207 protein-coding genes and 10 pseudogenes are annotated in these 226,229 nt (G+C 70.9%); 113 read left to right on the plus strand and 104 right to left on the minus strand.

The genetic code is table 11. From position 1 onward, the window contains the following. Together AB0G47_RS15355 and AB0G47_RS15360 are read left to right on the plus strand one after the other, a co-directional pair. The coding region (locus tag AB0G47_RS15355; RefSeq protein ID WP_360769064.1) for a MarR family transcriptional regulator at positions 1-240 on the plus strand (240 nt) is incomplete at its 5' end. Positions 241-413: 173 nt separating this feature from the next. Continuing rightward, positions 414-968 carry an SgcJ/EcaC family oxidoreductase gene (locus tag AB0G47_RS15360; protein WP_360769066.1) on the plus strand — a complete coding sequence of 185 codons (555 nt, stop codon included), beginning with the start codon at positions 414-416 and terminating at the stop codon, positions 966-968. A gap of 30 nt (positions 969-998) precedes the next feature. On the opposite strand, the gene AB0G47_RS15365 is transcribed toward AB0G47_RS15360, so the two are convergent. Next, on the minus strand, positions 999-2,186 hold the full coding sequence (locus AB0G47_RS15365; protein WP_360769069.1) for an FAD-dependent monooxygenase: 1,188 nt from the start codon (positions 2,184-2,186) through the stop codon (positions 999-1,001). Between the two features lie 104 nt (positions 2,187-2,290). Here AB0G47_RS15365 and AB0G47_RS15370 point away from each other — a divergent pair, with 104 nt between their 5' ends. Then, complete coding sequence (locus AB0G47_RS15370) at positions 2,291-3,007, plus strand: TetR/AcrR family transcriptional regulator C-terminal domain-containing protein (protein ID WP_360769072.1); 717 nt, start codon at positions 2,291-2,293, stop codon at positions 3,005-3,007. Between the two features lie 36 nt (positions 3,008-3,043). Here the strand turns inward: AB0G47_RS15370 and AB0G47_RS15375 are convergent, their stop codons facing one another. Beyond that, positions 3,044-3,844 (minus strand): NAD(P)-binding domain-containing protein, encoded by an 801-nt coding sequence (locus AB0G47_RS15375; protein WP_360769074.1) that lies wholly within the window; start codon positions 3,842-3,844, stop codon positions 3,044-3,046. Then, on the minus strand, positions 3,841-4,833 hold the full coding sequence (locus tag AB0G47_RS15380; RefSeq protein WP_360769077.1) for an alpha/beta hydrolase: 993 nt from the start codon (positions 4,831-4,833) through the stop codon (positions 3,841-3,843). The genes AB0G47_RS15375 and AB0G47_RS15380 overlap by 4 nt, the downstream gene beginning before the upstream one ends. A gap of 79 nt (positions 4,834-4,912) precedes the next feature. On the opposite strand from AB0G47_RS15380, the gene AB0G47_RS15385 reads away from it, so the two are divergent. The 3 genes from AB0G47_RS15385 to AB0G47_RS15395 all read left to right on the plus strand — a co-directional run bounded on the left by AB0G47_RS15385 (position 4,913) and on the right by AB0G47_RS15395 (position 7,079). Continuing rightward, positions 4,913-5,512, plus strand: coding sequence for a TetR/AcrR family transcriptional regulator (locus tag AB0G47_RS15385; RefSeq protein WP_360769079.1), 600 nt, complete (start codon positions 4,913-4,915; stop codon positions 5,510-5,512). Positions 5,513-5,598: 86 nt separating this feature from the next. Continuing rightward, complete coding sequence (locus AB0G47_RS15390; RefSeq protein WP_360769081.1) at positions 5,599-6,474, plus strand: metalloregulator ArsR/SmtB family transcription factor; 876 nt, start codon at positions 5,599-5,601, stop codon at positions 6,472-6,474. Continuing rightward, complete coding sequence (locus AB0G47_RS15395; protein WP_360769084.1) at positions 6,471-7,079, plus strand: dihydrofolate reductase family protein; 609 nt, start codon at positions 6,471-6,473, stop codon at positions 7,077-7,079. The genes AB0G47_RS15390 and AB0G47_RS15395 overlap by 4 nt, the downstream gene beginning before the upstream one ends. Positions 7,080-7,086: 7 nt before the next feature. On the opposite strand, the gene AB0G47_RS15400 is transcribed toward AB0G47_RS15395, so the two are convergent. The 4 genes from AB0G47_RS15400 to AB0G47_RS15415 form a co-directional block, all read right to left on the minus strand. Further along, positions 7,087-7,767: an NUDIX domain-containing protein gene (locus AB0G47_RS15400; RefSeq protein ID WP_360769086.1), complete on the minus strand. Its 681-nt coding sequence runs from the start codon at positions 7,765-7,767 to the stop codon at positions 7,087-7,089. Continuing rightward, on the minus strand, positions 7,764-8,117 hold the full coding sequence (locus tag AB0G47_RS15405; RefSeq protein ID WP_360769960.1) for a DUF4406 domain-containing protein: 354 nt from the start codon (positions 8,115-8,117) through the stop codon (positions 7,764-7,766). The genes AB0G47_RS15400 and AB0G47_RS15405 overlap by 4 nt, the downstream gene beginning before the upstream one ends. A gap of 68 nt (positions 8,118-8,185) precedes the next feature. Then, on the minus strand, positions 8,186-8,971 hold the full coding sequence (locus AB0G47_RS15410) for a DeoR/GlpR family DNA-binding transcription regulator (protein ID WP_360769089.1): 786 nt from the start codon (positions 8,969-8,971) through the stop codon (positions 8,186-8,188). A gap of 163 nt (positions 8,972-9,134) precedes the next feature. Continuing rightward, on the minus strand, positions 9,135-9,686 hold the full coding sequence (locus AB0G47_RS15415; RefSeq protein ID WP_360769092.1) for a tellurite resistance TerB family protein: 552 nt from the start codon (positions 9,684-9,686) through the stop codon (positions 9,135-9,137). 238 nt (positions 9,687-9,924) lie between these two features. Between AB0G47_RS15415 and AB0G47_RS15420 the strand changes: the two genes are divergently transcribed. The 5 genes from AB0G47_RS15420 to AB0G47_RS15440 all read left to right on the plus strand — a co-directional run bounded on the left by AB0G47_RS15420 (position 9,925) and on the right by AB0G47_RS15440 (position 13,068). Further along, positions 9,925-10,593, plus strand: coding sequence for a haloacid dehalogenase type II (locus AB0G47_RS15420; protein WP_360769095.1), 669 nt, complete (start codon positions 9,925-9,927; stop codon positions 10,591-10,593). A 41-nt stretch (positions 10,594-10,634) separates the two neighbouring features. Further along, complete coding sequence (locus tag AB0G47_RS15425) at positions 10,635-11,183, plus strand: YciI family protein (protein ID WP_360769098.1); 549 nt, start codon at positions 10,635-10,637, stop codon at positions 11,181-11,183. A gap of 85 nt (positions 11,184-11,268) precedes the next feature. Beyond that, on the plus strand, positions 11,269-11,925 hold the full coding sequence (locus AB0G47_RS15430) for a maleylpyruvate isomerase N-terminal domain-containing protein (protein WP_360769101.1): 657 nt from the start codon (positions 11,269-11,271) through the stop codon (positions 11,923-11,925). A gap of 61 nt (positions 11,926-11,986) precedes the next feature. Beyond that, the gene (locus tag AB0G47_RS15435) at positions 11,987-12,334 is read left to right on the plus strand and encodes a VOC family protein (RefSeq protein WP_360769104.1); all 348 of its coding nucleotides are present in this window, start codon (positions 11,987-11,989) and stop codon (positions 12,332-12,334) included. Between the two features lie 116 nt (positions 12,335-12,450). Further along, on the plus strand, positions 12,451-13,068 hold the full coding sequence (locus AB0G47_RS15440; protein ID WP_360769107.1) for a TOPRIM nucleotidyl transferase/hydrolase domain-containing protein: 618 nt from the start codon (positions 12,451-12,453) through the stop codon (positions 13,066-13,068). Between the two features lie 621 nt (positions 13,069-13,689). On the opposite strand, the gene AB0G47_RS15445 is transcribed toward AB0G47_RS15440, so the two are convergent. After that, positions 13,690-14,046, minus strand: coding sequence for a hypothetical protein (locus AB0G47_RS15445; protein ID WP_360769110.1), 357 nt, complete (start codon positions 14,044-14,046; stop codon positions 13,690-13,692). A 312-nt stretch (positions 14,047-14,358) separates the two neighbouring features. On the opposite strand from AB0G47_RS15445, the gene AB0G47_RS15450 reads away from it, so the two are divergent. From AB0G47_RS15450 to AB0G47_RS15465, 4 genes are all read left to right on the plus strand, one after another. After that, positions 14,359-14,976 carry an RNA polymerase sigma factor gene (locus tag AB0G47_RS15450; RefSeq protein ID WP_360769113.1) on the plus strand — a complete coding sequence of 206 codons (618 nt, stop codon included), beginning with the start codon at positions 14,359-14,361 and terminating at the stop codon, positions 14,974-14,976. Then, positions 14,973-15,629, plus strand: a complete 657-nt coding sequence (locus AB0G47_RS15455; RefSeq protein ID WP_360769116.1) for a hypothetical protein — start codon at positions 14,973-14,975, stop codon at positions 15,627-15,629. Before AB0G47_RS15450 ends, AB0G47_RS15455 begins: the two co-directional genes overlap by 4 nt. Before the next feature lie 96 nt (positions 15,630-15,725). Continuing rightward, on the plus strand, positions 15,726-16,127 hold the full coding sequence (locus tag AB0G47_RS15460; protein WP_360769118.1) for a hypothetical protein: 402 nt from the start codon (positions 15,726-15,728) through the stop codon (positions 16,125-16,127). Positions 16,128-16,175: 48 nt separating this feature from the next. After that, on the plus strand, positions 16,176-16,595 hold the full coding sequence (locus AB0G47_RS15465) for a peptidase M23 (RefSeq protein WP_360769121.1): 420 nt from the start codon (positions 16,176-16,178) through the stop codon (positions 16,593-16,595). Between the two features lie 57 nt (positions 16,596-16,652). On the opposite strand, the gene AB0G47_RS15470 is transcribed toward AB0G47_RS15465, so the two are convergent. Further along, positions 16,653-16,934 (minus strand): hypothetical protein, encoded by a 282-nt coding sequence (locus tag AB0G47_RS15470; RefSeq protein WP_360769124.1) that lies wholly within the window; start codon positions 16,932-16,934, stop codon positions 16,653-16,655. Positions 16,935-17,191: 257 nt separating this feature from the next. On the opposite strand from AB0G47_RS15470, the gene AB0G47_RS15475 reads away from it, so the two are divergent. Then, a complete protein-coding gene (locus AB0G47_RS15475) occupies positions 17,192-18,700 on the plus strand; it encodes a carotenoid oxygenase family protein (protein WP_360769127.1) in 1,509 nt (502 codons plus the stop codon). Between the two features lie 225 nt (positions 18,701-18,925). Here the strand turns inward: AB0G47_RS15475 and AB0G47_RS15480 are convergent, their stop codons facing one another. After that, the gene (locus tag AB0G47_RS15480) at positions 18,926-20,350 is read right to left on the minus strand and encodes a helix-turn-helix transcriptional regulator (protein ID WP_360769129.1); all 1,425 of its coding nucleotides are present in this window, start codon (positions 20,348-20,350) and stop codon (positions 18,926-18,928) included. 226 nt (positions 20,351-20,576) lie between these two features. Here AB0G47_RS15480 and AB0G47_RS15485 point away from each other — a divergent pair, with 226 nt between their 5' ends. After that, entirely contained in the window at positions 20,577-21,923 is a 1,347-nt protein-coding gene (locus AB0G47_RS15485; RefSeq protein WP_360769132.1) for a M64 family metallopeptidase, read from the plus strand. Between the two features lie 85 nt (positions 21,924-22,008). Here AB0G47_RS15485 and AB0G47_RS15490 read toward each other — a convergent pair whose 3' ends face one another. Further along, complete coding sequence (locus AB0G47_RS15490) at positions 22,009-23,427, minus strand: short-chain fatty acyl-CoA regulator family protein (protein ID WP_360769134.1); 1,419 nt, start codon at positions 23,425-23,427, stop codon at positions 22,009-22,011. Positions 23,428-23,811: 384 nt separating this feature from the next. Between AB0G47_RS15490 and aceA the strand changes: the two genes are divergently transcribed. From aceA to AB0G47_RS15505, 3 genes are all read left to right on the plus strand, one after another. Continuing rightward, a complete protein-coding gene (aceA, locus tag AB0G47_RS15495) occupies positions 23,812-25,098 on the plus strand; it encodes an isocitrate lyase (RefSeq protein WP_360769137.1) in 1,287 nt (428 codons plus the stop codon). Between the two features lie 71 nt (positions 25,099-25,169). After that, positions 25,170-26,792: a malate synthase A gene (aceB, locus tag AB0G47_RS15500; RefSeq protein ID WP_360769140.1), complete on the plus strand. Its 1,623-nt coding sequence runs from the start codon at positions 25,170-25,172 to the stop codon at positions 26,790-26,792. Beyond that, entirely contained in the window at positions 26,789-27,658 is an 870-nt protein-coding gene (locus tag AB0G47_RS15505) for a 3-hydroxybutyryl-CoA dehydrogenase (protein WP_360769143.1), read from the plus strand. Before aceB ends, AB0G47_RS15505 begins: the two co-directional genes overlap by 4 nt. Before the next feature lie 300 nt (positions 27,659-27,958). Here AB0G47_RS15505 and AB0G47_RS15510 read toward each other — a convergent pair whose 3' ends face one another. From AB0G47_RS15510 to AB0G47_RS15530, 5 genes are all read right to left on the minus strand, one after another. Continuing rightward, entirely contained in the window at positions 27,959-28,255 is a 297-nt protein-coding gene (locus AB0G47_RS15510) for a hypothetical protein (protein WP_360769145.1), read from the minus strand. Between the two features lie 107 nt (positions 28,256-28,362). Then, positions 28,363-28,578, minus strand: coding sequence for an organomercurial lyase (gene merB / locus AB0G47_RS15515; protein ID WP_360769148.1), 216 nt, complete (start codon positions 28,576-28,578; stop codon positions 28,363-28,365). Further along, the gene (merB, locus tag AB0G47_RS15520) at positions 28,530-28,697 is read right to left on the minus strand and encodes an organomercurial lyase (protein ID WP_360769151.1); all 168 of its coding nucleotides are present in this window, start codon (positions 28,695-28,697) and stop codon (positions 28,530-28,532) included. The genes merB (AB0G47_RS15515) and merB (AB0G47_RS15520) overlap by 49 nt, the downstream gene beginning before the upstream one ends. A 24-nt stretch (positions 28,698-28,721) precedes the next feature. Next, the gene (locus tag AB0G47_RS15525; RefSeq protein WP_360769153.1) at positions 28,722-29,099 is read right to left on the minus strand and encodes a hypothetical protein; all 378 of its coding nucleotides are present in this window, start codon (positions 29,097-29,099) and stop codon (positions 28,722-28,724) included. Further along, on the minus strand, positions 29,075-29,317 hold the full coding sequence (locus tag AB0G47_RS15530; RefSeq protein ID WP_360769155.1) for a hypothetical protein: 243 nt from the start codon (positions 29,315-29,317) through the stop codon (positions 29,075-29,077). The genes AB0G47_RS15525 and AB0G47_RS15530 overlap by 25 nt, the downstream gene beginning before the upstream one ends. A gap of 145 nt (positions 29,318-29,462) precedes the next feature. Here AB0G47_RS15530 and AB0G47_RS15535 point away from each other — a divergent pair. Together AB0G47_RS15535 and AB0G47_RS15540 are read left to right on the plus strand one after the other, a co-directional pair. Beyond that, a pseudogene (locus tag AB0G47_RS15535) lies at positions 29,463-29,561 on the plus strand (MerR family DNA-binding transcriptional regulator); the annotation flags it as partial. Positions 29,562-29,848: 287 nt separating this feature from the next. Continuing rightward, positions 29,849-30,619 carry an SDR family oxidoreductase gene (locus AB0G47_RS15540; RefSeq protein WP_360769158.1) on the plus strand — a complete coding sequence of 257 codons (771 nt, stop codon included), beginning with the start codon at positions 29,849-29,851 and terminating at the stop codon, positions 30,617-30,619. A gap of 12 nt (positions 30,620-30,631) precedes the next feature. Here the strand turns inward: AB0G47_RS15540 and AB0G47_RS15545 are convergent, their stop codons facing one another. From AB0G47_RS15545 to AB0G47_RS15555, 3 genes and pseudogenes are all read right to left on the minus strand, one after another. Further along, entirely contained in the window at positions 30,632-31,522 is an 891-nt protein-coding gene (locus AB0G47_RS15545) for a LysR family transcriptional regulator (RefSeq protein ID WP_360769161.1), read from the minus strand. A gap of 118 nt (positions 31,523-31,640) precedes the next feature. After that, the gene (locus tag AB0G47_RS15550) at positions 31,641-31,955 is read right to left on the minus strand and encodes a hypothetical protein (protein WP_323178737.1); all 315 of its coding nucleotides are present in this window, start codon (positions 31,953-31,955) and stop codon (positions 31,641-31,643) included. A gap of 205 nt (positions 31,956-32,160) precedes the next feature. Then, positions 32,161-32,578: pseudogene (locus AB0G47_RS15555) on the minus strand (collagenase); the annotation flags it as partial. Between AB0G47_RS15555 and AB0G47_RS15560 the strand changes: the two are divergent. The 4 genes from AB0G47_RS15560 (at position 32,472) to AB0G47_RS15575 (ending at position 34,201) form a co-directional block, all read left to right on the plus strand. Further along, positions 32,472-33,074 (plus strand): hypothetical protein, encoded by a 603-nt coding sequence (locus AB0G47_RS15560; RefSeq protein WP_360770016.1) that lies wholly within the window; start codon positions 32,472-32,474, stop codon positions 33,072-33,074. The pseudogene AB0G47_RS15555 and the gene AB0G47_RS15560 overlap by 107 nt on opposite strands. Positions 33,075-33,113: 39 nt before the next feature. Further along, positions 33,114-33,272 (plus strand): hypothetical protein, encoded by a 159-nt coding sequence (locus AB0G47_RS15565; protein ID WP_360769164.1) that lies wholly within the window; start codon positions 33,114-33,116, stop codon positions 33,270-33,272. Beyond that, positions 33,269-33,700 (plus strand): minor capsid protein, encoded by a 432-nt coding sequence (locus AB0G47_RS15570; RefSeq protein ID WP_360769166.1) that lies wholly within the window; start codon positions 33,269-33,271, stop codon positions 33,698-33,700. Before AB0G47_RS15565 ends, AB0G47_RS15570 begins: the two co-directional genes overlap by 4 nt. Before the next feature lie 291 nt (positions 33,701-33,991). Continuing rightward, on the plus strand, positions 33,992-34,201 hold the full coding sequence (locus AB0G47_RS15575; RefSeq protein WP_360769169.1) for a hypothetical protein: 210 nt from the start codon (positions 33,992-33,994) through the stop codon (positions 34,199-34,201). A gap of 213 nt (positions 34,202-34,414) precedes the next feature. Here the strand turns inward: AB0G47_RS15575 and AB0G47_RS15580 are convergent, their stop codons facing one another. Beyond that, the gene (locus tag AB0G47_RS15580; RefSeq protein WP_360769172.1) at positions 34,415-34,867 is read right to left on the minus strand and encodes a hypothetical protein; all 453 of its coding nucleotides are present in this window, start codon (positions 34,865-34,867) and stop codon (positions 34,415-34,417) included. A gap of 408 nt (positions 34,868-35,275) precedes the next feature. Then, entirely contained in the window at positions 35,276-36,358 is a 1,083-nt protein-coding gene (locus AB0G47_RS15585; protein ID WP_360769174.1) for an IS630 family transposase, read from the minus strand. 212 nt (positions 36,359-36,570) lie between these two features. On the opposite strand from AB0G47_RS15585, the gene AB0G47_RS15590 reads away from it, so the two are divergent. Further along, positions 36,571-37,077, plus strand: a complete 507-nt coding sequence (locus AB0G47_RS15590) for a DinB family protein (RefSeq protein ID WP_360769177.1) — start codon at positions 36,571-36,573, stop codon at positions 37,075-37,077. Between the two features lie 12 nt (positions 37,078-37,089). Here the strand turns inward: AB0G47_RS15590 and AB0G47_RS15595 are convergent. The 4 genes and pseudogenes from AB0G47_RS15595 to AB0G47_RS15610 all read right to left on the minus strand — a co-directional run. Further along, positions 37,090-37,531: pseudogene (locus AB0G47_RS15595) on the minus strand (transposase); the annotation flags it as partial. A gap of 429 nt (positions 37,532-37,960) precedes the next feature. Next, entirely contained in the window at positions 37,961-38,374 is a 414-nt protein-coding gene (locus AB0G47_RS15600; RefSeq protein ID WP_360769180.1) for a hypothetical protein, read from the minus strand. Positions 38,375-38,385: 11 nt separating this feature from the next. Then, on the minus strand, positions 38,386-38,964 hold the full coding sequence (locus AB0G47_RS15605) for a hypothetical protein (RefSeq protein WP_360769182.1): 579 nt from the start codon (positions 38,962-38,964) through the stop codon (positions 38,386-38,388). A gap of 175 nt (positions 38,965-39,139) precedes the next feature. Next, entirely contained in the window at positions 39,140-39,559 is a 420-nt protein-coding gene (locus AB0G47_RS15610; protein WP_360769185.1) for a hypothetical protein, read from the minus strand. Positions 39,560-39,618: 59 nt separating this feature from the next. Here AB0G47_RS15610 and AB0G47_RS15615 point away from each other — a divergent pair, with 59 nt between their 5' ends. Next, positions 39,619-40,812, plus strand: coding sequence for a hypothetical protein (locus tag AB0G47_RS15615; protein ID WP_360769188.1), 1,194 nt, complete (start codon positions 39,619-39,621; stop codon positions 40,810-40,812). A gap of 59 nt (positions 40,813-40,871) precedes the next feature. Here the strand turns inward: AB0G47_RS15615 and AB0G47_RS15620 are convergent, their stop codons facing one another. From AB0G47_RS15620 to AB0G47_RS15630, 3 genes are all read right to left on the minus strand, one after another. Further along, positions 40,872-41,012, minus strand: a complete 141-nt coding sequence (locus tag AB0G47_RS15620; RefSeq protein WP_360769191.1) for a hypothetical protein — start codon at positions 41,010-41,012, stop codon at positions 40,872-40,874. A gap of 1,089 nt (positions 41,013-42,101) precedes the next feature. After that, on the minus strand, positions 42,102-43,526 hold the full coding sequence (locus tag AB0G47_RS15625; RefSeq protein ID WP_360769194.1) for an NAD(P)/FAD-dependent oxidoreductase: 1,425 nt from the start codon (positions 43,524-43,526) through the stop codon (positions 42,102-42,104). Then, on the minus strand, positions 43,523-45,289 hold the full coding sequence (locus AB0G47_RS15630) for a DUF3556 domain-containing protein (protein WP_360769197.1): 1,767 nt from the start codon (positions 45,287-45,289) through the stop codon (positions 43,523-43,525). The genes AB0G47_RS15625 and AB0G47_RS15630 overlap by 4 nt, the downstream gene beginning before the upstream one ends. 128 nt (positions 45,290-45,417) lie before the next feature. Here AB0G47_RS15630 and AB0G47_RS15635 point away from each other — a divergent pair, with 128 nt between their 5' ends. After that, positions 45,418-46,707, plus strand: a complete 1,290-nt coding sequence (locus tag AB0G47_RS15635) for a DUF3533 domain-containing protein (protein WP_360769200.1) — start codon at positions 45,418-45,420, stop codon at positions 46,705-46,707. A gap of 81 nt (positions 46,708-46,788) precedes the next feature. Here the strand turns inward: AB0G47_RS15635 and AB0G47_RS15640 are convergent, their stop codons facing one another. Continuing rightward, a complete protein-coding gene (locus AB0G47_RS15640; protein WP_360769203.1) occupies positions 46,789-49,305 on the minus strand; it encodes an ATP-dependent Clp protease ATP-binding subunit in 2,517 nt (838 codons plus the stop codon). A 221-nt stretch (positions 49,306-49,526) separates the two neighbouring features. Continuing rightward, positions 49,527-50,024, minus strand: a pseudogene (locus tag AB0G47_RS15645) (TetR family transcriptional regulator); the annotation flags it as partial. Between the two features lie 53 nt (positions 50,025-50,077). On the opposite strand from AB0G47_RS15645, the gene AB0G47_RS15650 reads away from it, so the two are divergent. Further along, on the plus strand, positions 50,078-50,770 hold the full coding sequence (locus AB0G47_RS15650; protein ID WP_360769206.1) for a nitroreductase family protein: 693 nt from the start codon (positions 50,078-50,080) through the stop codon (positions 50,768-50,770). A gap of 12 nt (positions 50,771-50,782) precedes the next feature. Here AB0G47_RS15650 and AB0G47_RS15655 read toward each other — a convergent pair whose 3' ends face one another. After that, positions 50,783-51,256 carry a carboxymuconolactone decarboxylase family protein gene (locus tag AB0G47_RS15655; protein ID WP_360769209.1) on the minus strand — a complete coding sequence of 158 codons (474 nt, stop codon included), beginning with the start codon at positions 51,254-51,256 and terminating at the stop codon, positions 50,783-50,785. 77 nt (positions 51,257-51,333) lie between these two features. Beyond that, complete coding sequence (locus AB0G47_RS15660; protein WP_360769210.1) at positions 51,334-52,089, minus strand: NIPSNAP family protein; 756 nt, start codon at positions 52,087-52,089, stop codon at positions 51,334-51,336. Positions 52,090-52,254: 165 nt separating this feature from the next. On the opposite strand from AB0G47_RS15660, the gene AB0G47_RS15665 reads away from it, so the two are divergent. Further along, positions 52,255-53,232, plus strand: coding sequence for a WYL domain-containing protein (locus AB0G47_RS15665; protein WP_360769212.1), 978 nt, complete (start codon positions 52,255-52,257; stop codon positions 53,230-53,232). A 47-nt stretch (positions 53,233-53,279) separates the two neighbouring features. Here the strand turns inward: AB0G47_RS15665 and AB0G47_RS15670 are convergent, their stop codons facing one another. The 6 genes from AB0G47_RS15670 to AB0G47_RS15695 form a co-directional block, all read right to left on the minus strand. Then, positions 53,280-54,881 (minus strand): VWA domain-containing protein, encoded by a 1,602-nt coding sequence (locus AB0G47_RS15670; protein ID WP_360769962.1) that lies wholly within the window; start codon positions 54,879-54,881, stop codon positions 53,280-53,282. A gap of 28 nt (positions 54,882-54,909) precedes the next feature. After that, entirely contained in the window at positions 54,910-56,109 is a 1,200-nt protein-coding gene (locus AB0G47_RS15675) for an AAA family ATPase (protein ID WP_360769215.1), read from the minus strand. A 69-nt stretch (positions 56,110-56,178) separates the two neighbouring features. Beyond that, complete coding sequence (locus tag AB0G47_RS15680) at positions 56,179-57,414, minus strand: serine hydrolase domain-containing protein (protein WP_360769217.1); 1,236 nt, start codon at positions 57,412-57,414, stop codon at positions 56,179-56,181. Beyond that, entirely contained in the window at positions 57,411-58,928 is a 1,518-nt protein-coding gene (locus tag AB0G47_RS15685) for an alpha/beta fold hydrolase (RefSeq protein ID WP_360769219.1), read from the minus strand. The genes AB0G47_RS15680 and AB0G47_RS15685 overlap by 4 nt, the downstream gene beginning before the upstream one ends. Positions 58,929-59,093: 165 nt before the next feature. Then, positions 59,094-60,260 (minus strand): alanine--tRNA ligase-related protein, encoded by a 1,167-nt coding sequence (locus AB0G47_RS15690; RefSeq protein ID WP_360769222.1) that lies wholly within the window; start codon positions 60,258-60,260, stop codon positions 59,094-59,096. Positions 60,261-60,535: 275 nt separating this feature from the next. Further along, complete coding sequence (locus AB0G47_RS15695) at positions 60,536-61,396, minus strand: helix-turn-helix domain-containing protein (protein WP_360769225.1); 861 nt, start codon at positions 61,394-61,396, stop codon at positions 60,536-60,538. Positions 61,397-61,452: 56 nt separating this feature from the next. On the opposite strand from AB0G47_RS15695, the gene AB0G47_RS15700 reads away from it, so the two are divergent. After that, positions 61,453-62,265: a phytanoyl-CoA dioxygenase family protein gene (locus AB0G47_RS15700; protein WP_360769228.1), complete on the plus strand. Its 813-nt coding sequence runs from the start codon at positions 61,453-61,455 to the stop codon at positions 62,263-62,265. A gap of 98 nt (positions 62,266-62,363) precedes the next feature. Further along, the gene (locus tag AB0G47_RS15705; RefSeq protein ID WP_360769231.1) at positions 62,364-63,710 is read left to right on the plus strand and encodes a chloride channel protein; all 1,347 of its coding nucleotides are present in this window, start codon (positions 62,364-62,366) and stop codon (positions 63,708-63,710) included. Positions 63,711-63,741: 31 nt separating this feature from the next. On the opposite strand, the gene AB0G47_RS15710 is transcribed toward AB0G47_RS15705, so the two are convergent. From AB0G47_RS15710 to AB0G47_RS15725, 4 genes are read right to left on the minus strand one after another with little or no spacing between them, the layout of a single operon-like run. Next, entirely contained in the window at positions 63,742-63,909 is a 168-nt protein-coding gene (locus tag AB0G47_RS15710; protein ID WP_360769233.1) for a hypothetical protein, read from the minus strand. Continuing rightward, the gene (locus tag AB0G47_RS15715; RefSeq protein WP_360769236.1) at positions 63,893-66,139 is read right to left on the minus strand and encodes a xanthine dehydrogenase family protein molybdopterin-binding subunit; all 2,247 of its coding nucleotides are present in this window, start codon (positions 66,137-66,139) and stop codon (positions 63,893-63,895) included. The genes AB0G47_RS15710 and AB0G47_RS15715 overlap by 17 nt, the downstream gene beginning before the upstream one ends. After that, a complete protein-coding gene (locus AB0G47_RS15720; RefSeq protein ID WP_360769240.1) occupies positions 66,136-67,131 on the minus strand; it encodes a xanthine dehydrogenase family protein subunit M in 996 nt (331 codons plus the stop codon). The genes AB0G47_RS15715 and AB0G47_RS15720 overlap by 4 nt, the downstream gene beginning before the upstream one ends. Before the next feature lie 11 nt (positions 67,132-67,142). Then, positions 67,143-67,670, minus strand: a complete 528-nt coding sequence (locus AB0G47_RS15725; RefSeq protein WP_360769243.1) for a (2Fe-2S)-binding protein — start codon at positions 67,668-67,670, stop codon at positions 67,143-67,145. A gap of 344 nt (positions 67,671-68,014) precedes the next feature. On the opposite strand from AB0G47_RS15725, the gene AB0G47_RS15730 reads away from it, so the two are divergent. Further along, the gene (locus tag AB0G47_RS15730; RefSeq protein ID WP_360769246.1) at positions 68,015-68,881 is read left to right on the plus strand and encodes a universal stress protein; all 867 of its coding nucleotides are present in this window, start codon (positions 68,015-68,017) and stop codon (positions 68,879-68,881) included. A 115-nt stretch (positions 68,882-68,996) separates the two neighbouring features. Next, a pseudogene (locus AB0G47_RS15735) lies at positions 68,997-71,354 on the plus strand (phosphoketolase family protein); the annotation flags it as partial. 35 nt (positions 71,355-71,389) lie between these two features. Here the strand turns inward: AB0G47_RS15735 and AB0G47_RS15740 are convergent. The 4 genes from AB0G47_RS15740 to AB0G47_RS15755 form a co-directional block, all read right to left on the minus strand. Next, positions 71,390-73,789: a glycosyl hydrolase family 65 protein gene (locus AB0G47_RS15740; RefSeq protein ID WP_360769249.1), complete on the minus strand. Its 2,400-nt coding sequence runs from the start codon at positions 73,787-73,789 to the stop codon at positions 71,390-71,392. Further along, complete coding sequence (locus tag AB0G47_RS15745; RefSeq protein WP_360769252.1) at positions 73,786-74,571, minus strand: HAD-IA family hydrolase; 786 nt, start codon at positions 74,569-74,571, stop codon at positions 73,786-73,788. The genes AB0G47_RS15740 and AB0G47_RS15745 overlap by 4 nt, the downstream gene beginning before the upstream one ends. After that, positions 74,568-75,587 (minus strand): type I glyceraldehyde-3-phosphate dehydrogenase, encoded by a 1,020-nt coding sequence (gene gap / locus AB0G47_RS15750; protein WP_360769255.1) that lies wholly within the window; start codon positions 75,585-75,587, stop codon positions 74,568-74,570. Before gap ends, AB0G47_RS15745 begins: the two co-directional genes overlap by 4 nt. A gap of 160 nt (positions 75,588-75,747) precedes the next feature. After that, a complete protein-coding gene (locus tag AB0G47_RS15755) occupies positions 75,748-78,162 on the minus strand; it encodes a SpoIIE family protein phosphatase (protein ID WP_360769258.1) in 2,415 nt (804 codons plus the stop codon). Positions 78,163-78,465: 303 nt separating this feature from the next. Between AB0G47_RS15755 and AB0G47_RS15760 the strand changes: the two genes are divergently transcribed. The 4 genes from AB0G47_RS15760 to AB0G47_RS15775 all read left to right on the plus strand — a co-directional run bounded on the left by AB0G47_RS15760 (position 78,466) and on the right by AB0G47_RS15775 (position 83,572). Further along, complete coding sequence (locus AB0G47_RS15760; RefSeq protein ID WP_360769965.1) at positions 78,466-79,563, plus strand: serine hydrolase domain-containing protein; 1,098 nt, start codon at positions 78,466-78,468, stop codon at positions 79,561-79,563. Positions 79,564-79,660: 97 nt separating this feature from the next. After that, positions 79,661-80,521, plus strand: a complete 861-nt coding sequence (locus tag AB0G47_RS15765; RefSeq protein ID WP_360769260.1) for an ABC transporter ATP-binding protein — start codon at positions 79,661-79,663, stop codon at positions 80,519-80,521. Beyond that, a complete protein-coding gene (locus AB0G47_RS15770; RefSeq protein ID WP_360769263.1) occupies positions 80,518-81,498 on the plus strand; it encodes an iron-siderophore ABC transporter substrate-binding protein in 981 nt (326 codons plus the stop codon). The genes AB0G47_RS15765 and AB0G47_RS15770 overlap by 4 nt, the downstream gene beginning before the upstream one ends. 4 nt (positions 81,499-81,502) lie before the next feature. Next, positions 81,503-83,572: an iron ABC transporter permease gene (locus tag AB0G47_RS15775; protein ID WP_360769266.1), complete on the plus strand. Its 2,070-nt coding sequence runs from the start codon at positions 81,503-81,505 to the stop codon at positions 83,570-83,572. 39 nt (positions 83,573-83,611) lie between these two features. Here the strand turns inward: AB0G47_RS15775 and AB0G47_RS15780 are convergent, their stop codons facing one another. From AB0G47_RS15780 to AB0G47_RS15790, 3 genes are read right to left on the minus strand one after another with little or no spacing between them, the layout of a single operon-like run. Beyond that, on the minus strand, positions 83,612-84,646 hold the full coding sequence (locus AB0G47_RS15780) for an endonuclease/exonuclease/phosphatase family protein (protein ID WP_360769269.1): 1,035 nt from the start codon (positions 84,644-84,646) through the stop codon (positions 83,612-83,614). A 26-nt stretch (positions 84,647-84,672) separates the two neighbouring features. Further along, positions 84,673-85,083 (minus strand): ACT domain-containing protein, encoded by a 411-nt coding sequence (locus AB0G47_RS15785; RefSeq protein ID WP_360769272.1) that lies wholly within the window; start codon positions 85,081-85,083, stop codon positions 84,673-84,675. Between the two features lie 31 nt (positions 85,084-85,114). Continuing rightward, positions 85,115-86,230, minus strand: a complete 1,116-nt coding sequence (locus tag AB0G47_RS15790) for a M20 family metallopeptidase (protein ID WP_360769968.1) — start codon at positions 86,228-86,230, stop codon at positions 85,115-85,117. Positions 86,231-86,440: 210 nt separating this feature from the next. On the opposite strand from AB0G47_RS15790, the gene AB0G47_RS15795 reads away from it, so the two are divergent. Next, complete coding sequence (locus AB0G47_RS15795; RefSeq protein ID WP_360769274.1) at positions 86,441-87,688, plus strand: glycosyltransferase; 1,248 nt, start codon at positions 86,441-86,443, stop codon at positions 87,686-87,688. A 559-nt stretch (positions 87,689-88,247) separates the two neighbouring features. Here AB0G47_RS15795 and AB0G47_RS15800 read toward each other — a convergent pair. Continuing rightward, entirely contained in the window at positions 88,248-89,288 is a 1,041-nt protein-coding gene (locus AB0G47_RS15800) for a DUF6745 domain-containing protein (RefSeq protein ID WP_360769970.1), read from the minus strand. Between the two features lie 109 nt (positions 89,289-89,397). After that, positions 89,398-89,724, minus strand: coding sequence for a hypothetical protein (locus AB0G47_RS15805; protein ID WP_360769277.1), 327 nt, complete (start codon positions 89,722-89,724; stop codon positions 89,398-89,400). A gap of 229 nt (positions 89,725-89,953) precedes the next feature. Here AB0G47_RS15805 and AB0G47_RS15810 point away from each other — a divergent pair, with 229 nt between their 5' ends. From AB0G47_RS15810 to AB0G47_RS15840, 7 genes are all read left to right on the plus strand, one after another. Beyond that, complete coding sequence (locus AB0G47_RS15810; protein ID WP_360769280.1) at positions 89,954-90,916, plus strand: STM4015 family protein; 963 nt, start codon at positions 89,954-89,956, stop codon at positions 90,914-90,916. A gap of 27 nt (positions 90,917-90,943) precedes the next feature. Continuing rightward, positions 90,944-91,894 (plus strand): STM4015 family protein, encoded by a 951-nt coding sequence (locus AB0G47_RS15815; protein WP_360769282.1) that lies wholly within the window; start codon positions 90,944-90,946, stop codon positions 91,892-91,894. Next, positions 91,875-93,188, plus strand: coding sequence for an STM4014 family protein (locus AB0G47_RS15820; protein WP_360769285.1), 1,314 nt, complete (start codon positions 91,875-91,877; stop codon positions 93,186-93,188). The genes AB0G47_RS15815 and AB0G47_RS15820 overlap by 20 nt, the downstream gene beginning before the upstream one ends. A gap of 67 nt (positions 93,189-93,255) precedes the next feature. Beyond that, complete coding sequence (locus AB0G47_RS15825; RefSeq protein ID WP_360769973.1) at positions 93,256-94,062, plus strand: STM4013/SEN3800 family hydrolase; 807 nt, start codon at positions 93,256-93,258, stop codon at positions 94,060-94,062. Continuing rightward, on the plus strand, positions 94,059-95,468 hold the full coding sequence (locus AB0G47_RS15830; RefSeq protein ID WP_360769288.1) for an STM4012 family radical SAM protein: 1,410 nt from the start codon (positions 94,059-94,061) through the stop codon (positions 95,466-95,468). The genes AB0G47_RS15825 and AB0G47_RS15830 overlap by 4 nt, the downstream gene beginning before the upstream one ends. A gap of 11 nt (positions 95,469-95,479) precedes the next feature. Continuing rightward, entirely contained in the window at positions 95,480-96,337 is an 858-nt protein-coding gene (locus AB0G47_RS15835) for an STM4011 family radical SAM protein (protein WP_360769291.1), read from the plus strand. 98 nt (positions 96,338-96,435) lie between these two features. Beyond that, the gene (locus AB0G47_RS15840) at positions 96,436-97,029 is read left to right on the plus strand and encodes a dihydrofolate reductase family protein (RefSeq protein WP_360769294.1); all 594 of its coding nucleotides are present in this window, start codon (positions 96,436-96,438) and stop codon (positions 97,027-97,029) included. Here AB0G47_RS15840 and AB0G47_RS15845 read toward each other — a convergent pair. Together AB0G47_RS15845 and AB0G47_RS15850 are read right to left on the minus strand one after the other, a co-directional pair. Then, positions 97,022-99,988, minus strand: a complete 2,967-nt coding sequence (locus tag AB0G47_RS15845) for an FAD-linked oxidase C-terminal domain-containing protein (protein ID WP_360769296.1) — start codon at positions 99,986-99,988, stop codon at positions 97,022-97,024. The two genes, AB0G47_RS15840 and AB0G47_RS15845, sit on opposite strands and share 8 nt — an antisense overlap. Before the next feature lie 61 nt (positions 99,989-100,049). Further along, complete coding sequence (locus tag AB0G47_RS15850) at positions 100,050-101,216, minus strand: aminotransferase class V-fold PLP-dependent enzyme (protein WP_360769299.1); 1,167 nt, start codon at positions 101,214-101,216, stop codon at positions 100,050-100,052. Between the two features lie 97 nt (positions 101,217-101,313). Here AB0G47_RS15850 and AB0G47_RS15855 point away from each other — a divergent pair, with 97 nt between their 5' ends. Together AB0G47_RS15855 and AB0G47_RS15860 are read left to right on the plus strand one after the other, a co-directional pair. Continuing rightward, a complete protein-coding gene (locus AB0G47_RS15855; protein ID WP_360769302.1) occupies positions 101,314-102,093 on the plus strand; it encodes an IclR family transcriptional regulator in 780 nt (259 codons plus the stop codon). A 242-nt stretch (positions 102,094-102,335) separates the two neighbouring features. After that, entirely contained in the window at positions 102,336-103,742 is a 1,407-nt protein-coding gene (locus AB0G47_RS15860; protein ID WP_360769305.1) for an SLC13 family permease, read from the plus strand. Between the two features lie 24 nt (positions 103,743-103,766). Here the strand turns inward: AB0G47_RS15860 and AB0G47_RS15865 are convergent, their stop codons facing one another. The 11 genes from AB0G47_RS15865 to AB0G47_RS15915 form a co-directional block, all read right to left on the minus strand. Continuing rightward, positions 103,767-106,631: an NHLP bacteriocin export ABC transporter permease/ATPase subunit gene (locus AB0G47_RS15865; protein WP_360769308.1), complete on the minus strand. Its 2,865-nt coding sequence runs from the start codon at positions 106,629-106,631 to the stop codon at positions 103,767-103,769. A gap of 1 nt (position 106,632) precedes the next feature. Beyond that, a complete protein-coding gene (locus tag AB0G47_RS15870; protein WP_360769311.1) occupies positions 106,633-108,918 on the minus strand; it encodes an NHLP family bacteriocin export ABC transporter peptidase/permease/ATPase subunit in 2,286 nt (761 codons plus the stop codon). After that, a complete protein-coding gene (locus tag AB0G47_RS15875; protein ID WP_360769313.1) occupies positions 108,915-109,721 on the minus strand; it encodes an HlyD family efflux transporter periplasmic adaptor subunit in 807 nt (268 codons plus the stop codon). Before AB0G47_RS15875 ends, AB0G47_RS15870 begins: the two co-directional genes overlap by 4 nt. A gap of 93 nt (positions 109,722-109,814) precedes the next feature. Beyond that, a complete protein-coding gene (locus tag AB0G47_RS15880; RefSeq protein WP_360769316.1) occupies positions 109,815-110,042 on the minus strand; it encodes a type A2 lantipeptide in 228 nt (75 codons plus the stop codon). A 354-nt stretch (positions 110,043-110,396) separates the two neighbouring features. Then, entirely contained in the window at positions 110,397-111,389 is a 993-nt protein-coding gene (locus AB0G47_RS15885) for a TauD/TfdA family dioxygenase (RefSeq protein ID WP_360769319.1), read from the minus strand. 153 nt (positions 111,390-111,542) lie between these two features. After that, complete coding sequence (locus AB0G47_RS15890) at positions 111,543-111,641, minus strand: putative leader peptide (protein WP_323178738.1); 99 nt, start codon at positions 111,639-111,641, stop codon at positions 111,543-111,545. 162 nt (positions 111,642-111,803) lie between these two features. After that, on the minus strand, positions 111,804-114,689 hold the full coding sequence (locus AB0G47_RS15895) for a DUF5682 family protein (protein ID WP_360769322.1): 2,886 nt from the start codon (positions 114,687-114,689) through the stop codon (positions 111,804-111,806). Continuing rightward, on the minus strand, positions 114,686-115,810 hold the full coding sequence (locus tag AB0G47_RS15900) for an AAA family ATPase (RefSeq protein WP_360769325.1): 1,125 nt from the start codon (positions 115,808-115,810) through the stop codon (positions 114,686-114,688). Before AB0G47_RS15900 ends, AB0G47_RS15895 begins: the two co-directional genes overlap by 4 nt. Positions 115,811-115,881: 71 nt before the next feature. Continuing rightward, positions 115,882-117,330, minus strand: coding sequence for a VWA domain-containing protein (locus AB0G47_RS15905; protein WP_360769327.1), 1,449 nt, complete (start codon positions 117,328-117,330; stop codon positions 115,882-115,884). Next, on the minus strand, positions 117,327-118,754 hold the full coding sequence (locus AB0G47_RS15910) for a hypothetical protein (protein ID WP_360769330.1): 1,428 nt from the start codon (positions 118,752-118,754) through the stop codon (positions 117,327-117,329). The genes AB0G47_RS15905 and AB0G47_RS15910 overlap by 4 nt, the downstream gene beginning before the upstream one ends. After that, positions 118,724-119,227: a hypothetical protein gene (locus AB0G47_RS15915; RefSeq protein WP_360769332.1), complete on the minus strand. Its 504-nt coding sequence runs from the start codon at positions 119,225-119,227 to the stop codon at positions 118,724-118,726. The genes AB0G47_RS15910 and AB0G47_RS15915 overlap by 31 nt, the downstream gene beginning before the upstream one ends. A 170-nt stretch (positions 119,228-119,397) precedes the next feature. Here AB0G47_RS15915 and AB0G47_RS15920 point away from each other — a divergent pair, with 170 nt between their 5' ends. Continuing rightward, positions 119,398-119,856, plus strand: a complete 459-nt coding sequence (locus AB0G47_RS15920; protein ID WP_360769335.1) for an Rrf2 family transcriptional regulator — start codon at positions 119,398-119,400, stop codon at positions 119,854-119,856. An 85-nt stretch (positions 119,857-119,941) separates the two neighbouring features. Here AB0G47_RS15920 and AB0G47_RS15925 read toward each other — a convergent pair whose 3' ends face one another. The 3 genes from AB0G47_RS15925 to AB0G47_RS15935 form a co-directional block, all read right to left on the minus strand. Further along, a complete protein-coding gene (locus AB0G47_RS15925; protein ID WP_360769337.1) occupies positions 119,942-120,418 on the minus strand; it encodes a carboxymuconolactone decarboxylase family protein in 477 nt (158 codons plus the stop codon). A 96-nt stretch (positions 120,419-120,514) separates the two neighbouring features. Then, entirely contained in the window at positions 120,515-120,955 is a 441-nt protein-coding gene (locus AB0G47_RS15930) for a hypothetical protein (RefSeq protein ID WP_360769340.1), read from the minus strand. A 25-nt stretch (positions 120,956-120,980) separates the two neighbouring features. Further along, the gene (locus AB0G47_RS15935) at positions 120,981-121,202 is read right to left on the minus strand and encodes a hypothetical protein (protein WP_266873599.1); all 222 of its coding nucleotides are present in this window, start codon (positions 121,200-121,202) and stop codon (positions 120,981-120,983) included. Positions 121,203-121,407: 205 nt separating this feature from the next. Between AB0G47_RS15935 and AB0G47_RS15940 the strand changes: the two genes are divergently transcribed. Next, positions 121,408-122,604, plus strand: a complete 1,197-nt coding sequence (locus AB0G47_RS15940; protein ID WP_360769343.1) for an acyl-CoA dehydrogenase family protein — start codon at positions 121,408-121,410, stop codon at positions 122,602-122,604. 24 nt (positions 122,605-122,628) lie between these two features. Here AB0G47_RS15940 and AB0G47_RS15945 read toward each other — a convergent pair whose 3' ends face one another. Then, entirely contained in the window at positions 122,629-124,023 is a 1,395-nt protein-coding gene (locus AB0G47_RS15945) for an aldehyde dehydrogenase family protein (protein ID WP_360769976.1), read from the minus strand. A 149-nt stretch (positions 124,024-124,172) separates the two neighbouring features. On the opposite strand from AB0G47_RS15945, the gene AB0G47_RS15950 reads away from it, so the two are divergent. Both AB0G47_RS15950 and AB0G47_RS15955 read left to right on the plus strand, forming a co-directional pair. Further along, entirely contained in the window at positions 124,173-124,763 is a 591-nt protein-coding gene (locus AB0G47_RS15950) for a TetR/AcrR family transcriptional regulator (protein ID WP_360769346.1), read from the plus strand. A gap of 172 nt (positions 124,764-124,935) precedes the next feature. After that, positions 124,936-125,766 carry an endonuclease gene (locus tag AB0G47_RS15955; RefSeq protein WP_360769349.1) on the plus strand — a complete coding sequence of 277 codons (831 nt, stop codon included), beginning with the start codon at positions 124,936-124,938 and terminating at the stop codon, positions 125,764-125,766. Between the two features lie 76 nt (positions 125,767-125,842). On the opposite strand, the gene AB0G47_RS15960 is transcribed toward AB0G47_RS15955, so the two are convergent. Together AB0G47_RS15960 and AB0G47_RS15965 are read right to left on the minus strand one after the other, a co-directional pair. Further along, the gene (locus AB0G47_RS15960) at positions 125,843-126,820 is read right to left on the minus strand and encodes an NAD(P)-dependent oxidoreductase (protein WP_360769352.1); all 978 of its coding nucleotides are present in this window, start codon (positions 126,818-126,820) and stop codon (positions 125,843-125,845) included. Beyond that, entirely contained in the window at positions 126,817-127,992 is a 1,176-nt protein-coding gene (locus AB0G47_RS15965) for a lactate 2-monooxygenase (RefSeq protein ID WP_360769355.1), read from the minus strand. Before AB0G47_RS15965 ends, AB0G47_RS15960 begins: the two co-directional genes overlap by 4 nt. 115 nt (positions 127,993-128,107) lie before the next feature. On the opposite strand from AB0G47_RS15965, the gene AB0G47_RS15970 reads away from it, so the two are divergent. Then, on the plus strand, positions 128,108-129,304 hold the full coding sequence (locus AB0G47_RS15970; protein WP_360769358.1) for a helix-turn-helix domain-containing protein: 1,197 nt from the start codon (positions 128,108-128,110) through the stop codon (positions 129,302-129,304). Between the two features lie 140 nt (positions 129,305-129,444). On the opposite strand, the pseudogene AB0G47_RS15975 reads toward AB0G47_RS15970, so the two are convergent. Further along, positions 129,445-129,603 (minus strand): annotated as a pseudogene (locus tag AB0G47_RS15975) (NUDIX domain-containing protein); the annotation flags it as partial. 164 nt (positions 129,604-129,767) lie between these two features. On the opposite strand from AB0G47_RS15975, the gene AB0G47_RS15980 reads away from it, so the two are divergent. Together AB0G47_RS15980 and AB0G47_RS15985 are read left to right on the plus strand one after the other, a co-directional pair. Next, a complete protein-coding gene (locus AB0G47_RS15980; protein ID WP_360769360.1) occupies positions 129,768-130,568 on the plus strand; it encodes a helix-turn-helix transcriptional regulator in 801 nt (266 codons plus the stop codon). Beyond that, the gene (locus AB0G47_RS15985; RefSeq protein ID WP_360769363.1) at positions 130,565-131,659 is read left to right on the plus strand and encodes a methyltransferase; all 1,095 of its coding nucleotides are present in this window, start codon (positions 130,565-130,567) and stop codon (positions 131,657-131,659) included. The genes AB0G47_RS15980 and AB0G47_RS15985 overlap by 4 nt, the downstream gene beginning before the upstream one ends. Here the strand turns inward: AB0G47_RS15985 and AB0G47_RS15990 are convergent. After that, positions 131,656-131,790, minus strand: coding sequence for a hypothetical protein (locus AB0G47_RS15990; RefSeq protein WP_360769366.1), 135 nt, complete (start codon positions 131,788-131,790; stop codon positions 131,656-131,658). The two genes, AB0G47_RS15985 and AB0G47_RS15990, sit on opposite strands and share 4 nt — an antisense overlap. A 159-nt stretch (positions 131,791-131,949) precedes the next feature. Between AB0G47_RS15990 and AB0G47_RS15995 the strand changes: the two genes are divergently transcribed. After that, positions 131,950-133,998: an NACHT domain-containing protein gene (locus AB0G47_RS15995; RefSeq protein ID WP_360769369.1), complete on the plus strand. Its 2,049-nt coding sequence runs from the start codon at positions 131,950-131,952 to the stop codon at positions 133,996-133,998. 62 nt (positions 133,999-134,060) lie between these two features. On the opposite strand, the gene AB0G47_RS16000 is transcribed toward AB0G47_RS15995, so the two are convergent. Continuing rightward, entirely contained in the window at positions 134,061-135,041 is a 981-nt protein-coding gene (locus AB0G47_RS16000; protein WP_360769979.1) for an aldo/keto reductase, read from the minus strand. Positions 135,042-135,127: 86 nt separating this feature from the next. Beyond that, on the minus strand, positions 135,128-137,089 hold the full coding sequence (locus AB0G47_RS16005) for a M13-type metalloendopeptidase (protein ID WP_360769372.1): 1,962 nt from the start codon (positions 137,087-137,089) through the stop codon (positions 135,128-135,130). Between the two features lie 169 nt (positions 137,090-137,258). Between AB0G47_RS16005 and AB0G47_RS16010 the strand changes: the two genes are divergently transcribed. The 3 genes and pseudogenes from AB0G47_RS16010 (at position 137,259) to AB0G47_RS16020 (ending at position 139,500) form a co-directional block, all read left to right on the plus strand. After that, the gene (locus AB0G47_RS16010; protein WP_360769375.1) at positions 137,259-138,404 is read left to right on the plus strand and encodes a S1 family peptidase; all 1,146 of its coding nucleotides are present in this window, start codon (positions 137,259-137,261) and stop codon (positions 138,402-138,404) included. Between the two features lie 185 nt (positions 138,405-138,589). After that, positions 138,590-139,084 (plus strand): annotated as a pseudogene (locus tag AB0G47_RS16015) (DUF3048 domain-containing protein); the annotation flags it as partial. Positions 139,085-139,359: 275 nt separating this feature from the next. Further along, a complete protein-coding gene (locus AB0G47_RS16020; protein WP_360769981.1) occupies positions 139,360-139,500 on the plus strand; it encodes a DUF3048 C-terminal domain-containing protein in 141 nt (46 codons plus the stop codon). On the opposite strand, the gene AB0G47_RS16025 is transcribed toward AB0G47_RS16020, so the two are convergent. Continuing rightward, positions 139,497-140,129: a LysE family transporter gene (locus tag AB0G47_RS16025; RefSeq protein ID WP_360769378.1), complete on the minus strand. Its 633-nt coding sequence runs from the start codon at positions 140,127-140,129 to the stop codon at positions 139,497-139,499. The two genes, AB0G47_RS16020 and AB0G47_RS16025, sit on opposite strands and share 4 nt — an antisense overlap. Positions 140,130-140,309: 180 nt before the next feature. On the opposite strand from AB0G47_RS16025, the gene AB0G47_RS16030 reads away from it, so the two are divergent. Beyond that, entirely contained in the window at positions 140,310-140,672 is a 363-nt protein-coding gene (locus tag AB0G47_RS16030) for a hypothetical protein (protein WP_360769380.1), read from the plus strand. Between the two features lie 24 nt (positions 140,673-140,696). Here the strand turns inward: AB0G47_RS16030 and AB0G47_RS16035 are convergent, their stop codons facing one another. Further along, positions 140,697-141,125 carry a class I SAM-dependent methyltransferase gene (locus AB0G47_RS16035; RefSeq protein ID WP_360769383.1) on the minus strand — a complete coding sequence of 143 codons (429 nt, stop codon included), beginning with the start codon at positions 141,123-141,125 and terminating at the stop codon, positions 140,697-140,699. Positions 141,126-141,286: 161 nt separating this feature from the next. On the opposite strand from AB0G47_RS16035, the gene AB0G47_RS16040 reads away from it, so the two are divergent. Beyond that, complete coding sequence (locus AB0G47_RS16040) at positions 141,287-141,883, plus strand: hypothetical protein (protein ID WP_360769386.1); 597 nt, start codon at positions 141,287-141,289, stop codon at positions 141,881-141,883. Positions 141,884-141,971: 88 nt separating this feature from the next. Here AB0G47_RS16040 and AB0G47_RS16045 read toward each other — a convergent pair whose 3' ends face one another. Next, complete coding sequence (locus AB0G47_RS16045) at positions 141,972-144,200, minus strand: MMPL family transporter (protein ID WP_360769389.1); 2,229 nt, start codon at positions 144,198-144,200, stop codon at positions 141,972-141,974. Between the two features lie 369 nt (positions 144,201-144,569). Between AB0G47_RS16045 and AB0G47_RS16050 the strand changes: the two genes are divergently transcribed. Together AB0G47_RS16050 and AB0G47_RS16055 are read left to right on the plus strand one after the other, a co-directional pair. Beyond that, positions 144,570-145,757: a hypothetical protein gene (locus AB0G47_RS16050; RefSeq protein WP_360769392.1), complete on the plus strand. Its 1,188-nt coding sequence runs from the start codon at positions 144,570-144,572 to the stop codon at positions 145,755-145,757. A 179-nt stretch (positions 145,758-145,936) separates the two neighbouring features. Next, positions 145,937-147,022, plus strand: a complete 1,086-nt coding sequence (locus AB0G47_RS16055; RefSeq protein ID WP_360769393.1) for a tetratricopeptide repeat protein — start codon at positions 145,937-145,939, stop codon at positions 147,020-147,022. Here the strand turns inward: AB0G47_RS16055 and AB0G47_RS16060 are convergent. Continuing rightward, on the minus strand, positions 147,000-147,434 hold the full coding sequence (locus tag AB0G47_RS16060) for a PPOX class F420-dependent oxidoreductase (RefSeq protein WP_360769984.1): 435 nt from the start codon (positions 147,432-147,434) through the stop codon (positions 147,000-147,002). The two genes, AB0G47_RS16055 and AB0G47_RS16060, sit on opposite strands and share 23 nt — an antisense overlap. A 132-nt stretch (positions 147,435-147,566) precedes the next feature. Here AB0G47_RS16060 and AB0G47_RS16065 point away from each other — a divergent pair, with 132 nt between their 5' ends. Further along, positions 147,567-147,989, plus strand: a complete 423-nt coding sequence (locus AB0G47_RS16065; protein ID WP_360769396.1) for a DUF4345 domain-containing protein — start codon at positions 147,567-147,569, stop codon at positions 147,987-147,989. Here AB0G47_RS16065 and AB0G47_RS16070 read toward each other — a convergent pair. Then, a pseudogene (locus AB0G47_RS16070) lies at positions 147,961-148,201 on the minus strand (DUF1801 domain-containing protein). The gene AB0G47_RS16065 and the pseudogene AB0G47_RS16070 overlap by 29 nt on opposite strands. A gap of 142 nt (positions 148,202-148,343) precedes the next feature. Between AB0G47_RS16070 and AB0G47_RS16075 the strand changes: the two are divergent. The 4 genes and pseudogenes from AB0G47_RS16075 to AB0G47_RS16090 all read left to right on the plus strand — a co-directional run bounded on the left by AB0G47_RS16075 (position 148,344) and on the right by AB0G47_RS16090 (position 152,143). Then, the gene (locus AB0G47_RS16075) at positions 148,344-149,612 is read left to right on the plus strand and encodes an aminotransferase class I/II-fold pyridoxal phosphate-dependent enzyme (RefSeq protein WP_360769399.1); all 1,269 of its coding nucleotides are present in this window, start codon (positions 148,344-148,346) and stop codon (positions 149,610-149,612) included. 118 nt (positions 149,613-149,730) lie between these two features. Beyond that, positions 149,731-150,132 (plus strand): annotated as a pseudogene (locus AB0G47_RS16080) (Fur family transcriptional regulator); the annotation flags it as partial. Positions 150,133-150,276: 144 nt separating this feature from the next. Beyond that, positions 150,277-150,705, plus strand: a complete 429-nt coding sequence (locus AB0G47_RS16085; RefSeq protein ID WP_360769987.1) for a GNAT family N-acetyltransferase — start codon at positions 150,277-150,279, stop codon at positions 150,703-150,705. A gap of 151 nt (positions 150,706-150,856) precedes the next feature. Further along, a complete protein-coding gene (locus AB0G47_RS16090; RefSeq protein ID WP_360769402.1) occupies positions 150,857-152,143 on the plus strand; it encodes an MFS transporter in 1,287 nt (428 codons plus the stop codon). Here AB0G47_RS16090 and AB0G47_RS16095 read toward each other — a convergent pair. After that, the gene (locus tag AB0G47_RS16095; RefSeq protein ID WP_360769405.1) at positions 152,133-153,119 is read right to left on the minus strand and encodes a DJ-1/PfpI family protein; all 987 of its coding nucleotides are present in this window, start codon (positions 153,117-153,119) and stop codon (positions 152,133-152,135) included. The genes AB0G47_RS16090 and AB0G47_RS16095 overlap by 11 nt on opposite strands. A 170-nt stretch (positions 153,120-153,289) precedes the next feature. Here AB0G47_RS16095 and AB0G47_RS16100 point away from each other — a divergent pair, with 170 nt between their 5' ends. Together AB0G47_RS16100 and AB0G47_RS16105 are read left to right on the plus strand one after the other, a co-directional pair. Further along, positions 153,290-153,940, plus strand: coding sequence for an HD domain-containing protein (locus tag AB0G47_RS16100; RefSeq protein WP_360769408.1), 651 nt, complete (start codon positions 153,290-153,292; stop codon positions 153,938-153,940). Positions 153,941-154,014: 74 nt separating this feature from the next. Further along, positions 154,015-154,746 carry a Clp protease N-terminal domain-containing protein gene (locus tag AB0G47_RS16105; protein WP_360769411.1) on the plus strand — a complete coding sequence of 244 codons (732 nt, stop codon included), beginning with the start codon at positions 154,015-154,017 and terminating at the stop codon, positions 154,744-154,746. Between the two features lie 13 nt (positions 154,747-154,759). Here AB0G47_RS16105 and AB0G47_RS16110 read toward each other — a convergent pair whose 3' ends face one another. Next, entirely contained in the window at positions 154,760-155,842 is a 1,083-nt protein-coding gene (locus tag AB0G47_RS16110) for a 2-oxoglutarate and iron-dependent oxygenase domain-containing protein (RefSeq protein ID WP_360769413.1), read from the minus strand. A gap of 97 nt (positions 155,843-155,939) precedes the next feature. After that, positions 155,940-156,806 (minus strand): (2Fe-2S)-binding protein, encoded by an 867-nt coding sequence (locus tag AB0G47_RS16115; protein ID WP_360769989.1) that lies wholly within the window; start codon positions 156,804-156,806, stop codon positions 155,940-155,942. Between the two features lie 203 nt (positions 156,807-157,009). On the opposite strand from AB0G47_RS16115, the gene AB0G47_RS16120 reads away from it, so the two are divergent. The 9 genes from AB0G47_RS16120 (at position 157,010) to AB0G47_RS16160 (ending at position 168,388) form a co-directional block, all read left to right on the plus strand. Then, positions 157,010-158,029: an iron chelate uptake ABC transporter family permease subunit gene (locus AB0G47_RS16120; RefSeq protein ID WP_360769417.1), complete on the plus strand. Its 1,020-nt coding sequence runs from the start codon at positions 157,010-157,012 to the stop codon at positions 158,027-158,029. Then, positions 158,026-159,081, plus strand: a complete 1,056-nt coding sequence (locus tag AB0G47_RS16125) for an iron ABC transporter permease (RefSeq protein WP_360769420.1) — start codon at positions 158,026-158,028, stop codon at positions 159,079-159,081. The genes AB0G47_RS16120 and AB0G47_RS16125 overlap by 4 nt, the downstream gene beginning before the upstream one ends. Then, positions 159,078-159,947: an ABC transporter ATP-binding protein gene (locus tag AB0G47_RS16130; RefSeq protein ID WP_360769423.1), complete on the plus strand. Its 870-nt coding sequence runs from the start codon at positions 159,078-159,080 to the stop codon at positions 159,945-159,947. The genes AB0G47_RS16125 and AB0G47_RS16130 overlap by 4 nt, the downstream gene beginning before the upstream one ends. Before the next feature lie 72 nt (positions 159,948-160,019). Beyond that, positions 160,020-161,036 carry an iron-siderophore ABC transporter substrate-binding protein gene (locus tag AB0G47_RS16135; protein WP_360769426.1) on the plus strand — a complete coding sequence of 339 codons (1,017 nt, stop codon included), beginning with the start codon at positions 160,020-160,022 and terminating at the stop codon, positions 161,034-161,036. A gap of 130 nt (positions 161,037-161,166) precedes the next feature. Next, a complete protein-coding gene (locus AB0G47_RS16140) occupies positions 161,167-162,357 on the plus strand; it encodes an ATP-grasp domain-containing protein (RefSeq protein ID WP_360769428.1) in 1,191 nt (396 codons plus the stop codon). Further along, positions 162,354-164,123 (plus strand): IucA/IucC family protein, encoded by a 1,770-nt coding sequence (locus AB0G47_RS16145; protein ID WP_360769431.1) that lies wholly within the window; start codon positions 162,354-162,356, stop codon positions 164,121-164,123. The genes AB0G47_RS16140 and AB0G47_RS16145 overlap by 4 nt, the downstream gene beginning before the upstream one ends. Then, positions 164,120-165,325 carry an MFS transporter gene (locus AB0G47_RS16150; RefSeq protein ID WP_360769434.1) on the plus strand — a complete coding sequence of 402 codons (1,206 nt, stop codon included), beginning with the start codon at positions 164,120-164,122 and terminating at the stop codon, positions 165,323-165,325. Before AB0G47_RS16145 ends, AB0G47_RS16150 begins: the two co-directional genes overlap by 4 nt. A gap of 22 nt (positions 165,326-165,347) precedes the next feature. Next, complete coding sequence (locus AB0G47_RS16155) at positions 165,348-167,189, plus strand: IucA/IucC family protein (protein ID WP_360769437.1); 1,842 nt, start codon at positions 165,348-165,350, stop codon at positions 167,187-167,189. Beyond that, on the plus strand, positions 167,186-168,388 hold the full coding sequence (locus AB0G47_RS16160) for a type III PLP-dependent enzyme (RefSeq protein WP_360769440.1): 1,203 nt from the start codon (positions 167,186-167,188) through the stop codon (positions 168,386-168,388). The genes AB0G47_RS16155 and AB0G47_RS16160 overlap by 4 nt, the downstream gene beginning before the upstream one ends. Before the next feature lie 23 nt (positions 168,389-168,411). On the opposite strand, the gene AB0G47_RS16165 is transcribed toward AB0G47_RS16160, so the two are convergent. Then, complete coding sequence (locus AB0G47_RS16165; RefSeq protein ID WP_360769443.1) at positions 168,412-169,437, minus strand: D-2-hydroxyacid dehydrogenase; 1,026 nt, start codon at positions 169,435-169,437, stop codon at positions 168,412-168,414. A 250-nt stretch (positions 169,438-169,687) separates the two neighbouring features. On the opposite strand from AB0G47_RS16165, the gene AB0G47_RS16170 reads away from it, so the two are divergent. Continuing rightward, positions 169,688-170,560 carry an NAD(P)-binding domain-containing protein gene (locus tag AB0G47_RS16170; RefSeq protein WP_360769446.1) on the plus strand — a complete coding sequence of 291 codons (873 nt, stop codon included), beginning with the start codon at positions 169,688-169,690 and terminating at the stop codon, positions 170,558-170,560. 99 nt (positions 170,561-170,659) lie between these two features. Here the strand turns inward: AB0G47_RS16170 and AB0G47_RS16175 are convergent, their stop codons facing one another. After that, a complete protein-coding gene (locus tag AB0G47_RS16175; protein WP_360769450.1) occupies positions 170,660-171,736 on the minus strand; it encodes a PP2C family protein-serine/threonine phosphatase in 1,077 nt (358 codons plus the stop codon). A gap of 93 nt (positions 171,737-171,829) precedes the next feature. Continuing rightward, entirely contained in the window at positions 171,830-172,348 is a 519-nt protein-coding gene (locus tag AB0G47_RS16180) for a DUF2269 family protein (RefSeq protein WP_360769453.1), read from the minus strand. Between the two features lie 239 nt (positions 172,349-172,587). Here AB0G47_RS16180 and AB0G47_RS16185 point away from each other — a divergent pair, with 239 nt between their 5' ends. Next, entirely contained in the window at positions 172,588-173,526 is a 939-nt protein-coding gene (locus tag AB0G47_RS16185; protein WP_360769456.1) for a helix-turn-helix domain-containing protein, read from the plus strand. On the opposite strand, the gene AB0G47_RS16190 is transcribed toward AB0G47_RS16185, so the two are convergent. Further along, complete coding sequence (locus AB0G47_RS16190; protein WP_360769459.1) at positions 173,492-174,256, minus strand: class I SAM-dependent methyltransferase; 765 nt, start codon at positions 174,254-174,256, stop codon at positions 173,492-173,494. The genes AB0G47_RS16185 and AB0G47_RS16190 overlap by 35 nt on opposite strands. A 123-nt stretch (positions 174,257-174,379) precedes the next feature. On the opposite strand from AB0G47_RS16190, the gene AB0G47_RS16195 reads away from it, so the two are divergent. Both AB0G47_RS16195 and AB0G47_RS16200 read left to right on the plus strand, forming a co-directional pair. Beyond that, entirely contained in the window at positions 174,380-175,252 is an 873-nt protein-coding gene (locus AB0G47_RS16195; RefSeq protein ID WP_360769464.1) for a slipin family protein, read from the plus strand. A gap of 227 nt (positions 175,253-175,479) precedes the next feature. After that, positions 175,480-176,307, plus strand: coding sequence for a hypothetical protein (locus AB0G47_RS16200; RefSeq protein WP_360769467.1), 828 nt, complete (start codon positions 175,480-175,482; stop codon positions 176,305-176,307). A gap of 72 nt (positions 176,308-176,379) precedes the next feature. Here AB0G47_RS16200 and AB0G47_RS16205 read toward each other — a convergent pair whose 3' ends face one another. After that, positions 176,380-177,063, minus strand: coding sequence for an alpha/beta hydrolase (locus AB0G47_RS16205; protein ID WP_360769470.1), 684 nt, complete (start codon positions 177,061-177,063; stop codon positions 176,380-176,382). A 133-nt stretch (positions 177,064-177,196) separates the two neighbouring features. On the opposite strand from AB0G47_RS16205, the gene AB0G47_RS16210 reads away from it, so the two are divergent. Next, positions 177,197-179,626 (plus strand): polysaccharide lyase 8 family protein, encoded by a 2,430-nt coding sequence (locus AB0G47_RS16210; RefSeq protein ID WP_360769473.1) that lies wholly within the window; start codon positions 177,197-177,199, stop codon positions 179,624-179,626. On the opposite strand, the gene AB0G47_RS16215 is transcribed toward AB0G47_RS16210, so the two are convergent. Next, the gene (locus AB0G47_RS16215) at positions 179,613-180,014 is read right to left on the minus strand and encodes a DUF6223 family protein (protein WP_360769475.1); all 402 of its coding nucleotides are present in this window, start codon (positions 180,012-180,014) and stop codon (positions 179,613-179,615) included. The two genes, AB0G47_RS16210 and AB0G47_RS16215, sit on opposite strands and share 14 nt — an antisense overlap. A 224-nt stretch (positions 180,015-180,238) precedes the next feature. On the opposite strand from AB0G47_RS16215, the gene AB0G47_RS16220 reads away from it, so the two are divergent. From AB0G47_RS16220 to AB0G47_RS16245, 6 genes are all read left to right on the plus strand, one after another. Continuing rightward, positions 180,239-181,366 carry a histidine kinase gene (locus tag AB0G47_RS16220; RefSeq protein ID WP_360769478.1) on the plus strand — a complete coding sequence of 376 codons (1,128 nt, stop codon included), beginning with the start codon at positions 180,239-180,241 and terminating at the stop codon, positions 181,364-181,366. Next, positions 181,363-182,037: a response regulator transcription factor gene (locus AB0G47_RS16225; protein WP_360769481.1), complete on the plus strand. Its 675-nt coding sequence runs from the start codon at positions 181,363-181,365 to the stop codon at positions 182,035-182,037. The genes AB0G47_RS16220 and AB0G47_RS16225 overlap by 4 nt, the downstream gene beginning before the upstream one ends. 92 nt (positions 182,038-182,129) lie before the next feature. Next, positions 182,130-183,380: an epoxide hydrolase gene (locus AB0G47_RS16230; protein ID WP_360769483.1), complete on the plus strand. Its 1,251-nt coding sequence runs from the start codon at positions 182,130-182,132 to the stop codon at positions 183,378-183,380. 281 nt (positions 183,381-183,661) lie between these two features. Beyond that, complete coding sequence (locus AB0G47_RS16235) at positions 183,662-184,102, plus strand: subtilase-type protease inhibitor (RefSeq protein WP_360769486.1); 441 nt, start codon at positions 183,662-183,664, stop codon at positions 184,100-184,102. Positions 184,103-184,316: 214 nt separating this feature from the next. Then, positions 184,317-184,667 carry a YciI family protein gene (locus AB0G47_RS16240; RefSeq protein ID WP_360769488.1) on the plus strand — a complete coding sequence of 117 codons (351 nt, stop codon included), beginning with the start codon at positions 184,317-184,319 and terminating at the stop codon, positions 184,665-184,667. Then, positions 184,667-185,935, plus strand: coding sequence for a sigma-70 family RNA polymerase sigma factor (locus AB0G47_RS16245; RefSeq protein WP_360769491.1), 1,269 nt, complete (start codon positions 184,667-184,669; stop codon positions 185,933-185,935). Before AB0G47_RS16240 ends, AB0G47_RS16245 begins: the two co-directional genes overlap by 1 nt. Before the next feature lie 19 nt (positions 185,936-185,954). Here the strand turns inward: AB0G47_RS16245 and AB0G47_RS16250 are convergent. Beyond that, positions 185,955-186,244, minus strand: a pseudogene (locus AB0G47_RS16250) (IclR family transcriptional regulator); the annotation flags it as partial. 107 nt (positions 186,245-186,351) lie between these two features. On the opposite strand from AB0G47_RS16250, the gene AB0G47_RS16255 reads away from it, so the two are divergent. The 3 genes from AB0G47_RS16255 (at position 186,352) to AB0G47_RS16265 (ending at position 189,501) form a co-directional block, all read left to right on the plus strand. Continuing rightward, positions 186,352-186,489, plus strand: coding sequence for a hypothetical protein (locus AB0G47_RS16255; protein ID WP_360769494.1), 138 nt, complete (start codon positions 186,352-186,354; stop codon positions 186,487-186,489). Between the two features lie 56 nt (positions 186,490-186,545). After that, positions 186,546-187,898: an enolase C-terminal domain-like protein gene (locus AB0G47_RS16260; RefSeq protein ID WP_360769497.1), complete on the plus strand. Its 1,353-nt coding sequence runs from the start codon at positions 186,546-186,548 to the stop codon at positions 187,896-187,898. A gap of 139 nt (positions 187,899-188,037) precedes the next feature. Continuing rightward, a complete protein-coding gene (locus AB0G47_RS16265) occupies positions 188,038-189,501 on the plus strand; it encodes a DUF6351 family protein (protein ID WP_360769499.1) in 1,464 nt (487 codons plus the stop codon). A gap of 6 nt (positions 189,502-189,507) precedes the next feature. Here AB0G47_RS16265 and AB0G47_RS16270 read toward each other — a convergent pair whose 3' ends face one another. Further along, entirely contained in the window at positions 189,508-189,786 is a 279-nt protein-coding gene (locus AB0G47_RS16270) for a hypothetical protein (protein ID WP_360769501.1), read from the minus strand. Between the two features lie 4 nt (positions 189,787-189,790). Further along, on the minus strand, positions 189,791-190,588 hold the full coding sequence (locus tag AB0G47_RS16275) for an acyl-CoA thioesterase domain-containing protein (protein ID WP_360769504.1): 798 nt from the start codon (positions 190,586-190,588) through the stop codon (positions 189,791-189,793). 237 nt (positions 190,589-190,825) lie between these two features. Between AB0G47_RS16275 and AB0G47_RS16280 the strand changes: the two genes are divergently transcribed. After that, positions 190,826-191,347: a GNAT family N-acetyltransferase gene (locus tag AB0G47_RS16280; RefSeq protein WP_360769507.1), complete on the plus strand. Its 522-nt coding sequence runs from the start codon at positions 190,826-190,828 to the stop codon at positions 191,345-191,347. A gap of 10 nt (positions 191,348-191,357) precedes the next feature. On the opposite strand, the gene AB0G47_RS16285 is transcribed toward AB0G47_RS16280, so the two are convergent. Together AB0G47_RS16285 and AB0G47_RS16290 are read right to left on the minus strand one after the other, a co-directional pair. Continuing rightward, the gene (locus AB0G47_RS16285; protein ID WP_360769510.1) at positions 191,358-192,302 is read right to left on the minus strand and encodes a TauD/TfdA family dioxygenase; all 945 of its coding nucleotides are present in this window, start codon (positions 192,300-192,302) and stop codon (positions 191,358-191,360) included. 173 nt (positions 192,303-192,475) lie between these two features. Further along, positions 192,476-193,300 (minus strand): SAM-dependent methyltransferase, encoded by an 825-nt coding sequence (locus AB0G47_RS16290; RefSeq protein WP_360769512.1) that lies wholly within the window; start codon positions 193,298-193,300, stop codon positions 192,476-192,478. 263 nt (positions 193,301-193,563) lie between these two features. On the opposite strand from AB0G47_RS16290, the gene lpdA reads away from it, so the two are divergent. Next, complete coding sequence (lpdA, locus tag AB0G47_RS16295; RefSeq protein WP_360769515.1) at positions 193,564-194,967, plus strand: dihydrolipoyl dehydrogenase; 1,404 nt, start codon at positions 193,564-193,566, stop codon at positions 194,965-194,967. 98 nt (positions 194,968-195,065) lie between these two features. On the opposite strand, the gene AB0G47_RS16300 is transcribed toward lpdA, so the two are convergent. Together AB0G47_RS16300 and AB0G47_RS16305 are read right to left on the minus strand one after the other, a co-directional pair. Beyond that, positions 195,066-197,051: a PE-PGRS family protein gene (locus AB0G47_RS16300; protein WP_360769518.1), complete on the minus strand. Its 1,986-nt coding sequence runs from the start codon at positions 197,049-197,051 to the stop codon at positions 195,066-195,068. 26 nt (positions 197,052-197,077) lie between these two features. Continuing rightward, positions 197,078-197,893: an isocitrate lyase/phosphoenolpyruvate mutase family protein gene (locus AB0G47_RS16305; RefSeq protein WP_360769520.1), complete on the minus strand. Its 816-nt coding sequence runs from the start codon at positions 197,891-197,893 to the stop codon at positions 197,078-197,080. A gap of 137 nt (positions 197,894-198,030) precedes the next feature. On the opposite strand from AB0G47_RS16305, the gene AB0G47_RS16310 reads away from it, so the two are divergent. From AB0G47_RS16310 to AB0G47_RS16320, 3 genes are all read left to right on the plus strand, one after another. Next, entirely contained in the window at positions 198,031-198,447 is a 417-nt protein-coding gene (locus tag AB0G47_RS16310; protein ID WP_360769521.1) for a YciI family protein, read from the plus strand. Further along, a complete protein-coding gene (locus AB0G47_RS16315) occupies positions 198,444-199,676 on the plus strand; it encodes a sigma-70 family RNA polymerase sigma factor (RefSeq protein WP_360769992.1) in 1,233 nt (410 codons plus the stop codon). The genes AB0G47_RS16310 and AB0G47_RS16315 overlap by 4 nt, the downstream gene beginning before the upstream one ends. 218 nt (positions 199,677-199,894) lie before the next feature. After that, entirely contained in the window at positions 199,895-201,409 is a 1,515-nt protein-coding gene (locus AB0G47_RS16320; RefSeq protein WP_360769524.1) for an alpha/beta fold hydrolase, read from the plus strand. 8 nt (positions 201,410-201,417) lie between these two features. Here AB0G47_RS16320 and AB0G47_RS16325 read toward each other — a convergent pair whose 3' ends face one another. Together AB0G47_RS16325 and AB0G47_RS16330 are read right to left on the minus strand one after the other, a co-directional pair. Beyond that, positions 201,418-202,755 (minus strand): FtsX-like permease family protein, encoded by a 1,338-nt coding sequence (locus tag AB0G47_RS16325; RefSeq protein ID WP_360769526.1) that lies wholly within the window; start codon positions 202,753-202,755, stop codon positions 201,418-201,420. Positions 202,756-202,758: 3 nt separating this feature from the next. Beyond that, complete coding sequence (locus AB0G47_RS16330) at positions 202,759-203,559, minus strand: ABC transporter ATP-binding protein (protein WP_360769529.1); 801 nt, start codon at positions 203,557-203,559, stop codon at positions 202,759-202,761. Positions 203,560-203,926: 367 nt separating this feature from the next. Between AB0G47_RS16330 and AB0G47_RS16335 the strand changes: the two genes are divergently transcribed. Further along, entirely contained in the window at positions 203,927-204,253 is a 327-nt protein-coding gene (locus tag AB0G47_RS16335) for a hypothetical protein (protein WP_360769532.1), read from the plus strand. Positions 204,254-204,262: 9 nt separating this feature from the next. On the opposite strand, the gene asnB is transcribed toward AB0G47_RS16335, so the two are convergent. Together asnB and AB0G47_RS16345 are read right to left on the minus strand one after the other, a co-directional pair. Next, positions 204,263-206,104, minus strand: a complete 1,842-nt coding sequence (gene asnB, locus AB0G47_RS16340; RefSeq protein ID WP_360769534.1) for an asparagine synthase (glutamine-hydrolyzing) — start codon at positions 206,102-206,104, stop codon at positions 204,263-204,265. Positions 206,105-206,267: 163 nt separating this feature from the next. Continuing rightward, the gene (locus AB0G47_RS16345; protein ID WP_360769994.1) at positions 206,268-206,843 is read right to left on the minus strand and encodes a helix-turn-helix domain-containing protein; all 576 of its coding nucleotides are present in this window, start codon (positions 206,841-206,843) and stop codon (positions 206,268-206,270) included. A 156-nt stretch (positions 206,844-206,999) separates the two neighbouring features. Between AB0G47_RS16345 and AB0G47_RS16350 the strand changes: the two genes are divergently transcribed. Further along, the gene (locus tag AB0G47_RS16350) at positions 207,000-207,962 is read left to right on the plus strand and encodes a DMT family transporter (RefSeq protein WP_360769536.1); all 963 of its coding nucleotides are present in this window, start codon (positions 207,000-207,002) and stop codon (positions 207,960-207,962) included. Here AB0G47_RS16350 and AB0G47_RS16355 read toward each other — a convergent pair. The 3 genes from AB0G47_RS16355 to AB0G47_RS16365 form a co-directional block, all read right to left on the minus strand. Then, positions 207,935-208,381, minus strand: coding sequence for a cupin domain-containing protein (locus AB0G47_RS16355; RefSeq protein WP_360769538.1), 447 nt, complete (start codon positions 208,379-208,381; stop codon positions 207,935-207,937). The genes AB0G47_RS16350 and AB0G47_RS16355 overlap by 28 nt on opposite strands. A 196-nt stretch (positions 208,382-208,577) precedes the next feature. Then, on the minus strand, positions 208,578-209,165 hold the full coding sequence (locus tag AB0G47_RS16360; RefSeq protein WP_360769541.1) for a TetR family transcriptional regulator: 588 nt from the start codon (positions 209,163-209,165) through the stop codon (positions 208,578-208,580). Then, positions 209,162-210,649: an MFS transporter gene (locus AB0G47_RS16365; protein WP_360769543.1), complete on the minus strand. Its 1,488-nt coding sequence runs from the start codon at positions 210,647-210,649 to the stop codon at positions 209,162-209,164. The genes AB0G47_RS16360 and AB0G47_RS16365 overlap by 4 nt, the downstream gene beginning before the upstream one ends. Positions 210,650-210,885: 236 nt before the next feature. Here AB0G47_RS16365 and AB0G47_RS16370 point away from each other — a divergent pair, with 236 nt between their 5' ends. From AB0G47_RS16370 to AB0G47_RS16400, 7 genes are all read left to right on the plus strand, one after another. Continuing rightward, positions 210,886-211,782 carry a Gfo/Idh/MocA family oxidoreductase gene (locus AB0G47_RS16370; RefSeq protein ID WP_360769546.1) on the plus strand — a complete coding sequence of 299 codons (897 nt, stop codon included), beginning with the start codon at positions 210,886-210,888 and terminating at the stop codon, positions 211,780-211,782. A gap of 454 nt (positions 211,783-212,236) precedes the next feature. Further along, positions 212,237-213,058, plus strand: coding sequence for a helix-turn-helix domain-containing protein (locus tag AB0G47_RS16375; RefSeq protein ID WP_360769548.1), 822 nt, complete (start codon positions 212,237-212,239; stop codon positions 213,056-213,058). 117 nt (positions 213,059-213,175) lie between these two features. Further along, positions 213,176-214,216 carry a PhlD gene (locus AB0G47_RS16380; RefSeq protein WP_360769550.1) on the plus strand — a complete coding sequence of 347 codons (1,041 nt, stop codon included), beginning with the start codon at positions 213,176-213,178 and terminating at the stop codon, positions 214,214-214,216. Between the two features lie 39 nt (positions 214,217-214,255). Beyond that, positions 214,256-215,380, plus strand: coding sequence for a sensor histidine kinase (locus tag AB0G47_RS16385; RefSeq protein WP_360769553.1), 1,125 nt, complete (start codon positions 214,256-214,258; stop codon positions 215,378-215,380). After that, complete coding sequence (locus AB0G47_RS16390) at positions 215,377-216,051, plus strand: response regulator transcription factor (protein WP_360769556.1); 675 nt, start codon at positions 215,377-215,379, stop codon at positions 216,049-216,051. The genes AB0G47_RS16385 and AB0G47_RS16390 overlap by 4 nt, the downstream gene beginning before the upstream one ends. Positions 216,052-216,222: 171 nt before the next feature. Next, positions 216,223-218,334: an MMPL family transporter gene (locus tag AB0G47_RS16395; RefSeq protein ID WP_360769996.1), complete on the plus strand. Its 2,112-nt coding sequence runs from the start codon at positions 216,223-216,225 to the stop codon at positions 218,332-218,334. 41 nt (positions 218,335-218,375) lie between these two features. Beyond that, positions 218,376-219,164 carry a GNAT family N-acetyltransferase gene (locus AB0G47_RS16400; protein ID WP_360769559.1) on the plus strand — a complete coding sequence of 263 codons (789 nt, stop codon included), beginning with the start codon at positions 218,376-218,378 and terminating at the stop codon, positions 219,162-219,164. 67 nt (positions 219,165-219,231) lie between these two features. Here AB0G47_RS16400 and AB0G47_RS16405 read toward each other — a convergent pair whose 3' ends face one another. Beyond that, the gene (locus AB0G47_RS16405) at positions 219,232-220,458 is read right to left on the minus strand and encodes an acyl-CoA dehydrogenase family protein (protein ID WP_135330086.1); all 1,227 of its coding nucleotides are present in this window, start codon (positions 220,456-220,458) and stop codon (positions 219,232-219,234) included. 167 nt (positions 220,459-220,625) lie between these two features. Here AB0G47_RS16405 and AB0G47_RS16410 point away from each other — a divergent pair, with 167 nt between their 5' ends. Then, positions 220,626-221,273 (plus strand): TetR family transcriptional regulator, encoded by a 648-nt coding sequence (locus AB0G47_RS16410; protein WP_266873681.1) that lies wholly within the window; start codon positions 220,626-220,628, stop codon positions 221,271-221,273. A 19-nt stretch (positions 221,274-221,292) separates the two neighbouring features. On the opposite strand, the gene def is transcribed toward AB0G47_RS16410, so the two are convergent. Beyond that, positions 221,293-221,832 carry a peptide deformylase gene (def, locus tag AB0G47_RS16415; protein WP_360769563.1) on the minus strand — a complete coding sequence of 180 codons (540 nt, stop codon included), beginning with the start codon at positions 221,830-221,832 and terminating at the stop codon, positions 221,293-221,295. A 141-nt stretch (positions 221,833-221,973) separates the two neighbouring features. Between def and AB0G47_RS16420 the strand changes: the two genes are divergently transcribed. The 4 genes from AB0G47_RS16420 (at position 221,974) to AB0G47_RS16435 (ending at position 226,203) form a co-directional block, all read left to right on the plus strand. Continuing rightward, positions 221,974-223,212 carry a MurT ligase domain-containing protein gene (locus AB0G47_RS16420; protein ID WP_360769565.1) on the plus strand — a complete coding sequence of 413 codons (1,239 nt, stop codon included), beginning with the start codon at positions 221,974-221,976 and terminating at the stop codon, positions 223,210-223,212. A gap of 40 nt (positions 223,213-223,252) precedes the next feature. Next, positions 223,253-223,981, plus strand: a complete 729-nt coding sequence (locus AB0G47_RS16425) for a glutamine amidotransferase (protein ID WP_360769568.1) — start codon at positions 223,253-223,255, stop codon at positions 223,979-223,981. Between the two features lie 143 nt (positions 223,982-224,124). Continuing rightward, positions 224,125-225,150 carry a 6-phosphofructokinase gene (locus tag AB0G47_RS16430; RefSeq protein ID WP_266873684.1) on the plus strand — a complete coding sequence of 342 codons (1,026 nt, stop codon included), beginning with the start codon at positions 224,125-224,127 and terminating at the stop codon, positions 225,148-225,150. Positions 225,151-225,252: 102 nt separating this feature from the next. Further along, positions 225,253-226,203 carry a cytochrome c oxidase assembly protein gene (locus tag AB0G47_RS16435; RefSeq protein WP_360769572.1) on the plus strand — a complete coding sequence of 317 codons (951 nt, stop codon included), beginning with the start codon at positions 225,253-225,255 and terminating at the stop codon, positions 226,201-226,203. Positions 226,204-226,229: the final 26 nt, after the last annotated feature.

Raw genomic sequence — 226,229 nt, forward strand, 5'->3', positions numbered from 1 at the left:
TCGAACATGACCGGCATCATCGACCGCCTGGAGAAGCGCGGCCTGGTCCGCCGGGAGCCCAGCCCCTCCGACCGACGCGTCAAGAACGTCGTCCTGACCGCCGAGGGCGAACGCGCCACCGACGCGATCCGCGCCAAGATGCACACCACGCAGGAGGGCCTGGACCGCCTCACTACCCAGGAGCGCGACACCCTCCACACCCTGCTGGAGCGAGTCTTCCTCGCGCAGCCCGCGGCCTGAGCACCGCCGGGCCTCTTAGCCGCCCAGAACCGGAGAACCAGAAAATGGGCGACCTTTGGCCACAACCTGTACATCTCTTGAATCACCACTGACCAGTGCTCGGCAAGTCTGGGGTCACTCCCGCCACAGAGGACACGAATGGCGGAAGTGACCGCTACCGCACTGGAGTTGAGATGAACCGCAAGAGCCGCATACGTGCCACAGTCGTCACCACCACCGCCCTCGCCGCGGCTGCCACAGTGACCGTGGGAGTCGCCATGGCCGCTTCCGACGGCGCCGCCCGCGCGGCAGCACCCAAGTCCGCGTACGCCGAGCCCGCCAAGAACGCGTACGCCAAGCCCACCGAGAAGCAGATCGCCGCGCTCTTCGACGGATGGAACAAGGCCTTACAGTCCGGCGACGCCGAGACCGTCGCCGCGCGGTACGCGAAGGACGCCGTACTGCTGCCCACCGCCTCGCCGCAGATCCGCACCGACCATGCCGGGGTCGTCGACTACTTCGAGCACTTCCAGCTGAACAAGCCCCAGGGCGAAAAGGTCCGCGGCCTCATCAACATCCTCGACTCCGACTCGGCGATCGACGCGGGCCTGTACAGATTCCACCTCACCGATGCGAAGACCGGCGAGAAGCGCACCGTCGAGGCCCGCTACACCTTCGAATACGAGAAGCGGGACGGCCGGTGGCTGATCGTCAACCACCACTCCTCGGTGGTGCCGCCCGCGAGCTGACGCCCCTCGCCGCTGCGCGCCAGGGGCTGATCACCTGCCGGTCCTGCTGAGTTCGGCCCGGTAGTCGGGCAGGGCGAGGGTGCTGACCTTCTCGCCCTGCCCGAGCATCCAGTTGAGCAGCGAGCGCCTGCTCAGCAGGGCATTGCGGAGGCGCAGGCCGGTCGCGGTGGCGGGGGCGAGGAACTTTCCGGTGCGGTCGCCGCCCTTCTGGCAGCCCTGGGCGTAGCCGCGCATCCTGTTCTCGTACCGGGCGAAGGCCGCGCGGTGATCGCCGTCGGCCAGCGCCAGTTCGCCGGCCAGTACGTAGGCGCCGACCACGCCGGTTCCCGTGCCCATGCCCCCGATGGTCGCGCCGCAGGCGGCGTCCCCGACGAGGCCGATCCGCCCCCTGGACCAGGTGTCCACGTCCGCCCGGCTGATCGAGTCGAAGTACAGCTCCGGCGCCTGCCACAGGGAGTCGAGGAGCCGCGGAACCTCCCAGCCGAGCCCGGCGAACGCATCGGCGATCAGCGTCTTCTGCTGCTCCGGGTCGGTGCGGTACGCCAGTTGGGGCGAGGCGAAGACGAAGAAGGCACCGGCCTGCGACGCGTCCTGGTGACCGCTGCCGACGGCGGCGAACCGACCCGGCGCGTTGTGGCCGACCGAACCTCGCCCGAGGCCCAGGTAGTTGGGCAGCTGCCAGGTGGCGGCGTAGTAGCCGAGATGGCTTACGAAGTTCTCCTCGGGGCCGAAGGCGATGCGGCGTACGTTGGAGTGCAGCCCGTCCGCGCCGATCACGAGGTCGAACTCCCGAGGCGCGCCGTGCCGGAAGGTGACCCGCACCCCCGCGGCGGTCTCGGTGAGGCCGGTGATCGAGTCTCCGAAGACGTACTCGGTGTGCGGGAGGCTCTGTTCATAGAGCGCCTGGGACAGATCTCCGCGGAGCACTTCCACCTCGCCGCCGGCGAACTCGGCCGGAAGGTGCAGCAGTTGCCGCCCTTGCTCGTCGACGAAGCGCATCGGGCTGCCGCCGGTCTGGATCCGGCGCAGCTTGTCGAGTACGCCCATGCGCTCCAGCACGGTCAGATGCGTCTCGCCGCGGAAATCGACGGCCTGGCCGCCGGCGCGCAGGGCCGGTGCGAGCTCGACCACTGTGGGTCTGAACCCGTGACGACCGAGCCAGTAGGCGAGGGCCGGGCCCGCGATGCCGGCACCGGAGATGAGGACGTTCTTGGTCATGGACAGCACTCCCCGCAAAACTGTGTCCAGTGGACACTGATTATTAGTGTGTACCGTAGACACAGTTTTGAGGACCTGCAAGACCCGCAGACGGGAGCGGCGAGATGAGCGACGAGCGGAGCCAGACGGCGCGACTGCTCTGGGACCCGCCGCCGAAACCCAGGCGGGGCCCCAGGCCGGCATTGAGCCTGGACCGCATCGCGCGGACCGGCAGCGAGATCGCCGACGCGGAGGGGCTGGCCGCCGTGTCCATGCAGCGGATCGCCGGCCTGCTCGACGTAACCAAGATGGCGCTGTACCGGTACGTGCCGGGGAAGGCCGAGCTGGTCGCACTGATGGTGGAGGCCACCATCGGCGAGGCCCCCCTGCCGGACGGACCTCGCCGCGACTGGCGGGAGCAACTGGGCGACTGGGCCCGGCAGTTGGCCACCGTCTTCCACCGGCACCCATGGCTGCTCGACGCGACCGTCGGCCCGCGGATCATGGGCCCCAGGGAACTGGCCTGGATGGAGCAGGCCCTCGCCGCACTGGACGGCACCGACCTCACGGGCGCCGAGCGGATGGACGCGGTCGTCCTGCTGTCGGGCCACGTACGCGAGATCACCCAGCAGGCCCGCGCGGCCGGTCCGGCGGGCGCACCCGAGGCGCAACTCAGCGCCACGCTGGGCGAGTTGATGCGGGCGCACGGCGAGCGCTACCCCGCCCTCACCGCCGCGCTGGCCTCGACGGCCAAGGACGGCGGGCAGGACGAGGCACTGGAGTTCGGCCTGCAACGCATCCTGGACGGCCTGGGCCTGCTCATCGCCGGGCGCGCGGGCTGAGTTGGGCGCGAGCAGGCCAGGGCAGGGCGCGCCGCATCAAGCCAAGGGACGCTCCTCGGCCCGGGGCCGCTTCAGATCGGCGAGGAGACCGTCGAGGGCCTTGCCGAGAGCTTCGGCGTTGGCCGGGTCGAACCAAGTGGTGCGGATGCGTTCGTTGTTCCCCTGCGGCGATTCATGCTCGGCCGCGAGCCGGCTCAGCGAGCGCGTCTCGTCGCTCAGGGAACGGCCGACACCCTGGAAGAGGCTGCGGACGTAGCGCTCCGCGTCATCGGCGGCTATCCCCTGGTCGACAGCCCATGACGTGAGCGTGGCCAGGTACCAGTAGTGGGTGGTCAGCGTCCCCGTCAACGCGGAGTAGACGTCGAAGGCCGCCTCGTCCGCGACCGGCTGCGCCCCGCCCAGCTGCTCGAAGAGAGCGTCCACCTCAGGGTGGGACGGAAACGTCACCGTGACGGAGCGGCGTTCGCGTGCGGTGGGCAGCGGGATGGCCCGCACCAACGCGGCGTCGGTGGCGAGTATCCCGCGCATCTCGTCGTTGCTGACGCCGGCCATCACATTGACCACCGTCTTGTCGCCGTCCACCGCAAGACCGGCGAGCGCTTCGTGCCGCTTCGGCCCCGGCACGGCGATGATCACCACCTCGGAGCGGTCCACCACCTCCTGATTGTCGGCGCACACGCGTACGCCCTCGAAGCGCTCGGACAGTTCCGCGGCCGTGCGGGCTCCCCGGGGAGAGAGGAACACCTCGTACGACGCCGAGACGCCACCCCCGTCGCACAGCCCCAGCACGATGGCCCGGCCGATCTCACCCACTCCTACGATGCCGATGCGCTTCACTGCGCCTCCCTCCCGTCGCGCGCGGTGTGCGCGGCGAGGGAGGCCCGGAGGAACTCGAGTATCTCCGTCCGCGCGGCCTCGGCCTGCTCCACCAGGCCCGGCATGCTGAGGAACGCGTGTCCCGCTCCGGGGTATTCGGTGAGCCGCGTCGGCGTCCCGGCCGCCTGCAGTCGTTCGGCGTAGCGGCGGCCGTGGTCGGCCACCGCGTCGTGGGTCGGCACCACCACGAGTGCCGGGGCAAGGCCGTTCAGGTCGTCCGCGTACAGCGGCGAGAGCGCGCGGGCGTCGGCTCCCACCGGAACGGCGAGCCGCTGGAACAGGCGCAGTTGGGGCTCGGCGAGCGTCGGGGTGTGTGCGTACTCGGCGACCGAGGGATGGTCGAACATCGTCTCGGTCACATCGACAGCAGGGTTGACCAGCACCTGCGCCCGCAGTTGCGGACCGGCCCCTTTGGCCCGGATCGCCGCCAGGGCGCTGATCAACGCGCCACAGCTCTCGCCGAACACGGCGGTCCGCGCCGGGTCGATGCCCCACTGCACGGCGTGCTTCACCACGTGCTGGAGCACGTCCCAGCCGTCGGCGACGGCCGCCGACAGCGGGGTCCGCGGGTCGAGGAGGCGATGCTCGACCGAGACGACGACCGCGGGCAGTCGGGCGGCGATGTGGCTGGTGACCCAGTCACACTGCACCGCCGTGCCCACGAATCCGCCGCCGTGTACGTGGAGCACCAAGGGCAGTTCGGTCCTGTCGGCGCCTGCGCCGTCGCGCCCGGGGGCCGGCCGGTACACCCGGACCGGGAGTTGACGGCCGGGCAGCGCCACGTCCTGCCAGTGAATCGCGGCACCGGGATCCGGTTCCCCGGTGACCGCTCGCGCCGCGTCGGATGCCCGGAAGCGGTTCTCCGCGTCGCGGTAGGCGGCCAGCTCCTCGGCCGTCATCGCCAACCAGTCCGGCTCCGGCGGTCGTTGGACAGCAGTGACCTCACTCATGTTCTTACTCCTCAACCTAGAGAGTTACGCGACCTAAGGTATCGAAACTTAAGGTAGCGAAACCAGGTATCGTGCGGGAATGGCATCGCCCACATCCGCCAGGCCACCCGGTCGCCCGCGCGCCGGAGTCAATGACGTGGTGTTCGCCGCCACGCTGAGCACGGTCCACGAGCTCGGCTACGCGCGCGCCACCGTCGAACGCATCGCCGCCGCGGCCGGCGTCGCGAAGTCGACGGTCTACCGGCGCTGGCCGACGAAGGGCGCGCTGATCGTGGACTGCCTCCTGGACGCGTTCGGCCCGGCGCCGCTGGACGGCGCCGATCGAGCCGAGCTCATGTCCTCGACCATCCGCTGGATCGCCGCGAAGATCGGCGAGCCCGGCGTGGGCGACGCGTTCGCCGGCGTGTTCAGCGACGCCGTCAGCGATCCGGCCCTGCGCGAGATCCTGTCCACGCGACTGCAGGACCCGTACCGACTCGCGCTCCAGGACGCACTCGGCGAGCCGGAGAACCGGGTCCTGTTCTTCATCGACGTAGTGGTCGGGGTCCTGCTGCACCGGATGGGCATGACCGGTGCGCCGATGGCCGATGCCGATGTCGACGCGCTGGTCGCGATGGTGCTGGCGCACTTCGCCGACGGCGTCGACGGTGAGGTCGCCGAGGTCGCCGACCGGGACTAGGGCGGACTGCCGGAGCCGGACAGGGCAGGCCCACACCTCGCGATATTCCTTGACACGAATATTCTCCATGGCGAATACTCATCTCCATGGACGCACTCCTCACCGCACTGGCCGACCCCGCCCGCTGGCGGCTCGTAAGCCTGCTGGCCGAGCGGCCCCGCTCGGTCGGTGTCCTCGCCCAGCTCGCCGAGGCGCGCCAGCCGCAGACGACCAAGCATCTGCAGACCCTTGAGCGCGCCGGCATCGTCAGCTCGCAGCGCACCGGCCAGCGCCGCGTCTACGCACTCCGGTCCGCTCCCCTGCGGGACCTGGCGGCCGCGCTCAACGGGCTCGCCGACAGCGCGGACCAGGTCGACGGTCCGCGCGGGACCTATGACCGATACGGGCTCACCCTCCGCGCCGAGCGGCTCGCCGCGGCGGAGTCGGGGTGGGCCGACGGCCGTTCCTTCACGTTCCTGCGGTCGCTGGCAGGGCGCCCCGAGCTGGTGTGGCGCCACCTGACCGAGGCCTCCCTGCTCGCCCGATGGTGGACGCCCGACGACCTCCGCGTCTCCGAGCTCGTCTTCGAGGCGCGTCCGGGCGGGCGGATCGTCAACGAGTACCGCGATGCCGAGGACGCCGACGGCTCGGACCTGACCGCCGGACGCGCGGAGGGAGTCGTGGACGACGTACGCCCCGGTGAGCGCCTCACCTACCGGCTCTCCCCGCTCCTGCCCGACGGGAGCCTCGCCTTCACCGCCCACGTCGAGCTGGACCTGCGGCCCACCGAGACCGGCACGGACCTCGACTCCCGCTGGCGGATCACCGACAGCACGGTGGACTCCGCGGACTTCATCGCGGGGATCGAGATCGGCTTCGGGCAGAGCCTCGACAAACTCGCGGCGGCACTCGCCGCGGACGCGCACGACGGCGTCGCCACCGGCGACACCAACTCCAACACCGAGACCAGGAGCGCGAAATGACGGAGCAGAAGCCGACGGCCGGCCGACGGGTCGTCACCAACATGAGCCTCTCCCTCGACGGCCACTACGCCGCGCCGGACGACCCGATCGACATGAGCTGGGTCATGCCGTACGCGGTGACCGACGTCGCCCGCGACCACCTGGCCGCCCTTCACGAGTCGGCGACGACGGCGCTGCTCGGGCGGGTCAACGCCGAGGGGTTCCTCGGCTTCTGGCCCACCGTCATCGGCATGGAGGGTGCGGACCCGCGCGACGAGGCCTTCGCCCGGTGGCTCGTCGACACCGACAAGGTGGTCCTCTCCTCCACCCTCGGCGAGGCGCCCTGGGAGCGGGCGACGATCGTCGACAAGCCGACCGCCGAGGTGGTTGCGGACCTCAGGGCCGCCGACGGCGGCGACATCCTCGTGCTCTCCAGCGCGAGCATCATCAAGGCGCTGCTGGCGGCCGACCAGGTCGACCGCCTCGCGCTCACCGTCTTTCCCGTCTTCCTCGGCGGCGGGCCGCGCCTCTTCGACGACGGTCTGCCCGCCGGGCAGTGGGAACTCGTCACCCACACCGCGGGCGAACACGGCACGTTGGCTCTCGTCTACGACCGCGTCCGCTGATACCGGCTCAGTTGTGGCCGGTGGGCGGCTCGGCCGGGCGGAACGGGCCGTCGATGGCGGCCCATTGGAGCAGCATGATGGTCTTGGCGTCGGCGATCGTGCCCTTGCGCACCATGGCGAGCGCGTCGTCGAAGGGCAGCTCGACGGTGGTGATGTCCTCGCCCTCGGCGGCGACTCCGGTCACGCCTCGGGGAGTGTCCGCTGGGTCGTAAGGGGCTGCGTAGAAGTGCACGCGTTCGGTGACGGAGCCGGGGCTCATGTAGACGTCGAAGACGTGCTCGGGAGCGCCGACGACGTGACCGGTCTCCTCGGCGGCTTCGCGGCGGATCGCTTCCTGCGGTCTTTCCCCGTCGAGGAGTCCGGCGGCGGTTTCCAGAAGCATGCCGTCGGGGTGTCCGTTGACGTAGGCGGGGAGGCGGAACTGACGGGTGAGCAGCACGGTGCGGTGGTCGGCGTTGTGGAGCAGGATCGTCGCCCCGTCGCCGCGGTCGTAGGTCTCCCGCTGCTCGCGGCTGATGTGCCCGTCGCTGTGCTCGTAGTCGAAGGTGGTCTTGCGCAGGACGTACCAGTCGCAGGAGAGCACCTCCACGTCGCGGATCCGCACGCGCGGGTTGCCCGTCAGGTCGTGGCCGTGCCGGTCGAGGCCGGTGCGTCCGCGGCGGTCGGGGGTGTCGAGGCCTGCGGTCATCGGGCGGCCGGCACGTCGGCGAGGTCGGTGTAGACGTCCGTGCCCAGGGCGCGGGCCTGCGCGACCATCCGGTCCGCTCCCTCGGAGGGGCCGCCGATCCGCAGTACGGCGTCGCAGCGGGCGAGCAGTTGCTCGGCGACGGGGTGGAAGATCTCGTCGAACAGCGGGTCGCCGGGCCCGGTGCTCCCCGCGGTGTCCAGAAGCGGAAGGGCGAGGGCTTCACCCGTGACGGGCAGGTGCCCGGCGCGGAAGAGGGCGAGGGCGCACTCGTTCATCGCCCGTACGTTGGCTTCGAGCTTGCGCGGGTCGTCGCCGGTGCCCGATCGGTAGGGACCTGCGACGAGGATCATCAGCGAACGGGGATCGGCGGCCACGACGGCACACTCCTCAACACTGGGGCAGGGGCGGGGACTTGGGGTCACGCCAGGACGGTCTCGACGCCCGCATCGCGCAGGGCGTCCATGGTCTGCGGGCCGCTGGGGTGCGTGTCGGCGTCTTCGGCGGCCCGGTCGGTGACGAAGCGGTCCACCGCGTCGAGCGGGGCGACCCTGCTGAAGGCGCGCACGCCGAGCTTGGTCGCGTCCGCCACCGCGATGGTGTGGTCGCTCCGGGCGAGTCCGGCCTGTTTGACGGCGGCGTCGTCCAGGGAGAACTCCGACCAGCCGTGCTCGGCGTGCACGCCGCCGATGGACATGACGAAGCAGTCGAAGGCCAGGGAATCCAACGTGCGCAGCGCCAGCGGACCGACAAAGGAACGCTCACCTGGCCGCGAGCGGCCGCCCACGACCAGCAGCTCGATCCCCGGCCGGTCGGCCAGGCAGACGGCGGCCTGCAGGCTCAGCACGGCGACCGCGAGCGGGGCCCGGGCCGCCAGGTGCTCGGCCACGTGCACCGTCGTGGTCCCCGCGTCGAGCAGGACCCGTGACCCGGGCTCGACCAAGGCGGCCACGGCGCCGCCGATGCGGTCCTTGGTGGCGGCCTGCCACGGCTCGCGCGCGAGGAATCCCGCATCCTCGGCCCGCGAACGCGTCGCCACGGCACCGCCGTGCACGCGACGCACAAGCCCCTGACGCTCCAGCGCGTCCAGGTCCCTGCGCACGGTCATCTCCGACACACCCAGGCGCTGGGAGAGCTCCGACACGGAAACCCGGTCGGAGCCCTGCACCAATCGCAGGGTCAGATCCAAACGATTGGCGACACCCATAACCCTTTTCTATCATTGCAGTGTTCGAATGAACAGCAGAATGTGCGAGCTACGGGTGTGCGCACTGCGGCCCTGCTCCAGACCCGTCCAGACCCGTCCAGACCCAGTCGGGGCCCGCACCTTCTACTTGAGGTGCGGGCCCCGACTGCAAAGCGGATCCCGGTCAGAGGCCGAACTCCTGCGGGGACACGCCCAGCGCCGCGCACGCCTCGCGCAGGACCTGCTCCTCGGCCGGGGCGATGTACCCGTCCGCGCCCGCGACCACGAAGCCGGTCTGTACGACCGCCTTGGCCTCCATCGGCTTCTTCGCCGCCTTGGCGATCTCCTGCATGACCTGGGTCTTGCCCTGCTGGAAGTTGAGCGTCAACTGGTCGACGTGCTTGTTGAAGCGCTGGCGCAGCTGATCCGGCGGGAAGTTCTGCAGGACGTCGTTCTGCAGGATCAGCGACTCCACATGCTGCCGCTCGGCCGGGTCGACCGACCCGTCGGCGGCCGCGACCAGGGCGCACATGGCCATGCTGGCGTCCCGGTAGGCACCGCTCTTGAGTTCCGTCTTGAGGGAGCCGAGCTGGGACTTGAGCACGCCCACGAGCTGAGCCTTCGACCCGCCGCCGGACCCCGAACCCGACCGTCCGTGACCGCCGGAGCTCCGCGCCCCCTGTGACTGCTGCTGCAGACCCTTGGCCTGGTCCTTGATCCGGTCCCACATCGCCATCCGTGCCACCTCGGCTAACCGTTCGCTTGTCCGCGCGCCTTCCGCGCGTCCCTCTGCCAACGCCTTCCCACCCGCCGAAGTTCCATGGCCTTACACGACTAGACGTGTGGCAGCTCAGGCCCGCGGCCAGGACGGGGAATCGCGAGGCGGCCAGGTCAGTTGACCCTTGAGCGGCGCTGATTCGGCATGCTGTAGCGGCGCTGCCGCGGCAGGGGCAATTTCGACAAGGAGAAGTTCGTTGAGCGGTCTTGATCCTCGGTTCATCACCTTCGACATGTACGGGACCTTGACGGACTTCGCCATCGGGTCCGCCGCCCGGGAGGTGATCAAGAACGTGGCGCCGCCCGAGAAGCTTGACGCCTTTCTCCACCGGTTCAGCTGCTATCAGCTCGATGAGGTGATGGGTGATTGGCGACCGTACGACGAGGTCGTTTCTCGAGCCTTCGAGCGGGCGTGCCGCAGCACCGGCGTCGAGTTCCGGCCGAGCGATCCCGCCAAGGTTTTCGCGGAGGTCCCGGAATGGGGGCCGCACCCCGACGTCCCGGGGCCCCTAGCCAAGCTCGCCGAGCATTTCCCTCTCGTCATCATCTCCAACGCCGCGGACAGGCACGCCCATCAGAACGTCGCGAAGCTCGGCGCGCCGTTCCACGCGGTGTACACGGCGGAGATGGCGCAGGCCTACAAGCCGCGGCTGCGTGCGTTTGAGTTCATGTACGAACAGCTGGGCTGCCGGCCGGACGAGACGATGCATGTGTCGTCCAGTCCGCGTTACGACCTGCAGTCGGCAACAGACCTTGGCGTGAAGGACACGGTGTATCTGAACAGAGGGACCGAGCCGTCGGCGCCCTTCTATCACGCGTACGAGGTCACTTCCCTCGCTGGGGTCGTAGATATTCTGGGCATCTGAATTCCCCCGCGCTGCCCCCGTTGTAGGGAGAGACTGTGGGCATGGAGTTCTTCTGTTACCACCGTGACCGGCCCGGCTCCGGGGAGTTGCGCAGCGAGTTGGTGGAAGCCCACTGGTCCTATATGGACGCGTACGAGAAGCAGTTGATCGCTCGCGGGCCGACGTTCGCCGACGACGGGGACACCCCCACCGGCAGCGTGCACATCGTCGACCTGCCCGACCCCGCCGCCGCACGCGCGTTCGCCTTCGACGAGCCCAACTACCAGGCCGGCGCGTACCGGGACGTGCTGCTGCGCCGGTGGCGCAATGTGCTGGGGCGCACCATGTGGGACTTCCCCGGCGGCCGCACCGATGGCAACCGGTATCTGGTGCTCGGCCTCGGCGCGGAGCCGGCCGCCGATGTCGCCCTGCCGCCCGACCGGGACGAGTTGATCGCGTACGGGCCGCTGTTGTCCGACGACGCCACCACGTGGCTGGGGACGGCGGCGCTGGTCCGCGCCCCGGACCCGGAGACGGCACGCGCCGTCCTGAGCCAGGACCGCTACGCCGCCGTCGAAGTCCGCGCCTGGGAGTTCGGCGGGCGGCGGTGACGAAGGGCGGCGGGTCCGCCGCCACGGACCCGCCGCTCGGCAAATGCGCTTGTCCGCTCTCGCGGCACCGCACTACCGTGCCGATGTGGATCTCTTCTCACACTCGTGGACGGCTCTGCGGACGGCGGTCGCCGACCTCTCTGACGCGGACTTCGCCCAGCCGTCCGGCTGTTCGGGCTGGCTCGTACGGGACCTGGTGTGCCATCTGGTCATCGACGCCCAGGACGTACTGATCACCCTGGTGACCCCGGCCGAAGGCGAACCGACCCGGAATGCGGTGACCTACTGGGACGTCGCCGACACGCCGCCGACCGGCGACGACCCGCTCGACGCGCTGATCGTCCGTCTCGCCGCCGCGTACGGAGAGCCGTGGCTGCTCAAGTTCCACCTCGACGACGTCGGTTCCGCCGCAGGCCGCGCCGCCGAACTCGCCGACCCTGCCCTGCGGGTGGCCACCCGCGACTTCGTCCTCACCGCGGGCGACTATCTGGGCGCGTACGTCCTGGAGTGGACGCTGCACCACCTCGACCTGGTCGCGCACCTCCCGGACGTGGCGGGACCGCCCGCCGAGGGGCTCGCCCGGTGCCGCGAGATGGTCGAGGAGATCGCCGGTGCCTCGTTCCCCGCGTCGTTCTCCGACCAGGACGTGCTCCTTGTCGGCACCGGGCGGCGGGCCCCGAGCGAGACGGAGAAGGCCGAACTCGGCGCGCTGGCCGCGCAACTCCCGCTCGTCCTCGGGTGATCGCCCCTCATCGCCCCCCTCCCCCCTCATCGCCCCCATCGTCACGTGACAGGAGACGCCGATGTCCATCCGCCGGGTCATGCCCGACATCCGGTCAGAGTCCCTGGAGGAGAGCCGGGATTTCTACGGCCTCCTGGGGTTCGAGGAGGTCATGAACCTGGGCTGGGTCATGACGCTCGCGTCCCCCGACAACCCCACGGCGCAGGTCACCTTCATGGCGCAGGACAAGAGCGCGCCGGTCGTGCCCGACATGAGCGTCGAGGTGGACGACGTGGACGCGGCCTACGCGGCGGTGCAGGCGAGCGGGGCGGAAATCGTGCACCCGCTGCAGGACGAGGAGTGGGGGGTACGGCGGTTCTTCGTCCGCGACCCCAATGGCCAGGTGGTCAATGTGCTCGGCCACCGCTGACCACAGCCGCTGCGCTGACCAGCCTCTGCCGCGAAGGGCAGTCCAGCGCGCACCGCTGATCGACTCGTCGGCGAAATTCCCTGCCGTGCCGGCCGGAAAGGACGGAGACTCCCTTCATGGCTGACATGGGGTTGTTCCAGGAGGCGGTCGCCGCGTGGGCGGCCGGTGGCCCCGGCGACCCCGCACGCGAGCTGGCCGCGCAACTGCCCGTCCGGTCGGTCGTCCTGCTGGAAGGGCCCAGTGATGCCGCGGCGGTCAGCGCGCTTGCCGTTCGCCGCGGCCGGAACCTGGCGGCCGAAGGAGTCTGTGTCCTGGCGATGGGCGGCGCGATGAGCATCGCGCGCTTCGCCCACCTCCTTGGTCCGCCCGGCCTGGGCCTGCGCCTCACGGGCCTGTGCGACGAGGCGGAGCGTGGCTTCTACTCCCGCGGCCTGGAGCGGGCCCGTGCGGCACAGGACGGGTTCTTCGTCTGCTCGGCCGATCTGGAGGACGAGCTCATCCGCGCGCTTGGCGTGGCACGGGTGAAGGAACTCGTCCGGGCGGAGGGCGACTTGCGCGCCCTGGAGACCTTCCTGCGCCAGCCCGCCCAGCAGGGACGCACCGCAGAGGGGCAACTGCGGCGCTTCCTCGGCACCAAGAAGGGGCGCAAGATCCACTACGGTCGCGTACTCGTCGAGGCCCTCGAACCCGACCGCGTACCCGCCCCGCTGGACGACCTGCTCGCCGGCCTCTGACCGCTGCCTGGAGAAACGGATGGTCCGCCTGAGGGTCTGCTCGGTACGGTGATCCGGTGTGCTGCGCTGGGCCCCTCGTCCGCGCCGGCCATGACTTCGCTCCGCCTCCCCGGCGTGATGCCCGCGGATGGTCGGTGGTCGCGGCGGTCCTGGGCGAAGGGCTGCGCTACGAAGGGCGATCGGTGTGCGGTTGCGGCAAGGAACCCAAGTACCGCCCGCGGACGCGAGCCGAGCCACGGGAGCGTCGGCTCGTTGCCGCGAGGGACGGACTGCCGCTGTCCGAGGCGTTGGCCCGCCCGGATCCGCTGACCCCGATGAACCGCTGACCCGCTGACGCCGACGACCGGCCGGCCTCGCCGGCTATCTGCCCCCGGCCGACCCGTCAGGCAGTGCGGGGCGTGCGGCTGCCGGACCGGCCACCGGGGGAATCCCGCCGTGGCCGTTGACGGCTTGCGCCGCCTGGTGCAGCGTCTGTGCGGCTACCACGCGGGACTCCGCCAAGACGTCACCGAGTTCCCGAACCAGGTTCTCGTAGACCGGCAAATTATCGGTTCCTGCTGAGGTGGGTGTCACTGGGCTGCCCTTTTCTTGATTTCTGTCGTACTTGAGATCTGCATGCCGTCACGCCCGGCTGAGGCGCGCGGCGATCCCATGACCCACCAGGAGATAAATGACGGCCGGCAGACCGTAATTGAGGAGAACCCGAAGCCCTTCTGTGTCCATCGTGAAAACATCCTGTGACCACCAGGCCAGCAAGTCGGCCGTCCCGTGCACGAATTCGACGAAGACGTTGGCCTCGTTGGCGTCGAGCAGGTAGAGCAGGACCCACAGACCGAGGAACACGGCGGCGATGTCAGCGATGGTGTGGACGGCGAGGGCCGTTCGCCGGGCAGTGCTCGGGATCCGCTCCTGGCGCTGTGGAGGCTGCGGGGGCCGGCCGTAGCCGTGGGGCCCTGGCATCGGGTCGATATTGCTCACGGGTGTCCAATCTGACGCGTCGCTTTACGGGACACGCACCGGCGTCGTGCGGGCCCGTGTATATCTGCGCCATATGGCCGCCGCCGCGTTACACGGGCAGCGGAACACCCCAAATATGGCCAGGTATTCGGCAACTTGCCCACATGAAGGAGCGTGGGAATTCCCTGGCCTGCAGCCGGCCACCCTGGTGTGCATATTGTGTGCGGCAATAGTGGTAGATCAAGTCGAAGCACTTCACGCCCGGTTCACCTTCCGGGCGGACTGACGGCCCGCCGGATTGAGCGGCACGTGGCGGGGTAGCCTCCCGCGGCTATGCGCAAAGACCAGACCGATGGCGCGAAGTCCGACCGGGCAACGTTCGACGACGTCTTCTGCGGCCTGCTGCCCAGGCTCTATCGCAGGGCTGTGATGTTCTCCGGATCCCGGCAGCTCGCAGAGGACGCCGTGCACGAGGCCTATCTCAAGCTCGCCAACCGCCCCGAGCGGCTGCTCGCCCACCCCGAGCCCTACGCCTACGCGTTCTCGGCACTGATGAGCGCCGTGCGGGACGCGTACCGTCGAGAAAAACGGCAGGTGCTCATCGAGGACGTCGAGACACATACCGGGGTGCGGACGCTCGAGAGCGGTGGCGCACACGGGGGCGCCTTCGTCGATGCCGCCTGGGACGGCGGTCTTGAGCGGCGGCAGGGCGAGTGGGAGGCGATGCGGCTGCTGAGCAGGCTCTCGCCGCGGCAGGCCGGCGTCGTCATCCTCGTCGACCTCGACGGTTACACCATCGACCAGGCCGCGAAGATCATGAAGGTGCACCGGGGCACGGCGGCCCGCCACCGCGCCCGCGCCCTGGACAGCCTGCGCGGCATGCTGGTCGAAGCGCCCGATCCGCAGACATCGCAGCCCGGGCGGCGACCCGAGGACGGGAGGGCGTCATGAACTCAACTCCGGGCCCCTCGGGGCAGCTTCCCCCGGACGGCACCGATCGCACCGATGACGCCGCAGTCGCCGTGCTGCGCGAGCGGCTGCGCGCCGCCGACGAGGCGATCGAGGTGCCCCACGGGCTGTGGGACCGCATCCGGGCCGACTCCCCCGCCGGGCGCCGACGGCGTCGGCCGTACCGCATCGCCGTACTCGGCACGCCGGGGCGACACCGTCCGCGCTTGACCCTCGTCGTCGCGGCGGCGCTGGTCGGCGCGATCGCCCTGGGGACGTGGTGGCTGGTGCGCCCCGGCGGGCAGGACCGGCCGGCACCGCCCGCAGGAACGCGGGGCGTGACCATAACGGTGCACAACGCGGAGGCGGCCTGCCATGAACTGCGCACCCTGGAGTGCGCGTTGCGGGTCGCCAAGGATCCCTACGAGCGGTACGCCGCGCCCGGCAACCGCGCGGCCCGCGTCTGGCACGGCGACCGGCTCGAGGCACAGTGCGTGGTCACCGACGGCACGCTCGTCCAGGACGAGAAGGGCATCACGTCCACCCGGTGGTACCTGGTTCGCACCGCGCTCGGCGTGGAGGGCTGGCTCCCCGGTGTGCGGACGCGCAACAGCGCGGAGGTTCCGGACTGCGCTCGGGGCGGCGACACCCACTAACGCACATGTGATGCAGGTCACAGCTCCAGGTGTCATACGGGAAGCAGTCGCGCTCCGTGTAGCGCGTGAGAGCACGTACTACACGGGGAGAACGACATGAGCGTACGTACCTTTCTGACCAGGTCCGCGGCGGCAGTTGCCCTGACCGCGGGCAGCCTGGCCGTGACGGCGGGTACGGCATCCGCAGCCGAGCCGGCGCCGAACGCCGGTGCTGCGGCCGCCTTCACCGTCTGGGCGACCGACGTGAACGTCCGCGACAACCCGCAGTCGCCCGCGACCTGCGACGGCTTCCCCTCGCCGGGGAACTGCCCGACCGTGTCCGGCAAGTTGCAGCCCGGCCAGCAGTTCGAGGCCCGCTGCCAGCGCAAGGGCGAGGCCGTGAGCGGCAACGACTGGTGGGTCTTCATCGAGCGGGGCGACTCGCGCGGCTGGATCGCCAGCTACTTCGTGGACACGCCCGACGACCAGCTGCCCGGCGTGCCGATCTGCGGCGCCTGACAGCGACACGACCGAACCGACCATCCAACCAACAACGGGGAGACAGACATGAGGATTCTGAGGAGCACGGGCCGGACCGTGGCGCTCGCGGCGGCCGTCGGCGCGCTGGCGCTGGCCGCACCGGTGACGGCGTCGGCGTCGGCGTCGGCGTCGGCGCAGAGCGCACCGGCCGCCGCCGTGCAGCCCGCGGCGGAGCAGCAGGCCGAGGCGGGCAAGGAGGTCCAGGTCTGGGCCAGCAACGTACGCCTGCACGTCGAACCGCTCGTCAACTCGCCCTCGCCGACGACCTTCGGTCCGGGCAAGCTGATCGACTTCTGCCAGCGGCAGGGCGACTTCGTCTCCGAGCCGGGCCAGGGATCGAGCACCTGGTGGTCGTACGTGGAGCTGCCCGGCGGCAGTGACGGCCTGTGGATCAGCAATGTCTACCTGGTCGGCGGGGAGAAGATCGAAGGCGTGCCCGACTGCTGACCGCCTTCTGCCACGCGCCTCCCGCTGTCGCCCAAGGCAGCGGGAGGCGACCGCCGTTCAGTGGGTCACGGCGAACAGGAGCAGGACGATGAGCAGGGCCAGGGCGCCGAGGGTGGCGCCGATGAGCGACGGGCCGAAGTTCGTCGCGAGGCCCCGTTCGTTCTTCCACACCCCCAACGCCCCCAGGACCAGGGCCAGGAGCCCGAGGGGCGCGGCGACGAAGTCACCGAGTACGGGGATGAAGGAGCCCACGAGGGCGACGATGCCCAGGGGAAGGGCGATGTCGCCCAGTCGGTCGCCGGGTGCGCCCCCGCGTGGTTCGTCGTCCTTGTGCGACATGCGCCCTCTCACGCTGGAGTCCGGTACCGAAGACCGCAGGACCATCAGACGTCCTGCGCGGCCGCATGTCCAGCACGACTCTGCCCATCCCGGTCAGAACGGAAGGCGCCCGCCGGTCGGGGTGGCGTCAGCACCACCCCTTGCTCGGGCCCCAGACCTCCTGTCTCGCGGCCCCCATCGGCGCAGGCTTGTTCCCGTAGCCAGCGGACGGTCCGGCGGTTCCAGCCGGGCCCCGAATCGACGGACGGGGAGAGACGATGACCAGTCATACGCGGCGGAGGATTCTCCAGGGTGCGGCGCTCGCGGCGGCGGGCAGTGTGGTCGGCGGGTACGGGCTCGGCCACGGCGCCGCGGCGGCGCATGCTGCCACGCCCGGTGCGGCGGCCGGCGGCAAGAAGTCGCTCCCCTTCCTGGAGGGCGCGTTCGCTCCGGTCACCGAGGAGTTGACCGTGTTCGACCTGCCGGTGACCGGACGTGTGCCGCGCGACCTGGACGGCCGTTTCCTGCGCACAGGACCGAACGCGCTGGGCCTGGAGGATCCGCGGGCGCACCACTGGATGCTGGGCGACGGCATGGTGCACGGGGTGCGGCTGCGCGGCGGGCGCGCCGAGTGGTACCGCAACCGCTGGGTGCGCTCCTCGCAGGTGGCGACGAAGCTGGGCGAGAGGTACCCGGGCGATGCGCCGCCGGACGACTTCGCGTGCAACACGCATGTGATCCCCTACAAGGGGCGGATCCTGGCGCTCCAGGAGGGCGGGCCGCTGCCGTACGAGTTGGACGGCGAGCTTGACACCGTGCGGCCGTACGACTTCCGCTCCACGCTGCGGGGCGCGTTCACCGCGCACACCAAGTACGACGCGGCGGCGGACGAACTGCACGCGGTGGCGTACTACCCGACCTGGGACCACGTACGGCACATCATGATCGACCGGACCGGGCGGGTGGTGCGGACCACCAAGGTCCAGGTGGCGGACGCGCCGATGATGCACGACTTCGCCCTCACCGAGAAGTACGTGGTGATCGTGGACGTCCCGATCACGTTCGACGCGGCGGCCGCCGAGGCGGGGGCCACGGTGCCCTACATCTGGAACGAGCGACACCCCATGCGCATCGGGATCCTGCCGCGGGCCGGAGGCACCACCCGCTGGTTCGAGATCGACCCCGTCTACTTCTCGCACACGCTCAACGCCTACGACCAGGGCGACAAGGTGGTGATCGAGTACACCTCCATGCCCGCCCCGTTCTACGCGGCGGGCCGGGGCAGCGGCGGCCCCTCCGCGACCGGCGCGCCTGCGCTCGACCGCTGGACGGTCGATCTGCGCGCCGGCCGGGTCCGCGGCAGCCGCATCGACGATCTGCCGCAGGAGTTCCCGCGCGTCAACGAATCCCTGGTCTCCCGCCGGCACCGCTTCGGGTACACGGCGAGCGCGGCCGAGATGTGGCGCGCGTACGAGACGGTCGACGGGGTGCCGCCGGACGAGAAGTTCACCAACTGCCTGGTGAAACATGACATGTTGCGCGACAGCAAGCAGGTGCACCGCTTCCCGGAGGGCGCGGCGGCGAGCGAGCCGGTGTTCGTGCCGCGCCGGGGCGCGCGGGACGAGGACGACGGCTACATCCTCTCCTACGTGAACGACCCCGACCGCGGCGCGACCGACCTGGTGGTCCTCTCGGCCCAGGACTTCACCGGCCACCCGCTCGCCCGCATCCACCTGCCGGGCCGGGTACCGCTCGGCTTCCACGGCAGCTGGGTGGCGGAACAGTGAGCCACGGAGGTTGCCGCCCGCCTCGAAGAACTGCGTGGCCGTCGCGGGCGGCACGGCCGTTCCATACATGCGGACTTCGTGGCACGTAAATTCGTGACACGTAAAGCAGAACGCCACCTCGAACAGCGCGACGCCGAGACCCTCTGGGTACGCACGCACGCCCCAGTCCGGCGAGAAGCCGCAACGGGAGCTGCAGGTGTGCAGTCTCCCTGACGCGCTCCGCCCTTACATGGCCGCGTGCGGTGCGGCACTCGTCTCGGGCGCGGGCCCCAGCGTCGTCGTGCCCGGGGTGGCCCGGTGGGCGAGGCCGGTGCGGTAGGCGTCCAGGGCGGCCTCCGTCCGTCCCGTCCTGCGGAGAAGGTCGCCGAGGAGACAGCACAGGCCCGCCAAGTCCCCTGCCACGCCTGCCCGTTCGAGCAGGGGCAGCGCGGCGCGGTAGTGCTCCTCGGCGGCCGCCGTGTCCCCGCACTCCTCCGCGATGAGGCCAAGGAGTCGGTGCGCGGCGCCTACGTGCACCGTGCCGCGTCCGGCCCCGAGGGAGCGCGCTTCCGGGATGTCCGTGGGCCCCGCGGCCTCCGTGCCGACGGCAAGCAGCGGCCTCAGAAGCGCCTCGGCCTCCTGGACCTGGCCGCGTCGGCGCAGCACGTCGGCGAGTTCCACCTCGACCTGTTCGGCGAAGAGCGCGGCCCGCTTGGCGGTGAGCATGTCGTAAGCGGTGCGCAGTTCGTTCTCGGCGCGCGCCAGGTCGCCGTCCTGGGCGTGCACGTAGCCGCGCATCCAGTGGCAGTGGGCGAGTTCGGTGCGGATGTGCAGCTGCCGGTAGAGATCCTGGGCCTTGGCCAGCGACGCGTCGGCCTCGGCGATGCGGCCCTGGGCGATCAGCGTACGGGCCACCCCGCGGTGCATCCCGGCGAGCAGGGCGGGGTCGTCCACGCGGGGCGCGAGCGCGATCGCCAGTTCGGCGGCGTGCGCGGCGCGCTCGTGTGCGCCCATGTCCATGTACGGGGCGATGGATGCCGTGTAGAGGAGGAGCAGCGCGTCCGGGTCCTGCAGTCCGGAGGCGTTGAGCTGATCGAGCGCCGTCTCCAACAGGTAGCAGGCATAACGGAGTTCACCTGTCAGCCGGTGGGCGTTGGCACGGCCGCGGATGGCGGGGACGCGGCGGGGCAGCGGCTCGTCGGCGAGCAGCCGCTCCACCGAGGCGAAGCACTCGTGCGCGTCGTCGAGTTCCCCGGACTCCAGAAGACAGTCGCCGAGGCCGAGGAGCGCGGTGGCCTGCTCCCCCGGGAGACCGTGTTCGACGGCTTCGGCGTACAGGGCACGGAAGAGAGGGGCGGCATCTTCCGGCGCTCCGGTGGCCAGCGCGCGCCGCGCGTCGGTCAGGCGCAGGCGCAGCTCGGCGGCGAGGCGGGCGGGCCGCCCCGTCGCCAGCTCCTCGGACGTGACGCCGAGACGCTCGGCCAAGTGCCGCAGCGCCGCCTCGGACGGCCTCACCTTGCCCGACTCCAGCGTGGAGACGTAGGCAGGCGTGTATGCGGGTTCGGCCAACTGCCGCTGGGTGAGCCCGAGTTCCGTACGAAGACGCAGGACGCGACGCCCGATCACCGCGGGCTCGTCGAGCCGAACGCCCCCAGTTCCGCTGTCCGACATCTCTCTGCCTCCAGGTCCGAGCCAAGTCCATGCGGGCCTGGAGCGAAAGGACTTGTGACTACGCGGCGTGAACTCCCCACTCCCACAGTCACCTTGTGCCCCAGGCATTGCCTTGCTTCCCCACGACCCCTACATTGAACCCCACCTTAAGCTCCCTTAACCCCCCACTTACATCACGGACTTGCCGATCCCGGCCGCCTCCGTGCAGATCCTCGGGAGATCTTCCATGCGCAGACACGCATCCCACATATCCCGCAAGCGACTCGGCATCGCCATCGGTGTCGTCCTGGCGGCGGCGCTCGCCGTCACCGCGCCGGTCGCCGCGGACCCGGTCACGGGCGACAACGCCCCGGCCGCTCAACCCGCCGGCCGCGACGCCGCCTCCGCCGACGGCATCAAGGTCGAGTACTTCACCGGCCCCGAGGGCCACCCCCGCCACACAGAGGTCTCGACGTCCTCCCCGCTCACCAGGAAGGAGCAGGCCACGATCAAGGACGACGGCGACGTCGTGCCGATCGTGGAGGCCGGGCCGAGCGACGCCAAGGTCGACGTCGTCTTCATCGGCGACGGCTACACCGCAGCCCAGCAGGAGGACTTCCACACCGACGTGCGCACCAAGTGGAAGGAGATGTCCGCCGTCGAGCCGTACGCCGAGTACCAGGACCTGTTCAACGTCTGGGCCGTCGACGCCCACTCGCAGGACTCCGGCGTCTCGGGCGACCCGACGAGCGACGTCACCAAGAACACCGCCCTGAACTCCGCGTTCTTCTGCGACGGCATCGAGCGGCTGCTGTGCGTCGACACCAACAAGGTCGAGGCGTACGCGAGCAAGGCCGCCGACCCCGACCTCGTGATCGTGCTCGGCAACTCCACCAAGTACGGCGGCGCCGGCTACAACGACATCACTTCACCGTCCGGGTACGACGGCATCGGCACCGCATCCTCCGACCACCCCGACTCCGACCAGGTCGCCGTCCACGAGACCGGCCACTCCTTCGGCAAGCTCGCCGACGAGTACTGGTACGACGAGAGCACCTACACCGGCCCCGAGCCGGGCGAGTCCAACCTCACCAAGCTCAGCGCCGACGAGATGGCCGCACAGAAGGCGAAGTGGCACCGGTGGCTCGGCCAGGAGTCACCCGACGGCGGCACCGTCGGCGCGTACGAGGGCGGCGGCTACCACGGCCACGGCCTCAACCGCCCCACCGAGGACTCGATCATGCGCACCCTGGGCCGCGAGTTCAATCTGCCAGGACGCGAGGCGATGATCGCGGGCTTCCATCAGCACGCCCCGGTCCTCACCGCAGTCACGCCCACCGACCGGCAGGTGCGCGGCGGCGATCGGATCCGCGTCGAGGCGTCCCCCCGCGCACAGGTGCGCTGGTACGTCGACGGCCGCGAGGCACGGCAGGCCCGCGACGCGAGCAGTGTGACTCCGCGCCGGCTCGGGGTGCCCGCAGACGGCCGCCCGCACACCGTCACGGCACGCGCCACGGACCCGACCAAGGCGGTCCGCGACCCGAAGCTCCGCAAGTCCCTGAAGGGCTCGCTCAGTTGGCGGGTCACGCGCTGACGCACCAGGCAGCCGCCGGGATCCCGGAGCCTTGATGACACGATGGAGGCTCCGGTGATCCCCCGCCCCTCCCGCGGTCGCCGCGTCAGTCGTCGCCCGCCCGCTCCCCCACCACGGGGTAGGGGACGAAGGTGCTGCTGTTCTCGTCGATCGCCAGGCGGCGGTCCAGGGGTGGTACGGCCCGTTGGGGGCAGTCGGTGCGTTCGCAGAGGCGGCAGCCCATGCCGATGGGGACGGCGGAGGAGGCGTTGTCCAGGTCGAGGCCGTCGGAGTAGACGAGCCGTGCGGCATGGCGGATCTCGCAGCCCAGGCCGATCGCGAAGGTCTTGCCCGGCTCGCCCCAGCCGCCGCGGTGCCGGGTGACCGCCCGCGCGGTCCACAGGTAGCGCTGCCCGTCCGGCATGGCGGCGACCTGGACATGGATGCGGCCGGGCGCAGCGAACGCCTCGTACACGTTCCACAGCGGGCAGGTGCCGCCCGCGCGGGAGAAGTGGAACGCGGTGGCGGACTGACGCTTCGACATGTTGCCCGCCCGGTCGACCCGGACGAAGGAGAAGGGCACGCCGCGCAGCCGGGGCCGCTGCAGGGTGCTCAGACGGTGGCAGATCGTCTCGTAGCCGAGCCCGAAGTGGTCGGTCAGCCGCTCGATGTCGTAGCGGAACTCCTCCGCGGCCGCATGGAAGCGGCGGTAGGGCAGGATCAGCGCGGCGGCGAGGTAGTTGGCGATGCCGATGCGGGCCAGCGGCCAGGCCGCGGTCTGCGGGTCGAAGTCTTCCGAGGCGAGTGCGGAGATCTCGTCCGCGTACTCGAGCAGCGCGAGCTGGGTGGCCATCCGGAACGCCTGCTGGCCGGGGCGCAGTCGGCTGGAGAGGTGGAGGACCCGGGTCTTCGGGTCGTAGTGGTGCAGGAGTTGGCCGGAGTCCGCGGCGATGCGCACGCCGTGCCGCTCGGAAAGGCGTGTGGACAGGGCGCCCACGACCTCGCCGGGGCGCACGCCGATCTCGGTGGCGAACCGCTCGGCGGCGAGGTCGATGTCGTTCAGGTAGTTCTGGCGCCGGTAGAAGAACTCGCGGATCTCCTCGTGTGCCGAGCGAGGCTGTGCCGCTGTTCCAGGCCCCCGGCCCTCCGCGGTCTCGGAGAGCTGCTCGGTGAGGTGCTGGTTCCGCCGGCCGAGGTCCACCAGGAGCGCGGCCACGGCGGGCAGCCGCGATGCCAGGTCCGAGAGGTCCGATGCGGAGACGCGGCCTGCGGAGACCTCGCCGGTGAGAGCGTCCCGCAGATCGGCCACAAGACGGCTGGTGTCACGCTCCGAGAAGAATCCCGGGTCGACGCCGAACGCCTCCGTGAGGCGCAGCAGTACGGGCACGGTCAACGGCCGTGAGTCGTGCTCCATCTGGTTCAGATAGCTCGGCGAGATGGCCAGGGACCGGGCGAGGTCGGCCTGGCTCATGCGCCGTTCCTCCCGCAGCCGTCGCAGCCGCGCCCCCGCGTACGTCTTGCTCACCCATGTGCTCCTGTTCCGGTCACGTGTGCTCCCGTCCGGTCACGATCGTCGGCACTGTTCGCGATGGTAGCCACGCCGACCGGCCTTGTGGCATTAACAGAGTTGGCAAAAACGCCGTGAAAGATGCGCAGAAGTTGGCAGCCTTCCACGCTTGTTGGCACTGAGTGCCGCTGCGAGAGTCGTACTGCGGCCCGCCGGACTCCGGCGGGCGGAACCGGAAAACGGGCGCGATTCATGCCCTGACGTCGGAGACCCCGGCCTTTCCTGCCGCCTCGGCGACATTGCTCCGATTGCTCACCCATGGAGTTCGCGGGCCGCACCCCATATTGGCAAGGCACTTAGTGCCAGCCATTGGCATGGTTCACGACTATCCGGGAGACGGTCATGGCACAGGCAGGGACGACGACGGCAACAGCCGCGGAGCTGGCGCAGCGTTGGGCGACCGATGTCCGCTGGAAGGGGATCGAGCGCACGTACACCGCCGAGGATGTGGTCAGGCTTTCCGGCAGTGTGCGTGAGGAGCACACGCTGGCCCGGCGGGGTGCCGAGCGGCTGTGGCGTCAGCTGCACGACCGGGACTATGTGCATGCGCTGGGTGCGTTGACCGGCGGGCAGGCGGTGCAGCAGGTGAAGGCCGGGCTGCAGGCGATCTACCTGTCGGGCTGGCAGGTGGCGGCCGACGCGAACCAGGCCGGGCACACCTACCCCGACCAGTCCCTCTACCCGGCCAACTCCGTTCCGCAGGTGGTGCGTCGGATCAACAACGCGCTGCTGCGCGCGGACCAGATCGCCACGGCGGAGGGTGATTCCTCGGTGGACTGGCTGGCCCCGATCGTCGCCGACGCCGAGGCGGGTTTCGGCGGCCCGCTGAACGCCTTCGAGCTGACCAAGGCGATGATCGAGGCGGGCGCGGCCGGCATCCATTACGAGGACCAGCTCGCCTCGGAGAAGAAGTGCGGCCACCTGGGCGGCAAGGTCCTGGTGCCGACCGCCCAGCACGTGCGCACCCTGAACGCGGCCCGCCTGGCCGCGGACATCGCCGACGTACCCACCCTGATCGTGGCCCGCACGGACGCGCTCGCCGCGAACCTGCTGACCAGCGACGTCGACGAGCGCGACGCCCGGTTCGTGACCGGTGAACGCACCGCCGAGGGCTTCTACCGGGTGCACAACGGCATGGGCACGGCGATCGCCCGCGGCCTGGCCTACGCCCCCTACGCCGACCTGCTGTGGATGGAAACCGGCACCCCCGACCTGGCCCAGGCACGCGAGTTCGCCGAGGCGATCCACGCCCGCTACCCGGATCAGATGCTGGCCTACAACTGCTCGCCGTCCTTCAACTGGAAGGCGGCCCTGGACGACGACCAGATCGCCAAGTTCCAGCGGGAGCTGGGCGCGATGGGCTATCGCTTCCAGTTCATCACGCTGGCCGGCTTCCACTCCCTCAACCACGGCATGTTCGACCTCGCGCGCGGCTACGCCGAGTCGGGCATGACCGCCTATGTCGACCTCCAGGAGCGGGAGTTCGCCGCCCAGGAACACGGGTTCACGGCGGTCAAGCACCAACGCGAGGTCGGCACCGGCTACTTCGACCTCGTCTCCACCGCCGTCAATCCGGCCTCGTCGACGACCGCGCTCGCCGGCTCCACCGAAGCAGAGCAGTTCCACTAGGCCACCGTCGGGCCCCGGCAACGGGGCCCGTTCCTCCCATCGCGTTCAGCCAACCCGCTGAGGAGACCCGCATGTCCATCGCCGCTCCGACCAGCCGTGCTCAGGTCCTCCCGGTACCGGGACACCGGCACGACGAGATCCTCACTCCCGAAGCCCTGGATTTCGTGGGGCGCCTCGTCGACGCCTTCGCGGACCGCCGCCTCGACCTCCTCAAGGAGCGGATGCGGGTGGCGGCCAGGCTCGCCGCCGGCTCCCCGTTCGACTTCTCCATCGCCACCGTCGGCATACGCGCGGACGACTCCTGGCAGGCGGCACCGCCGGCCCCCGGCCTGACCGACCGCCGAGTGGAGATCACCGGACCGCCGGAACGCCGGATCGCGGTCAACGCCCTCAACTCCGGTGCGCAGGTATGGATGGCGGACTTCGAGGACGCCACCGCGCCCACCTGGGACAACATCATCAGCGGTCAGCTGAACCTGCTGGACGCCATCGAGCGCAGGATCGACTTCAGCACGCCGGAGGGCAAGCGGTACCGGCTCGGCGAGCAGGTCGCGACCATCGTCGTCCGCCCGCGCGGCTGGCATCTGACGGAGAATCATCTCGAGATCGGCGGCCGTCCGGCGCCCGCTTCCCTCGTCGACTTCGGCCTCTACTTCTTCCACTGCGCCCAGCGGCAGATCGACGCAGGGCACGGCCCGTACTTCTATCTGCCCAAGCTGGAGAGCCGCGACGAGGCACGGCTGTGGAACGACGTGTTCGTCCTCGCCCAGGACCTCCTCGGCATCCCCCGCGGCACGATCCGGGCCACCGTCCTGATCGAGACCATCACGGCGGCCGTCCAGATGGAGGAGATCCTCTACGAGCTCCGCGAGCACAGCTCCGGGCTCAACGCGGGCCGCTGGGACTATCTCTTCAGCCTCATCAAGACCTTCGGGCACCGCACCGACTTCCTGCTTCCCGACCGGGCGAAGGTCACCATGACCGCCCCCTTCATGCGCGCCTACACCGAACTCCTGGTGCGCACCTGCCACAAGCGGGGCGCGCACGCCATCGGCGGCATGTCCGCCCACGTACCCGGCAAGGACCCGGACGCCCACCAGGCGGCCCTGGCCACGGTGCGGCTCGACAAGGAACGTGAGGCCGAGGACGGCTTCGACGGCTCCTGGGTCGCCCACCCCGCGCTCGTGCCCGTCTGCCGCGAGGTGTTCGACGGAGTGCTCGGCACCCGCCCGCATCAGATCGACCGCACCCGGAACGACGTCGAGGTGACGGCCGCCCAGTTGCTGTCCGTACGCCGCGTCAGCGCGCCACCCACGCCGGAGGGCGTACGCGTCAACATCGCGGTCGCCCTGCGCTACTTCGCGGCATGGCTGAACGGACAGGGAGCCGTCGCCGTGGACGGTCTTATGGAGGACGCCGCCACGGCCGAGATCGCCCGGGTGCAGATCTGGCAGTGGCTGCGCCACCAGGTCGTCGACCGCGCGACGGTCGTCAGGCTGCTGGAGGACGAGCTCGCCGCGCTGGGCGCGGAGTATCCGTGGGCCCCTGTTGATGACGTCCGTGGCCTCTTCGAACGGACAGCCCTGGCACGGGAGTTGCCCGCCTTCTTCACCCTTGACGCCTACACCCGCCACCTCGCTCACCGCGCGGAGGGGAAGTCACTGGAGAGGCAGTCACCGGAGGGACAGTCATGAGCACAGCCATCCGACGGGTCGGGGTCGTGGGCGCGGGCCAGATGGGCGCCGGAATCGCCGAGGTGTGCGCCCGCGCCGGCCTGGACACCGTGGTCTGCGAAGCCGACGCGGTAGCCGCCGGCGCCGCGCGTGAGCGGGTGGCCGTCTCGCTCGAACGCGCCGTCCAGCGCGGCAAGTTGGACCGCCTGAGCGCCGAGGACGCACTGGCCCGCATGGTCTTCACGGGCAGCCTCGACGACCTGGCCGACCGTCAGCTCGTCATCGAGGCCGTCGTCGAGGACACCTCGGCGAAGACAGAGCTCTTCGCCTCGTTGGACAAGGTCATCGAGGATCCGGAGGCGATCCTCGCCACCAACACCTCCTCCATCCCGGTGATGCGCCTGGGCATGGCCACCGGGCGCGCCGACCGAGTCGTCGGCCTGCACTTCTTCAACCCGGTCCCCGTCCTGCCCCTGGTCGAGGTGGTCTCCTCACTCCACACGTCCGCTCAAACAGTGGCGGCCGTACGAGACTTCGCCACGCAGGCCCTGGGCAAGACGGTCGTCGGATCCCAGGACAGGGCGGGCTTCGTCGTCAACGCACTGCTCGTCCCCTACCTTCTCTCGGCGATCCGGATGACGGAGTCGGGCTTCGCCACCGCCGCCGATGTGGACGCGGGCATGGAGCTGGGCTGCGCGCACCCGATGGGTCCGCTGAAACTGGCGGACCTGATCGGCCTGGACACGCTCGCCGCCATCGCGGCATCTCTGTACGAAGAGTTCAAGGAACCCCTGTACGCACCGCCGCCGCTGCTCCAGCGGATGGTGGAAGCGGGGCTGCTCGGCCGCAAGAGCGGCCGCGGGTTCCACACCTACGACCGGGGCTGAGGGGCCCGGGTCCGCCGCCGGGCTGAGGGGCCTGCGGCTGCGGTGAGGGGGGCGCGGAACGGAGTGGTGATCTGTTCCGCGCCTTCCGGGTCCATCCGTCCACTGCGTGTCCGCTATGGGACTACCCGCGCCCGCCCCGGCGGGACGCGTTCGGCCGTCCACGCAGGTGGCGGTCATCAGGTGGGAAGGGTTTCGAACTCCGGCGCAACGGAGTGCCTTACCGATGAATTGGGCCCCATCCCCTTTCCCCGGGGATGGGGCCCTGCGGCCTCTTCGCTGGTCAGGCCGCGCATGAAGAGGCTACCGCTGCCAGAGCGTGCCTATTTGGCTGTTGACCCTCGGGATTTCGGCGGTGGTAGAGCCGTCGTCAGCGATAGAGACCTTGACAGTTTGGGAGCTGTCGCCGCAAACCGGGCCGAGGAGAACTCCGAGGAGACCTCCGAGGAGGTCACAGAGGATGTTGTCGGTGGGGGCGGCGGCAGGAGCGACGGTGGTGGTGATTTTCGGGGGTCCTTCGGCGTGGGCCGCACCTGCAGCGCCGAGAGAGGTGATGACCAGGACGCCGGAGATGAGAGTGGCTTTGAGGGGAGTGTTCATGGCATTCAGCCTCTGCCCGCCCTCATCCCTGCGAAAGTGGGATGCCGCCAGTGGAGTGAAGATCTGTTCCGCGCCTGCGCGCCTCCACGGCCGTGCGGCCATGCAGCTCAGTCGGCGGCCGGCACCGCCCCGAAGGTCTGCCGCCCGATCTGCTCGGCACGCGCCTGGTCGACCATCTTCCCCTGTACGTCCGGGTGTTGGGCGAGCCGGGACTGAGCCGAGGCCGCGGAGGTGAAGAAGTTCAGCGCGTCGCAGCACACCGCGGCGGCCGGGCCTAGCAGGAGCGCCGCCCGACGATCACCACGGTGGATGCGGGCTCCCACCGCATGCGGCCGCCTCGGCTGGTGACGGTGACCGGTTCGCCCGAGACCGGGTCCGACGAGGTGATCACCGCGTCCTCGGCGAGCATCGCCGGAATGCCCAGGGCATCGATCGCGCACATCGACCACACTCGCGTGCCGCCCTCCTAGGTCACCTGGTGTGCGGTCGGCGCCGCGGAGAACGGGTAGGCGGCCTGGATCCGACCGCCCTCGTCCAGCGTCAGGAAGTCCTCGCGCGCCGGCTCCGCGAGCACCTCGTCGGCGGACCGTTCCGCCTCGGCCGCGACGTTCTCCAGCGCGGCGATCTGGGGCACCTGCCCGGACGCGGCGAAGTGGCGGAGCACCGCTTGGTGCACCGCGCGCAGCCCGCGCCCGGCAGGTGCCCGGCGACCGCGTCCGGCCCGGCCGACCGGGTCGAGCAGGTCCTCGACGCTGCAGTCCTCACGCACAAGGTCGGGCGGGCAGTCCTCGCTCACGGCGCCGGGCAGGCCGGCAGCGATCAGGGCCCGGCGCAGTTCCTCCACGCCCGGTGCCCCGTCCACGGGCCGTCCGGGTGGCGGTAGATCCGGCATGAAACGCTCGGCGCCGCCCCGGGCCTGGCGAAGGGGTCGTCGCCATCGAGCAGGACCGCGGGCGAGCCGGTCATGCCCCACCGGGCCGCCTCCGCCTCGTCCCGCACCTCGACCTGCACCACCTCGGCCGCACGACCGGCCAGCGCGGCACGCAGCCTCTCTCGCGCCACGGGCGCGTTCGGGCAGTCCGGAACCGTCAGAACCGTGATCCTCGTGGCCGCCGTCCTCCCAGGTCGCTGCCGTCTGCCACCGACGCCAGACCTTCCATTGCACTGGAAGGTCAACAGCTGACCTGGAGACACACGCGTCGGGGAGCTGGCGACCGCGAGCGGAGTCACGACCAAGACCATCCGCTTCTACGAGCAAGCCGGTCTCGTACCGGAACCACCCCGCACATCCAGCGGCTACCGCGACATTCCGGCGAAAGCCACACCACGAAGAGATCGACCGACGCATCTCCGAACTCCGCAAGACCCGCACCGCGCTCCGCGGCCCGGCTGAACGCGCCGCCGACACCGCCCCGGCCTCCTGCACCGACACGGACATCTGCCGCATCATCAGCCGGCCGCGGGTGCCATAGGAATTCCCTATAGCGCCCGCTGACATTTCGTCTTTGCCTCTCATTCTTCTCCGTACGTACCGTGAAACAGCTTTTTCCGCCGAGCGGAGCGGACGATTACGTAATCGAGAGGACCGGTGGCATGACCACGATCGAGAACGAATCGGGAACGCGAGAACTCACGGGAAAGCGCGCCTTGGTCACGGGGGGTTCTCGCGGAATCGGAGCGGCCGTCGTGCGCCAACTCCTGGACGCGGGCGCCGAGGTGCTCACGACCGCCAGGTCGGCGACGGGCACGGTGCCGGAGGGGGCCGCCTTCGTGGCGGCCGACGTGCGGACACGGGCCGGAGCGGAAGCGCTCGCCGCGGCCGCGCGGGAGATGCTCGGCGGGGTGGACGTGCTGGTCCACAACGCGGGCGGGGCGGGACCGTACGAGAGCACATCGGCCATCCCCGACGAGGAGTGGCAGGACGCGCTCGACTTGAACTTCCTGGCGTCGGTACGGCTGGACTCGCTGCTGGTACCGGCGATGCGGGAACGGCGTTCGGGGGTGATCATGCACGTCTCCTCCGCCGCGGTGCCCCTCACTCCGCCACCGTTCCTGCACTACACGGCGGCGAAGGCGGCGCTGGAGAACTACAGCCGCGGACTGGCATCGGAGCTGGCCCCGTTCGGAATCCGGGTCAACACCGTGACTCCCGGCCGGGTCGCAACGCCCGGCGGCGAAGCGACCCGGGAGCAGTGGGCTCGCCTTGACCCGGCGCAGGGCCAGAACAACACCAACGTGCCGCTGGGGCGCGATGGCCGGCCCGACGACATCGCCCACGCGGTGCTGTTCCTCTTGTCCGACCGGGCGAGCTGGCTGACCGGAAGCAATCTCGTCGTGGACGGCGGTGAATTCCCCAGGGGCTGACGCCGGCGGAATTCAGGAATTCCGCAACGCAAGGTTCGACCAGGTCTCCTTACGGAGGAATTCGAGCAGGGCCGTCTCCGCCGGGCCCATGCCGGGCCGGACCACGGCGATGACGGGCTGCGAGACGACCGGGAACACCGGGCGGACGAGGTGCTCGTGACCGTGGGGCACCGCGGAGGCCGGGACGAGCGTGACCCCGAGACCGTGGGCGGCCCAACGCACGGCCGTCGCGGTCTGGGACACGCGGGCGGCCGTGGCCGGGGCCAGATCGTTGTCCCGCAGCACGTTCAGGAGCACGGCGTCGAGCGCGCTGTCGCGGTCGAACCTCACCCACGGCTCCCCCGCCAGTTCGCGCAGCTCGACCCGGTCGGCGGCGAGCTGCCGGTGCCCGGCGCCCAACGCCACGACGAACTCCTCGTCGCCGAGGTGGTGGGCGTAGGCGGGGCTACGCTCGCATTCCGCCATCAGGGCGAGGTTCAGCACGCCCCGGCGGCACAGCCGTTCCAGCTCGGCGGAGCTCGGCTCCTCGAAGACGGTGACCTCAAGGCGTGGGAAGCGGCGCCGCAGCGCGGCAAGGGCGCCCGGCAGCTGCCGTGTGCCGAAGCCCAGCTGCACCGCGACCACCAGCTCGCCCACCAGTTCGTCGGCACCGGCCCGAGCCGTCGCCCTCGCCCGCCGCGACGCGCGCACCGCGACCTCCGCCTCCCGGAGGAAGGCACGGCCGACCACGGTCGGCACAAGGCCGGTCGGCGTGCGGGCGAACAGCTCCACGCCCAGATCCCGCTCCAGGGCGCGGATCTGCTGGGACAGCGACGGTTGAGCGACGTGCAGCAGCTCCGCCGCCGCCGTCACCGAGCCCTCCTCGGCGACGGCCAGGGCGTACTCGTACTGACGAAGGCTCATCGGCTGCCGTCCCCTCCCAGCGGTGGACGCGGCCCACCCCATTGAAATCGCTGCAGAAATCAGCAACTCACTTCCGCCGGCGGAGATTCCCGTGGAGACGGCCGGATCCGATCCACTCTCAGCGGCGGCCGGTGCCGTCGCGCGGGGTGATGCGGCGGTAGGCGGCGCGGGCGTGCAGGACACGGCCTGTCGCGGCGCCGAGGAGAGTCGCGGCCAGCAGGCAGGCCATCCATTCGGGGTCGCGGTGCCCGGCCCAGGAGATCTCTCCGGTGGGGGCGGCCGCGAAGATGTTCAAGAGGGCCCAGCACAGCAGAGCCGTTCCGGGCGCCGCGGCGAGACGGCTCCGCACCCCGAGTACGGCGGCGAGCAGCGACAGGGCGGCAAGGGCGAACCCCGTGCGATCGAGCACGCCGAGCAGGTCGAAGAGGCTCACGAGACCAAACGCTCCCGCATAGGCCCCCGCCCAGATCAGAGGCGTCGGCACGGGCTCGGGAACAGCCCTCGCACCACTGGCCACCTGCCGCCATTCCACCACTGTCAGGTCCTCCCCCATCCCCGGGCCGGCATCGTCGCCGTGGCCCACAGGGCCGGACACGATTGTTCCCCATGCGTCGGCGGCCGGACACGGGTGCCCGGCCGCCGGTGCGGTAGGAGCCGAGCACGGTCGCCACGTCGTCCGGGTGCTTTTCCAGCATGTAGCGGGCGGCCAGGTAGCCCCAGCGGTAGGTGCGGGTCGTGTCGGTGTTCTGGTAGGTGGTGTCGAAGAGTTGGCTCAGGGGGTAGGTCTTCTTGCCTGCCACCTTGATGGCTTCCTTGTAGCGCAGCTCGCGGTACGAGTAGGAGACGTACTCGGCGAAGCCCTCGATCCACCAGACCGTCGGGGTCGAGATCCCGGCAGCCGTTGTTGGTGTCGATGCCGTAGATCACGCCGGTGTAGGTCTGGTAGTCGGTGCTGGAGTCGAAGACCACCACCTCGATCCTGGTGTTCTTGTCGTCCTTCACCGGGCCGCTGTCCTTGGCGACTTGGTGGAAGTACGCGTCCTGGCCGTTGAGGGCGGCCGGGAAATCGCGGATCGACGAGCTCGTCGAGTACGCGGCCGACGACCGCCGGCTGCCGATCATCCTGGACACCTGCCAACACCTCGTCGACGCCTGCGCGTTGCCGGCCGACCTGCTGCCGTCGCAGGCGCCGCAGCTGAAGATCCTGGCCACCAGTCGGCAGGCCCTCGACATCCCCGGCGAGTACGTCCTGCCCGTGCCGCTCCTGGGCCTTTCGGAGGGCGACGCGGGCGGCGACGCGCTCGAACTCTTCAAGCAGCGCGCGGCGGTGGCCGTCCCCGGGCTCAGGCTCTCCGACGGTGGGCGGAAGGCCGCACCACCGCGGCATCAGACACTGCGTACGACCACCGGGTGGAGCCACGAACTGTGCTCACCGGCGGAGCGCTGCTGTGGGCCCGGCTTCCGGTCGTCGCCGGCGAATTCGATCTCGCCGCGGTGGAGGCCGTGTGCTCCGACCCCCAGTTGCCCGAGGGCGCCGCGGTGGGCCCGCTGATCGACAGCGACGGTCGACGAGTCGGCGCTCACCGCCGCGGTGTCCTACGACACTCCGTACACGGTCCGCCAGCACGAGGAGATGACCTACCGCCACGACGCGGGCCGCACCGCGAAGTACCTCGAAGTGCCCATGACCGAGGAGGACGACGCCGTCGCCGCACTCATCGCCGCACAGGTCAGGCGGTCCCTGCGGTGAGCTTCCTTGTCGACGTCGTCGACGGCCTGGCCCGCCTGCTCGACGAGCGGGCGGTCGGCGTCTACCGGCCCGATGGCATCCATGCCGAGGGCGGGACCGCCATCACGGACACCGTGATGCCCGAGGCTCCCGACCGCGCGATCGTGCTCACCGCGTACCCGGTCACCGAGTCGGCCGCGCTCACCGACACCGTGCTCGCCGTGCAGGTGCGCACCCGCGCAGGCCCCGACCCGCGCGAGGTCACCGACCTCGACGACGCCGCGTTCGCCGTCCTGCACGCCGGCGGGCGCCACGCCTTCGGCAGCGCCCGCATGACGCTCATCTACCGCTTCTCATCCGGCTCACTCGGCGCAGACGCCAACGGCCGCCAGGAGCACACCAGCAACTACCGGCTGCGCGCGAACCGCCCGGCCCCACATCTTGAGTAGGGCCGGGCTACGGGTGCTGCCCCTTCAGCCGCCGCACTGGCAAGGGCCGCCGCTCTGGCAGCCGCAGCTACAGCCCGGACCACATGTGCAGTCCATGGCGCAGTCCGGAGGTGCTGGCTTGTCGCTCATCGAATCAGCCTCCCAATCTGTGCGGTTCTCACCTACCGGTTCAAGCGAACACCCGCACCGACCTGTGCAGAAGGGCGCTACCGGCCACGAATGGAGCCCTCACCCGGCCCAGTTGCACCCCCGCCCGTTCAGCGCCCCCGCGCACACCACCCATGGGGGACGTTGTCCACCCCCACCCCACCGGCGGAGACTGAGACCGCACTCGCCCGCCGGTACCGCCTCGAACTCAACACCGGCACCGACACCACCCCCGTGTGGACGCTCGTGCCCGGCGTTCAGGAGTTCGCTCCCAAGGTCGAGCCGCCCCAGCAGAAGACCACCACCTACGACGCCGAGGAGTGGGCGGACAGCACGGTGACCGAGCTCGCCTAGTGTCGTGTGATCCTCGTGGTGTCACTCGGAGATGTTGCTGGCGAGCTTTCTGAAGTGAGCCAACAGAATGACTGGAGTTGCCGACGGGTGACTCAACAGTTCTGCCGCATATAGGTGAGGCTGTTCCAACGCATGCGAATACGGCCGCCCGGCCCTGAAGAATGTTCTTCAGGCGCCGAATTCGCGGCCGCATTCACCGGTCAGAGGGCTCTGTCAGGCGGACTCGAAGAACCACTTCTGGGTGTTGTCACCCCTCCACTTGGCCAGGAAGATCTGGGCCATCTCGTCGCCGTCGAGGAGGGTGGCGACCAAGTCCCGGCTAGGGTCGTGTACCCGGTAGGTCTCAACGTTGCCGACCTTCCCCGCAGGCTCGATCGAGAACCTCATCGGGAACAGGTTGACTACAACAGGCTCCGGCATGGCGCGGACGACGGGCTCGGCCCAATAGAGGGGCCTGTCGTCCGGAGTCGTGAGCTCGCTCCTGATGACCTGCAAGGCCTGGCCAGGGATCGTTTCGACGTGCCACTGCTCCTCGGGTTGCTTGTCGAGAGGGAACCCCACGATCGGGATGTTGGGCTCAGGGACGGCCTCGTAGACCTCCGCTACTCGATCCGTGAAAGCGGCGCACCTGATGTAGTACTTGCCTGCCGGAATTATCTGTGCCATTGATCCTCCCGAGGCTCGTGGTGGAGCTGTCTCTGATGCGTCTCCAGCGAGCGAAGCCGCCTTAAATGAACTGAGCAGGGAATGACGCTAGGCTCGCCGCACCACTGATCGCACCGGCATATCAGGCCGCACAGAAGATATCGGCGAAATCGAGACATGGCGGGCGCCAGGTGCGGTATCTCTGCTGTTCATCGAAATGCAAGGCGGGAAGATCCATGTTTGCAATGCGATGCAGCCAGCTTGACGCGAATAGCACGCTTCCGCTCTTGGCCGCAGGTTCTCATGATTTCTCTGTTGGGAGTCATGCGCAGTAAGCATGGCGGGAACTTCGCGGATGCTCGTGACACGCCACAGATCAGGCGGATCACTGGCTCAAGCAGCACCTACCGTCTCGCGATCCTGCTCATGTCAGTTCGAGTTGTTATTGACGAGTTTCTTCACATTGGTCGCGACGAGCCTGACCTTCGCGAGTACCTCGGCAGCGGTCGCGGTCCAGGTGAACGGTTTCGCCGTCGTGTTCCAGGAGTTGATGTAGTCGCGGATCTGATTGATCAGGACGTTGACGCTGGAGAACGTGCCGCGGCGGATGGACTGCCGGGTGAGGATTCCGAACCAGATCTCGATCTGGTTCAGCCACGAGGAGCCGACGGGAGTGAAGTGGAAGTGGACGTGCGGGTTCTTGACCAACCACTCCTTGACCTCCGGGGTGGTGTGCGTGGAGAGGTTGTCCAGGACGACATGGATGTCCATGCCGACGTGCGGCTTCACGGCCTTCGTCAAGAAGGCCAGGAAATCCTTGCCGTTCCGGGTCGGCTTGCACTCGCCGAGGACTTCGCCGGTGGTCACGTTCAGTGCGGCGAACAGGTTCGTGGTGCCGTGCCGGACGTAGTCGGCGGTGCGCTGCTCGCTCGCCGCGAAGGCGACCGGCAGCACGGGCTGGGTCCGGTCCAGGGCCTGGATCTGCGTCTTCTCGTCGATCGAGAGGACGACCGCGCCGCCCGGCGGGGCCAGGTACAGGCCGATCACATCGGCCACCTTCTCCGCGAACGCAGGGTCTTTGGAAATCCTGAAGGTGCCGGATCGGTGCAGCTTCAGGCTCTCCTCTCGCCAGACGCGCGCGATGTAGTGCCAGGACACAGTGATGTTCTCGGTCCCCTTCAGGTATTTCGCCAACTCCCGTGTGGACCAGTGCGAAAGCCCGGTGCCGTCCGGTGGCGTCATGCGCGTCAGCGCGATCACTCGGGACCGTACGCGCGTCGGAACCTGTTCTCGTGCACCACCTGGACGCTCCCCTTCCAGACCGGTGAGGCCCTGCTCGGCGTAGCGCCGCTTCCAGCGGTCCACCGTCGGCAGCGATATGCCGAGCAGCTCGGCGATGTCCTTGCGCCGACGGCCCTCGCTCGACCACAGCACGATCCGCCCCCGCATGGCTATGTCGGCGGGCAGATCCCGGCTGCTCACCAACTCCCGCAACTCGGCGGCCTGTTCCACGGAGAGCTCCACACCACAAGACCCTGCCACACAAGATCAAGTAACGCCGACGGAATCACGAGACACTAGGGCCTGTCCGGCGGATCGTGCCGGCGGCCCACCGACGCCGAATCTCTGTAGCGACCTGCCGGACAAGGAGCTAGGTGGAGCAGGTTGGGCCCATCGACAAATTGCCTCGACATCGGTCGTGGTGATCGGGGAGGCTTCGCGCGATGACCAGAATCGACGACATGCCGCCCGCGTGGGACGAGCGCACCCAGCTCACCACGTTTCTCGACTACACACGTGACACCGCCCGCGCCAAGTGCGATGGCGTCTCTGCGGAGAACGCTCGCAAGGCGCTCCTGCCGGGCTCACCGCTGATGACCATGAGCGGAGTGATCAACCACCTCCGCTGGGTCGAGTACTACTGGTTCCAGGTGGTCTTCCTCGGCGAGGAAGACCGGGGCCCCTGGACTGAGGAGGACCCCGACCGCGAGATGCGTATCGCCGTCGACTTCCCGCTCACGCAGTTGCTCGACGAATACGCCGAACAGAGCGCCCGCTACAGCGAACTGGTCGCCGGGAATGGCCTGGACGATCAGGCCAAGCGACCCGTCCGCAACGGCCTCCACGTCGACCTGCGTTGGATCCTCCTTCACCTCACCGAGGAGACAGCCCGCCACAACGGCCACCTGGACATCCTGCGCGAGATGCTCGACGGCACGACCGGCGGCTAGATCCGGCGGAGATCACGGGCGGAGCCAGAGTCGGATCGAGGCGACGGTGACGGTGCCGTGGAAGAAAGACGGCCCGGGAGTTCTTCAACGCGTTGATCGTTCCCTCGACTTCGTTCCTTCGCTTGTAGATCGTCGTGTCGAAGCCTGCGGGTCGGCCGCCTTTGCTGCCCTTCGTTGGCGGTTGGCCCGCTGGTTCTTCGGTTCGGGGATGGTGTGCTTGATCTGGCGCCTGCGCAGGTAACGGCGGTTGCGGCGAGAGGAGTACGCCTTGTCGCCGCCGAGATGGTCGGGGCGGGTGCGCGGATGCCCGCCGCCGAGGCGGGTGACGCGGATGCGTTCCATGACCGGGATGAGCTGCGGGGCGTCGCCCCACGAGATGGCTGTTGCAGGTCAGGCCGCCCCGGGAGCGTCCCAGTCCCTCGTCGGGGCGATGCTGCCGGGGCGTGCGTCTTTTCCCGGCACTCGTAGCGGATTCCTACGAGCCCCGGGGCCGCGCTGCCCGGACTTACGGTGACTTACGCGTCCCTGCGCACGAACCTGGGGGCAGAAGAAGGCCACGTCGTTCGCTCCGTCTCAGGCGGCCACGCACTCGTCCGGCCGACGGGCCACGTTAAGCAGTGGGCATGCTTCACTCCGCTGGTTGCCGCACTGTGGGAGTACTGCATCGGACTCGTCGCCGCGTCGACGCCTGAGCGTGGGTCTCGCCAACTATCGCGCTCACTCGCCAACTAGAACGCTCACTCACAGTGATTGCCATGGGTCGGATGGGGTCGGGTGGGGTCGGGCACTGCCGGCAGGGCCCGCCCCCCCCTTGCGGGGATGCGGGCCCTGCACTGCGCTCCGACGAGTGCGGCGAAGCCTTGCTTCTCCGCGAAGTCCGGTTCTACCCGCACTCCTTGAGGTAGCGGTTGAAGGCGTGCTTCTTCGCCTTGTGCTCGATGTCCTTGGAGTACGCGTCCTGGTGCAGGACACCGACCGCGAGCCGGGTGTCGTCCTCCAGGTTCTTCGTGTTCCCGCACGCCGCCACGACGATCCAGTCCTCGTCGGTCCCCGCGCCCTTCCCGGTGCCGTATCGGGCCTTCGCCCCGGTCACCGGTTTTGACAGGTCGTACGACACCATCGTCGCAGGCCCCGCGAGGCGGGCCTGTGTCTGGGCGACGGACTGGCCGACGAGCGCGTCCAGCGGTACGGGCGCGGGCGGTTCGTCAGCCGAGCCGCAGCCCGACAGTGCCATCGTTCCCGCGAGCAGGAGCGCGGCGGTCGCGCCGCGGGTCCACGCTCTGTTCCGGTAGTTCACGGAACGCCCTCTCACTTGACCTTGCAACTCACCTTGGCGGCAGAGGGGTTGAAGGCGTACTTCCACCCGCTCGTCCCGGCGACGTAGTCGAGGGGCGTGGTGATGTGCTTCTCGATCTTGTACTTGTACCGGGTACCGATCGGGTACGCGACGAGCGACTTCCCCTTCTTCACCGGCGCGCTGCAGGTCACGGACACCGACTGCGTCTTGGACGAGCTGATGTTCAAGCTGCCTGCGACAGCCCCGCGGCTCATGCCGAACCCTGCGTCGATCGTGCGCGTCGCCGACGCCGTCTTGTTGATCGTGCAGGTCATGCCCGCCGACTGTGCCGTGCAGCGGGCGATTTCGTTCTTCGTGTTCGTGTAGTTCTTGGTCGCCGTCTTCTTGATGACCTTGCTGTAGTGGCCGACCGCGCCCCTGGTCGCTACGTCCCCCTGCTGCGAGGGCTGCGTGGCCGTGACCGCGGACGGCCTGTCAGCGCCACGCTCGGGGCCGCTGTCACTCGCGTACGCGGTGGTCGCTCCTCCGGCGATGGCCAGGGCGAGCGCGCCCCCAACTCCGGCAATACGTATGGTCGATCGCAGATTCACGCAGATCCCCTAGTTCCCCCTATTAGTAATCATGGTCAGTCATGATCATAAATACCGGACTGCCGACTCGGTCCGGCGGGGGTGATCTTGAGACGTTGGGGGACGGCCACCCCGACCCGAAAGGGCTTCTCACTCCGAGCGCGGCCATCGTGGCGGCGGTGGCCATGCGACGCATTCAGGTTCTCCCTCCTTGCCAGGGCACGTCCCCGGCGGTAGCCACACCCTGCCATCGCGGCGTTGCCCCGGCTGGGGGGACGTCCTCGGGGTGCGGATGCAGTCCGCGATGGCCCACGCCGTCGCGGAGATCCGCCGCAGCACCGGACGCCATCTCGACCTGGACAATCCCGACCACGTCGACCTCGCCGATGCGGACACGTTCGAGCGGAACCTCTCTCGCCAGGAGACAGAGATCGAACAGCGGCCCACCGTCGCCGACCGACAGCCTGTCCACCACCACCATGCCGGTGGTCACCACGGGCATCACCGTCCTCCGGGACCTTCTCCCCACCTTGACGCCATTCGTCGAGGCCGCCGCGGGCGCGTTCTCCAGGTTCTTTGATGACGTCTCAGCGGGCATCAAGTCCGCGGAGTTCAAGGAGGTGGGTAAGCGAGACAGCCGCGGTCGCCGGGCCCGCCCTGCGCGACATCTTGACCGTGATCAAGAACTTTGCGGTCGGGTTCGCGGGCATGCTGCAAGCCTTCCTGCCCGCCTCCGCCGGGGTCACCGGTGGCCTGGTCACCATGTCCGCCGCGTTCGCCGACTGGGGCACCTCCTTCGACGACTCCGAAGGCTTTGCGGCCTTTCTCGACCTGGCCGAGCAGGGCGGCACCACTCTCGCCAGTCTCGGCGACGCGGCCATCGAGGTACTCGTCGCCCTCTCCCCGCTGCTCGGCGTCTCGGCTCAACTCACCCTGTATCTGGCGCAGATGATTAGCGCCGTGCCGACACCGGTACTGACCGCGCTTGCCGTGGTCATCGGTTCCGTGACCGTGGCCACGAAGGCATGGGCACTGGCGCAAGCGGTCGTGGCCGCCCGTAACGCCATCTGGACCAGTAGCCAATGGGCGCTGAACGCCTCGATGTTCGCCTCGCCCGTGTTCTGGATCATCGCGGCGATTGTGGCGCTGGTCGCCATCGTCGTGTTGATCGCGACCAAGACGACGTGGTTTCAGACCGCGTGGTCGGCCGCCTGGGGCTTCATCAAGTCGACCACCGACACGGCCGTATCCGGCATCGGAACGGCGCTGAACTGGTTCGGCTCGCTGCCTGGCAAGCCGGGCGGCTGGTTCGGCGGCGCGAAGGATGCCGCCGTTGGCAAGACCACCGAACTGACGTCGTGGCTGGGCGGGTTGCCCGGCCGTACCGCGTACGCCCTGTCCGGTCTGCCGGGCAGTCTGCGCGCCTCCGCATCCCGCGGCTTTCAGGCGCTCCGCACCGCCGCCGGACAGAAGGCATCCGACTTCATCGCGTGGGTCCGGGGCATGTCCCGGACGCATCTCGAACGGCATCGGCTCTCTCGGCTCCCTGCTCACCGGCAAGGGCCGCGACGTCGTGCGCGGTCTGGGCGCAGGAATCGGTCAGTGGATTCCCGCCGGTGTCGTCGACGGCATCGAGGCGGGACAGAGCGCGCGGTCGATCGCAGTATGCGCAATCTCGTCTCGACCCCTACCCCCGGGCAGGCCACGGCCGCCGCCTGGTCCGCCCACACCGCATCACCCGCAGGCGGGCCAGGCGAGGGCCGCATCGTCCTGGACATCACGGGCGCCGACGGCGAGTTCAAGCGCCTCATCCGCCGCATGGTCCACGTCGACGGCCGCGGCTCGGTACGGACCGCATTCGGCGCCTGATAGCGACGGGCACAGAGCCCGCCGACATCAGGCGCCGACATCACGGTGCGGTACGGCCCCTACCAGAGCGGCGAGAAGGCGATCTGGTAGATCCCAATAGCGTCAAAGTTGTCTCTTTCGTCGGCGGCCGCCGTGGTGGCCCCGCCCATGAGGGCAACAGCCGCGAGGGTGACGGCCGCCAGCACTGAACGCATACGCATCGTGTTTCTCCTTCAGATAGTCCGTCCGACGCCCATATGCGTTCTCGGGACGTGGCTCGGGGACCGTACGCATGCGGTCGATCAACTCGAATGCAGCCTGATCTTCGTCCACACGGCCGATCTCCTTCGACATCTGGGAGGAGGTCCCGTTCGTGGCATTCCCCGACGACCCGCTCGGCGTCCGCGTCGAGCTGTACCTCGGCGGCGCGTGGCTCGACATCACCGGCAACGTGTTCACCGAAACCCGATCACGATCACCCGCGGGCGCCCCGACGAGGGCGCCCGCACCGACGCGGCTACCCGCTCGTTCGTCCTGGACAACGCCAGTGGCCGCTACAGCCCGCGCAACCCGCGCTCCGACCTGTACGGGCGTCTGGGCCGCAACACCCCCGTACGCATCTCCGTCGCCCCGCTGGGCCCCGCCGGGCCGCGCCTGATCCGCTTCCTGGGCGAAGTGCCCGGCTGGCCCGTGAAGTGGGGCACCCCGTACGACGTGCGCGTGTCCGTGACCGCCGCGGGCATCCTGCGCCGACTCGGGCAGGGCGCGGCGCCGCTGCAATCCGCGATGCGCCGCGAGTTCTCCAACCCCGCCCGCACGTCCGTCGTGGCGTACTGGCCGCTGGAGGACGGCTCTGGGGCAACTGAGTTCGCCTCGGCGATACCTGGTGCCGCACCCATGCGCATCACCATGATCGGCATCCAGCCGGCCGCGTACACCGGTCATGAGGCATCCGACGCACTGCCCACCCTGGGCGAGGGCGCCCTCACCGGCACCGTGCCGTCTACCCCATCACCGGGGAAAGCGCCCTGCGGTTCTTCGCCGCGTTCCCGGACACCGCGCCCGAAGCCAAGACCGTGCTGTGCAGCTTCCGTCGGCCGGATCACCCACATCGGCGTGGGTGGGGCAAGGCCGGCGAGATCGCCCTCGGGCACGTCGTGCTGGCCAACGCCGCCGCCGCGTACGGCGGGACCGGCCCTCATGGAAACGGCCCGGCAGACCGATGTGGCCGCCGGCCTGGAACGCCTGCCGGGAGACCCCCGGGCGGCTCCCAGTGAATCACCGTTGTCCGCACGGTTGGTGACAGTACGTCAGCCCGGCCGGATGCCGAGATGGCGCAGTGCCGACGCCACCGCCCCCGCCCCGCACATGCCGTGCGCCCCGGGGCCGGGCGGGGTGGCTGCCGAGCACAGGAACACCCCGGGCAGGCCGGTGGCGTACGGGTCGAGTGCGGGGCGTGGCCCGATGAGGAGCTGCGGGACGGCCTTGGACCCGGTGAGGATGTCGCCACCGCGGAAGTTGGGGTTGGCGGCGGCGAAGTCGGCGGGGCGGGTGACCTGCCGGCCCACGACGCGTTCGCGCACCCCGGGGGCGAAGCGCTCCAGTTGTTGGAGGATCGCCTCGGTGGCGTCTCCGTCGTATGCGTACGGGACATGGGCGTACGTCCACACGGGGTGGACGTCACCTGCCGACCGCGACGGGTCGGCCAGATACTGCTGGCCGACCAGGACGAAGGGGCGCCCCGGCATCCTCCCGCGGGTCACTTCCCGCTCCGTGTGCGCGACTTCGGCGAGCGGGCCGCCGAGGTGCACGGTGACGGCGCGGCGGGCGTGCTCGTTCGTCCAGGGCACGCCGCCTTCGACGGCCAGGTCGAGCTTGAAGGCGCCGGGTCCGCGGCGGAAGCGTTCGTAGGCCGCCCGCACGCGGCTCGGCAGCAAGTCGCCGTAGAGGGAGGCGACTTGGGCCGGGTCGAGGTCGAGGAGGGTCACGTCGGCGGGCGGGATCTGTGCGCGGTCCGTGATCCGCACCCCGGTCTCGATCGTGCCGCCGTGCGCCCGCAGCACCCGCTCCATGCTGCGGGCGATGGACTGCGAACCGCCTTCGGCGACGACCCACCCGGCCGCGTGGCCCGCGGTGAGGATGCCGAGGGGGATCGCGGAGGTGAAAGGACGGGACAGGGGACGGAAGTTGTGGGTCGCGACACCGGCCCACAGGGCCTGCGCCTGAGGAGTCTTGAAGAGGCGTGCGAGGGCGGTCGCGGGCAGGGCGGTCGGCAGGCCGAAGCGCGCGAGCAGCAGCGGGTGCGTCGGGACGCGCAGCAGGGGGCCCATCGTGTCCGGGGCAAGCGCGTCCCAGCGGCGTACCGAAGGTGCGAAGAGCGCCCGGTAACGGTCGCCGTCCACACCGAGCAGGCGGCTGGTCTCCGCCACGGAGCGCAGCAGTACGCCGGCCGTGTCGTCGTCCAGCGGGTGTACGCAGTCGATGTCGGCCGAGCGCCAGCGCAGACCGTGCTGTTCGAGGCCCAGCGCGCGCAGCGCCGGTGAGGCGACGGCCATGGGGTGGATGGCCGAGCAGTGGTCGTGCAGCAGGCCGGGCACGATGGCCTCGTGGCTGCGGGCGCCGCCGCCGACCTCGTCGGCGGCTTCCAGGAGGGTGACGTCGAGCCCCGCCTTGGCGAGGAGTGCCGCGGCGGCGAGCCCGTTGGGCCCGCCGCCCACGACGACCGCGGACGTCATGACTCGGTGTCCGCGGACAGGGGCCGCAACGGATGCAGCGACTCCACGTCGTGGACGGGGTAGTCAGGACCGTCGGTCGGCCAGGGCTGACGGGTCAGCATGTCCCGCACCTTGACGTGTCCCCGCTCGAGCAGGCCAAGCGCCGCGTCGTGGATCTCATAGTCCTGAGTCTGCCGGTGAATGGGCTGGGCTTCCAGGCAGATCACCCGGACCTCGCCGGGGGCGAAGCCGCAGCGGGCCTGGACGGCGCGCAGCAGCTGGTCGTCGTGGAGGTGGCCCTCGCCGAAGTTCCAGCCGATCGCGAACCCGGCGACCATCTCTCCGTCGATCACCATGGCGTCGTCCTGGCCGTCGGTGAGGCGGGCGATGAGTCCGTTGTGGGCGCGCCCGTGGGAGTGCATGGCCCGCCAGCCCTCCACCTTGGCGGCCATGAGCAGGGCGGTGTCGGCGTCGTAGAGCTGCGCCAGCTGGTTGGAGGCGAGCCGGGTCGCGGTGGTCAGACCCGCTTCCAGGCGCTGCGCCGCGTCACCGGTGAACACCCAGACGCTGGTGGCCCAGTTGCCCGCGTAATAGCGCATCGCGGGCAGGAAGGAGACGAGGTCGGGCCGTAGGTTGCCGAGGGCGGGCAGCAGCACCAGGCTCGGCAGGATCACGGCGAGCAGCCAGGGCGATTGCAGGTCTCGGACGGTGACGTCGCTGTGGGCGCCGAACAAGTAGAACAGCGAGAAGATGAAGAAGATGTTCCACTCCAGCGGCACCCCCATCGGGATGGTCGAGAGGATGTGGAGGTGGAAGACGGCCATGTAGAGCAGCGCCGCCCACGTCCACCAGCCGCCGTCGCCGAAGAAGACCAGGTAGAGCGGGACGGCGTACTCGGTGGCGGTGCCGACATGGGCGAGCAGGAACGACAGGCGTGAGGGGCGCAGGTCGTCCGGGTGGTCGCGGTAGAAGATCCGCTTGATACGGCCCGAGGGGATCAGGGGCGCGTTGCTCATCATCGTCGCCACCACGAACGGGAAGTGGTGGTTGAGTTTGGAGGTCGCGGCGCCCCACCAGAGCGCCAGCATGACGAGTTCGAAGCCGATGAACTGGTCGTTGTACGGGAAGAAGAAGAGCAGCAGCGAAAGACCGTACTGTTCGGCGCGCGCCGCGAGGAACACGGTCTTGTCGCGCAGGCCGAGCACCGCAAGGCTCACGATGAGCGGTAAGGCGGCAAGGGGTTCGACGAGGCCGACGTGACCGAAGTCCGCGATGCCGGTGCCGTCGCCGGGGCGGCTCAACAGCAAGCCGCCGGAGGCGAGTACGGCGGCGTACAGCAGGACGTCGACGGCGGTGCGCCGGTCGCCGCGGGTCAGCGGCACCTTGTCGGGCCACGGGGGCAGCCGGATGGTGCCGGGCCGCAGCCAGTAGAGGATGGAGCCGATCGGCGGGTTGAAGCGGGAGGAGAGCGGACCGGATCCGCAGCCAAGGCCCACGATCTCCCACAGGATCGTGAAGACGATCAGCTTCTGGTAGACGATCGGCTCGGACCACCAGGAGCCCACGTCGCCGACGGTGCCCAGGCCGGGCGTCAGCGAGATCACGAGGGCCGCGCCGCCGACGTAGAGCACGCATTTGACCACGTAGAACAGGAACACGCCGTAGGGGCTGCCGAAGCCGTGCTCGACCCAGTGCCGGGTCAGGATCTCCAGGCGCTCACGGCGCGGCAGGGAGCGGAAGGCGCCGGCATCGACGGGCACCAGCCGGGGTTTTATGAAGCCCATGGGGTCAGCCTCTGCGTCTCGTACGAATCAGGAGGGAACGAACGCGAAGGTATGCCGGAACCAGGTGTCGTGGCGCCCCCCTTCTTCATCCGCGCCCTATGGTCATTCGGGAGTCAAAGGGGAGTTTTATGGCCACCGGGATTCCGCCGCGCGATGCTTCCGCCCAGGACGTGAAGGCGGGGCGGCTGCTGCGTCGTTGGAAATTGTGGATCGTTCCGAGTGTGCTCAGCGGCTTTGTCGCACTCGCCCTTTCCCTGCTGTACATGGGCGGCATCCTCACGCCCGCCGACCATCTGGACCGGCTGCCCATCGCCCTGGTGAATTCGGACACGGACAAGCCGCTGCCGGGTCAGCAGGAGAATCTCGGCTCCCAGGTGAGTGCCGGCATCGTCTCCTCCACTCCGCGCGGGGAGGTGGACTGGCGCAGGATCAGCCGCGCAGAGGCTCAGGACGAGCTGGCCTCCGGCAAGGTCTACGGAGCGCTGGAGATCCCCTCCGGCTTCACCTCCGCCGTGGGATCGCTGGCCTCCGGGAAAGCCACCGCCCAGCCGACCCTGACGACGCTGACCAATCCCGGAATGGGCAGCCTCGGCTCGTCCCTGGCCGGGCAGATCACCCAACGGGCGGCGCACCAGGCTTCTGTGGGCATCGGCAAGCAGCTGGTGTCGGCACCGGAAGTCGCCAAGGCGAGCTCCACCACGAGGGTGCTGCTCGCCGACCCGGTCGCGGTGAACACCAAGGTCGGCCATCCGATCGGTGCGCACACGGGTCTGGGCCTGAGCGCCTTCTACTACACCCTGCTGCTGGTCCTGACCGGGTTCCTCGCCGCCAATCTCATCCACAACACCGTCGACAGCTCACTCGGCTACGCGGACAGCGAGATCGGCCCCTGGCACTCCCGGCAGCCCACCGTTCCCATCAGCCGCACCCAGATGCTGCTCCTGAAAATGGTGATGACCGCGGGTCTCTCGCTCCTGACGACCACGCTTCTCATGGTCGCGACGGTCTCGATCCTGGGCATGGACGCGCCGCACCCGGCGCTGCTGTGGGTGTTCTCCTGCTGCGCGAGTCTCTCCGTCGGCCTCGGGGTTCAGGCGATCAACGCCGCCTTCGGCAGCATCGGCCAGCTGGTCGCCATGTTCGTCTTCATCGCGCTCGCGCTCCCGTCGTCCGGCGCCACGGTCCCGCTGGAAGCCACTCCGGGTTTCTACCGCTTCCTCGCCACGTTCGAACCCATGCGCCAACTCGTCTCCGGCGTCCGGGCGATCGTCTACTTCGACGCCCGCGCCGACGCCGGACTCACCCGGGGCTGGATCATGATCGCGGTCGGTTTCGTCGCCGCGCTCGTGTTCGGCTTCGCCATGACCCGCTATTACGACCGCAAGGGCCTGCACCGGATGGTGCCGCGGCCAGGGTGACGGTCCCCTTCGCCGCACGCGGCGGTTCCGCCAGGTGCCCTCCTTGATGAAACACCCGGGCATCGGTGCGCCCGGGTGTGTTTACCGGTAGCCGTCGGTGGATTCCGCGGCGGCCCCCTTGCGTACGGCGCAGTGGAGCGTGTCGTTCTCCACGTCGGCGACGATGGTGTCGCCCGGATCCGCCTCGCCGCCGAGCAGGAACGAGGCGATGCGGTTGTCGAGCTCGGACTGAATCGTGCGGCGCAGCGGACGGGCGCCGAATTCCGGCTGATGGCCGTGGGCGACGAGCAACTTCTTGGCCGCGTCGGTGACTTCCAGATTGATGCCCTGGGCGTGCACCCGGTGCTTGCTCTGGTCGAGGAGGTGATCCACGATCTGCGACAGGTCTTCCTCGCTGAGGCTGTGGAAGATGATGATGTCGTCGATGCGGTTGAGGAATTCGGGCAGGAACCGCGTCCGCAGTTCCTCCATCAACTCGTCCTTGATCTCGGACACATCGCCCTCGTGCGCGAGAATGCGATGGGCGCCGATGTTGGACGTCATGATGATGACGCAGTGGCGGAAGTCGACGGTGCGTCCCTGGGCATCGGTAAGACGTCCGTCGTCGAGGATCTGAAGGAGCGTGTTGAAGACGTCGGGGTGGGCCTTTTCCACCTCGTCGAACAGCACCACGCTGTAGGGCTGCCTGCGGACCTTCTCCGTGAGCTGGCCGGCTTCTTCGTAGCCGACGTATCCGGGCGGGGCACCGACGAGCCGGGCGACGGTGTGCTTCTCCTGGAACTCGCTCATGTCGAAGCGGATCATGTGATCCTCGTCGCCGAACAGCAACTCGGCCAGCGTCTTGGCGAGTTCGGTCTTGCCCACGCCGGTGGGCCCGAGGAAGAGGAACGAGCCGACGGGGCGGTTGGGGTCGCCCATGCCCGCACGGTTGCGGCGTACGGCCTCCGAGACGGCGGTGACCGCCTCGTCCTGGCCGACGATCCTGGCGTGCATCTCCTCTTCCAGCTTGAGGAGCTTCTCCTTCTCGCTCGCGGTGAGCTGGGAGACCGGGATCCCGGTGCGGCGGGACACGACATCGGCGATGTCGTCGGCGGTGACGGAGACGACGCCCTCGCGGCGCTCCTCGATGCCCGCGAGTTCGCCTTCCGCCTCGGCGATCTGCCGCTTGAGGTCGGAGGCCTTCTCGAAGTCCTCACCGGCCACCGCATGGGCCTGCTCGCGGCGGAGTTTGGCGATGCGGTCCTCGCGACTGACGACCTCGGTGGAGCGGCCCGCACTGCGCAGACGGACACGGGCGCCCGCCTGGTCCATCAGGTCGATGGCCTTGTCCGGCAGGAACCGGTCGCTGATGTACCGGTCGGACAGCTCGGCCGCCGCCGCCAGGGCGCCGTCGGCGAAGCGGACCTGGTGGTGGGCTTCGTAGGCGTCCCGCAGCCCCTCCAGGATCTGCACCGTCTGCTCGACCGTCGGCTCCGGGATCAGCACGGGCTGGAAGCGACGCTCCAAGGCGGCGTCCTTCTCGATGTGCTTGCGGTACTCGTCGATGGTCGTCGCGCCGACGACGTGCAGCTCTCCGCGTGCCAGCGCGGGCTTGAGCATGTTGCCCGCGTCCATCGACCCCTCGCCGGTGGCGCCCGCGCCCACGACCGTATGGAGTTCGTCGATGAACAGGATGATGTCGCCGCTGGCTTCCTGGACGTCCTCGATGACCTTCTTCAGGCGCTCCTCGAACTGGCCTCGGTACTGTGCGCCGGCCACCATGCCGGAGAGGTCGAGCGAGACGACCCTCTTGTCCTTCAGGGTCGCCGGGACTTCGCCGGCCACGATCCGCTGGGCCAGGCCTTCGACGATGGCGGTCTTGCCGACGCCGGGCTCGCCGATGAGCACAGGGTTGTTCTTGGATCGCCGCGAGAGGATCTCGACGGTCTGCTCGATCTCATCGGACCGCCCGACCACCGGGTCGAGCTTTCCGGCCTTCGCTTCCTCCGTCAGGTCCCGCCCGAACTCGTCCAGCGTCGTGGCCGGCTTCTCCTTCTTCGCGTCGGCCGGGAATCCGTCCGAGCGGGCCGCCTGGTCCGCGAGGCCCGACAGCCGCTCCGTGTCCACGCCCTCCGCGCGCAGCAGCCGGTTGGCGCCCGAGTCGCTGTCGTCGAGGAGTGCGCTGAGGATGTGCTCGGGCCCGATATAGGAAACCCCGGCGGCCTGCGAATGGGCGTAGGCGGTTGCCAGGGTGCGCTTGGCCGCCGGTGTCAGTCCTGGTTCCGCGGACGGCTCACCGGACTCCCGTGGAAGAACCGCGTCGAGTTCCGAAGCGAGCTTGTCGGGATTCACGCCGACCTGGGAGAGCAATTTGCGCGCGGGGTCGACCTGTGCGGACGCCCAGAGCAAGTGCTCCGTGTCGAGGTCCGGGGTTCCGTCCTTGACGGCTCGCTGAGCGGCCAGATTCAGCAGTTCCTGCGAGGAATCGGTCAGGAGCCGTCCGATGGGAACGCGCTGAACGGCCGGTGGCGACGATGCCGGGGACATTCCGAAAAACCGGTTCAACATCTCGCTGAAAGGGTCAGAGGAACCGAACCCTGAACCGAAGGACATCGACATCGCAGCTCCTGGTACCGAGGGAGGATCTGTACAACTGAAACGCGATGTCCACTGCTCTGCAAGCGGAGGGAAATGCAGGCGGGAACGAGAATTGAGGGGCTGCTCAGCTGCTCGTATGCAGCGTGGTCAGGGCGTGGCTCACGGCGTCGGGGTAGTCCCGCGGTTGTCCGGCAGGCTCAGCACCGGATTGGACGTACGGTCGCGGAGACCCGTTGGCGCCGTCAGGAATCTCGATGCTCGCCAGCTTCGTTCTGCTCCGCCCGCTCGAGGAGAACCTCCGCCGCCGCCCGTGCGTGTCGGCCGTAGTCCGCGTCACCCAGCACCATGGCGCGACTGGCCGCCCCGTCCGCGAGGGTGGCCAGTTGTTCGGCGAGGGCGACCGGTTCGCGGCAGCCAAGCTCCGTCACCAGCGCGGCGATCAACTGCGCCATCCGCAGCTTCTGTTCGCGGGCGTAGGAGTGAGCGGCGCTCTCCGGGTCGGGGAACTCCGCGGCGGCATCGATGAACGGACACCCCCGTACCGGAGTCGCCTCCCCCGCGGGCTGCTCGAACAGCTTGAGGATCCGTTCCCGCGGGGGGATGTCCTCGCGGGTCAGCACGCTTTCCAGCGTGGCACCCGACGACGCGAGGTCCTGCAGGTGGGCGATGACCAGGTCATTCTTGGTCCGAAAGTGCGCGTAGAGCGTCCGCTTGGACACCGGCGCCTCCTCCGCGACCTGCCTCCCAAGTAAACGCTCCCGTTTACATAAATGAACGGCGTTGAGGAGTCCCCATGGACAAGTCGGTCCCCACAGAGCTGAGTGGCTGCGCGGAGAAGCTGGTGCGTGGGCGTCACGCGACCCGGGCGTTCCGTCCGGGAGCCGTGCCCGAGGAGACGATGCGTGCGATCTTCTCCCTGGCCGGCGCCGCGCCGTCCCATTCCAACGCACAGCCGTGGCAGGTGGAAGTGGTGAGCGGCGCGGCGCGTGAGCGACTGGCGGACGCCTTGCGGGCGGCCCATGCCGAGAAGCGCCTCTCGGTGGACTTCCCGTATTCCGAAGGGATGTACGCGCCGGTGCACCGGGCACGCAGGGCCGCGTTCGGCGGCGAGCTGTACGGAGCGCTCGGCATCGGTCCCGACGACCACGCGGCACGCGCGGCCTACGACGCGCAGAGCCTGCGCTTCTACGGCGCGCCACACGCCGCGTTCCTGTTCGTCACTGGAGACGGCGGCGCCCGCCTTGCCGCGGATGTCGGCGCCTACATGCAGACGCTGCTCCTGGCGATGACCGCGTACGGCGTGGACAGTGCTGCTCAGCTTCTACGCCGACACCGTCCGCGCCGAACTCGGCGTGACCGAAGGGAAGTTGCTCCTGGGCATCTCGTTCGGCTATGCCGACGAGGCCGCCCCGGTGAACCGGATCACCACCGGGCGGGCCGCGCTCGGGTCAACCACGGCCTTCCATGGCTAGGGACTTCCGTTTGACCACAGCCCTGGCTATGCGAACTGGCCGGGCTGGTAGTCGCCTGCGGGCTGCTGGACGATGACGTTTCCCCGGTTGAAGGCGTTGATCAGCGCGATGGTCGCCACCAGGGCGGCCAACTGCTCCTCGTCGTAGTGCTTGGCGGCGTTCGCCCAGGCCTCATCGGTGACCCCGCCCGCCGCGTCCGCGATACGGGTGCCCTGCTCTGCCAGCTCCAGGGCCGCCCGCTCGGCGTCGGTGAAGACCTTGGCCTCGCGCCAGGCCGCGACCAGGTTGAGGCGCAGGGACGTCTCACCGGCTGCCGCAGCGTCCTTGGTGTGCATGTCGGTGCAGAAACCGCAGCCGTTGATCTGGCTGGCGCGGAGCTTCACCAGCTCCTGCGTCGTGATCGGCAGCGTGGACTCCGCGAGCACTTTGCCGGCGGCGACCAGGTGCTTGCCGAACTTGGCTGCGACCGGGCTGGTGAAGAAGTTCAGGCGGGCTTCCATGATGCGCTCCAGTGTCGTTGCGGGTGCCTACACCCTTCTGACGGACCGGCTCCTCGAAATGTGACACGGCCGCCCGATCAGCTGCCCGATCGGCCCGTCGGCGCCAGCCGCAGGGTCCTGGCCGCTGTCGTCTGTTCCCGCTCGATGCTCGGCAGGATCTCGTCCCGGGCGAGGGGGTCCGCCTGTACAGCGGCCAGGTGCGCTCGGTACGTACTCTCGTCGGGGTAGGCCGTGACGACCACGGCGACGTTCTCCCCGGTGCGGACGGGCAGTCGGGGGAATGTGTTGGGCGCCGCCTCGGTGGAGAGGGCGGCCAGTGGCGCGGGGCCCGTCCTGTGCAGCACGGGGAGGAGTTCGTCCCGGATCAGCGCGATGCCGTCCTGGTGGCCGAGAGGGAAGGACCACACCGTGGCGGCCACGAAGCGCTCCGGTGCCGGAGCGCCGACCTGGAGCCGCCGGGATGGGGAGACGGCGAAGCCGCTCTCTATGGCGAAGCCGCTCTCTTCCGACAGGGGACGCAGGAGGAGTACGTCGTCGGAGTCGAGCATGGTGGCGTTGGCCTGGGGGCCGTGCTTGGCCCAGACGGGGCCGTCGTAGAAGGACGTCAGCGCGCGCTGCCGTGTCGCCATGTCCCGGAATCCGCGCAGCCAGACGAAGCGGTCCGGGTCGTCGAGGTCGCGGAACTGCCCGAGCACCCGTATCCCGGCCTCTTCCTGGGATTCGATGAACTCCCGGTCGAACAGCTCGATGAGTTCGTCGCGCCGGCCGGGGCGCAGCGTGTACTGGCGAAGCTCGATCACGGCGGGACGGCCGGAAGTCTCAGTGCTGGCCACGCGGCAGGCTCCTGTTCAGTTCTCTTGTACGGGACTTCGGGACTTCGGGACTTCGGGACTTCGGTGCTTCGGTGCTTCGGTGCTTCGGTGCTTCGGTGCTCTGCGACTGACGCTACGGCGGCCCTGTGCCAGGGGCTGTCAGGGTTTCCGGGGAGAATTGCGCCCATGTCTGCTGGTCGATTGCTGTCGGTGCTGATGTTGCTGCAATCCCGCGGCCGCGTGTCCGCGCGAGGCATCGCGGACGAGCTGGGCGTGTCCGTGCGCACCGCCTACCGTGACGTGGCGCGGCTGCAGGACGCCGGAGTCCCGGTGTACGCGGAGCCGGGCCGCGGGGGCGGCTACCAGCTGCTCGACGGCTATCGCACCCGGCTGACCGGGATGAGCCAAGGCGAGGCGCGGGCGCTGTTGTTCGCCGGACTGCCGGGCCCCGCAGCCGACTTGGGGCTGGCGGCGGAGGTGACCGCGGCGCGCTTGAAGCTGCTTGCCGCCTTGCCGGCGGGGCTGCGCGAGGAGGCGGCGCGGACCGCGGCCGTGTTCCATCTGGACGCTCCGGCCTGGTACCGGGAGCCCGAACAGACCCCGTATCTCGGCGTGTTCGTCGACGCGGTGCTCACCCGACGTGTGGTGAACGTGCGTTACCGCCGCTGGCGCGCGCCGCAGGAGGTGCAGCGTCGCCTGCGCCCCTACGGCCTGGTCCTCAAGTCCGGTGTCTGGTACCTCGTGGCCGCCACGGAGAGCCGGGTCGCGACCTACCGGGTCACCCAGGTCCTGGACGCGGTGCCGAGCGACGAACGGTTCGACCGGCCGCCGGACTTCGACCTGGGTGCGTACTGGACCTCGTACCTGGACGACTTCCAGCAGCGCCGCTTCACCGGCACGGCCACCATTCGTCTCTCCGCGCGGGGACGCCGACGTCTGCCGGACAACCTTCCCCCGGAGGTGGTACGGGCGGTCGAATCCACCGCGATCGCCGTCGGCGACGACGGATGGGTCGAGGCGGTCATCCCGACCGAGAACACCGAGCACGCGTGCGGGGAGCTGCTGCGGCTCGGTGTCGACGTCGAGGTCGTCGCGCCCGCGGACCTGCGCCGGGCCATGGCCGACACGGTCGACGTACTCGCCAGGACGTACGGGGTCGGCTGACCTGCCGGTGTCGCGAAGGCCGGGTCAGCTCACTCGGAAAGGCCGCGTCAGATCACACGGAAGAGGTCGGCGGCGGCGTGGACGTCGGTGAGGTCCTCGATGGAGCGGAGGTTGTCGCACAGGGCGTCAAGGACCGAGCCTGCTTCGGCGGCGGGCGGGGCGCCGATGGCCACGCCGAAGACGCGGAAGCCCAGAAGGTGCTTGGCTTCGTTCCAGCCGCGCATCCACTCCTCGGTGACGCCGCACTCGTCGTCGGTGAGCAGCACGATGTCGCCGCGCTTGCGGGCGGCGTCGTTGAACTCCTCCCCCAGCAGCTCGGCGGCCGCCGTCAACGGCGTCTGGTAGCTGGTGCCGCCGCCGAGGAAGGTCTCCGCGAAGTCGAGGGTCCGGTCGATGCCGGCGGGCCGGTCGGCCGGGAAACGGAAGACCTGGAGCTTGTCGGCGGCGGAGAACAGGATGCCGACGAAGTCACGCCCGGCCTCGCGGGCCTGGTCGAGGAGCGCCAGGGCGCACGCCTTGGCCCACGCCTCCCGGGTGACTCCGCCGGGCCCTTCCACGTACATGGAGTGCGAGGTGTCCACGCACGCGATGACGGCGCCCTTGCCGGTGGCCTGCTCTCCCTGGCTGTCGTAGAGCATCAGCTCCCCGGCGGCGTAACGCGCGGCGAACACCGCACGCAGCTCGGGCAGGCCCAGGTTGGCCAGTTCGGAGGGGATGACGCGGGAGAGGTCATTGCCGAGCGTCACGCCGACCAGCTCCCCGGCGGTGTTCTCCACCTTGCGGGCGCGCTCGCCTGCGGCCATCTGCCGGAAGCGGCCGATCAGTTCGGCCCACTGTGCGAGCCGGCCGGTGCGCAGCCGCTCGGCGAGCCGGGCGCGCCGGTCGAACGCCAGCCGCTCGAGATCGCCGGGACCGACGCCCCACGCCCGCATCAGGGCGGCCTCCTCACGCGCGGCCCTGGCCGCCTTCGCCGCCGCGTTCCGCGCGGCGGCGCCGATACCGGGGGCGGCGACCGCGAGGACCTGCCCGGCGTCCCGGGCGGCCCGCTGAGCGGCGGCCTCTGCGGCCTCGGCCGCGGCGATCGCCTGGTGGACGGTGTCGGCGGACGGGGCAGGCACGGTGCCGTCCTCGCCGGCGAACCGCCGGAGCGCCTCGGCCACGGCGGTCGCCGCGCCTTCGGCGTCCTCCTGTGCCTTCTTCGCCCGCTCGGCCTGGTCCTGGGCATCCCGGGAGCTCTCAAGGATCCTGCGCAGCGCGGGGGCCTGGGCGAGCACGGCCATGGCGGCGGCGTAGGGATCACCGGCCGTCTCCCGGCGCAGCTCGGCGAACTCCATCGACTCCACCAGTGAGGAGATGACCTGGTGGTTGACCAGCCGGGACGGCTCCATCTCCGCGCGCTCGCGCAGCCGCGGGCCGACCTTGTACGCGGCCAGGAACGCGTCGCTGAGGAGGTCGGTGGCGTAGGGGTGGCGCTCGTTCAGCTCATCGGCGAGGTCGCGCAGTCCGGCCGACTGCGCGTAGGTGTCGCGCCAGGCGATCTGCTCGAACCGGTCCGCGACCACGGCGGCGGTGTGCCGATCGGGAGCGGCGGCGGACAGACCGAGCCACTTCCCTGCCCTGCCCGCCAACTCATCGAGCCTGCCCGGCATCTCGCCCACGACTTGATCCCCCCGGTGGTCAGAGCTGAGCCTGCACCATGCTCGCGTCCATGCCGAGTGCCTCGGTGAGGACGCGGGCGCGGACGGCGCGCTGACGGCCGGTGACCCTGTCTATGGCGGCGGTGGAGCGGCCGGCGCCCACCGCCTCCTCGCGGAGCTTCTCCAGGCGCTTGCCCGCCATGGCGAGCTTGTTGTGGGCCTTCTTGATGACCCACTCGCTCAGCGCCTCGCGGGACTGCCCGGCCATGGCGTCGAGCGGGGCCTCCAACTCCTCGATGGCGTCGGCCAGTTCGAGCGCCTCCTTGGCGTCGGGGTTGACCAGTTGCAGCACCTCGCGCTCGACGGTCGGGCGCTCGGCCGGTGAGTCCCACAGCACGTGCGTAAGCACCGACAGGTCGGTCTCGGCGACCGCCGGGCGGCCGTCGAGGTACGCGGACGCCTGGAGCAGGCCCACCGCCTGCCGCCAGCGGCGGTCCGATGCGACGAGTTCCTTGCGGCGCAGGGCGGCCCGCAGCGTACACACCGCATCCACGATCCCGTCGGGGACGTCCACGGAAGGGACGGCCTCGGTCACGGCGTGCTGCAGCGCGGCCAGTTCGACGGTGGTGCGATGCGGTGCCGCCGGGCGGCCGACGGCGGAGCGGACCAGTGCGGCGAAGTTGGACGGGTCGGCCAGGTATCCGACCTCGATCCGAACGAGGAGCCGGTCGTAGATCGCGGCCGTATCCTCCCCGGCAGGCAGTTCGTTGCTCGCCGTGATGGCGCCGATCAGGGGGCAGCGGATCGGCTCGCCGCCGCTCTCGGGGTGGTAGATCCGCTCGTTGAGGTAGCCCAGCGTCTCGTTCAGCGCCGCCGTGGAGCACTTGAATATCTCGTCGATGAACGCGATGTGCGCGGTCGTGGCACGGCCGTCGTAGACCTGGCGGTACTCGCCCCTGGCCAGCGCGGCGACGTCGACGGGACCGAACATCCTCGTCGGCGCGGTGAACTTCGACAGGAGGATCTCCCAGTAGGACGCGCCGTCGACCCGGCCCGTGAGCTCCCGGGCCAGCTCGGACTTCGCCGTCCCGGGAGGGCCGAGCACCAACGAGTGCTGCCCGGACAGGAGAGTCGCCACCAGGGTCCGCACCACGTCGGCCCGCTCGTAGAAACGGTCCGACAACTCGTCGCAGACCGTCCGCAGCCTCTTGGCCGTGTCCTGCGCGTCCGGTGCGTCCACGTTTTTCAACTCCTTGCGACGCTGCCCTGCCGGGCGCGGTCCTTGCCCGAGCAAGATACAAGCAGCCGATCACCGGCCTCCCCCGGAGTCGGTACGCAGCGCCGCATCGACCATCCCGAGGGTCCGCGCGGCCTGCGCATCCGCCTGCGGCCCGCCGAGCCTGAGGGTGAAGGCCGCGCTGGTCACGGCCGTGGAGCCGTCCGGCGTCACACCGCACTCGGAGACACAGCCGAGACTGGTCCCGCCGTGGAACCAGATGCCGCCGGCACGCCCCGCCACCGGCCGCCAGGCGATGCCCAGGCCGTAGCGGACACCGGGCACGGGGCTCAGATCGGCGGCCGGCACGGTCTGTTTCATCGCCGCCAGTTGGGCAGGACGCAGCAGCCGGCCGCTCATCAGGGCGCGCAGGAAGACACCGTGGTCGCGTGCCGTCGCGATGATCCCGCCGTCCGCTCCCCCGCCGAAGTTGAGGGTCGTGTCGGTCGGCCGCGGGTCGCCGGGGAAGTGCGTGTACGCGGTGGCCGTAGGCCCCGGCACATACGAGGAGGTGCCCGGGGTGAGCGTGTGGCGCAGGCCGAGGGGTTCGATGATCCGCTCGTGGACCTCCTGTGCCCAGGGCTGTCCGGTGACCTGCTCGATGAGCATTCCGGCGACGACGTAGTTGGTGTTGGAGTACCCCCATCGCCGTTCCTGCGCCGGATCGTTCGCGTCGGGCAGCCACTGCGGCGGCTTGCTCAGCGCCGCCGCCAGCTGTTCCGCAGGCGTCTGCGAGCGGAAGCGGTGGCGGCGGTAGCTCTCCGGGGTGAGGTCACCGGCGTCCGCGCTGAAGTAGTCGTTCAGGCCGCTGGTCTGCCGCAGCAGGTTGGTGACGGTGATGCGGCGGCCGTCGTTGCCGTGGCCACGGACCTCTCCGGGCAGCCATCGGTCGACCGTGTCGGTGAGCTTCAGCCGTCCCTCGCCGACGAGTTGGAGTGCGACGGTGGCGGTGAAGGTCTTGGTGTCGCTGCCGATGCGGTAGTACGCGTCCCAGGGCACGGGCCCCTTCGCCGCGAGCTCGGCGACGCCCGCACGGGCGGCCGTCCGGCCGTGCGCGCCCTGTACCTCGGCGAGGATGCCGGACACCCCGGTGGCCAGGATCGCGTCGACGTCCTTCTGGAGCGAAGAGGCCGCGTGGGGCGTGCGCCGCGCCGCCGTGGCCGCGGGGGCGCCGGCCACCCCCGTGAGCAGGGCGGCCGCGGTGGCCGTCAGGCCGGTGCGCCTGCTGACCATCGAGGTCATCGGGGTTATCGGGGTGTTCGCCTTCATCGCTCCCCCTCGTTCTTCGCTGCCTCGTCCGTCGGGCGGGGGCAGGTGAAGTCGGCGGCGGGCAGCTTTCCATCGCGCAGATAGGCGTTGACGGTCCGGTCGGCGCACGCGACGGGTGTGAGGCCGTCGTTGCCGCGCCCGTAGACGCCGTGCGAACGGATGTCGGCCGTCAGCAGCCGCGAGCCGGTGAGCTTGCGGTGCAGGGCGAGGGCGCCGCCGTACGGAACGTTGTTGTCGTAGCGGGCCTGGAGCATCAGGACGGGCACGGCGTTGCCGATCTTTGTGCCGGGTTCGCGCGGCTCGGCTCCCCAGAACGCACACGGGGCGATCATTCCGTTGACGTACGGACCGAAGACCGGCTCCGTGGAGCGGCTGCGCTGCATGTTCTTCCAGTACGTCTCCGGGTTCTTCGGCCAGCCGCCCGCGGGCCAGCCCCCGTCGCCGCACATGAAGATCGCGCCGCCGACCATGCTGCTCTCAAGATCGGGCGAGGCGAGGAGCTCCAGGAGCGCGGCGAGCGCGGGCCCCGGCTTGTCGAGCCGGCCCGCGGCGGCCTTCTTCAAGTCGCCGACCACACTGGCCAGTTGGGGGTCCTTCTCCTCGTGCTGGACGAGCTGCTTGAACACGAGGCGCAGCAACGGGGCGTTGAGCCGTTGGCCGTCGACCGCGATGGGGCGGCGCTCGGCCCGGTCGAGCAACTTCCGTACGTCCGACCCGACCTGACCGGCCTGGCCGTCCAAGGCCGCCTCCGCGGGCGCGCCCGACCGCTGGAACAGCTCGTACTGCGTGGCCGCCGGATCGGTCGAGGAGTCCAGGACGATCCGGTCGGCCCGGCGCGGGAAGAGCTGGGTGTAGACGGCGCCCAGGTCGGCGCCGTACGAGATGCCGTAGTACGAGAGCGTGCGCTCGCCGAGTGCCGCGCGGATCGCGTCCATGTCGCGGGCGACGTTGCGGGTCGAGGCATGGGGCAGCAACCGGGCGTTGTCGCCGTGCTCTTGGCAGCGGCGTGCGGTGTCGCGCGCGGAACGCACCGCTGCCTCGAAGTCCTTGCGGGGGCTGGTGGATTCCGGGGGCGGCGTCGGGCGCGGGGTTCTGCCGCAGGTGACGGGGGTGCTCTCGCCGAGGAAGCGCGGGTCGAAGCCGATGAGGTCGTAGCGGTCCGCCACGTCCTTCAGCGCGGGGCGCAGGGCGAGGGTGTTGGCCAGGCCCGTCCCGCCGGGGCCGCCGGGGTTCGAGAGCAGGACGCCGCGCCGCTCGCCCGGCGACTTCGCCTTGATGCGGGAGACGGCGATCTGGATCGTACGACCGCCGGGGTCGGCGTAGTCGAGCGGGACGGTCACCTTCGCGCACTGCGCGCCCGCCTCGTTCAGCGCCTTCTGGTCGGCGGAGCAGCGGCCCCAACTGAGCTTCTGGCGGGGCTGTTCGGAAGAATCAGGGAGGGTCGCGGCGGCCACTCCGCCGGCGAGTAATCCGGCCAGGGCCAGGCCTGCGGTGACTGCTGAGGCGGCGCGCATCGTGCTCCTTGGATCGACTGGACCGATCGGCTCGGCCGAACCGGCTGAATCGGCCGAAGAAATCGATCACTACGCTAGGAATGCGCGCCGCACCGGACCATCGGGCCACCGGGCCGAACTCCCCTGGGGACAGCCCCAGTACGCTCCCTCCGGATGCCCCCCGGATCACTCCGGGCGCAGGCTCAGGACGAGGTCGCGCGGCAGTCCGTGGGTGTCGTGAAGGTAGTGGAGGTCCTCCTCGTCCAGCGGGCCGCGGAACCGGGGCCGGGCCAGCACCTGCCGGCCGCGCTCCAGGAGCCGGCGGAAGCGGCGCTCCTCCCCGAGCAGCACCCGGCGCACCTCGTCCGTGTCCACCTCCTGGCGGAAGTGGTCGAGGGTGTGCAGGACGAGTTCGTCCGGCAGGTCTCCGAGGCCGCACGAAGGGTCGTCCCGCCACAGCACGGTGAGTACGCGGCGTACCAGCCGGCGCAGCACATAGCCGCGGCCGGTGTTGGCCGGGCGCACCCCGTCGCCGATCACCACCATGGCCGAGCGCAGGTGGTCGCAGACCAGCCGCAGCGACGGTTCGTCCAGTCGCCACAGGGCCGGCACGAGGCGACGCCAGGGGTCGAAGAGGTCGCACTCGAACACCGACGTCCGCCCCTGCAGCACAGTGGCCAGCCGTTCCAGGCCGAGCCCGGTGTCGATGTTGCGCTGCGGGAGCGGCACGAGCGAACCGTCGACGAGCCGGCGATGACGCATCATCACGTGGTTCCACAGTTCCACCCAGCGGTCGTCGCCCGTCGGCGTCGACTCGGGCGGGGTGGCGCCGGTCCAGATGAAGATCTCCGAGTCGGGGCCGCACGGACCGGTCGGCCCGTTGGACCACCAGTTGTCCTCGACGGTGAGCTCCACCGGCACTCCGCGCTCCTGCCACAGCTCCAAGGAGGCGGTGTCCAGGCCGATTTGATCGTCGCCGCCGAAGACCGTGGCGTGCAGCAGACCGGGATCGATGCCGAATCCCTCGGTGAGCAGCCCATAGCCCCAGTCGAGGCTCATGGGGCCCTCGTAGTCGCCGAGCGACCAGGTGCCCAGCATCTCGAAGACCGTCAGATGGGTGGAGTCGCCGACCTCGTCCAGGTCCGTGGTGCGCAGACAGCGCTGCACATTGACCAGCCGGCTGCCCAGCGGATGCGGGCGCCCCTCCAGGTACGGGGTGAGGGGATGCATGCCCGAGGTGGTGAACAGGACCGGGTCACCGGTCGGTGGCAGCAGCGTCGAGCCGGTGATCCGGCGGTGACCGCGGTCCTCGAAGTACTCGACGAACGTACGGACGATCTGTTCGGTGTTCATGGGGTGGCTCCTTCGCGTGCGCAGCGGGGAGGCACCGGAGGACGGTCCGTGGAGCGGCACGGGCGGGAGGGCCACAGAAGCACCGGCGGACCGTTTCCGGTCGCCGGTGGAAAGGGGGAAGTACGTCAGACGGCGGCAACCGGCGAGCTGGTCGCTCGCGCGGTCGCGGTGGTGCTCGGGCCGGTGACGTTCATAGGGCCGACGGTAACGCGCCCGGATCCCGGGGTCACCCGAATTTCCGGCGTGAGGCCGGCCTGCAGACGCAACGCAAGGGTTCAGACGGCATCGCGGTACGCCGACGGCGAGCACCCCAGGGCACGCCGGAACCGCGTGGAGAAGTAGAGCGGGTCGTTGTACCCGACCTGCCGGGCGACCTCGCGCACCGGCAGGGACGAAAGGCGCAGCAGCCGGCACGCCACGTCCATGCGGCGCTCTTCGACGTGCGCCATGACACTCGTCCCGAACTGGGCGGTGAACAGGCGCGAGAGGCGGGACTCCGAAAGGCCGGCGACGCGCGCCAGGGACCGCACGGTGTGCGGGGCGGCAAGGCAGGTGCTCAGGTGCTCAAGGACGGCCAGCAGGCGTGGGTCCATCCGCTCGCCCCGGGGATTCTGTGTGTCGCACCACAACAGCGCCTCTTCCACCGCGTTGACGCCGAAGAGCGCGGAGTTCGCCAGCGCGCTGTTGCTCAGGGACACGGCTCGGGTCAGCGCGGCGGCCACGCGGTCGGCGAGCGGGTCGGGCAGCAGCACGCGTCCCACGCCGGGCGCGGCCCGCGGCCAGTCGAGCAGGGCGAGCCACTCGGGCTGCGGCTGGACATGGGCCCAGAGCAGGAGCCAGTCTCCGGCCGCGGGGTCGGTGCCGTAGTCGTGAGGCGTGCGGGGCGCGATCGCGACGAAGGACCTGCCGTCGGCGGGTACGTCGGCCGCCCCCTCGCTCCTGATCCGGCCACGCCCCCGGCAGGTGAACAGCAGCAGCCAGTCGTCCGTGCCGGAGTGCCGCACGGTCCGGTAGTCGCGTCCTGCCGCGAGCCGGCCCGCGACGACCCGGTTCTCGGACGTGGCGACGACCTGCGGACGCGCCCGCGCGCCACCTGGACGCGTCCTGGCCTCACCCCCCGCGGCAGCATCTTCCATGTGAAGTCCTCGAAGTCCGATTCCCGGCCACGGGGCCGGTGCACACGATGGAGAACATGACACTCGATACAGCCCCGGCGTCGCAACGGGCCGAGCGCTACGCCGCCGACGGCATGGTCCAGGTCGACGGTCTGCTCGGCTCCGGCGAGGCCGAGACGATCCGCTCGGCGTTCATGGATCAGGTCGTACGGGACCGGCACCGCCTGGGCGCGCGGGACGGCCTCGCCGAGGGCGACGTCCTGGCCCGCTTCCCGCGCTTCATGCAGCCGCACCGGCACCCGGACCTGGAAGTCGGTTCGATCGCCCGCCGGCTGATGACCGACCCCCGCATCCTGGACATCGTCACCGAACTGATCGGCCCGGCCTTCGGGGCGCAGTCGATGTTCTACTTCAAGCCGCCCTCCGCACGCGGCCAGGCGCTGCACCAGGACAACTACTTCCTCCGGGCCCATCCGGAGACGTGCATCGCCGCGTGGATCGCGATCGACGACTGCGACGCGGCCAATGGCGCGCTGTCCGTGGTCCCCGGCTCGCACACCATGGAGGTGGTGTGCCCCGAGACCGCCGACGACCAGGAGTCGTTCACGACCGGTCTGGTGCGTCCCCCGGCAGGCCTGACGACCGTGCAGACGGTGATGCGCGCCGGCGATGTCCTGTTCTTCCACGGCAGCTTGGTGCACGGCTCGCTGCCCAACACCACGGAGGACCGCTTCCGCATGTCGCTGATCTTCCACTACGTACCGCAGACCTCCGTGGAGATCGCCCAGTGGTACCTGCCGTTGGTGGCACCGGATGGGACCGACGTCACCGTGGCCGCGGCGACGGGCGGCGGGCCGTGCGGCGACGGCTGGCCGGGGGCGGCGCACTGAGCAGCTCCCCGAGATGCGCGGGTTGCGCTCTCATTCTTTACTGAGGCCCATCTGCTGCCAACGCCAACCGCCGTACGGCGAAGTCCAGGGGGCCTTGCATGGGTGACGCCGTCGGTCGGACGAGCACCCCCGCGGCCGCCGAGCCCGAGCAGCCCGTCGCCACCTTGCGCGCCACGCTGCTCAGCCGCGGCTATCGGCGGCTGCTGCTGCTCTGTGTGCTGCTCGGGATGCCGATCGCGCTGGCCTGCTTCTTCTTCGTGAGCCTCCAGCACGAGTTGCAGCACGGCGTGTGGGAGGCGCTGCCCGAGGCCCTCGGATACGACCGCGCCCCCTGGTGGTGGCCGCTGCCCGCGCTGCTGCTCGCCGGTCTTATCCTCGCGACGGTCGTGACCCGGCTGCCGGGCGGCGGTGGCCATCTGCCCGTGCACGGCCTCGGGGGCGGTGCGCCCATCGGGCCGGCTGAACTGCCGGGCGTCGCCCTTGCCGCGCTCGCGACCCTCCCGCTGGGCATCGTGCTCGGTCCCGAGGCGCCGCTCATGGCGGTCGGCAGCGCGCTGGCGCTCCTGGCCGTACGCACCCTCAAGCAGGCGCCCGACCCCAGGGCCACGGCCGTACTCGCCACCACCGGCTCCACCGCGGCGATCTCGACGATCCTCGGGGGTCCGGTGGTGGCCTCCGTGATGGTCGTCGAGGCCGCCGGGCTCGGCAGCACCCAGCTGGTCGTCCTGCTGCTGCCCTGCCTGCTCGCCAGCGCGACGGGCGCGCTCGTCTTCACCGGGTTCGGCAACTGGACCGGCCTCTCGGTCGGCGGCCTGCGGCTCCCCCATCTGCCGCCGAACGTCAACCCGGACGTGGGCGACTTCCTGTGGGGCGTCCCCGCCGCCGTCCTGATCGCCGCCGTGCTCACCGTCGCCCGTGACCTCGGCTACCGCACGGCGGCATGGACGTCGCAGCACACCGCCCGCCGCACGGTCCTGTGCGCGCTGGCCGTCGGCTGCTGCCTGAGCGCGTACGCCCTGCTGACCGACCGCTCGCCCGAGGAAGCCGCCCTGTCGGGGCAGGCGGCCCTCGGCCAGTTGGCCGCCGAGCCGCACGACTGGTCGGTGGCGGCACTGCTCGCCCTCATCGTGTGCAAGGCACTGGCCTGGGGCATCAGCCTGGGCAGCATGCGCGGCGGCCCCGTCTTCCCCGCCGCGCTCATCGGCGCCGCGATCGGCATCGCCTGCTCCGGGCTCCCCGGACTCGGTACGACACCGGGCCTGGCCCTCGGTCTGGCGGCCGCGGCAGCGAGCATCACCGGACTGCCGCTCACCAGCGCCGTCCTCGCGGTCCTGCTGCTCGGCGGCGACGCGTACAACCAGATGCCGCTGATCGTCACCGCCTCGGTCACCGCCTTCGTCACCGCCCAGCTGCTGCGGCGCCGTGACTCCACGGAACGCCACTGACCTCACCTGTCACCCGTACGACTCGGGCCGATCAGGAGAGGCTGTAGTTCTCGGAGACGTACTGGCACCGCCCGGTTGCCCGGTCGGTGACCACCACGCGGAACCCGAGTGCGGTGCCGATGCCTGCCGCGGTGGTGATGTCCTCTTCAAGAGCGACGATCCTGCTTGCGCCAAGGCCCTGCTCAGAGCATGTCTTCAAGGGTGATGGGCATTTTGCGTACGCGTCGACCGGTGGCGTGGTGGATCGCATTGGCGATGGCTGCGGCCGCGCCGACCTGGCCCACTTCTCCGACGCCCTTGACGCCGAGCGGGTTGACGATCTTGTCCTCGACCTCGATGAGTTCCACGTCGACATCGGGGGCGTCGGCGTTGACCGGGATCAGATAGTCGCCCAGGCTGGAGGCGACCCAGCGGCCGCGGCGCGGGTCCATGTAGTTGGCTTCGAGGAGCGCCTGGCCAAGACCCCAGATCATGCCGCCCATCAGTTGGCTGCGGGCCGTCTTGGGGTTGAGGACCCGTCCGGGGGCGAAGGCGCCGACCATCCGACGTACTCGGACCACGCCGAGGTCGGCGTCGACGGCGACCTCGGCGAACTGGGCGCCGAAGGTCATCAGTCCGTAGTTGGCGGTCTGGGGTGTGGGAGACCACGCCCCCACCGCTTCGAGGTCGGGCAGGAAGTTGCGCTGCAGCAACTCGCCGTAGCTTTCCCCGGTGTCGGGCCGACTGCGCAGCATCATGCGGCCGCCCCGTACGGTGATCGAGTCGGGGGCGGCGCCGTGCAGCGGCGATTGGGTGTCGGCGACGGCCTGGGCGATGAGCTGGTCGCGCAGGTTGGTGGCCGCGGTGTGGACGGCGGCGCTGATCATGCCGGAGCCGGACGAGCCGACAGCGGCGGCGATGTTGGGCAGCGTGGTGTCGCCGCCCTCGAAACGGCAGTGCTCGATCGGGATGCCGAGCGCGTCGGCCGCGACCTGAGTCATCACCGTGGCAACGCCGGTGCCGAAGTCGGGCGTTGCGGCTTGGACTACGGCGCTTCCATCGGCGTAGATCCGGGCGCGGGCCCGTTGCGGGTTGTTCGGCCCGTAGACGGGATAGCCGGCGGTGGCCATGCCGTAGCCGATGAGCCAGTTCCCGTCGCGGTGCGAACGGGGTTCGGGGTTGCGGCGCTGCCAGCCGAACCGCTCGGCACCGCGCCGCAGGCACTCGGGGAGCCCGTCGCTCGACCAGGGATTGCCGGTGTCGGGATCGACGTCGGTGTGATTGCGCAGCCGCAACTCGACGGGGTCGAGGCCCAGTTGATGGGCGAGTTCGTCCATCGCGCTTTCGAGGGCGAACATGCCTGACGCCTCACCCGGGGCACGCATGAAGGTGGGCGTCATGGTGTTGGCGCGAATCAGCTCGTAGACGCCTTCGTAGTTCGGACAGGCGTAGATCTGGGATGCGACTCCGAGGGATGGTTCGGCCCAGTCGTCGAAGTGGGAGGTGGGCGACAGCTTGTGGTGGCGCAGTGCGGTGAGGCGGCCCTCCTTGGTCGCGCCGAGGGTGATGCGCTGCTCCTGCTCTTCACGGTGGCCGACCGAAGTGAACATCTGCTCGCGCGTCAGGGCGAGTTTGACCGGTCGCCCGACGTGGCGCGCGGCGAGCGCGCTGAGCGCCGGGTGCGCCCAGATCATGGCCTTGCAGCCGAAGCTGCCGCCGACGAAGTGGGAGATGACCCGGACCTTGGACGGGGTGAGCCCCAGCAGCGCGGCGACGGTGAGCTGGGTGGCCGCCACCCCTTGTGTCGCGTCATGAAGAGTGAGCTCGTCACCGTCCCACACTGCGGTGGTGGCCGACGGCTCGATCGGGTTGTGGTTGTTGGCCGCGAAGGCGTACGCGGCATCGATCCGCACGTCGGCCCGGGCGAGTCCCGCGTCGATGTCTCCGCGTCGGTTACGGCCGGGGATGAAGCCCGCGAAGATCGCCTCGGGCTCGTACGCCTGATCGCGGCCCTGGTCGAGCGTCGTGACCGACGGCGTCTCCTCATAGGTGACGCGTACGAGCGCGGCCGCGTGCTGTGCGCGCTCCAGTGTGTCGGCCACGACGACGGCGACGGGCTGGCCCGTGTAGTGGACGACGTCGTCCTGCATGGGGAAGAAGGTCTGGCCGGGGGCCGGCATGCCGGCCAGCGAGGGGATCAGCGGCGGCTGGGTGGCGGTCTTGGGCAGGTTCTCGTGTGTGAGGACCGCCAGTACCCCTTCGGAGGCCAGCGCCTCGGAGGCATCGATGGCGGTGATCCGGCCGCTCGGCACACGCGCTCCGACCAGGAAGGCGTAGGACATGTTGTCGAGTGCGTAGTCCGCGGAGTAGCGCGCGGTGCCGGAGACCTTGTGGCGGCCGTCGACCCGGTCGGTGGGCTGTCCGATTGCCGGCGGAGTTGCCGTGGTCATGAGGGACGCTCCGGGTTCGTGAGGGTCTCCAGTGCGCGGACCATCGTCCGCTGGGCCAGCTCGACCTTGAATTCGTTGAGCGGTGTGGTCCGCGCAGCGGCGAGTTCCTCGCGGGCGGCGCGCATGAACGTCTCCCGGTCCGCGGGTGCTCCGCGCAGAATCTCCTCCGCTCGCCGTGCCCGCCACGGCTTGGTGGCCACTCCGCCCAGTGCAAGGCGTGCATCCCTGATGACACCGTCCGAGGTGGTCACGCCGACCGCCACGGAGGCCAGCGCGAACTCGTACGACTCACGGTCGCGCACCTTCAGATACAGCGCATTGGCGGCGACGGGCGTGTAGGGCACCTCGATGCCGACGATGAGTTCGCCGTGTGCCAGGGGGTGCTCGAGGTGGGGCGTGTCACCGGGCAGCCGGAAGAAGTCGTCGATGTCGTAGACGCGCCTGCCCGAGGCTCCCTCGGTGTGGATGCGGGCTTCGAGGGCCATCAGTGCCACGGCGACGTCGGAGGGGTGGGTGGCGATGCATGAGTCGCCGGCACCCAGGATGGCGTGACCGCGGTTGAAGCCGTCGATGGCGCTGCAACCGCTCCCCGGGTCGCGTTTGTTGCATGGGGAGACGGCGTCGCGAAAGTATCCGCAGCGGACCCGCTGCATCATGTTGCCGCCCATGGTGGCCATGTGCCGCAGTTGTGCCGACGCGCCGAGCACGAGTGCTTCCGCCATCATGGGGAACCGCTCGCGCACACCTGGGGCCTCTGCGACATCGCTCATACGCGCCACGGCGCCGATGTACACGCCGCCGTCCGGGCGGTCCTCGATCTGGGTGAGCGGCAGATCGTTGATGTCGACGAGCCGACGCGGCTGCAGAACGTTCTGACGGAGCAGATCGATCTCGGTTGTCCCGCCGGCCAGGAAGTCGCTGGTGGGGTCCGCCGTCACGGTGGCGATGGCACCGGTGACGTCGCTCGCACGCGAATAGCTGATGGGCCGCAACTCTGGTCTCCCTAGGATCCGTCGCGGACCGCGCGGATGGCGGCGCGAATATGCGGGTACGCGGCGCAGCGGCAGATGTTGCCGCTCATCCACTCCCGGATCTCGGCGTCGCCGCCTGCGTGCCCCTCCTTGAGGAGCGCGGCTGCCGACATGATCTGGCCAGGGGTGCAGTAGCCGCACTGGAACGCGTCCTCGGCGATGAACGCGGTCTGCATGGCATCGAGTTCCTCGTGCTTGGCCAGGCCCTCGATCGTCGTCACCTCGCGGCCCTCGCAGGCGATCGCGAGAGTCAGGCATCCCAGGACGCGCCGATCGTCGACCCAGAGCGTGCACGCACCGCAGGTTCCCTGGTCACACCCCTTCTTCGCACCCGTGAGGTGCAGGTGCTCACGCAGCGCGTCCAGCAGGCTGACCCGCGGCTCGATCTCCACAGACCGCTCGACCCCGTTGACCTTGAGCGTGACCTTCACCGGGCCGGGGCCGCGTTCCGGCAGAACGGAAGCCGCAGCCTCGACAGTGGGTGGTTGCTGCACAGACAAGACAATTACCTCCCAGACGTGATGTTCATCGTGTCTCCAGTGAAAGCGGACCGCCACTGGACGCATCGCCCCAGGGGCGTTCGCACCCGAAAGGTCGAGCAGGGCTTGCCGGTCTGCCCGCCGTCGCGACCGCTTCCCGCCGCTGCGGCCGGTGGTCCGGCGTGTAGGCCCAGGGGCGGAGCCGCTCCAGGGTCCTCACCGTTCACCACCAGGCGGTCCGGGACGCGTCCGGGGTGGGCGGGGTGCGCGTGTGCGGCCGATTCACCCCTCCCCTGGCCGGCCTCCTCCGTGGAACCGTCCGAAGCGGAGCCCCTGCCAGGGGCATGCCGGAAGGTGGTGGCATCGTGGACAAGCCCCTGATCGTCGGAGTCGACGGCTCGGATCCGAGCCTGGCCGCACTGGACTGGGCCGTGGACGAGGCCACGGCGCACGGGGTACCGCTGCGTATCGTCCATGCGTCGCGGTGGGAGTGGTACGAAGGACACGAGCCGTCATTCGGCATCAACCGCTCGTCCGTGCAGGCCCTCTCGGACCACATCGTCGCCTCGGCAGTGGAGCGCACCCTGCGCCGCACGTCTATGGTGAAAGTGACGAGCGAGGTGGTGTCCGAGGATCCGGCCGCCGCACTGGCGCAGCTGAGCGCGGAGGCCGGCGGCGTCGTCGTCGGCCGTCGCGGGCGCGGTGAACTCGCGGAACTGCTGCTCGGCTCGGTGAGTCTGTCCGTCGCCGCGCACGCCGCCTCACCGGTGATCGTCGTACGCGGCTCCGAAGGGAAGGCGACCGGCGGACTCGGTACCGTCGCGGTCGGCGTGGACGATCCCGAAGAGGCCGCCCACGCGGTGCGGTTCGCCCTGCACGAGGCTCAGGTGCGGGACGCCGCCGTGATCGCCGTTCACGCCTGGCGCTGCCCCGCCCGGGAGATGCCCGACGTCCCCGCCCCGACGGACGACGACCATCGGCGCCGGGCCGAGCAGCTCGTCGAGGAGGCCGTGCGGGGCGCGGCGGCGGCCGCCCGCTCCGGCATGACGGTCCGCGGCCGGACCGTCGAAGGGCACGCGCGCACCGCCCTCCTCGACGCCGCCCGCACGGCCGATCTCCTGGTGGTCGGCGCCCGCCGCCGCAAGGGGCACGTCGGCATGCAACTCGGCCCTGTCAACCACGCCGTGCTGCACCACGCGGCCTGTCCGGTGGCCGTCGTCCCACACGTCTGACCACGGCGCCGTACGCCCTGACACCCCAGATCTGACCAGAGCGCCGTACGCCCAGACACCCAGATCTGACCACAGCACCGTTACTCCCTGACACACCCCACACGAGACGCGGGAGGCACCCATGGCACACGTACGACTGTCGACCCTGGACGCCCACTGGCGCGCGGCGAACTACCTTGCCGTGGGCCAGATCTACCTGATGAGCAACCCCCTGCTGACCGAACCGCTGCGGCCCGAGCACATCAAGCCTCGCCTGCTCGGCCACTGGGGCACCTCCCCCGGGCTCAACCTCGTGCACACCCACCTCAACCGCCTCATCCAGGAACACGGTCTGGACGCGCTGTGCGTGTGGGGTCCGGGGCACGGCGGCCCCGCGGTCCTCGCCAACTCCTGGCTCGAGGGCTCCTACAGCGAGACGTACCCCGACATCACCCGGGACGCGTCAGGCATGGCGAAGCTGTTCCGGCAGTTCTCCTTCCCCGGCGGCGTGCCGAGCCATGTGGCCCCGGAGACGCCCGGCTCGATCCACGAGGGCGGCGAGCTGGGCTACTCCCTCGCGCACGCCTACGGAGCCGCCTTCGACAACCCGCGCCTCCTCGTCGCCTGCGTCATCGGTGACGGCGAGGCCGAGACGGGACCGCTCGCCGCCTCCTGGCACTCCAACAAGTTCCTCGACCCGGTCCACGACGGCGCGGTCCTGCCCATCCTCCACCTCAACGGCTACAAGATCGCCAATCCGACGGTGCTCTCCCGTATCCCCGAGTCCGAACTGGACGCCCTCCTCAAGGGATACGGCCACGAACCGCTGCACGTCGCCGGCGACGACCCGCGCAAGGTCCACCAAGCGATGGCCAAGGCCATGGACCAGGCCCTGGAACGCATCACCGCCATCCAGCAGACCGCCCGCAACGGCGGCGCGCAAGGCCGCGCGCGCTGGCCGGTGATCGTGCTGCGCACGCCCAAGGGCTGGACGGGCCCCGCAGCCGTGGACGGCGTGCCGGTCGAGGGAACCTGGCGCTCCCACCAGGTGCCGCTCTCCGGCGTACGCGAAAACCCCGACCACCTGGCCCAGTTGGAGACGTGGCTGCGCTCCTACCGGCCGGAGGAACTCTTCGACAAGCACGGCCGCCCCACCCCCGAGGTGCTCGCCTGCATCCCTGATGGCCGACGACGTCTTGGCGCCACCCAGCACGCCAACGGCGGCCTGCTCACCCGCGCGCTTCCCCTCCCGCCCCTCGAGCATTTCGCCGTCCCCGTCGAGAAACCGGGATCCGCCCTGCACGAACCCACGCGGGTACTCGGCGGTCTCATCGCCCAGGTCATGGCGGAGACCGCCGAGCGCCGTGACTTCCGGGTCGTGGGTCCTGACGAGACCGACTCCAACCGGCTCGGCGCGCTCTTCGACGTCACCGGCAAGGCCTGGCAGGCCCAGACCCTGGACACCGACGAGCACCTCGCCCCGGACGGGCGGGTCGCGGAGATCCTCTCCGAACACCTCTGCCAGGGCTGGCTCGAGGGCTACACCCTCACCGGCCGTCACGGTCTCTTCTCCTCCTACGAAGCCTTCGTCCACATCGTCGACTCGATGGTCAACCAGCACATCAAGTGGCTGAAGACCTCGCGTTCACTGCCCTGGCGCGCGCCGGTCCCGTCCCTCAACTACCTGCTGACATCGCACGTCTGGCGCCAGGACCACAACGGCTTCTCGCATCAGGACCCCGGCTTCGTCGACCACGTACTCAACAAGAGCCCCGAGGTCGTCCGCGTCTACCTCCCGCCGGACGCGAACACCCTGCTCTCCGTCGCCGAACACGTCCTGCAGAGCCGCGACTACGTCAATGTCGTCGTGGCGGGCAAGCAGCCCTGTCTCGACTGGCTTTCGCTGGACGAGGCCCGCGTCCACTGTGCCCGTGGTGCGGGCATCTGGGAGTGGGCAGGCACCGAGAACGGCGGCCGCGAACCGGACGTCGTACTGGCCTGCGCGGGCGATGTCCCCACCCAGGAGGTCCTGGCCGCCGCCGGACTGCTCCGTCAATGCCTTCCCGATCTGGCCGTCCGCGTGGTCAACGTCGTCGACATGACCCGCCTGCTGCCCCGCGAGGAACACCCGCACGGCATGCCCGACTCCGAGTACGACGCGCTCTTCACCCCCGACAAACCCGTCATCTTCGCCTACCACGGCTATCCCTGGCTGATCCACCGCCTCGCCTACCGCCGCACCGGACACGGCAACCTGCATGTCCGCGGCTACAAGGAGGCGGGCACCACGACCACGCCGTTCGACATGGTCGTCCGCAACGACCTGGACCGCTACCGCCTGGTCATGGACGTCATCGACCGGGTCCCGGGACTCGCCGTACGCGCCGCGGCCGTCCGCCAGGCCATGGCCGACAACCGCACCCGCCACCACTCCTGGATCCGCACACACGGCACCGACCTCCCCGAGGTCGCCGACTGGACCTGGACCGGCTGACCCTCCGAACGCACCGGTCGGTTCGCCCCTTCGCTTCACTCGGGCAACGACAGGTCACACGACTCCCCCGGTGCGACGGAGACGGCCCGGCCCGGTAGTTCGATGTCGATGGGCGAGCGGTCGGATGCGGGCACGGCGATGTGCAGCCTGCCCGGTCGCATGCGCAGCCGAATGCCCCAGTGCCCCCGGTAGCGCAGTGCGAAGCCGTACTCGGAGAGTTCCGGGAGCGGCACCGGGTCCAGCCAGAGGGCGCCGCCCCGCGCCTCCAGGCCGGTGAGACCCCGTTGCACGAGGTCGAGCGTGCCCGCCATGGCGCCGAGGTGGATGCCCTCGCCGGTGGTGCCGCCCTGGAGGTCGGCGATGTCGCCCTCCAGCGCCTCCTGAACGAACTTCCAGGCTCCCGCGCGCCGCACCCTGGCAAGGACCCAGCCGTGCACGAGGCCGCTGAGCGTGGAACCGTGGCTGGTCCGCCGCAGGTAGTGGTCGACCGTGCGCTGCCAGGTGTCCGCGTCGAGTGCGTACCCCAACCGGTCGAAGAGGGAACGGAGTTCGGCCGGGGAGAAGAGGTAGCCAAGCATCAGCACATCGGCCTGCTTGGAGGCCTGGTAGCGGTTGACCGTGTCGTCCTCGGCCTCCAGGATCCGGTCGAGGCGGCGGATGTCGCCGTAGCGGGCGCGGTATCCGTCCCAGTCCAGCTCCGCCAGATCGCCGTATCCCTCGAACTGGCTGATCACCCCCTCGTGGAACGGCACATGCAGGGTGCGCGACACGTCCTCCCACAGTTCGATCTCGCCGCCCTCGAGCCCGATCCTCTCCACGAGTTCCCGCCTGCGCGGCTCGGGCAGAGCACGCAGCACCTCCAGCGCCCTGGCGAGGACCCAGGCCGCCGTGACATTCGTGTACGCGTTGTCGTCGAGCCCCGGCTCCGACGCGTCGGGGTAGGCGTCGTGGTACTCGTCGGGACCCACCACCCCGCGGATTCGGTGCCGACCGAGGTTCTCGTCGTACGTTGCCGAGTCCGCCCAGAAACGGGCGATCTGCAGCAGCATCTCCGCGCCCTTGGTGTGCAGGAACTCGGCGTCCCCGCTCGCCTCGCAGTAGCGCCACACGTTGTACGCCACGGCCGAGCCCACATGGTGCTGGAGCCGGGAGTTGTCCGGCAGCCAGCGCCCCGAACGCGGGTTGAGGTGCAGCTGCTGTGTCTCCTCCCGCCCGTCGCTACCGCTCTGCCACGGGAACATCGCCCCCGCACGGCCGGCGTCACGTGCCGCCGTGCACGCCTGTTCCAGGCGTCGGTGCCGGTAGGTCAGCAGTGCGCGCGAGACCTCGGGGAAGTGCAGGTTGAGGTAGGGCAGGACGAACAGTTCGTCCCAGAAGACATGGCCGCGGTACGCCTCGCCGTGCAGCCCGCGCGCCGGCACTCCGACGTCCAGGTCGGCGGTGTGCGGGGAGAGCGTCTGCAGGACATGGAAGTGGTGCAGCCGCAGGATACGGCCCGCCTCGCCGGGCACGTCGAGTTCGGCCCTGCGCCACAACTGGTCCCATGCGGTGTGGTGCGAGTCGAGGAGTTCGTCGAAGCCGGGCGCCCGGCCGACCCGGTCGACGGCCGCCTGGAGAGGGTCGCTGATCGCCGGGTCGCGGGAGGTGTGCAGGGCGACCGTCTTGTCGACGGTGACGGTGCGCCCGGCTTCCAGGTCGAGCACGAAGCACTGCACTGCTCGCCCTGCCTCACACCGCGGCACGGCCCTCGTGGAGCCCACCGTCGTGCGGGCGGCCATGGCCACGCGTACATCGGACGTGGTGGTGCGGCAGCGCAGCCACACGGTGTCGGCGTCGGCGTCGCTTCCGGTGTGGACGTGCGTGAGGTGGGCGGAGTTCAGCTGCCGGTAGCGCGCCACTCCCGCGTTGGTGACGGCCCCGTCGAGCGCCGCCTCGACCTCCAGGCTGACGGGCGGGCCCTCGGCGGTGAACTCGGTGCGCAGGAGCGCGAGATGAGGGTCGGCCATGTGGACGATGCGCAGCTGTCGCACCGCCAGCGCTCGCCCGTGCCCGTCCTCGTACCTCAGGTTGCGTTCCAGGACGCCGGCCTGCAGGTCGAGGGACTGCCGCAGTGCGACGAGCGCGTCGCAGTCCGGGGTGAGCCACTCCCCCGCACCGTCCTGGTCCTTCAGGCGGTAGCGCAGGGGCAGCCAGTCCGGGAGGTTGACCATGTCCTCGTTCTCGACTTGCCGCTCCCCTACGCGCGAGGTGAGCCGGTTGTAGCAGCCCGCCGCGTACGTCCCGGCGTAGTGCACGTCGTCCGCCGGGCATTCGGGGGCGGCGCCCCGGGTGACGAAGTAACCATTGCCCAACGCGCAGAGCGACTCCCGGAGCTTCTCCTTGTCCGGGTCATAGCCCTCGTATTCCCAGACCCAATCCGCGATCCGGTCCTTCATGTCAATCCGCCCCTGCTTCCGCCTTCGACTTCGGCTTCGCCATCGTCTTCGTCTTCGTCATCGCCGAGCAGTTCCTTGAGGTCGTCGACCACGACGTCCGCGCCGTGCCGCAGCAGCGCCGACCTCGTGTCTTCCGTCGCGCTTCTGTCGACACCGATCACCACCCGGAATCCCCCTCGCCGTCCCGCCTCGACACCGGCCAGCGCGTCCTCGACGACGGCGGCGTCGGCAGCGGTCAGGCCCAGGCGGTGCGCCGCTTCCAGGAACAGCGCCGGGTCGGGCTTCCCGACGAGGCCGAGCCGGGCCGCCTCGCCACCGTCGACGAGCACGTCGAAGAGCTCCAACACCCCGGCACGCACGATGAGTTCACGTGCGTGACGCGAGGCAGACGCGGCGGCGAGCACGAGACCGGCATCGCGCAGGGCGTGCAGGAGACGGATGGTGCCCGGATAGGCGTCGATGGCGCCCTCCCGCAGCCGGCCGACGAACAGCCGCTCCTTCTCGGCGGTGACCGACTCGAGTTCCTGGGTGGTCGGCCGCAGGCCGCGCGACGCGAGGAACGCGGCGGCACCGTCCCTGCGTGACCTGCCGTCGACGTACCGCAGATAGTCCTCGCTCGCATCGAACGGCCGACGATGCTCGGGCAGTTCGGGTGGACGCTCTGCCAAGAAGGCGTCAAAGGCCTGCTTCCACGCCGCGGCATGGACCCGCGCCGAGTCGGTGATCACTCCGTCGGTGTCGAGGACGACTCCTCGTACGCCCCTCAGCGCGGCGGGAATCACAGCCGCGCCGCGACGTAGGACGTCAGGTCCAACAGCCTTTGGCAGTACGCCCATTCATTGTCGTACCAGCCGAAGACCTTGATCAGGTCTCCGTGCGCCAGGGTGAGGGCTGGGTCGAAGACACAGGAAGCCGGGTCGCCGATGACATCGCGGGAAACGATCGGCGCGTGCGACACACGCAGCACGCCCCGCAGACGACCGTCCGCCGCCTCGTCGAACGCCGCGTTGACCTCATCGGCAGTCACCTCGCGCCGCAGCTGCACCACCAGATCGGTGAGCGACCCGTCCTCGACCGGCACCCGCACGGCCAACCCGTCGAGCGCGCCGTCCAGTTCGGGTACGACGAGCCCGACGGCGCGGGCGGCCCCGGTGCTGGTCGGGATGATGCTGAGGGCGGCCGAGCGGGCTCGCCGCGGGTCCTTGTGCGGGCCGTCGAGGAGCGCCTGGTCGTTGGTGTAGCCGTGGATGGTGGTCATCAGGCCTTTGGCGATGCCGAAGCTCTCGTGGAGGACGCTGACCATCGGCACGACACAGTTCGTGGTGCAGGAGGCCGCCGAGACCACATGGTGCCGGTCGGATGCGTACGTGTCGTGGTTGACACCCATGACGAGGGTCGCGTCAGCGTTCCTGCCCGGCGCGGAGAGCACCACCTTGCGCGCCCCCGCCTTGAGGTGCAGCGCGGCGGAGTCCCGGTCCCGGAAGCGCCCGGTGGACTCGATCACGATGTCGGCGCGGTGTCCGCTCCAGTCGAGGACGGCCGGATCGCGCTCCGCGGAGACGGCGATGCGCTGCCCGTCCACGGTGATCGAAGTGTCGTCGTGCGTCAGCTCGCGACGGAGCCTGCCGTACGTCGAGTCGTACTCCAGCAGGTGCGCCAGGGTCGCCGGCGGCGCGATGTCATTGACGGCGACCACCTCGATGGCATCGCCGCCTTCGCCCTCCCTCCTTTCCAGGGCGGCACGCAGACAGGTGCGCCCGATGCGGCCGAATCCGTTGATGCCGACTCGGATGGTCATGAACCACTCCTTGGCGGTAGCGAGCAGGGGCTGGCGGGGCCCCAATAGGGGACAATTGCGAGCGGGCCGCAGGAGAAATCGTCCTCTTCGACCGAAGCTGGTACAACCGGGCTGAGCGCCTTCTGGTGGAGGACGGCCTACTGCTGCGCGCGGAGGGTGTTCACGTGCAGAAGCGGCCGCCCGCCCCGTCGGGGATCTCCTGCTCGGCCCAGATCGTCTTGCCCTGCCGGGTGTAGCGGCAGCCCCACCGTGTGGTGAGCTGGGCGACCAGGTACAGGCCACGACCGCCCTCGTCGGTCAGCAGGGCGCGGCGCATGCGCGGCTGGGTGGCGCTCGGGTCGGAGACCTCGCAGATCAGGCGGCCCGCGCGGATGAGGCGTACCTCGACCGGGCCGCCGGCGTAGGTGATGGCGTTGGTGACGAGCTCGCTCAGCACGAGTTCGGTGGTGAAGGCGAGGTCCGTCAGGCCCCAGGCGTCCAGTTGCCGGGCGGTGGCCTCGCGTACGTCGGCGACGGCGGCCGGGTCGGCGGCCACCGGCCAGACCACCTGGTCCTCGGGCGGCAGCACGTGGGTGCGCGCGAGCAGCAGGGTGATGTCGTCGGTCAGATGGTGCGAGGGGCGTGCGGAGACGATGTCCAGGCCGAGTTCCCGCAGCGGGGTGTCGAAGACGCCAGGCCGTGAAAGACGGCGGGTCAGCTCGGCCATGCCTTCGTCGAGGTCGCGCTCCCGGCTCTCGATCAGACCGTCGGTGTAGAGGGCGATGATGCTCTCCGGCTCCACGTCGACCTCGGCCACTTCGAAGGGCACGCCGCTGACGCCCAAGGGCGGTCCGGGGTTCACGGGGACGAAGGTGACGGTCCCGTCCTGCGCGGCCACGGCGGGCGGCGGGTGCCCGGCGGAGGCCACACTGCACCGCCGGGACACCGGGTCGTAGACGGCGTACAGGCAGGTGGCGCCGATCGGGTCGGGCCGGGGGCGGGTGCGTTCCGCGGCGTCATCGGACTGCTCGGGTTCGTCGGTCTCCACGCGGAGCTGGGAGACCAGATCGTCGAGGTGTTCAAGGAGTTCGTCCGGTTCGAGATCGAGGTCGGCGAGGGTACGGACCGCGGTGTGCAGTCGTCCCATCGTGGCCGTGGCCCCAAGGCCGTGGCCGACGACGTCGCCCGCGACCAGGGCGACACGGGCGGACGACAGGGGGATCACGTCGAACCAGTCGCCGCCGACACCGGTGCCCGTGTCCGCCGGCAGATACACACCCGCGGTGGTGACGGCGACGGTCTCGGCCTGTGAGGGTGGCAGCAAGCTGCGCTGCAGGCCCACGGACGCGCGGTGTTCGCGGGTGTAGCGGCGGGCGTTGTCCAGGGCCAGTGCGGCATGTCCGGCGATCTCCCGCAGCAGGTCCAAGTCGGCTTCCTCGTACGGAGTTTCGCCTGCCTCGCGGTGGACGGCCACGCGTCCGAGCACGCTGCCCCGAGCGCTCAGCGGGACGGTCAGCGAGGTGAGCAGATCGGCGGGCTTCGCCGGATCGTCGGGCCTGGCCAGGACGACACTGTCGGGGGGAGCCCCGGCCGGACTGTCGAGGGGGGCCTCCGCCGATGTCCGCCCGGCCACGGCGGTCCGGCGCAGGGGCATGCTGCCGTCCGGGGCGGGGGCCGGCTCCTCCCCGGTGAACACGGCCTCCGCGATCTCCACCACGGCGAAGTCGGCCAGCGCGGGCACCAGTGCGGCGGCCAGGTCCTCGGCGGTGCCGGCCACCGACAGCGAGGCGCCGACGGCCGCGGTCGCACGCTGCAGTACGGCCAGGCGCTCGCCCGCGCGGCGCATCTCGGTGACGTCCGTGAACAGCGCGGTCACGCCGAAGACCTGCCCGTCGGGAGCCTGCAGCCGGAAGGCCGAGATGGCCATCACCGCGCCGCGCCCGGGGTCCTCGATGGTCCGGACGGTCTCCTCCACCCGGACGAGCGGCAGCCCCGTCCGCAGTACCTCCCGCAACCGCCGCTCGACGGCCGCGGCGTCCTTGGCCTCTAGGAAGTCCCCAAGGCGATGCCCTCGCAGGTCCTCCGGGAGGCCCGTGTACGGGAGCAGATGGGTGTTCGTCCTGACCAGCCGCAGCTCCTCGTCGAAGACGGCCAGGCCAAGCCGGTCCTGCAGGAACAGTTCCCTGGTGAACGCCCGGTCCTGCCGCCACCGGTCCGCGGTCCTCGCGGGGGCGCCAAGCACGAAGTACCGGGCCGGCTGCTCCGTGGGCGCCCCGGCGCTCGGGCCGGCGTCGCTGAGCGGCAGGACCTGGAACTCGACCTTCAGCTCCCCGCCTTCGCCGGTACGCACCACGGCCTCTCCGGACCAGGCTCCTGACCGCAGCTCGGACGGTGGCCCTGGCCCGGCGCCGGGATCTTTGAGCAGCTCACGGAGGCGCCGCCCCAAGACCCTGGCGGCGGGCAGGGAGAACAGTTCCTCCGCCGTCGGCGTCCACCCGATGATCCGGCCCTTTGCGTCGAGCAGCGCCCCGGCGGCCCCATCGGCGAACGGCAGCCCGGGGTGCACCGGAGCGAAGGGCAGGATCTCTTCGTCCACCTCGTGCTCTGCCTCCCTCAGGGGCCGGGTTCCACTCCATCATCCCTCCGCTCGCCGCGCCCGCCAGTCCTCACCGTCTTCGCAGGCCGGCAATGGGGGGTTACCCCTAGCCGGATCGGGCGGCCAGCAGGATCGTCCCGGGCGTCCTTCGCCGGAAATGCTGGGTCCCGGCATATGCCGCTGATGTCCCGACGATTCCGTAGGAGTTGACCCGTGCGTGAGCAGACATGGCAGAGGTTTGGACCTTCCGAGGCGCCTTCCGAGCGGCCTTCCGAGCGGCAGCGGGGTGGCCGGCGCGGAGCCGTGCGGGCCGCGGCCGCGGTGGCCGTCGGCGCCTTGGCGGCGGGTGTCCTCGCGTCGCCGGCGGCGTCCGCTGCCGCGAGGCCGGACGAGGTACGGCAGGGTCTGGACGCGCTGGTCGGCACCGACGGCGTACCGGCCGCGCTGGCGAGCGTCACGGACCGCGAGGGCCACACCCGTTCGTACACCGCGGGGGTCGGCGATCTGGCCACCGGCGCGAAGGTGCCCAGGGACGGTCAGGTGCGGATCGGCAGCAACACCAAGACGTTCACCGCGGTGGTCGTGCTGCAACTGGTCGGCGAAGGGAAAATCGGCCTCGACGACCGGATCGACACCCATCTGCCCGGCCTCGTCCGCGGGGAGGGGATCGACGGACGTCGCATCACCGTCCGTCAGCTCCTGCAGCACACCAGCGGACTTCCGAACTACGTCAAGTACCTCGCCGATGAACCCCGGTACTACGCGCCCCACGAGCTCCTCGCCCTCGCCCTCCAGCACGAGGCGGACTTCGCTCCCGGGAAGAAATGGGAGTACAGCAACACGAATTACGTGCTGGCCGGCCTGATCGTGGAGAAGGTCACCGGCCACTCCGTCGCCAAGGAGATCGACCGGCGCGTCATCCAACGCATCGGGCTGCGCCACACCTACTTCCCCGCCCCCGGTGACGCGACCATCCGGGAACCCCACCCGAAGGGCTACGATCGGGATTCGACGGGCGCCCCGCTCGACGTCACGGAATTCGACCCGTCCTGGGGCTGGGCCGCGGGCCAGATGGTCTCCACCAGCTCCGACCTCAACAGGTTCCTCTCCGCGCTCCTGGCAGGCCGCCTCCTCCCGGCGGCCCAGCTCGCCGAGATGCGCACCACCGTTCCCGCCGAGTACTTCGGCCCGGGAGCCCGCTACGGCCTTGGCCTGGTGAGCAAACCCCTGTCGTGCGGCGGCGTCTACTGGGGCCACGGCGGCAGCACCACGGGCTACGAGACCCGGGGCGGTGCCACCGGCGACGGCCGCGCCGCCAACGTGGCGGTGACCATCCAGCCGCCCGACAAGGCGACGATGCGCCACGCGGAGAACGTCGTGGACACGGCCCTCTGCCACTGAGCCCCGCCTCCTGGGGGCCGGCCGGCGCGTCGGTCCCCAGAACCGGGTTCTGCACCCATGGCATTCAAGCCACTTAGGTTAGGCTAACCTTCAGCCCGTGAAAGCTGGTGAGCAAGGAGTCGGTTCCGCACGTTCGCGTGGGCATGAACTGGCCGCCGAAGACGTGACCGTGGCGTACGACGGCGTGGACGTCGTGCACGATGCCGCCGTCTCCCTCAGGCCCGGTGAAGTGACCGCGCTCGCGGGGCCCAACGGCAGTGGCAAGTCGACGCTGCTGCGTGCCTTGGCGCGTCTGCAGAGCGCCCGGACCGGCACGCTGACGTTCGACGGCTCCACCGACGGGCTCGCCCTCACCTCCCGGCAGTTCGCGCGGCACGTCGCCCTGCTGACCCAGGCGCGGCCCACGCCCAGCGGGCTGACCGTGCGGGACGTCGTCGAATTCGGGCGCTATCCCTACCGCGGCCGGTGGGGCCGGGCCGATCCCGAAGGACCCGACGCGGTGGACCGGGCGCTGCGCATGACGGGCGTCGAGGACCTTGCGGGGCGCGGCGCCGACCAGCTCTCGGGAGGGCAGCTCCAGCGCGTCTGGCTCGCGAGCTGCCTCGCCCAGGAGACCGGCGTGCTCCTCCTGGACGAGCCCACGACCTATCTCGACCTGCGCTACCAGGTCGAACTCCTCGATCTCATCCGCGACTTGGCGGACGACCACGCGATCGCCGTCGGTGTCGTCCTGCACGACCTCGACCAGGCGGCGGCCGTCGCCGACCGGATCGCCCTGCTCCACGCGGGGCGGATCATCGCCGACGGCGCCCCCGAGGACGTACTGACGCCGGAACGCCTCACCGACACGTACGGCATCCGCATCGATGTCGACACCGACCCGCTGACCGGCCGTCTGCGCACCCGCGCCATCGGCCGCCACCACACTCGCACCGAAAGGCTCCGCACCACCTCATGAGACGCCTCATCAGCACCGCGGCCGTCGTCACCGCCGCCGCCCTCTCGCTGGCCGCCTGCGGAACGACCGAGCCCGCGTCCGACGGCTCGGACAAGGCCACCGACCAGATCGAGCTCACCGACGCGACCGGCGCGAAGGTGACCCTCGACGGCCCCGCGAAGAAGGTCGTGGGCACCGAGTGGAACGTCGTCGAGAGCCTCGTCTCCCTCGGTGTCGACCCCGTCGGCGTCTCCGACGTCAAGGGCTACAAGACGTGGGACACCGTCGTCCCGCTCAAGAACACCCCCAAGGACATCGGCACCCGCGGCGAGCCGAGCATGGACACGATCGCCTCGCTCAAGCCGGACCTCATCCTCGCCACGACCGATCTGCCGGCCTCCGCGGTGAAGCAGCTGAAGAAGGTCGGCACCGTCCTCACGGTGCGCCCCGCCGACGCGTCCGACCCGATCGGGCAGATGACGGAGAACCTCGGCCTCATCGCCAAGGCGACGGGCAAGGAGAAGCAGGCGGCCGCCCTCAACAAGCAGTTCGAGGCGAAGCTCGCCGCCGGCAGGAAGAAGCTCGACAAGGCCGGCCTCGCCGGGACGAAGATCGCCTTCGCCGACGGCTACGTCGCCTCCAACCAGGTCTCGATCCGCCCCTACACCGACGGCTCCCTCATCGGCGACGTCAACAAGCGGCTCGGCCTGAAGAACGCCTGGAAGGTCAAGGGCGACAAGGACTACGGGCTCGCCACCACCGACGTCGAAGGCCTCACCGGCCTCGGCAAGGACGTGCAGTTCGCCTACATCGGGGGCGAGAGCAGCGGCGACCGCGACCCGTTCACCAAGGACCTCCCCAAGAACGCCGTCTGGAAGTCCCTGCCGTTCGTGAAGGCCGGCGACGTCCACCAGCTGCCCGACGGCATCTGGATGTTCGGCGGACCCGAGTCGATGGGCGCGTACAGCGACGCCCTCACCGACGCCCTGACGAAGTAGCGCCATGGCCGTCACCGCACCCACCACCGCGACCCGCGCGTCGACGGCGTCCAGGACGGGCGCGGCCGCGGTGACGGCCGGACTGCTGCTCGTGGTCGCCGTCCTCGCCGTCGTCGACGTCACGCAGGGCACGGCCGACGTCGGCGCGCACGAAGTGGTCAAGGCGCTCACCGGGCAGGCCGACGCGGGCGACTCCTCGGTCGTCATCGCATCGCGCCTGCCCCGGATGGCCGCCGGTCTGCTCGTCGGCATCTGCCTGGGCATGGCGGGCGCGGCACTGCAGGCCGTCAGCCGCAACGTGCTCGCCTCGCCGGACACCCTCGCGGTGAACGCCGGTTCCTACCTGGGGCTCGGCCTGCTCGCCATCACCGGTACGTCGCTGCCGCTGCTCGCCTCCTCCGGGGTCGCGTTCGTCGGCGGGCTCGCTGCCGCGGCGGTCGTGCTCGGCCTTTCCGGGCTCGGCACCGGCACCGTGCGCCTCGTCCTCGCCGGAAGCGCCCTCACCCTCGGCCTCGGCTCCATCACCGAAGCGCTGCTCCTGCTGTACCCCGAGGAGACGGACGGCCTCTATCAGTGGAACCAGGGCAGCATCGGGCAGAACGGCTTCAACGGCGTACTGCAGATGGCGCCCATCGCCGTGGCAGGACTCGTCGGTCTTCTGCTGCTCGCCCGCCGCGTCGACGCCCTGGCCCTGGGGGACGACGCGGCCCGCGGCCTTGGCGTCCCGGTCCGCTCCACCCGCGTCACGGTGGTGGTGCTCGCGGCGCTGCTCTCCGCCGCGGCGGTGACGCTCGCCGGGCCGATCGGGTTCGTGGGGCTCTGCGCACCCGCGCTGGTACGGCCGCTCGGCCGCAGGTTCAAGGGCTTCGTGCGGGCGCGCGGGACCATCCCGGTCGCCGGCCTGGTCGGCGCCGCTCTCGTCCTCGGTTCGGATGTGCTCCTGCGGGCCCTGATCACCGCCCAGACCGCGGTCTCGGTGCCCACGGGAGTCGTCACCAGCCTGGTGGGGGCCGTTTTCCTCATGGTGATGGCCGTGCGGGTGCGGGACACCGGAGCCGCCGACACGATGGACCGGCTGCGCATCCCGAGCCGGGCCGCCTTCCTGATCACCCTGGTCGTGCTGGTCGCCGTACTCGTCGGCCTGGCCATCGCCTCCGTGCTCCTCGGCGACGCCAAGCTGCTCCTTGGCGACGTGGTCAACTGGGCCCAGGGCCGGGCGGGTCAGACGACCTCCTTCGTGCTCGACACCAGGGTTCCGCGGGTGCTCGCCGCACTCTCCGCGGGCGCGGCGCTCGCCCTGTCGGGGACGCTCGTACAGGCGGTGACCCGCAATCCGCTGGCCGAGCCCGGCATTCTCGGTGTGTCGGGCGGGGCGGCGCTCGGCGCCGTGCTGCTCGTCACCACCGTGCCGCTCGCCGGGTCGTGGGGCATCGCGGGAGCGGCGTTCACCGGCGCCCTGCTCGCCTCCGCCGTCGTCTTCGGCCTGGCCGCCCGGGGCGGATTCCAGCAGAACCGTCTCGTCCTCGTCGGCATGGCCGTGGCCACCGGGACGACGGCACTCATCAGCCTGCTCATCGTCCTCACCGACCCGTTCAACGCGACCAAGGCGCTCACCTGGCTGTCGGGGTCGACCTACGGGCGGAGCCTGACCGACATCGCCCCGCTCGCCGTCGTGCTCGCCATCGGTGTGGCCGTGGCGTTCGCGCGGCGCACGGAACTCGACCTCGTCTCCCTCGACGACGACACCCCCCGGCTCCTCGGGCTGCGACTGTCCCGCGGACGCCTCGGGTTCCTCCTGCTGAGCGTGCTCCTGAGCGCGACCGCCGTCGCCGCCGCGGGCACCATCGGCTTCGTCGGGCTTGTGGCACCGCATGCGGCCCGCGCGCTCGTGGGACGCCGGCATGTGCGGGTGCTGCCGGTGGCCATGCTCCTCGGGGCGGCTCTCGTCGGCGTCGCGGATCTGCTGGGGCGCACGCTGATCGCGCCCGCGCAGCTGGGCGCAGGACTCATGACGGCGGTCGTCGGAACGCCGTACTTCATGCATCTGCTCTTCCGCAGCAGGGCCGGGCGATAGGGAATCCTCCGGGGGAGCCGACCGCCCCCCCCGGAGGCATCAGGGTTGAAGCCTGATGTCGGCGGCGATCGGCAGGTGGTCGCTGCCCGTGTCGGGCAGCGACCTGACGTGGGTGACGGTCGCCGCCCGGGTCATGACGTGGTCGATCCGGGACACGGGGAAGGCCGTGGGCCAGCTGAAGGCGAAGTCCCGCCCCACCGGGTCCATCCGTGAGGTGACCGGGTCCAGTCCCCGGTCGTCCGCCGTGCTGTTGAGGTCACCCAGCAGGATCACCCGGTCAAGGCGTTCCGCGGCGAGGGCCGCGCCCAGCAGCCCGGCGCTCTCGTCCCGCCTCCCGGAACTGAACCCGCTCCAGCCGACGCGGACCGAGGGCAAGTGGGCGACGTACACGGCGACATCGCCCCGTTTCGTCCCCACCCTCGCCCGCATCCCGCGCTGCCAGCCCTCCCCGATCCCCTTCGGCTTGATGTCCAGCGGCCGGACGTCCGACAGCGGGTACTTCGACCACAGGCCGACCGTGCCCTCGACCGCACGGTAGGGATACGTCGGTGCCAGCGCCCTCTCGTAGAGCGGCAGGGCGGACGGTGTCAGCTCCTCCAGGGCGACGAGTTCCGGTGCTGCCTCGATCAGGGCGCGTGCGGTGCCCGCCGGGTCGGCGTTCACGTCACTGACGTTGTGCTGGACCGCCGTGATGTCGTGGGCAGCACGGTCCGCCGGCAACAGCGGTCGGCCGAACACGCTCCCCCAGACGGCGACGGGGAGCAGCAGCGCCACCAGCGCGGTGGCCGAACGCCGGAGCAGCGCCGGCACGAGCAGCAGCGGGACGGCGAGACCGAGCCAGGGAAGAAACGTCTCCAGCAGGCTCCCGGCACGGCCGACGGCGTTGGGCACGGCGGAGGGGAACGCCAGCAGTCCGGCGGTGAGCACGGCGAGGCCGGCGAGCACCCGGCCGCGCTGCCAGGACGACCTGCCTGCCGCGTCCGTTCCCCAACGCGGCCGGCCGATGCGCCGCAGCCACGCCCCAGTGTCCGTACGCCGTTCCCGCGGTGCCGCCCCGCTCTCCACCCGCTGCATGCCTGCAACGACGCACGACTCTGTGATCAGGTTCCAGATCGGCCGCGCAGGGCCATGCCCTGGAGCAGGCGCACGGCTTCCTCCGCCCGCTCGTGGGGCACGAAGAGATGATCGTGGTGGAAACCGGCCACGACATTGCAGCTCAGCCCGGCCCCGGCGAGTTCACCGGCGATGGCGGCGGTGAGACCGACGGCCTCCAGGGCGGAGTGGACGCGCAGGGTGATCCAGCCCGCGACGTAGTCGTACGGGAGCCCTGCGCTGTCCGCTTCCTCCTGCCGCAGCACCAGTGTCAGGCCCTCCTCTTCCAGGACCGTGACCACCGGCTCGACACCCGGGGGAACAGTGCGCCCCGGGGCGAGGGTGAACACGTAGCGTCCCGGATTGAGTTGGGGCCGCATGCCGCTCAGCAGCTTCGCCAGGTCGGTTTCTCCAGACATGTCGGCATGCTAGCGGGAGGCCGTCGAACCGCTAGGCGGTGCTCGCCGGGCCCGAACCGCCGCGCAGTGCCTTCACCAGGCCGGTGACAAGGTTCGCCCGCTCGGTCATGGCGTCGATCACCAGGTATTCGTGGTCGGCGTGCGCGCCGCCCCCGACCGCGCCGAGGCCGTCGAGCGTCGGCACGCCAAGCGCGGCGGTGAAGTTGCCGTCGCTGCCGCCGCCGACCGCTCTGCCCTCGATGCCGGGGATCAACTCCCGCGCCAGGGCGATGAGTTCGGTCGACACGGACTCGGGCATCGGGGGCCGGCCGACGGCGCCCTCAACCGCGATCTCCGCCTCGTCGAGATGCGGGACCAGTGACGCGAAGGCGGACTCGATCCGTTCCTTCTCGTCGGCCGACTCGACGCGGACGTCGACGACGACGGTCGCCTCCGCGGGCACGACGTTGTCCAGGGTTCCCGCCGACGCGACGGTCGGGGTGACGGTCGTACCGATCTCGGGCCGGCCGAGGGCCGCGATGTCCAGTACCTGATGCGCCGCCTCGATCAGGGCGTTGACCCCGGCCTCGGGCTCGAGGCCCGCGTGCGAGGCCCGGCCCGTGACGGAGACCTGGAAGGTGCCGCAGCCCTTGCGGCCGGTCTTCAGGGTGCCGCCGTCGGCGGCACCTTCGAAGACGAGGACCGCGCCGCAGGCAAGGGCTCGTTCCTCGATGAGAGCGCGGGAGGAACGGGAGCCGACCTCCTCGTCGGCGGTCACCAGAATCTCGACGCCCGACCGGTCATCGAGCGCCGCCAGACCATGAATGGCCTGTACGAGGCCGCCGAGCATGTCAAAGACCCCGGGTCCTGTCGCCTTCCCGTCCTCGACCCTGAACGGACGGCGTGCGAGAGTGCCGAGCGGAAACACCGTGTCGTGGTGACCGAGGATCAGGACGCGCGGATCGCCGCCGCCCGACCAGTGGACATGCGGCCCGGCTTCGCTCTCGATAAGGACGGCCTGCCCGCCGACGCGGTTCTCGATGACGGCGGCGACGGCTTTGGCCGATGCCGTCAAGGCCTCCGTATCGCGCGACGGAGACTCGATCTCGACGAGTGTCCTGAGGTCATCGATCATCGCGTCGACACTCACATCGGCGCTTCTGTGCATGGTCACGTCGCCAGGGTACGCGGGCCTCTGAGGCCCCTTAAGTCTCAGAGGACGGAAAAAGGCAAGGAGAGCAATCGCTCCTTGCCACTTTCAACTTATAGCGCCCCATGGGGCTTGCGGCAAGGCCCCGGTCGTACCGCAGAATCTCCGGCCTGGGCAAGATTCCGCGCCCTGGGCAAGATTCCGCGGGAACGGCAAAGGGGAGTACGAATGCGCGTGTTGTTGGCTGCCTATGATTCGCGCGGAGGCGTCGAACCGCTGGTGGGGCTCGCGGTGCGGTTGCGGGAACTCGGCGCGGACGTGCTGGTGTGCGCGCCGCCGGACGAGGAGTTCACGCAGCGGCTTGCCGGAGTCGGCGTGGAGATGGTGCCTACGGGCAAGTCGGTGCGCGCATTGGCGACCGGTAAGACGCGGCCGACGGCGGCAGGCGTTCCCCGGCGCGCGGCCGAACTGGTCGTCGCGTTCTATGACAACGTCATCGCCGCTGCCGAGGGGTGCGATGTGGACGTAGTGGTGGCGACGGGCATCGTGCCCGCTGTGGCCGGTGTGAGGTCGGCCGCCGAGAAGCTGGGCATCCGCTATGTGTACGCGAGCCATCAGCCCGTCACGCTTCCGTCGCCGCACCACCCGCCGCTCGCGCGGCCGGGCCATCCGCTCCCGGAGGATGTGACCGACAACCAAGCGCTGTGGGACCAGGAAGCCCTGGACGCTCAGGCGGTGTTCGGCGAAGCGGTCAACACGCACCGGGCGTCGGTCGACCTGCCGCTGGTGGACAACGTCCGCGACCATGTCTTCACCGACCGTCCGTGGCTGGCCACGGACCCGGTCCTTGCGCCGTGGCCGCAGCCGGCCGACCTCGAAGTCGTACAGACCGGCGCGTGGGTGCTGCCGGACGAACGGCCGCTGCCCGCCGACCTGGTGGCGTTCCTCGACGCAGGCGCACCGCCGGTTTATGTGGGCTTCGGCAGCATTCCGATGCGCGATCCGGAGGACGTCGCCCGGGCTGCCATCGAGGCGATCCGCGCGCAGGGCCGCCGTGCGGTCGTCGGGCGGGGCTGGGCAGGACTCGCCCTGATCGACGACGCGGACGACTGCTTCGTCGTCGACGAGGTCAACCATCAGGCGCTGTTCCGCCGCGTGGGCGCCGTCGTCCACCACGGCGGCGCGGGCACCACGACGACGGCCACCTGGGCCGGCACGCCTCAGGTCGTGGTCCCCCAGTTCGGGGACCAGCCGTACTTCGCGGGCCGGGTGGCCGAGTTGGGCATCGGCGCGGCGCACGACGGTCCGACGCCGACCTTCGAGTCCCTGTCGACGGCGCTCAAGACGGCCCTGGCTCCCGAGACCGGCGCACGGGCAACTGCCGTGGCCGGCATGTTCCGCACTGACGGAGCGACGGTCACCGCGAAGCTGCTGATCGACATCGTCAGCGAGGAAGGTCGACCGGCTTCCGCGTGACGGGTGGCTGCGCCGGACGTTCCGCACCTGGAGTTCAAGGGCGGCAACGACATCGACGGGGAAGGCTGACTTCTGAGGCACGCGGCGATCCGGGCTCGGCCGGGTCCGGGCGGGTCCGGGCGGGTCCGGGCGGGTCCCGTCGAGTCCGGCCGGGTCCCGTCGGGTCCGTCCAGCCCCATCGAGTCCCGTCGTGTCCGGGCGGGTCCGGGCGGGTCCCGTCGGGTCCGTCGAGTCCGGTCGAGTCCGTTGAGTCCGGGCGGGTCCGTTGAGTCCGTCGGGTCCGTTGAGTCCGTCGGGTCCGGGCGGGTCCGTCCAGCCCATCGAGTCCGCCGACCGAGTCCCGTCGAGTCGGGGCGGGTCCCGTCGAGTCCGGACGGGTCCCGTCGAGTCCGGACGGGTCCCGTCGAGTCCGGCCGGGTCCCGTCGAGTCCGGCCGGGTCCCGTCGGGTCCGGGCGGGTCCGGTGCGAGTCCGGTGCGGGTCCGGTGCGGGTCCGGTGCGGGCCCGGGCGGGCCGGACCGTCGTTGCGTGCGCTGTCGGCACGTCCCGGGGCCTTCGGGTCAGGTCTGCCGGACCGGGTCGTACACGTCCGCGTGCAGGCCGAACGTCCAGGCCACGCCCTCCTTCGCCGTACGTGTCGTGGGTGGGACCCGCAGCCAGTAGGTGCGGCTCGTGCCGTCCGGTTCCGGTGTGGAGTTGATCACCTCGACCATCACGACGTCCTCGTCGCCGACCAGTTGGATGCGCCACAGCACGCCTGTCTCGTCGCGGTGCACGGGCACCGCGCCCGACTCGGCCAGGTAGCGGTCGTAGCCGTAGTGCTCCAGCATCACGCGGCGCAGTTCCGCGTTCTCCTCGGCGCGGATGCGCTCGGGGGTCAGCGCGGAGAGTTCGTCCAGGAACTCGCCCGGCACCGGCATCCCGCGCCAGGCGTGCAGGGCGAAGCCGTCGGGAAAGGCGAGTGCGGGGCCGTCGGCGCGGTCCAGGCGGCCTGCCTCGTCGCGGTGCAGTTCCGTGGGGCGTTCGCAGACGATCGCCTCGCGCTCGAAGGGCCACCACCAGCCCGCCGCGCGGGCCACGGCGGCGAGTCCGTCCAGTGGACTGCCCTCGGAGGTGTCGAAGGCGCACAGCCAGGCCGCCTCGTGCTGGCCGAGCACGGCGTCGAGCAGGACGAGGCGGATGGACACCTCGTCCTTGCCGCTGCCGTCGGCCAGTTCGTCCACCACGCCGGTGCGGATCCGGGAGGTGAGCGCCTGGGTGGTGTCCCAGAGGCGAGCGCCGGTCGCGTTCCAGCGTTCGCCCCAGCCGGCGGGCCCCAACTGCCCGTGCAGGCGATCGCGTTCGGCCGCCCATGGGTTGCTGCGGATCGTGTCGCGCACGCTGCGGCCCAGCGTTTCCCGCTCCGCCGTCACGAGTCGCACGGCCTCGCGGGGTGAAGCGGCCCAGCGGATGTGCTCGGGTTCGGGGAGCCCTGCCCTGCGGTAGGCCAGGCGCACCCCGGCCTCGGCCGCCGGGCGGTCCGCGGGTCCGGTGGCCGCCGTCACCTGCCGCCAGTGCCCCACATCCGGCTGCCGCAGGGATGTCCGCTCCACGGTCGTCATGTCGTTCGTCTCCTCCATGTCGTGCATGTCGTACCTGCCGTCCCGGTTTCCTGGTCGCCGCTTCGCTGTTGCCGCTCGTATGCCGCGCCGTCCTGCTTCGGCGCAGGGTTCAGTCGGCCACCAGGCGTACGGAACCCGGTACGTACTCGCGCTGCCGGACCACTCGGTACCAGCCCTTCGGCAGCGGGATCGCCGCATGTTCCTCGTGGACCACGCGCCCGCCGTCGGGCAGATGGAGCAGCATCGGGCCGAACGGGCCGGATTCGCGGAGGAGTTGTCCCGGTCCCACCACGGCGTGCGCGTGCCCCGTCACCTCGCCGAGGGCGAGCACGAGCCGGCCGCGCGCGTCCCGCGGCTCCTGCGGCGCGTCCGCGATGTGCGGCGGCAGCGCCGACTCCGCGACGGGCACGATCAGCACATCTCCCTGCCGGTACATGACTCTTCCCCTCCCCGCGGCGCCCGGTGCACCGCCCATGACACCGACCGTACGGCGAGGGTCTGACAACGGCCGTCGAGCGGCGGCCGGGCAGCGCTGTCGCGGCCCTGCGGCGCGCGTTGTCAGTGGGGCTTGGTAGAAATTCAGCACATCGGCCGATCGGTGCGAGCGCACGATCGCCTCAATTGAGCGTCGGCATCGGCGCGTCAGGATTCGGGAGCGGGCGGACATGACCATCGGTAACCATCTGGCGGAGCTGCACGGTCTGCCCGCCCATGACTTCCCGCAGGCCGACGAGAAGTCCACGGACGGTCTCCCGCCGGCCGATTCCGTGGCCTGGCGGATCTCCGTCGACTCGTACGAGAGCGAAGAGGAGTGGGAAGACGCCTTCGCCCGGTTCGCCGAGAGCATCGACCTCTCACAGGTGCGGGCGATCATCGTGGGCTCGTGGAGCGACGCGTACGACAGCGGGCCCGAGCCGGTGCTCGAAGCCCTGATCGGCGCGCGCGAGAAGCTGACCGCCCTGCGGGCCGTGTTCCTGGGCGACATGGTGATGGAGGAGTGCGAGATCTCCTGGATCAACCAAGGGAATGTCGGCCCGCTCCTTGACGCGTTTCCCGGGCTGCGGGAGTTCGGGGTGCGCGGCGGCCAGGGCCTGGAGTTCCCTGCGGTGCGGCACGAGCGTCTTGAGAAGCTCGTCGTCGAGACGGGCGGCATGCCGGCCGAAGCCGTCCGGGGTATCGCGGCGAGCGACCTGCCCGCCCTCGGACAACTCGACCTGTGGCTCGGCACGTCCGACTACGGCGGCGACGCCTCGATCGCCGACCTGGAGCCGTTCTTCGCGGGCACCCGGCTGCCGAGCCTGCTCCATCTCGCCCTGCGCAACAGCGAGATCCAGGACGAGATCGCCACGGCCGTGGCGTCCGCGCCGGTGGTGGCCCGCCTCGATGTCCTCGACCTGTCCATGGGCGTACTGACGGACGACGGCGCCACGGCCCTGCTTGCCGGACAGCCGCTCACCCACCTGAAGAAGCTCGACCTGCACCACAACTACCTGAGCGGCGCGGTGCGCACGCGCCTGCACGACTCCCTCGTCCCGGCGGGCGTCGAGGTCGACCTCGACAGGGACGACGCCGACGAGGACGCGGAGGACGACGGTACGGTCTGGCGCTACGTGGCCGTGGGCGAGTAGCGGACTTCGGGGAGCGGGGGGAACGCCATGGGGTATCCGACGGCGCATCTAGAGCAGTTTGACGGGCTTCCGGTTTTCACCTTCCCGTTCGAGGGTGACGACGCGGCGGACGAGCTGCCTCCGCCGGAGGCGGTTGCCTGGCGGTTCGACAGCTACGCGGGCGAGGAGGTCTTCGCGCGGCAGTGGCGGCGCTTCTTGGCTGCCGTGCCCCTGGAGAAGGTGCGTGCGCTGGTCATCGGCCCCTGGTGGGACGCGTACGACGAGGTAGGCATCGCTCCGGTCGTCGAACTGCTCTGCGCCGAGCGGGACGGGCTCGCGGGGCTGCGGGCGCTGTTCCTCGCCGATGTGCTGTCCGAGGAATCGGAGATCTCCTGGATCAAGCTGGGGGATCTGACACCTCTCCTGAAGGCGTTCCCCCGCCTGGAGACCCTCGGGGCGCGCGGCGGCGAAGCTCTGGTCCTTGAGCCGGTACGCCATGACTTCCTGCGCAGTCTGCGGTTCGAGTCCGGCGGTCTGCCCGCCGCGCCGGTCCGGGCGCTCGGCGCCTGCGAGTTCCCCGCGCTGGAACGCCTGGAGCTGTGGCTCGGCACGGACTGGTACGGCGGCGATGCGTCCGTGGCGGACGTCGCCCCGCTGCTCTCACCGGGCGGCCGGCTGCCCGCGCTGCGCCATCTCGGCCTCCAGAACAGCGACATCCAGGACGAGATCGCGGCGGCGGTCGCCGGGGCGCCCGTGGTGCCGCAGCTCGACTCCCTGGCCCTGTCCATGGGGGCCTTGAGCGACGAGGGCGGAGCCGCGCTGCTCGACGGGCAGCCGCTCACGCATCTGGGGGAGCTCGATCTGCACCACCACTTCCTCTCCGAGCCGATGGCGGCGCGTGTCCTGGACGCGCTGGAGCCGCACGGAGTGCGGGTGGATCTCCATCGTGCGCGTCCCCGGCTGCGATCGGGGGCCCGCTATGTCGCCGTCGGGGAGTAGCCGAGGGGCGGGCCCCGGCCCGCGGTTCGCGGTCGTCGGCAATCCGGAGAACCGCCGGGTGGGGCTGTTCGCCGCGGCCGTCCGGGCGGCCGCGCTGCCCGTACCCCGGGTCGTGCCGTGGCAGGACGTGCTGCGGGACGGCGGTGCGGCCTTCGCCGCGGACGAGATCGTGCGCCTCGAATCCCCGGGGGAGAACGCCGACGTCGACCGGGCGCTGCGGGGCGTGGACGACCCCACCCGCGTGGAGGGCAGCGGGCGTTGGTACGAGCGGTTCACCGCGGCCGTGCGGTCGCTGCGCGGCGGGGTGCGGCTCGATGACCCCGACGAGCTCGGTGTGCTCTTCGACAAGCGGCGCTGCCATGACGTGCTCGCCCGCGCGGGAGTGCCCGTTCCGGCCTCGCCCACGTCCGGCGCGACGGTGGCGGTGCGCGGCTGGGACGACGTACGCGATCTGATGCGCGAGCACCGCATGCCCCGGACCTTCGTCAAGCTCGCCCACGGATCCTCCGCTTCCGGGGTGCTGGCCGTCGAGACAGCGGGTCCCGGCCGCGTCCAGGCGACCACGTCCGTCGAGCTCGCAGACGGCCGGCTGCACAACTCCCTCCAGGTGCGCCGCTATCGGGACGAGCGGGAGATCGCCGCGATCGTCGACGGACTCGCACCCGACGGCCTGCACATCGAGCGCTGGCTGCCGAAGGCGTCGCTGGACGGGCGGGCGGCCGATCTGCGGATCGTGGTCGTCGGCGGCCGGGCCACACACGCCGTCGTACGCACCAGCCGCTCCCCTCTGACGAACCTTCATCTGGGCGGGGCACGCGGCGAGTTGTCCACCGCGATGGAGGCCGCGGGCGCTCGCTGGGCCGAGGCTCTGGAGACCTGCGAACGCGCAGCCGCCTGTTTCCCCGGCACGCTCTGCGTCGGCGTCGACCTGCTGCCGGCGATCGGCTGGCGCCGGTTCGCCGTAGGCGAGATCAACGCCTTCGGAGACCTGCTGCCACGCCTGACGGGCCTGCCGGGCAGCGGGGCGGAGGGGCTGGACACGTATGCGGCGCAGGTGGCCGCCGTACGACACGGTGCGACGTCCGCCTCGCAGGCACCGGAGCCCTTCGAGTCACCGCAGTCACCGGGCGATCCAGGCCCACGCCCGGGCCAGCGCCACCCCGCTGCACGGCACAGTGCGTCGGTCGCCTCGCAGCCAGTGGAGCCGCCGCAGCCGCGGCAGTCACCGCAACCGCCGGACGATTCTTGCCCGGCCCCGCATCACCCCGCAAGGAACCACCATGCAAGCCCCTGATCTCTCCCACGCGCCGGCCGCCGCCGGTGGGCACCCGGTAGCCGTCTCGGAAGGCGTCGCGGTCGACATGAACGAGGTCGTCGGGCGTGATGACCTTCTCCTCGTCACGCTCGACACCCTCCGCCACGACGTGGCCGTCGAGCTCGCCGCCGCGGGGCGCATCCCCAATCTGGCCCGCCATCTGCCCGGTGGCGCCTGGGAGAAGCGGCATGCTCCGGGCAGTTTCACCTATGCCTCGCACCAGGCGATGTTCGCCGGGTTCCTGCCCACGCCCGCCGCTCCCGGCCCGCATCCGCGGCTGTTCGCCGCGCGTTTCACGGGGAGTGAGACGACCGCCGGGCGCACCTTCGTCTTCGACACCCCCGACCTGGTGTCCGGCCTCGCGGACGCCGGCTACCGCACGGTGTGCGTCGGCGGTGTCGGCTTCTTCAACAAGCAGGGCGCGTTGGGCGGCGTACTGCCCGGTCTCTTTCAGGAGAGCCACTGGGAGCCGGAGTTCGGCGTGGCCTCGCCGACGTCCTTCGAGGCGCAGGTGGCGTGTGCCGAGAAGGTGGTCGCCGAACTGCCTCACGATCAGCGCCTGTTCCTCTTCCTCAACGCGGCCGCGCTGCACCAGCCCAACTGGTTCCATCTGCCGGGCGCCACCCGTGCGGCGGGCGACAGCCGGGCAACGCACGCGGCCGCTCTGGAGTACATCGACCGCCACATCGGGCGGCTGTTCGCCGCGCTGAGTTCGCGCCGCCGCTGCTTCGCCATCGTCTGCTCCGACCACGGCACGACATACGGCGACGACGGCTACACCGGCCACCGTCTGGGACACGAGGCCGTGTGGACGGTGCCGTACGCCCACTTCTTCCTGGAGCCGTCCGCATGAGCACCCCGCAGCACCTTCTCGACCCCACGGCGACGGCGACGGCAACAGCCACTGCCCCGCGCCCGTACCAGAGTTACGTCTACGCCTACCCGCACAAGACCGCCTACCGCCCGCTCACCGACCGCCCCGAGCTGCGTGCCCTGTGGGCAGGCGAACCCAAGGACGCGCTCTCCCTCTATCTGCACATACCGTTCTGCGAGGTCCGCTGCGGCTTCTGCAATCTGTTCACCCGCATCGGCGCCCCCGGTGAACTCACCACCCGCTACCTCGACGCGCTGGACCGGCAGGCCACCGCAGTGCGGGACGCGCTCGACGAGCAGGGCGGGGCGGCGGCGCCCCTTCGGTTCGCCAACGCGGCGTTCGGCGGCGGCACCCCCACCTATCTCGAGGCCGCCGAGCTGGAGCGGCTGTGCGACATCGCCGAGCGGCGCATGGGTGCCGATCTGCGCGCGATACCCCTGTCCGTCGAGGCGTCCCCGGCGACGGCGACCGCCGACCGGCTCGCGGTCCTCGCCGAGCGGGGTGCGACCCGGCTCAGCCTGGGCGTGCAGAGTTTCATCGACGCCGAGGCCCGGGCTGCCGTGCGGCCCCAGCGCCGCGCGGACGTCGATGCGGCGCTGGGGCGGATCCGCGACGCCCGCATCCCGGTGCTCAACATCGACCTCATCTACGGGATCGAAGGCCAGACCGAGGACACTTGGCGCACCTCCCTGGACGCCGCTCTCGCCTGGCGGCCCGAGGAGCTCTACCTCTACCCGCTGTACGTACGGCCGTTGACAGGTCTGGGCAAGCACGGGGCGGCGGCAAGCACGGCAGTCGACGCGGCGCTCGCCGATCGGGAGTGGGACGAGCAGCGGCTGCGGCTGTACCGGCAGGGCCGCGACCACCTCGTCGCCGAGGGCTATGTCCAGGTGTCGATGCGGATGTTCCGCCGCGCGGACGCGCCCCCGCAGGGTGCGGACGACTACGCCTGCCAGACCGACGGCATGATCGGCCTGGGCTGCGGCGCCCGTTCGTACACCTCGACGCTGCACTACTCCTTCGACTACGCGGTCGACCTGCGCGAGATCCGCACGATCATCGACGACTACACCGCCACGGAGGACTTCAGCCGCGCCGTGCACGGCCGCCGGGTCGACGGGGCGGAGGCCCGCCGCCGCCATCTGCTGCAGTCGCTGCTGCAGGCCGACGGCATGCAACTGGCGGAGTACCGCAAGCGGTTCGGCACCGACCCGGGCGAGGACTTCCCCGCCGAGCTGGCCGGCTTCGCCGAGCGTGGCTGGCTGGAGCGGGACGCCGCTGTGCTGCGGCTGACCCCGGAGGGCCTTGCGCACTCCGACGCGATCGGCCCCGTGCTGTTCTCCCCCGAGGTGCGCGCCGCGATGGCCGCGTACGAACTGAAGTGAGCGGGGCGAGCATGGACCTGACGATCCTGTACCGCGGCCCGCTGGCGTCGTGCGACTACGACTGCCCGTACTGCCCGTTTGCCAAGCGGCGTGACAGCACGGGCCAGTTGCGGGCCGACCGGGCGGCCCTTGAACGGTTCGCGGGGTGGGCCGGGCGGCAGACCGACGACCGTCTCTCCGTCCTCTTCACGCCGTGGGGCGAGGGCCTGGTCCGCTCCTGGTACCGGCGCGCACTGGTCGAGCTCTCCCACCAGCCGCACATCGACCGGGTCGCCATCCAGACCAATCTCAGCTGCCGTACGGACTGGCTTGCCGAGGCCGATCTGGACACGGTCGCACTGTGGTGCACGTATCACCCGGGACAGACGCCGTACGACCGCTTCCTCGCCAAGACACGTCAACTCGCCGAGCGGGGCGTGCGGTTCAGCGTCGGTGTCGTCGGCGTGGCCGGACACCTCGACGACGCCCGGCGGCTGCGCGCCGCGTTGCCCTGCGAGGTCTATCTCTGGGTGAACGCGGCGGAGGGCCACACCTACACCGACGCCGAGGCCGAACAGTGGACGGCCATCGACCCTCTGTTCCCCTACAGCCGCCACCCGCACCGCTCGGCCGGACTGCCCTGCCGTACGGGCGAGTCGGTCATCTCCGTCGACGGCGACGGCACGGTCCGCCGCTGCCACTTCGTCCGCAGCGAGCTGGGCAATCTCTACGACGGCTCCTACCGCCGCGCCCTGGAGCCACGCGCCTGCCCACTCACCGTGTGCGACTGCCACATCGGCTACGTCCATCTGGAGACGCTGCCGCTGTACGACGTCTTCGCGGGCGGGATCCTGGAGCGCATCCCCGCGGCCGGAGCAACTCCCGCATGACGGCGGCCGGGTACTGTGCCAGGTCAGTCGATCTTTGACGTGCCCGTCGGCCGACCGGTCGGCGGGCTGACCGACCTGCCACTCCACAGGAGGCCCCCATGCGCAAGCTCGTGTACTTCATAGCCGTCACCCTTGACGGATTCATCGCCGGGCCCGACGGCGCCGACCCCACGGGCCCCGACGGCTTCTGGCCGATCCCCGCCGACTACGTGCAGCACCTGGCCGCGGAGTATCCGGAGACCCTGCCCGCCCCGGCCAGAGCAGCACTGTCCATTACGGCAGAGGGCACCCACTTCGACACGGTCATCGAGGGACGCAAGACGTACGAGATCGGCGTGGCCGCAGGCACGACCAACGCCTACCCGCACCTGCGCCACCTGCTGTTCTCCACCAAGCTGACCGAGAGCCCCGACCCGTCCGTCGAGCTGGTCACCGGCGACGCGGTGGCGAAGGTAAGGGAGCTGAAGCAGGAGGAGGGCAAGGACATCTGGCTGATCGGCGGCGGCGAACTGGCGGGCGCCCTGTACGCCGAGATCGACCAACTGATCGTCAAGCTGGCCCCGTTGACGACCGGCGCCGGCATTCCCCTGTTCGGCCGCTCGACCGCCTTCGACCCGCACGTATGGAACCTCACGGACCACACCGTCCTGGACGGCGGAACCGCGTTCCTCACCTACACCCGCACTAGCTGACTGTTGTAGCCGCCTCCCGCAGGAGCTGGACCGGATGCCAGGCGTTGCGCTCCGTGCCGTGGAAAATCTGCTGACGGCAGGAGACGCCGGTGGCGACCACCACCGTGTCCGGGGATTCCGCCGCGATCGCGGGGAAGAGACGGTCCTGCCCGACCGTCATGGACACGTCGTAGTGCTCGGATTCGAAGCCGAAGGATCCCGCCATGCCGCAGCATCCGGCGTCCAGTTCGCTCACTGTCACGCCCGGGATGCGGCTGAGCAGGGCGACAGTCGCGGCCGTGCCGACCTCGGCCTTCTGGTGGCAGTGGCCGTGGTAGAGGAGCCTGCGGCCCGCGAGCCAGGAGTCCTCGCGCAGCCGCAGGCGCCCCTCGTCGATGGCCTCCACCAGGAGTTCCTCGACCTGGCGCACCCGGCCCGCGACATCCTTGACGGCCGTGTCGTCCGGCAGCAGCGCCCGGTGTTCATCGCGCAGCGTCATCAGGCAGGAAGGCTCGCACCCCACGATCGGCGAGCCGGGGTCGGTCGTGTCAGCGAGGGTGTGGGCCAGGTGGCGTGCCTTGTTCTTGGCGTCGTCCACCAGACCCTTGGAGAGGCTTGACCTGCCGCAGCAGCCGCCGCTCTCCAACCTGACCTGAAAACCGGCCCGTTCGAGGAGCTCGATGGCCGCCCTGCCGATGTCCGGCTCCGTGAACGTGGTGAAGGAGTCGGCGAGATAGGTGACGGTGCCCTGGGTGACGGGGTGCGCGGCCGGTGTGCGGCGGCGGAACCAGCGCAGCAGGTTGTGGCGCACGAAGACCGGCAGCGGCCGCGCCGGTGCGATGCCGGCCACGCGGTCCATGAGGCGGCGCACCGGTGCGATGCGCCCCGGCAGATTGGACAGCGGCGCGGTCGCCGAGCCCAGGCGGTTCAGCGTACGGATCGCTCCGAAGAGGCGGGAGCGCAGCGGCACTCCGTGGACGTCGTGGTGGTGCGAGAGGGTCTCGCTCTTGAGGGTTGCCATGTCGACGCCGAGCGGGCATTCGCTCTTGCACGCCTTGCACATCAGGCACAGGTCGAGGATCTCGTGCAGGCGTTCGTCGCCGAGCGCGGCCTTCGGGTCGGGCTCGGACAGGGCCTTGACCAGGGCGCCGGCCCGGCCGCGGGTGGAGTCCTCTTCCTTGCGGGTGGCCATGTACGAGGGGCACATGGCGCCGCTTCCGCTCTTGCGGCACAGGCCGATGTTCATGCACCGGTCGGCCGCCGCGCGCATGCCGCCCCCGCCCACGACCTCGAAGGAGAGCCGGGTCCGCAGGGGTTCGGCGGGCGGCAGGGCCGCGTCGCGCAGGCTCTGCGTCATCGGCGGCGCGTCCACGATCTTTCCGGGGTTGAGTACGCCGTGCGGGTCGAAGAGCCGCTTGACCTCGCGCATCGCCTCGTACAGCTGGTCGCCGAAGATCTCGCGGTTGAACTCGCTGCGCGCAAGGCCGTCGCCGTGCTCGCTGGAGTTCACGCCGCCGTACTCGGCGACCAGGTCCTTGATCTCCTCCGCGACGGCGCGCATCCGGCCCACGTCGGCGGGGTCGGCGAGGTCCAGGTAGGGACGGATGTGCAGACAGCCGACCGAGCAGTGGCCGTAGAAGCCCGCGCTCATGCCGTGCCGGTCGAGGACGTCCTTGAACCGGCGGGTGTAGTCGGCGAGATGGACGGGGTCGACCGCGGTGTCCTCGACGAAGGCCAGCGGGCGGCGGGTGCCTTCGCCGGCGGCCATCAGCAGGCCGAGCCCGGCCTTGCGCACCTTGAGGAGCGATGCCTGCTGGGCCGGGGTGACCGCCTGGAGGGTGTGGTAGCCGTGGCCGTGCCGCGCCCACAGTTTCGTCAGGCGCCGCATCCCGTCGAGGAGTTCGCCTTCGTCGTCGCCGGTGAAGGAGACGAAGAGCAGGGCTTCGGGAGCTCCTTGAAGGAGGTCGCCGAGCGCGGCGTACTCGATCTTGCGGCGGGACAGGTCGAGGATCGTGCGGTCCATCAGCTCCACGGCGGCCGGATCGCAGGCCAGCGCGTCCTCTGTGCCTGCGATGGCCTCGGCGACGGAGGCGAAGTGGCCCACGGCGATCACGGTGCGGCTCGGCTTGGGCACCAGGTCGACCAGGGCCCGCGTGGCCACGGACAGCGTGCCCTCCGAGCCGACGACGAACTTCGCGAGGTCGAAGGGGGCGTCATCGCGGGCGAGCCGGTCGAGGCGGTAGCCGCAGGCGCGGCGCCAGTGGGCGGGGAAGCCATCGGCGATCGCCGCGGCGTTGGCGCGGACGATCTCGGGCAGTTCGCGGTAGAGGGCCCCTTCGAGGGTCTCCTGCTTCGCGCGGCGGGCGCGTTCGGTCTCGTCGACGCGGCCGAGGCGGGCCCGGCTCGCGTCCGAGAGGACCACGTCGAGTTCGCGGATGTGGTCGATGGTCATGCCGTAGCGGACCGATCCGCTGCCTGCCGAGTTGTTGCCGATCATTCCGCCGATGGTGGCGCGGTTACTGGTCGAGGTGTCGGGGCCGAACATCAGGCCCCAGGGGCTCGCGGCGCGGTTCAACTGGTCCTGTACGACGCCGGGTTCGACCAGCGCGGTGCCGCTCTCCGGGTCCAGCTCCACGATCGCGTTCATGTGCCGGGACAGGTCGAGGACCAGGCCGGGGCCGACGGTCTGCCCGGCCAGGCTGGTGCCGGCGCCGCGCGGCACGACGGGGACCTGGTGGGCGGCGGCGGCCGCGACGGCTGCGGCGATGTCGTCGGCGTGCCGGGGGAAGACCACGCCCATCGGCGTGATCGCGTACATGCTCGCGTCGCGGGCGAACAGATGCCGGGTGTAGTCGTCGAAACGGACCTCGCCGTCGAGATCCTTGACGAGGGCCTGCTCGAGAGCGCGGGTCTGTTCCTTGTCTTGTTCCTTGCCTGCGGGGTCGTCGTCCGTGCTGTTCTCGCGGGTGGTGACGGTCATGCGCGGCAACCTCCTCTGCTGGGTGGGGAGTTCGGCGGCGTCACTCGACGCTTCGGCGGCGTCACGAGTCGCGCAGGACGTCCAGGGCGGCGGTGAGTCCGTTCGGGTCGATGCGTACGCCGGCCAGTTGGAGGCCCAGTTGGACGCCGGCGAGGGTGCCCGCGAGGGTCAGGTCGTTGAAGTGGCCGAGGTGGCCGATGCGGAAGACCCGTCCGGCGAGCCTGCCGAGCCCGGCGCCCAGGGACATGTCGAACCGGTCGAGGATGACCTCGCGCACCTTGTCGGCGTCTTCGCCTTCGGGCATGAGAACCGCGGTGAGCGAGGAGGAGTACTCCCGTTCGTCGGCACAGAGGACCTCAAGTCCCCAGCCGCGTACGGCGGTTCGGGTGGCAGCCGCGTGCCGGTCGTGCCGGGCGAAGACCGCGGGCAGCCCTTCGGCCCGGAGCATGCGCAGCGCCTCGGCCAGGCCGTAGAGGAGGTTGGTGGCGGGGGTGTAGGGGAAGTAGCCGCGCTTGTTCGCGTCGATGACGGGCTGCCAGTCCCAGTACGACCTGCGCAGTCCCGCCGTGCGGGAGGCGGAAAGGGCCTTCTCGCTGACGGCGTTGAAGCTCAGGCCGGGCGGGAGCATCAGGCCCTTCTGGGAGCCCGCGACGGTGACGTCGACGCCCCATTCGTCGTGCCGGTAGTCGATCGAGCCGAGCGAGGAGATGGTGTCGACGAGGAGCAGCGCCGGGTGTCCGGTCGCGTCCATCGCCCGCCGGATCTCGGGGACGCGGCTGGTCACGCCGGTCGAGGTCTCGTTGTGCACCACGCAGACGGCCTTGATGGTGCGGGCGGTGTCGGCGGCGAGGCGTTCGGCGACGGCCTCGGGGGCGGCGCCGTGGCGCCAGTCGCCGGGCACGAAGTCAACGTACAGGCCGAGGGTGGTGGCCATCTGCCGCCAGAGCGTGGCGAAGTGGCCGGTCTCGACGTGCAGGACGCGGTCTCCGGTGCTGAGCGTGTTGACCAGCGCCGCTTCCCAGGCGCCGGTGCCGGAGCCGGGGAAGATCACGACGGGTCCTGTGGTGCCGAAGACCGGCCCGAGGCCGGCGAGCAACTCCGTGGTGAACGCGGCGAATTCGGGGCCGCGATGGTCGATGGTGGGCGCCGCGATGGCGCGGAGCACCCGGTCGGGGACGTTGGTGGGGCCCGGTATCTGCAAGAAGTGCCGCCCGGACTGAGAGGTCACTGTGGCCAACTCCCTTGAGAAGCGTGCTGCATTGTGGCACGGTGTGTCATAAGGTGGCACGCCGGAGCATAGGAGCCGACACAGGGGGAGTCAACGGATGCAGAGCGTTCTCAACGCACTTCGGGTGCTCGAAGAGGTGGCCGCGCGCCAGCCCGTCGGCGTCGCCGACCTGGCCCGCGCCCTGGAGCTGCCCAAGAGTTCGGCGCAGCGCGCCCTGCGCACGCTGCACACGGCGGGCTGGATCCGGCCGGCCGGCGGCGAGGTCACGCGGTGGGCGCTGACCACCAAAGCGCTGCAGGTCGGGCGGCGCGCCACCGGGGAGTTGAGCCTGCGTGACGTGGCCGTGCCGATCATGGAGGAGCTGCGGCGGCGCACCGACGAGACGGTGCATCTGACCGTCCCTGACGGCGAGTCGGTGGTCCTGATCGAGCGCCTGGAGACCTCCAAGCCGGTGCGGATCATCCTGGCTCTGGGCACCCGGCTGCCCATCCACGCCTCCGCGAACGGCAAGGCCGTGCTCGCCTCCCGCTCCGCGGAGGCGATCGATGGTCAACTGGCCGCCGGGCTCGAAGAGTTCACCGATACGACCATCACGGACCGGGAGGCGCTGCTGGCCGAGCTCGCGCTGATCCGGGAGCGGGGTTACGCCACCAACGGCGGCGAGTGGCGCAGTGACGTGTCGGCGGTCGCCGCCCCGGTCCTGGACGAGGTGGGTTCGCCGGTGGCGAGCATCAGCGTCAATATGCCGACGAGTCGGATGACGGAGGAGTCGAGCGCCGCGTATGGGGTGCTGGTGAGGGAGACGGCGTTGCAGGTCGGCGCCGCGTTGAGGCAGTTGCCGGAGCGGGCGTCGGGCGGGCCTGCAGCCGGGCGCTAGCGGCTCCGCCGGGGGGCCGTATTCGCCTGCGGGTCCGTGGGGGCTGGTCGCGCAGTTCCCCGCGCCCCTTACGGGGCGCACCCCCTTGACGCCCCGGGCGAAGCGCTTCAATACTCCCCAATGCGAAAGACTGATTCCGCTTAGCGGAATCCCTCCATTCCCCTGAGCCCCTCACGCGCCCCGGCCTCAACACGCCCCGGCGCTCCGTGACATGACCATCGGCCGACGGCAAGGGAGCCCTCGTGTCAGATCAAGTCATCTCCATCATCGCCCTGGTGCTGATCTTCGCCATCGCGACCTTCTCCTCCGTCCATCTGGGCGCGCTCGCCCTGGTGGCCGCGTTCATCATCGGCTCGACGGTGGCGGACGAATCGACGGACGACCTCTTCGCGGGGTTCCCCGGCGATCTCTTCGTCGTCCTGGTCGGCGTGACCCTGCTGTTCGCCATCGCGAAGAACAATGGCACGGTCGACTGGCTCGTGCACGCGGCCGTGAAGGCGGTGCGGGGCCGGATCGCCCTCGTCCCCTGGGTCATGTTCCTGGTCACCGCCGTGCTCACCGCGGTCGGCGCGGTCACCCCTGCGGCCGTCGGGATCATCGCGCCCATCGGGCTCGGCTTCGCCGCGACGTACGGCATCAACCCCGTGCTCATGGGGCTTCTCATCGCCAACGGGGCCAGCGCGGGCGGCTTCTCGCCCATCGGCGTGTTCGGCAGCATCACCAACAACGTCGTCGAGCGCAACGATCTGCCGGGCAGCCCCGCGATGCTCGTCACCGCCTCGTTCCTGTTCAACGTCGTCCTGTGCGTCATCGTCTTCTTCGTCTTCGGCGGACGGCAGTTGCTGGGGCAACGCGCACCGACCCACACCGGCGGCGACGCAGGGAGCGCGGGCCCCGCTCCGGCCGGACGGGACGACGGACCGCCCGGCGGTCGACTGGTCGAGGCGGGCGGAACGTCTGGGCCCACCCTCACCGTCGCCACGAGCACCACGGACACCGCGAGCACCGCGACCGCCACCGCGCCCCCGGCAGCGGACACACCGCCCGTCCGCCTCGACGGCCCCCGCGCCCTGACCCTGCTCGGTCTGCTCAGCCTGGTCGGCGGAGCGCTCTTCTTCGACCTCGACGTGGGGCTTATGGCGCTCAGCATCACCGTCGTGCTCTCGCTGATCTCCCCGAAGTCGGCCAAGGGCGCCGTCGAGCGGTGCGCGTGGTCCACCGTGCTGCTGGTCTGCGGCATCGTCACCTACGTGAGCCAGATGGAGCGCATCGGCACCATCGACTACCTCGGCAAGGAGGTCGCCGCCATCCAAGCGCCCCTCGTGGGCGCCCTGTTGATCTGCCTCATCGGCGCGGTGGTCTCCGCCTTCGCGTCGACCACCGGCATGCTCGGGGCGCTGATCCCCCTGGCGGTGCCCTTCCTGCTCGACGGCCAGGTGGGCGCGGTGGGGCTCATCACCGCCCTTGCCATCTCCGCGTCCGTGGTGGACGCGTCGCCGTTCTCCACCAGCGGGGCGCTGGTGACCGCCAACACCCCTGAGGAACAGCGTGACTTCGTCTTCCGTCGGCTGATGGCCTGGGGTCTTGGCATTGCCGTGGTCGCGCCACTCGTCACCTGGGGTCTGTTCGTCGTCCCCGGATCCCTCTGACGGTTCAGCGTCTCTCTGACGGGGTCAGCTCAGCTGCCGCCGCACCAACTCGTGCAGCCGTCCGCCCGTGTCCGCCAACAGCTGGGCGGGCGGGCCCTGTTGGACGATGCGGCCCTCCGACATGACGATCACGCGGTCGGCGTCCAGGACGGTGGACAGACGGTGGGCGATCACGACGCGGGTGGCGTTCAGGGCGCGGGTGCTGTCGATGACGGTGCGCTGGGTCTCGTTGTCCAGGGCGCTGGTCGCCTCGTCGAAGAAGAGGACCCGGGGGCGGCGGATCAGCGCCTGGGCGATCATCAGGCGCTGGCGCTGGCCGCCGGAGACCGCTCCCCCGCCGGAGATCATCGTATGCAGGCCCATCGGCATGCGCTTGATGTCCTCGGCGAGGCCCGCCATCGCCGCGGCCTCCCAGGCCTCTTCCTGGGTGAACGTCTCGGCGCCGCAGATGCAGTCCAGGATCGAGCCGGTGAGCGGCTGCGCGTTCTGCAGCACGACCCCGCACTGGCGGCGTACGGCGGCCTGGTCGAGGGCGGCCAGGTCCTGGCCGTCGTACAGGACGCCGCCCGCGACCGGCTTGTCGAAGCCGATGAGCAGGCGCAGGAGCGTCGACTTGCCGCAGCCGCTCGGGCCGACGATCGCCACGAACTCCCCGGGGCGGATGGCGAGGGACACGTCGTCCAGGACCAGCGGGCCGTCGTCCGTGTAGCGGAAGGAGACGGAGCGGGCCTCGATCTCCCCCTGGAGTTCGCCGGGCTGCGTGCTCGCGCCGCGCACCTCGGGCGCCTCGTCGAGCACCGGCTTGATCTGCTCGAACATCGGCAGGACCGCGGCCGCCGAGATCAGCGCCCCGGTGAGCTGGGTGACCGACGTCAGGAGCATCGTCACGGCGGTGCTGAAGGTGAGGAACTCCCCCGCGGTGAGGCTGCCGTGCGCCGGGCCCGCGAGGAGCACGAACATGATCAGCGTACAGAGCGGCAGATAGACCGCGTTGAGGACCGTCGTGAGGTTCTTGATGCGGCCCGCGCGCTGCTGGAGCTCGCGGCTGCGCGCGAACTCCCCCGCCCATGCCGCGTACGCGAAGCTCTCGGCCCCGGCGACGCGGAGCTTGGGCAGTCCGCGCAGGGTCTGGAAGGCCTGGTTGTTGAGCTTGTTGCCGAGCTCGACAAGGCGGCGCTGCCAGCGCAGTTCCCACAGGCCGAGGGCGAGGAACACCCCGGCGATGACGACCAGCATGCCGAGTGCGGCCAGGGCGAGGGGCACGCTGTAGAGGAGCAGCAGGACGAGGTTCATCGCGCCGACCGTGCCCGCCTGCAGGGCCACCGGGCCGATGCCCGAGAGCACCCGGCGGATGGCGCTGACGCCCATCGCCGCGCTGGCCAGTTCACCGGTGGAGCGGGAGGCGAAGAAGCGGGTAGGCAGCCTCAACAGGCGGTCCCAGACGGCGGGTTGCAGGGCGCTCTCCATACGGCCCTCCATCCGCAGGATGGTGAGGTTCTGCAGCAGCATGAAGGCCGCGGAGACGATGCTGGTGATCATGACGGCCAGGGAGACCTGGACGATCAGGCTCTTCTCGGCGTTCGGGACGTACACGCCGAGCACCTGGCCCGTCGCGATCGGCACCAGGGCCCCGATGAGGACCGTCACCAGACCGGCGATCGCCAGATTGCGTACGTCGCCGCCGTTGCCGCGCAGGCTGAAGCGGAAAAGCCCCCAGGGGGTCAGCGCCCGGTCGGGCAGCGGCCGGTAGAACATGACGCCCTGCGGCTCGAACTCCTCCGCGTTGTCCTCGTCGACGCGCGTGCGCCGCCCGGACGAGGGGTGCACCGACTCGTAGCCGCCGCGTCGCCACAGCAGCGCGACCGGCGCCCCGCTCGCGGCACGGTGCCCCACCAGGGGTCCTGCGTTCTCGCGCCACCAGTCGCCATCGAGCCGGACGGCCCGGGTGCGGATCCGTGAGGCCACCGCGACCTGCTCCACCGGGTCGATCCGGTCGCTGACCGCACCGCTCTCCGCCGGGGCGGCGAGCTTGATGCCGGCCGCGTCGGCGACGAGACGGCAGGCCGCGTACGTCATGTCGTCGCCGCCCTGGGACGCGGGGCGGCCCGAACCGCCCCTGCCCGAGCGGCCGATGGAGGCGATCAGGGTCCGGTCGGCCTGCTCTCGGACCGTTTCGCCCGCCTTGATGCCGGCGGCCGTGCGGTCCTCGTGGGCGCGCTCCAGGCGTTCGATCCAGCGGTCGAGGGTGGAGAGCAGCCGGTACTGCTGGTTGACCATGCGCTGCCAGACGGCGGGGTCGACGAGCAGATCGCCGGCGGCCTCCGCGCTGTAGGCGGCGCCGTACTGCACGCTGCCCGGCGCGACCGGCATCCAGAGGATCTCGTCGTCGGTCACCACGTCGTCGCCCATGATGCGCCCGTCGAGCGGCGCCTCGAAGAGCACCCGGTGGCTGCGTCCGATGCCGAGCGCGAAGGCGTGCTCGAGCAGGCTCAGGGCCTGGTCCTGGGTGTCGTACTGGCTGGGGTACTGCTGCTCGTAGGCCCAGGTGTCGCCGAAGTCGGGACGGTAGAGCTCGCGCAGCGGGATGCGGCGCAGCTCGCAGCCCTGGAGGGGGCGTCCGACGAGGGTGTGCTGGGGGCCTTCGACCGGACCCAGGAGCAGGGTGCCGGGTTCGAGGCGGCCCAGGAAATGCCAGTGGCCCTGCTGCACGGCGTCGACCGCGAACAGGTCGAGGGCGCCCGCCACGACGAGCCACAGCACCTGCGGGCCCTCCAGGTGGACGCTGCGCAGGCCCGTGCAGTCGGCGGGGGTGCCGAGCGCGCCGAAGGCGGCGGCAACCGCGTCGTCCCCGTACGCGGTGTGCGTGTACTGCTCCGGTACCGAGGTCACCTCAGTGCTCCTTGACCAGGTCGGCGTAGGGACCGCCCGCGGCGACCAGGTGTTCGTGGCGGCCGCGCTCGACGACCGAGCCGTGGTCGAGGACGACGATCTCGTCGCTGTCGCGCACGGTGCTCAGACGGTGGGCGATGACGACGCAGGCGCAGCCGCGGCGGCGCAGGTTGTCGATGATGACCTGCTCGGTCTCCGCGTCCAGGGCGCTGGTCACCTCGTCGAGGACGAGGATGCTGGGGCGGCGCACCAGCGCGCGGGCGATCTCCAGGCGCTGGCGCTGCCCGCCGGAGAAGTTCCGGCCGTCCTGCTCGACGCGGCCGTGGATGCCGCCGGGCCTGCGGGCGACGATCTCGTACAGACAGGCGTCCTTGAGCGCGGCGACGACGGCGTCGTCGGGGATGGAGGGGTCCCACAGGGCGACGTTGTCGCGGATGGTGCCCTCGAAGAGGAAGACGTCCTGGTCGACGAAGGAGACGGAGGCGGCGAGCGCGCCGCGCGGGATGTCCTCCAGGCGCTGTCCGTCGATGCGGATCGTGCCCTCCCACGGGCTGTAGAGGCCCGATATCAGCCGGGAGACGGTCGACTTGCCGCTGCCCGAGCCGCCGACGAGCGCGACCTGCTGGCCGGGACCGACCGTCAGGGAGAAGCCGGTCAACAGGGGCTTGTCCAGGGGGCTGTACCCGAAGGTGATGTCCTCGAGGGTGACGTGGCCCTTGAGGCGGCGGGTGCTCGCGGCCGGTTCGGGGCGGGAGTAGAGCGTGTCGACGGGGAAGTTCTCGACGTCCTTGAGGCGGGCGACGTCGGCGGCGAAGTCCTGGATGCGTCCTGCCACCCCGTTGAGGCGGGTGATGGGCGCGGTGAAGCGGGTCACCAGGGCCTGGAAGGCGACGAGCAGACCGATGGAGAGATGCCCCTCCACCGCGCGCAGGCCGCCGATCCACAGGATCAGCGCGCTGTTCAGGGTGGCGAGCGTCGGTGCGACGATGCCGAGCCAGGCGCTGGGCACGCCGAGGCGCTGCTGCTCCTCCAAGGTGGTGGCGTGCTGGCCCGCCCACCGCCGGAAGTAGCCGTTCTCGCCGCCGGTGGCCTTCATCGTCTCGATCAACTGCAGGCCGGTGTACGAGGTGTTGGTGAGCTTGGCGCTGTCGGCGCGCAGCTTCTGGGTGCCGGTGGCGCGCAGCCGGATGACGACGCGCATCGCCACGATGTTCAGCAGGGCGATGCCCACGCCGACGAGGGTGAGCTGTGGGTCGTACGTCCACAGCAGGGCCGCATAGAGGAGTACGACGATGCCGTCGACACCGGCGGCCGTGAGGTCGCGCGCCAGGGTTTCGGCGACGGCGTCGTTGGACGCCAGGCGTTGCACCAGGTCGGCGGGGCTGCGCTGGGCGTAGAACGTGACGGGCAGGCGCAGCAGATGGCGCAGGAAGCGGGCGCTGCTGAGGGTGGAGGAGATGATGCGGCCGCGCAGCAGGTTCGCCTGTTGCAGCCAGGTGAGGACCACGGTCAGCGCGACCATCGCCCCCATGGACGCGAAGAGGGCGCCGAGGAGGGAGGTCTGATCGCCGATCAGGAACAGATCGATGTACGTCCGGCTGAGCGCGGGCAGCGCCGCGCCGACCGCCACCAGGAGCAGGCTGGCCAGGAGCGCGGCGAGCATGGTGCCCGTGGTGCCGCGCAGGCGGGCCGGGAGGGCCCGCATGATGCCGGGCCTGCGCCCGCCGGGGCGGAAGTCGTCGCCGGGTTCGAGGACGAGGACGACGCCGGTGAAGCTGGTGTCGAAGTCCTCCGACGGCACGAAGCGGCGGCCCTTGTCGGGGTCGTTGATGAACACGCCGCGGCGGCCGAAGCGGCGCCCCATGCCGTCGTAGACGACGTAGTGGTTGAACTCCCAGAAGAGGATCGCGGGCGCCTTGACCTCGGCGAGCGCGGCCGGCTCCATCTGCATGCCCTTGGCGGTGAGGCCGTAACTGCGCGCCGCCTTGAGGATGTTGCTGGCCCGTGAGCCGTCGCGGGAGACGCCGCAGGCGATGCGCAGCTCCTCCAGCGGGACGTGCTTTCCGTAGTGGGCCAGGACCATGGCGAGCGCGGCGGCGCCGCATTCCACGGCCTCCATCTGCAGGACGGTGGGGGTGCGCACCGTCTTCTGCCGCTTGCCCTTGGACGGGGGGCGCTGCGCCGCGCGGCGGCGGCCGCGCTGCGGGGGCTCGGGACGGTGCCTGCGGCGTCCGCCGGGGGGCGGCAGTTGCTGCTGGTGTGCCGGGGAGGGGTGCGGTGCGGTCACGGAAGCAGCCAATCGATCGGGCGCTGCTCGGCGAGGTGGAAGGCGCCGGTGGCCAGGGTCATGGAGTCGAGTGCGAAGGGCGGGCCGCCCGCCGACGACCAGGCGTAGCCGGACTTGGTGGCGGACGAGCGGTCGAGCCGCACGAGGACCGCCACGGGTGGTCCTGCCTCGGTGAACTGTTCGGCCAGTTCCTTGTCGCCGAGGAATCCGGTGATCTTCTGCGCGCTCTGCGCCGACCGCCCGATCGCCTTCACGTGCCCGCGCAGCACGCCGTACTGCTGTGTGGGCACGGACTGGACGGTGAGGTCCACCTTCGCGCCGACGGGGACGGTGGCCGCGCTGTCCGCGGGTACGTAGACCATGGCGAGGAGCGGGTCGTCGCTGCCGTCCACGCGCTCCACGGTCGCGACGTCGGCGCCCGTGGTGACGACGGTACCGATCCGGGCGACGAGTGCGGTGACGCGGCCCGCCGCGATGGCGCGGACCACCTTGTCGCCTTGTTCCGTACGGACCTTGAGCACCGGAGCGCCGGCGGCGAGCCGTTCGCCCTCTTCGACGAGGACGCCGGTCACCTGCCCGGTGACGGGGCTCTGCAGGACGTAACTGCCCTGGCCGTGCGTGAGGATGCCGGGCGCCCGCAGCGTCGAGGAGACCGAACCGGTCACGGCCCAGACACCGGCCGCGGCCATCACGACGAGGGTGATGGCGAGGACGAGCAGGCCCTGGGGGCGGGCGTAGCGCACCGGCAGGTCGAGTTCCTCGGGCGACTGCAGCTTGGACAGGGCCTGTTGGCGGAACTGCACGGGGCTCTTCCCTACCTTGCTTATGGCGTCCGTGAGCCCCGGAACTGGATGTTCCGGGGCTCACGAATCATGGTGTTTCAGCGAGCGAGATGCTCAGAGACCGGCGACCGTGCTGGTGGCCAGGCCCGCGAGGGGGGCGGTGTTCAGGCCGGTGGTGCCCTCGACGAGGCCGACGGCCGTGCCGACGGTGGAGGAGACGGGGGCGATCGAGTCGAGGGTGCCGGTCACGGTGCCAACGGCGTTGGCGGAGAGGCCACCCGAGACGTTGTCGAGGTCGGCGTCGGAGATCTCGAGGGTCTGGACCTGGGGGGTGGAGTTCATGATGTGAGCTGCCCTTCTCATGGTTGTTGCAAAGATGTTTCTAAGAATGCGGAACCCAAACTGCGAATTCCGCGTGGGCAGGATCAAAGCACGTTCGGATGTCGCACATCCAATCGGTCGGACGGCCGTCGGCTGTGAATGCGAGGACGAATCACCCCTGCGTGCAGGCATGTTCACCGCATGGCGGCAGCTCCTTCACAAGCTTCACATGAGGAAATCGGGCGGGCCGCAGGACTCCCTTCAACAAAGCGGACACTCCGTCCCCAAAAGCGTCTGACCTGTGGCCCGTACACACGGCTTTGTGTGAAGTGTTCGCCGAATACGGTGACTGGACCGGGTATTCGATGTGCAGGTTTATTGAAGGCCCCCCGGCGCCTCCGCGACCGTGCCGTCCGTGGAGGCGCCGGAAGCGAGCCCGTGCACGGGCTCGGGAACGGACCGCGGGGTGAGCAGCGTCGAGCGCCGCCCGTCGACGCCGACCGGCACATCGCCGTCGATGGTGACGCGGCGCAGGGTCCGCTCGTGGTCGTCGGAGTCGTCCACGCCGTAGTGCTGTGTGGCGCGGTTGTCCCAGATGGCGACGTCGCCCGCGCGCCACTGCCAGCGCACGGTGTTCTCCGGCCGCTCGACGTGCGACTGGAGGACGTCGATGAGGGCGCGGGAGTCGGCGGCCCTGAAGCCGGTCAGCTTCTGCAGGAAGTTTCCGAGGATCAGGGTGCGTTCCCCGGTCTCGGGGTGGACGCGCACCACGGGGTGCTCGGTCTGGAACGTGACCGCGGTGAACACCCTCCGATGCTGTTCGAGCGCCGCCATCGGGGCGCCGGGGCGTACGGCCGCGTAGTCGTAGTCGTTGGTGTGCACCCCCCGCAGGCTGTCGGCGAGCACCCGCAGCGGCTCGGGCAGCTCGGCGTACGCGGCGGCGGTGTTGGACCACAGCGTGTTGCCGCCGTACGGCGGGATGACCTCGGCGCGGAGGATGGAGAACGCCGGGTAGGCGGGCACGAAGGTGACGTCGGTGTGCCACTGGTTGGCGCGGCCGCCGTGGTCGTTGTCGATGCCCAGGGCGTAACGGCCGTCGACGGACGGCACGGTGGGGTGGGCGACGGGGGTGCCGAGCAGCCGGGCGAAGGCCTCGTGACTCTCTGCGTCGAGGTGCCGCTGGTCGCGGAAGAAGACGACCTTGTGCTCGAGGAGTGCGGCGCGGACGGCGGCCACGGCCGTCTCGTTCAGGTCGCCGCCGAGGCGGACGCCGGAGATGACGGCGCCGATGCGGCCGCCGACCTTCTGGACGGCGATGCCGGGGGTCTGGGGGCCGTGCGGGGTTTCCACTGCGGGTGCGGAGGTCATGGGGCCGGTATCCCTTCGATGGGCAGCACGGATCACCTCGTCCCGGTGTCGGCCGAGTTGAGGTGATGTTGGTGGTGTTGGTGGTGTTGGTGGTGTTGCGGAGGTGTGAGTGAGCCGCCGAGCGGCTGGGCGAGGAGGGCGCCGAGAGGCCGGTCAGGCCATGCGCCGGCGACACGCGGCCGAGGCGAGACGGCCCAGGTCGACGTGGAGCCGCGGGACAAGAGGGGTCATCGCGGTCATGTCCAGGAGCATGGCCGCCGGCCGGAAGCACGGTCAAGGTGCCGGTGGCCCGCTTCACGACCTTGCAACGCGCGGGTTCGCGGAACGCTCGTGCTGCCGGGAAACACGAACTCGCCCGCGGCTTCGCGGTACTGCCGCGAGCCACGGACGAGTTCGGAGGTCACGCCGTCGAGGTCAGGCGCCGGACAGCAGCGCCTCAAGCGCCAGTGCCGTCTCGGGATGACGGCCGGCCAGTGCGGCACCCGACGGGCCCGCATCCGCCGTCTCCCACGTCCCGTCGCAGCCGAGCAGGCTCGCCACCGCGTCGCACGTCGCGGGGTGGGCGGCGAGCAGCGTGCAGCCGGAGGCACCGTCGGCGGGCCCCGCCGGACGCATCGCCACCGGTTCCGGCTGCGCCAGCCACGGCGGCACCCACGCGTCGAGCGCCGCGAGCTTGCCCGGGAAGATCCGTCCGGCCTCGCGGATGAGGAGCGGCGCCAGGTCCGTGCCGCTCCCCCGCAGGGTGGTGATCAGCGTCGGCAGCCACGGCAGGAGCACCGGGTCCGGCAGCCGTCCGAACGCGTTGGACACCGCCTCCACGACGAAGTCGGTGAGACCCGGGACGGGTTCCAGGGCGTGCACGAAGCCGCTCAGGTAGCGCGGATAGGCGGGCACCACCAGGGGGTTGCCCAGGAGTTCGTCGCACCTGGCCCGAAGGTCCGCACGGGACAGGTTCCCCAGCTGCGTCTGGGCGGCCCAGAGCAGCGCCGTCTTCGACGGGTCCTGCGGATGCGACTGGGCGACCGCGAGCTCCAGCTGGGTCCGGTCGCAGCCGAGCGACAGGGCCAGGCTCTCCATGCTGAAGAGGAAGCCCAGCATCGCCGCCACCTGGCGCACGGTGGCGTCCTCGTCGGTGAAGGCCGTCGGCAGCAGGGTGCAGTAGTGGGCGTAGCCGGCCTTGACGAAGGACTCGATCCACGGCGGCAGCGTCGGCTCGCTGGTGCGGTAGTGGGCGAGCAGCCGCCGCACCCGGCGCAGCACTTCCGGCGCTCCGTCCACGCTGCGTTCGGCCGAGAGCACTTCCAGGGCGCGGGTCCCCAGTTCGTCGGCGAGGCGGCGGCTGCCCAGGTAGAGCGTCGCGTCCTCGACGGCCTGCAGGACCGTCGCCGCGGTGGCCTGCGGGCCGTACGCGGTGCGGCGCAGGCGCTGCTCAAGGACCTGCTCGATGCTGACGCCCTCGTAGCCGAGCTCGATGAGCGCGCGCTGGTGGGTGCCCAGGGCCAGGTCCCACGACTCCTGGATGGACCGCTCCCCCAGCTTCCGCTCGCCCATGATCGGACGTGCGGCGCCGTGCGGCATCAGATGGCGCAGCATCCACAGCACGTCGGAGCACGGCCCCAGCTCCGGCTGCCCGGCGATGTCCAGCAAGGCCCGCTGCACGCCGCGCTTCTCCAGCGGCAGGTTCAGCGGTGCGAGGCGGTCGTGCACGTCGCGGGCCAGCGGTGGCAGCGATTCATAGCCGACCTGACCGATCCGGTCGCCGCCCATCATGATCTCCACGAGGCGGCGTATGTCGCGCCGGCCGGGCACCGAGTCCTTCTCGATGCACGTGACGGCCGCGTCCTGGAAGTCGTACGGCGTGGGCCTTGCCCGGTCGCGCATCCCGGCAAGCAGGATCGACGTCTCGAACACCGCGATGGCGTCGGCGGTGGAGGCCAGATAGCCGTTGCGGCGCGCGGCGCGCACGATCTCCACGGACCAGCCGAGCAGTTCGGCCTCGTCGAGCCGGTCGAGGACGGGCGGCTGCCGCAGGAAGCCGGTCAGTTTGTCCGAGGGCTCGGCCGCCGGCACGGGCGGTGGTGCGGCGGCCGCCTTCTTGGCCTTGGACTTCTTCTTCGCGCCCGCCTGTCCTGCGAGGCGGTACGGCTCCGTCCTGGTGCGCTTGAGGTTCTTCGCCCAGACCGTCGCGGCGATGGACACCGAACCGGCGGCGAGGCCGAACTGCGCCTCGATCGACGCGTGGCTCGACGGGATCAGGCCGTGCTGCCACTTTGTGGCGCTGCGCGGGCTGATCTCGAAGGTGTCGGTGCCGTGCACGCCGAACTCCTCGACGCGGCTTGCCGCATGGAAGGCGCCGCAGACATAGAGGCAGTCGGCGGGATCGGTGCCGGTCGCGGCCAGGTGCTCGCGCATCCTGGTCCACATATAGCGCTCGCGGTCCTCGTCGACCCGCACCCGGTGCGGGTCGCCGGGCGCAAGGCGCCGGAAGAGGCTGCCGATCAGGAGCATCACCTGGCGGTAGGTGTCGTGGTCGCTGTCGCCCAGCGGCAGTTCGACGTACTGGTGCCACCACTCCGACCAGTGCCGCACCCGGCCGTGGCGCAGCAGGTGCTCCTCCAGTTCGGCGAAGCGCGGCCGCAGGTCGCCGATCTCCACGCCGACCGCGTCGCCGTGCAGCGCGGCCTCCTCGTCGGCGGGCGGTGCGTCCGGATCGGCCGGGCCGGCCGGGTCATCGGCGTGCTTGCCGCGCGTGTCCCACTGGAAGACGTGGTCCGACGAGCGGTCGACGAGAACCAGTTCCACGCCCGGTGTGTCCAGTGCGTACGCAATCGCCTGGTACTCGGCCGATGCCTCGGTGATCGGTGCGACCACCGACAGCGGCGACCAGTCCGCGGGGAAGCCGTCGACCTCGGTGGCGAACGACTGGACCGCCACCGGGAGCCTGCAGTTGCGCAGCTCGGTCAGGAGCGGCGCCATGTCCTCGCACAGCTCCACGTACACGACCTTCGGCTGCTTCTCGCGCAGGCGGCGGGCCATCGCGAGCGCCGAGGCCGGCGAGTGATGGCAGACGGGGAAGATCTCCAGCGGTTCGCCGAGCGCGCGGTCGACGTCGTCGACCAGGCCGAGGAGGATGCCCTGCAGGGCATCGGGCCCGTCGGCGAACGTCGCGGCGGCCTCCTGCAACTGTCCGCGCAGCGCCTCGAAGGTGCCCTCGCGGGTGCTCACTTGGGTACTCGCCTGAGTGCTCGCTCGGTTGCTCTCTTGGTTGCTCTCTTGGTTGCTCGCTTGGGTGCCGCTCATGACAGGGTGGCGATCGCGTCGCGGCCGCCCTCCAGGAACTCCGGCCAGGAGCCGCCGACTTCCTTGCTGCGCGGCTCGACGACGCCGTGCAGATACTTGTTGAGTATGGCAAGGTCCTCGGGCTCGCGCCGGGCCAGCGACCCCACGAGCGAGGAGGCCAGCGTGTGCGCGGTCAGGGCGCGCTCGCCGAAGAAGTTGCTGTGCAGGATGGCGTCTTCAAGCACGCCGATCTGTTCCGCGGTGGACAGGGCTGACTCCAGCTTCTCGTCGTCGCTCGCGGCCGCGGCCGACGAGGCGCGCAGGTCGGCGAAGCTCTGCAGCAGTACGTCGAGCAGTGTCGGCGGCACGTCCAGGTCGATCTGGTGGCGGCGCAGCAGTTCCTCGGTGCGGAAGCGGACGATCTCCGTCTCGCTCTTCTTGTTCGTCACGACCGGGATGCGGACGAAGTTGAAGCGGCGCTTGAGGGCCGACGACAGGTCGTTGACGCCGCGGTCACGGCTGTTGGCCGTGGCGATGATGGAGAAGCCGGGCTTGGCGAAGACGATGTTGTCGCTGTCCGCGTCGCTGCCCAACTCCGGTACGGAGATGTACTTCTCGGACAGGATCGAGATCAGTGCGTCCTGTACGTCGCTGGTCGAACGGGTCAGTTCCTCGAAGCGGCCGATCGTGCCGGTCTCCATCGCCGTCATGATCGGCGAGGGGATCATCGACTCCCGCGACTGGCCCTTGGCGATGACCATGGACACGTTCCACGAGTACTTGATGTGGTCCTCGGTGGTGCCGGCCGTGCCCTGCACCACCTGCGTGGAATTGCGGCTGATCGCAGCGGAGAGCAGCTCGGCGAGCCAGCTCTTGCCGGTACCGGGGTCGCCGATGAGCAGCAGCCCGCGGTCGGAGGCCAGCGTGACGATGGAGCGCTCGACGAAGCTGCGGTCGCCGAACCACTTCTGCGAGATCTTCCGGTCAAGGCCGTCGGAGCGCTCGGAGCCCAGGACGAACAGGCGGACCATCTTCGGGGACAGCCGCCAAGAGAAGGGCTTGGGGTTGTCGTCGACGGACTCGAGCCAGTCCAGCTCCTCGGCGTACTTGAGCTCGGCAGGGGCGCGCAACACATCGGACATGGCAGGGCCTTCCTCGAAAAGTGTTCAGGTAAAGGGGAGATCTTTCGGAGCCTGGAGCGTCACGCGAAGCGTCAGGCGAGAAACGTCTTGAGCTCGTGGACGAGCTTCTTTATGTGGCCGGAGAGCACCGGCGCACCGAGGTCCTTGAAGCGCTCGCGGAACCACGGGTTGACGCTGCCGCGGCCGGAGCTGGTCACCGAGCCGACGGGGATGAACTTGGCGCCCGAGCGGTGGATGGCCGCCATGGACTCGAACAGCGGCTCGCTCCGCCACTCGTAGAAGTCGGAGATCCACACGACGACGGTGTTGCGGGGCTCGGCGATCTTCGGCTGCGCGAGCGCCATGGCGACCGTGCCGTCGGTGCCGCCGCCGAGCTGGGTGCGAAGGAGCGTCTCGAAGGGGTCGTGCACCCAGGGCGTGAGGTCGAGCGCCTGGGTGTCGTACGCGATGAGGTGGACGTCCACCTTGGGCAGCCCGGCGAAGATCGACGCCAGGATGGTGCAGTTCACCATCGAGTCGACCATCGAGCCCGACTGGTCCACGACGACGATCAGCCGCTGGGGCGTCGTCTTGCGGGCCGTGTGCCGGTAGTAGAGGCGGTCGACGTACAGCCGCTCCTCCTCCGGGCTCCAGTTGGTGAGGTTCTTCCAGATGGTGCGGTCGAGATCGAGATTGCGGAACACCCGCTTGGGCGGCACGGAGCGGTCGATGGCGCCTACGGTGGCCTTCTCCACCTGGGTGCGAAGGACTTCGGCGACCTCGTCAACGAAGCGGCGGATCAGCGCCTTGGCGTTGGCCAGGGCCACACCCGAGAGGTTGTCCTTGTCCCGCAGCAGCTGCTCGATGAGCGACATGCTCGGGGTCAGCTGCGAGGCGAGCTTCGGATCGGCGAGGACCTCCCGCAGGTGCATGCGCTTGACCAGGTCGGCCTCGATCGAGCCCAGTTCCGGGCCGATCGCCGGGATGAGCCTGCTGAGGTCGGGGGTCGCGCCCCGGCCTCCGGTGCCGGTCGGGCTGACGCCCTGTCCCCCGCCGCCGGTCGCCGCTCCTGCCCCTGAACCTCCGCCGGCCCGCCCGCCGCGCAGATCGCCGGGCTTGCAGCCGAGCGCGCGCTCCAGCCAGCCCGCGTCGGACTGCCACCGCGCCAGTTGTCCGGCGGTGACCGTGCCGCTTCCGGTGGCGAACACATTGAGCAGCGTCTTCGACACCAGTGCGGCGCGCCGCACTTCGGCGGCCCGGTCGCGAACACCGTCGTCCTCGGGCTCGGGTGCCATCAACCCGTCGAACTCGGCGGCCAGTTCCGGATGGCGCTGCACGATCGAGTCGACGGAGGCCCCCGGGTCCAGGAGCGCCGACGGCAGTCCGATGTCCTCGACGACGGCGAGACTCGCCGACTCCAGCGTGGGCTGCTCCTCGGGGTCGAAGAGACGGGCGAGGAGCCGCCAGTACAGGACCTGCCGACGGTTGTCGTGGAGGTCGGCCTCAGAAGTGGGCGGCTGCCCGGTCGCGTGATCCGTCATTTCCGCAGCAGCCTTCCCGCGCGCTCCCGCAGCACGGCCACGGCGTCGGTGGCTGCCTTCTCGGCCTTGACTCCGGCCTTGTCGGTCGTGCCGCCTGCCCATCCCCCTGCGTGGATCGCCACGGCCTTCTTCCGTACGGTCGTCTCCACGGCCAGCGGCTGCAGGCGGTACGCCCCGGCGTCCCAGCGGAGCAGTCCGATGCACGCGCCGGATGTGGCGACGGCCTTGGGAGTGAGCGGTCCCGCGGCCGGAATGCGGTCGGTGTCGACGGCCAGCGGATGTCCGGCCACGGTGAACGTCAGCGCCTCGTCGTCCTCCTGCGCCGCGTACCCCTCCAGGAACACCGGGACGGCGATGCGCGCCGGATGCCGGTCCAGGGGTGCCGTCGGCGCGTCCGTGGCGGTGGGCAGGGCCACGCGGGCGGTGGCGAAGGCGTCCGCGGGCTCGCCCGCGCGGGCGTGCTCGTCGCTCCAGATCAGGTCGCCGTCGGCGGTGACCGGCATGTCGGTGAGGTCCATCGAGCGGCCGTCGCCGAGCGCCGCGAGGAGCGACAGATGCGGGCGGAGCAGCTGCCAGAGTCCGGCTCCGACGACGGTGTCGGGCTTCGGCGCCGACGCGCTGGCCCGCACCAGGCGGGGCGTACTGCCGTCGGCGGGCTCGAACACCGCGTGGACCTGGGCCTGTACGGCGGTGGCGTGTTCCTGCACGTCGACGCCGAGGGGCAGCAGACGGCCGGTGGCCGTGCCGGTCGCCGGGGCATCGGCCGCTCCGGGCACGGTGAGGAGCATCGCGCGTGACCAGAGGTCGGCCCAGCGGCGTACCGGAATGCGTTCCAGGGTCACGCCCGGACAGGACGCGGCGAGTTCGGCGGCGAAGCCGTCCAGGATGGTGGCCGGGCGGCGCAGGGCCGGATCCGGGAGCATCGCGGAGACGACCTGCGCCGCGCCGGAGACCAGCTCGTGGTCGATGCCCTGCCACCCGGCGCGCGCCAGGTCGGAGAGCCAGGAGCGGGCGGCCGCAAGGACGTTCGCCGCCTGCTGCCCTCCGGGCGCCGACGCGGTCTGCTCGCCGCGGGGGCGTCCGGTCGCCTCATCGACGCGGGTGAGCAGGGCGTCGTGGACGGAGCCGAGCAGTGCGGTGCGGGCCGCGGCCAGTGCGACGACGTGGTCCTCGCTCGCGGATCCGGCCGCCGCCTTCTCGGCCGCCTCGGCGACCCGCGCGGACAGCGGCGTCCCCGCGACGGCGTGGGCGAGCCGCGTCAGACCGGCGGCCTGGGCGGGCTGCGGACGGAGCAGACCGGTGACGAGTGCCTGGTCGAAGGCGTCGACGGCATCGAGGGCCTCGTCGAGCCCGTCAATCTCCTCGGCGGCCTCGGCGAGCAGATCGGCGCGCATCAGGCCACCGCCCTGGTCGGCGGGAACCACTGCATCTCGGGCAACGGCGCGGTACTCGGGGCGAGTTCCAGGTAAGCCAGGTGACGCAGGAACCGGCTGAAGACGGGCGCGGCGGCCGTGGTGTCCCCCTGCGACGGGCGGGTGCCGCTCATCTCGTAGGTGAGGGAGTGCGCGCTCGGCTCTCCGTCGGTGGCCTCCACCTTCAGATAGCGGGCGACGCGCTCGGCGCCGTACTGCAGCACCGCCTCGCCGACGAGCGCCCGGATGTGGTTGCAGAACGAGCCGCGGGCGCCGCCACAGGGCCGGTTGTTGTTGGTGCTGCACGCGAACGCGTACGTCCCGGCCGCGATCGACGAGACGTAGACCCGGCCGATGTCCGAGCCGCTGGACACCACGCCCTGCAGGCGTCCGTCGGCCAGTTCGACGAACGGGACCTTGGCGAGCTTCCGTGGCCGCGCGGGCGCTGTCACCCGCGCCGTGCTCGACCTCTCCCAAACTGACACCACACCAACTCCTCCACGCCAAAGGGACGTCCACGCCGGATCGGCGGGACACCAATGAACTTACTGGCGACCACTGACAACGCTGATCGCGGACGTCGGGCTCCTGGCGGTCGCGCCCGCGTGACCTGGGGCGATGCGTTCCGTTCGGAGCGGTGCACCATAATGCGGCCATGCGGATCTCAGCCAGGGCGGACTACGCGGTACGTGCCGCGCTGCAACTCGCCGCGTGCCAGGACGACGGGCCCTTGAAGGCCGAGGCCATCGCGGACGCCCAGGAGATCCCGCACAAGTTCCTCGAGGGCATCCTCAACGACATGCGCCGCGGAGGGCTCGTTCTCAGCCAGCGCGGCGGCAACGGCGGCTATCGCCTGGCCAGGCCCGCCGACTCCATCAGCATCGCGGATGTGATCCGTGTCGTGGAGGGGCCGCTGGTGTCGGTGCGCGGTGTCCGGCCGCCGGAGCTGGCCTACAGCGGGCCCGCCGAGTCGCTGCTTCCGCTGTGGATCGCGCTGCGGGCCAATGTCCGCCAGATCCTCGACGGCGTCTCCCTGGCCGATGTCGCGGCGGCCGAACTCCCGGCCCAGGTCACGGCGCTCGCCGAGGACCCCGCGGCTTGGACGAACCCGTAGCCCGACGCTGCACTCCCCTCGGAAGCAGCACACGCCCCGGGCGCCGGCGACGACCGGTGCCCGGGGCGTGTGCTGCTGCTCCTCGTTACGCGGACCGTCCGGGCCGGTAATCGCCGCCCTGCTGCCGGGTGATGACGCCAAGGCGGTTGGCGGCGTTGATGAGGGCGATGGTCGACACCAGCGCGCCGAGCTGTTCCTCGTCGTAGTGCTTGGCGGCGTTCGCCCACGCCTCGTCGGTGACCCCGCCCGCGGTGTCCGCGATACGGGAGCCCTGCTCCGTCAATTCCAGGGCGGCCCGCTCGGCGTCGGTGAACACCTTGGCCTCACGCCAGACCGCGACCAGGTTGAGGCGCGTCGCGCTCTCCCCCGCGTGCGCGGCGTCCTTGGTGTGCATGTCGGTGCAGTAGGCGCAGCCGTTGATCTGGCTGGCGCGCAGCTTCACCAGCTCCTGGGTCGCGGACGGCAGCGTCGACTCCGTCATGATCACCTGGCTCGCCGACGCGATGTGCCCCAAGGACTTGGCGACGAGCGGGGTGCCGAAGAGGTTCAAGCGGGCTTCCATGGTGACTCCTTGGCCGTTGGTGGCGGTTACACCTCCTACACGAGGCGGCCCGGCGGGAATCGACATGGCCGAATGTGACGTGCGCCTCCCTGCGGGTCAGGCGAGGGCGGGCACGGTCAGGTCGAGGGTCAGACGGTTTCGCCAGTCGTTGGTGAAGACGGCGGTCGCCCCTTCGTGGTGCACGCCCACGAACGGGTTGGAGCAGAACATGACGGCGACCCATCGCAAGGAGCGTTCGGCGTCGAGGCGGGCGAGGTAGCCGATGTTGCCCATTCCGCTGCCCCCGCCGGACATCCAACCCGCCCCGTCCGGCAGCGGGCTCTCGAAGTTGGGGTACGCCTCGGTGCAGCCGTCCTCCGCGACGGCCAGGGCCACGTCGACGGGCCCACCGAGACGGAAGGGGATCGGCTGCCCGGCGTCCTGGTGATAGGCCCCAGGGCCGTCCACGTGCAGTTCCAGGCCGGTGTCGTCCGGCCGGTAAAGGCCGTCACGGAACGGCATCTCCCCTGCCGCCCACAGCCGTTCGATCAGCCCCATGACTCGCCCCCCACATCTCTGTCCGCTAGCGCCGGTTGCGCGGGTGATTGCGCGCCGTACGTTCATTGCCGTGCTTGTAGGCGCCGGTCCAGCGGGCCATCACCAGTTGGGCGTCGCCCGACTCGACCTCGGCGAGGAACTTCTCGGCGCGCGCACCACGCAGCGTGCCGGCGGGGCGGCCGTGGTGGGTGATCGTCACGCCGGCGTCGGAATGCTGCTCGTAGGCGAAACCGGAGGGTCTTGGCATGGTCGGATGCTAGGCATCCGGGCCGCGACTCCGTAACCGAATTTCGGCGGGTCTCGAAGTGATGCGATGGCGAGCCCGCGCCCCGGAGTCCCAGAAAGCGAGACGCGTCGGTCCATACCTTGAACACCCCCTTGCCGCAGCGGGAGTTCGGACCCACTATTCCTATCAATCAGGTAGGGAAACTAGGAATCTGTGAGGCGTCCCCGTGACAACGCTGATCCCCTCCGCCTCGCCGCGCGTCGTCCGGGAACTCGCCGACGACCTCGCCGTCGACGCGGACCTGCGCGACCGGGCGGGCAAGCCTCCGTTCGACGAGGTCTCCCGGCTGCGCGAGGCGGGACTGCCCGCGCTCCTGACGCCGCCCGGCCCGGACGGTCGCGGCGTCGACTGGCACACGGCGTGTTCGGCGGTCAGGGACATCGCGGCGGCTGACAGCTCCATCGCCGAACTCCTCGCGCACCACCACGCCCTGTCGTGGAGTCCGCGGCTCTTCGGCACGGCCGAGGACGCCGCCGCGCTCGCACTGCGCGCCGTACAGGAGCAGTGGCTCTGGGGCGGTGACATCGACCTGCCGGACGCGCAGACGAGCACCGGCCTCGCGCTCACGCCGGCCGCCGACGGGTTCGTCCTCAACGGCCGGCGGCCTTTGACCGCGGGCGTCGCCGTCGCCGACCGGCTGGTCCACACGGCGCGGCGCACGGACAGCGGTGCATGGGTGGTCGTCCATGTGGATCCGGCCCACCCCGGAGTGTCCGCCGAGCCGGCGCACGATCTGCTCGGCCAGCGCCTGAGCGGGGCGGGCGGGGTCAGCTACGACGACGTACCGGTGGCGGCGCACCAGGTGCTCGGCGGCGTTCCGGTGGACGAGCACGAGATCTCGCCGTTCACCGCGCTCGCTCCGCTGGCCCGTCGTCTGCTGCTCGTCCACGTCGGCCTGGGCAACGCGGAGGGCGCCCTGGCCGAGGCGCGGGACATCAGCCGCGCCCTGCCGCGCGCCCGCCCGTTGACGGATGCCGACAGCGGCGCGCAGTACGGGACACCGCCCGCCGATCCCTATCTGCTCCTCGCCTACGGGGAGTTGGCGACGTCCGTCCACAGTGCGGGCGCGGTGGTGGACCGTGCGGCGGAGGCCATGGCGCGCGGTCTTGCGGAGGGCCCCGCGCTCGGTGCGGACGAGCGCGCCGACATCGCGTTCCTCGTCGACGCGGCCGAAGCGGTCACCGCCGATTCCGCCCTGCACATCACGACCCGCGTCCTCGAACTCACCGCCGACGCCCCGACCCTGGCGACCGACCCCGGCCTCGACCGCTTCTGGCGCAACGCCCGCGCTCTGACCGCGCACGGCTCCGCGGCGCACCGGCTCCGCGACATCGGCGAGCACTACCTCAACGGACTTCAGTAGGCGCCCCGGGATGCGTCCCGCCGCTCACATGAAGCGGCGGATCAGCCGTTCCTTCGCGGCCGTGAAGGGCGGGTAGACGGCCCGTATGGTGTCGGGAAGCAGCGGCTTGTCGAGGACGGCCTTGGTGTGGCTGAACGCCTCGATCGAGTACCGGCCGTGATAGCTGCCGATGCCGCTCTCGCCCACGCCGCCGAACGGCAGGCCCGGCAGGGTGATATGGGCGTTGGGGAGCCCGAAGCCGACCGCCCCCGAAGAGGTCTCGGCCAGCACCCGGCGCCGGGTCCGCCGGTGGGGCGTGAAGGCATAAACGGCGAGCGGCTTGGCGCGGGCGTTCACGAAGGCGATGGCCGAGTCCAGGTCGGGCACCGAAAGGACCGGCAGGACGGGGCCGAAGATCTCCCCGTCCATCACGGGGGCGGACTGGTCGACGTCGGCGAGCACCGTGGGGGCGAGGTAGCGCGACGCGCGGTCGTGCGTGCCGCCCGTGACCACGCGGCCGTCGCCGAGCAGGGCGGTGAGCCGGTCGAAGTGGCGTTCGTTGACGATGCGGCCGTAGTCGGGGCTGCGGGCGGGGTCCGCGCCGTACATCGAGGTGATGGCGTCGGCGAGATGGTCCGCCAAGGGGCCCGCGGTGTCGCCGATGGCCAGTACGTAGTCCGGGGCGGTGCAGCTCTGTCCGGCGTTGAGGAACTTGCCCCAGGCGATCCGGCGTGCGGCGGTGGCCAGATCGGTGCCCGGCTCGACAAGGGCCGGGCATTTGCCGCCCAGTTCGAGGGTGACCGGGGTGAGGTGGCGGGCTGCGGCCGTCATGACGATCCGGCCGACCGTGCCGTTGCCCGTATAGAGGATGTGGTCGAAGCGCTGCTCAAGGAGCAGGGTGGTGCGCTCGGCGGCGCCCTCGACGACCGCGACCGCGTCCGGGTCGAGGTAGCGGGGCAGCAGCCGGGCCAGTGCGGCGGAGGTCGCGGGGGCCAGTTCGCTCGGCTTGAGCACGACGCAGTTGCCTGCGGCCAGGGCGCCCACCATCGGCGCGAGGGCGAGCATCACCGGGTAGTTCCACGGGCTGATGACCAGGACCACGCCGAGCGGTTCACGCACCGTCCGGGCGCGGGCCGGGAGCATCGGCAGCGGTACGGCGACACGGCGGGGGCGCAGCCAGCGCTCCAGGTGGCGCAGCGTGTGATCGATCTCGTTGACGACGAGGCCCAGTTCCGAAGTGTGCGTCTCCACCGGGCTCTTGCCCAGGTCGGCGGCGAGCGCCGCCGCGAGCACCGGGGCCTCCTCGGTCAACAGGGCATGCAGAGCTCGCAGTTGGCGGCGTCGCCAAGCCGTCGGACGCGTACGGCCCGCGTCGAAGGTCGCACGCAACCGGTCGACCGTGCCAGTGACGTCCTCGACCTCGGTCGCGGTCGCGCCCAACCCCTGCACCCCGCCAGCGAGCAATTCCTGTAGTTCCTGTCCCACGGTGGTCCCCCTCCTCAAATGCAACGGTGCGTTGCGTTTGAACGACCATAGCCACCCAACCACCCATACGCAACGCATCGTTGCGTTGCATTAGACTCCGGGGCATGACGACGAATCACCGCCCGCAGCCCGCACCGGGCAGTGGGCCGCGCCGCAAGCGGCAGATCTTCGACGCCACACTGCGGGCGCTGGCACGCGACGGCTTCGCATCCATGACGATCGAGGGCATCGCCGAGGAGTCCGGCGTCAACAAGACGACGATCTACCGCTGGTGGCCCTCCAAGTCGGCGCTGCTCGGCGCGGCGATGATCGACGCGCCGCTCCTCGAGCTGCCCATACCCGACACGGGAGATCTCCGCGGGGACCTGGAGCAACTGGTCGACAACCTCATCAAGCTGCTGACCGGACAGCCCTCGGGGTCGGTCGCGCGGGCCGTGCTGGGCGCCGCGCTCGGCGACGCGGGACTCGCGACGTACATCAGGGACTTCTTCGCCGACCGCCTCGCCCGCGAGCAGGCGGTGGTCGACCGCGCCGTCGAACGGGGCGAACTGCCGCCCGGCACCGACACGATGCTCCTGATGGACCTGCTGGCGGGTGCGGTCTGGCTGCGCGCGGTCTTCCGCCGCCTGCCGCTGGACGAGGACTTCGCCCGGCGGACCGTCGCCGCCGTACTCGACGGCGTACGCGCCACTTGAGGTCGTTTGTCCCGTCCATGACATCGTCACACACTCGACGCACAACGTTCATACAGTGATGCGCCCGCCCGTGCGACTCTCCCGTTGGTTCACTTGTCAACTCGCGTAGATCGCGGGCCCTGTTGGAGGGGACCCGCGGTCCGCCCGAGCCTCCGGGAGAGGACACCCCCACATGCCCGTCCCTCATAAACGTCATATACGTCGCTGGAAACCCCTCGCGATGACGGCCGCCGCGCTGCTCGTCGGGATCACCGTCCCGGCCGCCGCCGACGCCGCGACCCCGGCCCCCACGCCGGCCGCCGCACCCGTCGGCGCCTATGACGACACGTACTACCAGGACGCGCTCGGCAAGACCGGGCCCGAGCTGAAGAGCGCCCTGCACACCATCATCAGCGACCAGACGAAGCTGTCGTACGACCAGGTCTGGGACGCGCTCAAGGTCACCGACGAGGATCCGGCCAACAGCAACAACGTGCGCCTTCTCTACACCGACCGCTCGCAGAGCAAGGGCGACAACGGCGGCGACCCGGACCAGTGGAACCGCGAGCACGTGTGGGCCAAGTCCCACGGCGACTTCGGCACCGCGACGGGACCCGGCACCGACATTCACCACCTGCGTCCCGAGGACGTGTCGGTCAACAGCACGCGCGGCAACAAGGACTTCGACAACGGCGGCAGCGCGGTCGGCGAGGCGCCGGGCAACTTCACGGACTCCGACTCCTTCGAGCCCCGTGACGCCGTCAAGGGCGACGTGGCCCGCATGATCCTGTACATGGCCGTGCGCTACGACGGCGAGGACGGCTTCGCCGACCTCGAGCCCAACGACAAGGTCGACAACGGCAGCGCGCCCGCCATCGGGCGGCTCTCCGTGCTCAAGCAGTGGAGCGACGAGGACCCGCCGGACGCGTTCGAGAAGAACCGCAACGAGGTCATCTTCGACCAGTTCCAGCACAACCGGAACCCGTTCATCGATCACCCCGAGTGGGTCGACGCGATCTGGTGAACCCCTCCTGCCGTTGTGGGGCGGTGCGCGCCCGGCTCTCGGAGCGCACCACCGCCCCACAGCGGCTGACGTAGCGTCAGGAGACCACGTCTGCCAGCGGCTTGCCCTCCAAGTGACCCGCCACGTTCTGGATCGCGGCGAGGCCGATGCGGACCAGCGTCTCGCGCGTGACGCCCGCGACATGCGGGGAGAGCACCACGTTCGGCGCCTTGAGCAGCCGCAGCGCGGCGGTGGGCGGCTCCGGGTCGAAGACGTCGATGCCCGCTCCGGCCAGTGTGCCCGCCGTGAGCGCGTCGGCCAGCGCGTCCTGGTCGATGAGCGCGCCGCGGGCCGTGTTGACGACGAAGGCCGTCGGCTTCAGGAGGGCGAGGTGCTCGGCGTCCAGGAGATGGCGTGTCTTGTCGTTCAGCGGGGCGTGCAGGGTTACGTAGTCGGATGTGCGCAGGAGCTCATCGAGGCCGACGTGACGGGCGCCGCCGAGGCGGGCCTCCGTCTCCGCGCCGACCGAGCTCGGTCCGGCGTAGACGATGGTCATGTCGAACACGACCGCGCGGCGGGCGACTTCCTCACCGATGTGGCCGAGCCCCACGATGCCCAGCGTCTTGCCGGAAAGCTCCGTGATGGACTGCTGAAGGCGGGGCAGCGCCCAGTCGGCCTCGGTCAGCGCGGTGTGCGCCGGGATCAGCTGCTTGGCCAGGGCCAGCATGAGGGCGAAGGTCTGCTCGGCGACGTTCTGCTTCTCGGCGCCGCTCGAGCCGATCGAGCAGACGGCGACGGAGCGGGCGCGGGCCGCGTCCAGATCGACGTAGTCGAAGCCGTGACTCGCGCACTGGATGACCTCGAGGCCGGGCGCCGCCGCGATGTGCTCGGCGGTCACGGGAGCCAGGCCCGTGACGATGATGTGCGCCTCGCGGAGGGCCGCTGGGTCCTCGTCGGCCGCCTCGACGACGGTGACGTGGGCCGACGGGGGAAGGAGCCCGGCGAGTGCCCCTCCGGCAGCGCGGCCGCCCACGTGCGGCGAGACGATGGCCAGGACGTTCTTCACGGCGGTCACGGGGTCTCCTCGATCAGGTCGTCGGCGGTGAGGGATGCGGGCCCGGCGTGCCCGGACAGGGCCAGCGTGAGGTCGAGCTCGGCGAGCAGACAGCGGATCACGTGGTCGACACCCGCCTGGCCGTCCAGGCCGAGGCCATAGGCGTACGGCCGTCCCACCAGTACGGACTTGGCGCCCAGTGCGAGCGCCTTGAAGATGTCGTCACCGGTGCGGATCCCGCTGTCGAACAGGACGGTGAGGCGGTCGCCGACCGCCTCCACCACGCGCGGCAGGGCGTCGGCCGCCGCCACGGAGCCCGCGACCTGGCGGCCGCCGTGGTTGGAGACCACCACGCCGTCCATGCCCGCGTCGGCGGCGCGGCGCGCGTCGTCCGGGTGCAGGATGCCCTTCAGGACGATCGGCCCGTCCCAGTTCTCCCGCAGGAACTGCAGGTCCGGCCAGGTCTTCGCGGGGTCCGCGAACATGCCCACGAAGTGCATCACGGCCGCGTTCGGGTCCTCATGCACCGGCTTGGCCAGGCCTGCCTGGAACGCCGGGTCGCTGAAGTAGTTGGCGGTGCCCACGCCGTGCAGGAAGGGCAGATACGCCTGGTCGAGGTCGCGCGGCCGCCAGGCGAGCAGCGGCGTGTCGAGCGTGACGAAGAGCGCCGTGAACCCGGCGGCCTTCGCCCGGTCCAGGAAGCTCTTGGTGACGTCCCTGTCCTTGGCCCAGTACAGCTGGAACCACCGCTGCGCGTCGCCCATCTCCTTGGCGACCTGCTCCATCGGCGTGCTGGACGCCGAGGACAGGATGTAGGGCACACCGCGGGCCGCGGCCGCGCGGGCGGCGGCGGACTCGCCCTCCGGGTGCATGATCGACAGGACGCCGACGGGCGCGAGGGCGAGCGGGGCGGGCAGTTGGTGCCCGAGCACCTCCACGGACAGATCGCGTTCGTGTACGTCGCGCAGCATGCGCGGCACGATCCGGCGCCGCTCGAGCGCCTCGCGGTTCGCGCGGGCGGTGCTGCCGTTGCCTGCGCTGCCCGCGACATAGCCGACGGGGCCGGGCCCGAGCCGCTGCCCGGTCAGCTCCTCCAGGCGGGTCAGATCGGTGGGCAGGCGGGGCACGGCCCCGGTCATGCCGTTGAGATAGATCTCGTACTGGAAGTCCGCCCAGTGCGGCGAAGGCGTCATGTGGTGGGTCCCGTCCGGTGTCCGTGAGACTGCACTGTCTACCCGTCGATCCTTGCCACAGTGACAAGCGCCGTCCATGGCCGTACGCACCTTTTTCCGATGGGACCATCACCCTGTGACAAACAAGCGCGAACGCGTCCGGCAGGAGCTGCTGTCCGACCCCCGGCTTGTCGAGGCCGTCGTCGACGCGGTGCACGAACAGGTTCCGGCGTACACCGCACTCGACGGCAGCCGGTTCCCCGAGGTGCGCGCCATCGCGGCCTGGGCGAACGACCGGCTGCTCGACCACTGGGTGACGGGCGGCGCGATCGACGCGGCCGATCTGCGGCGCTTCCGGGGGATCGCGGCGGCACGGGCGGCGGACGGCCGCCCCTTGCAGGCCGTGCTGCGCGCCTACCGGGTCGCGGCGGCGGTGCTCGCCGACGAGGTGGCCGCCCGCGCCCCGCAGCTGTCCGCGAAGGACGCCTTCGCGCTGACCCGGCTGCTGCTCACCGCCATGGACACCCTCTCCGAGGAGATGACCGCGGCGTACGCGGACACCAGCCAGCGCCTGACGGGTGACCGCGACCGGGCGCTGCAGCTGCTGCTCGACGACCTCATCGCAGGCCGCCACGCGTCGCTCGGCGCGCTGACGGACCGTGCATCGCGCCTGGGTGTCCAACTCCCGGAGCGCTACTGCCTGTTGGTGGCCGAACCGGTGGATGCCGCGCCCCAGGACGGCGGCGCTTCCGACCTCTCCCTGCACACATCGACGGCCCTCCTCACGGCCCTCGGCGCCGACCGGGCCCGGGAGACCTCACTGGCGACGACCCATGGCTCGCGCGCCGTCCTGCTCCTCCCGGCCGCCGCCACCGACGCCGTACCAGCCGTCCTACGAGGACACGGCTGGCGCGGCTGCGCCATCTCGGGCGAGAGCCTGGACCGCGTCGCGGTCGCGCACCGCCTGGCCGCCGGTGCCCTGGACTCCGCTCCCCCGCACGCGCATCGCCCCGACCGGGTACTGAGCGACGCCGACGCCCACGTCCTCGCGCTCCTGGCCGGGCACCCCGTGACGAGCCCCGACCGCATCGGCCGCATCGTCCTCGGCCCTCTGGTCGACCGCGCCCAGCGCCACCTCCTGGAGGCGCTGACCGCGTACATCGACACCGGATCCGCCAACGCCGCCGCCCGGGAACTCCACCTGCACCCGCAGTCCGTCCGCTACCGCCTGCGCCGCGTCCACGACATCACGTCCCGCGACCCCCGCGATCCGTGGCAGCGCCTCACCCTGGACATCGCCCGCACGATCGCCCTCGGGGGCCGGAACGGATAGGGCTGCCTCAGCCCTGTCGCATCCGGAGCGGATTCGCGACGTACCCCAGGTGCACCGGCAGACGTCCGGCACTCGACGGATCGCTCAAGTAGCGGAGCAGCGCGGGCAGTTCTGGTGGCCACAGCGGGTCGGCGGTTTTGGGTGAAGTCGTGCTCCCAGGTGCACAGCAGCGGTCCGGGCTCGATGCCGGTCCAGCCGGTCTCCTCCAGGAGCTCACGCCGGGCGCCCTGCCGAGGCGTCTCGCCGGGGTCGAGGCCGCCGCCGGGCATGGCCCAGTGCACGCCGACCTCTTCATTGTCCCCCTGCGGGCGGCTCCCGCGCCGGGAACATTCGTCCAAGACCGTCGCTCCGGCCTCGGCGATAGTTGATGGTGCGCGCCGCGGCCACTCCGGCCATCGAGTTCTTGTCGGCGCACCGACCGCAAGAGGCTTGAGCCGTACGACGTCCGGGAGGTAGCCCCGCAGTGGAGAGCAAGGTCGCAGCCGGCTGGGAGATGGCCGTACCTGTCGGCGGCGCCCGGATCGCGGGTGTCCAAGTGGCGGCGTTCCGGGACCGTTCGGGGATCGGCCTCGACATGCGGGCGCTGCCGCAGCCCGTCGTGACGGTCGTGCTCGGGTTCGCGGACGACATGCTGACGGTCGACGGCGCCGCCGGCCGGCAGACGCTCGGGGGCCTGGTCGCCGCCCAGTTCCCGGGGCCCACCCGCATTCGCGGTGAGCGGGTGGAATGCGTCGAGCTGCATCTGTCACCGGTGGTCGCGTCCGGTCTGCTGGGCGTCGCCCCGTCCGAACTGAACGGGGCGGTGACCGACGTGGACGACGTGTGGGGACGCCAAGCGCGGCTGCTGCGGCAGCAGTTGGCGGACGCGGCGACATGGCCGCAACGCTTCGCCCTGGTGGACGCGTTTCTGGCAGGCCGCCTTGCGCGACCACCATCGGTCGACCCGGAGGTGGCCGCCGGCTGGGAGCACATCGTCAGCCGGCGCGGCCGGATCCGGGTCAACGACCTCGCCGCGTCCTGCGGTTGGAGCCGCAAGCGGCTCTGGTCCAGGTTCAGCGCCCAGCTCGGCCTCACGCCCAAGCGGGCCGCGATGCTGGTCCGGTTCGACCACGCCGTCGCCGGTCTGCGCGCGGGCAAGGACCCCACCGAGGTCGCCATGGCCTGCGGCTATGTCGACCAGTCCCATCTGCACCGCGATGTGCTGGCGTTCGCCGGGTGTACGCCCGGCGCGCTGAGCGACGCGATCGAGAGGAATCAACGATGACTACGACGAATGACAAGACAAACGACAAGACGAATGACAAGACGAACGACAACAGGGCGCACGCCGACGAGAGCGGGCATGAGCTGGTCGAACGGCTCGTGTTCGGCAGCATGGCCGCCCAGACGGTCCGCGCCGCCGCCCGGTTGAAGGTGATGGAGCTGATCGGCGACAAGGAGCGGTCGGCGGCCGAGATCGCCGCCGACGCCGGAGCGAGCACCCAGCCCATGACCCGACTGCTGCGCGCCCTGACCAGCCTGGGCCTGCTGCGCGAACACACGGCGGGCTCCTTCTCGGTGACCCCCGCGGGCGCGCTCCTCGACCCGACGCGGCCCGACTCGCTCAGCGCGCTGGTGGGGATGTTCACCGAGCCGACGATGCTGCGCGCCTGGGAGCACCTGGACGACAGTGTGCGAACCGGTGACATCGCGTTCGACGCGGTCTTCGGCAGGGACTTCTTCAGCCATCTCAAGGAACTCCCCGCGTTGTCGGCCGAGTTCAACGCGGCCATGAGCCAGGCCGCCACGGCAACGGCCGCCGCACTGCCGCTCGCCTTCGACTTCGGCCGGTTCGCCACGGTCGCCGACGTCGGGGGCGGCGACGGCACCCTGCTCGCCGGCGTGCTCCGCGCGCATGCGGCCCTCACGGGCGTCATCTACGACACCGAGGAGGGCCTGGCCCAGGCCCCGACGACGCTGGAGCGGCAGGGGCTCACGGGGCGCTGCTCCCTGGTGGCCGGAGACTTCTTCCGCTCGGTGCCCGAAGGGGCCGACCTGTACCTGATGAAGAGCATCCTGCACGACTGGACGGACGACCAGGCGGTCACGATCCTGACCCACTGCCGCGAGGTGCTGCCGCCCGGCGGACGCGTACTGATCGTGGAGCCCGTGCTGCCCGAGGTCGTCGACCCCGAGACCGCCGGGCTCACCTACCTCACCGACCTCAACATGCTGGTGAACGTGGGCGGCAGGGAACGCACCCGCGCCGATTTCGAGGACGTGTGCCGCAGGGCGGGGCTGTCCCTGACCTCGGTGACCCCGCTGACGCAGGCGCCACCGTTCTGCCTCATCGAGGCGACCGCCGCGCCCCGTTAGTTCGCGTGCGAGCTGCCGTCGCGCAACGTCCCGAACTCCGCGATGTACGCACGGCCTGCCGCCGTGTCGGTGGACTCGCCTCGCAGCGCCTCGATCTCGAAGCGATCCACGAAGCTCTGAAGGTTGCCCATGATTTCCTTCTTCCTCAGGTTCTGCCTGGACCGACGAGACAGGCCCGAGGAATGTGAGGCGGGGCAGCCGCACCCGCTCCCCTTCGCCTGCCGCCAACCCCCTGTCTGTGCAAGGCTGTTCGGCACCACGAGGTTCAGCACGGGGGACACGGACACGGCATGGAGTACGGGGGAAGCAGTCATCGGCGGCTGTGGCTCGCCCTCATGGCCGCCGGTGCCGTACTGGTGGTCGGCGCGATCGTGTGGGCCGCGAGCGTCGTCGCCCGGGGCGGCCTCGCGCCGCAGGACACCGCAGGGGTGGTCGGTCTGGTCGTCGGCCTGATCAGTCTGGTCGCCGCGGTCGCGGCGCTGCGGCACCGGGCGGGCCAGGAGCCCGATCCCGCACAGGCGGCCGAGCGGCTGCTGCACCGGGTCCATGCGGCCGAGGGCCGCCAGTGGCGCCAACTCCTGGGCGGTGACCGCGTCTTCATCGATCTCGGCTACGACGTGGCGCGCACCGGCGCCCGCGGCTCACGGCCCCCGCAGGACCTGGCGGGCCGCCTGTCCAGGGTCGCCGACGACTACCGCGCCACCGACGACCGGCGTCTGGTGATCACGGGTGCCCCCGGCGCCGGCAAGACCGTCCTCGCTCTCGCCCTGCTGCTCGAACTGACCCGGCAGGGCGGCCGGGAGCCGGTCCCGGTGCGCCTCTCGCTGTCCGGGTGGAACCCTCAGGTCGACTTCGAGGACTGGCTGGTGCAGCGCCTCGTACAGGACTACGACCGGGAGCCGCGGGTGGCCCGCGACCTGGTGGCCCAGCGCAGGATCCTGCCGATCCTCGACGGTCTCGACGAGATGGACGACGCCCTGCACCCGCACACCGACGTCACCACCTCCCGCGCGGCGGCGGGCGTCGAACGGCTCGACGCCTACCAGAACGGCACCCGGGGACTGCCGCTGGTGGTGACCTGCCGGACCGACTGGTACGAACGCCTCGAGCAGGTCGGCTGCGGGGTTCCGGACGCGCTGCGCATCGAGATCCGCCCGGTCACGGTCACCGCCGCGCGCGCCTACCTGGAGGCCCGCTCCCCGCAGCGGCCGGACCGCTGGGGCAGCGTCCTGCGCGCCCTGACCGAAGCGTCCGGCACCACGGGGTTCCTGACCCGCGCGATGTCCACGCCCTGGCGGCTGACCCTTGCGGCGACCGCGTACGCCGACGCGGGCGACCCGCAGGAACTGCTGCGCCACCACGACCAGGCATCCCTCGACAAGGAACTGCTCGGCCGGTACATCCCGGCCGCCGTGCGGCTGCATCCCCGCGCGGCCGGGCCCTACCGGCCGGAGCACGTGCACCACTGGCTGCGCCAACTCGCCCTGCACAGCGAGCGACAGGCCGCCGTGACGGCGCAGGCAGGCCTCGTCCCGCACCAGCTGTGGCCGCTCGCCGGGCCCTGGACGGTGCGGATCGCCGACGCGCTGCTCACCTCCTTCGTCATTCTCAGCGGGGCCGCCGCCCTGCTCATGCGGTCGGACTCCGGGCTCGATCCGCGTGACCTGCCGACGGCCGTCGCCTTCGCGGGCCTGGTCCTCGTCCTGCTCGCCCGGGTGGGCAGGGGGCGGGTCTCGCTCTCCCCCGGCGGGAAGCTGCGCCGTCTGCACACCCAGCACGAACGGCAGTTGCTGCTGCACCGGTTGCGGGGCGCCGCGGTGCTCGTCCTCGCGATCGTCATCGTGCAGTGGGTGGCGTCCGGGCTCGTCGCCGTGGTGATCGCGGTGCTCACCGCGGGACTCGTCCTCACGCTGGTCTCCGAGTTCACCGCCGCGAGCAGGGATCACGAACCCCAGCACAAGACCCATCCACGGCAGCTGCTGCGCGACGACCTCAACTCGGCGCTCACGTACTCGGCGCTCTTCGCGGTCTGTTTCGGCACGGTCGTCGGCTACAGCAGCGGCGACTACGCGATCGGCCTGGGCGCGGGCACCGTCGGCGGGCTCGCCTGCGGCATGGTCTGGTGGAGCGAAGCCAGCCGCCGCTACCTGGTCTTCGTCCTGTGCGCCCGGGCCCGCGGGCGGCTGCCGTGGCGGCTCATGCGCTTTCTGGACTGGGCGTACGAGGCGGGGCTCCTGCGCGTATCGGGCCACGCCTACCAGTTCCGCCACCACGAACTACGGGCCTGGCTGCTGCGCACCCCGTCGCCGCCACCCGAAAGCGACGGCGGAAGCCGCTGACGCCGCGCGGCCACCCTGCCTCCCTGCCTCCCTGCCCCCCTGCCCCCCGGAATACGGCCGTGTCACCCCACCGGAGCCCGCTCGTCGAGGAGCCCCTCCGCCCCCAGATCGGCCCACACCTGGTCCGGGATCGCGGCCCCGAACGCCGCCACGTTGCGCCGTACCTCGTCGGCGGAGCGCATCCCGACCACGATCCCGGCGACCACCGGATGCCGCAGCGGAAAGGCCATCGCCACCTGCGGCAGCGTCACCCCGTGGGCCTCGCAGACATCGGCGATGCGGTGTGCGCGGCGCAGCGGTTCGGCCGAGGCGGGCGCGTAGTCGAAGTGCGCCCCGGCGGCGGGGCGATCCGTGGCGAGGAGGCCGGAGTTGAAGACGGAGGCCGCGAGGACGGAGACGCCGCGATCGACGCAGGCGGGCAACAGCTCGTCCAGGGCGCCGTGTTGGAGGAGGGTGTAGTGACCGGACTGCATCACGACGTCCACGTCGGTCTCGCGGACGAGCCGGGTCAGCCGGGCGGTGTCGTACATGCCGGCGCCGATCGCGCCGATCACGCCCTGGTCCCGCAGTTCGGCGAGCGCGGGGTAGCCCGTGCGCAGCGCGGCGTCGAAGTGGGGTTCCGCGTCGTGCAGGAGCAGCACGTCGATCCGGTCGACGCCCATGCGCGTCAGGGAGTCCTGGACACTGCGCAGGACGCCGTCACGCGAGAAGTCCCAGACGCGGTGGTGCGTGGCGGGCACCTGGAACCCCTCGTCGGTACGGCCCGCGGGGTCCTGCGGGACGAGCAGCCTGCCGACCTTCGTCGAGAGCGTGAACTCGCCCCGCGGCTTGCGGCTCAGCAGATCGCCGGTCCGGCGTTCGGAGTGCCCGATGCCGTAGTGGGGTGAGGTGTCGAAGTAGCGGATGCCGCTGTCCCAGGCCGCCACGAGGGCGCCTGCCGCGGTGGCGTCGTCCAGCGGCTCGAACAGTCCGCCGAGCGGCCCGCCGCCGAAGCCGAGCTCGGTGACCTCCACCGTGCTGTGTCCGAGCCGGTTCGACTTCAGCTTCAACTCCACGGTGCCTCCGGGGCCTTGAACGGGTGACGGCCGCGGCAAGCGTGCCGCGGCCGTCACCCTGGTTCAACCGGATTTCACCAGATGCGTACGCGCTCCGCGTGGTCCAGCCAGAGCCCGTCGCCGTCCGTCGTCCCGAACGCCTCGTGGAACTCGTCGAGGTTGCGGACGATGTTGGCCCGGAACTCCGGCGGCGAGTGCGGGTCGATGGTGAGGTACTGCTGCTCCTGCTCCTTGCGGCGCTTGGTGCGCCAGCAGTAGGCCCAGTTCATGAAGAGCCGCTGGGAGCCCGTCGTACCGTCGCTCTCGGGCATCGGGCCGCCGTCGAGCGCGATCTTGTACGCCGTGTGGCCGATGGTCAGTCCGCCCAGGTCGCCGATGTTCTCGCCGACCGTCAGGGAGCCGTTGACGAACTCGCCGGGCAGATTGCGGGGCGAGAAGCCGTCGTACTGCTTGACCAGCGCCTTCGACTTCGCCTCGAAGGCGGTCTTGTCGTCGGCGGTCCACCAGTCGTTGAGGTTGCCCGCGCCGTCGTACTGCGCGCCCTGGTCGTCGAAGCCGTGGCCGATCTCGTGGCCGATGACCGAGCCGATGCCGCCGTAGTTCTCGGCGGGGTCGGCGTCGGGCGAGAAGAACGGCTTCTGCAGGATGCCCGCGGGGAAGCAGATCTCGTTGGTGCCCGGGTTGTAGTACGCGTTGACCGTCTGCGGCAGCATGAACCACTCGTCGCGGTCGACGGGCGCGCCGATCTTGGCGAGCTGCCGGTCGGACTCGAAGGCGGCGGCCGCGTGCGCGTTGCCGAGCAGGTCGTCGGCGCAGACCTCAAGCGCCGAGTAGTCGCGGAAGGTGTCCGGGTAGCCGATCTTGGGGCGGAACGTGGCGAGCTTCTCGTACGCGCGCTCCTTCGTCTCGTCCGTCATCCAGTCAAGCCGGGCGATCGACTGGCGATAGGCCTCAAGGAGGTTGGCGACGAGATCGTCCATCATCGCCTTGGAGGACGGCGGGAAGTGCCGCGCCACGTACTCCTTGCCGACGGCCTCGCCGATGGAGCCCTCGACGAACGCGACAGCCCGCTTCCACCTGACGCGCAGCTCCGGGGTGCCGTTGAGGGTGCGGCCGTAGAACTCGAAGTTGTTCTGGACGAAGTCGTCCGTGAGGTACGGCGCACTGCTGCCGAGCACCCGGGTCAGCGCCCAGTCCCGCCACTGCTCGATCGGCACCTCGTCCAGGACCGCGGACAGGTGACGGAAGTAGGACGGCTGACGGACGCACGTCTCGGCGATGGTGGCGTCCGAGCCACCGAGCCCCTCGGCATAGGCGCGCCAGTCGAAGTGCGGCGCCAGGGTGACCAGTTCGTGCAGAGCGAGGAGGTTGTACGTCTTCTGTACGTCACGGGTCTCGGCCCGCTCCCAGTGGCCTGCGGCAAGGCGGGTCTCCAGGGCGAGGACCGACTGTGCGGCCTCTGCGGGCGAGGCGTGCCGCCCGAGCGTGAGCAGCTCGGTGAGGTGGGCGACGTACTTCTCGCGGATGTCGGCGAACTTGTCGTCACGGTAGTACGACTCGTCGGGCAGGCCGATGCCGCCCTGGAGGATGTTGAAGAGGTAGCGGTCGGAGTCGCGGTCGTCCGTGTCGATGTACGAGCCGAAGAGGCCGGAGCCGCCGACGCGCTCGAAGCGGCCGAGGAACGCCGCGAGCTCCCGGGTGTCCCGCAGGCCCGCGACCTCGTCGATCAGGGGCTGCACCGCGGCGAGCCCGCGGGCGGCGATGGCCGCCTCGTCCATGAAGGAGGCGTACAGCGTGGCGATCTTGTGGGCGTCCTCGGAGCCGGCGCCGTCCGAGGCGGCGGACGCCAGCTCCTGGATGATCACCTTCACTTGTTCCTCGGCCGTGTCGACCAGCTGCACGAAGGGGCCCCAGCTGGAGCGATCATCGGGGATCGGCTCGTTCTCCAGCCAGTGACCGTTGACATGGCCGAACAGGTCGTCCTGCGGCCGGATCTCAGGGTTCATGCCCGCGCGGGCGTCATCCAGCATGCTCATTCACGCACCCTACGCGGACTACGGGTCCCGGCACGATCGGCTTCCGTGACGCGAGTTGGTATGGACATGACTGCCGAGCCACTCCTACACTCCGCCTGAACTCATCGTGAGAGCGCTCTCTTCACCCTGTTCCTCCCCCACCCCGTTGGAACGACAGAAGGGCACCACCGTGAGACGCAGAACCGCGGCCCGCGCCGGCCTCTCCTCCTTACTCCTGATCGGCTCCTGGGCGAGCATCGCGCTCGCCCCCGCCGCCGACGCCGCGCCCGGGCCCGCCGCCGCCCCCGCGTCGGCAGGCATGCTCACCGCACTGCAGGACGACCTCGGCCTCACGCCGGGCCAGGCGCGCGAGCGCCTCGCCGACGAGAAGGCCGCCATCGCCGTCGACCGCACGGCGCGGCGCACCGCCGGATCGACGTACGGCGGCTCCTGGTACGACGCCGGCACCGGCAGGCTGACGGTCGCGACCACCAGTACCCGGAAGGCATCCGCCCTGCGGGAGACCGGCGCGGCGGTCCGCATCGTCCGCCACAGCGCGACGGAGCTGGACGCCGCCAAGCAACGGATCGACGAGCTGTCCGCCCCCTCCGGGGTCAGCAGCTGGCACGTCGCGCCCCGCAGCAACACAGTCGTCGTGAACGTCGTCGCCGCTCAAAAGGACGACAACGATGTCCGGCGCTTCGTCGACAAGGCCCGCCGTGCAGGCCCGGTCCAGGTCGAGACGGTCGGCGCCGCGCCGGCCACCTTCGCCGCGGGGACCGTGGGCGGCGACCCCTACTACACGGGCAACGTCCGCTGCTCGATCGGCTTCTCGGTGCACGGCGGCTTCGTCACCGCGGGCCACTGCGGGCAGGCCGGGGCCGCGGTGCGCGGCTGGGACGGCTCGGGCATCGGCAGCTTCCAGGGCTCCTCCTTCCCCGGTGACGACTATGCGTACGTCAGCGTCGGCAACGGATGGTGGACCGTGCCTGTGGTGCTCGGCTGGGGCACCGTCCCCGACCAGTTGGTGCGCGGTTCGGCCGAAGCGCCGGTGGGGGCGTCGGTCTGCCGCTCCGGTTCGACCACGCACTGGCACTGCGGCACCGTCCTGGCGAAGAACGAGACCGTCAACTACAGCCAGGGCGCCGTCCACCAGATGACCAAGACCAGCGTCTGCGCCGAACCGGGCGACTCCGGCGGCTCGTTCATCAGCGGCGACCAGGCCCAGGGCGTCACATCGGGCGGCTGGGGCAACTGCAGCGGCGGGGGAGAGACCTGGCACCAGCCGGTCAACGAGATCCTCGCGCGGTACGGGCTGACCCTCCACACCGCCTGACGGCGAGGGACCGCGCCGGGCCCGCGGGAGGGTCCGGCGCGTACACCCCCTCGGTGAGTCCCGACGGCTGGATGGCCCCAACCGGGTTCACCGCGGCCGCCCCGGAGGAAGGACCGCGGCTGCGACATCCACGTACGTACGGCAGGTCCGCGGACCCCCGGTTCACGGACGGACGGAGAGCCGCGATGACAGCACCGTCGGCCGGGATCCGGCGCCGCACCCGCATCGGCACGCGACTCCTCGCCGTGGTCGCCGTGGGCGCGCTCGGCCTGGGCGCCGCACACGAGAGCGCCTCGGCCGACGACAAGGCCGCGCCGCGCGACCGGTCACCGTTCACCGGCCTTGCGGCGCGTCAGGGCCCGGTGCTCGCGGTGAAGTTCGACAACGCGCGGTCGGCACGGCCGCACACCGGTATCGCGCAGGCGGACATCGTCTACGTGGAGAAGGTCGAGGGCGGCGTGAGCCGGCTGATGGGCGTGTACTCGAGCCGCATCCCCAAGACCCTCGGTCCGGTGCGCAGCGCCCGGAAGTCCGACGTCGAGCTGCTGCGGCAGTTCGGCCGCCCGGCGCTCGCGTACTCGGGGGTGCGCAGCTCGCTCAAGAAGATGCTCCGGGAGTCACCGCTGTACATCCGCCCGCACAGCCGCGTCCCCAGCGCCTACTTCCGCAGCGCCCACCGCCCCGCCCCGCACGACCTGTTCGTACACCCCAAGTCCTTGCTCAGCTCGGCCCCCAAGGCCAGCCTGCCCACCGACATCGGCTTCCGCTTCGGCCCTGCTCCGGCCGGCGGCTACCCCGCCCAGAAGCGCACCGTCCGCTACTCATCGGCGAGCCACACCTTCCGCTGGTCGCCCCGGCAGGGCCGCTGGCTTGCGTCCTTCGACGGGGTCCCGGCCCGCACTACCTCGGGGGCGCGGCGCCCCCGTACATCAAGACGGTGGGCAGCGGCCGGGCCGTGGTCCTGCGCAACGGCAAGGCGTACAGCACCCGTTGGAAGCGTTCCGAGGCCACCGGCGGTACGTCCTTCACGCGTCCCGGCGGCTCCCGGATGCCGTTCGCCCGCGGCCAGGTCTGGATGGTGTACGCGGACCGCTAACCGCTGATGAGCAGGTGGACGGCGAGCGCACCGGTCACGGCACTGGCCGCGAGCGCCGTCCACAGCCTCCCCCGGCCGCCGGTCAGCGCCCGGCCGAGCAGCGCCCCGCCGCCCGCGAGCAGCAGCTGCCAGCTCGCGGACGCGACGAAGGCGGCCAGCACGAACGCCGCCTGCGCCGGCCGGTCGTGGGCGGTGTCGGTCCCGCTGCCGAGGACGAGCGCGGCGAAGTACACGACGGTGACGGGGTTCAGGAGGGTGATCCCGACCAGGCTCAGATAGGCCCTCGCGGGCCCGATGGCGACCGGGGCGGCCCCGTCCGCCGACCGCCGTCGGGCCCGGTGCTGCCGAATCGCCTTCGCGCCACCCTGAACCGCGAGCGCGATGAGCACCACGGCCGAGGCCCAGCGGAGCGGATCCATGATCGGTTCGAGTACGCGGGTGAGCGAGGTCCCCCCGATCATGGCGACCAGCGCGTAGAGACCGTCGGCGGTAGCTATCCCCAACGCGGCGCAGGCACCGGTGCGCAGGGACGTCCGCGCGGTGAGCGCCACGAGATAGGTCCCGACCGCCCCGACCGGCATGGCGATGCCATACCCGGCGAGCGCACCCGCGACCAGGGCCTCGATCACAGGTGCGCGAGCTCGGGCCTCCACGGACAGCCGGGCTGCTGCTGTACGCGCACCGGGCGGGCGGCGGCGGACAGCGGCAGGGCGGCGGTTTTCGCGATCGTGGTCATGCGCGGATTCTGGGGAACGTGCGGGGGAGGGGGCAACTCATTTAGACATAAGGGCATGGCGAGAGGACGCAGCATGAAGGGGATCGTTTTCCAGGCCTGGCAGGGGCCTCACTACGTGACGCTCGCCGAACTGTTGGTCCGACTCGGAAGCCATGGCCTGGCGCTGCGCTGGCGTCTGGAGATCGACGAGATGGTCGATCCCCGCTGCGCGGAGCTGGAACGCCGCTCCGCAGGCACCGGCATGGGCACCTTGACGCTGCTCTCCCTGACGACCCCCGCTCTGCAACTGATCGACGCCGAGGCAAGCGGCTTCGCCGACGGTGCCCTGGTGATGGTCCTGACGGAGGTGGACAGCTCGCTGTGGGAGGTCAGGGCAACTGACGAGGCCGTGCTCCGCGACCTTGCGCTCAACTACCGAGGGACCAGGGAGCTCTGATCGGTCTGCCGGGTGCCCCCGGGGTCACCTCGGAACGTGCAGCTCCCTCAACGGGTCTCCCCCATCGATGAAGAGCCGCCCCGTGGGCGCCAGCGCGGCGGCGATGCGGGGCATGGCGCGGGCGCCCGCTTCCGGGTGGCGGCCGTCGAGCGCGCCGACCCGGAACGCGAAGACGAGGTCGAAGGGGCCCTCGCCGGGCTCCGGGACGAAGTCCTCGGCGGCGCACCGGCGCACGGCGAGACGGCCGGACGCGATCTCCGCCGCGCAGGCGATCCGCGCCTGGGCCACCGCCGCGGCGGACCTGTCGATCGCCAGGATGTGCCCGGTGTCCAGCCGCGCCGCGACGGCCCGGGCTGCCGCACCGGGCCCGCAGCCGATCTCCAGGACCCGCAGATGCGGCTCGACGGGAAGCGCGTCGACGGCCTCTGCGAGCCGTTGGGAGAGGTGTGCCATACGCCGACGGTACGCAGGAAAGGGCGGCAGAAGGACCCTGCGGCCCCTCGGACAACGGGGTGATCCGGCCCCTTCCCCCGGCGCGCCCCGCCACCCATCGGCACCCCACGTCCGATAGTCACACCAGCGCAACGAGGCGAAAAGCATGGAGTGATGCGTCAATGAAGATCCGCGTAAGGCACTTGGCCGTTTCCGGCTGCCTGGCCGTGCTGGCCACCACGGGCAGTTTGACGGCAGCGGCCGCCGACGACCCGTCACCGGCCGGGCCGGCCCTGCATCGCACCGGCGAGTCGCCGCCGGCGCAGATGGGCGGACCGGCCATGGGACAGGACCACGGGCAGCAGCCATGGATGCAGGACCCCGGCAGTTCCCCGTCCGGGGACGGGGAACTGCCGGGCCACGGAGACGAAGAGACGCCAGGGCCGCGTTCCGAGGGCGGGACCACCCCCTCGGACGCGCCGTCGCATCCCATGGGCCACGGACACGAAACCCCGCACACGTCACCCGCACCCACCCCCAGTCACACCCACACCCACACCCACACGCCCAAGCCGAGCTCCACTCCCCCCGCGGAAACCCCGACTCCGACACCGCCCCACACCCCGACGCCCTCGACGCCCGCCAGCACCCCCTCCACGCGCCCGCCCGAGCTGGCGGAGACCGGCGACACCACCCTGTGGATGCTCGCCGGCGTCGCGGCCGCGGCCGTGGCCGCCGGAGCGGGCTGCCTCGTGCTCGGCCGCCGGGCCGGCCGCTGACGCCGGACGCCAGGACAGGCGTCAGCCCGGTGGCTGTGAGAACGGCCACCGGGCTGACTGAGGGGGCTCCTACCGGAGCGTCAGGTGCTCAGCCGCGTACGGACTCCAGCTCCCTGTCGCGGTCGGCGTGCGACGCCGACGGGACGTCGCCCAGCTGCTTGTGCAGCTTCTCGCCCTCCACGTCGACGTTCGGAAGCAGCCGGTTGAGCCACTTCGGCAGCCACCACGCCGACTTGCCCAGGAGGGCGAGGACGGCGGGGACGATCGCCATGCGGACGACGAAGGCGTCGAAGAGGACAGCGATGGCCAGGCCGAAGCCCATCATCTTGATCATGTCGTCGTTCTCCATGATGAAGCCGGAGAAGACGCTGATCATGATGACCGCCGCGGCCGCGACGACGCGTCCGCCGTGGGTGAAGCCGGTGACGACGGCCTCGCCCGGCCGCGCCCCGTGGACGTACGCCTCACGCATCCGCGTCACGAGGAAGACCTCGTAGTCCATGGCAAGGCCGAAGACCACGCCGATCATGAAGATCGGCATCATGCTCATGATCGGGCCCGGCTGGTCCACGCCGACGATGTCCGCCAGCCAGCCCCACTGGAAGACCGCGACGACTGCGCCGAGGGCGGCGGCCACCGAGAGCAGGAAGCCGAGTGCCGCCTTGAGCGGTACGAGGACCGAGCGGAAGACCAGCATCAGGAGCAGGAAGGCCAGGCCGACGACGAGACCCAGGTAGGGAAGCAGCGCGTCGTCCAGGGTCTGCGAGAAGTCGATGGTCATGGCGGTCGCGCCGGTGACCAGGACCTCGGATCCCGTCTTGTCCCCGAGTCCGTCGACGGTCGAGCGGATCTCCTTGACCGCTTCCTCGGTCTTGTGGTCGCTCGGACCGGTCTTCGGTACGACGTTGAAGATCGCGGTGTCGTCGCTCTTGTTGGCCTGCGCAGGCGCCACGGCCGCGACGCCGTCGATCTTGGCGATCTCCTTGCCGACCGTGTCGGCCGCCGCGGCGGCGCCCGCACCCTTGTCCTTGTCGACGGTGACCATCAGCGGGCCGTTGAAGCCCGCGCCGAAGGAGTCCGACAGGATGTCGTACGCCTTGCGCTGCGTGGTGTCCGGAGCGGACGTGCCCTCGTCCGGAAGGCCGAGCTCCAGGCTCGCCATCGGTACGGCGGCGGTTCCGAGGCCGACCACGGCGAGCAGCAGCACCGGCAGCGGGCGGCGCAGTACGAAGCGCGCCCAGCGGGTGCCCAGCTTCGGCTTGGCGTTCGGGTCCTGCAGCTCGGCGGGGGACTTCTTGCGGTCCTTGCGGCGCAGCACCTTCTTGCCCGCGAAGCCGAGCAGCGCGGGGATCATGGTGAGGGCGATGAGGACGGCGATCGCGACGGTGCCCGCCGCGGCCAGACCCATCTTGGTGAGGATCGGGATGTTGACGATCGCCAGGCCGGACAGCGCGACGATGACGGTGAGTCCGGCGAACACCACGGCGGAACCGGCGGTGCCCGTGGCGCGGCCCGCGGCGTCCTCCGGTTCGCGGCCGTCGGCTATCTCCGCCCGGAAGCGGGAGACGATGAAGAGGGCGTAGTCGATGCCGACCGCGAGGCCGATCATCATCGCCAGCGTCGACGTGGTGGCGGAGAGGTCGAGGACGCTGCCGAGTGCGGCGATGCCGGAAACCCCGATGCCCACGCCGATGATGGCGGTGAGCAGCGGCATGCCCGCGGCGACCATCGAGCCGAAGGTGATGATCAGGACGACCGCGGAGACCGCGATGCCGATGAGTTCGGCGGAGCCGCCCATCTCCTGCTCGGCCATGACCGCGTCGCCGCCGGTCTCGACGGTGTAGCCCGTCTTGCGGGTGTCGTCGGTGGCCTTGGTCAGCGCGTCGCGCGCCTTGTCGGTGAGCTCCTGGGCGTTGACCTTGTACGTGACGGACGCGTACGCGGTGGTGCCGTCCTTGCTGACCGCGTTCGCCTTGTACGGGTCGGCGACCTCGGAGACCTGCGGACCTGCGCCCAGGGTCTTGACCAGCTTCTCGACGTCGGCCTTGGGGCCGGACTCGGTCAGCTTCTCGCCCTCGGGGGCCCGGATGACGACGCGGGCCGTGGCGCCCTCCGCGCTGGCCGCGGGGAACTTCTCGTCGAGGAGGTCGAAGGCCTTCTGGGACTCCGTTCCCGGCATGGAGAAGGAGTCTTCGGGCGGTGCGGGTGCCGCGGACGAGGAGAAGACGACGCCGGCCAGCAGCACCACCCACATCAGTGCCACATAGCGGCGTCGCCGGAAGGCGAGGCGGCCTAGTTTGTAGAGGAACGTAGCCACGGCGAAAGGGACCCCCGTCGGGATTGGCAGGCAGGGTGACTGTGCCCGGCGTCACATCGGTGCACGTCAGGGCGGTCAGCAGGTTCCCCTCTAATATCCGGGCAGGATCGGCCCGGGAAGTCCGACTCAGAGCCGGACTATCGGCCCACGGTCGCTGTAGTGCTCCATACACAGGGTCATCCTCGGGGAGGAGATGTGATCACCTCGTGTAGGACCCCCGGAGAAGCCCACCGTGCCGGAAGCCTTGACTCCGCACCCTTGGCCGGTGGTTTTGGCCTGAACAACTCGCTCTCATACCAGGCCAATAGAGGCGATAAGGTTGCGAGTCAGCTCGCAGATAGTTGTCATACCCATCCAGGAGAACCTTTCGTGACTCTTGCCATTGCGCCGTCCGACGCAGCCGACACGTCCACCGACACCGCGGCCGCCGCCGCGGCCGCCCCGTCGGCCGACGTGCCCGACCCGGTGGCCCGGGACGCCCGCGAGTTCGGGGCCTACGCACGGACCGGCGGCTGGGCCTTCGCCCTGAAGGTCGCGCGCAGTGTGCGGCCCGGCGGACAGAGCCCGCAGGAGCAGGCCGCCGACGAGACGCCGAAGGTCTCGGCGAAGGAGTTCAGCGAGCTGGCCGGCTGCTCGGCCGACCGCGTCATGCGCTACTACAAGGCCTGGGACAAGGCGGCCGACGACGGTCTCGTCCCGCACTTCGAGACGCTCACGCCCGGCGTGGACATCGAACTTCCGGACGCCGACGCCTGGTTGACGTACTACACGTCCCGCTCCAGCGCCCTCACCCCGCGCGGCAACGCGATCACGGAGGCCGCAGAGGCCGAGGGCATCCGCCCCACCAAGGCGCTGGAGGTGGCCGAAAACCCGACGGCGCTCAGGGCCGCGATCCTCGCCGACCCCGGCACCGCAGAGGCGGCGCGGAAGGCGCTGATGGACCGGCTCGACGAGGACCCGGCGCTGCGTACGGAGCTCGTCCGCGACATCGTCCGCGCCGACGACCTGAAGAAGGCGGTCGCGGCCGAGGCCAAGGCGGGCGACCGGGTCGACTACGTACGCCAGATCGTCGACAAGGGGCAGGTCAAGACCCCGGCGGGCCAGCTCATCGACGCGCCCGCCGAGCTGAAGGAGGAGGCCGAGCGGCATCTGTCCCTCATCGACGAGCTTGACGACGGCGAGGACTCCGGCGAGTGGGCCCGCGAGGCGTACGACACCGTGAAGGACCTGGTCGCGCAGACCGTCCAGAGCGATCCGCAGCTTCGGGTCCAGGAGCGCCGCGCGAAGTTCTACAGCAGCCTGCAGAAGGCGACGAAGGTCTTCGAGGAGCTGACCTTCGACGACGCCGAGGTCGACGACATCTACGAGGACGACATGCTGCTGCGCCTCGAAGAGCTGCAGCAGTCGATCGCCGCGTGCATCTCTGCACTTCAGGCGGCGACGGCGGGCTCCGCCGCCGGTGCCGCCACGGTCGCCGCCGCTGCCGACGCCGTTGCCGTCTTCGACGACATGCCCGCCTTCGATGCCACGCCGGACACCGCGCAGGACGCCGGCTGACGACCGCGGACCCCGACTCCCCCGTACGTCCCGATGATGACCATGGGCCCCACCCGTAGCCCTGGAGTCGTACGGAATGACCCATACACGGAGGGATTCGCCGCACCACGCACCGCTCGTAGCTTCTTGATCAACGTACGGAGACCGGCGTACGGAGTTGATCGAGAGGTCATGGATCTATGCACGGCAAGGCATTCGCGCCCGAGTACCAGGGGGAACTGGGCTCGGCGCTTGGAGTGAACTCCTCCTACGAGGAGGTGCACGCGGCGGCGGGCCGCGCCCTCTCCCATGCGGACACCGCACTGGAGAGGGCGCGCGCCGCACTCGCCCTCGCCGAGGCGGGACGGCGGCTCGGCCGGGTGGACGAGGCACGTGCGGCCTGGCGGGAGAGCTACCGCAGCGCGCGTGCGGCGGGGGACGCCGGCGCCATGGCCTGGGCGCTGTGGAGCGGCGGCACACTCGCCCGCCAGTGCGGGCAACTGCGGCTCGCCCGGCGGCTGCTTGCCTGGGGGGTCACACTCGCGGCCGACAGCGGGGACCGGCTCGCCCATGGCTATGCGCTGGCCGGGCTCGCCGAGACGGGACGTATCCAGGGCGATTACGCGGCCGTCGCGGCGCTGCACGAGCAGTTGCTCGAACAGGGCCGGGCGCACGGCGAGGCGCGGCACATGGTGTGGGCGATGTCCGGCATAGCGCAGATGCGGCGCAACGCCGGCGACCATGCCGAGGCCCTCGAACTGTTCACCGAGTGCGTCCGGATAGCGACCGACGCGCAGGACGCGCGGGGGCGCGCCTGGTCGCTGCGCGGGGTCGCCGACGTCCTGTCGCTGCGCGGCGAGACGGAGCGGGCCCTTGAACTCCTGTCGGAGGCGGAGGTCATCTGCCGCGCCATGGATCTGGCGAGCGCGCTCGCCTACAACCACAAGATGCGCGGCAACGTCCTGTACCGGGACGGGAGTTACGGGGAGGCGCGCGAGACGTACGCCATCGCGCTCGAGGAGTTCCGTGCCATGCGGGAGCCGCGCGGCATCGCCCTCTCACGGCTCGGCCTGGTGAAGTCACGCGCCCGGCTCGGCCGCGACCGGGCCGAGACGCTGGCCGAACTCGCCGATCTTGAGCGGGACTTCACCCGGATCGGGCTGCGGCAGGCACGCGAGATGGCCGTCGCCTTCCGGTCGGAGATCGACGCGGAGGCAGGTACGGACGCGGGTACGGAGGCGAGTGCGGAAGGGCGTGCCGAGCTCAGCTCGGCGACGCGTCGGTGACGCCCGTGCCATCAGTGGCGTCGGTGCCGTCCGTGAGCGTGATGCGGATCCCCACCGTCCCGTCGAGGCCGCGCCGGAGCCTGCTGCCGAGCAGGGTCAGCCTGCCGATCAGGCCGTACTTGCGGGTGATGAGGGTGCGGTAGCGGGCCGTCTGCGCGGGGTCGCAGATCTCGGCGGTGGCGGGGATCTGCTCGCCGGTGGGATTGCCCCGCGCATCGCAGGGGCCGACCAGGACGTCGGACCGGTTGCGGATCCGCTTGACCTTCCAGGAGTCCGCGACGGTCCAGACGCCAAGGGCGGTGCCGTCCTGCACCACCCAGACGGGGGTCGGCACCAGGGTGCCGTTCCTGCGGTAGCTGGTGACCAGCAGATACTTCCCCGCACCGAGCCGCCGCGCCGTCGCCTCGCCCATGTCCCCGCTCCAGAGCTCTGTGTCGATGCCGGCCCCGCTGCGCACCGGCGTTGGGTGCGCGATCTTACGCATGTCTACTATCTGTTCGAGGCGTGGTGGACGTGTCTACTGGCGGTTGGGGGATGGTTGATCATGACCAGAGCGAAGGTGCTCCGCGGGCTCGTCCTCGCGATGGGGTACGCGTGTGTGGCGATCGGGCTCTTTCACGTGCTGCTCGGGAACGCCTCGATCCCGGGCGCGGAATCGGCCGGCGCGACGATCGACAGCCTCGGCCGGTTCTTCGGCGCGATCTTCGCGGGGTACGGCCTCGCCTGGCTCTGGGCGGCCCGCCAGTCGCCGATCCCCGCGGCGGCGGTGCGGGTGCTGACCGGAGTGTTCCTGCTCGGCGCGCTCGGGCGGCTGCTCTCGCTGGCTGTGGACGGGTGGCCGCACGACTTCCAGGTCGCCCTCGGCGTGCTCGAACTGGTGCTGTCCCCGCTGCTCTTCTGGCTCGCGGACGCCGAGGAGAAGGCGCTCAGGGGCCGGGTCACACAGGCAGCGCCGCAGTCGCCCTGAGCAGATCCCGCACCAGGTCGAAGTCGATGCTCTCCGGCTTGCGGAACCGCAGGCAGCCCTTGCCCATGTCGTGTCCGGCAAGACGCCCCTCGAAGGCCTCGCGCACCTCGCCGCGCAGCAGGTAGCTCCCGCAGCCGGGTCAGGGCGGGCCTGCGCCCGTCGGGGACCTCGGCAAGGTAGCCGGTCACGTCTTCAGCCGCGCTCTGCACCATTCCCCGAGGGTATGCCGATGAGGGTATGCCGGGACGCCCCGGCGGCCGTGCCCGGTCCTGCCGGTTTGTATCCTCGGCAGGCAGTACGGAAGCCCCCCGGCGCCAGTACGGGCCGCGCCACCAGCAGTGAGAGGACACACCCATGACCACCGAGCTGAGCGCCGACGCCCTGAGCGGGCTCCGCGAGCGGGCCCTGCAGGACTACGAGGCCCTTGTCGCCCGCGGGCTCAAGCTCGACCTCACGCGGGGCAAGCCGGCGCCCGAGCAGCTCGACCTCTCCGACGACCTGCTGAGCCTGCCGGGCGGGCGGCACACCGCCGCCGACGGCACGGACGTACGCAACTATGGCGGTCTGCAGGGCCTGCCCGAGCTCCGGGAGATCTTCGCCGGTGTGCTGCAGGTGCCGGCCGGGCAGCTGCTCGCGCTCGGCAACTCCAGCCTCGAGCTGATGCACGACTGCCTGGTGCACGCCCTGCTGAGCGTGCTGCCGGGGGCCGAGTCCCGCTGGGTGGACCAGGAGCGGATCGCTTTCCTGTGTCCGGTGCCCGGCTACGACCGCCACTTCGCGCTCTGCGAGCGGTTCGGGATCGACATGATCCCGGTGCCGATGACGGCCGGCGGCCCGGACATGGACGTCGTGGAGCGCCTCGTCGCCGAGGACCCGGCGGTCAAGGGCATCTGGTGCGTCCCGAAGTACAGCAACCCCGACGGTGTCACGTACAGCGACGAGACCGTGGCGCGCCTTGCCCGCATGGAGACCGCCGCGGCCGACTTCCGGATCTTCTGGGACAACGCGTACGCCGCCCACCACCTCACCGACGAGCCCGCCGAGATCGCCGATCTGCTCGCCGCCTGCGCGGACGCGGGCCACGTCGACCGCGCCTTCGTGTTCGGCTCCACCTCGAAGATCACCGCCGCGGGCGCGGGTGTCGCCTTCTTCGGCTCGTCCCCGGCGAACGTGCAGTGGCTGGTCGCCAACAACTCCAAGCGGTCGATCGGCCCTGACAAGATCAACCAGCTGCGGCACGTCCTGTTCCTGCGGGACGCCGACGGTGTGCGGGCCCACATGGAGCGCCAGCGCGCACTGCTCCAGCCGAAGTTCGAGACGGTTGCCCGGATCCTGGACGCCGAGCTCGGATCGACCGGCCTTGCCCGGTGGACCGACCCCAAGGGCGGCTACTTCGTCACCCTGGAGGTGCCGGACGGCTGCGCCAAGGAGGTCGTGCGCCGTGCCGCCGACGCGGGCATCGTGCTGACCCCGGCCGGCGCCACCCACCCGTACGGTGACGACCCGCGCGACGCCACCATCCGCATCGCGCCCAGCTACCCGGGGCTCACGGAGCTGGAGCAGGCCATCGAGGGACTGACCGTGTGCGTGCGGCTCGTGGGGTACGAGAAGCAGGCGAGCTAGGTCCGACGCCGGGCGCAGGCTTCCCTTGTGGGCAGCCGGCAACCCTCGTCGACTTGAAAACCGTGTTCATTTAACATGGGGGCTCCACGACCCGGCACCGTTCCGCCAAGGAGCCCCCATGAGCCATGCCCGGACGGCGGCCCCGCCGGCCACGCGGGACACCCGCGCCGCCGAGCGGGGCCTGCGCAGGACTCGGCAGCGCACCGCCGTCCTCGAAACGCTTGGCCGGTGCCAGGACTTCGTCTCCGCGCAGGAACTGCACGCCGTGATGGCCGCCTCCGGCAGCACGGTCGGGCTGACCACGGTCTACCGCACCCTGCGCGAGCTGGGCCGTGCCGGAGTCGTCGACGTCGTACGCGATGAAGGCGGCGAGCGGCTGTATCTGCAGCGGCCCACGGACGAGCACAGTCACTACCTGATCTGCCGCTGCTGCGGCCGCAGTCAGCCGGTCGACGCCGAGGTCGTCGAGCGGTGGGCCGAGCGCCTCGGCGAGAGCACCGGTTTCGCCGGTCTTGAGCACACCCTCGAACTGAGCGGTGTCTGCGCCCGCTGCCAGGCCGCCGATGAGACGACTCCGTGCCGTCAGGCGACGGCCAGGGATACTGCGGCCGTGAACACACGTACAGACGAGTCGCCGGTGAAGCTTCCCGCCCCGGCCTGGGCCCTGCGGGCCGCCGAGCCCACGGACGTCGAGGTGATCGCCGAGCTGCGGGCGACGGTGATGCGCCCGGATCTGGAGCGGCTCGGCCGCTTCGACGAGCACCGGGTGCGCCGGCGGCTGCGGGACTCCTTCTCTCCCCGGCACACCTCGGTCATCGTCGTCGACGGCGCCTTCGCGGGCTGCGTCACGCTGCGTCCCGCCGATGACGGGCAGTGGCTCGAGCACTTCTATCTCGACCCCGCCCTTCAGGGCCGAGGCCTCGGCTCGGCCGTGCTGCGGACACTGCTCGACCGGACCGACGCCGCCGGCGACCTCGTCCGCCTGAACGTCCTGCAGGGCAGCGCCGCAAGGCGGCTGTACGAACGCCATGGGTTCAGCGTCGAGGAGCAGGACCCGATCGACGTGTACATGGTGCGTCGGCCGGGGGCCTAGCAAAGGCGTGACGTCCGCTCTCAGCGGCCGCTCCAATTGGCCCAAGCCAGCACCCTGCAAATGGTCCATGGACCGGACCACTCAGCTGCCTAACCTCTCCCCATCAGGACATTCGCCAGACGGCCCAACCGCCGCTGACCTGGGGAGAGTTGTGCCGCATCAGATCCTTCCGCCGACCGGAGCGCCACGCGTGCTCGCCGTCGCCCAGCTGAGCAACTCCCTGGGCGACGGCGCCTACTACGTGACCTCGGCCCTCTACTTCACCCGCGTCGTAGGCCTCTCCCCCACCCAGATCGGGCTCGCGCTCACCATCGCCTGGGCGATCGGTTCCGTCACCGGTGTCCCGCTCGGCGCGCTCGCCGACCGGAAGGGGCCGCGCGGAACGGCCGTGCTGCTCGCCCTGGCCACCAGCGCGTCGGTCGGCTCCTTCCTGTTCATCCGGTCCTTCGTTCCCTTCCTCCTCACCGCCGTCCTGTACGCCGTCGCGCAGTGCGGGCTCGCCGCGGCGCGGCAGGCACTGCTCGCCGGACTCGTGGAGCCATCGGCGCGTACGGGCGTCCTCGCCCACCTGCAGTCGACGCTCAACGCCGGGCTCGCCGTGGGCGCCGCGCTCGGCGGGCTCGCCCTGCGCCATGACACGCGCGAGGCGTACCTGGCGGTCTTCGCGCTGGACGCGGCCGGTTTCCTGCTCTGCGCGGTCACGCTGCTGCGGCTGCCCGTGGTGCCGGGCTCCCCGGCCCGCGCGAAGGGCGAGCCGCGCCTCGCGGTGCTCCGGGACCGGCCCTACGCCGTCGTCACCGCGCTCAACGCGGTTCTGCTCCTTCGGATGCCGCTCCTGAGCCTCGCCGTTCCGCTGTGGATCGTGGAGCGGACCAACGCGCCGAGCTGGCTTGTCTCGGCGCTCTTCGTCCTCAACACCCTTGCGGTGATGGCCTTCCAGGTGCGGATGGCCCGCGATATCGACGGACCGCGCACCGCGATCCGCGCGGTGCGGCGCTCCGGCCTGGTCATGCTCGCGTCGTGCGTGGTCTTCGCCTGCTCGGCCGCGGGCCTGCCGGTGTGGGCGACGGTGGCGGTCCTCGTCGTGGGCGCAGTGCTCCAGGTCGTCGCCGAGATGCAGCAGTCCGCGGGCTCCTGGCAGCTCGGCTTCGACCTGGCCCCCGCCCACCAAATAGGCCAGTACCAGGGCTTCTTCGGCACCGGCGTCCCCGTCGCCCGCACCCTCGGCCCGCTCCTGCTCACCTCGCTCCTGGTGATGTGGGGCGTACCGGGATGGCTCCTCCTGGGAGGCATCTTCCTCGTCACGGGGCTGGCGATGGGGCCTGTGGTGCGCTGGGCGGAGGCCGACCGCCGAAGGGGCGCGGGGAACTGCGCGACCAGCCACGACGGACCCGCGGACGAGTACCGCACTTCCGCGGAGCGCCACGTCACGCTCTGACCGCCGTCGTACGGAAGCGCGCCGCGTACGCGGACGGTGTCGTCCCCAGGTGGCGGGCGAAGGCCCTGCGCAGTGTCTCGTCGCTGCCGAGGCCGCTGCGCTCGGCCGCGTCCGTGACACCGGCGCCGCGTTCGAGGAGCATGCGGGCTGCCTCGAAGCGGAGGGACTCCACGTACGCGGCCGGGGTGGTGCCGAGCTGCTGGTTGAAGAGGCGGGTCAGGTGGCGGGGGCTGACCGCGGCCTTCGCGGCCAGGGCGGCGAGGCGGTGGTCGGCCGCCGGGTCGGCCGCGATCGCGTCCAGGAGCGGGCGGAGCACCGGGTGGCCGGTCGGCGGGGTGCGCGACGCGGCGGAGAACTGGGACTGCCCGCCCGGCCGTTGCAGGAAGACGACGAGGTCACGGGCGACCCGGCGGGCGAGGTCGGGACCGTGGTCCTGCTCGACCAGGGCCAGGCAAACGTCGATGCCCGCGGTGACCCCGGCCGAGGTGAAGACCGGGCCGTCCTGGACGTAGATGGCGTCCGCCGTCACGTCGGTGTCCGGGTACAGCCGGGCGAGTTGCGCCGCGTGCTCCCAGTGCGTCGTGGCCCGGCGCCCGCGCAGGAGGCCCGCGGCGGCGAGCGCGAACGCTCCCGTGCACACGGAGGCCAACCGCCGGGCGGAGTCGGCCAGTTGACCCACAAGGTCGACGAGTTCGGCCCGTCCTGCGAACGTCACGCGTTCGGCGTGGCCCGGCACGATCAGGGTGTCCGCGCGGCGCACATCGGCCGCCGACAGGTCGGCCGCGATCCGCAGTCCGGTCGACGTCGTGACGTCCTGCCCGTCGGGGGTGCAGACCCGCACCGCGTAGCCGCCTCCGGTGTAGCGGGCGGCGGTGGTGAAGACCTCCAGCGGTGCGGCGACGTCGAGCAGGCGTACGCCGTCGAAGGCGAGGACGTACACATGGTGGGGGCGGGGTCGGTCCGGCTCCTTGGGCACGGGTCCACGGTAGCCGGAGAGCATGTCCAGATGTGTGGGGTACCTGTCCACAGGGACATGGCCGTGCGGCGCCCGCCGCGAGCAGGCTGGATCCCACCGGGCGCCGAGGCCACCAACGCCCGGCCCACCACCGAAGACAGAAGACAGAAGAAGGAATCAGGAGTTACTCCATGAACGCCACCGACACCTCCACCGCCGCCGGAGTCTCCGTCCCCGACACCGCGCTCGCCGCCGCGGCCACCGAGCTGGTGCGGGACACGACGAGCGAGCTGCTCTACCACCACTCCCGCCGCGTCTTCTGGTTCGGCAGCCTGCGGGGCGCTCGGCGCGGGCTGAGCTTTGATCCCGAACTGCTCTACATCGGGGCGATGTTCCACGACCTGGGACTGGCCGAGCGGTTCCACGGCAGCGGCCGCCGCTTCGAGGTGGACGGCGCCGACGAGGCGCGGCGCTTCCTGCGGAGCCACGGCGTTCCCGAGGACGGCGTGCGCCGGGTGTGGACGGCCATCGCCCTCCACACGACGCCCGGTGTCCCCGAGTTCATGGAGCCTGAGGTCGCGCTGGTCACCGCCGGCGTCGAGTACGACGTCCTGGGCATCGGCTACGACGACCTGACGGCCGACGACCGTGCCGCGATCACCGCGCTGCACCCGCGCCCCGACTTCAAGCGGCGCATCCTGGAAGCCTTCGCCGAGGGCGTCGCGCCCAAGCCGGAGACCGCCTTCGGCAATGTGAAGGCCGATGTCCTCGCGCACTTCGTCCCGGGCCACACCCGCGGCGACTTCGTCGAGGTGATCCGGAACTCCCCTTGGGCGGAGTAGGCGGAGCAGTCAGAGCAGCCGGAAGTGTCAACTCGGGGTTGACGGCCAAAGGACTGTCAACCTACGGTTGACACATGACGCAGCCCTCGCATCCCATCCGTCTCGACGACCTCATCGACGCCATCAAGAAGGTCCACACGGACGCCCTCGACCAGCTCACCGACGCCGTCATCGCCGCGGATCACCTCGGCGACGTCGCGGACCATCTCATCGGCCACTTCGTGGACCAGGCCCGCCGCTCGGGCGCCTCCTGGACGGACATCGGCAAGAGCATGGGCGTCACCCGGCAGGCCGCGCAGAAGCGGTTCGTGCCCAAGGATCCCGGCGACGCGTCGGATCTCGATCCCGGGCAGGGCTTCAGCCGCTTCACCGAGCGGGCCAGGAAGGTGGTCATGGCCTCGCAGGAGGAGGCGCGGGCCGGCGGCAACGCCGAGATCGGCACCGCTCACCTCACCCTCGGCCTGCTCACCGAAGCGGACGCGCTCGCCGCGAAGGCGATCGTCGCGCAGGGCGTGGACCTCGATGTCGTACGCGAGAGGATCACCGACGCCCTGCCGCCCGCGGTCGGCGAGGTGCCCGACCTCATTCCGTACGACGCCCCCGCGCGGAAGGTCCTCGAACTGACCTTCCGTGAGGCCCTGCGCCTCGGCCACAACTACATCGGGTCCGAGCACCTGCTGCTCGCGCTCCTCGAGGCGGAGGACGGAGCGGGCACGCTCGCGGGCCTCGGCATCGACAAGGCGACCGCCGAGGCGAACATCGTGCAGGCCGTGGAGGCGATCCGCGCCGCCCACGAACAGGCCTGACACGAGCGGCAGTTCAGGCCCGGCCCTCCCGTTCGGCGGCGGCGAGCACCCGCGCCGCCTCCCGGACGGCGGCCACGTTCGCCTTGCCCTGCCGGGAGCCCGCCAGCTTCGCCTTGATGTGGTCGCGTACGAGGATCGGTTCATAGGCCAGTTCGTCGGCGGCGTCCAGATGGCTGGGCAGGGTGGCGATGACCGCGTCGACGTTGCCGTCGTGGAAGTACGCGGCGGAGCGCCGCCGGACGATGCCGCCGTCGACGATCGGCGGCTTCACGCGGTGCAGCGTGGACATCCACCGGTCGTTGGTGAGCCGGGCGGTGAGGTCGCCGAGGTTGACCAGGAGCGCGCCGTCGACGGGGGCCACGTCGTGCCAGACCTCGTCGGCCCCGAGCACCTGAAGGCCGGCGACCTGGTCCGCCCACAACACGGTGACCAGGCCGAAGTCGGTGTGCTCACTCATGCCGATCAGGTCGCCGTCGAGGGCGACGGTCCCTTCCGGCAGCGCGTAGTTGTTCATGCGCAGTACGTCGATGGAGTGGTCGGTGAGCGGCTCGAAGAAGTCCGGCCGCTCCCCCAGGGCGTCGGCGAAGATCCGGGTGAGGGTGCGGGCCACCCGGCCGGCCTGCTCGAAGTAGCCCCGCACCGCAGGTTCGAAGCCGGGTACCTCGGCGGGCCAGACGTTGAGTCCGTAGTCGTCCTCGGAGAGGTCCAGTCCGGGGAATGAGCGGGCTTCCGTGCCGATGTTGAAGGCTTCGAAGAAGTCGTTCATGCGCGCCGCGGACTCGACGCCGAGGCTCAGGCTGAGCGATTCGCTCTTGGGCGGGCTGTAGCCGCGGTTCGCCCCGGTGACCCGGTACGTCTTCTTCGTCGGCAGGGGCAGGGCGAAGAAGCCGTCCACGGCGCCGGTCAGGCCGTCCAGGATCGCGTCGGGGATGCCGTGGCCGAGGATCTGGACGAAGCCGACGCGGGCACAGGCGTCGTCGATCTCCCGTGCCACGCGGGCGCGTTCGGCCTCCGGGCCGCCGTCCGCCACGTACGGCGTGATGTCGATGACGGGCACCGCGAACGGCCCGGAGGGCGCAGTCGTGGACCGGGACATGGGCGGCTCCTGTCGTGGGCGTCGGCGCGATGCTACGGGGAGCGGAGACATCGGCGCGGCGGCGCGGCGGCGCAGGTGGCGCCGCGCTCAGGCCCCTTCAGTCACCGGCACGTTCCGCCTCCAGCCTGCGCAGCCGTTCAGCGTCGCAGACGCGGGGGCAGGTCCCGCACGCGTCGGTGGCCGGGATCGTGTAGTAGAGGCAGCAGCCCAGGCGCGTCCGGGTCGGATGGCGCGCCCCGTCCCGGGTCGTCAGATGCCGGAAGGCGGCGCCGCCGGGGAAGGGTTCGACGGGGCCGGGAAGCAGGGCGTCGACGGCCCGCAGCGACTCCTCCTCCTGTCCGAGCATCCGGCCCAGGTACCAGATCCCGGAGATCAGATCGTCGCCCGCCATGCCCCACAACGCCCTTGGCCCGCGCCGCAGTTGAGGGCCGATCGCATCGAGGAGCGGCCGCATGTGCGCGACCACCGCCGCACGCAGTTCGGTGCGCAGCGACTCCTCGTCCGGCAGCACCCGGACGCCGGGGAGTCCGGCGGCCGGATCGTCGGGGCAACAGGCGAAGGAGCCGGGGACGACCTCGAAGTCCCCGGTCGCCAGGTCGACCCGCACATCGGCGGGCCGGATGCGCGGCACGCGCCGTTCCAGGTACCACGCGCCGCTCATCAGCAGCGAGACGGACCAGAGATAGCCGTGCAGCGCACGGGACGCGGCGACGTCCGGCCGGGGCATGTGGTCGTGGCCGGCCCGGATGCGCGCGGCCTCGGCATCGACGAACGCCGCAAGGGCGTCCTGCCGCTCCGCCAACTCCGCGCCGGTGAGCCACCCTTGACGTGCCGCGGAGTCACGTTTCGCGACCGTGACGGCAAGCGTCTCGCACCGCGCGGCGAGCCTCTGGTAGGTCGCGGCAAGCAGGGCGGCGGGGCTCAGGGCGGTGGCGGTCGGCGCCATCGCCGGGGCCACGGTCAGCGGCACTCGTACTCCTCGGAGGGCAGGGCAGGTCGATCGGTCGTCCGTCGGCGGAGCGTCCACCGCGACCAAGTAAGGCTTACCTTATTTCTCGCCGTCGCGCCTCTTCGGGAGGACGCGCCGCACACCGTCACCGCCACAGGTAACGCTTCGCTCACAGCCGGTTGACAGCTTTAGGTATGCCTAACCTAAACTCCACCCTCGTGTCCAAGATCGATCAGGCCACCCCATCGGGTGGCCTCTCCGCACGGCGGATCCCCCTACTCATCGCCGGATTCGGCGCGTTGGTGCTGTGCGCCGCGCTGAGCCTGGCCCTGGGGTCACGCCCCGTGCCGCTGTCCACGGTGGCCGACGCCCTCTTCGGCGACGCCGAGGGGCGGGACGCGATCGTGGTCACGGGGCTGCGGCTGCCGCGCACCGTCGTGGCGCTCGCCGTCGGCGCGGCACTCGGCGTGGCAGGAGCGGTCGCCCAGGGCATCACCCGCAACCCCCTCGCCTCGCCGACCACCCTCGGCATCAACGCGGGCGCGGGCTTTGCGGTGGTCGTCGCCATCTACACCCTCCATCTCACCCAGCCCATCGAGTACCTCTGGTTCGCCTTCGCCGGAGCCGCCGGGGCCGGGATGCTCGCCCAGCTCCTGGCCCGCCGCGCCGGCGATCTCGACCCGGTGCGGCTCGCCCTCGGCGGCGTGGTGCTGCAGATGGTGCTCCTGTCCTGGACCCAGGCCGTGATGCTGGCCAGCGAACGCACCCTGGACGAGGCCCGCTTCTGGCTCGCGGGGTCCCTTTCCGGGCGCACCCTCGACGTGCTCTGGCCGGTGCTTCCCACCCTCGTCATCGGCCTGGTCGTCGCCCTCGCGATCTCGCCCGCCCTCAACGCCCTCGCCCTGGGCGACGACTCGGCGCAGGCGCTCGGCGTGCCGGTGGCCAGGATCCGGGTGACCGGCGGGATCGCGGTCGTGCTGCTCGCCGGTTCGGCGGTCGCGATCGCCGGGCCCGTGGCCTTCATCGGGCTCGCCGCCCCGCACCTGGTGCGGCTCGCGGTCGGCTCCGACCACCGGCTGCTCGTACCGGGCTGTCTGATCGCAGGACCCCTGCTGCTCCTGGCCGCCGATGTGCTCGGCCGGGTCGTCGTGCGCCCCTCCGAACTGGAGGTCGGCATCGTCAGCGCCTTCCTCGGCGCACCGCTCCTCGCGGTCCTCGCCCGGAAGGTGGCCCGATGACCGTCCTCGCCGTACGTGATGTCAAGGCCGCGCCGACCGGGGCGCGCGACCGGCAGCGCCGCCGTGTCGCGCTGCTCGCCCTGTGCGCCGTCGCTCTCCTCCTCGTCCTGGTCACGCTCGCCCTGACGACCGGGCAGATTCCTCTTTCCGCCTCCGTCGCGCTGCGCGGCCTGGTCGGACTCGGCGACCCCGGCGACGTCCTCGTCGTACAGGACTTCCGGGCGCCCCGGATGACCGCCGCGCTCATCGCCGGTGTCGGGCTCGGCATCGCCGGGTCGCTGCTGCAACGCGTGTTCCGCAACCCCCTGGCCTCGCCCGACGTGATGGGCGTGACCGGCGGTGCCTCCTTCGGCGCCGTGGTGCTGCTCGCCACCGGGGCGTCGCAGACGCTGATCCCGGTGGCCGCGCTCGGCGGCGGGCTGCTCGCCGCGCTGCTGCTCGGGGTGTTCGGCTGGCGCTCGGGGCTCACCGTCACGCGGCTCGTACTCGTCGGCCTCGCCGTCCAGGCGGGTCTGGCCGCCGCGGTGAACCTCATGGTCGTGCGCTTCCCCGCGGAGCTCGCGAGCTCCGCACTGCAGTGGACCACCGGCTCCCTCTACGGGCGCACCTGGACCGAAGTGGGCGCCGCGGGAGGCGCGGTGGCCCTTGCGCTGCTCGCCGCGTTCGCCCTGCAGCGGCGGCTCGCCGTCCTGGATCTGGGCGACGAGTCGGCGGGCGGGCTCGGCCTGAACCCCTCCACCGCGCGGCTCCAACTCCTGCTCACCGCCATCGTCCTGGCCTCGCTCGCCGCCGCGCTCACCGGCCCCGTGGCGTTCGTCGCGCTCGCGGTGCCGCATCTGGTGCGGTTCGTCGCGGGCCCGCCGACGCCGGGGACGCTAGCGCTGACGGGGCTCGCGGGCGCCGTCCTGCTGCTCGCGTCGGACCTCCTTGTGCAGCACCTGCTGCCGGTGTCCGGGCTTCCGGTCGGTGTCGTCACCGCGACGCTCGGCGCCCCCTGGCTCCTAGTCCTGATGATCCGCCAGAGCAGGCCCGTCAACCGGAGTGCCGCATGAGCCCCACCCAGACGCCCACGCAGAAGTCCACCGCCGACGCGTCCCCCGCCAACCAGCTCTCCACGCACGGGCTCGACCTGCGCTACGGCGAGAAGGTCGTTGTCGGCGGCCTCGACGTGACGCTGCCCGGCGGCGCCGTCACCGCCATCGTCGGCCCCAACGCCTGCGGCAAGTCGACGCTGCTCAGGGGCCTGTCCCGCCTGCTCGCCCCGGCCGGCGGCAGTGTGGCCCTGGACGGCGCGGACATCCACCGCATGTCGGCGCGTGCCCTTGCCCGCCGGATGGGCCTGCTGCCGCAGCAGCCGGTCACGCCCGACGCCATCACCGTCGAAGCGCTCGTACGCCTGGGCCGCTACCCGCACCAGACCTTCCTCAGCCCCTGGTCCAAGGCCGACCAGGCGGCGGTGGACGCGGCCTTGGAGCGCACCGGCACCGCCGGGCTTCGCGACCAGTCGGTGGACCGGCTCTCCGGAGGACAGCGCCAGCGCGCCTGGATCGCCCTGGCCCTGGCGCAGGACACCGAACTCCTTCTCCTCGACGAGCCGACCACCTTCCTCGATCTGCGGCACCAGCTCGACGTACTCGATCTGGTGGCCGATCTGCACGCCGAGGCGGGCCGCACCGTGGTGATGGTGCTGCACGACCTCGGGCAGGCCGCCCGGTACGCGGACCATCTGGTCGTCCTCAAGGACGGGCAGCTGGCCGCCGCGGGCAAGCCCGCCGACGTACTCGACGCCGACCTCGTCAAGGACGTGTTCGACGTCGACTGCCGGGTCATCCCCGACCCGGAGACCGGCACCCCGCTGGTCGTCCCGAAGGGCAGGGCCGCCCGTCACACGTCGGGTGATCCGGCCGTCCCCGCCTGATCCCCCACCGGCGCTCCACGGCCTCTTCCGTCCTGTCCCCATCTCCGCTCACAGCAAGGAAAAACCACCCTCATGAACACCAGAACCGTCCCGCGCGGTCTGCGCAGGCTCAGTGCCGTCCTGCTCACCGTCGTCCTCGGCACCGGCACCCTCGCCGCGTGCGGCGGAGACTCCGAGAAGGACGACAAGGGCAAGTCGGACTCCGCCGCCGACGCCGGTTTCCCGCGCACCATCAAGCACGCGATGGGCAGCACGGAGATTCCCGCCGCCCCGCAGAAGGTCGTCGTCCTGGACACCGGCGAGCTCGACGACGTCACGCTGCTCGGCATCAAGCCGGTCGGCGCCGTCTCCCCGCACTTCAAGACCGCGGGCGGCTTCCCCTCGTACCTCAAGGACAAGATCGGCGGGGTGAAGGACGTCGGCCCGATGGAGGAGCCGAACCTGGAGCTGATCGCCTCCCTCAAGCCCGATCTGATCCTGTCCTCCAAGGTCCGCCACGAGAAGGTCTACGACAAGCTCAAGGCCATCGCCCCGACCGTCTTCACCGAGACCACCGGTGCTCCCTGGAAGGAGAACCTGAAGGTCCACGCCAAGGCGCTCGGCAAGGAGAAGCAGGCCGACACCGCGATGGCGGGCTACGAGTCGCGCGCCAAGGCCCTCGGCGAGTCCATCAAGAAGAAGTACAAGGGCAAGATGCCGTCGGCCTCGGTCGTCCGGTTCGTCGCGGGCCCGACCCGGCTCTACCAGAAGTCCTCGTACAGCGGCATCGTGCTCAACGACATCGGCCTGACCCGCCCGGCCTCGCAGAACTCGGCCGACCCCGAGAAGCCGATGCTGGACGTCAGCCCCGAGCAGATCGACAAGGCCGAGGCCGACCTGATCTTCGTGACCGTCGCCGACGAGCCGGACAAGACCCAGCAGAAGGACGTCACGTCCAACCCCGTCTGGAAGGACCTGAAGGCCGTCAAGCAGGACAAGGTCTTCACCGTCCCGGACGAGACGTGGATGTCGGGCATCGGCGTCCAGGCCGCGGAGCACGTCCTTGAGGACGTCGCGAAGGCCACCGGCGTCGAACTGCCCAAGAAGTAGGCAGGCAAGCGCCGCGGGGCGGGCCTGCGAACGGCCCGCCCCTCTTCTCTTCACCCCCCACTTTCTCTTTGCTCTCTCCCCCCCCGCTCACGTCACGCGTCCCCGTGCACACCCGGAAGTGGACTCGCCCATGCGGCTGTACGTCCTTGCCCGCAACCCCACCGACTCGGTCACCGAAGGCTTCCTGCCCGCCGCGCGCCGACTCGGTCTCGACATCACGCTCCTCACCGATCAGCCCGACTCCCATCGGAGCGGGCACCCGGACCTGGAGATCCTGGAGTGCGACGTACGCGACTTCCGCGCCGTCGTCAGCCGGATCTCGACGCATCACTCCCCCGATGCGATCTTCAGCAACAGCGACCATCTCCAGACCCAGACCGCCCTGGCCGCCGAGTACTTCGGGCTGCCCGGCAAGGACTGGCGGGTGGCGCTGCGCGCCAAGGACAAGGCGCAGATGCGCCGCCATCTCGCCGCCACGGGCGTCGACGCGGTGTGGTCCACAGAGCTTGCCGCCGGGCAGGATCCGGCCGGACTCGCCGACCTCGACGTGCCCTACCCCTGCGTGGTCAAGCCCCGTGAGGGAGTGGCGAGCGAGGACGTCGTCCTCGTCGAGGAGCCGGCGCAGCTCCTGAAGCGGTGCGCGGAGATCCAGGCCCGGCGCCCGGACACGGCGATCGTCGTCGAGGAGTTCCTCGCCGGAGAGCTGTGCACCCTGGAGACGCTCGGCGACGGCCGGCGGCGCCATGTCCTCGGCGGCTTCCGGACGCAGCTGTCGCCACCGCCGTACTTCATCGAGGAGCGGCTCGCCTTCGAGCCCGCGCATCCGGAGCCGGTGGTCGCCCAGGTGCTCGCCCAACTGGACGCGCTGGGCGTGGGGTTCGGCGCCTGCCACACCGAGTTCGTGGTCGCGGACGGCCGGGCGCGGCTCATCGAGGTCAACTACCGCGCCATCGGTGACCAGTGCGATCTGCTCCTCGCGCAGCTGCTCGGCATCCCGCTCTTCGAGCACATCCTCCGTACGCATCTGGGCGAGCCGCTCCCCGCTGATCTCGGCGCGCGGACCGACGGCCGGGCGGTCCTCGACTATCCCTGCGCCCAGCGGTCCGGGACGCTGACGGCGGCCCCCGATGCGGCCGACATCGATCTGGACGGGGTGCGCCTGACATACCGTCCGCTGCGCGGGATCGGCGAGCGGCACGAGATCCAGGGCACCAACCGTGACCTCCTCGGCGTCGTGCGTGCCATCGGCACCGACCAGAACACGGTGGACCGGGCAGTCGCCGATTTCATCGCCGCACAGCGCTGGGAGATCACCCCGTGACGCGCCCCACGGGCCTCGCTCCGGTCGCCGGGGTCGAGGCCGAACTCCTGCTGCGCGTCCTGAGCGCACTCCTTCGGGAGGACGTGGTGGGGTGGCGGACCCGGAGCGAGCCCGTGCGGCGTGCGGACGGGGAGTGGCTGCGCCTCGCGCACGGCGCCGGCGACGCCCTGCTGATGGCGGTGCACGAGGACGGCTTCCAGAGTGCGTACGCCGCCCGGCTCCCGCTGCTCCTGCGCGAGTCCGACGGCATCGCGCTCGACGACGCGGAGTCGATCCTCGGCGCGCTCGGCGAGCTCGCCGAGCCCGTCGACCGTGCCGGGTTCGCAGCCTTCGCCGAGGAGTGCGGGCAGGCTCTCGACGCCCTGCGGCTGCACGCCGAGACCCGCGACGAGATCGGCACCACGCTCGTCGGCCGGTACGGCGGTGATCCCGCCGCCTGGACGGGGCTCGCTGGCGGCCTCGGGTTCGACACGCTCGCCGCGCGCTCGGACCACCCCGTGTATCCGACCTCGCGGGGCCGTTCGGGGCTCTCCGTCGGCCAACTCCGGTCGTACGCCCCTGAATTCGGGCCCAGCTTTACGCTGCGCCGGCTGGCCCTGCCACGCGAGGACGTCACTGTGGGCGGCGGCACCGACGACCCGTGGCTGTCCCCTGCCGGAGCGGGCGCGCCGGAGCTCGAAGGGAGCCATTACGTCTTTCCCGTGCATCCCTTGACCGTGGGCGAACCACTGCGTCAGGCGCTGCGGGAGGCGGGGCTCGAAAGGCGGGCAAAGCTCCTCGACGGACCAGGACCCGAGGTCGTACCGACGCTGTCCATGCGGACCGTCGCCCTCACGGCGGATCCGACGCGGCACCTCAAAGTGCCGCTCGCCACCGCCACGTTGGGGCTGCGCAACCGTCGCACCATCAAGCCGGGAACCCTGGTCGACGGCGCGGCGGGCCAGCGGCTCGTCGAGGCCGTCATCGCCCGCGAGCCCCGCTTCCAGGGCGCGGTCCTGCACGCCGACGAGACGCGGTACGCCCACGCCGGGCACGAACTGCTCGCCGTGCTCGTGCGCCGCTTCCCGTCCGGACTCGACGACGCCGTCGTCGTGCCGATGGCCGCGCTGCTGTGTCCGGCGCCCGGCGGCCCGCTGCTGATCGACCGGCTCGCCGAGCGGTTCTACGGCGGCGACCCGCTCGCCCTCATCGACGCCGTGCTCACCCTCCTCTTCGACTGGCAGACCACGCTCTTCGCGTACGGAATCGCCCTCGAATCGCACCAGCAGAACATCTCACTGGTCATCGACGCATCGACGGGTGGGCCTCGGCTGCGGCTGCTCCTCAAGGACAACGACGGGCCGCGTGTCCACCATGCACGCCTGCGGTCCGTGATGGGTGAACAGGCTCCCGATCCGGGGGAGTTCGACGACGCGCGCATCTTCGTCGACGGGGACGGGCCCGTGCTCGATCTGTTCACCACCATCACCGTCCACCTCTGCGCGGGCTCGTACGCCTTCGGACTCGCCCGGCACGGGCACGCCCCTCTGGAGCGGCTGCTGCGCCTGGTGCGCGACCGGCTCGCGGAAGCGGCCGAGCGGCTCGGCACGGGCCCCGGCGAACCCGGCGCCCTGCTGCGCGCCCACGTCCTGGACGCGCCGGAGCTGCCGGTCAAGGCGATGGTCACCGCCGGCACGTTGCTCAGCAAGGAGCGTTCCGGGGCCGCCGACATCAACAAGCACTACACGGCAGGGCCCAACTACCTGCTGCGGACGGTGACTTCGTGACGGCCACCGCATCATCCCCGCATCCGCTCTCGGACGGACCGACGGTGGGGGCGGAGTTCGGGCGGCGGCAGGTGCACGCCGTCGCGGCCTGCTACTTCGTGGCGTCGTTCGCCGCGCTCGGGCTTCCCCCGTATCTGACCGAGATCCTGCCGGGGCTCGGCGACACGACCGCCCGCTGGGCGGGACTCCTGTATGTCGTACCGACCGTCTTCGGCGCGCTCGGCGCCCCCCTGTGGGGCCGCGCCGCCGACCGCTTCGGGCGAAAACGGCTGCTGCTGCGGGCCCAACTGGGCCTGGCCGTCTCGTTCCTGCTGGCGGGCTGGGCGGACTCCCTCGGCGCGTTCGCCGCGGCACTGGTGCTTCAGGGCATCCTCGGCGGCACCTTCGCCGCGTCCAACGGCTATCTGGCGGCCGCGCTCAGCGGGGCGCATCTTTCCAAGGCGCTCACGCTGATGCAGGGCGCGGCCCGGGCGGCGCTGGTGTTCGCGCCGATCGCCGTGGGCTCTCTGACGCCGTGGATATCGCCGCACCGCCAGTACGCGCTGCTCGCCGTGCTGCCGCTGACCGCGGCGCTGATGCTCGCCCTGCTTCCGGAACCCGGCACCCGGGCGCCCGAGGCCGCCGCGGAGGGGGAGCAGGGCGGTACGGGCCCGCTCGCCCCGCTGGCCGCGCTGTACTGCTTCGAGTTCGCCTTCGTCTTCTCGACCGTCATCTCCTTCCCCTATCTGATATCGCTGATCGAGGACCGAATACCCGGCGTCTCCCCGGTCGTCTCCGGCGCGCTCTTCGCCCTGCCGCACCTGTGCTATCTGCTGTTCGCGATGCGGGTGCACCAGGCCGTCGAGCGCCGCCCGGGGCCGGGGATCGCGACCGGTTTCGCCCTGATCGCGCTCGGTCTCGCCGGGCACGGCGGCGCCGATTCACTGCCCGCCTTCGTCGGCGTGCGGCTGCTGCTCGGCGCCGGCCTCACGCTGGGCCTGGTCAGCCTGTCCGTGCTGGCCGCCCACTGCGCCAAAGGCCGCCCGCCCGGCGGGATGTTCGGCTCGCTCGAGCTCGTCTCCAAAGGAGGCGCGGTTGCCGCCGGACTCGCCGCGGCGGCCGGCAGCAGCCTGTTCGGCCCGTCCGCGCCCGTCCTGACCGGCACCGCGATCGCCCTGGTGGCCCTGGTCGCCGCCGCCTTTCCCGCCACGTTCCGCCGCTAGTCCGCATCCGCTGGAGTCGTTGATGTCCTTGCCGACCGGCACGTTCCCCGCCCAGTCCTGCGCGTCCCCCGACGCGTCTGCCCAGTCCGCGACGTCGCCCGATCCGTCCGCCGCCCCGCTCACCGGTGCCGCCCCCACCGGCCTGCCCAGTGCCGACCAGGCCGTGACGCACACCCTGCTCAACTGTCTGCTGCGCGAGGTCTCGGGCCCCGAGCACCAGACCGCCGTGGTCGACGGCAACCTCCTGCTCCGGCTGCCCCGGCGCGGGGTCCTGCTGCGCGTCGCGCTGCGCCGCGCCTCGCTGCTCGGCGCCCACCGCTTCACCGGACCGGTGACCGAGCAGCGCGACGGCCGCTGGGTGGAGGTGGACTGGCGGCGCCTCGCCGAGTACACGCACGCCGAGCTGTTCCTGCGGACGGGCGTGAGCAACGAGGAGTTCCTCGAGCAGATCGCCTCCAGCCACGAAGGGGTCGGCGCCGCGATCGCCGCCGAACGCCCGGCGTCCGCGCCCGTCACCGACCAGACCCCGAAATGGCTTGCGGACTACCTCGCCTCCGAGCGGTCCCTGCTGTTCGGCCACCGCTTCCACCCCACGCCCAAGGCCCGCGGCGGCGACCTGTCCGACTGGGCGGCGTACGCTCCCGAGACCGCGGCCGCCTTCCCGCTGCGCCACCTCGCCGTGCGGGAGCACCTCGTCGCCGAGGAGACGGCGCGGCCGGACGCCACCGCTCCCCTCGACCGCCTCGGCGACGTGCCGGACGGCTACCGGCTGCTTCCCGTGCACCCCTGGCAGTACGAGCTGCTGCGGGACCACCCGGGGCTGCGCGCCGCCCTCGACCGCGCGGACGTCGTCGACCTGGGGACCGGCCACTCCCCCTTCGCGGCCACCGCTTCGGTGCGCACGCTGTACGACGGTGACACCTTCCTCAAGTTCAGCCTCAACGTCCGCATCACCAACTGCCTGCGCAAGAACGCCAGTTACGAACTGTCAGGCGCCGTCGCGCTCACCCGCGTACTGGAAGGCGCCCTGGACGACCTGGCCGTCCGCTTCCCCGGCAGCGCCGTGCTCCGCGAGCCGGCCTACCGCAGCATCGCGCTGCCAGGCCCGGACGGTCACCCCGACCTCGCCCTCCTGGAAGGCTTCGGGGTGATCGTCCGCGAGGGGCTCGCCGGGCGGCTGCTTCCGGGGACGACTCCGCTGCTCGCCGGGGCGGTGGCGGACGAGTATCCGACGGGGCCAGGACACATCTCCCGCCTCCTGGACGGCGCGGGTCCCGAGCGCGCCCTGCGGTGGTGGCAGTCCTACCTGCGGCTTCTGCTGCCGCCCGTGCTCGCCGCGTACTTCGACCACGGCCTGGTCCTCGAACCGCATCTGCAGAACGTCCTCGTCTGTGTCGACGACGAAGGCATGCCCGCCCAGGTGCTCTTCCGTGACCTGGAGGGCACCAAGCTGGTGCCCGAGCTGCACGCGGACACCCTGGCGGCGCTGCCGCCCGAGGTCGCGGGCCCGATGACGTACGACGCGCAGCGCGGCTGGGACCGCGTCGTCTACTGCCTCCTGGTCAACCATGTCGCCGAGCTGCTCGCCGCGCTCGCCGATCTCCACCCGCACACCGAGCCCGCCCTCTGGTCCCAAGTGCGCGCCACCCTGCGGGAGTTCGCCGCCGCCCACGGCTGCCCGCCGCGCCTGAGCGCACTGCTCGCCGGGGTGCCGCTGCCCGCCAAGGCCAATCTGCTCACCCGCTGGGAGCGCAAGGCCGACCGGGACGCGGGCTATGTCCGCCTCACCTCTCCCTTTCCGCTCACCGAGCATGTGCGGGACCTGGGTACCCGCCCCGACGTCACCTGGAGCGCCGCCGGATGACCATTCCCCCTTCGGTCGTACGTGACCATGCCCTCTCCCTCGCCGCCGGGGAACTGCCCGCCTATCTGTACGACTTGGCGGCGCTGAGCGCCCATGCCGCCGCCGTACGCGAGGCGCTGCCCCCGCAGGTGGAGCTCTACTACGCCGCCAAGGCCAATCCCGAGCCGGAGATCCTGGCCGCGCTCTCGCCGTACGTCGACGGCTACGAGGTCTCGTCGGGCGGCGAACTCGCCCATGTGGCCAAGGCGGTGGCCGGGCGCCCGCTGGCCTTCGGCGGCCCGGGCAAGACCCCGGACGAGATCGCCGCGGCGCTTGACCTCGGTGTGCGGCGCTTCCATGTGGAGAGCGCGTACGAGCTGCGGATGCTCGCCGCGCTGGCCGCCCGCGTGGCCCCGGAGGCCGGCGTCGACGTCCTGCTCCGGTTCAACCTTCCGCTGGACTCCGAGGCGCTCGCGGGCAGTTCACTGGCGATGGGCGGACGCCCCACGCCCTTCGGTCTGGACCCGACGGAGGCGGACGAGGTGGTGGCCGCCTTCACGAGCGGCGATCTTGAATGCCTCCGACTCGTCGGCGTCCACGCCCACTTGGCCAGCGGCCTCGACGCACCGCAGCAGCTCGCGGTGGCCGGGTCGATCGTCGCCTGGTCGCAGGCGCTCGCGGGACGGCACGGCATCCGGTTCACCGAGGTCAACGTCGGCGGCGGAATGGGCGTGGACTACGCCGACCCCGAGGCGCGCTTCGACTGGGCGGGGTACGGCCAAGGCCTCGCCGAACTCTGCGCGGCACACCCCGAGTTGACGCTGCGCATCGAGCCGGGGCGCGCGCTGACCGCGTACTGCGGCTGGTACGCCACGGAGGTCCTGGACGTGAAGCAGAGCCACGGCGAGGAATTCGCGGTGGTGCGCGGCGGCACCCATCATCTGCGCACCCCCGCGGCCAAGGGCCACGATCAGCCCTGCGCGGTGCTGCCGGTGGGCGCGCCGTGGCCGCACACCTGGCCCCGGTCGGAGGCGCGGCAGGACCGGGTGACGTTCGCGGGCCAGCTGTGCACGCCCAAGGACGTCCTCGCACGGCAGGTTCCGGCGCCCGGACTGCGGGCGGGCGACCGGGTGGTGTTCGGCCTCGCGGGTGCGTACGCGTGGAACATCTCGCACCACGACTTCCTCATGCACCCGCGGCCGGGCTTCCACTTTGTCTGAACACCGGTCCTGCGACGGCGACTTCAGAAACCCCGGCCCCACCGGACGGTATTGAGGAGCGGCGCTCCGGTGGTAAGCCGCCGCCAGTTGTCCGCGAACAGGTCGAGCACCTGCTGGATCTCGACGCGCGAGCCGCCCGCGGTGTGCTGGGTGAGGATCACGTTCGGGCAGCTCCACAGGGGGTGCCCGGCGGGGAGCGGCTCTTCACGGGTGACGTCGAGGACCGCGCCGCCGAGGCGCCCGGCGGCGAGGGCGGCGACCAGCGCGTCCTCGTCGGCGAGGGTGCCGCGGCCGGCGTTCACGAAGACCGCGCCGGGTCGGAGCAGGCCGATGCGCCGCTCATCGAAGAGGTCGGCGGTCTGCTCCGTACCCGGAAGGAGCCCGACGACGATGTCGAACTCGGGAAGCCGGGCGTCGAGTTCCTCGCGGGTGCGCAGGTCGCCGTCGCCGCGGGCGAAGTGCGACACCGCGCAGCCGAACGGGGCGAGGAGTTCCGCGAGGCGCCGGGCGATCGAACCCCGGCCCAGGATGAGGACCTCGGCGCCGCCGAGCAGGCGCAGTCCTGGCCGTACGTCGTGGCGCGCCCAGGACTCGTCGGCCCGCAGTCCGGTCAGGACGTCGATGCCGCGGTAGAGCGCGAGGATGCCGGCGAGGCAGGTCTCGGCGACGGGGTCGGCGAAGAGGCCGCCCAAGTTGGTGACGGTCAGGCGCCGTTCGAGGGCCGGCCAGTCGAGGCCGAGGTAGTCGTCGATGCCGACCGAGGCGAGCTGCAGCCAGCGCAGCCGGGGAGCCTCGGCCACCCACTCCGGGCGGGGGTTGCCGAGGGCGATGTGGGAGGTGGCGAGGGCCCGCGCGTCATCGGGAGACCCCGAGTCCGCTTCGGCGAACCACACCGGCCCCTGAACGACGGCACGGAGCCGTTCCTGTTCGGCGCCGTCGAGCGGCAGCTCGACGTAGAGGGCGGCGTTCTGCGGCAGTTCGGAGAGCGGGTCAGGCTGCTCCGATTCCTGCGTCGCGAGATGCTGCGAAACGTCTGGTGCACGAACCATTCCTGAGAGACCCCCGTGGTATGGAAAGCGCTGGTGAAGGCGCGTTCACCGAACCTAGGGCTTGCCCTCCAGGGTGGTCAACCGGGATCCGGGGCTTGCCGCCCCTCGACTTACCTCAAGGTAACTACCCACCTTTTTGTGCGTACTTGTGGCTGGGACCGGCCCGACCTGAAGGTGAAGGGACACATCTGACCACCGTCACATCTGGCCACCGACACGGCTGGCCACCCGTACATCTTCAGGAGTATCTGTGAGCAACCCGGCAGTCACCGTCATCGGGCTCGGCGAGATGGGGCGGGCCCTGGCCGACGCCCTGATCACGGCGGGACACCGCACGACGGTGTGGAACCGCAGCGCAGCGAAGGCCGACGACCTGGTGGCACGCGGCGCCGTGCGCGCCCGGACGGTCGAGGAAGCCGTCCTCGCCAGTCCGCTGATCCTTGTCTGCCTCCTCGACCACGACGTGTCCGACGCGGTGCTGCGGCCGGTCGCCGATGCCCTGCGCGGCCGGACGCTCGTCAATCTCACCAACGGCACGCCCGCCCAGGCACGGACGGCGGAGGCCTGGGCGACGGGCCACGGCGTGGCGTACCTGGACGGCGGGATCATGGCGATCCCTTCGACCGTGGCGACCCCGCAGGCGTTCGTCCTCTACAGCGGTCAGCAGGAGCACTTCGACGCGCACCGGGAGACCTTCGAGGCGTTGGGTGCGGCCAAGTACCTGGGCGCCGACGCGGGCATCGCCGCGCTGTACGACCTGGCGCTGCTCAGTGCCATGGACTTGATGTTCGACGGCTTCTTCCACTCCGTGGCCATGGCCACCTCGCACGAGGAGGGCAGCGCGGCCGGCTTCACCGAACTCCTGGTGCCGTGGCTGACGAACATGGCGCAGCTGCTGCCCGCGTTCGCCGCCGATGTGGACTCGGACGCGGAGCCGGTCGTCGTCCAGGGCCTCGACGTGGTGCTGGCCGGCGCGCGCAACATGGCGCAGGCGTCGCGGGACGCGGGCGTGCGCGCCGACTACTTCGATCACTCGGCGGCGGCGTTGGAGAAGCAGCTCGCCGAAGGGCTGAGCACCTATACCGCCCCCGAGGCGGTGCGGCGCCTGCGCACCGCCTCCTGAGCGGGAAGCGCCCTAGCCGGTGAGGTTGAGCGTGCGGCGTACACGAGCGCGGAGCGCCCGGGGTCAATGCCGTGCGGCCGGGCCGGGGGCGCCCGCGCCTCAGGCGTGCGCCGTGCGGGGGCGCTCGATGGCGATCAGGGCGGCGTCGTCGCCAAGGCGTCCGCCGACGTGGTGCAGCAGGTCACGCCGGAGGCGGCGGAGGAACGTCTCGGGGTCGGTATCGGTCCAGCCCGCGATGCGCTCGGTGAGCGGATAGAAGGTGCCGCCGGCGTCGCGGGCCTCGCTGACGCCGTCCGTGTACAGGAGCAGGAGGTCGCCCTCCTCGAACTTGAACGTGTCGACGTGATGGGCCCCGTGCACCAGCTCGCCCAGGCCCAGCGGAGGCGCCGGCTGATCGGCGTCCAAGGTCATGGCCCGGCCGTCGCGCAGCACGACAGGCGGTGGATGCCCGCAGTCGATCATGCCGATCCTGCTGTCGTGATCGGGGATCTCCAGGACGGTGGCGGTGATGAAGGTTTCGTCGGACTCGTCCGTCTCACCGGGTTCGGCCAGGTCCGCCGCCACGTCCCAGCGCACGCTCGCGTCGAGGAACATCACCAGTTCCGTGAGGCTCGCCTGGCGGTGCGCGGCGGCCCGGAACGCGCCGAGCAGCAGGGCGGCGTCATCGACGGCGGTCATGCCCTTGCCCCGCACGTCGCCGACGATCAGCCGGGTGCCGGAGCCGGTGCGGACGGCCGCGTACAGATCACCGCCGATCTGCGCCTCGGCCTCGGCGGCGAGATAGAGGGAGGCGACGCGCAGCGGTCCGATCACCTTGGGCAGCGGCCGCAGGACGACACGCTGGGCCATCTCGGCCACGTACCGCACCTGTGTCATCTCGCGGGCACGGCGCTCCCGCACCACGCAGAAGACCACGAGGCTCGATCCGACGAGGATGAGGGCCATGATCTGTGCCTGGTGGTTCGCCGAGAACAGCTCGTCACGATCGCGGATGACCGCGATGACCGCCTGGGCCACCACCGCGAGCGTGGCGACCAGACCCGTCATCCAGGGGCCGCCGAACGAGGCGGTGATCGCCGGGGCCGCGACCAGCAGAGGACCCAGGTGAATGTCGGGCGGCGCCAGGACGTCGACCACGGCGACCGCCACGATCAGCGCGATCGGGATGGCCACCATCGCACGACCCGCTCGCGCCGACCCACGGAGTCCTTGGAGGCGCTGCGACACACCTCATCTCTACACCTCTCCCGCCCCGCACGCACCACCTTCTCAGGCGCCCGTGGTCGAACCGGGCCTGATGATCATGAGGACGGTGACCGTCGCCCAGAGCAGGTTGAAGATGCCGGTGTACATGGCGAGCTGGGTGCTGGTCCGCTCGCCGAGGACCACCGTGCCGGTCCTGTCGGCGACTTCGCCGCCCTCGCCGACCACCCCGTCGGTCAGCTCGCCGCTCACCGCGTCAAGCGCCGCGTCCTGGCGCGGCAGCACCAGCACGATGAGCACCACCGCGGCGATGCCGGTCAGGACGATCGAGGCGATCAGCCAGGCGCTGCCGAGCACGTTCAGGCTGCTCGCGGTCGCGAACCCGGTGACGGGGACGGCGGCGCCGATGAGCGCGTACACGCTGCAGATGCGGTTGAGCGTACGGAGCGTGGCGATCGCCGCCGGGTCCTGCGGGTCGGCCTGGGCCCGCCGCAGGGCCGCGGGGAACATGCTGGCGGCGACGGTGACCGGGCCGATGGCGATGATCGCGGCCAGCACATGGAGGGTCAGGAAGAGCTTGGTCACAGCGAGGGCCTCGGGATTCGGAGCGCGGCGAAGGGCGACTGACACAGGTCTCGTACGGGCTCCCGGTCGGGGCCCAGCGGCGAGACTAGCCCGGGGCCCGCACGCGTCGACAGTGGCATTACTGACAGGGTTCGCATGAATCCCGCCATCAGGTGCCTGGCCAGCTCATGGCGGAGGGAGCGCCGACTATCCATGCTCATGCGCTTGGCGGGATCCCTGTCATGTCGTACGTTGCCGCCATGCACACCGTGGCCGTCCTGGCGCTGGACAGCGTGATCCCCTTCGACCTGTCCACGCCGATCGAAGTGTTCGGGCGGACCCGGCTGCCGGGCGGCCGGGCCGGATACCGGGTGCGGATCTGCGCCGCCGCGCCGCGCGTCGACGCCGGCCTCTTCACGCTGCAGGCGCCGTGGGGTCTGGACGGGCTCGCCGACGCGGACACGATCATCGTGCCGGGCGTCGCCGACGTCTCCCGGCCGGTCCCGGACGCGGTGCTCGACGCGCTGCGGGCGGCGGCAGGCGACGGGACGCGGATCGCCTCGATCTGCGTCGGCACCTTCACGCTCGCCGCGGCCGGGCTGCTCACCGGTCTGCGCGCCACCACGCACTGGGCGGCCGCGGGGCAACTGGCCGACGCGTACCCGGACATCGACGTCGACCCGGATGTCCTGTACGTCGACAACGGGCAGATCCTGACCTCGGCCGGTGCCGCCGCCGGCCTCGATCTGTGCCTGCATCTGATCCGGCGCGACTACGGCTCCGCCGTCGCCGCCGACGCGGCCCGGCTCTCCGTGATGCCCCTGGAACGTGAGGGCGGCCAGGCCCAGTTCATCGTCGCCGAACAGCCGCCCACGCCGCGCGGATCGGCGCTGGAACCGCTGCTGCGCTGGCTGGAGGAGAACGCCGGGCGCGAGCTCACCCTGGAGGACATCGCCACGCGGGCGGGCATGAGCTCGCGCACCCTGCTGCGCCGCTTCCGCGAGCAGACCGGCAGCACGCCCCTGCAGTGGCTGCACCGCGCGCGGGTGCGCCAGGCCCAGCATCTCCTCGAGACCACCGGGCACTCGGTGGAACGCATCGCCGTCCAGGTCGGCTTCGGCTCCCCCACCGCGTTCCGCGACCGCTTCAAACGGGTCGCCGGGGTCAGCCCGCAGGCGTACCGCAAGGCGTTTCGATGACCCCCTTGCGGGCCACGACCAGGCGCCAGTTGGGGCTGCCGTCGGCCCGGCGGCCGAACTCCTCCAGCGGGTACAGCCGCACCGTGAACCCCGCCCGGACCAGGTCATCGCGCACCTCTCCCAGCGGAAAGGTCCGGTAGTACATGACGAACGGCGGCCGCCACAGCGCGTTGCGCACCCGCATCACCCCGTCGAAGCCGAGCATCGCCCAGTAGAGCGGCGCGGTGCGGGGCGGTGGCGCGCCGATCGGGAAGGCGAACATGCCGCCGGGCCGCAGCGCCCCGAAGACCTCGCTGAAGAGGCGTGGCCGCTCGGCGGGCAGGAAGTGCCCGAACGCACCGAAGCTGACCGCCAGGTCGAAGGCATCGGCGAAGGGCAGCGCACGGGCGTCGGCCCGCACCCACTCCACCTGTGGCCCGCCGCCCCGCTCGGGCGGCACGGCGGCTTTGGCAGCCGCCAGCATCCCGGCGCTGAAGTCGACACCGGTGACCCGCTCCCGGCACAGCGGCCGCAGCGTCTCGACGCCCGCGCCGGTCCCGCAGCAGACGTCGAGGCCCGCGTCGAACGGGCCGAGGTCACGCAGCGTGTCCGCGACCGCGTGCAGGATCCGGTCGGGCGTACGGAAAGGGGTGTGGTCGAACTTCGGAGCCAGCAGGTCATAGCCGCGCTCGATGGAAGAAAGAGCCTGCACGGCCAGTTCGCGGAGTGTGGGTCCCTGAGAGGTGAACACCGGCCCCACCCTAGCCAGCGGGCGCAGGGACGGGCGCCGGCGGGCGCAGGGACGGGCTCGACCCTGGACAAACCTGGGCATATCTTGGTAATGACGGCGACTCGGAAGACAGAGGGGGTCGTCATGCTCGAAGAGCTGCTCGCAGCAGGAGCCGCGACCGCGTGCGCCGGATTGGTGTACGTGGCGGCGGCGGCCAGGGTGGTCAAGCAGTACGAGCGGGGCGTGGTGCTCCGGCTCGGGCAGCTGCAGCGCCTGGTGCGGCCCCCCGGATTCACGATGATCGTGCCGATAGTGGACCGGCTGCACAAGGTGAACATGCAGATCGTGACGATGCCGGTCCCGGCACAGGACGGCATCACGCGGGACAACGTCACGGTCCGGGTGGACGCCGTCATCTACTTCAAGGTCGTCGACGCGGCCGAGGCCGTCGTGCAGGTCGAGGACTACCGTTTCGCCGTCTCGCAGATGGCCCAGACGTCCCTGCGCTCGATCATCGGCAAGAGCGACCTGGACGATCTCCTCTCCAACCGCGAAAAGCTCAACCAGGGCCTGGCGCTGATGATCGACTCGCCCGCCATCGGGTGGGGTGTGCAGATCGACCGGGTCGAGATCAAGGACGTGTCCCTGCCCGAGACGATGAAGCGGTCGATGGCACGGCAGGCCGAGGCGGACCGTGAGCGCCGGGCCCGCGTCATCAACGCCGATGCCGAGCTGCAGGCCTCCAAGAAGCTCGCCGAGGCCGCGCACCAGATGGCGGAGGAGCCCGCGGCCCTCCAGCTCCGTCTGCTGCAGACCGTCGTCGCGGTCGCCGCCGAGAAGAACTCCACCCTTGTCCTGCCCTTCCCCGTCGAGCTTCTGCGCTTCCTCGAACGGGCCCAGCAGGCCCAACCGCCGGCCCGGCAACCGCAGCAACCGGCCCAGCAGACCCAGGCCCTGCCGTCCGCACCACCGGCCCCGGAGGCGAAGCCGATGCCCAAACGGCCCACCGCCGCATAGGCAAGGTCCCGGCCGTTCGGGCCTGAACCAGCTTGGGAGGCTTCCCTGGACCCCACCGAGTGATCCGCCCTTGACCAGTGCACCCGGGGCACGCGCCGCTCAGGCGGCGGGGAGGCACGGCCGCCGCTGTGGCCGGTAACCGCCAGGAGGTCTATCGGGTCGAGCCAGGGGTCGGGTAGACGTATCGCGGCCGTTGATCCTCCGCTCAGCACCAGGAAGGATGCCTCATGACCCGTGCCCGGACCACCACCCCGGCAGGCAAGACCCGGTTCGACGACATCTACAACGAGCCTGACCCCCGCGCCTACTTCCGTACGCTCTCCCCCCTTCAGTACGAGATACCGCACCAGGCCCAGGACGTCTTCCGGCGCACGCTCGCCCAGCGGTCCGCGGTACGCGGCACCCACCTCCCCGTCACGGTCCTCGACCTCTGCTGCTCGTACGGGATCAACGCGGCACTCCTCAACCACGACCTCTCGCTCGCGGAGCTGTACGCGCACTACACCGGGCCCACGACCAACGGCCTCACACGGGGTGAACTCATCGAGTGCGACAAGGAGTTCTACGCCTCGCGCCGGCGGGCGGGCGCGGTCCCCGTGATCGGCCTCGACACGGCCGACAACGCCACGCGCTACGCCCTTGAGGTGGGGCTCCTCGACGAGGCGTATGCCGAGAACCTCGAACGTCACCCGCCCAGCGCGGAGCTGCGCCGCGCCGTCTCCCGTGTCGGTCTGATCACCGTCACCGGAGGCATCGGCTACATCACGCACCGCACCTTCGGCGCGCTCCTCGACGCGACGGCCCTGCCGGTCTGGGTGAGCGCGTTCGTCCTGCGCACGGTGCCCTTCCAGGAGATCCTGGCCACCCTCGACGCCCATGGCCTCGCCACCGAGACCGATCCCGAACGGACCTATCCGCAGCGGCTGTTCAGCGATCTGGAGGAACAGCGCAGCGCCGTCGACCAGGTCCTCAAGGCCGGCGACGACCCGACAGGCCTTGAGGCCGAAGGGCGCTACTACACCCGGCTCTACCAGTCACGGCCCCGGCCCGCATAACCCCCGAACGCGGCAGGTGCGGGACGCGGTCCGTCCGCGCCCCGCACCCGCTCTGCCGATGACCCGGCGCCGTCAGCTGCTGAAGAACTCGCTGACCTGCTGCGCGAACTGACGTGGCTGGACCTCGTGGACCGAGTGCCCGACCGGGATCGTGATCAGCTGGGAGTCCGGGATCGCCGCGGCCATGTCGGGGATCCGCGCCTGCGACATGCTGCTGTCCGGCCCGCCCGCCACGATGAGCGTCGGCGCGACGATCTCGCCGAGCCGCTCGGCCCACTGCGGGTCGGGGCTGTCCACCTGGCCGCGGATGGCGGGGACCACGGGCCAGTCGTAGTCGATGGGTCCTTCGGGGCGCTCGGCCTCGACCGGTGCACGCGGGTAGGGCGGCGGCGCCTCCTCCAGGACGAGGCGCTCGACGCGGTCGGGGTGCTCCTCGGCCAGGAGATAGGCGACGACGCCGCCCATGGAGTGGCCGACGACGCCGACGCGGTCGAGGTCGAGCTCGTCGAGGAAACCGAGCACGTCTTCACACATCAGCTCGAACGAGTACTCGTCGGGCCAGTCGCTCTCGCCGTGCCCGCGCAGGTCAAGGGCGTACACACGCCATTCCTCGCCAAGCATCTGCCCGACCTCGTCCCAGCTCGCCGATGAGCCGCCGAGCGCGTGCAGCAGCACGACGGGAGCGCCGTACGGGTCGCCCCAGCTCCGATAGGCCAGGCGTACGTCGCCGACATCCACCACCGCGTGATCTTCCATGGACCCGACGCTACAGCGCGAAGACGTCTAGACCTATTGAGCGGTGGCGCACACCCATGCTAGAAAGCGCTTGCCCCTCGCGCGCCCCGCCCCTCCCGGCTCCCTCCCCCCGCCCACCACCATCGGAGAACCCATGCACTCTCCCTGGTCCCGCCGCTCCTTCCTGCTCACCACCAGCGCCTCCGCGCTCGCCCTGACCGCCACGGGACTGCCGCCCTCCGTGGAGGCGGCGACCGCCGACGCGTACGAGGCGCTGCGCGCCAAGTGGCGCACCCTCGTCCTGGGCGGCGGCTTCTCCCCCACTGCCGAGCCCTTCAAGAGCCGTCTTGCTGAACTCGGCGCCACGGCACGGCAGTTGCGCGACACCATGGCCCCGGCGGCGGGATCCCTGTGGCCCGACGCCTCGTACGCCGACCCCGAGCCGGACACCGACCAGGAGTCCTACGGCTACTCGGCGAACGTGGTGACCGGTTACAGCAGGCTCAACACCATGGCGCAGGCCTACCGCCAGGAGGGCACGGGCCTGACCGGCGACGCGGCCCTCAAGGCCGGCATCCTCACCGGCCTCGACCACCTCTACACGCAGGTCTACAACGAGAACCAGGCGCGGTTCGGCAACTGGTACAGCTGGCAGATAGGCGCCCCGCAGCACCTCCTCGACGTCTGCGTGCTGATGTACGACCACCTGTCGGCGACCCAAGTGGCCAACTACTGCAAGGCCGTCGACCACTTCGTGCCCGACTCCGCGGTGGGCAGCTACACCGGCACGAGCACCGGCGCCAACCGCGTGGACCTGTGCCGGGTGCTCGCCCTGCGCGGGGTCGTCGGCGGCAGCTCGGCCAAGATCGCACTGGCCCGTGACGCGCTGTCCCCCGTCTTCCCTTACGTGACGACCGGCGACGGCCTCTACACCGACGGCTCGTTCATCCAGCACACCACCGTGCCCTACACCGGGTCGTACGGATCGGTGATGCTCGGCGGTCTCGGCATGCTCTTCTCGCTGCTGCGCGGCTCCAGTTGGGAGGTCACCGACACCAAGCGGCAGATCGTCTTCGACGCCGTCGAGAAGGCCTGGGCGCCCTTCCTCTACAACGGCCTTGTGATGGACGGCGTCTCGGGCCGCGCCATCAGTCGCGGCCTCTCCGCGTCCGACGCCAAGAAGATCCAGGCCGACGACCATCTGCGCGGCCACCCCATCATGTCCGCGATCGTGCTGCTCGGTCAGGGCGCGAGCGCGGCGGAGAACGCCCGCTGGCGCGGCCTGGTCAAGGGCTGGATGCGCCGCGACTACTACAGCCCGCCCCTGAGCGACCCCTCGCTCGGCCTGACAAGTCTCGCCCGTCTGAAGGGAGTCGACGACGACACCTCCGTGACCCCGGCCGCCGAGCCCACCGGGCACCGCCTCTTCACCAACATGGCCCGCGCCACGCACCGGCGCCCCGGCTGGGCGGCGTCGATCAGCATGGCGGACCCCCGCATCACGTACTACGAAACCGGCAACGGCGAGAATCTGCGCGGCTGGCACACCGGCTCCGGAATGCTCTACTGGTGGGGCGACAGCTACGCCAACGGGCAGTACAGCGACGCCTTCTGGCCCACCGTCGACCCCTACCGGCTGCCCGGCATCACGGCCTCCCGCAAGCCGCTCGCGGACGCGGCGGGCGGCGACTGGGGCGCGTCGCTGCCGGACGTGAAGTGGGTGGGCGGCGCGAGCGACGGCCAACGGGCCGCCATCGGCCAGTACTTGAAGGGCCTGCAGAGCACGCTGCGGGCGAAGAAATCGTGGTTCTGCCTGGACGACACGATCGTCTGCCTGGGTGCCGGGATCGTCTGCACGGACGGCGCGGCGGTCGAGTCGACCGTCGAAAACCGCAACCTCGGCCCGACGGGCACGGCCCCCTTCCAGGTCGACGGCATCAGCAAGCCGACGAGCACGCCCTGGTCGGCGACTCTCTCCGGCGCCAAGTGGGCCCACATCGGGGGCCACGGCGGCTATGTCTTCCCCGGCGGCGCGACGGTGAAGGCGCTGCGCGACGAGCGCTCCGGCAAGTGGAGCGACATCAACAAGGGCGGCGCCACGACCGCGATCGCCCGCAAGTACCTCACGCTGTACGTCGATCACGGCACCGCCCCGACAAACGGCACGTACGCCTATCAGCTGATGCCGGGCGCTTCCGCGGCCCAGACGGCGGCCAGGTCCGCGGACACCGGATGGCTGCGGATCCTCGCCAACTCCGATGACCAGCAAGGCGTATCCGTGCCCGCGCAGGGCTTCACCGGCGTGAACTTCTGGTTCGGCGGCACGGTGGGCCCGCTCACCGCGAGCGCTCCCTGCTCCGTCCAGATCAGCGAGAAGAGCGACGGCACCGCGGTCGTCTGCGTCAGCGATCCGATGCGCGCGCAGACGTCCCTGACGCTCACCTGGAACCGTGCCGTGTCCGCGGTGACGTCCAAGCCCGCCACCGTCACGTCCGCGACGACGGGCGCCTCGCTGAAGCTGACGTTCGGCGATCTCAGCGCCACCTTGGGGGCCACTCAGCGGGTGACCGTCACCCTGGGGTGAGCGGGCGCCGCCCTGGCGTGGTCCCGGGCCGGCCGGCCGACGCCGTGCGGCGGGCGCGGGCCAGGGCAAGACCGCCGATGACGATGGCGATCAGGCCCACCACCAGGGCGACGACGGCCCCGCCGAGGCCGTTGCCGGTGCCGAGGCCGCCGTCGGCGGTGGCCGTGACCAGACCGCCCAGGGCCACGGCGGTCAGCCCCGCCGCCAGGGCGGCACCGGCTCCGAGCCACCCGGTGCCGGTGCCGATGCGACCGGCGGGGCGGGCCAGCGCGAGACCGCCGATGACGACGCCGATCAGCCCCAACACGGCGGCCGTGGTGGCTCCGAGGCGTCCGGCGCTCATGGAGTACACGTCGGCGGCGGTCATCAGGGGTTCTGACGAGATCATGTCCTTCTCCTGCTTCTTCTTTGTACGGCTTGCTCACGGCTTGCTCACGAGGTGTGGCTGTCCTCCGATCCTGTCGCCGGGCGCACCGCCGGTCGTCCAGCAGGCGCAGACACTTCGTGCTGCTGCGGCTGCGGCAGGGGGCGCGGAAGTACTGCGTACGCGGTAGGCGGCCGCCCCTTCGTGAGCGGGACTCCCCCGCGACGGCGTCCGGCTAGGGTGCGCGCATGAGCACAGGAAGGTTCGGCGTTCCGGCTGGTGTCAGGGACGGGGTGGTCGCGGTCTGCGTGGCGGCGGTGCTGCTGATCGCCGGGCGGTCCGGGCAGCACTCCGCCGCGGATCTCGACGTGCTCGTCGGCTACGCGCTGCTCGCGGCGAGCGGCCTGGCGCTCGCCGCGGGCCGCCGGGCTCCGCTTCCCGTCCTGGCCGTCACCGGGCTGTGCACGGCGGGGTATCAGGCGGCCGGTTTCGATGTGCCGGCCGTCGCCTTCTTGTTCGCGGTGTACGCGGCCGTGCGCGCGGGGCACCGCGTCTTCACGGTGGCGGCGAGCGTGCTGATGCTGGCCGCTCTTCCGCTCGCCGCCCTGGTCTCCCTGCACGACACGGGCGAGGCGTTCGCACGGGCCCGCGGCGCCCTGGAGATCGCCTGGCTGATCGCGGCCGGCGCCGCGGGGGAAGCGCTGCGGCAGGCCGAGCGGCGGGCCGACGAGGCCGAGCGCACCCGCGAGGAGACCGCGCGGCGCCGTGCCGACGAGGAACGGCTGCACATCGCGCGGGAGTTGCACGACTCGCTCACCCATCAGATCTCGGTCATCAAGGTGCAGTCGGAGGCCGCCGTCCATGTGGCCGGCAAGCGCGGCGAAGAGGTGCCGGAGGCCCTCCTGGCGATCCGGGACGCCGGCCGGGAGGCGACCCGGGAGCTGCGCGCGACCCTGGAGGCGCTGCGTGACGACGGCAAGACTCCGCCGCACGGGCTCGCGCACGTACCGGAGCTGGTGGAACGGGCCCGCGGCAACGGACTTGACGCGACGCTGACGATCGAAGGGCGACGGCACGACGTGCCGGCCACGGTGGACCGCACCGCCTACCGCATCGTCCAGGAATCGCTCACCAACATCGCCCGGCACGCGTCGGCGAGCACGGCGTCGGTCCGGATCGACTACCGGCCGGACGCCCTGGCCATACGGGTCGACGACGACGGGAAGGCATCGCCGGACTCGGCGCCGGCGCCCGGCGTCGGGCTGCTCGGGATGCGCGAACGCGTGACCGCACTGGGCGGCCGCCTGCACGCGGAACCCCGTAGCGAGGGCGGCTTCACCGTCCGTGCGGAGCTGCCCGTGGAGCGTACGTCGTGATCCGTGTCCTGCTGGTCGACGACCAGCCGCTCCTGCGCAGCGGCTTCCGCGCGCTCCTCGACATCGAGGACGACATCGAGGTGGTGGCCGAAGCCGCCGACGGGCAGGAAGGCGTGGCGCTGGCCCGGCAGCACCTGCCCGACATCGCGCTCATCGACATCCAGATGCCCGTCGTCGACGGCATCGAGGCGACCCGGCTCATCGCCGCCGACCCGGCGCTTGCCGGGGTGCACGTCGTGATCCTGACCAACTACGGCTTCGACGAGTACGTCTTCGACGCGCTGCGCGCCGGAGCCGCGGGATTCCTCGTCAAGGACATCGTGCCCGAGGACCTGCTGCACGCCGTGCGCGTGGCCGCGCGCGGCGACGCGCTGCTCGCCCCGTCGATCACCCGCAAGCTGATCGACCGGTACGTCACGCAGCCGCCCCACGCCATCGGCGGCGACGCCGAGTTGACGGGGCTGACCCATCGTGAGCGCGAGGCCGTCGCCCTGGTCGCGCAGGGCCTGTCCAACGACGAGATCGCCGACCGCATGGTGATCAGCCCGTTGACCGCGAAGACCCATGTCAACCGGGCCATGACCAAACTCCACGCCCGTGACCGCGCCCAACTCGTCGTCCTGGCCTATGAGTCCGGCCTGGTGGCGCCGCGCGGCCGGGGGCAGCGATGACCGTGGCGCGGCCGCTTCTCCCTCCCGTCCCCACCGTCCATCCCGTCCATCCCGTCCATCCCGTCCATCCCGTCCATCCCGGAAGGAATCTCATGGCAGCCACCGCCCGCTTCCCCCTGGAACCGGCGCCCCTGCACGTACCCGAAGCCGTCCTCGACGACCTCAGGACGCGACTGCGCCTGACCCGGTGGTTCGATGACACGGGCAATGACGACGGCTACTACGGCGTCAGCCGCGTCTACCTCCAGGAGCTGGCCGATTACTGGCTCCATCGGTACGACTGGCGCAAGGCCGAGGCCGCGATCAACGCCTATGAGCACTACCGGGTGAGCGTCGACGGCGTACCCGTGCACTTCATGCGCAAGGCGGGCGTGGGACCCGACCCCACGCCGCTCATCCTCACGCACGGCTGGCCGTGGACCTTCTGGCACTGGTCGAAGGTCATCGATCCCCTCGCGGACCCCGCGGCGTACGGCGGCGACCCGGCCGACGCGTTCGACGTCATCGTCCCCTCGCTGCCCGGCTTCGGCTTCTCCACGCCGCTGCCGGATCACCCCGACATGAACTTCGTGAAGGTCGCCGACCTCTGGCACACCCTCATGACCGACACGCTCGGCCATGAGAAGTACGCCGCCGGGGGCTGTGACGTCGGCGCCCTCGTCACCGGCCAGCTCGGCCACAAGTACGCCGACGAACTGCACGGCATCCACATCGGCTCCGCCCTGAAGCTCACCCTGTTCAACGGCGACCGGGGCTGGGACCTCAGCGGCGGCCACCCGATCCTCGAGGGCCTCCCCGAGCCGGCACACCGCCAACTCATCTCCCTGGAGCGGCGGTTCGCCGCCCACCTGGCCGTACACGTCCTCGGCCCGAGCACGCTCGCCCACGGGCTGAGCGACTCACCGGTCGGCCTGCTCGCCTGGATCCTGGAACGCTGGACCAAGTGGAGCGACAGCAAGGGCGACGTCGAGAACGTCTTCTCCAAGGACGACCTCCTCACGCACGCCATGATCTTCTGGGTGAACAACGCGATCGGCACGTCGATTCGCTACTACGCCAACGCCAACCGCTACCCGTGGACCCCGTCCCACGACCGCAGCCCGGTCGTCGAGGCCCCCACCGGCATCACGTTCGTCGCCCACGAGAACCCGCCCGGCGTCACCACCCCCGAACAGCGCGTCCAGAACTGGCTCAGCGGCGACCGCGCCGAGTGGTACCACCACGTCAACATCACCGCGCACGAGAACGGCGGCCACTTCATCCCCTGGGAGATCCCCGACGCCTGGGTCGACGATCTGCGCCGCACGTTCCGTGACCGCCGCGCATATGTCTCGCGCCTATAGCACCGATGCTTTCCGGTCGACCCCAGATTCCGATAGAAAATGGAATCACCAAAAACTGCAGGTCAGAAGGTTGTTCCGGCTTGCATCACCGCCTCCGGTCCACATGCTGGACACCCCTCGCGCGGCCGCCACGCCCGCCCTGAGCTGCCCGAACAGCCATACGGCTACCGCTCAGCGAACACATGCATCCGGAAATCGACCATGAGTTTGGCGCTCACTCTCCGCACCGGCAAGACTCCTGTCCGCAATCAGGAACACACCCGCATCAAAGGAGAGCTGACGTGCGTTTCTTCCTCAAGACGGTGGGCGCCACCACCCTCGTGGCCGCCTGCGTGATGTCCGGAACGACCGGCACCGCCCAGGCCAAGACGACCGCCCCCAGCGGCCTCTACTCGCCCTCGTCACTGGTACTCGCCGTCGGCCAAGGCAACGACGCCGCCACCGCGACCATGCAGCGGGCGGTGACCCTGACCTGTATGCCCAAGGCCTCGGGGAGCCACCCCTCGGCGGCCGCCGCGTGCGCCGAACTGAACTCCGTCGACGGGCAGTTCGCCGAGCTGGTCGGCACGGCGTCCGGTGTGGCCTGCACCAAGGAGTGGAAGCCCGTCGTGGTCACCGTCGACGGTGTGTGGCAGGGCAGACGAGTCGCGTGGTCCGCCACCTTCAGCAACAACTGCGAGATGGGCGCGAGCCTTTCTGAAGGTGCCGCCTTCTCCTTCTGAACCTGCTGAGCCCGCTGCACCTTCTGAGCCCGCTGCACCTGCTGTGCCTTCGGAGCCTTCCGAAGGCAATGGGCTGGACGAGGCCTCTCCCCTGACGGTGGGATGAGGCCTCGTCGTCATTCATCATGTCGATCCGGCGCCACCCCGTTCGTATGGAGGGTGAGAGACCGGCAACGGGCCGGCCCGCAGCGCGATCCGCCGAGGAGCAGCAGCCATGAACCAGTACGTGCTCAGCGTCTACCAGCCCGACGGCGAGCCCCCGGCTCCGGAGATCCTCGAACCGATCATGCGCGACCTCGATGCGCTGACCGCCGAGCTCAAGGAGTCGGGCGCCTGGGTGTTCACGGGAGGGCTCTTCCCGGCGAGCACGGCGACCGTCCTGCGGCTCAAGGACGAGGACGTGCTCACCACCGACGGCCCCTATGTCGAGGGCAAGGAGCACGTCGGCGGGTTCACCGTCATCCAGGCGGCCGATCTCGACGAGGCGCTCGCCTGGGGCCGCAAGCTGGCCCGCGCCGCGACCCTGCCGGTCGAGGTCCGCCCGCTGCGGCCCGACTCCCGCTGATGGCATCCGACATCACCGAGGTCACCGCCGGGGTGGTCGAGCGCGTCTTCCGTAAGAAGTACGGGCGCGCGGTGGCCGTCTTGGTCCGCGTCTTCGGCTCCATCGACGTCGCCGAGGAGGCGGTCCAGGAGGCGTTCACCACGGCGGTCCAGCGGTGGCCGTCCGCCGGCGTGCCGCCGAGCCCGGCGGGCTGGATCATCACCACCGCCCGCAACCGCGCGATCGACCGGCTCCGCAGGGAGGCGTCCCGCGCCGACCAGCACGCCCAGGCCGCCCTGCTGCACGCCCAGGAAAGACCCCTCGGAGAGGAGGGACCCGTGCGCGACGACCGACTGCGCCTGATCTTCACCTGCTGCCATCCGGCGCTCGCCCCGGCGGCGCGGGTTGCGCTCACCCTGCGTCTGCTCGGCGGGCTCACCACCACGGAGATCTCCCGCGCGTTCCTGGTACCGGAACCGACCATGGCCCAGCGCATCGTGCGGGCCAAGGGGAAGATCCGCGACGCGCACATCCCGTACCGGATCCCCGGCGACGCCGACCTGCCCGACCGGCTGCGCGCGGTGCTCGCGGTCGTCTACCTGATCTTCAACGAGGGGCACACGGCCAGTTCGGGTGACGAGCTCGTCCGCGAGGACCTCTGCGCGGAGGCGATCCGCCTGGGGCGTCTCCTCGCCGAGCTGATGCCGGACGAACCCGAGGCCCTCGGCCTGCTGGCCCTCATGCTGCTCTCCGCTTCACGGCGTGCGGCCCGCACGGCACCGGACGGCGGACTCGTCCTCCTCGCCGACCAGGACCGCACCCGCTGGGACCGCGCCCTGATCGACGAGGGCCAGGACCTCGTACGCCGCTGCCTGCGGCGCAACCGTCCCGGCCCGTACCAGATCCAGGCCGCGATCAACGCCGTCCACAGCGACGCGCCGACCGCGGCCGCCACGGACTGGGGCCAGATCCGCCAGCTGTACGACCAGCTGATGGCGGTGGCCCCTAGCCCGGTCGTGGCGCTCAACCGCGCGGTCGCGGTGGCCGAAGTCGAGGGCCCGGAACCGGCGTTGGCCCTGGTCGACGGTCTCGCCCTGGACGGCTACCACGTCTTCCACGCCGTCCGGGCGAACCTGCTGCGCCGCCTGAACCGCCCGGAGGAAGCGGCCCTGGCCTACGAGGCAGCCATCGCCCGCACCGAGAACGCGGCCGAACAGGCCCACCTGCGCCGCGGCCGCCAGTCACTGCGCCACCGGTCAGCACCAGTCCGGCTCCCCCGCCCCCGGTGACGGCAGGTTCTCGATTTGCTCTGCTGATGGTGCGCAGATACTCGTGCGACTCGCGGGTGGCGAGGTAGACGACGTAGGGGCCGTCGAGCCGCGCTCGTACCGGTGAGCAGTGCGCGGACCCCGATGCCGTACAGCGAACCGGTCATGTCGGAGCGCACCCAGCCGCAGCCGACGAGCGGCGAGTTCGTCCAGGCGGGCCGGCCGGTCGCCGCGCCCGGCGAGGAGTTCCAGCAACGCGAAGGTTCGGGCGGCCGACTTCACTCCACGGACGCCTCTGTCCGCCCCGCGGAACCCTGCACTCTCCGGCATGCGGCCCATCGCAAATCCGTTTCACCGCGCCCATTGACCCGCTCACGTTCACCAACTTAGCCTCCATTCTCATATACGAACGCCATCTGCATACAAGGACGCGATTCATGACACGGCACAGGACGGAGCCCGAGGACGCCACCCGGCAGATGCGCGACGGCATGGCATGCGGGGCCCTCTCCTTCCCCCTCACGCGCTTCGGGGACGACGGCGGCCTCGGCCTGGAGGCGCACCGGGCCACCTGACCGCCCAGTTGGCGTCCGCGCCTTAACTCCCCCTCCATACAAGGACGTTGTCGACTATGAGCAAGAGAAGCAACCGGAGTGCCGCGCAGCCGACCATCACCCAGTACGCCGTCTATCCCGTCGCAGGCCGTGACTCCATGGAGCTGAACCTCTCCGGCGCACACGGCCCCTACTTCACCCGCAACGTGGTGGTCCTCCAGGACTCCGAAGGACGTACGGGCCTCGGCGAAGTGCCCGGCGGCGCGAAGATCACCCAGACTCTGCGGGATGCCGAATCCCTGGTCGTCGGCGCGACGTCGGGCGATTACAAGCGGGTGCTGCAGCAGGTCGGGGAGCGCTTCGCGGGGCGTGACTCCGGCGGCCGGGGGGACCAGACCTTCGACCTGCGGACCACCGTGCACGCCGTAACCGCCGTCGAGTCGGCCCTGCTCGACCTGCTGGGCCAGCACCTCGACGTACCCGTCGCGGCGCTCCTGGGAGACGGCCAACAGCGGGACTCGGTCCGTGTTTTGGGCTATCTCTTCTACGTCGGCGACCCCGACCGCACCGACCTCGAATACGTCCGTGAACCCGACTCCGAGGTCGAGTGGTACCGCGTCCGGCACAAGGAGGCCCTGTCGCCCGCGGCGGTCGTCCGGCAGGCCGAGGCCGCCCACGACCTGTACGGCTTCCGTGACTTCAAGCTGAAGGGCGGTGTCCTGGAGGGCGCCGATGAGGTCAAGGCGGTCCGCGCGCTCAAGGACCGCTTCCCCGAGGCCCGGATCACCCTTGACCCCAACGGTGCGTGGTCGCTGCCCGAAGCGGTCGAGCTGTGCCGGCCGCTGGTCGGCACGCTCGCCTACGCCGAGGACCCCTGCGGGGCAGAGGGCGGCTACTCCGGGCGGGAGATCCTTGCGGAGTTCCGGCGCGCCACGGGCCTGCCCACCGCGACCAACATGATCGCCACCGACTGGCGGCAGCTGACCCACGCCCTGGCCCTGCAGTCGGTCTCCATCCCCCTGGCGGACCCGCACTTCTGGACCATGCAGGGCTCGGTGCGCGTCGCCCAGCTGTGCAATGCGATGGGCCTGACCTGGGGCTGTCACTCCAACAACCACTTCGACATCTCCCTGGCCATGGTGACGCACTGCGGGGCGGCCGCCCCCGGTGAGTACAACGCCCTGGACACCCACTGGATCTGGCAGGAGGGCCTGGAGCGGCTCACCACCGACCCGCCCCGCATCGTCGACGGCGAGATCGCCGTCCCTGACTCCCCAGGTCTGGGCGTCCAGTTGGACATGGACCGCCTCATCGCGGCCCACGAGCTCTACCGCGAGAAGGCGCTGGGCGCACGGGACGACGCGGCGGCGATGCGTTTTCTGGTCCCCGGCTGGCAGTTCGACGGCAAGCGCCCCTGCCTGGTGCGGTAGCGGCACCGGCCGAACACTATGAACGCAATGATCCAAACGGTGGCCCTCGCCCCCGGCGGTTCCTAACATCCCGGCTCGCAGCGCAAGTTCACGCCGACCACCGAGCACCGCGCACCGCGCACCCACGGGGAGCCGTTCCATGAGCACACCTGACGCACCGACGCCCCTGCCCCGGCGATCGCAGTTCCGCCGGCTCCGCCCGGCGGCCCTGGCGGCCGCGCTCGCCGCCGTGCTGCTCGGCACGCTCGGCACCGCGACCGACACCCAGGCCAAGACCCCGGGCCCGGCACCCACGACCTGCCCGCCCCGCCTGCTCGACACGGCGCGGTGCTACAGCGGGCAGGACGCCAACGGGGCGCACTACACGATGGCGGTGCCCTCGGACTGGAACGGCTCCCTCGTCGTGCACGCCCACGGCGGCCCCGACCTCGGCGACGCGTCCGACCCCGCCCGCAGCGCCGACGACCTGGAGCGGTGGGCGGTGATGGTCGACGAGGGATACGCCTGGGCCGGCTCCGCCTACCGTCGCGGCGGCTACGGCACGCGGATGGCCGCCGCCGACACCGAGAACGTACGCCGCCTGTTCGTGAAGGAGTTCGGCACGCCGCGGCGCACCTACGTGCACGGCCAGTCCTGGGGCGGCAACGTCGCCGCCAAGGTCGCGGAGACGTACGGCGCACGGCCGGGGGTGTACGACGGGGCGCTGCTCACCAGCGGTGTGCTCGGCGGGGGTTCGCGCGGCTACGACTACCGCGTCGACCTGCGGGTGGTCTACCAGTACTACTGCCAGAACCATCCCCGGCCCAGCGAGCCCAAGTACCCGCTGTGGCAGGGGCTGCGCGCGGACTCCACCATGACGGCCGCGGGCCTGCGCTCCCGCCTCCAGGAATGCACCGGTTACGCGTCACCGCCGGCGGACAGAACCGCCCTGCAGCAGCGCAACCTCGACGACATCCTCGCCGTCACCCGCATCCCGGAACGGGCCATCGAATCGCATCTGCGCTTCGCGACGTTCACCTTCCGGGACATCGTGGCGAGCCGCCTCGACGGCCGCAATCCGTTCGGCAACCGAGGCGTCAAGTACTCGGGTTCACACGACGACAAGGCCCTCAACGCCGGTGTCGAACGCTTCTCGCCCGACCCCACGGCCCGCCGTGACCTCTCCTACGACAGCGACCTCACGGGCCGGGTGCCGATCCCGGTCCTCACCCTGCACGCGATCGACGACCCGACGGCCTTCGTCGAGCACGAGGCGGCCTACCGCGCCACGCTGCGCGGCGCGGGCCGGGAGAGCCACCTCGTCCAGACCTTCACGACGGAGACGGAGCACAGCGCACTGAGCGATTCGGAGTACGCCAATTCCCTGTCTATGCTGGACACTTGGGCCCGAACGGACAACAAGCCGACCCCACACTCGATCGCAAGGTCCTGCGCAGCCTTCGACGAGCGGTACGGCAGCGGATGCTTCTACACCCCGGACTTCCGCCCCGCACCGTACGCCGCACGCATCAGGCCCCGCCCCGGCGGCCTCTCCTGGCCGGCGATGACGGCCGCGCAGGAGAAGGCGTGGAGCAGGATCGACGGGGTGGGGATCGCGCCTTGACCCCGGCTACCGGGCGGCGCGCCGGGTGACCGGTCGGGACAGCGCGTCCGGTGGGTCGAAGGACAGGCCGTTCTCGTCGTCCTGGAGGGGCAGGCCCAGGAGGGCCCGTGGTCCGGGCAGCGCGTTCACGTGCCGGCGCAGGGCGAAGCCCGGCCAGTCGACGGGCTGTTCCCCGGTCAGCGGGCGGCCGGTCAGCGCCCGCAGCCGGTGGCCGTGTGCGGCCTCGGCGGCGCGAGGGCTGTTGGTCCACCGCGGCTCGTAGCCCGCGATGCCGAAGTTGAACACGCGGTCACCGTTGCGGTCCGGCCGGAGGGAACAGCGTCTCCTGGGCCAGGCTCGCCGCCAGTGTTCCCTCCGTGGTGTACATGCCGCCGGTGTACCAGCCGCGGCCCTGCGCGACGGTTTTCGGGATCATGTCGAGGAGGATCCAGGAGTCGAAGCTGACCTGGCGGTGGAACCAGACCGTGTGGTCGAGGGTGATGCCCGCGTACTTGCCGCCGCCGCTGACGCCGGAGATGCCGGTCGACACGTCGGAGAGGTACGTCAGGGCGCAGGCGTCAAGGAGCGGGTTCTGAGGGAGGGTGTCCTTGGTGCGCGCCCACAGCCGCGTGGGCCTGCCCCGGCCCCACGGCTGGGTCTGCGCCGGAAGCCGCCATTCGAGCAGCGGGAAGCGCCCCATCTCGAAGGGTTCGGATTCCTCCGGCGGTGTGGGGGCCGGGTGTTCGCCGAGTTGGGTGTCCTGGCCTGCCGACGGCTCGTGGAAGGAGGCCGACATGGTGAAGACCGTCCTGCCGTGCTGGCGGGCGACGACCCGGCGCGCGGAGAAGGAGAGCCCGTCCCGGTCCCGCTCCACCTCGAAGTCGACGGGGGCCGTGGTGTCACCGGGCAGGAGGTAGGCGGCGTGCAGCGAGCGCGGGAGTTGACGCCCCGACACGGTCAGACCCGCGGCGAGCAGGGCCTGGGCCGCGATTTGCCCGCCGTACAGGGGGAAGCTCTCCTCGACGACGACGGGGGCCTGGTAGCTGTCCTCCGCCGTCTTGTCGAGGACCAGCAGATCGGACAGCGTGCACTGCGCCTGAGTGGTCAACGGGCACCTGCCCGGCCCGCGTTGACCGCCTTGACCGCGCGTCGCGCGTTTCGGTCCACCGGCTCCTCCTCGATCCCCTGATCCCCTTGATCCCCTTGATCCAGCTGCCAGTCTGCCCCGGCGAGCGGGCCGGGCGACGTCCGCATGACGCACATCACAGGGATCCGGGGCCGGCCCTGCCGCCATTGCCGGGGCCGCTGCCGCGCGCCGCTCCGGCCCACTGAAGGATGTCCTTCCATGACACGGATCGACGCCCAAGAGATCACCACCGCCCACCTCGTCCTCGTACCCCTGACGGTCGAGCACGCCGACGAGATGGCCGGCGTGCTGTCCGACCCGGCCCTGCACACCTTCATCGGTGGTGCTCCCGACGGTCCCGACGCGCTGCGCGCCCGCTACCTGCGGATGACCGCCGGGTCCCCCGACCCGGCGGTCTCCTGGTGCAACTGGGTGGTCCGGCTGCGCGACGAGGACCGGCTGACCGGGACGGTGCAGGCGACCCTCGTCCCCGACGGCCCCGGACTCGTCGCGGAGGTCGCCTGGGTGATCGGGACTCCGTGGCAGGGGCGGGGCATCGCGGTGGAGGCGGCCCGTGGGCTCGTCAACTGGCTTGCGGGGCAGCCGGACGTGCGACGCGTCATCGCCCATGTCCACCCGGACCACCGTGCATCGGCCGCCGTCGCCACCGCTGCGGGGCTCAGCCCCACGGACGAGTGGCAGGACGGCGAGGTCAAGTGGCGGCGGACGATGCGGACTTGAGCGAAACGGATCAGAACGGGCGGTCGCCCGCGATGGCGACGCGCTCGGCGACCCTGCGGTGCGGGGCGTAGTCGTCGACCGCGTAGTGCTGGGTGGCGCGGTTGTCCCAGAACGCGATGTCGCCGGCCTGCCAGTGGAACCGCACCTGGTACTCCGGCACATGCGCCTGCCGCACCAGATGGCCGAGCAGCCTGTCGCTCTCCTCGCGTTCCATGCCCACGATGTGCGTGGTGAACGACGTGTTCACGAAGAGCGTCCGCCGCCCGGTCTCCGGGTGCCTGCGCACCACCGGGTGCGTGACCGGCGGGAACTGCTCCTGCAGCGGGATCAGCTTCTCGGGTCCGTAGAAGCGGGCGAAGCCGGGGATGAAGTCGTGCACCGCCCGCGCCCCTTCGATGCGCGCCTTCACGTCGTCGGGGAGGTTGTCGTACGCGGCCGCCATGTCCGCCCACATCGTGTCGCCGCCCACCGGCGGCACCTCGCGCAGCTGCAGGACGGCACCGAGCGCGGGCCGTTCGCGGAAGGTGACGTCCGCGTGCCAGACGTTCTCGTACGTCGGTGTGGCGCTGCCGCCCTTGTCGAACCGGACGACATCATCGGCCGAGCCCCGCGCGAGCAGCGGATTGGTCTCCAGGTCACCCCAGTTGAGAGCGAAGGCGCGCTGCTGCTCCGAGGTGATCCCGGCGCCCCGGAAGAAGAGCACCTTCCACTCCAGGAGGGCCCGGTTGAGCTCCTCGCGCAGCGCGGCCGTGAGGGGCCGGGCGAGGTCGACGCCGCGGATCTCGGCGCCGATGAGGCGGCCCTGCGGGACGACGTCAATCAGGTCGTATGGACGCTCTTCCCAGCCCTCGGGCACGCGGCGCAGGGTGCGGCGCCCTTCGTACATGCCGTCGGCGGGGACGCGGGCATCGCGGAGCGCGGGAGAGGTGGGAAATGCAGAAGACGTGACCGTCATGGTGATCCTTCTGTGGCGAGAAACGGGTCGGTGGCCCGGAGCGGAACCCCGAGCACTGCGGAGACGCGCTCCGGCAGCTAGCGACCCGATCGCTCGCACCCGCGCCGCCACGGGACCCCGAAGGTCCGCACGGCGGTGGTCAGGTGCTGGATCATGCACGCCATTCTGTACTGCTACCCCTTGCGGAGCAAACCCCCGTACTCGTAGATGCCCTTGTTGTGCTCGGTGGCGCCCAGGTAGGGGGACAGGTCCTCGTGGACGGGGGCGAGCGGCGGCTGGTCGGCGTCGGGGCGCCAGTCCACCAGGTTCACCAGACCGGGCTCGACCGCTTCGAGGCCGTCGAGCAGGACGTCGACCTCGCCGGGGGTGCGGGTCTGCCAGGGGACGCCGCTGCCGGAGATGTGCGCGGTCATCGCGGCGCCGCGCTCCGGGTCGTCGGAGACGACCTGGGAGAAGCCCAGGTAACTGCCCGGGGCCGCCCGTTCGATGATCGTGTGCAGCACGCGGCGGGGGTCGTCGGCGTCGGCCAGGTGGTGCCCCACGGAGAGGAACAGCACGGCGACCGGCTCGTCGAAGTCGATCAGGCGCCGCACGTCGGGGTGGTCGAGGATCGCGTCCTGGTCGCGCATGTCGCCGGTGATGACGGTGGTGGTGGCGTCGTCGGCGAGCAGCGCGTGGGCGTGCGCGAGGACGATCGGGTCGATGTCCACGTAGACGACACGGGCGTCCGGCGCGAAGCGCTGCGCGACCTGGTGGACGTTGTCGTCGGTCGGCAGGCCGCAGCCCATGTCGATGAACTGGCGGACGCCCGCCTGGGTCAGATGGCGCACCACGCGGAAGAGGAACTCGCGGTTCTGCCGGGCGATGTCGACGCACTCGGGGAAGTCGGGCAGCGTCTGCAGCAGGAACTCGCGGTCGATCGCGTAGTTGTCCTTGCCGCCGAGCATCCAGCCGTAGGCGCGTGCCGACGTGGGCACGTCGAAGGGAATGGACGTCATCTCGGGCTGCTCGTCACCGGCCACAGTGCGCTCTCCACCTCTGCCACAGGGATATGGGTCTTGGCTCCGTCGCGGCGACACTATCCCGTGCCTCACGGCCAGGTGAACCCGGTCCCGATCACCAACAGGTGTGCCCACAGCGGCGGTTGGTGAAAGGGCCGCCCGGCAGCGGCACGCCATCGGGCACCCGCCCGCCCATGAGGCGGCCGGATGGCGCATGATCGGACGTACGCGAGTTACGTTCCACCAGAGAGGACCTCCCCATGGAAGACCGCTTCGATGTCGTCGTGCTCGGAGCAGGACCCGGCGGCTATGTGGCCGCCATCCGCGCCGCCCAGCTGGGCAAGCGGGTCGCGGTCGTCGAGGAGAAGTACTGGGGAGGTGTCTGCCTCAACGTCGGCTGCATCCCGACCAAGGCGCTGCTGCGCAACGCCGAGCTGGCCCATCTGTTCACGCACGAGCAGAAGACGTACGGCATCAAGGTCGACGGGAACGTGTCCTTCGACTACGGCGAGGCGTTCAACCGCAGCCGCACCGTCGCGGACGGCCGCGTCAAGGGCGTCCACTTCCTGATGAAGAAGAACAAGATCACCGAGTTCGACGGCCGGGGCACCTTCCTCGACGCGAACACGCTCCAGGTCGCCAAGTCCGACGGCACGACCACCACCATCGGCTTCGACAACTGCATCATCGCCACGGGAGCCACGCCGAAGCTGCTTCCCGGCACAAGCCGCAGCGAGCGCGTGGTGACGTACGAGGAGCAGATCCTCGCCGACAGCGTGCCGCAGTCCATTGTGATCGCGGGCGCCGGAGCCATCGGCATCGAGTTCGCGTACGTCCTGCACAACTACGGCGTGAAGGTCACGATCGTCGAGTTCCTCGACCGCATCGCGCCGCTGGAGGACGTGGACGTCTCGACGGAGCTCGCCAAGCAGTACCGCAAGCTCGGCATCGACGTGAAGACCTCGACCCGCGTCGAGTCGATCGACGAGTCGGGCCCGCAGGTGCGCGTCACGGTGACGGGCAAGGACGGCAAGCAGGAGATCCTGGAGGCGGACAAGGTCCTGCAGGCCATCGGTTTCGCGCCGAACGTCACGGGCTACGGCCTGGAGGCGACGGGCGTTGCGCTGACCGAGCGCGGCGCCATCGACATCGACGGCCGCGGGCGCACGAACGTGCCGCACATCTACGCCATCGGTGACGTCACGGCGAAGCTGATGCTGGCGCACACCGCCGAGTCCATGGGTGTGGTGGCCGCCGAGACGATCGCGGGCGCCGAGACGATGGAGCTCGACTACCCGATGATCCCGCGCGCGACCTACTCTCAGCCGCAGATCGCCAGCTTCGGCTGGACGGAGGCGCAGGCCAAGGAGAAGGGCTTCGACGTCAAGGTCGCCAAGTTCCCGTTCATGGCGAACGGCAAGGCGCACGGCCTGGGCGACACGGTCGGCTTCGTCAAGGTCATCAGCGATGCCCGGTACGGCGAGATCATCGGCGCCCACCTGATCGGCCCGGACGTCACGGAACTGCTTCCCGAGCTCACGCTGGCCCAGCAGTGGGACCTGACCGTGCACGAGGTCGCCCGCAATGTGCACGCCCACCCGACGCTCGGCGAGGCGGTCAAGGAGGCCGTGCACGGACTGGCCGGGCACATGATCAACTTCTGACGCACTCGCTGACACGCACTCCGACGCACACAGGGCGCCCCGCCGCGAGCCGTACGGCTCAAGTGGCGGCGGGGCCACCCGGTCCGGAAGATCCTTGGTCAGAAGCCTCTGTCGCGAGGCGCGAGCAGATACCGCATGACGGAAACGGGCAGTGCCGGGTGCTGCGCGGCCACTTGCGCGGTTTCGGGGTCCCGCAGCAGCCGGACCAGCACACGTGCGGGCAGTTGCGGGTGCCGGGCGGCCGCGTGGCGTACACGCTCGTTCGGGTCGTCGAGCAGAAACACCGCCGACGCCACGGTCAGCCGCGGGTCGGTTGCGGCCCGGTACCGCACTTCCTCGTGCGTGTCCCGGCTGTGCCGCTCGACCAGCTCGGCCGTCGACTCCGGATCGTCCATGGCCAGTTGACGCATCCGGGGGTTCGGATCCCGGGCGAAGCGGAGGAGGCCGCTACGGGGGAAGTTGGGGTGGCCGCGGGGGCGGTCGGGGACGCTGAGGCTGCCGGTCCACCACTGCCACACCTCCAGCAGCATGCCGGCAGGCGCGTCGTCGCAGGATTCGGCGAGGAAGAGCCGGACGATACGGTCCTCGTCGCGGGCCAGGCGGTCGACGACGTCCGGTGCGAGGTTCCTGGCGCGGGCGACGCTTCTGCGTACAAGGGGGTGCGAGGAGGCAGCCAGCCGGCGCATGGCGGCGGGATCGCCGTGCAGGGCCGTGACCCAGGCGAGCGCGTGGTGGTGGACGCCCGGATCGAAGTCGATGTCGATCTCCGCCCGTTGCTCCTCGGTGAGGCCGGGGCGTAGGGAGACCTGGAAGCGGACGGTTGCGTCGGAGTCCTTGGCAAGGCGGTCGACGAGGTCCGGGTCCAGGCGAGGGTTGCCCGCGAGGGCCCGGCGCCGGGCAGGGTCGCCGTGCCGGACCAGGTGCTCGGCGAGGTCGCGCGCCAGACAGCAGGTCTTCACCGCTCGGTCCCCGAACTCCGCGGAGTCGAAGGCCGAGCGGGACATCGGGTGCTCCTGGTGGTGCTGGAGCAGTGCCGCGACGCGGACCGTGCCGACGGGGTCGTCGAGGAGCCTGCTCCTGGCCCGGCTGTCCAGATGGGGCCAGGCACGCTCGCAGGCCGAGGCACGCACGGACGGGTCGGGGTCGGCGGCCAGGGTGGTGAGGGTCCTGACGGGCAGTCCCGTGAGCCGGACGGCTTCTTCACGGACCTGCGCGGAAGCGTCGGCGGCGAGCCGTGCGTAGGCGGCGTCCGTGAGCAGGGCGCGCCGATCCGCAGCGATCATGGTGAGGATCCAGCGGTCCCGGGGCGCCGCTTCGCCCAGGATCAGGCGAGCCCACTGCTCGGCCGTGATGTTCGGCTGGGCGTCGGCCAAGAGCTGCCGCAGCTTGCGGTCCGGGTGGGCCATGGCCGCCTCGACGACCGCCGTCGGCAACGGACGCCACAGGAGGTGGTGCGACCGCCCCAGCAGACCGGCACGCAGCTCATCGGGGGTGGCCGGGTTGAGCGCCAGGCCATGCGCCCACGATTCGCGCACGCTCCGCACAGGGCCCGGCCCTTGGAGCAGGCAATCCCAGGCGGCACTCCGCTCCTGCGGGGTCTCCCGGGCCGCTTCCCTCGCCGCTTCCTCTCGCCGGTGGCGCATACGGTCCACGGCGACGAGCCAGACCTCGTCCGCCACGGTGACCACGCCCAGCAGGGCTTCCCCGTCCGGCGAGAGGGTGACGAACCGCGGCTCGCCAGGGTTCGCGCCGAGCACTCCGGCGAGATCCCACTCGGTGCTGAGCCGCACCCGCGTCCACCGTCGCGGCCCGTGACCCTCTCCGTCGTCCTGGACGTCGATGAGGAAGACACCGTCCCCGCCGAAGATCCCGGCCCTGGTCGCCAGCCGGTGCCACTGCGCGTTGACCTCGACGACCGGATCAGGTCGGTCCCTCCGCACGCGCACGGCCGGCGCGACCTCACCCGCGACGATCCATCGCCATGCGGCCCCGGGAGGCGGCACCTCCTCGGCCGACCGGTCGCCCGCGCTTTCCAGCCCGGCACGCCGCAGCAACTCCATGAGCCCGTCTCCCCTGCACCCCATGGGAGCTCATCCTGCCCGAGCCCCCACTAGGCCCTCTGGTCCGCCCCCTGGTCGTAACCGGCGGAGAGGGCTTCAGCATCCGCGTACGAAGGCAGGCCCTCCGGCAGTGCGTCGCCCCGCTCGACCGCCTGGGCCGTAGTGACGGCCGCATGGAGGGACGCCCGGAAGAGGAGGGAGCCGGTGCTCACCCGGCGAACTCCGAGGTCTGCGAGGTGGGCGTAGGTGAGGCGGCCGGGGGCGTAGAGGATGTTGAGGGGCAGGTCGAAGGCCGCCACCAGGGCCGCGATGGTCTTCTCGTCCTGGAGCGCCGGCACGAACAGGCCGTCGGCGCCCGCCTGTTGATACGCGGCGGCCCGGCGTTCGGTCTCCCCCGCCTCCCCGGCGCTCAGCCAGTACGTGTCCGTGCGCGCGTTGACGAAGAGGTCCGGGACCGTCTCCTTGATGGCACGGATCAGCTCGCATTGGGTGGCGGTGTCGGTGAGGGTGCCGTCCGGGCGGCCGTCCTCGATGTTCACACCGACGACGCCCGCCCCGGCAAGCTCGGCGGCGAGCTTCGCCACGTCGGCCGGGCGCTCGGCGAAGCCGCCCTCGATGTCGACGGTGATCAGTGCGGGCAGCCGGGCCAGGCCGCGGGCCAGGCGCAGGGTCTCCTCGCGTGTGTCGCCCGTGGCGTCCGCCTTTCCTGCGGCGGACGCGACACCGAGGCTGGTGGTGCCGATCGCCGCGAAGCCGCTGTGGGCGAGCGCGGCGGCGGAGGCGTGGTCCCAGGCGTTGGGCAGCAGCAGGGGCTGTCCTGCCCGGTGCAGGGCGCGGAACTGGGCGGATCGGTCTGCGTACGTCATGGGTGGACGGTAATGCCCCTCGCCTCAGGTGGCCTCAAGATTCTTTCGGCGTAATGTCGAGAACGGGTTGTCGGCTCCGACGTCCCCTGTGAAAGTCGCCCACAAGGGGCGGCACCCCACAGCCGAGGAGCGACATCATGAAGTACCTGGTGATGGTTCAGGGCACGCAGGCCGACTACGAGGCGCAGAGCGGCAAGGCGACCGCGACAAGCCCGGGCTGGAGCGAGAAGGACCTGCAGGCGATGTTCGCCTTCATGGGCGCGCTCAATGACGATCTGGCCGAGTCCGGCGAGATGGTCGACGGGCAGGGTCTGGCAGAGCCCGCGCAGACCCGCCTGGTCGACGTGGACAAGGACGGCCGCCCGGTCATCACGGACGGTCCCTACGGCGAGACGAAAGAGGTGCTCGCCGGGTACTGGGTCCTGGAATGCGAGAGCCTCGACCGGGTCACGGAGATCGCCAAGCGGATCCAGACCTGCCCGATTCCCGAGGGCGCGCCGAACTACCCCGTGGTGATCCGCCAAATCATGGGCGGCCCCGACGACGCGTGCTGAACGGCACATCCGACACCGAGGACCTGCTGCGCCTGCACGCGCCGCAGGTCCTCGGCGCGCTCGTACGCCGCTACGGCCACTTCACCGAGGCCGAGGACGCGGTGCAGGAGGCGCTGCTCGCCGCGGCACGGCAGTGGCCCGACGAGGGTGTGCCGGACAACCCGCGCGGCTGGCTGATCCGGGTCGCGTCGCGGCGGCTGATGGACCAGCTGCGCGCCGACGAGGCCCGGCGCCGGCGCGAGGAGGCGGACGCCCAGCTCACCCCGCGGGACGCGTTCAGCACGCCCGCGCCCGGCGAGAGCCGTGCGCCGTCCGAGGACGACACCCTCACCCTGCTCTTCCTCTGCTGCCACCCCGACCTGAGCCCGGCCGCCCAGGTCGCGCTGACCCTGCGCGCCGTCGGCGGTCTGACCACCGCCGAGATCGCCCGCGCGCATCTGGTGCCCGAGGCGACGATGGCCCAGCGGATCAGCAGGGCCAAGGGGAAGATCAAGGGGGTGCCGTTTCGCCAGCCGGGCCCCGACGACCGGGATCAGCGGCTGGCGGTGGTGCTCCAGGTGCTCTACCTCATCTTCAACGAGGGCTACACCGCGACCTCCGGCAACGCCCTGCACCGCGCCGACCTGGCCCGCGAGGCGATCCGGCTGACCCGGTCCGTGCGCACCCTGCTGCCCGCGGATGGCGCGGTGACCGGACTGCTCGCGCTCATGCTGCTCACCGAGGCCCGCAGCGCCGCCCGCACCGGACCGCACGGCGAGCTCGTCCCGCTCGACGAGCAGGACCGCTCCCGCTGGGACCGGCGGGCGATCGAGGAAGGCTCCGCGCTGGTCGAGGAGGCGCTCTCCCAGGGCCCGGCGGGCGCCTATCAGCTGCAGGCGGCGATCGCCGCGCTGCACGACGAGGCGGCGCGCGCCGACGACACGGACTGGCCGCAGATCCTCGCCCTGTACGACCTCCTGGTACGCCGTGCCCCTGATCCCATGGCCGAACTGGGCCGGGCCGTGGCCGTCGCCATGGTGCACGGGCCGCGGGCCGGGCTCGCCGAAGTCGCCGAACTGGACGACCGGTTGGCGGGTCACCACCGGCTCGACGCCGTGCGCGCCCATCTCCTGGAGCAGGCCGGCGAGACCGAAGCCGCCCGCGCCGCCTACCAGTCGGCGGCGCAGCGCACCCTCAGCATTCCCGAGCGGCACTATCTGCAGACACGTGCGGCGCGGCTGCTGCCCTGAGTCAGCCTGCTCCATGCGCCTACGTTGCCGTTGCCGCTCCAAGTCCGGGACATCTCAGGGGCCTTGGGGGGCAACCCCCGACACGCCACCCTGAGGGCAACCCTGATCATGCCCCGGCACCTTCCCTGATTCCCGGCTCGCGTGGTTGTGACTCCGGCGACTCACGGTCATCGTCGATCACAGACCGTCCCGTGATCCGGTTCGTGAGAGGGGACTTGATGCGACCGTACTTAAGAACACTCACCGCAGCGCTCACTGCTGTGCTCGCCGCCGGCGTACTCGCCGGGGCAGCGACGCCGGGCGTACAGGCGGCGGACGCCGATCCGCCCGGGCGCGGCCCGACGACGCCGGACTCCATCGACTGGACGCCCTGCCCCCAGGACGCCGAAGCGGACTGCGGGACCCTGCGGCTGCCCATCGACTGGGCGCACCCCACCGGCGAGAAGTTCGATCTCGCCGTGGCCCGCCGCAAGGCGACCGACCCGGATCGCCGGATCGGCGTGCTGATGGTCAACCCTGGCGGGCCGGGCGATTCGGGGGTGGACTTCGCCGTGCGGCGCGCCAAGACCCACTTCAGCGCGGAGGTGCAGGAGAAGTTCGACATCGTCGGATTCGACCCGCGCGGCGTCGGCGCGAGCCACCCGGTGAAGTGCTCCAAGGAGCTGCTGGACCGGCGCCCGTCCGCCTACCCCCGCGACCAGGCGGAGTTCGGTCAACTCGCCGAATTCAACCGCACGTTGCGCAAGGACTGCCGACGGCACACCGGCCCGGTCTTCGACCACGCCGACACCTTGAGCGTGGTCAGGGACATGGACGCCGTCCGCAGATCACTGGGCGAGAAGAAGATCAACTACTTCGGTCACTCCTACGGCACACTGCTCGGCGAGCAGTATGCGGAGGAGTACGGCGACCGGATCCGGACGATGGCGCTCACCGCGAACATGGACCACAGCCTCGGCGTCCGCGACTTCCTCGTCTCATCGGCCGCCACCGCGGAGGACTCGTTCCACCAGTTCGCGAAGTGGTGTGACCGCACCAGCTCCTGCGCACTGCACGGCCGGGATGTCACCGCCGTCTGGGACGGCCTGCTCGCCAAGGCGGACCGAGGGGAGATACGGGATCCGGAGAACCCGGACCAGGCACTCACCGCGAACGCCATCGCGCTCTTCGCCTTCAAGAAGTTCTACGGCCCCGACCGGGACGGCCTTGCCACGTACCTGGCCGAGCTCGACGCGCAGGATCCGCCGGACGCTCAGCGACCCCGGGCAGAGCCCCCGCGGACAGCGCCGCAGCAGACGGCCGCGGAACCGTTCCAAGCCGCGTTCTGCCAGGACTGGCGGTTCCGCCCCAAGAGCCACAAGGAGTTCGCCCGCCTGACCGAAGCCGAACTGCGGGCCGCACCGCACCTGCGCGGCTCACCACGTGTCCACGCCGGTGTGGCCGCCTGCATAGGCTGGCCCGACGAGGTGAACAACCCCCAGCACCGCCTCCGCATCACCGACGCGCCCAAGATCCTTATGCTGCATTCGATGCACGACCCGGCCAACCACTTCTCATGGGCGACCAATGTGCACCGGCAGACCCGCGGGACCACCGTCCTGCTGCCGTACGAGGGCGACGGACACAGCGTGTACAACCGCAGTGGCTGCACACGCGATGCCGTGGACGACTACCTCACGGAGCGGAAGATACCGAGCCCTGGGAGCAGTTGCGCACCCGCCGCGGAGAACTGACCGGACGGTCATGCGGCCAGTGTGACCGCCTCCACCGCCGGGGTACGCAACGTGCGGCGGGCCGTGGCGATGCTGGTGATCAGCGTTGCCGCGGCGGCGACCCCGACGATGGTGAGCCAGATGCCCAGGCCCTGACCGGGGACGAGGGTGTCGGTGCGGACCGCGCTGAAGGGCAGGATTCCGGCGAGGCCCGCCACCGTGCCGAAGAAGACTCCGGTAGTGGTGAGGACGAGACCCTCGACGCCGACCATCCCGAGCACCTGCCCCGGAGTGGCCCCGGCCAGGCGCTGCTGGCCGAACTCGCGGCCGCGGTAGGAGGTCGCGGCGTACAGACTGTTGATCAGCATGATGCAGGAGAAGACCACGATGATCCCGACGACCACGAAGTTCAGCGTCTCCAGGTTCTTGTCCTCGACGGACTTGGCCAGACCCGATGCCTTGATCGCGTCGCTCTCGACGGCCTGCATGTAGAGCGTCGCGGTCGCCATGCCGGTGAAGACGATGAGCGGCATCAGCACACCGGCCAGCTGATCGGCGCGCCGCCGCATGTTGAGCACGGTCAGATGGCCGCTCGCCCCGGTGAGCGCCTCGAGCGGCCGGGCCAGTGTGCCGAGCAGGGCCCGAAGCAGCTTCGGTGAGAGCAGGGCGAAGCCCACCGAGAGCAGGATCGCCCCGTACGCGGGGGCCGCCATGAGCGCTGCGTCCTTCGCGTCGAAGGCGAAGGTGGACAGCACGCCCGCGGCACCGGCGAGGACGGCCGCGCAGCCGGCGAAGCTCCGCAGCCGGCCCCGCGGCTTACGCTCCCCGGCGGCCGCCCGGGTCGCCCGCCGCACCGCGAGGAACGCGGCGCCCACGGAAGCGAGCAGGGCGATGTCGATGCCCGACATCAGGGCGATCGGCCCGAAGGAGAAGTCGACGCCGTCGGCGACCTGCCCGCTGTCCTGGAACATGCCGAGCAGCGCCTGCCCGCCCAGCATCGCGGGACCGATGGCGAGCAGCGATCCGACCAGGGCGACGACCGCCGCCTCGCCGACGACCATCCGCTTGATCTGCGCCGGGGTGGCCCCGGTGCTGCGCAGCAGGCTGATCTCCTCGCCGCGCTGGCGTACGTTCACCGTCAGCGTGGAGGCGACGGCGAAGAACACCAGGAGTGTGCCGTAGCCGCCGACGACGCTCGCCGCGGTGGTGAGGCTCTCCGCGCTGACGTCGTCGACGCCCTGGGCGGCTGCGGTGTCGTGCATCGAGTTGAACGTCATGATGATCGCCGCGCCGAGGAAGGCGGAGAGCAGCGTGGCGATGAGGCGTCCGGGGCGTTGCCGGACGGAGCGCAGGGCCAGGGAGAACATCGCTCACACCCCCAGCGGCACGGCGCGGTCGAAGCCGGCCACGGCGTCGCCCAGGTGCGCGAGGCGCTCGGCGACGGCGTCGACGGTCGGGGACGTCAGCTGCCCGGCCAGGCGGCCGTCGGCGAGGAAAAGCACGGAGTCGGCGTAGGAGGCGGCGACCGGGTCGTGGGTCACCATCACCACGGTCCTGCCGTGCGCCTGCACCGTCTCCTGGAGCAGGTGCAGTACGTCGCGCGCGCTGCGGGTGTCCAGGGCGCCGGTCGGCTCGTCCGCGAAGATCACGCTCGGCTCGGTGACCAGGGCCCGGGCGATGGCCACGCGCTGACGCTGACCGCCGGACAGCTCGTCGGGGTGGTGCCGAAGCCGGTCGGCGAGGCCGACCTGGGCGAGCACGGCGCGCGCCTTGTCGTAGTCGATCCGGCGCCGGGCGAGCTTGAGGGGCAGGGTCGTGTTCTGTGCGACGTTGAGGGTGGGCAGCAGGTTGTACTGCTGGAAGACGAAGCCGATGCGCTGCCTGCGGAACTTGGTCAGCTCGGCCTCGCTGCCGCCCGTCATCTCCTCGCCGTCCACCACGACGATTCCGGAGTCGGGCCGGTCGAGCCCGGCCGCGCACTGCAGCAGGGTCGACTTCCCCGACCCGGAGGGCCCCATCACGGCGGTGAAACTTCCGCTCGGGAGACTCAGGGTCACCCCGTCGAGCGCGGTCACGGCGCTCTCGCCCGCCCCATAGGTCTTGCTGACCTTGACCAGCCGCAGAGCCTCGGGGCTCCTGGCGGATCCGGCTGTGCCCGTACGACGAAACATGGCGATCCATCCCTTCGCGGCGGACGCTCACTGCGTCACCTTTCTGAAGTTACGGACAGTGGCTGCCCTGCACATTGGGCGTACGACCCGAGATCGGGGTGGCAGTGGATACACCCCCCGGAGACCCCCCGGACACCCCCCGCTCGCCGACTTGCACGTAACGCAGCTCACAGCGACAGCCGCCCGACCTGGGAACACCCATCGTTGGTTCACCGTTGAACGGTATGTGGGCCCCGATCGCGATTCCCCCGTCCGGTCGGGGTCCACCCTTGTTCCGGCATGTGCCGACCACGCTCTGTTTCACGCCTTCGAGCGCGAATATGCCAACCGCACCGCGCGGCGCGGCCTCGGGCGTCATCATGCGTTCATGGACGGTGCCAAGCCTGTGCAGGTCTTGTTCACGGCCGATGAGTACGCGGCGCTGCTGCGTCATGCGGACCGACTCGGGCTGCCGGTCGACGAGTTCATACGCCGGGCCGTGACCGTCGACGCCGCGGAGCCACCCTGCCCGAGCACGGGGAACCGGCGCGGGTCCGCCGCCCCGGCGGCCGTCCCGCCCATCCGCCGCGATCGGGGCCCCGGGGGCACTCCCGCGCTCCAGCGGTTCCTTGACACCCTGGCGACCTCGGCGGAACCCGCCCGCCCGGAGCAGGTTCCGCCGCAGCCGACGGTCCGCACCTGCTCGGGGCAGTGAGCGGCCCGCTCAGGGCAGCACGATCTCCGGGGAGTACAGCTCCAGCCAGAGCGCGAGGTCCAGGGTGCGCTCGAGCCCGCGCCGTGACGCCTGGGTGATCTGCGGTACGTCACGCCCTGCCGCCCGTGCAACGCGCTCCCGGTCCACCAAGTCGAAGACCGGGTGTGCGGGCTCGGCGAGCAGGTCCTTGACGTGCCCCTGGAGGGCGATGGCGTACTTCGGGTCCTGGGTGGAGGGATAGGGGCTCTTCACCCTGTCGTACACGGAACGCGGCAGGACGTCCGCCGTCGCCTCGCGCAGCAGGCTCTTCTCCCTGCCGTCGAAGGACTTCAGGGACCAGGGCGTGTTGTAGACGTACTCGACGAGCCGGTGGTCGCAGAACGGCACCCGCACCTCCAGGCCGACGGCCATGCTCGCGCGGTCCTTGCGGTCGAGCAGGACGCGGACGAAGCGGGTCAGGTGCAGATGACAGATCTTCCGCATCCGGTACTCGAAGTCGCTCTCCCCGTCGAGGCGTTGGACGCCCGCGACCGCCGTCGCATAGCTGTCCTTGACGTACGCGGGAAGGTCGAGGGCGGCGGTCAGGTCCGGGCGCAGTACGTCGCCGTCGTCGCCGAAGTGCTCGGCGAACCGCACCAGCCAGGGGAAGGTGTCGGCCGCGCGGGCCTCTTCGTCGAAGAACTGCAGGTAGCCGCCGAAGACTTCGTCCGCCGACTCCCCCGAGAGCGCGACCGTGGAGTGTTCGCGGATGGCCCGGAAGAGGAGGTAGAGCGAGGCGTCCATGTCCCCGAATCCCGTGGGCAGGTCGCGGGCGCGGATCATCGCGGCCCGGATCTCGGGGTCGGCGAGCGCGTGCGAGTCGAGGACGATGTCGCGGTGCTCGGTGCCGGCCGCCTTCGCGACGTCGTGCACGTAGGGCGTGTCCGGGGTGGCGCGCAGCGCGTCGGCGACGAAGTTCTCGCTCTGGCCGACGAAGTCGACGGCGAAGCTGCGTACGCTCATCCCCGCTTCGGCCAGTTGGCGCGCGGCGAGCGCGGTCATCGCCGAGGAGTCGAGCCCTCCGGAGAGCAGGGTGCAGCGCGGCACGTCCGAGACGAGCTGGCGCCGCACGATGTCCTCCAGGAGCGAGCGCACCTTGGCGATGGACTCCTCGCGTCCGTCGAGGTGCGGGCGGGTCTCCAACTGCCAGTAGACGTGGCGGCGAAGGCCGGTGCGGTCGACGGTGACGACCGTGCCGGGTTCGACCTCGCGCATGCCCTCCCATACGGCGTGACCTGGCGTCTTGACGACGGTGAACATCTCCCGCAGGCCGTCGGCGCCGACCCGTGCGCGGGCCAGCGGATTGGCGAGGATCGCCTTGGGCTCGGAGCCGAACAGGACGCCGTCGGGGGTCTCGTAGTAGTAGAAGGGCTTGATGCCCATCCGGTCGCGGATCATGACGAGTTTGTCGTGCCGGCCGTCCCACACTGCGAACGCGTACATGCCGCCCAGCCGTTCGGCCACCGCCTCGCCCCACTCCAGATAGCCGCGCAGCACGACTTCGGTGTCGGACTCGGTGGTGAACTTGTGGCCGCGCCCGGTCAGTTCGCGGCGCAGTTCGGTGAAGTTGTACGTCTCCCCCGAGTAGACGAGGGCGACGGTGCCGCGCGGCGTGCGCGCGGTCATGGGCTGGCGTCCGCCCGGCAGATCGATGATGGCGAGCCTTCGGTGCCCGAGTCCGGCAGGCCCCTCGATCCAGGTGCCGCGGTCGTCTGGGCCGCGGCAGGACATCGTCTCCGTCATCACGTCCAGCGTGTCCGCCGCGGTCCGCAGATCACGGTCGAAGGAGACCCAGCCAGTGATGCCACACATGCGCTACCTCCTGCTTCGCGCTGCCTGTGAGCCACACCCGGCAAACTAGGTGTAGACAGCAGCTATGTAGCAAGAGTGTGTCCTGCGACTGCGTACGGTCAATCCGCCGGTAACGCGGAACGACACATTCCGGCCACGGGCAAAGACTTTCCCAACAGCGGCTTCAGCGGCCCGGATCGACGGCGGGCATCGCACCCTTGACCAGCGCCGCAGCCTCACCGCGGGCGTGGCCGATGGCGTCAGGGAAGATGTGCAGGCCGTGCGCGACCAGGCCGCCCTCGTGCAGCAGCATCAGCGCCCGGCCGAGCCTCACCGCCCGGCGGGGGGCGAGTTCACGGGCCAGACCGGTGAACAGGGCGAGCATCCAGGCCTTCTGGCCGGTGATGACCTGATATGCGGGGTGCGCCGGGTCACTGATCTCGGCGTGCGCGTTGACCATGCTGCACCCCTTGCCGCTGTTCGCCTCCGCCCAGTCGCGCGAGGCGTCGAAGACGGCCAGGATCTTGGCCCGCGGGGTGGTCGCGGCCTCGACGTACGGGGCCAGGAAGGCGCGCCAGCGCTCGTCGCGGCCCGCCAGATACTCGACGACGATCTGCTCCTTGGAGCCGAACCGGTCGTACAGCGTCTTCTTGGTGACGCCGGCCTCGGCGGCGATGAGGTCCACCCCGACGGCATGGATGCCGCGTTCGTAGAACAGCCGGCTCGCGGCGTCCAGCGCCCGGCGGGCGCCCGGCGTCATGACGATCCTGCGCGGCGCGCCATCAGCGCCGACAGCAGCACCGGCACCGGCCTTCGCGATCCCGTTCCCACTCTCATCCATGTCCCCATACTAAACCGATCTGTATACTCGGGAGAGCGAGTAGACAGATCTGTTTACTTCATCCGGAGGGACGCCGTGAACTTCCTGCTCTCGATCGCCTTCGTGCTGACCTGGAGCTCCGGCTTCATCGGGGCCAAGCTGGGCGCGGGCAGCGCGTCCGCCGTGACGGTCCTGATGTGGAGATTCCTGCCGCTGGCGCTGGCGCTCGCGGTCGTCGCCCTCACCCTGACGCGGGCGTCCTGGCGCGGATTCACCGCGCGCGACGCCGTGCGGCAGGCGGCCGTCGGGGCGCTGTCACAGAGCGGCTATCTGCTCACCGTGTACTACGCGATCCAGCTCGGCGTCTCCAGCGGCACGACCGCCCTGATCGACGGCACCCAGCCGCTGGTGGCGGGCGCGCTGGCCGGTCCGCTGCTCGGCCAGTACGTCTCGCGCACCCAGTGGGTGGGCCTGGGGCTCGGTGTGGCCGGGGTCGCCATCGTGACGGCGGCGGACGCGACGGGCGGCACCGATGCGCCCCGGTGGGCCTACCTGGTGCCGTTCCTCGGGATGTTCTCGCTGGTGGCGGCGACCTTTCTGGACCGCCGTTCCCCCCGTCCGGTCGCTCCCGCGGTCGCGATGACCGTCCACTGCGTCACCAGCGCCGTCGTCTTCACTGCGCTCGCGGTGGCCGCGGGCGCCGCGACGCCGCCCGCGGAGGCGTCGTTCTGGGTGGCAATCAGCTGGCTCGTGACGCTGTCCACCTTCGGTGGGTACGGGCTGTACTGGCTGATCCTGCGGCGCTCCGGGGTCACGCAGGTCAACACGCTCATGTTCCTGATGGCGCCGGTCACCGCGCTGTGGGGTGCGCTCATGTTCGGCGAACCCTTCGGCGTACAGACGGTGTCGGGGCTCGCGGTCGGGCTCGCGGCGGTCGCGGTCGTGCACCGAGGGAAGGCCGTACATCGGGGGAAGGGTGCGGCGGTGACGGTGGTCTGCCCGCCGCAGGGCGATCCGGCCTCCGCGCCGCCTCAGTCCGCCAGTCGGAAGTCCGCGTAGTCGAAGCCGGGCGACACGACACAGCTCACCAGGACCGGTTCGTCACCGGCGGGGCGCGCCGACTGCCACATGCCGCCGGGGACCAGGGTCTGCGGGCGCTCGCCGTCCTCTATGGAGGAGCCCATCCGTATCGGCTCCGTGCCCTCCTTCGGGAGCTCGCCGTCGCCGCCGATGAGCAGGTCGAGAGGGCCGCCGCGGTGCCACAGCCAGATCTCGTCGGAGCGCACCACGTGCCAGGCGGATTCCTCGCCCGGGCAGAGCAGGAAGTAGATGGCGGTGGCCGCCGCGCGCTCACCGGGGTAGCCGGCGGGCGTGAAGGAGTGGTGCGCCCGCCACGTCTCGACGAACCAGCCGCCCTCCGGATGCCGCTGCATGCCCAACTTGCGGGCCAGGAAGGGGCGTTCACTCGCGTCATTCATGCGTACTCTCCGTTCCAGAGATCTATGGGCACGAACCCGACGGCGCGGCCCCCCGCGTCCAGGAGGCGGCCCATGAGCTTGACCGCACGCAGCGCTACCGCACGGTCGACGATACGCATATGGGGCAGCGCGTGCGCGAGACGGACCTAAAGGGCTGCACGTCGCCCGGCGCAGGACGCCCGGACGGACGGCGCCCTCACGGAGGTGTGAGGAAGCCCTGCACGGTGGGCGCGTACCGCTCGGTGATCTCGGCGATCGGCGTGCCGCGCACATGCGGCCCGCGGGCGATGCCGTACATCACGCCCAGGCCGAGCAGCGTGCCCACCGCGAGCTCGGCGCGCAGGCCCGCGTCCGGTCCTTCGAGGCGTTCGCCGAGGCGCTGTGCCACCTGCGTACGGAAGTTGCTGCGCAGGATGTCGCCCTGTTCGCCGTGGAGCGGGGCGAAGACGATGCGCAGGATGGGGTCGGCGCCGTGCTCGGCCTGGCCGGTCAGCAGATGGTGGACCATGTGCCGGCCGAGCCCGGCGAGCGGTGCGTCCAGGAGGGCGTCGGCATCGGTCTCGAAGGACATGACGCGGGCGAAGAGCGCGTCCTTGTTGCCGAAGTACTTGAGGATCAACGGAGGGCTCACACCGGCCCGTTCGGCGACGGCCCTGAGCGTGATGTCGGCGTGCGCGTGCCGGGCGAGGAGGTACCGGGCCGCCCGGATGATGGCGGCCTTGGTCCCCTCGGCGTCACGGCGGCCGTGGACCTCGGGGCCGGCGTCCGCTGTCGAGGCGGTCATGGCGTCAGCTTCTCCCTTCCGGGGCCGTCCGCCGCCAGGGGGCCTGGCCGCCCTGCCGTCCGCTCCGGACCGTCCGGTGCCTTCTCCGAGGGTATGGCCAGGGCCGTGGCGCAGGCGACGAGCGCGATGATTCCCGCCATCGCGAAGGCCAGTTGATAGCCGGGCAGGGTCGGCACCCGCAGCCCGTCCACGGTGGTGGCGTGCCGGACGAGCACGGCGGCGACCGCGGCACTGCACACGCTCTGCCCGATGGTGCGCATGAGCACGTTCACTCCGCTCGCGGACGCCGTCTGGGTCGGCGGCACGGCCCGCAGGATCAGGGTGGGCAGGGCCGAGTACGCGAAGGTGGTCCCCGTCGAGACCACGGCCGCGCCCAGGATGATCACCCACAGATGGCGGCTGTCCACGATCCGCACGGCATAGCCGAGCGCCATGACGGCACCGCCGATCGCCAGGGTCACGCGGGCGCCGTGGCGGGTGGAGACGCGGGCCGAGACGGGCGAGAGGACCAGCATGATCACTCCGTTGGGCAGCAGACACAGGCCCGTCGCCACGATCGAGAGGCCAAGGCCGTAGCCGCCGGCGACCGGCGCCTGCACCAGCTGGGCGGTGACGAGGGAGTTGGCGTAGAAGGCGAACCCGGCCAGGAGCGCGGCCACATGGGGCAGCGCCACCCGCCGCCCGGCCGCCAGGCGCAGGTCCACCAGCGGCTGCTCCGCCCGCAGTTGCTGTCGCCACCACACGGACAGGATGACGACGGCCCCGGCGAACAGGCCGATCACGGGCGCACTGCTCCACCCCCACTGCCCGCCCTGGGACACGGCGAGCAGCAGACAGACGAGCCCGGCCGCGAGCCCAAGGGCGCCCCAGGTGTCGAAGCGGCCCGGCGAGCGGACCGGCGACTCGGCCACGGTCCACCAGGCGAGGGCGAGCCCGACGGCGCCCAGCGCGCTCGTGGCCCAGAACATGGCGTGCCAGTCGGCGTACTGCACGATCAGCGCGGCGAGCGGCAGGCCGAGCGCCGCCCCGATGCCGACCGTCGAGCTCATCAGGGCCACGGCGGATCCGGTGCGCTCCGGGGGCAGTTCGTCCCGCAGGATGCTGATCGACAGCGGCACGACCGCGGCCGCCGCGCCCTGCAGCGCGCGGGCCGCGATCAGCACCCGGATGTCCGAGGTCAGCGCGCAGAGCACCGACCCTGCGGTCATCAGACCGAGCGCGGCGAGCAGCACCCGCCGCTTGCCGTACATGTCGCCGGCCCTGCCGAGCACGGGCGTGAGGACCGCACCGGCCAGGAGCGTGGCGGTGACCAGCCAGGACACCGCGCCCGGTGAACTGCCGGTCAGCCGCGGCAGGTCGGGGAGCAGCGGTACGACCACCGTCTGCACGACCGCCATGAGGATGCCGCCGAAGGCCAGCACGGGAACGGTCAGTCGGGCGCATATGCCCGTGCGTTCTCCGGCGGATATCGGGACAAGCTTCATGATCGCTCCAGCTCGGGCGCGAAGGGGGAGGGAAGTGGCGAGGTAACCGGGGAGGAATGAATACAGAAGAAGTGAGGTGAATGCGAATTCACCATAGCGGGTGAATGGGCTTTCACTACTGGTGAGTTCGGATACGAGATCCAGCCACTCACGGGTACGCGGCAACAGCGAAGAAGAGCCAACGCCCTTGTGTTCACTGGACTTTGCCCTTCGCCGAAGGTAGCGAGTCAGCCATAATGCCGACCATGAAGAGACTGCGAATGGGCCTTGTCGGCACGGGCCCCTGGGCCTCGTCCACCCACGCTCCCGCTCTCGCCGCGCACCCGGAAGTGGAACTGGCCGGCGTGTGGGGCCGTCGCCCCGACGCGGCGGCAGCGCTCACCTCGGCGCACGCGGTGCCGGCGTACGCGGAGGTGGACGAACTCTTCGCCGTGAGCGACGCCGTGGCCTTCGCGGTACCCCCGGACGTGCAGGCGCCGCTGGCCGCGCGGGCCGCGGCGGCGGGCTGTCATCTGCTCCTGGACAAGCCGGTGGCGACGTCGGTGGCCGCGGCGCGCGACCTCGCGGCGGCGGCCGACGCGGCCGGGGTGGCGTCCGTCGTCTTCTTCACGCTGCGCTTCGCCGCGCCGACCTCGGACTGGATGGCCCGGCAGGCGGCGACCGGCGGCTGGTTCACCGGCCGCGCGGAGTGGTACGGCTCGTTCTACGCGCCGGACGGGAGCAGCCCGTTCGACTCACCATGGCGTGCCCGGCGTGGCGGCCTGTGGGACGTCGGCCCGCACGCCCTGTCGATGCTGGTGCCGTTGCTCGGAGATGTCACCGCGGTTACGGCCGCGGCGGGCCCCGCGGACACGGTCCACCTGGTCCTGCGGCATTCCGGCGGGGCGTCGAGCACGGCGGCGCTGAGCCTGACGGCGCCCGTCAAGGCATCCGGGGTGAGCGTGGAACTGCGCGGTGAGGCGGGGACGACGCTGATGCCTTCGGGAGGCGGGCCGCTCGACGCGTTCCGGTCGGCGGTCGACGCGCTCGTGGCGGCCGCGGGCTCCGGTCGGCCGCACGCCTGTGACGTGCGGTTCGGACTGCGCGTGACGGAAATCCTGGCTCGTGCGGAGGAGCAACTGCCCGCCGGATGAGCCGTCCGGGCCGTGCGATGGCCGCCCGTGGACAACCGCGGGCGGCCGGTACCGTGGCCGCTACGTAATGGCGAGTGACGGCACCGGCCGCAGCCAGTGGACCCAGGGAACCGTTCGGAGAAGTGTTGCGTCGTAGGCCCGGACTGCGACGTTTCCGACCACACGCATCGGAATACGAACAACCGATCCATACTCTTCCCGCTACGGCCCAATGGGCCTAGGGGGTACCCAACGCCGAGGAATTTCAGCCAATTTCAAGCTCCCCGGTCAAGATGCCCCACAGTTGTGTCCACGTGCCCACCGGCGATCGAACTCGCAGGTCGGTGGTCCCGCGCTGACCATGATGCCGTACGCACTGATCGTTTTTCTTCGGGCAATCTTTACTACCAAAGCTGCTAGGAATATTTAGACTGCTGATGCTCAACTCGGCGTGTACCCAGAGGGATTACCCACCATGAACAAGACGGCGCTGCGCGCTCTGCTCCGCGAACGACGCGCCCTCATCGCCCCCGAAGCGCACGGCTTCAGCCGCCCCACGGGTCAGGGGCGGCGCGCGCGCGGCCTCTCGCAGCATCAGGTGGACCAACTGCTGCACCGGACGATCGGGACGTATCACCGCCTGGAGTCGGGCAGTTACCCCAATCCGCCCACCTCCCTGCTCCGGGACGTGGCGCGGCTCTTCGGGCTGAACGAGCAGGAGTGGGTCTCGCTCTGCAGGTACGCGCTGCTGCAGGAGCCGCCGGGGCCGTTGCACCAGTCGTCGGGCAAGGAGATCCCCGGGGTCTGGCAGGAGGCGGTCGAGAGCATCGGGCACATGGCGTACGTCACCGACGCGTCGTGGGACATGCTCGCCTACAACAAGCCGTTCGCCGATCTGTTCACCAACGGGGTCGTTCCCACCAACACGATGCGGTGGATGCTCCTGGACTCCGGCGGCCGCGAAGCACTGACGGACTGGCACACGGCCTGGGCCCCCATGGTGCTGCCTCAACTGCGCGCGGCGCTCGCGTCCCGGCCGGACGACGAGGTGCTGCGCCAGATAGAGAAGGAAGTACTCGAAGACGCCGAGGCCGCTCCCCTCTACGAAGCCGGTGACTTCTTCTCACATCCCGACGGCGACGAACGCCCCCTGCGCCACGCCCAACAGGGGCCCGGCTGGCTCACCATGTGTGCGGCGCAGCCCATGACGGCACCCGGCGCACGGCTGATCATCCTGGTGTTCCACCCGGGCGAGAAGCGGGCCCATACCCGCGCCCCTATGCTGCGGGCCCACTGACGGCACGTCATATATCTCCCAATCGTCCGGCTTTCGGATAGGGGACCAGTTCAGCGCGGTGAAGTACGTTGTGCCGCACGTCCCCCCACTCCGATCCAGCCCCCGTGGGAGTCACCCGTGCCCGCCTATGTGTCAAGACCCCAGACCGTCTTCGGTGACCAAAAGATCACCACCGCCGAAATCGCGGACGACATACGTACGCACCACCCCGACCATCCTCGGCTCGGCGCGATCCTCCGCGTCGTGGACAACTGCGGTGTGAGCACGCGCTTCTTCACCCGCCCCATCGACTCCCCCGGCATCGCGGGCACGGCCGACGTCGGTGTGCGGGCGGAGGCCGCTTTCCAGGACTCTCTCGTGATGGCGGAACGTGCCGCCCACGCGGCCCTCGATGCGGCGGGGCTGGCCGCGCAGGACATCGACGCGATCGTCACCGCCCATGTCACCGGCTGGGCCGTGCCCAACCTCGACGTACAGCTCTGCGCCCGGCTCGGGCTGCGCCCCACGGTGCGGCGCATCGCGCTGACGACCCTGGCGTGTGCCGGGGGCGTCCAGGCCCTCATCCGTGCCGCCGACCTCGTGGCAGCACGCCCCGGCAGCAAGGTCCTCGTCGTGGCCGCGGAGGCCATATCCACGGTCTACAACCACGCCGACACCAGCATCGAATCGATGATCTACAAGGCGTTGTTCGGGGACTCCGCCGCCGCGACGGTCGTCACCGGCGAACCGGTCGGTCCCGGGATCGCGATCGACGACAGCTTCGAGTACGTCCTGCCGGAGAGCCTGGACCGCTACCAAGGCCGAATCGCCACCGACGGATTCCACTTCGACTCCACCAAGAAGGCGGTGACCGCCGCGGACGACGTCCTGCCCGCGGTGCTGGACTGGCAGGGCCCCCACAAGCCCGACTTCGCGGTGATCCACCCCGGCGGCCCCCGCATCATCGCCGACACCGCCACCGCCCTCGGCCTCACCGCCCATGACGCCCGGCACTCCACCGACACCCTCGCCGACGAGGGCAACCTCGGCGGCGTCAGCATCCTGCGGGTCCTGGAGAGAACGCACACCGACCCGCCCGCCGACGGCGCCCGCGGCGTCACCGTCGCCTTCGGGCCCGGCTTCGCCACCGCCGCGCTGCGCTGCCACTGGCACGCATAGCCACGAGCCACTTACCCCCCTGGACATAGGCTCGCGTACGTGAACCTCCGACCCCGGCAGCACACCGACATGCTCGTGACCGTCGCCGTCGCGCTGTTCGTCACCGTCGGCGCCCTCGTCGCCCTGGTCCGCGGCGAGGGGCCGGGGCGCTACGACGCACTGCCCTTCGTCATCCTCGTACTCACCTGCGGCGCCCTGCACTTCCGCACCACGCACCCGGTGACGGTCGGCGTCCTCACGCTGGCCGGCACCGCCGCGTACTACCTGCTGTCCGCGACGGACGGGCCACTGCTGCTGGTCTTCGCCGTCGCGCTGTACGCGGTGTCGGCCGCCGGGCATCTCCTGGTCGCGGTCGTGCTCGCGGCGCTCGCGCTTGGCGGGGTGGGGTTCGGCTCCCTGCACAAGGCGAATCCCCCGATCGACGGCATCTCACTGGTCCTGATGACCGGCTGGCTGGTCGCCGCGGTGGCGATCGGCGTGGTGTCACGGCAGCGGGCCGCCTATCTGCGCGAGGCGGAGGAACGGGTGGCGGGCGAGGAACGGCTGCGGATCGCCCGCGAGTTGCACGATGTCCTCGGCCACACACTGTCCGTGATCCATGTGCAGGCGGCCGCCGCGCTGCACCGCCTGGAGCGCGATCCGGCACAGGGCGCCGAGGCCCTGCGCACCATCAAGGACACCAGCCGCGAGGCGCTCACCGAGGTGCGGGCGGCGCTGGGAGTGCTCCGGGAGCGGGGCGAGGCCGCGCCGACCCGGCCGGCGCCCGGGCCCTCCCTGGCCCGGCTGCCCGAGCTGGCCGAGCGCGCCGAGCGGTCCGGTCTCACGCTGCGGACGGAGTCCGTGGGCCAGGCGCGGGCGCTGCCGGCCGGAATCGACGCGGCGGCGTTCCGCATCGTCCAGGAATCGGTCACCAATACGATCCGGCACGCCCGGGCCAGGGCGGTGCTCGTGCGCGTGGAGTACGGCGAGCGCGGCCTCACCCTGTGCGTCCGGGACGACGGGGTGGCGCGGCCGCCGGTGCCGCAGGGCGACGGCAGCGGGATCCGCGGAATGCGGGCGCGCGCCGAGGAGGCGGGCGGCACGTTCAGCGCGGGCCGCGACTCCCAGGGGGGATTCCGGGTCGATGCGGCCCTTCCGTACGACGGTGAAAGGCTGACGGCGTGATCAGGATTCTGCTCGCGGACGACCAGCGCCTGGTGCGCGCGGGTTTCCGGTCGATCCTCGACGACGAGGAGGACCTGAGCGTCGTGGCGGAGGCGGGCGACGGCGACGCGGCGGTCCGGCTCGCCCATGAACACGTCCCGGACGTCGCCCTGATGGACGTCAGGATGCCGGTCGCCGACGGCATCGAGGCCACCCGCCGGATCGTCGCGGACCCGGCACTCGCCATGACGCGGGTGGTCATCCTGACCACCTTCGACCTGGACGAGTACGTGTACGACGCGCTGCGCGCCGGAGCCAGCGGCTTCCTGCTCAAGGACACCGAACCGGCCGAACTGCTGCACGCCGTAAGGGTGGCGGCCCGCGGCGACGCGCTCCTGGCCCCGGCGATCACCCGCCGGCTGATCGCGGATCTCGCCATGCGCGCCCCCGCGCCGCCCGATCCGGCGCAACGGCTCGCCCCGCTGACGAGCCGGGAGCGCGAGGTGCTCGCGCTGGTCGCGGCGGGCCTGTCGAACGACGGCATCGCCGCCGAGCTGACGCTCTCCCCCGCGACGGCGAAGACCCATGTCAGCCGGATCATGACCAAGCTCGACGCGCGCGACCGGGCGCAGTTGGTGATCATCGCGTACGAGTCGGGGATGCGGCTGCCCGGCTGGCTCGACCAGCGGTAGCGGCCCCGCAACCAGCGGGGTACGCGATCGGGTCACGCCCACAACTCGTGGGGTAGGCGGTCGTCGTGCGGTGCCCCCGTGCGGGCGACGATCCGGCGTCTTGCGCTTCCTAGCCTGCTGGATGTGGACACTCTCACCGCCCCTACCGGTCTTCCTCCCCGCCGCGCCGGCCTGTTCGAGCGCCTGGCCGCCTTCTCGCACCGCCACAGATGGCGGGCCCTGTCGCTGTGGGTGGCCGCGGTCATCGGGGTCACCGCCGTCGCGGGCCTGGTGGGCAGCGACTACCACAACGACTTCTCGCTGCCCGGCACCGATTCGCAGTCCGCGCGGACACTCCTGGAGGAGCACGGCGCGGCCCAGGCGGGCGACGTCGTACAGATCGTCCTCAAGGACGGCTCGGGGGTCGAAGGCGCCCGCGAGCGCGTCGAGCCGATGCTCGACGAGGTCGCGGGCCTGCCGGGTGTCACCGATGTGCGCAGTCCCTACGAGGACCGGGCTGCCGTCTCCGAGGACGGCACGATCGCGTACGCGACGGTCACGCTCGACGGCACCTCGCGCGAGGTGGCGAAAGAGGACGTGCGCAAGGTCATCGCCACCGCCGAGTCCGTCGCGGGGGACGGACTTGAGGCATCGGTGGGCGGTGACGCGGTCCGTGAGGCGGAGGAGGGCGGCGGGGGTCCGGCCGAGGGCGCGGGCATCCTGGGCGCCCTGGTCATCCTCGTCTTCCTCTTCGGGTCGCTCGTCGCGGCGAGCCTGCCGGTGGTGACCGCGCTGTTCGCCGTCGGGGGTTCGATCGGCCTCATCGCGCTGGCCTCGCACCTGGCGAACGTCGCGGACTTCACGCCGCCGGTCATGATGCTGGTCGGGCTCGGTGTCGGCATCGACTACGCGCTGCTGATCTTCTCCCGCTACCGGGGCGAACTGCTCAAGGGCGTCACCCCGGAGCAGGCCACGCGCACGGCCCTGGACGCGGCGGGCCGCACCGTCTTCTTCGCGGGCTGCACGGTCATCATCGCGCTGATGGGCCTGGTCGCCCTCGGGATCGGTTCGCTGCAGGGCGTCGCGCTCGCGGTCGCGCTGACCGTCCTGGTCACGATGCTCGCCTCGCTCACGCTGCTGCCCGCGCTCCTCGGTGTCTTCGGCCGGCGCATCCACCGGCACGTCATGGAGCGTGCGGCCAAGCGTGAGCGGCGCAACAGGCCGCCGGAGGGGGCTCGTTGGCGGCGCTGGGCCGAGCGGGTTCAGCGCCGTCCGTGGGCCGCGCTGCTGCTGTCGGTCGTGGCGCTCGGCGCGCTCGCCGCGCCGGCCGCCGGTCTGCGCCTCGGATTCGCGGACGCGGGCAACGACGCGGAGTCGTCGACGAGCCGCCAGGCCTACGACCTGCTCGCGGAGGGCTTCGGGCCAGGCTTCAACGGCCCGCTGGTGATCGTCGCCGACGGCGGCGGCCGGCCCGCCGCGGAGCGGCTCCAGAGCGCCCTCGCCGAGACGCCGGGCATCGCCGCCGCGAGCCCGCCCGTCCCGGCCGAGGACGGGTCGGTCGCCACGGTCATGGCCTTCCCGGACAGCGCACCGCAGGCGGAGGCGACCTCGGACCTGGTGGCCGCTCTGCGGGGTGACGTACTGCCCGCCCTTGAGCGGGAGACCGGCGCGGAGTTCCTGGTCGGCGGATCGACGGCCGCCACGGAGGACTTCGCGCACACGGTCGCCGACCGCATGCCGCTGTTCGTCGCGATCGTGGTCGGCCTCTCGGCCCTGCTCCTGTTGCTGGTCTTCCGGTCCGTGCTGATCCCCCTCAAGGCCGCGCTGCTCAACCTCGTCAGCATCGGAGCGGCACTCGGCGTGATCACACTCGTCTTCCAGCACGGCTGGTTCGGCGTCGAGCCGGGCCCGGTCGAGGCCTTCATCCCCGTCATGATCTTCGCGATCGTCTTCGGGCTCTCGATGGACTACGAGGTGTTCCTGCTGTCCCGCATCCACGAGGAGTGGGAGCGCACCAAGAACCCGGAGGCCGCGGTCCGCGAGGGCCTGGCCGCCACCGGCAAGGTGATCACGGCGGCCGCGGCCATCATGATCGTGGTCTTCGCGGCGTTCATCCTCAGCCCCGACCGGATGCTGCAGCAGTTCGGCCTCGGCCTCGCCGTGGCGATCCTGCTCGACGCCCTGGTGATCCGCTGCCTGATCGTCCCGGCGGCGATGCAGCTGCTCGGCCGCCGGGCGTGGTGGCTGCCGGGTCGGCTGCGCACGCTGCTTCCGAAGGTGGAACTGGAGCGCCGCGCGACGTAATTGGGTTGCCGTGCCCCGCGGGCCACTGCTGGAGTGACCGGATGGATCACGCAGCGGTGCTCGCGGAGTACGACCGGCAGATCAGGCGCGAGGCGCGCAGCGACAGCCCCGGCGCGCGGGTCGAGCGGGTCGGGGCCGTCGTCCGGCAGACGGGCGCGGCACACGACTGGAACGGCATCCACTGGGCGGACGTCGACGCGGCCACGGCGGACGCCACGATCGCCGAGCAGGTGCGGTACTACACCGCTCTCGGGCGCGAGTTCGAGTGGAAGCTGCACTCCCACGACCGCCCCGCCGACCTCGCCGACCGGCTGCGGGCGGCCGGCTTCGTGCCCGAACCGCCGGAGACGGTGATGGTCGCCGAGACCGCGGCACTGCCCATGGAGCCCGAACTCCCGGAAGGCGTACGGCTGCTCCCGGTGACGGACGCGGCCGGCGTCCGGCTGATGGCGGACGCCCACAACGTGGCGTTCGGCGAGGACAGCTCGGGACTCGGCGAGCGCCTCGCCAAGCGGGTCCTCACGCAGCTGGCCGAGACCCCGGACACCATCGTCGCCGTCGTCGCCATGGCGGGCGACGAGCCGGTGAGCTCGGCGCGGATGGAGTTCTACCCCGGCACCGACTTCGCAGGACTGTGGGGCGGCGGCACCGCACCGCGCTGGCGCGGCAAGGGCATCTACCGCGCCCTGACCGCCCACCGAACCCGCATCGCCGCCGAACGCGGCTACCGCTACCTCCAGGTGGACGCCTCCGACGACAGCCGCCCGATCCTCCAACGCCTGGGATTCGCACCGCTGAGCGTGACGACGCCGTACGTGTACACGCCCTAGCCACAAAGAAGTCGCCCTTGTCACCACAAAGGCGGCGACAAGGGCGCAGGTTCACGTGCAACACCGATCAGCGGATCGGCATCCCCGACAACGTACGGGCGATCACCAGGCGCTGGATCTCGCTCGTGCCCTCGAAGATCGTGTAGATCGCGGCGTCGCGGTGCATGCGCTCCACCGGGTACTCGCGCGTGAAGCCGTTGCCGCCGAGGATCTGGACCGCCTGTGCGGTGACCTTCTTGGCGACCTCGCTCGCGTACAGCTTGGACATGGAGCCCTCGGCCGACTCGAACTTCTTGCCGGTGCTCGCCATCCACGAGGCACGCCAGACGAGCAGACGGGCTGCGTCGATCTGCGTACGCATGTCGGCGAGCTGGAAGGCGATGCCCTGGTTGTCGATGATCGGGCGACCGAACTGCGTACGCGTCTTGGCGTACTCCAGGGCCTCCTCGTACGCGGCACGCGCCGTACCCACGGCCATGGCGCCGACCGCCGGGCGCGAGGCCTCGAAGGTGGCCATCGCCGCGTTCTTGACGCGCTCGCCGCCGGTCTTTGCGCGCTCGCGGGCGCGGGCCAGGCGCTCGTCCAGCTTCTCCTTGCCGCCGAGCAGGCAGTGCCCGGGGATCCGTACGTCCTCCAGGACGACCTCGGCGGTGTGCGAGGCGCGGATGCCGTGCTTCTTGAACTTCTGGCCCTGGGAGAGGCCGGGGGTGTTCGGCGGGACGATGAAGGAGGCATGCCCCTTCGAGCCGAGCTCGGCGTCGACGACGGCCACGACGACGTGGACGTTGGCTATGCCGCCGTTGGTCGCCCAGGTCTTGGTGCCGTTGAGGACCCACTCGTCCTTGGCCGCGTCGTAGACGGCGCGGGTGCGCATCGCCGCCACGTCCGAGCCCGCGTCGGGCTCGGAGGAGCAGAAAGCGGCCACCTTCACGTCGTTCACGTCGCCGTACATCTGCGGGATCCAGGTCCCGATCTGCTCCTCGGTGCCGTTGGCCAGCACGCCGACGGCGGCCAGGCCCGTGCCCATGATGGACAGGCCGATGCCCGCGTCGCCCCAGAAGATCTCCTCGGTCGCCATCGGGATGCCGAGGCCCGTGGGGTCGAAGAACTGCTGGGCGTAGAAGTCCAGGGAGTAGATTCCCAGCTTCGAGGCCTCCTGGATGATGGGCCAGGGCGTCTCCTCGCGCTCGTCCCACTCGGCGGCCGCGGGGCGCATCACATCAGCGGCGAAACCGTGGAGCCAGTCCCGGACCTCCTTCTGTTCGTCGTTGAGCTCCATGGTGAACTCGGCCATGACCCCTCCAGGACCTGCGATCAAGACAAGCGTTACTTGCGGTAACGGGAGTCTGTTACCGGCCGGTAGCCGATGTCAACTCCCGGCCGCCCGTTCGATGGGCGCATCCTGCGGGGTGTTACGTTGCGCGTGCGTCACGCAATCGCACGGGCGGGGAGAGAAACGCTATGGAGACCACCACACAGCAGACCGAGCAGCAGCGGTCTGCCGAGCGCCGGCGGCGCGAGTTGCTGGAGGCCGCCGACCGGGTGGTGCTGCGCGACGGTCCCGGTGCCTCGATGAACGCCATCGCCGCCGAGGCGGGCATCACCAAGCCGATCCTGTACCGCCACTTCGGCGACAAGGGCGGCCTGTACGCCGCGCTCGCCAAGCGGCACACCGACGCGCTCCTCGGCTCGCTGCGCGCCGCCCTGGACGCCCCTGCCGAGCGCAGGGAGCGGGTCGAGCAGACGCTCGACACCTACCTCGCGGCGATCGAGGCCCGCCCGCAGGTGTACCGGTTCCTGATGCACCCGTCGGACGGCGCCACCTCCGGCGAGCAGGGCTTCGACGTGGGCCTGCACTCCGCCCCGGTGCTGCGCCGCATGGGCGAGGAACTCGCGCAGGTCATCGAGGAGCGGATCGACCTCGGTCCTGGCAGCGCACAGCTCGCCCGCGTGTGGGGGCACGGCATCGTCGGCATGATGCACGCCGCCGGCGACTGGTGGCTCGGCGAACGGCCGTGCTCGCGCGCCGAGTTGGTCAGCAGCCTGGCCGATCTGCTGTGGGGCAGGCTCGCGGCGGCGGCCGACCGCGTCGGCGGCCCCGGCTTCTGAGCGGGCCCCAGGGCGGGGTTCAGCCGCTCCAGGACGCCTTGGCGGCGGCCCGCAGCACCCTGCGCCGCCGCCAGCCGGTGACGTGGTCGGTGTAGACGCCGCCCTCCAGGTGGTCGCACTCGTGCTGCAGGCAGCGCGCGAACCAGCCGGTGCCGTGCACCCGCACCGGCTCCCCCAGCCGGTCGACACCCTCCACCACCGCGTGGTCGAAGCGCGGCGTGCTCGCCTCGAGACCCGGCAGCGAAAGACAGCCCTCGGGCCCGCGCACGCTGACGCCGTCCGCCTCGACCAGGCGCGGATTCACCACGTACCCGAGATGGCGCACGTCCTCGTCGTCCGGGCAGTCGTACACGAAGACCCGCTGGTTCACGCCGATCTGGTTGGCAGCGAGGCCCACGCCCTGGGCGGCGTACATCGTGGCGTACATGTCCTCGATGAGCCGGGCCAGTTCGGGGCCGAAGTCGGTGACCTCCGCACACCGGTTGTGCAGCACGGGGTCACCGAGCAGGGTCAGGGGTCGTACGCGCCCTGAGGCGCCCGGGATCGAGCCGTGTCGCATGGCGGCAAGGGTACGGTCCTTGGGAAGCCCCGGGCCGGGGTGGTGCCGCGGTTCGGGCTTGCGAGTGGATCTCGATAGGCTGAGGTCCATCGCGTTGCCGGGGGCAGACGCGGCGCCGTACGCAAGGAGGATCCAGAACTGATGGCAGGCAACACGGACCCGCTGTCGCCGCGGGCCAAGCTGGCCGTGACGGCAGGCAAGGCCGCCGCGGCCGTTTCGCGCGCGGCGGGCCGCGGCAGCGGATCGGTGATCGGCGGCCGCGTGTCACTCAAGCTCGACCCCGACCTGCTCGGGCGTCTTGCCACGCACCTGGACGTGGTGCTCGTCTCCGCCACGAACGGCAAGACGACCACGACCCGGCTGCTCGCGGAGGCGCTGCGCGCCGCGGGGCCCGTGGTGTCGAACGCGCTGGGCGCGAACATGCCGGCCGGCATCACCTCGGCCCTCGCGGGCGGCTCGGACGCCAAGTACGGCGTGATCGAGGTCGACGAGAAGTACCTCGCCGGTGTCGCCCGTGACGTGGAGCCGAAGGCGATCGCGCTGCTCAACCTCTCGCGCGACCAGCTGGACCGCGCCGCAGAGACCCGCATGATGGCCGAGAACTGGCGTGAGGGACTCTCGGGCTCCAAGGCCGTCGTGATCGCCAACGCGGACGACCCGCTGGTCGTCTGGGCCGCGTCCTCGTCCCCGAACGTGGTGTGGGTGGCCGCGGGCCAGGAGTGGAAGGACGACGCCTGGTCCTGTCCCTCCTGCGGTGGCGTGATGCAGCGCCCCGGCGACGACTGGTTCTGCGGCGAGTGCGGCTTCCGGCGCCCCGCACCCAGCTGGGTGCTCTCCGGCGACCACGTCCTGGACCCGCACGGCTCGGCCTGGCCGATCCATCTGCAGCTGCCGGGCCGCGCGAACAAGGCCAACGCGACCACGTCGGCCGCCGTCGCCGCCGTCTTCGGCGTACCCCCGCAGGTCGCCCTGGAGCGCATGTACCAGGTGCAGGCCGTCGCGGGACGCTATGACGTCGTGCAGTTCCAGGGCCGCGATCTGCGTCTGCTGCTCGCGAAGAACCCGGCCGGCTGGCTCGAAACGTTTTCTCTGATCGACCCGCCGCCGACCCCCGTGGTGCTCTCCGTCAACGCCCGCGGCGCCGACGGCACCGACACCTCCTGGCTGTGGGACGTCGACTACACGCGTCTGGCCGGACACCCGATCTTCGTGCTCGGCGACCGCAAGCTGGACCTGGCCGTGCGTCTCGAGGTCGCGGGCCTTGACTTCCGGGTCTGCGAGTCCCTCGACGAGGCCGTGCAGCTCGCGCCGCCAGGACGGATCGAGACGATCGCGAACTACACCGCGTTCCAGGACCTGCGCCGCCGCGTCGGCAACTGACCCCACCGGACCCTCTAGACCCTCGTAGGGACGAATGAGCATGAGCGACAACAGCCTGCGGCTGGTGTGGGTCTACCCCGACCTGCTGAGCACGTACGGAGACCAGGGCAACGCCCTGGTCGTGGAGCGCCGCGCCCACCAGCGCGGCCTCCAGGTCGAGCGCTACGACGTGCGCAGCGACCAGCCGGTGCCCACCTCCGGCGACATCTACCTGATCGGCGGCGGCGAGGACCGACCGCAGCGTCTGGCCGCCGAGCGCCTTCGCCGCGACGGCGGTCTGCAGCGCGCGGTCGGCAACGGCGCGATCGTCTTCTCGGTGTGCGCGGGCTACCAGATCCTGGGCCAGGAGTTCATCAACGACCTCGGCCAGCGCGAGCCGGGCCTCGGCCTGCTCGACGTGATCTCCACGCGCGGCGAGGGCGAGCGGTGCGTCGGCGACGTCCTGGGCGACATCGACCCGCAGCTGGGCCTGCCCCCGCTGACCGGCTTCGAGAACCACCAGGGCATCACGCACATCGGCCCCTCCGCGCGCCCCTTCGCGCGCGTCACGCTCGGCCGGGGCAACGGCACGGGCGACGGCACCGAGGGCGCGTACAACGGCACGGTCTTCGGCACGTACATGCACGGCCCGGTCCTGGCCCGCAACCCGCAGATCGCAGACCTGCTCCTGAAGCTGGCCCTCGATGTGAACGCGCTGCCGCCGACGGACGACCGCTGGTACGAGGCGCTGCGCGCCGAGCGCATTGCGGCGGCCCAGCAGCCCGCCTGAAGCCCTTGCCGCACAAGTGAGCGGCGGCGTCCAGCAGTCGGACGCCCGGTGCGGCCCCGCCCCCTGCCGCCTATAGGGTGGCGGGGTTCCAGCCGGACGACGTGGTCCGGACTTCGGCCCACGTTGCAAAGGTTTCCCGGGCTATGCGCATTGGTGTCCTGACCTCCGGCGGCGACTGCCCCGGCCTGAACGCCGTCATCCGTTCGGTCGTGCACCGCGCCGTCGTCGACCACGGCGACGAGGTCATCGGCTTCCACGACGGCTGGAAGGGTCTCCTTGAGTGCGACTACCGCAAGCTCGACCTTGACGCGGTCGGCGGCATCCTGGCCCGCGGCGGAACGATTCTCGGCTCGTCCCGCGTCCAGCCCGCGCATCTGCGCGACGGCGTGGAGCGGGCCAAGGGCCACGTCCAGGACCTCGGCCTCGACGCGATCATCCCGATCGGCGGCGAGGGCACGCTCAAGGCGGCCCGTCTCCTGTCCGACGGCGGGCTGCCGATCGTCGGCGTACCGAAGACGATCGACAACGACATCGCCGTCACCGACGTCACCTTCGGCTTCGACACGGCCGTCGGTGTCGCCACCGAGGCGCTGGACCGTCTCAAAACGACCGCCGAGTCCCACCAGCGCGTCCTGATCGTCGAGGTCATGGGCCGGCACACCGGCTGGATCGCCCTGCACTCGGGCATGGCCGCCGGTGCGCACGCCATCGTCGTGCCGGAGCGCCCCTTCGACATCGAGGAGCTGACCGCGAAGGTCGGCGAGCGCTTCTCCGCGGGCAAGAAGTTCGCCATCGTCGTCGCCGCAGAGGGCGCCAAGCCGGCCCCCGGCTCCATGGAGTTCGACGAGGGCGTCAAGGACATGTACGGCCACGAGCGCTTCGCGGGCATCGCCACGCGGCTCTCCGGCGAGCTGGAGCAGCGCCTGGGCAAGGAGGCGCGTCCGGTGATCCTCGGGCACGTCCAGCGCGGCGGCACCCCCACCGCGTACGACCGGGTGCTCGCCACGCGCTTCGGCTGGCACGCCGTGGAGGCCGTGCACCGCGGCGAGTTCGGCAAGATGACGGCGCTGCGCGGCACGGACATCACGATGGTGCCGCTCGCCGAGGCGGTCGAGACGCTGAAGACGGTGCCGGACGAGCGGTACGCCGAGGCGGAGTGCGTGCTGTAACGCAAGACGATTCGAACGGCCCCCGGACGCAACGGCGTCCGGGGGCCGTTCTAGTCTGGTGCGGACACACAGCGCACAACCGCACGAAACAGGAGCCATTGGATGGATCACAGCGGGCACGGCATGAACATGGACCTGCCGCCGTTCACGCTGGGGCGGGGTCTTGAACTCTCGGCCGACCCCTTTTTCCTCATCGGCAGCCTGGTGGCCCTGGCCCTCTACGGCTGGGGCGTGGCGCGGCTCGTACGGCGCGGCGACAAGTGGCCGGTGGGCCGCACGGTGTCCTTCGTGGCGGGTGTCCTGACCGTCCTGCTCGTGATGTGCACCAAGCTGAACGACTACGGCATGGTCATGTTCAGCGTGCACATGGTGCAGCACATGATCATCAGCATGCTCTCGCCGATCCTGCTCCTCCTCGGCGCCCCGATCACCCTCGCGCTGCGGGCCCTTCCGGTCGCGGGCAAGGGACGCAAGGGCCCGCGCGAGTGGCTGCTTTGGGTGCTGCACAGCCGGTACATGCGGATCATCACGCACCCCGCGTTCACCATCCCGCTGTTCATCGCGAGCCTGTACGCGCTGTACTTCACGCCGCTCTTCGACACCCTGATGGGCTCCAAGGCGGGCCACATCGGGATGATGGTGCACTTCCTCGCGGTCGGCCTGGTCTTCTTCTGGCCGATCATGGGCGTGGACCCGGGGCCGCACCGGCCCGGCTACATCATGCGGATGCTGGAGCTCTTCGCGGGCATGCCCTTCCACGCGTTCTTCGGCATCGCGCTGATGATGGCGTCCGAGCCGATGATCGGCACCTACAAGAACCCGCCCGCCTCCCTCGGCATCGACGCACTGTCCGATCAGAGCGCCGCGGGCGGCATCGCCTGGGCGTTCAGCGAAGTGCCTTCGGTGCTTGTGCTGCTCGCGCTGCTCTTCCAGTGGTACCGCTCCGAACAGCGCCAGGCACGGCGTACGGACCGGGCCGCGGACCGTGACGGTGACAAGGAGCTGGAGGCGTACAACGCCTATCTGGCATCACTGGCCGCACGCGGGCGCTAGCGGCGAAGGGGCTTCGCGGGTCAGGA

This window comes from Streptomyces sp. NPDC021622 (assembly GCF_040640795.1).
Classification (GTDB): domain Bacteria; phylum Actinomycetota; class Actinomycetes; order Streptomycetales; family Streptomycetaceae; genus Streptomyces.

Coding starts and splice junctions, on each gene's coding strand:
- AB0G47_RS15380 (WP_360769077.1), bottom strand. CDS start 4,833: ATGAGTGAGGTCACTGCTGTCCAACGACCGCCGGAGCCGGACTGGTTG.
- AB0G47_RS16370 (WP_360769546.1), top strand. CDS start 210,886: ATGCCGACCATGAAGAGACTGCGAATGGGCCTTGTCGGCACGGGCCCC.
- AB0G47_RS15510 (WP_360769145.1), bottom strand. CDS start 28,255: ATGAACACTCCCCTCAAAGCCACTCTCATCTCCGGCGTCCTGGTCATC.
- AB0G47_RS15370 (WP_360769072.1), top strand. CDS start 2,291: ATGAGCGACGAGCGGAGCCAGACGGCGCGACTGCTCTGGGACCCGCCG.
- AB0G47_RS16230 (WP_360769483.1), top strand. CDS start 182,130: ATGGCAGCCACCGCCCGCTTCCCCCTGGAACCGGCGCCCCTGCACGTA.
- AB0G47_RS15410 (WP_360769089.1), bottom strand. CDS start 8,971: ATGGGTGTCGCCAATCGTTTGGATCTGACCCTGCGATTGGTGCAGGGC.
- AB0G47_RS15790 (WP_360769968.1), bottom strand. CDS start 86,230: ATGCACAGAAGCGCCGATGTGAGTGTCGACGCGATGATCGATGACCTC.
- aceA (WP_360769137.1), top strand. CDS start 23,812: ATGGCACAGGCAGGGACGACGACGGCAACAGCCGCGGAGCTGGCGCAG.
- AB0G47_RS16110 (WP_360769413.1), bottom strand. CDS start 155,842: ATGTCCCGGTCCACGACTGCGCCCTCCGGGCCGTTCGCGGTGCCCGTC.
- AB0G47_RS15905 (WP_360769327.1), bottom strand. CDS start 117,330: ATGACGGATCACGCGACCGGGCAGCCGCCCACTTCTGAGGCCGACCTC.
- AB0G47_RS15620 (WP_360769191.1), bottom strand. CDS start 41,012: ATGCGTATGCGTTCAGTGCTGGCGGCCGTCACCCTCGCGGCTGTTGCC.
- AB0G47_RS16280 (WP_360769507.1), top strand. CDS start 190,826: ATGACACGGATCGACGCCCAAGAGATCACCACCGCCCACCTCGTCCTC.
- merB (WP_360769151.1), bottom strand. CDS start 28,697: ATGTGCGCGATCGATGCCCTGGGCATTCCGGCGATGCTCGCCGAGGAC.
- AB0G47_RS15880 (WP_360769316.1), bottom strand. CDS start 110,042: ATGAACTCCACCCCCCAGGTCCAGACCCTCGAGATCTCCGACGCCGAC.
- AB0G47_RS15845 (WP_360769296.1), bottom strand. CDS start 99,988: ATGACCGTCACCACCCGCGAGAACAGCACGGACGACGACCCCGCAGGC.
- AB0G47_RS15505 (WP_360769143.1), top strand. CDS start 26,789: ATGAGCACAGCCATCCGACGGGTCGGGGTCGTGGGCGCGGGCCAGATG.
- AB0G47_RS15405 (WP_360769960.1), bottom strand. CDS start 8,117: ATGATCCTCGTCGCAGGTCCCTACCGATCGGGCACCGGCGACGACCCG.
- AB0G47_RS15800 (WP_360769970.1), bottom strand. CDS start 89,288: ATGACGACCGTGGAGCGGACATCCCTGCGGCAGCCGGATGTGGGGCAC.
- AB0G47_RS15480 (WP_360769129.1), bottom strand. CDS start 20,350: ATGTCGGACAGCGGAACTGGGGGCGTTCGGCTCGACGAGCCCGCGGTG.
- AB0G47_RS16200 (WP_360769467.1), top strand. CDS start 175,480: ATGACCCGTGCCCGGACCACCACCCCGGCAGGCAAGACCCGGTTCGAC.
- AB0G47_RS15680 (WP_360769217.1), bottom strand. CDS start 57,414: ATGAAGGCGAACACCCCGATAACCCCGATGACCTCGATGGTCAGCAGG.
- AB0G47_RS15465 (WP_360769121.1), top strand. CDS start 16,176: ATGAGGATTCTGAGGAGCACGGGCCGGACCGTGGCGCTCGCGGCGGCC.
- AB0G47_RS16220 (WP_360769478.1), top strand. CDS start 180,239: ATGAGCACAGGAAGGTTCGGCGTTCCGGCTGGTGTCAGGGACGGGGTG.
- AB0G47_RS15840 (WP_360769294.1), top strand. CDS start 96,436: ATGCGCAAGCTCGTGTACTTCATAGCCGTCACCCTTGACGGATTCATC.
- AB0G47_RS16130 (WP_360769423.1), top strand. CDS start 159,078: ATGAGCCCCACCCAGACGCCCACGCAGAAGTCCACCGCCGACGCGTCC.
- AB0G47_RS16040 (WP_360769386.1), top strand. CDS start 141,287: ATGAAGATCCGCGTAAGGCACTTGGCCGTTTCCGGCTGCCTGGCCGTG.
- AB0G47_RS15390 (WP_360769081.1), top strand. CDS start 5,599: ATGGACGCACTCCTCACCGCACTGGCCGACCCCGCCCGCTGGCGGCTC.
- AB0G47_RS16240 (WP_360769488.1), top strand. CDS start 184,317: ATGAACCAGTACGTGCTCAGCGTCTACCAGCCCGACGGCGAGCCCCCG.
- AB0G47_RS16075 (WP_360769399.1), top strand. CDS start 148,344: ATGACCACCGAGCTGAGCGCCGACGCCCTGAGCGGGCTCCGCGAGCGG.
- AB0G47_RS15820 (WP_360769285.1), top strand. CDS start 91,875: ATGTCGCCGTCGGGGAGTAGCCGAGGGGCGGGCCCCGGCCCGCGGTTC.
- AB0G47_RS15705 (WP_360769231.1), top strand. CDS start 62,364: ATGGGTGACGCCGTCGGTCGGACGAGCACCCCCGCGGCCGCCGAGCCC.
- AB0G47_RS16410 (WP_266873681.1), top strand. CDS start 220,626: ATGGAGACCACCACACAGCAGACCGAGCAGCAGCGGTCTGCCGAGCGC.
- AB0G47_RS15985 (WP_360769363.1), top strand. CDS start 130,565: ATGACTACGACGAATGACAAGACAAACGACAAGACGAATGACAAGACG.
- AB0G47_RS15925 (WP_360769337.1), bottom strand. CDS start 120,418: ATGGAAGCCCGCTTGAACCTCTTCGGCACCCCGCTCGTCGCCAAGTCC.
- AB0G47_RS16155 (WP_360769437.1), top strand. CDS start 165,348: ATGTCCTTGCCGACCGGCACGTTCCCCGCCCAGTCCTGCGCGTCCCCC.
- AB0G47_RS15475 (WP_360769127.1), top strand. CDS start 17,192: ATGACCAGTCATACGCGGCGGAGGATTCTCCAGGGTGCGGCGCTCGCG.
- AB0G47_RS15895 (WP_360769322.1), bottom strand. CDS start 114,689: ATGAGCGGCACCCAAGCGAGCAACCAAGAGAGCAACCAAGAGAGCAAC.
- AB0G47_RS15695 (WP_360769225.1), bottom strand. CDS start 61,396: ATGGAAGATGCTGCCGCGGGGGGTGAGGCCAGGACGCGTCCAGGTGGC.
- AB0G47_RS15635 (WP_360769200.1), top strand. CDS start 45,418: ATGGCCACCGGGATTCCGCCGCGCGATGCTTCCGCCCAGGACGTGAAG.
- AB0G47_RS15950 (WP_360769346.1), top strand. CDS start 124,173: ATGACGACGAATCACCGCCCGCAGCCCGCACCGGGCAGTGGGCCGCGC.
- AB0G47_RS15990 (WP_360769366.1), bottom strand. CDS start 131,790: ATGGGCAACCTTCAGAGCTTCGTGGATCGCTTCGAGATCGAGGCGCTG.
- AB0G47_RS15580 (WP_360769172.1), bottom strand. CDS start 34,867: ATGGCACAGATAATTCCGGCAGGCAAGTACTACATCAGGTGCGCCGCT.
- AB0G47_RS15470 (WP_360769124.1), bottom strand. CDS start 16,934: ATGTCGCACAAGGACGACGAACCACGCGGGGGCGCACCCGGCGACCGA.
- AB0G47_RS16055 (WP_360769393.1), top strand. CDS start 145,937: ATGCACGGCAAGGCATTCGCGCCCGAGTACCAGGGGGAACTGGGCTCG.
- AB0G47_RS16345 (WP_360769994.1), bottom strand. CDS start 206,843: ATGACGCCGGGCGCCCGCCGGGCGCTGGACGCCGCGAGCCGGCTGTTC.
- AB0G47_RS16210 (WP_360769473.1), top strand. CDS start 177,197: ATGCACTCTCCCTGGTCCCGCCGCTCCTTCCTGCTCACCACCAGCGCC.
- AB0G47_RS16255 (WP_360769494.1), top strand. CDS start 186,352: ATGACACGGCACAGGACGGAGCCCGAGGACGCCACCCGGCAGATGCGC.
- AB0G47_RS16030 (WP_360769380.1), top strand. CDS start 140,310: ATGAAGGGGATCGTTTTCCAGGCCTGGCAGGGGCCTCACTACGTGACG.
- AB0G47_RS15805 (WP_360769277.1), bottom strand. CDS start 89,724: ATGTACCGGCAGGGAGATGTGCTGATCGTGCCCGTCGCGGAGTCGGCG.
- AB0G47_RS15440 (WP_360769107.1), top strand. CDS start 12,451: ATGGCTGACATGGGGTTGTTCCAGGAGGCGGTCGCCGCGTGGGCGGCC.
- AB0G47_RS15775 (WP_360769266.1), top strand. CDS start 81,503: ATGGCCGTCACCGCACCCACCACCGCGACCCGCGCGTCGACGGCGTCC.
- AB0G47_RS15640 (WP_360769203.1), bottom strand. CDS start 49,305: ATGTCGATGTCCTTCGGTTCAGGGTTCGGTTCCTCTGACCCTTTCAGC.
- AB0G47_RS16165 (WP_360769443.1), bottom strand. CDS start 169,437: ATGGTTCGTGCACCAGACGTTTCGCAGCATCTCGCGACGCAGGAATCG.
- asnB (WP_360769534.1), bottom strand. CDS start 206,104: ATGTGTGGCATCACTGGCTGGGTCTCCTTCGACCGTGATCTGCGGACC.
- AB0G47_RS15770 (WP_360769263.1), top strand. CDS start 80,518: ATGAGACGCCTCATCAGCACCGCGGCCGTCGTCACCGCCGCCGCCCTC.
- AB0G47_RS15665 (WP_360769212.1), top strand. CDS start 52,255: ATGTCTGCTGGTCGATTGCTGTCGGTGCTGATGTTGCTGCAATCCCGC.
- AB0G47_RS15885 (WP_360769319.1), bottom strand. CDS start 111,389: ATGACCTCCGCACCCGCAGTGGAAACCCCGCACGGCCCCCAGACCCCC.
- AB0G47_RS15485 (WP_360769132.1), top strand. CDS start 20,577: ATGCGCAGACACGCATCCCACATATCCCGCAAGCGACTCGGCATCGCC.
- AB0G47_RS16335 (WP_360769532.1), top strand. CDS start 203,927: ATGGACGGTGCCAAGCCTGTGCAGGTCTTGTTCACGGCCGATGAGTAC.
- AB0G47_RS15965 (WP_360769355.1), bottom strand. CDS start 127,992: ATGACGCCTTCGCCGCACTGGGCGGACTTCCAGTACGAGATCTATCTC.
- AB0G47_RS15670 (WP_360769962.1), bottom strand. CDS start 54,881: ATGCCGGGCAGGCTCGATGAGTTGGCGGGCAGGGCAGGGAAGTGGCTC.
- AB0G47_RS16425 (WP_360769568.1), top strand. CDS start 223,253: ATGAGCGACAACAGCCTGCGGCTGGTGTGGGTCTACCCCGACCTGCTG.
- AB0G47_RS15455 (WP_360769116.1), top strand. CDS start 14,973: ATGAACTCAACTCCGGGCCCCTCGGGGCAGCTTCCCCCGGACGGCACC.
- lpdA (WP_360769515.1), top strand. CDS start 193,564: ATGGAAGACCGCTTCGATGTCGTCGTGCTCGGAGCAGGACCCGGCGGC.
- AB0G47_RS16135 (WP_360769426.1), top strand. CDS start 160,020: ATGAACACCAGAACCGTCCCGCGCGGTCTGCGCAGGCTCAGTGCCGTC.
- AB0G47_RS15700 (WP_360769228.1), top strand. CDS start 61,453: ATGACACTCGATACAGCCCCGGCGTCGCAACGGGCCGAGCGCTACGCC.
- AB0G47_RS15630 (WP_360769197.1), bottom strand. CDS start 45,289: ATGGGCTTCATAAAACCCCGGCTGGTGCCCGTCGATGCCGGCGCCTTC.
- AB0G47_RS15920 (WP_360769335.1), top strand. CDS start 119,398: ATGCGGATCTCAGCCAGGGCGGACTACGCGGTACGTGCCGCGCTGCAA.
- AB0G47_RS15625 (WP_360769194.1), bottom strand. CDS start 43,526: ATGACGTCCGCGGTCGTCGTGGGCGGCGGGCCCAACGGGCTCGCCGCC.
- AB0G47_RS15890 (WP_323178738.1), bottom strand. CDS start 111,641: ATGCTCCTGGACATGACCGCGATGACCCCTCTTGTCCCGCGGCTCCAC.
- AB0G47_RS15365 (WP_360769069.1), bottom strand. CDS start 2,186: ATGACCAAGAACGTCCTCATCTCCGGTGCCGGCATCGCGGGCCCGGCC.
- AB0G47_RS16065 (WP_360769396.1), top strand. CDS start 147,567: ATGACCAGAGCGAAGGTGCTCCGCGGGCTCGTCCTCGCGATGGGGTAC.
- AB0G47_RS15360 (WP_360769066.1), top strand. CDS start 414: ATGAACCGCAAGAGCCGCATACGTGCCACAGTCGTCACCACCACCGCC.
- AB0G47_RS16325 (WP_360769526.1), bottom strand. CDS start 202,755: ATGTTCTCCCTGGCCCTGCGCTCCGTCCGGCAACGCCCCGGACGCCTC.
- AB0G47_RS16175 (WP_360769450.1), bottom strand. CDS start 171,736: ATGGTGGCCATCCCGATCGCGCTGATCGTGGCGGTCGCCGTGGTCGAC.
- AB0G47_RS15825 (WP_360769973.1), top strand. CDS start 93,256: ATGAACGAGGTCGTCGGGCGTGATGACCTTCTCCTCGTCACGCTCGAC.
- AB0G47_RS16060 (WP_360769984.1), bottom strand. CDS start 147,434: ATGGGCGAGGCGACGGCGCGGCGGCTCGGTGCGGGGAAGTATCTGCTG.
- AB0G47_RS15930 (WP_360769340.1), bottom strand. CDS start 120,955: ATGGGGCTGATCGAACGGCTGTGGGCGGCAGGGGAGATGCCGTTCCGT.
- AB0G47_RS16320 (WP_360769524.1), top strand. CDS start 199,895: ATGCGACCGTACTTAAGAACACTCACCGCAGCGCTCACTGCTGTGCTC.
- AB0G47_RS15795 (WP_360769274.1), top strand. CDS start 86,441: ATGCGCGTGTTGTTGGCTGCCTATGATTCGCGCGGAGGCGTCGAACCG.
- AB0G47_RS15835 (WP_360769291.1), top strand. CDS start 95,480: ATGGACCTGACGATCCTGTACCGCGGCCCGCTGGCGTCGTGCGACTAC.
- AB0G47_RS16215 (WP_360769475.1), bottom strand. CDS start 180,014: ATGATCTCGTCAGAACCCCTGATGACCGCCGCCGACGTGTACTCCATG.
- AB0G47_RS15995 (WP_360769369.1), top strand. CDS start 131,950: ATGGAGTACGGGGGAAGCAGTCATCGGCGGCTGTGGCTCGCCCTCATG.
- AB0G47_RS15900 (WP_360769325.1), bottom strand. CDS start 115,810: ATGTCCGATGTGTTGCGCGCCCCTGCCGAGCTCAAGTACGCCGAGGAG.
- AB0G47_RS16105 (WP_360769411.1), top strand. CDS start 154,015: ATGACGCAGCCCTCGCATCCCATCCGTCTCGACGACCTCATCGACGCC.
- AB0G47_RS15385 (WP_360769079.1), top strand. CDS start 4,913: ATGGCATCGCCCACATCCGCCAGGCCACCCGGTCGCCCGCGCGCCGGA.
- AB0G47_RS15435 (WP_360769104.1), top strand. CDS start 11,987: ATGTCCATCCGCCGGGTCATGCCCGACATCCGGTCAGAGTCCCTGGAG.
- AB0G47_RS16400 (WP_360769559.1), top strand. CDS start 218,376: ATGGATCACGCAGCGGTGCTCGCGGAGTACGACCGGCAGATCAGGCGC.
- AB0G47_RS15830 (WP_360769288.1), top strand. CDS start 94,059: ATGAGCACCCCGCAGCACCTTCTCGACCCCACGGCGACGGCGACGGCA.
- AB0G47_RS15810 (WP_360769280.1), top strand. CDS start 89,954: ATGACCATCGGTAACCATCTGGCGGAGCTGCACGGTCTGCCCGCCCAT.
- AB0G47_RS16290 (WP_360769512.1), bottom strand. CDS start 193,300: ATGACGTCCATTCCCTTCGACGTGCCCACGTCGGCACGCGCCTACGGC.
- AB0G47_RS16205 (WP_360769470.1), bottom strand. CDS start 177,063: ATGGAAGATCACGCGGTGGTGGATGTCGGCGACGTACGCCTGGCCTAT.
- AB0G47_RS16005 (WP_360769372.1), bottom strand. CDS start 137,089: ATGAGCATGCTGGATGACGCCCGCGCGGGCATGAACCCTGAGATCCGG.
- AB0G47_RS16245 (WP_360769491.1), top strand. CDS start 184,667: ATGGCATCCGACATCACCGAGGTCACCGCCGGGGTGGTCGAGCGCGTC.
- AB0G47_RS16360 (WP_360769541.1), bottom strand. CDS start 209,165: ATGACCGCCTCGACAGCGGACGCCGGCCCCGAGGTCCACGGCCGCCGT.
- AB0G47_RS15415 (WP_360769092.1), bottom strand. CDS start 9,686: ATGGCGATGTGGGACCGGATCAAGGACCAGGCCAAGGGTCTGCAGCAG.
- AB0G47_RS15955 (WP_360769349.1), top strand. CDS start 124,936: ATGCCCGTCCCTCATAAACGTCATATACGTCGCTGGAAACCCCTCGCG.
- AB0G47_RS15655 (WP_360769209.1), bottom strand. CDS start 51,256: ATGGAAGCCCGCCTGAACTTCTTCACCAGCCCGGTCGCAGCCAAGTTC.
- AB0G47_RS16420 (WP_360769565.1), top strand. CDS start 221,974: ATGGCAGGCAACACGGACCCGCTGTCGCCGCGGGCCAAGCTGGCCGTG.
- AB0G47_RS16305 (WP_360769520.1), bottom strand. CDS start 197,893: ATGACGTACGCAGACCGATCCGCCCAGTTCCGCGCCCTGCACCGGGCA.
- AB0G47_RS15460 (WP_360769118.1), top strand. CDS start 15,726: ATGAGCGTACGTACCTTTCTGACCAGGTCCGCGGCGGCAGTTGCCCTG.
- AB0G47_RS15545 (WP_360769161.1), bottom strand. CDS start 31,522: ATGAGCCTTCGTCAGTACGAGTACGCCCTGGCCGTCGCCGAGGAGGGC.
- AB0G47_RS15715 (WP_360769236.1), bottom strand. CDS start 66,139: ATGACCACGGCAACTCCGCCGGCAATCGGACAGCCCACCGACCGGGTC.
- AB0G47_RS16265 (WP_360769499.1), top strand. CDS start 188,038: ATGAGCACACCTGACGCACCGACGCCCCTGCCCCGGCGATCGCAGTTC.
- AB0G47_RS15425 (WP_360769098.1), top strand. CDS start 10,635: ATGGAGTTCTTCTGTTACCACCGTGACCGGCCCGGCTCCGGGGAGTTG.
- AB0G47_RS15400 (WP_360769086.1), bottom strand. CDS start 7,767: ATGACCGCAGGCCTCGACACCCCCGACCGCCGCGGACGCACCGGCCTC.
- AB0G47_RS15815 (WP_360769282.1), top strand. CDS start 90,944: ATGGGGTATCCGACGGCGCATCTAGAGCAGTTTGACGGGCTTCCGGTT.
- AB0G47_RS16405 (WP_135330086.1), bottom strand. CDS start 220,458: ATGGCCGAGTTCACCATGGAGCTCAACGACGAACAGAAGGAGGTCCGG.
- AB0G47_RS16125 (WP_360769420.1), top strand. CDS start 158,026: ATGACCGTCCTCGCCGTACGTGATGTCAAGGCCGCGCCGACCGGGGCG.
- AB0G47_RS16100 (WP_360769408.1), top strand. CDS start 153,290: ATGAACGCCACCGACACCTCCACCGCCGCCGGAGTCTCCGTCCCCGAC.
- aceB (WP_360769140.1), top strand. CDS start 25,170: ATGTCCATCGCCGCTCCGACCAGCCGTGCTCAGGTCCTCCCGGTACCG.
- AB0G47_RS16430 (WP_266873684.1), top strand. CDS start 224,125: ATGCGCATTGGTGTCCTGACCTCCGGCGGCGACTGCCCCGGCCTGAAC.
- AB0G47_RS16435 (WP_360769572.1), top strand. CDS start 225,253: ATGGATCACAGCGGGCACGGCATGAACATGGACCTGCCGCCGTTCACG.
- AB0G47_RS15540 (WP_360769158.1), top strand. CDS start 29,849: ATGACCACGATCGAGAACGAATCGGGAACGCGAGAACTCACGGGAAAG.
- AB0G47_RS15590 (WP_360769177.1), top strand. CDS start 36,571: ATGACCAGAATCGACGACATGCCGCCCGCGTGGGACGAGCGCACCCAG.
- AB0G47_RS15395 (WP_360769084.1), top strand. CDS start 6,471: ATGACGGAGCAGAAGCCGACGGCCGGCCGACGGGTCGTCACCAACATG.
- AB0G47_RS15450 (WP_360769113.1), top strand. CDS start 14,359: ATGCGCAAAGACCAGACCGATGGCGCGAAGTCCGACCGGGCAACGTTC.
- AB0G47_RS15780 (WP_360769269.1), bottom strand. CDS start 84,646: ATGCAGCGGGTGGAGAGCGGGGCGGCACCGCGGGAACGGCGTACGGAC.
- AB0G47_RS15935 (WP_266873599.1), bottom strand. CDS start 121,202: ATGCCAAGACCCTCCGGTTTCGCCTACGAGCAGCATTCCGACGCCGGC.
- AB0G47_RS16160 (WP_360769440.1), top strand. CDS start 167,186: ATGACCATTCCCCCTTCGGTCGTACGTGACCATGCCCTCTCCCTCGCC.
- AB0G47_RS16310 (WP_360769521.1), top strand. CDS start 198,031: ATGAAGTACCTGGTGATGGTTCAGGGCACGCAGGCCGACTACGAGGCG.
- AB0G47_RS16285 (WP_360769510.1), bottom strand. CDS start 192,302: ATGACGGTCACGTCTTCTGCATTTCCCACCTCTCCCGCGCTCCGCGAT.
- AB0G47_RS16035 (WP_360769383.1), bottom strand. CDS start 141,125: ATGGCACACCTCTCCCAACGGCTCGCAGAGGCCGTCGACGCGCTTCCC.
- AB0G47_RS16375 (WP_360769548.1), top strand. CDS start 212,237: ATGAACAAGACGGCGCTGCGCGCTCTGCTCCGCGAACGACGCGCCCTC.
- AB0G47_RS16260 (WP_360769497.1), top strand. CDS start 186,546: ATGAGCAAGAGAAGCAACCGGAGTGCCGCGCAGCCGACCATCACCCAG.
- AB0G47_RS15785 (WP_360769272.1), bottom strand. CDS start 85,083: ATGTCTGGAGAAACCGACCTGGCGAAGCTGCTGAGCGGCATGCGGCCC.
- AB0G47_RS16185 (WP_360769456.1), top strand. CDS start 172,588: ATGCACACCGTGGCCGTCCTGGCGCTGGACAGCGTGATCCCCTTCGAC.
- AB0G47_RS15685 (WP_360769219.1), bottom strand. CDS start 58,928: ATGCGCGCCGCCTCAGCAGTCACCGCAGGCCTGGCCCTGGCCGGATTA.
- AB0G47_RS16365 (WP_360769543.1), bottom strand. CDS start 210,649: ATGAAGCTTGTCCCGATATCCGCCGGAGAACGCACGGGCATATGCGCC.
- AB0G47_RS15690 (WP_360769222.1), bottom strand. CDS start 60,260: ATGAACACCGAACAGATCGTCCGTACGTTCGTCGAGTACTTCGAGGAC.
- gap (WP_360769255.1), bottom strand. CDS start 75,587: ATGACCATCCGAGTCGGCATCAACGGATTCGGCCGCATCGGGCGCACC.
- AB0G47_RS15855 (WP_360769302.1), top strand. CDS start 101,314: ATGCAGAGCGTTCTCAACGCACTTCGGGTGCTCGAAGAGGTGGCCGCG.
- AB0G47_RS16330 (WP_360769529.1), bottom strand. CDS start 203,559: ATGTTTCGTCGTACGGGCACAGCCGGATCCGCCAGGAGCCCCGAGGCT.
- AB0G47_RS15650 (WP_360769206.1), top strand. CDS start 50,078: ATGGACAAGTCGGTCCCCACAGAGCTGAGTGGCTGCGCGGAGAAGCTG.
- AB0G47_RS16355 (WP_360769538.1), bottom strand. CDS start 208,381: ATGAATGACGCGAGTGAACGCCCCTTCCTGGCCCGCAAGTTGGGCATG.
- AB0G47_RS16195 (WP_360769464.1), top strand. CDS start 174,380: ATGCTCGAAGAGCTGCTCGCAGCAGGAGCCGCGACCGCGTGCGCCGGA.
- def (WP_360769563.1), bottom strand. CDS start 221,832: ATGCGACACGGCTCGATCCCGGGCGCCTCAGGGCGCGTACGACCCCTG.
- AB0G47_RS16140 (WP_360769428.1), top strand. CDS start 161,167: ATGCGGCTGTACGTCCTTGCCCGCAACCCCACCGACTCGGTCACCGAA.
- AB0G47_RS15740 (WP_360769249.1), bottom strand. CDS start 73,789: ATGAAGGACCGGATCGCGGATTGGGTCTGGGAATACGAGGGCTATGAC.
- AB0G47_RS16300 (WP_360769518.1), bottom strand. CDS start 197,051: ATGGGGTGCAGGGGAGACGGGCTCATGGAGTTGCTGCGGCGTGCCGGG.